Genomic DNA, 230,686 nt, shown 5'->3' with positions numbered 1-230,686 from the left:
GCACCGGCTGGGCCTGCGATGCTCTGGAATGACACGCGAACAGCGGATGATCTCGACGCGCTTAAGGCAACTGATGCGACAGCGGTGATCGGGCGTGGCTGCAACACCTCGCTGTGGTCTGGAACATCCGGCATGCTGTGGCGTTGGGTGCGCAAAAACCGCCCCGAGATGGCCGCGAACACCGGCCATATCCTGACCTGTGTCGATTGGATCGGGTTGAACCTGACCGGCGAGATGGCGACTGATTTTTCGGACGCCACGATCCCCTTTCTCGATATTGCAAACCGTCGGTACGCTCCCGCGCAGATTGAGGCGCTGGAGTGTGGTGATCTAGCGGGCAAATTGTTGGCACCACGCGCTGCGGATAGTGTGCTGGGGCAGATCACGGATGCCGCGGCGACCGCGACCAGCCTGCCTGCGGGGTTGACGGTATCGGTCGGCACGCTGGATCTGTCGGCGATGATCGTCGGCATGGGCCTTCACCGCGCGGGTGAGACCATGATGATCATGGGCACCACTGCGGTCGTGAACATTCTGACCGATCAAATCCAACCTGCCGATGCGCCCGTCGGTGCAAGCTGTCTGCACCCGACGGCCCCGGTGACCATTCGCGTTCTCGCCCCGACAACCGGGGCTGCGGCCTTTGACTGGTTCGCAGCACTTCATCCGCAAAGCCTTGGTGGGGCCTCTACCGGTGAAATCGCGGGGCGGATGAACGCGCTGGTCGAAACGGTTCCGCCGGGGGCCAATGGGGTGACCTTTCTGCCCTATCTCAACGGTGAACGCGCACCTTTCGTGGCACCCAATCTGCGCGGGGCCTTTCACGGTCTGTCCTCGACCACGTCGACCGGAGACATGGGCCGGGCGGTGATGGAGGGCGCGGCGCTTAGCCTGCGACATTGCTTTGAAGAGGAAACCGGCCTGCCCACGTCATCGGTCCAGCTGACAGGCGGCGGATCGAAAAACCCGGTCTGGTGCCAAATCATCGCCGACGTGGTGGGCCAGCCGGTGCTGGTCAGCCAAGCCTCGGATCACGGGCTTTGGGGGGCTGCGGCACTTGGTGCATCGGCTGCCGGGCTGGGCGAAGCGGTGACGCTGGCCCGCCGCGACGAACGACTACAGAGCTACACACCCCAAAATCACGCCGCCTATGGCCCGGTCTACGCCAGATACGCTGTCATATCGCGCTATCACCGTGCCTTGCAGGCCGAACTCAATACCTTGCGGGAGACCAAGACATGACCAACATGATGACCACCGCCGTTCAATATGCGATCGACGACATTCGCATCGAAGAACGCCCTGTCCCCGAGATCGGCCCCGGCGAGCTGCTGCTCAAGACGCTCGCCTGTGGTCTGTGCGGCGGCGAAACCATGGCGTGGTACAAGACCGAACCAAAGGTGCTGGGCCATGAACCCGTGGGCGAGGTCGTCGAGATCGGGGCAGGGGTAACAGACTACAAGATCGGCGACCGTCTCTTTGTCAATCACCATGTCGGACGGGTCAATTCGCACCTGTCGCGCCGCGGCCATTTCACCCGCGATCCGTTCTACAAGTCGATGAAGCTCGACCCCGGTGGCGTCTGTGACTACTACCGTGTGACGGCCCAGCATCTGGCAATGGACGCCCACAAGCTGCCCGAGAGCATTTCCACCGAGGCCGCCGTGACCATCGAACCCTGGTCCTGTGTGCTGTCGGGGCTGAAGGTCTGCAACATCCAACCCGGCGATACGGTCGCCGTGGTCGGGGCCGGGTTCATGGGGCAGGGGTTTGTTCATCTCGCGCCGCTCTTTGGGGCGGGCAAGGTCGTGGCGCTGGATTTTTCGGACTGGCGTCTGGCCAAGGCTCGCGAATTCGGCGCAACCCATACGATCAATCCCAAAGCCGAAGATGCAGTGCAGGCCATGCGCGCGCTCAACAATGGACGGCTGGCCGATACGGTCATCGTCATCGCACCATTTGCCCCGGCTTGGGATCAGGCGCTGTCGCTGGTCGAGGCTGGTGGGTGTTTGCATCTCGGCGCGCCGATGCCGCCGGGGGAACAATGGGTCCGCGACGGTAATGCCGCCTATTTCGATCAGATCACCGTCACCTCGCGCTACTCCTCGGATCATACCGACACCTACAGCTATATCCGCCTGCTTGAGGCGGGGCGGATCAAGGCGGAGCAGGCCATCTCGCATCGCTTTGATATCGCCGACACACCAGAAGCGTTTAGAATGCTGGTCGAGGCGGAGAAAAGCTTGAAGATCGTCGTGTACCCTCATGGAATAAATGATGAAAAGCAGGAGGCAGCGTGATGCTGGACGCGCTAAAGCAAGAGGTCTGCGAACAGAACCACGAATTGCCGCGCAATGGGCTGGTTGTCGGATCGGGTGGCAATGTATCCGGGCGTGATCCGGAAACCGGGCTTGTGGTGATCAAACCGTCGGGTGTGAAATTTGACAAGCTGACGCCCGACACGATGGTTGTCGTCGATCTGGAAGGCAATGTGATTGACGGGGCCATGAAGCCTTCTGTCGATACCGGCATTCACCTCTACGTGTATCGAAACCGCGACGACGTGGGCGGCATGTGCCACACCCATTCACCTTATGCGTCGAGCTTTGCGGCGCGGGGCGAGCGGATCCCGGCGGTGATGACCCCGATCACCCATATGCTCGGACGTGACGTGCCCTGTTCACGTTACGCCACGCCCGGCGAGGCCGATACCGGTAAGGCCATACTCGAAGCGGCAGAGGGCGGTATGGCGGCGCTGGTCAAGGCGCATGGCGTCTTTACGATGGGCAAGTCGGCGACCGAGGCCACATCGGTCGCGATGTACCTTGAAGAAGCTGCCATGACCACGCATCTCGCGATGCTGCGCGGCCCGGTCGAAGAGCTGCCACAGGAAGAGATTGATCGATGCTATGCGTGGTTCCGCCGGAACTATGGTCAAGCGGGAGCAAAGCAGGTAAATGCTTGAACATGAACAAGACAACCGCTCCGCAACGCAGTTCGGGTGAAAAGGAGGCGCTACTGTCAAACGTGGCGCTGCTCTACTATGGCGAGGGTCTGACTCAGGGCGAGATCGCCAAGCGGATGAAGGTCAGCCGCGCCACCATCGTCAACATGCTGCGCGAAAGCCGCGAATTGGGGGTGGTGGAGATACGGGTTGACGGCCACTTTCTGACCGGCTCAAACCTTGCGCGCGAATTGCGTGAAAAATTCTCGCTCGAAGATGTCTATGTGGCGCAGCCAGCGTCTGAAACCGTGCGCATGTCGCGCGCCCAAAGTCTGGAACAACTTGCACGGGTGGCCGCGATGGCGGTGCTTGATGTCGTTGAACCGGGTGACCGGCTGGGGGTTGCCTGGGGTGAAACCATAATGGCCGTGGCCGATGCCATGCCCCGCAATGCCGTGCCTGATGTCGAGGTTTGTCAGCTGATCGGTTCGATGATCTCAGAGCGGGTGCCCGCATCGGAAAACTGTACCATCCAGATCGCCAACAAACTCGGCGCGCAGTGTTTCACGCTGCATGTGCCGGGGTTGATATCAAGCGTCGAACTGGCGCGGCAACTCTGTGCCGAACCCACTATTCAGATGCAGATGGAGCGGCTGAAATCGCTGGATATGGCGATCTATTCCGTTGGCAACGTGACCTCGCAAACCCATCTGGTCGCGGCGGGCATGACGTCTGAAGAGGCTCTGGCAGATGCGGTTGCGGCGGGTGCGGTGGGCATCCTGTGTTGCCGCTATCTTTCGGCGGACGGGGCGCAGATAGATCTGCCACCTCAGGACAGGTTGATCGCAGCCGATGTTGCCGATCTTAAAAGCGCCCGCAAAAAGCTCCTCGTGGTCTGTGGAACGGATCGCGCCGATGCCACGCTGGCCTGCATCCATGGCGGGTTGGCCACGCATCTGGTGGTGGACAAGCCATTGGCGCTTGCATTGCTGGATGTCTGACGGCGCTGAAGTGCCGGTCAAGGCAGGCTGTTGCACACCGGCTGCTGATCGGCCGGCCCTGCCGAATGTGGCGGCTGTGACCCGTGGATCGGGCGCGCGTCCGCCCTCGGTTGAGGTACCGGGCGGCAAGGCCCTGATTGGCACCGATCACCCGATCTTACTGGATGACGCCGAGGGCCCGTTACGCCGCCGCACGATTTCCCCGTTCCGGATTGGCATCACCTCTGTCACCAACGCGCAATTCGCCGATTTCGTTGCGGCCACCGGCTATGTAACCGAAGCGGAACGGTTTGGTTGGTCATTCGTGTTTTGGGCGCAGGTCGCCGAGGATGTCGGCCCCACCCAAGGCGTTGTCGGTGTCGAATGGTGGCGGCGGCTCCACGGAGCCAACTGGCGCGATATCAATGGGCCGCGAACGGCGGAGCAAGTCTGGTTTCCGGATCATCCCGTGGTGCAGGTCAGTTGGAACGACGCCCGCGCCTACGCCGATTGGGTCGGTGGTCGTCTCCCGACCGAGGCCGAGTGGGAACATGCGGCACGCGGCGGTCTGGGCGATGTGCCGTTTCCCTGGGGCGACAAAGAACCTGACGACACCGCGCATTTCCCCTGCAACATCTGGCAGGGACGCTTTCCGGAAAACAACCTTGGCCGTGATGGCTATCTGACGACTGCACCCGCGCAATCCTTTGCCCCGAATGGCTATGGCCTCTACAATTTGGTCGGTAATGTCTGGGAATGGACCTCGGACCCGTTTCGCATCCGGTCCCTGCGGCGTCAGGCCAAGGCGCGTCAGGCGTCGATGAAGGGCTACAAGCTCGCCAAAGGCGGCTCGTTCCTTTGCCACAAGAGCTATTGCTTTCGCTACCGGATCGCGGCGCGGACGGGAAATTCACCTGACAGCACCACGACACATACCGGGTTTCGCGTGGTCTGGGACGCTTAGGCCGGGACCGCTTCTTTCAGGCCCAACCGGTCATACTGCTCGGGTGGGCAGCCTTCGTCCTCCATCAGTTGACAGACGAGGTCCAGCATCCGCTGGCGCTGATCCGGTGCCGTGTCCCACAGATTGTCGGCTTGCTCCGGGTCATCGGCGCGGTTGAATAGAAAATTCTTCTCGGTCCGGGGATCGATCTTGATCGGGATCTGCCACATCGGCAGATCGACCGAAGGGTCAAAATAGCCTTGGTCAACCGGTTTGTTCGGGGCTTTGGCCAGCCGCCCGTCCACGGGGTTGTCAACGATGAGCGGCCGAAAGATCGCCGTCGAATAGAGGAAGAGCGGCTGGTCGGGATCGGGCGCTTTCATCACGGTCCATGTCCCGTCGGTGGCGCAAATCCCTTGACCGAATGTGCCATAGAGCACGGCATCGCGTGGTGAAGGCGCATCCTCGACGATCATCGGCAAGAGTGATCGGCTGTGCCGGTTGGCATCCGTTACCTCGACCCCTGCCGCCTCGATGATCGTGGCAAACAGGTCGACCGTCTGGGTCAGCCCCGACAGTCGCTTGCCGTTGCCGGGGTTCTGCGGGTGCCAGACCATCAACGGAATGTTGGCATGGCTGTCAAAATGCGGGTGCTGTTTGCCAAAGGCGCGGCGCTCGCCCATGTCGTGACCGTGATCGGTGGTCAGGATGACCATCGTGTCGTCCCACAACCCTTTCTCGTCAAGCTTGTCAAGCAGCGTTCCAAACCACTTGTCCATCATCGTGACCTTGCCCATGAATTGCGAGCGTAGGAATTTCAGTTCCTCGGGCGTGGTCTGATCCATGAAGTTTTCAAGGTCGTTATAGACTTGGTAGGGCGGCCAGACGTTGAATTCGTTCTTGGTCGCGCCTTCGGCATACATGCTCTCGTAAGGCTCGGGGATGTGGAACGGTTCATGCACGTCAAAGGTTTCGACATGCAAAAAGAACTCGCCCTTGCCAGCATTGCGGTCCAGCCAGTCGCAGGCGCCGCCGAATGTCTTGGCTGAAAAGTAATCCTCTTCGCCGTTAAAATCCTTGGTGTTGGCATAATACTGGCCGATGTGCTCGGGCGCGCGAAACTTTTCGACGTTCTTGACCCAGTCGGGCTTGTCCTCGGTCGGGTCCTGTGCCTGCCAGCGATCGACTTCGTAGCCACGGATCATCTCGGTGGTGTCATAGCTCTGGATATAGCCGTTCGCCTCTTCTTCCCAGTAATGGTAGTGATCGGTCACGACATGCGTGTGATGCCCGCCTTTGCGCACCTCTGCCGGCAGGCGCGGATCGAACACTTCAAGCGAGCCCCAGGGGCGCCACATGAATTCCTTGCGCCCGGCAATAAGTTCGCGGCGCGCCGGCATGCAGGGCAGGCTGCCGACGAAATGGTTGTCAAAAATCGACGCGCGCTGTGCGAACCGGTCGATATTGGGTGTCTCGCAGGGGCTGGAGGGATCATAGGCACGCAGGCAATTGCGCGTCAGACTGTCGACCAGCACGAGAATGATATTCATGGCAGCACCCCTTCGAAAAATTGATCCACCGGCACTATAAGGGCCATCACTGGACCTTACAAGTGTCAATAACTATGTCATTTGTAATGATAGAGCGCGGCGAGCGGTTTCACCTGAAAACGGGATGTCTGCGCAGAATCTCCTAGGTTCTGGCGGCACCTGCCATGCTGTCGGCGATTGCAACAATCCGGTGCATGTCGCGCAAGACCGGCTTTTCGATGAGTTTGCCGTCGATCACGACCAGCCCGGTATCGGCAGCTTCGAACTCAGAGATGATACGACGGGCGCGGGCAATCTGTTCCTCTGACGGCGAGAACACGTCATTCAGGGCGGCGATCTGTTTTGGATGTACCGCGCCTTTTCCTGCGAAACCTAGATCGCGGGCCTGTTCGGCGGCGACCCGCATGCCATCGGGGTCTTGCAGATCGAGATAGGGAACATCGATCACGTCCAGCCCGGCGCTGGCTGCGGCGTGAACCACGCGGGACCGGGCGTATAACAGCGGCTCCCAAGCATTCTGACAGCGCAGTTCGGCGGCCATATCGACACCACCAAAGAACATCGCGTCGATGCGGTCAGAACAGTTGGCGATATCGAATGCGGCCTCCAGTCCGGCGTTGGTTTCGATGATCACGTGCAGGCGGGTGGCGTGCCCCGCCTCGGTCAGCAACTGGTCGAGCATCACCACCTCGTCAGGGGTCCGCACCTTTGGCATCATCAGGGCAGGGGGCGGTGTCAATGTCGCCAGCACAGCCTGAACATCCTCAATGCCAAAGCGTTCCCGCATCGAGTTGATCCGCACGATCCGCTCTATACCATCGTCGGCCTGTGGCTGGGCAAACAGCGCCAACGCCTTTTCGCGCGCCTCGGCCTTGTCTTTGGGGGCAATACCGTCTTCCAGTTCGATACAGACGATATCGGTGCCACAGGCGAGTGCCTTGGGGTACATGTCGGGCCGCAGACCCGGTGTAAAGATAAAGCTGCGGCGTGGCCGTGGTGGGCGCTCGGTCATCAAGATTGGCTCCTGTAGAGATTGCAGGGACATGCTTCGCCGTTGGTGGCGGCGCAGTCAAACGGTCAAGCGGCCCTCGTCACAGCTTTCGGCCTTCTGTTGCACGTTTCTTGTTCAGGGTCTGGTGGACAAGGATGCCTGTCCCGTCGGAGTCAAGGGTGACTTCTAGGAAATCGAGACCGCGCGGGTCCGCGGCAATCTGCTTTTGCATTCTTTCGAGAAGGTGCTTGTCCTTGCCCAAGGCTTCGATGATTCTGGCCTTGGTCTTCTGCGCCACATCATCGTTGGTTTCCGGCACATCAAAGGCGGCCCCTCAGAAATAGTGCGTCCAGCCCCTCTGCGCCGGCGTCACGTTATGGGAACCGCGCATGACTAAATCCTAACGCCGGCTCGGTTCGGGCGCCGGAACGTGCACACATCAGTCCGTGAATGTAATCGCCAGACTGGGCATCCGACCCTTCTGTTTCTGTTTGATCGGTTTATCTTGAGGCAGGCCCATGCCGCCGCTTCGCGCACGGCCTATGACGGTATTTCAGCGCGTTTGGGTTTGATGTGCTGGGTCGGAGACCTGGTACGCAGCCCTTCGGTGTTGAACTCCATCCCGGGATAGGCGCAGACGATTTTGTACCCATCTACGTGGCCTTCGGATAGGGGCGCCTAGCGATGCGGACAACGGTCATGAAGCGCAGCGAGCGTGCCATCGGAGAGCCGATAAAACACCACTGGCATTTCCAGAATCCAGCGGGCCAGCGGTTTATCCGTGACTTTACGGCTGTGCTCGGCGACCCACCACATATTGTGGGGTCCATTGTCTTGGATTGGTTCGTTTTCGTCCATGCCATCCTCCTCTGGCGAGGGGCGCCGCAAAGCGCTCTGCCTCTTGCGGTTTCAACTTTTAACTGTGATCGGCATCAGGAAAGGTCCCGGCACACGTCTGCTGCATGATCGGCAAAGGCCTGCTTAGCGGTTTCTTTGGTATTGGCATACCGCTTGGCGAATTTCAGTTAAAACGTGTCAAAGGCACCAAGCAGGTCATAGCCGTTTAATGTCTAGCAGGTCCCCGCCGCGCCCCGAAAATGCTTGGCAGATGAAGTCTTTTCCGGTGCCGCCGCGACGCCGAAATCGGACGCCGCGTTTTTCTATGAAGGCGCGGATGCCAGCCGTGAAAACGCTATTAATGCTCGTCAACTGCTCTAGTCGATCAGGCGGGGCTGTCGGCCCGACAGCTTACCTCCCGATATCATCATGGCCACCTCGGCGAGGATGATATCTCGGATCGCCTCGGTTGCTGGTGACAGCACGATGTCAGGCAGCCAGCAGAGCGAATGCACTCTGGAGATGGTCGGAGAGATGATTTTCTGCGTCACCAGCTTGGCGGATGCGATCTGTCCCAACCAGTAGGAAATGGGTTGAATCCCGCAGGCCAGCCCAGCCCCGATCAACGCATCCAGCAGATTGATATTTTCGGCTTCATATTTGGCGTTCAGCATTGTCGCGGCATTTCGCGCCACTTCTTCAACGCGTCGACACATGTCGTGGCCGGAACGGGGCAAGGCCAGAGGCCGATCGCAATTAGTGTGAAAGGCGACAGTCGACGTTGGTGATACAAGGTCCGGTGGTCCCATCAAAAAAGAAATCCTCTTCAACCAGCAGGATGATCTCAAGCTTCTCAGATGCGGCATATCTCATACGGGATCGCCCCCACCGTCGAACATATTTTTCTTAACCAAACGGGGTTCAAGAGGCTGTTCCGCAACCACTTCCTTCAGATCGCAGGCTTCGGAGCGCAGACCCGTCACCTCGTCAGTGTTCGCGGCGTGGGCCGTATCGCCCGCAAGACGCCGCTTGCCTGCTTCCATGAAGTTATTGGACCACTCGAGCGGGATTGCACAACTGTCGACAACATGAACAGCCTGCTGACCTGGGCTACCGAACAGCTTGATCCGTCGCTCACCTGGGCGGATATCGAAACTTTCCGCAAGGAGTGAGACGGCCCCTTGATCCTGAAAGGCGTCATGGATGTCCAGGACGCGCAGATCGCTGCCAATCTTGGCGTGGACGGTATTATTGTGTCCAACCACGGAGGCCGCCAACAGGACGGCGCGTCAAGTTCTATCGCCTATCTGCCAAAGATCGTCGATGCGGTCGGCGACCGGGTCCAGATCGTGATGGATAGTGGTGTGCGTAGTGGTCAGGACATCTTTCGCGCACTGGCACTGGGGGCATTGGGTACGATGCTTGGACGCGCGATGGTCTATGCCCTTGGTGCGATGGGTGAAAACGGTGTATCGACCCTGTTGGAAATTCTGGAAAAAGAACTCAGGACAACCATGGGTCTCTCTGGGAGAACCGACGTGGCAAAGGTGGATGCGACCGATGTTTTCCAAGCCTGACCGCGCGTTCACTTACCACGGCACCTCCTTGCCCGCCCAGTCGAAGAACCGGCCCGACTGCGCAGGGCCGATGTCATCGATCACGCGCAACAGGTTTTCGGCGGCGACCTCGGGTTCGACCTTGCTGTGCGCAGGGTAGTTGCGGGTAAAGCGGGTCGCGACCGTACCGGGATGCAGCGCGACGACAGCGGCGTCCCGGTGGCTGCGGCCAATTTCGATCGCTGCAGTGCGCAGGATCTGGTTGGCGGCGGCTTTTGAGGCGCGATAGGCATACCAGCCACCCAGCCTGTTGTCGCCGATTGATCCGACGCGCGCGCTGAGCATCGCCACAACCGCGCGACCTTTGCGCGGCAAGAGCCTGGGCGCATGCCGCAGGATGAGCGCCGGCCCGATGCAGTTCACAGCCATAATTTCGGCCATCTGCGCGCCATCGATCTGATCAAGCGATTTCTCCGGGCTGGCCCCATTTGGCGCAAGGATACCGGTCGCAACGAATATCAGATCAAACGGGCCAGTCTGTGCCCCGAGGACTCGGTCAACCGAGGTCATATCGGTCACATCGAGCCCGTCGTGTTTGCGCGACAGCCCTGTTACATCAGCGCCTCGCGCGGCGAGCTGGTCTGCGATCGCTGAGCCGATTCCGCCCCACGCGCCGATGACAAGCGCCCTTTGCATGTAATGCTCTCCTTCTATCTCCTGCAGACATAGGGCTTGCCCGATGAAAGAAAACGCGGTGAGCCGTCACGATGGTGTGGACCGCGGATGGTCCGCTGTTATCCGTAAGGTTTAGACAGGCCGATTCCACGATCGATCTGTTCGAACATCTTCAGGAAGACATTTGAAATAATGATCTAATATCAATGCATTGTATTATGATTCTCATTCAAAAGAATAACCATCGCGACTCCTGCGTGTTTCATTGGCTGCCCGCCAAGGAAGTCGGTTCCTTATCCTCGAGCAAAGGGTATTCGCAAAAGCTGTTCCAGTCATAGCCCGCACCTATTTGCGCGAAAACTGTGATCGGTATCTCCTGTGCGGCAACTGAAGTTCCACAGGAGAACCAAGCATGACGTCATACACCAACCTGATCCAGAGCGGCCTGCTGGCGGCCTGTCTTTCGGCCTTTGTGCCAGTCGCGGCACTGGCGGCCGATGTATCGGTCCGTCTGGGGCATGTCCTGCCCGAGGGCCACAGCTGGCACATCGCCGCCACCGGTTTTGCCGATGAAGTGAACGCCGCAACCGACGGCCGCGTTGAGATCGAAGTTTTCCCATCGGGTCAGCTGGGCAGCGAAAAGGAAGTGATCGAAGGATTGCAGTTCGGGTCCGTTCAGGCCGGGTTGATCGGGTCGGGATCGTTTCAGGGGATCGAGCCGCGCATGGGCATCATCGAGATGCCATATGCTTGGGGTGCACGGGATCAGGCATTTGCCGCACTTGACGGTGATCTGGGCGTCGCGCTGGCCGAAATGCTGAATGCCAAGGGCATCAAGGTTCTGGGCTGGTGGGAAAACGGGTTCCGCAATATCACCAACAATGTGCGGCCGATTGAAAAGCCTGCCGATCTGGCCGGTTTGAAAATCCGTGTTACGCCGGACAAGGTGCGTCTTGCCACGTTCGAAGGTCTGGGAGCCGAGCCTGCACCGCTGTCGTTTGGCGAGCTTTATTCTGCCTTGCAGCAGGGCCTCTTTGATGCGCAGGAAAACCCGCTGGCGATCATCTATTCGGCGTCCTTCTTTGAAGTGCAGAAATATGTGTCGCTGTCCGAGCATATCTGGGGGGCTGCGACGCTGACCATGTCGAAATCTGTCTGGGACAAGATTCCGCCCGAAGATCAGGCCATCATTTCCGAAGCCGCCACGTCGTGGGGTCTGAAACAGCGCGACATGGTGGCTGCCGCCAATGCAGAGCTGATTGCCCAGTTGGAAGCGAACGGCATGGAGTTCAACGAAGTGGACAAGGCCGCCTTTATCGAGGCCGTCGCACCGATCTGGGAGAGCCAGAAGGATGTCTATGGCGAAGAACTTCTGACCATTCTGAATGCCTATCGCAAATGATCCTGAGACCGGAAAAAGTAGAAGTTGCATCGGTGGAACCGGTGCAACTCTACGACTTCACCCAGAAAGTGCTGTTTTCACCCGCGCAACGCGGCGAAGGCTTTATCAAGCTGTCCGTGACCACCGGGAAAAAGGGCGCGAAATCCGTGGCTCATTGCCATCCGCGCGACGAGGTGACCCTGACGCTGAAAGGCGAGGCGATCCTGCGGGCAGGGGGCGAGGAATACCACATGACCGAAGGCACAGCCATGCGTCTGCCGCCGGGGCTGGATCATACGGTCGAGGTGATCTCGGACGAATGGGTCGTCGTTGCCGCCTATTGCGACGAATGCATGCTGTGTCGCGGGCCCCAAGGGATTACGAAACCATGAGCCTCGCGGTCAGTTCGCTGCGCGCGGCGACATTTGTCGACCGCGCCGCACGCTGGATCGGCGCGGCGCTGGTGGCGGGGTTTGCCGCGATGGTCGTCTATGTGGTGATCTCGCGCTACCTGTTTTCCTCGACGCCCCGCTGGGCTGAGGAACTGCCCCGGCTGGCGCTGGTCTGGCTGACATTCGTGGGTGCCATCTCGGGCTTTGTGCGTGGCAGTCATTTTCGCGCGGGCCTGCTCGATCTGATCAAGATGCCGCCGATGATACGTAAGGCGCTGGCGGTTCTGGCTTGGCTGGCGAGCTTTGTCTTTCTCGCCGTCTTTATCGTCACCGGCGCACGGCTGACAGGGATCACATGGTCACATCAGACCACGGCATTGTCGTTGCCGGTCGGTCTTTTCTACCTGTGCTTGCCAGTGTGTTGTGGCCTCGCATTGCTGGGTATGATCCTGAAAGGGGGCCGTACATGAGCGTCGCCCTTGCCTTGCTTCTTGTGGCCTTTGTCGTGTTGGTGTTGCTTGATGCACCTATCGCAGTAGCGCTTGGCCTGTCGTCGATGTTCTACCTGCTGATTGCCGATGCAGCGCCGATGATCGTCGTTGCGCAACGTGCCGTGGCCGGGATCAACAGCTTTACGCTGCTGGCCATCCCATTGTTCCTACTGGCCGGGCTGTTGATGGTGCATGGTGGCCTCGCGCCCCGGATCATCGCGTTGTGTTCGGCGCTGATTGGGCGGCGCACCGGCGGTCTGGCCATGGTCATGATCATCGCCTGCATGATGTTCGGGTCGCTGTCCGGTTCGGGCGTCGCCGATGTGGTTGCCATCGGCACCATGATGCTGCCCGCGATGAAAGATCAGGGTTATGCGCCCGGATTCAGCGCCTCGGCACTGGGGTGCGCCGGGTCTCTGGGCACTGTCATTCCACCGTCGATCGTGCTGATCGTCTATGGCACCGCCACGAACAGCTCCATCGGCCAGCTTTTCGTCGCGGCTATCATTCCCGGCGTGCTTTTAGGCCTCGGGCTGATGCTCGTTGCGTGGTGCATTTCGCGCCGCAATGGCTGGCAGGGGGGCGAGCCTTTCTCGTGGGGCGAACTTGGTCGCGCGGCCAAGGGCTCAATCCTTGCAATGCTGGCGCCGATCATCATCGTGGGCGGCATCCGGCTGGGTTTCTTTACCCCGACCGAGGCCGCCGGGATTGGCGTTGCCTATGCGCTCTTCATCGGGGTTTTTGTCTATCGTGCGCTTTCGCTCTCCACACTCTTTCGCCTTTTACGTGAAACCACCGAGATGACGGGGGTGATCCTTCTGGTCATCGCCTCGGCATCGGTATTTGGCTGGATTCTCGCTGCCGAGCAGGTGCCGCAGATGGCGGTCTCTGGAATCACACAGGCTACCGAAAGCGGCACCGTGGCGCTGTTGATGATGATGGCGATCCTGCTGATCCTCGGCACCTTTATGGAAAGCATCGCAATCATTCTGATCCTCGCGCCGGTCTTTTTGCCGATCCTGACCCACTATGGCATTGATCCCGTCTATTTCGGCATCCTGCTGACGATCAACCTCGCCATCGGGGCCAACACGCCGCCATTGGGCATCGACCTGATGGCCGCTTGCCGTGTCGGGCAAATCCCGCTCAGCGCATCGTTCAAATATCTCGTGCCGTTCCTCGGTGTGATGATCGGCGTGTTGCTGTTGCTGGTCCTGTTCCCCGCTTTGATCACCGAACTCCCGGCGATCCTGTTCTGATCCCGCCTTGCGAAAGAAAGAAGGTTTCCCATGTCCATGACACCCGATACCCGCGTCGATCTTGATCGATTCTGGTCCACCATCGAGGCCTCTGCCGAAATCGGCGTTGGCCGTCCCGGCGGCCTGTCGCGCCTGACGCTGAGTGATGATGACCGCACCATGCGCAACCTCTTTCGCAGATGGTGTGAAGAGGCCGGTCTGACCGTCGAAGTGGACGCAGCGGGCAATATCTTTGGCCGCCGCGATGGCACCGACAATGATCTGCCGCCGATCCTCATTGGCAGCCACCTTGATACCCAGATCAATGGCGGGCGTTTTGACGGCATCGCCGGGGTTCTATCGGGACTGGAAGTGATCCGGACCCTGAATGACCTTGGCCATGTCACCAAGCGACCCATTATCGTCGTCGACTGGACAAACGAGGAGGGCGCACGATTTTCGCCGCCGATGGTCGCCTCGGGCTGTTTTGTTGGCAAGTATGACATCGATTGGGTGCATGACCTGATCGGCGATGATGGCGCGCGGTTTGGGGACGAACTGGACCGCATCGGATACAAGGGCGCACGGGAGTGCAAGGCAGGCGAGATCGACGCCTATTTCGAATTACATATCGAGCAGGGGCCGATTCTGGACGCGGAAAACCGTCAGGTCGGCGTTGTCACCGGCGGCTACCCGGTGCGCGGGATGCGTGCGTCGTTCAAAGGCCAGACCTCGCATACCGGGCCGACACCGATGGACCTTCGCAAGAATGCGTTGGCGGCGGGTGCGCGTTGGCTGACGGCGGTGGATGACATCGGTTGGGATTTCGCGGTGCATGACGGCAAGGCGACGGCGGCGCGGTTGACCGCGTGGCCTAACAAGCCGGGCATCCTGTCGGATACGGCCGAAGCCGTCTGTGATGTGCGCCACCCCGATCCGATCACCACCCGCGCGATGGCGGAAAAGATGCGCCGCGCGCTCTTTGAATCGGCTGCGCGCTGTGGCTGCGAAGCGGTGATCGAGGATGAATGGGAATGGGGCGGCGATATCTTTGATCACGAGATGATCGACGGTATCCGCGATCAGGCGATCCGGATGGATTTCAACTGGCGAGATATTCAGAGCCAAGCAGGGCACGATGCCTATTTCCTCGCCACCCATTGCCCGACGGCGATGATCTTTGCGCCTTGCAAGAACGGTATCACGCACAACAATGAAGAAAGCTGTGAGCCGGCGGATTTCGTGGCTGGCCTGAATATTCTCTTGCATGCCGTGGTGGCACGGGCCGACCGGTAAATGAGATGGCAGGTCCGCCGCAACGCGGGCCGCCATCTTTAACTGTTTGTTGGTCTCAGGACATATCGGGATAAAGCGCGAGCAATTCCTGCGCCATCGCAACAAACTTGTGCTCTGATGGAGAGAGAGTCTCTAACGGGGCATGGACCAGATAGACATCCGCGCCGATCGTCTCGTCGGTGATCTTGAGCGGCCACAAATCACCCCTCCGGATATCATCCTGAGCGGTAAGAACCGGCAGGATGCCGATGCCAAATCCGGCCACGATCATCCGCCTGACTTCTTCGATATTGGTACTCAGCCCATTGATCCGGTTTCCTAGCCGTGTTCCTTCGCGCAACACCGACATCGGCTCCAGACCCATGCCTTCGGTGGCGCAGGCGAACGAGATGAACGGTTCACGTTGCAGATCACGCAGCTCAACGGTTTCCCGCCCGAAAAGCGGATGCTCGGCACCGCAAAACACACAGAATTCTTCGCGAAAGAGGCGAACCGAGGGCAGGTTGACGAGGGGCTTTGTCAAAAGGCAGAAGCCCAGAGGCACCTTGCCTTGCTGGATCGAGCGCACGATGGTCTGGCTATTCTGAACCTCGCTTTGAAACACCACCGAAGGGTGGCGCTGATGATAGAGGCGGAGCAATTCGTCCAGAAACGGCGAAACGAGGTTGGAGATGATCTTGTAGCGAACCTGCCCGCGTTCTTCTTCTTCGGAATCGCGCACCAGCAACGAGATCCGTTCGGCGCTGTGAAAAATGTCGCGGCATTCCTGAAAAATCTTGTCGCCCCGCGTCGTCAGTTCGAAATGGCGACTGTCGCGAAACACCAGTTGGCAATCAAGCTGAGCTTCGAGTTTCTGCAAGGCGTTGCTCACCGAGGGTTGGCTCAGGCCCAACCGTTTTGCAGCCTTGGTGATGCTTTGTTCCTTGGCAATCATGTAGAACATGCGCAGCAAGTTCCAGTTCAGGTCCGATTGCGGGAGTGACTCCATTGGCAGTAGCTCGTCTTTGGGATCGGTTGCGGATTGGATTGCCTATTTAGGCAGCAACCATAGCATAGTACAGTTCTATGTTTGCCATGCTCTTTGGCTATGATTTCTGCCTGTGCGGATTGTGCGGGTTTCGTTAAGCTTGCCAAACTTTTAATCGGAGAGCGAAAACCATGAGCATAACCCGTCTGCACCCCGGCCCCCGCATGAGCCAGGTCGTCATTCACAACAACACTGTCTATCTGGCCGGGCAGGTCGGTACCGCCGGTGCCGATGTGGCCACCCAGACCAAGGATTGCCTCGCATCCATCGACCGTCTGCTCGAAGAGGCAGGCAGCAGTAAATCCAAGCTGTTGCAGGTCATTATCTGGCTGGCGGACATGGCTGACTTTCAGGGAATGAACGCGGTTTACGACGCCTGGATCGACCCGTCCAACCCGGCGGCGCGCGCCTGTGGCGAGGCAAAACTCGCCACGCCCGAATACAAGGTGGAGTTCATCGTCACCGCGGCGATCTGATCGACCCCAACGGCTGGGGGTTATGGTTGCCATAACCCCCGCCTATTTGACCCAGCCCCCTCCGCGACGTCTTCTTTTGGGAATTCACCCAGCGTCAGGACAGGGCATGAAATCTCAGAACGATCTATCAGACGTCGAAACGGCAACGCTTGGACATTTTCTGGAAACAGGGTTCATGGCGCCATCGCTGCAGGCGTTGCTGCCGGACCGCCGGATTTTCGGCCCCGCACTGACCCTGCGGATGCAGGGCGATGACGGCGCGGCGCTGGTTGATGCCTTGTCAGCCGCCGAGCCGGGGCAGGTGATTGTCGTGGATCGATGCGGCGACCTGCGCCATGCCTGCTGGGGCGCGGTTACGACCTGCGCCGCTCAAGCGCGCGGTGTCGCTGGTGCGGTGATTGACGGTTTTGTCACCGACCGCTCTGCGATCACCGATGCCGGATTTCCAGTCTGGTGCCGGGGCCGGTCGCCCATCACCACTAAGCCGCGCGGGATCGGCGGCGATATCAATGTCACCATCCATTGCGGCGGCGTTGCTGTGCACCCCGGCGACTTGGTGCTGGCCGATGAGAGCGGGGTCGTCGTGCTCGACCCGTCCGAGGCCCAAGCCCACATCGACCGTGCCCGCCGGATGCAGGAGGACGAGCTTGTCATCCTCGAACGTCTGAGGGCAGGCGAGACACTGGCCGAAATCACTCGTGCAAACAAACAGCCCGCGTAGAACCGGAAGATCGGCGCGCGTTCCTTTTCACTTCACCCAAGCAACAGAGAGAACCATGACAAACAGCTCTTCGAAATTCATCCTTGGTGGCATTGCGGCGCTGGCCGCAAGCACCGCCCTGACACTTGGCACGCCTGCCATGGCTGACAAGGCCAGTAACACACTGAACGTGGCCTTTGCCGCCGAGCCGGAGCCGCTCGACACCTACAAGATTGCCGGACGCCAGGGCCTGATCCTCGCGCGCCACATCTATGATGGATTGCTCTACAAAAACCTCGACACCGGGGAAATCGTGCCTGCATTGGCCGAAAGCTGGGATTTTACCGGCCCGCTGACCATGGAATTCACCCTGCGCCAAGGCGTGAAATTCCACAATGGCGCTGATTTCACTGCCGACGATGTGGTCGAAACGCTGAACACCGTGATCACCGAGGAATATGGCACCCGTTATTCCATCTCGGTCGACTGGATCGAGAGTGTTGAAAAGCTGGACGACTACAAGGTCCGCATCAACATGTCCAAACCCTTTGCCGGTGCGGTCGAGATGCTGGCGGATGCGCTTCCGATCTATCCGCACGCCTTCTTCGCCGAAAATGGCTCTGCCGGGATGGCGGCGACCCCGATTGGAACGGGTCCTTACAAGCTTGTCTCGCAAGAGCCGGGCATTCGCTATGAACTGGAGCGGTTTGAAGATCACTATGCTGGAAGTCCCAAGAGCGGCGCGACCATCGACAAGATCACCGTGCGGACCATTCCCGAGATGAACACCCAGTACGCCGAACTGATGTCCGGCGATCTCGACTGGATCTGGCGTATTCCTCCGGATCAGGCGTCGCGTCTGGAAGGCCGGGTGCAGATCATCAGCGCGCCGATCATGCGCATCGGCTATGTCGGTTTCGCCCCCGAGGCACTGGCCGGTGACAGCCCGATTGCCGACAAGAAAGTGCGCCAGGCGCTGATCCACGCCACCAACCGTGGCGCGATTGTCGAAGCGTTTGCGGGTGGTGCATCCAAGGTTCTGAACACCCCCTGCAACCCGGCACAGTTCGGCTGTGAACAGGATGTCGCGACCTATGACTTTGACCCCGAGAAGGCCAAGGCATTGCTGGCCGAAGCCGGTTACCCCGACGGGTTCGAAATGGAAATGGTCTTTGCCGCCATGCCGCGCCCGACCGCCGAGGCCGTTGCTGCCGATCTGGCAAATGTCGGCGTCACGCTGGTTCTGAACGAACAGCAATACGCGTCGGGCATCGGCAAATGGCGTGCCAAAGAGCTTCCGGCGTTCTTTTCGAACTGGGGCAGCTATGGCATCGGCGACACCGCGTTCATCCTGTCGAACTTCTTTGGCGGTGGTGCGGATGATCTGGTGCAGGACAAGGAACTGGCAGGCTGGCTGACCGAGGCTGATACCGCATCTGACCGCGAGGTTCGGGCCGAGAACTATGCCATGGCCGTCAAAAAGATCGCCGAAGAAGCCTATTGGATGCCGATGTACAACTTTAACGTCAACTATGGCCTGTCAAACGATCTGAACTTTACCCCGCACCCGGATGAGTTCGCCCGCTGGTGGATGGCCAGCTGGAAATAGGCTGACCTCCCACGCGGAACGGTGCCGGGCGGTTTTCTCCCTGCCGCCCGGCACCAGATCAACGGAAAGACATCATGCTCACATTCATTTCCAGACGATTGCTCGTCGCCTTTTGCGTATGCCTGACGGTTTCGGCGCTGAGTTTCGCGTTGATGTTCCTGTCGGGGGATCCCGCGATCGCCATTGCCGGAGCGGGCGGGCGCGCCGAGGATGCCGAGGCGATCCGCGTTGCCTATGGTTTTGATCGCCCGATCATCGTGCAATATTTCGACTGGATCAGCAGCGCCGTGGCCGGCGATCTGGGGCAAAGCATCTATTTCAACGTCCCTGTAACGGAAATTATCAGCAACCGTGTTGGTGTGACGCTGCGGCTTGGTTTCATATCGTTCATCGTGGCGGTGGTCATCGCGGTGCCGCTGGGTATCGCTGCGGCGCTGCGGCCTCATGGTTGGATCGACCGCGTTGCGCTGGTCATTGCGGTGTCCGGCCAGGCGATACCGAGTTTCTGGCTTGGACTGATGGCCATCGTCGTCTTTGGCGTCTGGTACGGCTGGGTGCCGATTTCGGGAGCAGAGACCTGGCAGGGCTATATCCTGCCGGTCATTGTTCTAAGCTACTATGCCATTCCCGAACTCATGCGTATCACCAGATCCGGCATGATCGACGTGCTGGCCACCGATTATATCCGCGCGGCCAGAGCCAAGGGCCTGCCGATGCATGTGGTCATCTGGCGCCACGCGGTGCGCAATGCGGTACTGCCGCTGGTGTCGCTGGCGGCGGTGCAATTGGGGCAGCTTTTGTCCGGGTCTATCGTGATTGAAAGCGTCTTCGCGCTGAATGGGCTGGGGCGGCTGGCATGGGAATCCCTGCTGCGCAGCGACCTCCCGGTGGTGCAGGCGATCATTCTGATCCTGTCGCTGCTCTATGTGTTGCTGACCATGCTGGCCGACATTCTGAACGCGGTTCTTGATCCGCGGCTGAGAGGGGCATCCTGACATGACCGATGCAACGGTAGAAACCGCAAGGCCGAGCTTTTGGCGCAAGATGCGCGGAAATACCGGCGTTCTTATCGGCGGCACGCTGCTGGCAATCATCGTCGCAATCGCGATCTTCGCGCCGTTGCTGGCCCCGCATGACCCGTTGGCACAGGACCTGACCCGCCGTTTGTTGCCTCCGTTCTGGCACGACCGATCCGTACCCGAGCATCTGCTGGGCACCGATCATCTGGGGCGCGATTACCTGTCACGGATGATCTACGGTGCGCGGGTCTCTCTAGGCGTTGGGCTGGGGGTGATCCTTGTTTCTGGGGCAATCGGCATCACGCTGGGTCTGCTTGCCGGGTATTTCGGTGGCCGGATCGACATGATCATCAGCTTTGCCATCACCACCCGTCTGTCGCTGCCCATCGTTCTTGTGGCACTGGCGGCGGTGGCTTTGGGCGGAGCATCTTTGACCACGCTGATTACCGTGCTGGGCCTGCTGTTGTGGGACCGCTTTGCCGTCGTCACTCGCGCTGCGGCGCAAAGCCTGCGGCATCAGGAATTCATCATGGGCTTGCGGGCCGTCGGTGCCAGCCGACCGCGCATCCTGTTTCTGGAAATCCTGCCCAACATGCAGGCCACGATCCTCGTCGTTGTCTCGCTTGAGGTGGCGAACGTCATCCTGCTCGAAGCGGCGCTGTCGTTTCTCGGTCTGGGCGTGCGCCCGCCGACGCCATCCTGGGGGCTGATGATTTCCGAAGGGCGAGACAACATTCTGTTTGATCCCTGGCTCATTGCCCTGCCGGGGTCCGCACTCTGTGTGCTGGTGCTGGCGGTGAACCTGTTTGGTGACGGAATGCGCGATATTACGGGGCCTGCAAAGAGATGACCGACATGATGCTGGATATCCGGAACCTCAGGGTCTCGCTGCCCACGGAACGAGGGATGCTGAACGCGGTGCGCGGGGTCGATTTGCAAATCGCACGCGGAGATACGCTGTGTCTGGTTGGCGAGTCCGGGTGCGGTAAGTCACTGACCGCCATGTCGATCATGGGGCTGTTGCCGCGTTATGCCCAGATCACGACAGATACGTTCATGATGACCGGGCACGACTTGTCTGATAAAACGTCAACCAAACTGGATCGGATGCGCGGTCGCGATGTTGCGATGATCTTTCAGGATCCGACCAGCGCGCTGAACCCGACGCTGACCATCGGACGGCAGTTGACCGAAGGCGTCATGCGTTCGGAAGGGTTGAGCCGCAGGGACGCCGATGGGCGGGCCATCGAAATGCTGGAGCGTGTTGGAATTTCCAACCCGGCTGCGCGACTAACGCAATATCCGCACGGCTTTTCCGGCGGCCAACGCCAGCGCATCATGATTGCCTCGGCGCTGATGGGGCGCCCGAAACTGCTTATCGCGGACGAGCCGACAACGGCGCTCGATGTGACTATTCAGGCGCAAATCCTTGAATTGTTGGGCGAGTTGCAAACTGATCTTGGGTTGTCGATCTTGCTGATTACCCATGATTTGGGTGTCGTCGCGGCCATCGCCGACGAAGTTGCTGTCATGTACGCGGGGCGTATCGCTGAACGCGCGCCGGTGGCCGATCTGTTTGCGGCACCATGTCATCCTTATACTCAAGGGCTTCTTGCCGCGATCCCGGTACCGGGTGTGACCCTGCGTGGCAGCGAACTGCCCGCAATTCCGGGCCGCGTGCCCGGACTTATCGGCACGATGCAAGGCTGTGCCTTTCGTGACCGGTGCGCGATCGCCGGACCGGATTGCAGCACCGATCCGGTGCCGCGCTTTGAACCCGGAGCAGGGCGGTTTGTCGAGTGTTTCAAGGCAGCGGAGACCGCAGCATGACCCCCACGATGATCCGTATGAGCAATATCACCAAGACCTATCGCCTGCGTCGCGGCATGTTCGCACCGACCGAGGAACTGGTGGCGGTCAACGACCTGTCGCTAAAGGTGATCGAGGGCGAAACCCTTGGTCTTGTGGGTGAATCTGGTTGCGGCAAAAGCACAGCGGTCAGCATCATGTTGGGGCTGTTGCAGCCTGATGCTGGGGAGGTCGAAATCGCCGGGCAAAAGATTGGCGCGATGCCCGTCGCCGAGCGTGTCCGCCTTGTGCAGCCGGTGTTTCAGAACCCCAATGCCTCGCTCAACCCGGTCAAACGCATCCAGACCTTGATCGGGCAACCCTTGCGCCTGCATGGCGGCGCGAATGAGAAGGCCGAGGTCGCGCGGATGTTCGACCTTGTGGGCCTACCATCACGGCTGGCGGATGCCTATCCCGCTGAGCTGTCCGGTGGACAACGTCAGCGTGTTGCGATTGCCCGCGCGTTGATCCTGAACCCGCGCGTTCTGATCTGTGATGAGCCGACCTCGGCGCTGGATGTGTCGGTGCAGGCGCAGATCATCAACCTGCTGTTGTCGCTGAAGCAAGAGCTGGGTCTGACGATGGTGTTTGTCAGCCACAACCTTGCCGTGGTCGAGCATCTCGCAGACCGGGTTGCGGTCATGTACCTTGGGCAAACGATCGAAGAGGCCAAGACCGATGCCCTGTTTGAACGGGCGCAGCATCCTTACACCCGTGCGCTTTTGGGCGCGACATTGCTGCCGGATCCGAAACTGGGCATGCCTGAACAAAAACTTGGCGCGGCGGCCGCAGATCCGTTTGCGGTGCATGGCGGCTGCTTGTTTGCTCCGCGTTGCCCCGAGGTCCGTGAGAGTTGCACCACGACCCAGCAGGATTTGCGTGAACTGCACGGCGGTCTCGTGCGATGCGAGTATGCGACCTGACTACCGCTAGTGAGCGGGTTCGGCCGTTACGACAGGTTGGCTTGCCTGCGCGGTGGTGACGGCGATGATATGCAGGATATCTTCGGCCGAACAGCCGCGCGACAGGTCGTTTGCGGGCTTGGCCAAACCCTGCAGGATCGGCCCGATTGCCACTGCCCCGCCGATCCGCTGGGCAACCTTGTAGGCGATGTTGCCGGATTCAAGATTTGGAAAGACAAAGACGTTGGCAGCCCCGGCCAGCGCAGAATCGGCAGCCTTGGATTTGGCGACATCAGGCACAAACGCAGCGTCGAACTGAATCTCGCCGTCCACGATCATGTCAGGTGCCATCTCGCGGACCATTTCGGTGGCCGTTACCACCTTGGACACCTTTTCATGGCTGGCGCTGCCTCGGGTCGAGAAAGACAGCATCGCCACTCGTGGTGTTTCGCCGACCAGTTGCAGCAAAGACACCGCCGAAGCACAGGCGATTTCTGCCATCTCGCGAGCGTCCGGATCAATGACCAGCCCGGCGTCGGCAAAGACATGTGCGCCCTTGGTTTCATGGTGCTCCTTGCAGAACAGCATCAGGAAAAAGCTCGAAACCAGCTTTGCATCCGGGGCCGTGCCGATCATCTGGATCGCCGTGCGCACGATTTCCGCTGTGGGCGTCGCCGCCCCGCCGACCGTGCCGTCCGCCAGCCCCATACGTACCAGCAGAGCGGCAAAGACATGCGGGTTCCGGATCGCGGCTGCGGCAGACTCCGCCGTGGCGCCCTTGTGTTTGCGCAGGGCAAGAAACTGTTCTGCCATCTGATCGGCGAGCGGCGTGTCGGAGGGGTCGTGAACCTCGATCCCGTCCAGCGCCTCTCCGCCACCTGCTGCCAGCCTGACCTTGATCTCTGACGCATCACCCACCAGCACGATACGGGCAACCTTTTGTTTGCGCGCCATAATCGCGGCTTCGACCACGCGCGGGTCGGCGCCTTCGCTGAGCGCAATTCTTTGATCTGACTGGGCGGCGTTGGCCAACAGGATTTGCAGAGGCTTCATTGCGGGGCTCCGTGGATTCCGGGAATAAGAGAGAAGATCGGGCCTATCCGGCCAGCCATTTGATGCCGAACAGGATAAATCCGGCGATGAACACGGTTTCGGCCACGATCAGGATGATGGCCTGCCCGCCAACATCAAGAATGGTTTTGAGAGAGGTTTTCATGCCGACCGCAGCAATCGAGATCAGCAGCGCCCAACGGGACAGATCGCTGAGAGCAGACTGCACAATGGCGGGTATCAGCCCAAAGGAGTTGATCGCGGCGAGAAGCAGGAACATCAGCACAAAGAACGGAATCAGCGGCGGACGTTTGCCACCATCGTTGCCCGCGTCGTCCGCAAAGCTGCGGATCACCAGCGAGAACACCAGCACCACGGGCGCCAGCATGGTGACACGGATCAGCTTGACCAACGTCGCGGTTTCGCCGGTCTCCTCAGAGACCGAGAACCCGGCACCGACGACTTGTGCAACATCATGAATGGTGCCGCCCAAGAACACACCGGTCTGCAATTCGTCCAGTTGCAGGGCCTGCGTGATGATGGGATAGGCGATCATCGCCAGCGTACTCAGAACCGTGACGCTGAGCACGGTAAAGATCAGGTTGCGCTCGGAATGTTCGTTCTTGGGCAGAACGGCGGCGATTGCCATGGCGGCGGATGCGCCGCAAATTGCGACCGAACCGCCGGTCAAGAGCGCAAAGCGCCAGCCACGGCCCAGAACCTTGGCGCCGACGATGCCAAACAGGATGGTCAGGATCACCCCGGCCACCACCAGTGTTATCAGTTCGGGCCCCAGACCGATCAGCAGCTCGACGCTGATCCGTGCGCCCAGCAAGGCCACACCGATCCGCAACACCGTGCGAGAGGTCAGCGCGATGCCGGGGACACACCGGCCTTCTTCGGCGAGAAAATGAAACGCGATCCCCAACAACAGCGCCATCAGCATTGCCGGTGCGCCGTAGTGTTCTGACAGGAATTGTGCGGCCACCGCGATGACGACCGAGACCAAGAACCCCGGACCGTTATCTGACAAGAACTGCTGCGTCCGGGCGATCGGCGTTTGGTTCGGGGCGGTCGCTTCAGACATGGCACAGGTCTCCTGGTGCGCTAGAAAAGAGGGGGTAGGGGGCGACACAGGCCGCCCCCTAAGTGGATCAGGCCAGTTGTTGCAGGGCCATGTCCGATTTGTCGATACCGGCCACGGAAACCGGTGTTTTCATGGCGTCACGGCGGAAGGGTTCGCCAAGTTCCTGGTTCAGGACAACTTCGATGAAGGTGGTGACGTTGTCGTTCATCTGCTCTTTGACCGCAGTGTTCAAAACATCTGTCAATTGCTCCATTTTCGTGACCTGAACGCCTTTTAGCCCGCAGCCATCGGCAATCTTGGCGTAATTCACGTCAAGGTTCAGTTCAGTTCCGACAAAGTTGTCGTCATACCACAGGGTCGTGTTGCGCTTTTCCGCGCCCCACTGGTAGTTGCGGAAGATGATCATGGTGATCGGAGGCCAGTCGCCACGACCACAGGCGGTCATCTCGTTCATCGAGATACCAAACGCTCCGTCACCGGCAAAGCCGACAACCGGCACATCCGGGCAGCCGATCTTGGCACCCAAAATCGCGGGCAGACCGTATCCGCAGGGGCCAAAGAGGCCCGGTGCCAGATATTTCCGACCCGCTTCGAACGACGGATAGGCGTTGCCGATGGCACAATTGTTGCCGATGTCGGAGCTGACAATCGCGTCCTTGGGCATCGCCGACATGATCGCGCGCCAGGCTTGGCGGGGTGACATGCGGTCGGGCTGGCGGCTGCGCGCGCGCTCGTTCCAGGTGATGCCTTCGTCGTTGTCGTCCTCGTGATCCATCGAACTGAGTTCTTGTGCCCAACGGGATTTTGTCATGGCGATCAGCTCCTTGCGGTCCTTACGCCCCCTGTCGCCTGCACCGTCGGCCAGCTGTCCTAGAAGTTGCTCGGCAACCCGCTTTGCATCCCCCTGAATCGCCACATCGACTTTCTTGGTCAGGCCGATCCGGTCGGAATTGATGTCGACCTGAATGATCTTGGCGTCCTGCGGCCAATAGTTGATGCCATAGCCGGGCAGGGTCGAGAACGGGTTCAGCCGATTGCCAAGGGCGAGAACAACATCGGCTTTCTGGATCAACTCCATCGCCGCCTTGCTGCCGTTATAGCCCAGCGGACCGACGGCCAGCGGGTGGTTGCCCGGAAAGGCGTCGTTGTGCTGATAGCCGCAGGCAACAGGCGCATCCAGCGCCTCGGCCAGCTTGGCGCTGGCGTCGATTGCACCGGCCAGAATCACGCCGGCACCGTTCAGGATCACGGGGAACTCGGCCTCGGAGAGCAGTTTCCCCGCATCGGCCACGGCCTGCGCCCCACCAGCAGGACGCTCCAGACGGATGATCTGGGGGAGGTCGATGTCGATGACCTGTGTCCAGTAGTCGCGTGGGATGTTGATCTGCGCCGGAGCGGATCCGCGCCATGCCTTTTCGATCACACGGTTCAGAACCTCGGCCATACGGCTGGGGTCGCGGACCTCTTCCTGATAGCAAACCATGTCTTCGAACAGTTTCATCTGCTCGATTTCCTGGAACCCGCCCTGTCCGATGGTCTTGTTGGCCGCCTGCGGCGTCACCAGCAACATCGGAGTGTGGTTCCAGAACGCGGTTTTCACAGGTGTGACAAAGTTGGTGATGCCGGGGCCGTTCTGCGCGATGGCCATGCTCATCTTGCCGCTGGCGCGAGTATAGCCGTCGGCGATCATCCCACCCGAGGTTTCATGCGCACAATCCCAGAACTTGATGCCCGCAGCCGGGAACAAATCGGAAATCGGCATCATGGCGGACCCGATAATGCCAAACGCATTGTCGATCCCGTGCATTTGCAGGACCTTAACAAAGGCCTCTTCGGTCGTCATTTTCATTGGAGTCTCCTCTGGAACGTAGATGGTAATTCGTTGGGTTAAGTAGTGTCAGGCTGGCCGGTTACGATCGGTGATGATCAGGTCGCTGGCCTTTTCGCCGATCATGATCGCAGGGGCGTTGGTGTTGCCCGAAACGATCTCGGGCATGATCGAGCAATCCGCCACGCGTAGGCCGCGAATGCCGTGAACGCGCAGATTTTCATCGACTACCGCAACCTTGCCCTGGCCCATCTTGCAGGTGCCGGTCGGGTGATAGATCGAGGCTGTGTTGTTGCGCGCCCAGTCCAGCGTGGCGTCATAGTCGTTGATGTCGAGATCCGCATGAGGGCGGAACTCTTCTGAAATCTTGCTGTCCAACGGCGCATGGCGCGCGATCTTGCGGGCGATGTTGACCCCGGCCACGATGGTCCGACAGTCGGTCTCCGTGGATAGATAGTTGGGGATGATCTTGGGATAGGCGCGACCATCACTGCTGGTCAGCCGGATTTCACCCCGGCTTTCGGGGCGCAGTTGGCAGACCGACATGGTAAAGGCCGAGAATTTGTCGGCACCTTTGCCGGGATTTTCCGCCGACAGAGGCTGCACATGGAACTGGATGTCTGGGGTTTCCAGTTCTTCGCGGGTTTTAAGGAACCCTGTCGCGAGGCTGGCGGCCATCGTCATCGGGCCGGACCGAAAGAGCATGTATTTCAACCCGATACGGGCCTGACCCAACAGGGTGCTGACCTCGTCATTCAAGGTCGGTTCGTTGCACTTATAGACCAGCCGGGCCTGCAGATGGTCCTGCATGCCTTTGCCGACACCATGCAAGTCCTGCTCGACCGGGATACCGTGTTTGGCCAGTTGGTCAGCCTCGCCGATACCGGACAGCATCAGCAACTGCGGCGAATTGATCGCGCCACCAGACAAGATGATTTCGCGGTTGGCCGTGACGGTCTGCGCCGAGCCGCTGCGGTCCGTATAGGTGACAGCAGTGGCGCGTTTGTCTTTGATCACAATCTTTTCGGCCTGCGCATGGGTGATGATTTGCAGGTTTTCGCGGGACCGGACCGGGTTCAGATAGGCAACCGCTGCGCTGCACCGTCGGCCTTTTTTCGACGTTAGCTGGAAAAACCCGACACCTTCCTGATCGGCCCCGTTGTAGTCGGGGTTGAACTTGTACCCGGCCGCCTGCGCGGCTGCGACCCAGGCGTCGGTGATCGGGCGTTGGATGCGCATATTGGACACTGACAACGGGCCCTGATCGCCGTGAAACTCATCAGCACCGCGTTCGTTGTTTTCGGCCCGCTTGAACAGGGGCAGCACATCATCCCAGCCCCAGCCGGTATTGCCCATCTGCCGCCAGCGGTCATAATCCTGCGCCTGTCCGCGCACATAAAGCAGCCCGTTCAGCGAAGATGACCCGCCCAGAACCTTGCCGCGGGGCCATTCGATGGAACGCCCGTTCAGTCCGGGATCGGGCTCGGTCTTGTAACACCAGTCGACTTTCGGATTGTGGATTGTCTTGAAATATCCGACCGGGATATGGATCCAGGGATTCCAGTCACGACCGCCTGCTTCAAGCAACACAACCTTGACGGAGGGGTCGGCGCTCAGGCGATTCGCCAGCACACATCCGGCCGAGCCAGCGCCCACGACCACATAGTCTGCTTCGATATTTCCCATCGCATCCTCCTCGTGAGCGAGCGCCTTGAACGGCGAATCTTTTACCTTGCGTAACTTTCAATACGTAACTATTAATGAGACCGCAAGTATCAATAATCGAAACATCACTTAGGGAGGAACCACATGGGTGTTGGAGATAAACTGAGCCGGATCAACAGGCGTGATCTGTTCAAGCTGGCGGGCCAATACGGTATGAGTTCGACACTGCTGGCGGCCGGAACCTTTGGCGGCGCGATGAGTGTCGGCAGCTTGGCGCGCGCCGCAGAATCAACTTATGAGCGTCGTTTTTCCAAGCCGGCCAAGCACACGCTCAAGTTCGGCGCATCCGGATTCAATGCCCGTAACCTATTGATAGAACGTATGGGAGCGCTGGAATTTGCCCGTGATCTGGAATCGCGTACCGATGGCGAAATCCGCATCGAGTTTATTGGCGACAACCAGATTTGCGGGCAGACCAGCTGTGTTGAAAAGACCCAGTTGGGCATTGTCGATATCTATGCGGCGTCGACCCAGAACTCGGCAGGGGCGGCGCCATATCTGAACGTTCTCGACTATGCCTACATGTTCCCGACTCGGGCATCGCAGTATCATTTCCTGTACAGCCCCGAATCACAGCGCATCCTGCGCGATCCGCTGGAAGAACGGCATGGTTTGAAGTTCCTGTTCTCGCATTGCGAGCTGCGCGGCCTGCAAATGGGTCTGAAGTGGGAAAAGGAACCGACGGTGACCAAGCTTGAACAATTGTTTGGCACCAAGAACCGTGTGACCGGCACGCAATTGGGCCGGATCGCCATGCAGGCGCTCAACCTGAACCCGGTGCCGGTGGCCTGGGAAGAAACGCTGGACGGTCTGCGTCAGGGTCTGATTGATGGTGCAGAGACATGGGCCTCGGCGGTGGCCTATGCCGGTATGACCCCGGTTGTGTCGCAATCCGTAGACCTGAAGTTTTTCTGCGGCACCGAGCACACATCGATGTCGACCAAGGTATTCAACAGCCTGGATGAACACCTTCAGGATGCGGTCATGGAATCCGCCTATTGGGCTCAGGTCCACGTGCAGGGCGCGAACGAAGCGGCGCTGGTCAACACGGTTGGATTCTCGGACCCACAGTTGCCGGACACGATGTTTGTGCAGGACAATGTGCGCTGTGCCTTCCTGCCGGACAGCGAAATCAAGATGGCCGAGGAAATGTGCTCGCCCGAGTTCCAGCCGCAATTGTGGGAACAGTGGCGCGAGCGTCTTAACAACTGGGCTGGTGGCATCGATACCTATCAGGAAATCTACGATATCGCGCGCGAGATTCCGGCCGACACACGGGCCGAGAATGTCGAACCGCGGCGCTGGTGGAAAGGCTGACACGCAGCCAATTCGCGACAGGTCTGGCCCCGGTTTCGGGGGCAGCCGACTTTTTTCAAGCACATTGACCAGAGGGTCCGCGCAAGCGGGGGGCGGTCATTTCACGGAGGAGACGACCATGTCGCTATGGTCAGATGTCATGGGAATCCTGTCTGCCCTAGGCAGCGGAGATTCCTGGACAATCAGCAAAGCACTATCAACACAGGGCGTCTGGGTCGTTGGCACCCTTGCGACTCTGATCGGCGGCCTGATCGTAACGGCGCTGTACAACCGGTTTCCATTGATTGATCGCCACTTTGAGCGCAGCGTGATGGTCTATACCTACCTCGCAATCGCGATCATCATCTTTGTCGAGGTGATCCGCCGCTTTGTGTTTTCAGTTCAGGCACCGTGGTCGACAACCTTTCCACCGGTCCTGTTCCTCGTCATGACGTGGTTTGGTTGTTCCTATAACATCCGCCTGCGGACGCACCTGGCCTTTGCCGAATTTCGTACCTCGATGTCGCGCGGATTGCAGATGGCCTGTCTGACGTTGGACATGGTTCTCTGGTTCGGATTCTGCGTCATTGTCGTGGTCACAGCGACGCGGGTCGCGGCCAACTCGGCCTCGAATTTCCAGATTTTGGCGGGCACCGACAACTTTATGCAGTGGTGGTACCTGATCACCGTTCCGATCGCCTTTGTCCTCATGGCTGGTCGTGTGCTTGAAAACTGGTTCGAGGATCTCTCCAACTTTCGCAGCGGCGAGCAGTTGATCAAACCCACAATGATCGGAGCGGATTAATCATGGCCGATAGCACCATCATCACATTCATTTCGCTGGGCGTCACCTTTCTGTTCATGCTGGGTGTGCCTGTATTCCTGATCATTGCCTATTGGGTGGTTGGCACCACCTTTGTGCTGGGTCAGACGCTCGACAATGTGGGCGCTGCCCTGTCAGACGTGTTCACCGACGGCTTTGCGCTGTTGGCCATGCCGCTGTTCATCCTGACCGGTGACCTGATCAACAAATCCGGCATCGCCAAACGCCTGTCCGATTTTGCCTATTCCTGTCTTGGGTGGCTGCGCGGCGGGCTTGCGATGGCCTCAATCGGTGCTTGCGGGTTGTTTGCGGCGATCTCGGGGTCAAACTCGGCAACGACCGCAACCATCGGGTCAATGTTGCACCCGGAAATGGTCAAGGGCGGCTATGACGAGCGGTTCTCGGCTGCGACGGCGGCGGCGGGTGGTACCGTGGGGATCATCATCCCGCCATCGATCATCTTTATCGTCTACGGCTACCTGATGAACCTGTCGATTTCGGACCTGTTCATCGCGGGCATCGTGCCCGGCGCGTTGATGGTGTTCGCGATGCAGTTCGCCTGCTGGATCCTGTGCCGTCTGAACGGCTGGGGGCACATCATTCCGCTGAACCTTAACCGCATTCTCAAAACGGGATTTGGCGCGTGGCTGGGTTTCTTTGCCATCGGCCTTGTGCTGTGGGGCATTTATACCGGAAAATTCTCGCCCACCGAAGCGGCGGGTGTGACCGTCGGGTTTTGTCTGATCGTCGGCGTGATTTGTTATCCGCTTAACAAGATGATGAAGAATGACGAGAATACGCCGGTCAATGAAAAGACCTATGCCGATATGCTCGTCGTAGGAGGGTTCAAATTCACCGAGATCCCATCGGTTGTTGTCCGCTCTGCCCAGATCACCGGCATTCTTGCGCCGCTGATCGGTGTATCGGTGGTGATGCAGCAGAACCTGTCGCTGTTAGGCGCACAGCAGGTGATCGGTGATTTCGTCACCGGGATGGGCGGTTATTATGCGGTTCTTCTGACCAGCATGGCGATCGTGTTCGTGTCGGGTATGATTCTTGAATCCTTGCCTGTCACCATCATCCTTGCCCCCATTCTGGCGCCGATTGCCGCGTCGGTTGGTATCAATCCAGTGCATTTTTCGGTGATCTTCCTCGTGGGTGCATCGATTGGGTTCATTACGCCGCCATACGGATTGAACCTCTATGTCGCATCTGGTGTGACCGGTGTTCCATACTTCCGATTGCTGAAATACACTGTACCCTATCTGGTGGCGCTGATCGGAACATGGTTCCTCGTGGCGATGGTACCGCAATTGGCGCTGATGCTGGTGCCGCAACTATAGAGACTGTAAATGGCCGAAACCGGAGACACCGCTGAGCAAGGTAACATTCCGACCAATCTTCGGCTGTTGATGGTTCTCGAAGAAATGGCCTCGGCAGGGGTTCCCGTAACCCCGACCGAGGTCAACCAGACTCTGGGCCTGCCCAAACCCACGATACACCGCTTGTTTGCCACGCTGGAAACCGAAGGATTCATTCAGCGAGACATTGACGGGCGTGGCTATTCACCGGGCCAGCGCATGCGCAAGCTGTCGACGGGTATCCTGTCATCACTGCGCATCCGGACCGCACGTGTGGCGATCCTGACCCGTCTGGGTGAACAGATCGGCGAAACCTGCAACGTCGCGCTGCCCGAACGGGATGGCATGATCTATATTGACCGTGTCGAAACCAAATGGCCGCTGAGGATTCAGTTGCCGATTGGGACGCGGGTTCCGTTCTATTGCACCGCCAGCGGCAAGCTGTACCTCAACTCTCTCACGCCACAGCATCTTGAACGCTATGCCCATGCGACCAAGTTCGAACAGTTCACGGACCGGACCCTCACCACGCCGGAGCGGCTGACCGAAGAAATCGAACGCGTGCGCGAACTGGGATATTCGATCGATGATGAAGAGTTCATGGAAGGTATGATCGCCATCGGTGTGCCGATTGCCGAGGCCAATGGGCGGCTGGTGTCGACACTTTCGTTTCACGCGCCGGTGCAGCGTCTTTCGATGAAAGACGCGCACAAACATCTGGACGCGCTCAAAGAGGCTGCACGTCACCTGTCGTCACTGCTGACTGACTGACACTGTTCTGAAGTTGGTTGGGTGTCTTTGCCCTATCAGAGTGAGCGCATCCTCTGCTTCATGCGGATCGGTTACTATGCGCTAAGTTTTTGTGAGCCGTTGGAGGGCCGGTTGGCGAAGTTCGTTGGATGTGTCCTGAGCTCTACGGATCAGGCGGCGCTTGCCACATTCGCACGCAGAGCGAATGCCGAACAGGATCAGCCCTTGCCATGAATCCTGCACACTGATGCTTTACCACCGCTGCACCGGAACAATCGCGGGCTCAGATTTTCTGCAGATAGGCCCAGGAAACATATCCCTTGACCCCGCGCGATTGTTTTAGCGAGACCTTGCACCATCGCGTGCTTCCGGTCTGATCGCAGCTGTGCAGGCGAACGACCGTACCGTTCGGAAGGCCCAGCAGGATCTTGTACCCGGTTCCCGGCCCGGCGCGCATTTTCAGCATGTCGTCGTCCTCAACGCCGATGACTTCATGCAATCCGGTTTCTCCGGCGTCTGCCTGCATGGCGATCGATCCCAGAACGGTTGCCGCTAGCGCGGCAATGACGGCTCTGCGCATCTTTCTCTCCTGTTGTTCTGCCTCGGGCGCAGTCTAGGCGTTTGCTCCTGTGGCATTCAACAGGATTGGCACTTCAAACACTGTTCTTGGCTGTTTCAATGCCCGGCGACAAAGTGATCCGGCCCCACTTGTTCCATTGTGCGCAGGGGCGGGGTCCAGTCCAGCGGTCGCACTGGGCTTTTGAGTTCGTCAGTGATCAGGGTGCGCCGACGGCCCCTGATTGACGGATCCGGTACAGGCACCGCTTCGATCAGCTTGCGCGTATAGGGGTGGCGCGGGTTGGCCAGCACTTCGGCGCGGGGACCGATCTCGACGATCTCGCCCAACAGCATGACCGCGATCCGGTGGCTGATCCGTTCAACCACGGCAATGTCGTGGCTGATGAACAGATACCCGACGCCCAGTTTCTGTTGCAGCTCCAGCATCAGGTTCACCACCTGTGCCTTGATCGTCGCATCCAGCGCCGAAACTGACTCGTCCGCCACAATCAGGCGGGGGTTCAACGCCAATCCGCGCGCGATACAAATCCGTTGCCGTTGGCCGCCGGAAAATTCATGCGGAAACCGCAGCGCGTGTTCGGGGGGCAGGCCCACGAGGTCCAGCAATTCGGCCACCCGCGCCTCGATCTCGGCCCCCTGTGCCAACCCGTGAACCCGCAGCGGTTCGGCGATGGCAGCGCCGACCGATTTGCGCGGGTTCAACGAGCCATAAGGGTCCTGAAAGATCATTTGCATCCTCTGCCGGACCTGACGCATCTCTTCTGGGCTGGCCTGCATCAGGGACTGCCCCTCGAAATGGATTTCGCCAGCCGCCGGTTCGACCAACCGCAGGATCGAGCGACCGGTTGTCGACTTGCCACAGCCGGATTCCCCGACCAGCGCCAGCGTTTCACCGGCGCGGACGTTGAAAGACACATCTTCGACCGCATGGACGTTGCCATTGACCCGGCCCAGCAGCCCGCCGCGCATCGGGAACCGTGTTGTCAGCCCTTTGACGTCCAGAATGACGTCGCCGCGGGTGTCCGGTTCGTTCGCAGGCTCCGCTCCCGCGCCAGTCAGGTCCATCTTGGGAAACCGCCGTGGCGTAGCGCTGTCGCCCAGACTGCCAAGGCGCGGCACCGCCCCGAGCAGCATCTTGGAGTAACCTTGTTTAGGCGCCGCAAACAGCTCGGCGGCCGGGGCCTCCTCGACCTTGTCTCCCTTGAGCATCACCACCACCCGGTCGGCGATTTCGGCCACCACGCCCATGTCATGGGTGATGAACATCACGGCGGTTCCGGTCTCAGCCTGCAGGTCGCGAATCAGTTCTAGGATCTGGGCCTGGATCGTCACGTCCAGCGCCGTTGTGGGCTCGTCTGCGATGAGCAGCTTGGGCTGGCAGGCCAGTGCCATGGCAATCATCGCCCGCTGGCGCATGCCGCCTGAAAAGCTGTGTGGATGTTCGTTGGCGCGGCGTTTGGCGTCAGGAATGCGCACCAGATCGAACAGGCGCAGGGTTTCGGCATTGGCCTGTGCCATGCTCATCTCGCGATGTTCGCGCAGCACTTCGGCGATTTGAAAGCCTACCTTCAACACCGGGTTCAGGCTGGTCATCGGTTCCTGAAAGATCATTCCGATGTCATTGCCGCGCACCTTGCGCATGGCCGCGTCGTCCAGTTGCAACAGGTCCGTGCCATCCAGCCGGATCGCGCCTTGGATGCGCCCCATGTCTTTCTGGATCAGTTGCATGATCGATAGTGCGGTGACCGATTTTCCGGAGCCGGATTCACCAACCACCGCAACCGTCTCGCGGCGGTCAATGTCGAAACTGATATCGCGGATCACCGGCAGCCATGCGCCATCAACCCGGAACGAAGTGGTCAGCCCGTCGACTGACAGCAGTGGCACGCTCATCCTTCACCCCGCAGTCTTGGGTCCAGCGCATCGCGCAGCCCGTCGCCCAAAAGGTTTAGGGCGAAAACAACGATCAGGATCACGATCGACGGGAACAGCGCCAGCCAGAAACTGTCGAGGATGTTTTCGAACCCCTCGCGGATCATGCCGCCCCATGTCGCGGTGGGTGGACTGACCCCCAGCCCGACAAAGGCCAGCGAAGCTTCGACTCGGATCGCGGTCGCAAGCCAAAGCGAACCCATGACCAAAATTTCGGGTGCGATATTTGGCAAAATATGACCAAACATCAAGCGACTATCGGAATAACCTAATGCGCGTCCGGCCTCGATGAATTCGCGGTTCTTGACCGCAATCGTTGGCGCTCGGGCGATGCGGGCAAAAGGCGGGATCGAGGTTAGTGCGATGGCAATCACCAGATTGGCCACCGATGGCCCCAGCATGGCGACAACGATCAGACCCAGGATCAGCGAGGGAAAGGCCAGCAACACATCCATGGTTTGCATGATGATGATATCGGTGCGCCCGCCAATATACCCGGCAACCAGCCCGATCACCGATCCGATCACAAGTGCCGCACCAATTGCCAGAATGCCGATGGTCAACGAGATCCGCGCACCCCACATGATCCGCGAGAGGGTATCGCGCCCATAATAATCGGTGCCGAACCAATGTTCCGCCGAGGGTGGTTTCAGCCGGTTCAACACGTTCTGGTCCAGCGGGTCAAAGGGCGCGATCCATGGGGCAAGCAGCGCAATCAGCGCCACCAGCAGGAACAGGCCCAGCCCGACCCACGAGGTCTTGTTGGTGTTAAAGGCGCGCAGCATTCCGTCGCCCGCAACGGCCAGAGATCGGCGCAGATAGGCACCGCGCGACAGGGTCGGAGGAGAATTTGGATGTGCCATCAGTATTTGATCCTCGGGTCAATCAGCCCATAGGTGAGATCGGTCAGCAGGTTCACCAGAACCACGATCAGCGTGTAGATCACCATCATGCCCTGCAGCATGGTATAGTCGCGTTGGTTCAGCGCCCCGATGATCAGTTTGCCCAGCCCGGGGCGGTTGAAGACGATTTCGGTCAAGACTGAGTTGCCGATCAGGATACCTAGATACAGGCCCACAACAGTAACAACCGGGATCATCGCGTTGCGCATGCAGTGGCGACGGATGATGACCGCAAAGGCCAGCCCCTTGGCGTGGGCGGTGCGCACATAATCCTGGTTCAGAACCTCAAGCATCGCCGAGCGGGTCACTCGGGTGATATAAGCCGCCATGATCAGTCCCAGATTGATCGCCGGCAGCGCCAGGTTCTGCAACCGCGCGCCGAGCGTGTCGCCCTGACCTGAACTGATCACCGGGAACCAGCGTAAATGAATGGCAAAGACCAAAAGCAGCAGCACCGCCGATACGAAGGCCGGAAACGACAGTCCCAGCAGGGACGCCATCCGCGTCACGTAATCCGGCAGCTTGTTGCGTTTAACCGCCGACCAGACGCCGAGCGGGATGCCCACTACCGCGCCCAGAACCAGCGAGGCCAGCGTCAGTTCAAGTGTCGCGGGCAGCACCTTGCCAATTTCTTGGATCACCGGTCGCCCGGATACCAGCGAGACGCCCCAGTCGCCAACCATGACGCCGCGCAAGAAATCGAAATATTGCAGGATCAATGGCTGATCCAGCCCCAGCCGCTGGCGCAGTGCAATCAGCGCCTCTTGGCTGGCCTGATCGCCGAGGATCGCCATGGCCGGGTCACCCGGCAGGATGCGTACGATGAAGAACACGATGGTCAGCACCGCAAACAGCGTGATCACGGCAAAGCCGAGCCGTTTGAGAACAAATGCAGTCATGTCACCCGCCTTGTTGGCACCGGGCCATGTGGTCCGATGCCTGTTACGGTTTCGGTCAGTCTTTGAAGAACGCTTCTTCGGTGACCGGCGGGCTCAGGTTCAGCGAACCGACAACTTCGGTGCCGAGATCAAGATTGTCGTTCCACGCCCAGAGTTGCAGGCTCTGAACCACAGGTACGGCACAGACTTCTTCCATGATCTTTGCCTGTGCGCTGGCCCACATCTCGGCCTGCTTGGCCGGATCGGTGGCGACGCGTGCACCCGAGATATCATCGTCCGCCACCGCGCAATGCGAGAAGTTGGCAACCGCCGTCGGCGTGTTCACCGTCGCGTCAGAGTGGAAGAACTGCGACAGATACACGTCAGCAACCGGGAAGCGTGCGGCGGCGTAATGCACGACCTGGCTCATGTCCTTGCGGATCTGTTCATGGAACGTCGCATGTTCGACGGTTTCGATTTCCATGTTGATGCCAGCATCGCGCAGCATCGATTGCACGGCTTCCATAGTTGACAGCATTCCGGGCAGGGTGGTGTGGATCGCCTTGATCGTGACCCCGTCGGGATACCCGGCTTCGGTCAAAAGCTCTTTGGCCTTGTCGATCGAGTATTCATAGGTCGGCACCTGATCCGTGTAGCCCATGTTGCCTTCGGGCACTGGCGAGATCGCTGACAGCGTGACATCCGGCCCCTTGAACTGAACCATCGCGTCGCGGTTGACGGCGTGGGCAAATGCCTTGCGCACCCGCACATCATCCAGCGGCGGCATGGTCATGTTCAGATGAAGTACCGACATCTCGCCGGGCTTCATCACCGTGACCTTGGTGTTAGGCAGCTTGCTGATCCGCTCGGACCATGTCTGCTCTTGCTTGCCGTAAATCATGTCGATTTCGCCGGACTGGAACGCCAGATCGCGCGAGGCATCTGACGGGATATAGCGATAGAAGATTTCCTTGATCTTGGGTTCACCCCGGAAATATTCGGGGTTGGCAACCAGCTTGACGTATTGCTGCGGCTGGTATTCGTCGAACATGAACGGGCCAGTGCCGATCGGGGTGCGCTGATATTCTTCACCTAACGCCTCGACCGCATCCTGACAGACGATATTGCCACCGTGATAGGGCACTAACATGCCCAACAGGCTTGGCACCGGGTTCTTCAGCTTGATCGTTACTTCATAGTCGCCGGTCGCTTCAACGCTGTCAAAGGCGGCGAAATCCTTGGCAAAGGACGACTGTTCAGGGTTGGCCGAACGGCTCAGTGAATAGACCACGTCCGCCGCGTCGATCCCACCGTAGTCGCCATGGCAGTCGACATCCTGGCGCAGCGTGAAGACCCATGTCAGACCGTCCTCGGACGAGGTCCAGCTTTCGGCGATATCGGGCTCGATGAATTCCGGACTCGATTGACCCGGTTTGATCCGCACCAACCCGTTGAACATCCAGTGCAACAAGCCCTTGTCGGGGGTCGACGTCGCCACGTGCGGGTCCAGCTTCCCGGCATCGGCGCTGCCCATGCCAACATTCAATGTGGTGCCGGCGGCAAAGGCACCGCTGGCCGAGACCATTCCGGCACAGGCCAGTCCTATCAATCTATTCATGAGTATGTCCTTTCTGTTGGGTCGTTTCTTGTTTCTTGTTCGTAATGGTTAGAGCGTATCCTCCAGTCGGCAATTTACCAGCATTTCCGCCATGGCGGCGGTATTCGGCAAGGCAATCGCGGTTGCCGCGAGTTCGGCGAGATCCAGAGGATCAATCATTTCAGCTTGGCTGACCTTGGTGACGTCAGCCGTCAAATCCGTCGCAACAAAGCTGGGGCAGATGGCGGTGGCCCGGACGCCATGGTCCCAGCCGATGCGTCGTGTGCCATGGGTCAACGCCAGAACGGCGTGTTTGGTCATGTTGTAAGCAATATTCTCGTTGCGCACACGTTTGCCTGACAGAGAGGCCACGTTGATGATGCGCCCGGACCCTGCAGCCTTGAGATGGGGCAGGCATATACGGGAGAGAAACAGCGGCCCCTTGACGTTGATCGTCCACAGAGCGTCCAGATCGGCTTCGTCGCCTGCTTCGATCGAAAACGTGTTGCTGGTCCCGGCATTGTTGACGAGCGCATCCAGTTGCCCGAATTTATCAAGCGTCGCGGCGAGCCAGGCCTCGTGACTGGCGCGATCGCCTGCCTCGTATCTTGCGCAAAGCAAGCGGGGTCCGGCGAGATCGCGCAGGGCCTCTTGGGTCGTGGAAAGATCTCGCGCTCCGACGCTGACGGCATAGCCCTTGGAATGCAGGACCTGTGCAATGGCCAGACCGATGCCCCGGTTGCCGCCGGATATCATGACCACGCGGTCGGTTGGGTCGATCATGGTGAATTCCCTTTCATCCGTGCAATGTAAGTGGTGCTGATGCGGTGGATTTTGCAAACCGCTCGAACCCGAACGCGTCCAGCGACAGGCTCGGAGCCCGGTCCAGCGCAAGGTCAGCAGCCAGAGGGCCGGTGACAGGCCCGATCCCGAACCCGTGCCCGGAGAATCCTGCCGCAACAATGAAGTTCTGCACGCCGGGCAGGCGGTCGATCACCGGCAACCCGTCTGGCGTCAGGTCTAATGCCCCGGCCCAGATGCTATCTATTTCTGCTTCTCCGAAGGCGGGCAGCACCGTGCTGACGGTTGCAATCGTTTCCATTACGCGCTGCGCGACGGGTCGTATGACAGGTCGTCCGTCGCGTTCGCATACGGCGCCCGAACAGTCATCGGCTCCGCTGGTAACGCGGAAACGTCCCGATACCTCTTGTCGTGCCGCCATGTCCGCATTGGCGACGCCCAACACCGGGGCCAGCACCGGTTCGCAGGGGGCCGAGCGCAGGACGGTCACGACCGGGCGCCTCAACGGTATCGTCCAGCCGAGTGGATCGAGTAGAGTATTGACCTCGGTTCCTGTCGCGACGATGACCGCACCGGGCGAGAGGTGACGCTTGTTGGTTACGACGCGCGAAACCCGCCCGCCTTCGACGGTGATGTCTTGAACGGCCTCGCCCATGGCACGTCGCACACCCAGTTTGGATGTCATGTCCAAATAGGCATTAACCGTTGCAACCGGGTCGGCCTGTCCGTCGCTGGCACACCATGATGCCGCCATGACCGCGTCAGACAGGCCGGGGGCAATTGCGCGGATATCTGCGATGTCGGACAATAGTTTCAGAGGCAGACCGGCGGTGCTTTGATCACTGACAAGTGCGCGTATGATCTCGACCTCTGCCGGGGTGCGCGCAAGACGCAGGTTGCCGGTTTGCCGATAGCCGGTCTTTGCCTCAAGCCGTTCGTCCAGTTCACGCCACAGCGCGACGGCGGCCTGCGCCAGCGGCAACTCTGCCGGATCGCGCCCGGATTGGCGCACACCTGCCAGTGTCCAGCCCGAGGCCATCGCGGCAGGGCCGTAGCGGTCGATAACCTCTACCGACACACCGGCCTCGGCCAAGGCAAGGGCTGCGGTCGTTCCGGTTATGCCTGCACCAATGACGAGGACATCGGGATTGCTCATGCTGCGGCCTCTCGGTTGAACCGTGCAGGTGAAAAGGCCGCCGGGTCTACGATGGGTGTTTCGCCAGTGACGATCTGAGCCGCCAGCAGTCCCACGCCCGGGCCAATGCCAAACCCGTGGCCTGACAGTCCCGTAACGACTGTCAGCCCGTCATGCCCGGCAACCGGTCCAATGGCTGGGATTTCATCCGGCACCACGTCGATCATCCCCGCCCAGCTTTCGACCGGGGCCACCCCCGACAATTGGGGAAACAACTCTCGCGCATGTTTCATGACATCCTCAAGCAGGGTCTTGTCCGGGGTCGGATCAAATACCCGAACACGCTCAAACGGGCTGATGTCATCCGCACCCCATCGCGTCGTGCCGAGGGGGCCGAAAAATTGCCGTCCCGCACGAATCTTCATGATCTGCCAGCGCTCGCGCAGCATTGGCAGGTAATCGGAAAAATACCGGAATGCGGCAGGGATCAGTTGAAATTCTGCCGCGCCGCTGCGGGCCACGGTAAAACCTCCGTCCTTGCGGGGCCGGATCGACACACGTTCCGACCCGATGGCCCCTGAGCAGGGCACGGTGGCCGGGGCGGTCCGCAAGACAGAGGACTTGATCGCGAGCTGGGGAAAGGACACGCCGAAATTTTCCAGAAACCCGCGTGACCAGACGCCACCGGCCAGCACGACATTCGTGCTAGCAATGCGGCCTCGTTCCGTTATGACCCCGCTGACCCGCCCGGCAGAGTGCTCGATGGTGCGAACGGCGCAGTTTTCAACAATGCGAACGCCTTGTGCCTCGGCATGGCGCGCTAGCGCAGGAACCGCGAGGGCAGGCTCTGCCACTGCGTCCGACGCCGTGTGCAGCGCACCCATAAATTGCTGATCGTTCCGGCCCAGAAACCTGTCGGTTTCATTCTCGGTCAACAGCGCTGAATCCAGCCCGAAATCTGCGTTGCGTTCCAGCCAGTCGACATGCCGCTGCAACTCGGCGGGTGTTCGCGCCAGATAGGTTGCTCCGCATTTGCGATAGCTTATGTCCTCGGCCATTTCGCCGGCCAATTGCTCCCACAGGCGAGCACTTTCGATCATCAGCGGCAGTTCACGATGATCGCGGCCCATCTTGCGGATCCATCCCCAGTTGCGCGAAGATTGTTCGCCCGCGATCCGTCCCTTTTCGCACAACACCACGGATACGCCACGCCGCGCCAGAAACAACGCGGTGGACACGCCCGCCACGCCGCCGCCGATCACAACCACGTCTGCGGTTTTCGGCAAGGGGGCAGGGCTGTCGGTTCCGGATGGTGTCGATGTCACTGGGTTTGCTCCTGTGATGTCATGTTTACATTGACGAAACTGGGCGCGTATAAGTCAAATAGATGTTCGTTTGACCGCTATAACAAAACCTTATGGAGAACATGCTTAGCCAACGCGCCCTCGAAGCCTTCAGAGAAGTCATGCGCTGTGGCACGATCTCTGGTGCCGCAGAAGAAATGCGGGTCTCACAGCCTGCCATCAGCAGACAAATCCGCGACCTTGAGGATCGGTTGGGCCTTAGCCTGTTCACCCGTCATGGCGGTCGCGTCACTGCAACGCCCGAGGCGCATGAGTTCTGGACCGAAGTCGAACGCAATCTGGTCGGTCTGAAACAGATCGAACGCGCCGCCGAACAGATCAAACGCGGCCAGCGGTCGACGATAACGGTGGCCGCCGCGCCGGTGTTTGCACTGACTGCTCTGCCTGAGGCAGTCGCGGTTCTCCACCGTCAGCAACCGCGACTGACTACCAGCTTTCTGTCGATGACGACCTTGCCGGTGGTGCGTCAGGTTGCGCTCGGACAGTGTCAGGTCGGATTTGGCATGCGAACCCACCACAAGTTCGAAACCGACCTGATCTGCGCAGGAGAGCTGCCCTATCGGTTCATTGCCCCGACCGATCATCCGCTGGCGGACAAGCCATCGATCCAAGTCGAGGATCTTGCCGGGCAGGACCTTGTCGGGTTCGAGGACTCGACCCAAACGGGCCGCAATCAGGATCGGCTGTTCGCGGGGATGGCAAACCCGCCGCTGGTGCGTTTTCGCAGTTACCTGTCGCATATCGTTTCGGTGATGGTTCTGCGTGGTCTTGGCGTCGCTTTGGTTGATCCGTTCACTGCGGAAACGCATGAACAGATGGGCGGTCTGTCGCGCCCGTTCCTGTCTGGCGAGCGGTTTGAGTATTCCGTCATCAAATCCATCGGCGCGCGTCTGAGCAGCGAATGCACAGAACTGATCCAGACTTTCGAAGAGCTGGTAGACCGACATCGAACAGAGTGATGCAGACGCACAAGAGGCACGCCAATTTTCAGGTCGTGATTCGATTCAGTTCCATGTGGAACGAACCGGGAAAACACATCACGAGAGCTGCGCATCGAGGGTCGACAAGGCAACCGGAGACGCGAAATGTCACGATAATTCAGACCATCTGGATGCGCCCGAAAAAACGCGGGATGAGGTGATAAACTGGCTGAATCAGGCCCGCGCAGCTTTGGATTCTGTAGCTTCGCTGGGGTGTATCGGCACCGACCGGGATCTCGCCGGGGTAGATTAATACCGCTTTTTCAGCTTTACTCTAGGTCAACAGGGTAAGCCGTGGAGGGCGCGATGTCGGATGATCCGAACCAGCGGGGTATAAACGTTAACTTCGTTTTTGTCGTATCGATGACCATCTGTGCCGGGATCGGCATCTGGGGTATCGTCGACCCCGACAGCATGACCGGATCGATGTTGGGGTTCGTGAACTACATGCTGACCGGGGTCAGTTGGGCCTGGCTCTTGGTCTGTTCGATGTTCCTGTTCCTGTCGCTTTACCTTGCTTTTGGCCCCTATGGTCATATCCGCCTTGGCGCCGACGACGAAGAACCTGAATTTTCGACGGTGTCGTGGATCGCCATGCTGTTTGCGGGGGGCATGGGCTCTGGCCTGCTGCTCTGGGGGCCTGCAGAGCCGATGTATCACTTCGTATCTCCTCCGGGGATGGAAGGTGAAACCATGGAGGCCGCCCGCCAGGCTCTGGTCATTACCAACCTGCATTGGGGGTTTCATGCCTGGTCGATCTACGCGGTCTGTGCGCTGGTGATCGCCTATTTCACTTTCCGCAAAGGCCAACCTTCGATGATCTCGACGCCGATCAAGGCTGTGTTTGGCGGCGCGCTTGGCGATGGTATGGGTAAGACCGCTGACATCCTTGCTGTGCTGTCGGTGGTCTTCGGGCTGGCCGGATCACTGGCAATGGGTACGCTCGCAGTGCGCTCGGGCACCTTTTATGCCTTTGGCTTTGACGAGACCGTAACCACCTCGATGATCATCCTCGGGGTGCTTTTCGTCTGTTACATGCTGTCGGCCACGACGGGCGTCGACAAGGGCATCAAGATCCTGTCGAACATCAACATGGTGATCGCCATCGCAATCATGCTGATGGTGCTGTTCGCCGGACCGACGCGATTCCTGTTCGAGGTGTTCATCGACTCGGTCGGCAACTATTTCTCGGGCCTCATTACCATGAGCTTCCGCTTGTTCCCGTTCGAGGATCTGGGCGGCTGGTCCGCAGGCTGGACGCTGACCTATCTGATCTGGTGGATCGCGTGGGGGCCATTCATCGGTATTTTCGTGGCCCGCATATCCAGAGGTCGAACGATCCGCGAATTCTGTATGGGCGTCATTTTTGTGCCAACCATCTTCTCGATGCTCTGGTTTGCCGTGTTCGGTGGTGCCGGGTTTTACATCGAGATGTTCGGTGGCGGCGGGCTCAAGGAAATCATCTTTGAGGATGCGACCAAGGCGCTGTTCGCGTTCCTCGAATATTTCCCCGCAGCACAAGTCATGCAGACGCTGGCCGTGGCGCTTATGTTCATCTTTCTCGTTACCTCGGCGGATTCAGGGACCTTTGTGCTGTCGATGATGACCACTGATGGCAATCTCAACCCGCCGATCCTGCAAAAGATGGTCTGGGGCACGCTGATCGCGGCCCTGACAGTCGGCACGCTGGTTTCGGAGTCAGTTGCGGTGGCCAAGGCGATGGCGGTGACCGGTGCGATCCCGTTCACGGCAATCGTGCTGTTGCAACTCGTCGGTTTCTTCCGCGAGATCAAGCACGAGGTCAAACCGCCGAAACCGATCGAAGCACGGGGCGAGGGCGTCGGACGTGGCCGTGCCACGCCGCCGGCGGAATAGGGGAGGGACGACCATGAAACGTTTTCTTGCGATTATCTTTTCTCTGACGTTCCTTCTCACCGCGTGCGATGACGGAACACCTGATCTTAGGATCGGGGCCAAGAACTTCTCGGAAAGCCGAATTCTGGCCGAGATGATCCTGGCCCTGGCCGAAGAACAGGGGGTGCCTACGTCTGGAATCGTCGATTATCCCACAACCCCGTCTATCATGGCGGCGATCAAGGAAGGGTCTGTCGATATCTATCCGGAATACAACGGCACTGGGCTAGTCATGCTGGGCCAGAACCCGATGAGCGATGGTGCCCAGGCGACCGCGCGGGTAAGAGAATTGTATGGTCCGCTGGGGCTGACATGGTTGGACGGGTTCGGGTTTGCCAACAACTATGGCATCGCGATGCGCGCGGACCTCGCAAGTGAGCTTGGCGTTAAGTCGATCTCTGATCTCGTTCCCTCTGCCGCAAACCTGTCCATCGCGGTCGATGACGATTTCACAATCCGTCCTCTGGACGGGCTTGAGCCCATGACCCAACGCTATGGCATGAATTTCGGCAACGTCGATGTCGTGCCGTTGGATAATCGCGAGCAAGTCTATGATAAGCTTTTGAACGGCGACGTGGAACTCGCCGAGGTCTATACCACCGACGGTCAGATCGCCGAGTATGGTCTGGTTCTGCTTGAGGACGATCTGAACTTCTTCCCGATCTATGACGCATTGCCGATTGCCCGGGCCGAGGTTCTGTCTCGCTATCCTCAGCTTGCTCCGGCTGTTTCGGCACTCGCCGGCAAAATTACACCGGATATGATCCAATCGCTGAACGGGCGTGTCGATCTGGAAGGGCGCTCCCCCCGTGCGGTGGCGCGCGATGCACTGGCACGGATGGAACTGATAGATGGCGGTGCAGTGCAAGCGCAGGATCCGCTGGTGATCGCGACCGAGGCCAACTTTGCCGACAGTCCGCAAGGGGCGCTGGTTCTGCGTGCGGTGCAAAAGGCTTTTACCGGTCGTGACGCACAATATCAGGACAACGACAATCCACTGGCAACAGTTGGTGACGGCGATGCACGTCTGGCGCTGGTCGGTGCCGAAGCGTTCTATGATCTGTCCAACCCCGCCCCGTCGCGCACGTCTGACTATGAGGCAGTGGCCGCTGTGGGGCAGAGTGTCCTGCATCTGATCGGTCAGCGTGACGCGGTGTCGTCGCTTGACGAGATCACGACAATCGCTGTTGGTGGCGAAGGAAGTTCGTCTGCACGGATTGCCGCGCTGGTGATTGATGGTCTGGGCCTGTCGGCAGAGGCGGTTCCGGTCGAGGGCGGCACCGCCGAAGTGCTTGCGGCGGTCACGGACGGCACGGCAGATGCCGCGTTGATTATGACTGTCGATGGTGACCCAGCTGTTGCGGCAGCAATGTCTGATCGCAGCAAGCGGCTGTTCTCGCTGGAAGGCTGGAGCGACGGTGCCAACCTTGTGCGCTATCCGTTCCTGCGCGAAGCCCGGATTGCGGCGAACACCTATACCGGCCAGCTAACACCGGTCGAGACGCTGAGAACGCAGCTTGTGCTTGCCGGTCCTGCACCCCAAAAGGGTGATGTCGTTGGCGATCAGGGTCCAGCCGCAGTGGTGGTCGAACTAAAACCAATCACGGCCTCTGCGGTGAAATCGCTCAACGCGTCGATTCCGGGTAATCTGGCGGTCGATCCGGCCTTGCCGCTTGCCGCTTCGCTTGCACCGGAACTGCCGCAACCCCCGGCTGCGCTCAACCCGTCCCCGGGCACGTCAATCCTGAGCCTGGTCCTCGTCGGGTTCTTTATCTGGTTGGGCTGGCTGTTAGTCCGGCCGGAATATCGCTGAGGAGAAGCAAACATGCCAAACAGGATTCTGGTTCCGATTGATCTGAGATCCCCTGAAAACACCAAGGCCGTGCTTGCGGGCGCGGTCAAGCAGTGGAACACCATGAAGGACCCCGAACTCATCTTGATGACGGTGGTACCCGAAATGCTGGCCGGTCTTGACTGGCGCTATGCGATCCGCGGCGAAACCGGTGGCTCGGAAGAGTGGGATATCAAGAAGGCGCTGCAGGCGACGGTGGCGCATCTGAACGATGTGGCCAGCGAGCAGATCCCAGATGGCGTCACCTTCAAGACCCTTGCCCGGCACGGCAGCGTTTATGAGGAAGTGCTGGAGGTGGCAAAGGAGTTGGATGTCGATCAGATCGTCCTTGGCGCGCATCGACCGCGTTCCACCGATTTCCTGCTTGGCACCAACGCCGCCCGGATCGTGCGCCACGCAACGTGCTCGGTGACGGTCGTGCGTGACCAATGAGATAGGGCTGGATGGTCGTGTCCTTAGGCTAACGCACGGCCGCCGTGACATTGCCCGGAGACGCCAATGCCACATCCGCGAGGGTTGAGCGGTCGAGCGAAGCGAGAAAGACCGTTTCAGCCAGTCTTAGGCGGCTTTTTAGCCCGCATCGTCCATCAAGGTTACAGTCTCCTCCGGTCTCGAAACACTCAACGAGCACCTTGCCTTCTTCCAAGATGCGGACGATTTCACCCAGTCCGAGATCCGCCGGTGGCCGTACCAATATCGCCCCGCCACCGCCACCGCGACGGGTTTGGACGATCCCGACCTTGGCCAGTTTCTGCATGATCTTGGTCAGGTGATGACGCGAGACACCAAATTCCTCGGCTAGTTCCGTGGTTGAAAAAACCTGGTCCGGATCGCTTGCGAGTCGCATCAGTATCCGCAGGCCGTAATCGGTGAAAGAAGTCAGCCGCATATCGTGCATCCATGAATTGGTATTTACAGTACCTATTAACAGGCATAGGCATTGTGTTGAAGTTCGAAAGTCGCCAACCTGCCTGCGCGCGCGACCTTGCCGGTTGGGAGAAATCGATGGGAAACGATCCAGACAACTTTAGCTGCCGCAGCGGTTTTTCCTCGCCGGCGTGCCTGGCTTCGGAGATTGCGCCGGATTACTTTGACCCACTTGCCGTGGATCCCGGCCAGGCACGGGACGTGGCGCGGTGGCGCAAATCAGAGCGGGCCCGGTTGCGAGAGGCGCGCAAAGTACTGGCATCGGCAGAGCGCAAAGAGATCGCGAACGCGCTGATGGCAGGGCTGCGCAGGGTTGTGGAGGACCGCCTGCGGCGATCAGAGCAGCCTGTCGTATCCTTTTACTGGCCGATACAGGACGAGCCGGACCTGAGACCACTGATGAACGAACTCTGCGAGACCGGCGTCGACATTGCCCTGCCGCTGGTCGAGACGCGAGCAGCGCCATTGGTGTTCCGCCGCTGGACGCCGCAGACGAGGATGGTGCGTGGACATTGGAACATCCCGGTGCCGCCATCCGATGCACCGATCGTTATGCCCGATCTGGTTCTGGCCCCGCTGGTCGGCTGGGACAGCGACGGATATCGGCTCGGCTATGGCGGGGGGTATTTCGACCGCACGCTGGCAGCAGTGACACGGAAACCAATTGCGGTTGGGATAGGGTTCCAGTCGTCCAAGCTGGCCACGATCTATCCGCAACCCCATGACATCGCGCTTGATCTGATCCTGACCGAGCAAGGGGTGCAGGTTACACGGGCGAGCTGAGTCCGGAGGTCCTGACTGCGGTCAGAATACCCAGCATCTTGCCGCGTCGGGTTAGGTATATAAATGAACACTGAGAACACCAGTTTACCACCGCAACCAAACTAGGCGCGCAGATGAGTCAGATTTCCGTTTCCGCCGAAGGCTTTGTCGTCGATGCAGAATTGCTGGGCTCGGCGTTTGGCGTCGCCCCTGAAACCATCCCAGAGGAAATGCGAAATGGTGATATCACCAGCCGAAGCGAAACCGGCGTCGGAGAGGATGCCGGAAAGTCGCGTCTGACGTTCTATCGGGAGGGGCGGGCCCTGCGACTTGTGGTGAATTCAGGTGGCGAGATCCTGTCGCGCAGCAGTTTCCCCGTCTCAAAAGGGCGACGACCCGGCCGATGATGTCTGAATGGCTCAGACAGACACCGCCTCGCTCCAAGAACTGAACCGGTTCACCATAGACTGTCGCGACATGCGAGATCGGTAATCGGGGGCCCGATCCCCCAGCTTTCAGGAGTTGGTCGAAAGCGCCGTTGCGGACGTGCTAGCTTTGCTGGTTCGGATGTTCGGCATCCAGCGTGGGCTGATCTGGCTGGGGGCGCAGCTTGTTGCGGAACTCGAAATACAGCGTCCTGAAGTGCAGCAGAATGACCAGAACAATCAGCCCGAACAGGATTGCGGCGATGGGCCGGTCAATGAAATCAAGTGGCTCCTTGACCCGCGCCATGGAGCTGCGCAGCTTGACCTCCATGATACCACCCAGAACCATTCCCAGTATGATCGGAACAATTGGCAGATCCAGCCGTTTCAGGATCAGCCCGAATACACCGAACCCGGCGGCGATGGCACAATCCGTAATCGAGTTGCGCAGGCTGTAGACGCCCACAAAAGAGAGCGTCAGGATAACGATGCCGATGAACCGGGTCGGGATCTGGACAACCTTCAAGAGCAGGTTGGTCGAAAACAGCAGAAAGACCAGTACGATCACATTCAGCAGCAAGAGCGCCATATAGATCGCCATTACAAAATCCATCTGGTTCTGAAAGAGCTGCGGGCCGGGGATCACATTGTGAACGTAGAACACCGACAGCATCATCGCGGTCAGCGCCTCGCCCGGAATGCCAAGCGCCAGCAATGGGATCATTGCGGCGCCGGGAACGGCGTTGTTGGCAGCCTCAGAGGCGACCAGACCCTCGGGCGATCCATCGCCGAACTTTTCAGGGTTCTTGGAGGTCTTTTGCGCATAGGTGTAGGACATGAATTGCGAGGTAAACTCGCCCGTTCCCGGCAGCATTCCCAGTATAACGCCGATTCCGGATGACACGGATGCCACGCGTTTGATGCCAAGCAATTCCTTTAGTCCGGTGAAAATGCTGCCCTCGACCCGCGCGCTTTCTGGCACGTGGTTCTTTTCAAGCAGCAGCAGAAACGCCTGTGCGATAGCAAAAAGGCCAAGGACAACGACGATCAGATCAATACCGGAGGTCAGCCAGCTTTGCTCAAAGGTGAAACGGTTGGTGTATTTGGCGGGCTCAAGCCCGATGGTGTTCAAGAAAATACCAAACGCGGCCAGCATTCCGGCGGCAAAGACCTGCCCCCTGTGGGCGAGCACAACCAGCACAATGCCAAGAAGCGCTGCGAGGAAGATCTCGCGGCTGCCGAATTGGGGCGCGACCCATGCCAGAACCGGCGACAAGACAATCAGGCAGATGATCGAAAAGATGCCACCAAAGAACGAGGCGGAATAGGCCAGTGACAACGCCCGGTGGCCCTGACCGCGTTTGGTCATCGGATAGCCGTCATAGGTGGTCAAGGCATTGACCGCTGTACCCGGCGTATTGATCAGAATGGCAGGAATGGCACCGCCATACATCGAAGAGCCATAGATGCCGAGCAAGAGCGTCAAGCCGACAATGGGAGGAAAGGAAAAGGTCGCAGGCAGCAGGATCGCGATGGCGACAGCCGCCCCGACGCCGGGAAGGGCTCCGATGATTACGCCACCGATGGAGCCGACCAAAAGCGCGACTACAACCTGCCACTGAAGCAGGATTTCGAGACCGGAAATCAGATCAGCCATGACCCCTCACAGATAGATGAGTGCAAAAGAGCGGATTGCGTCGGGAAGGTAGTCGTAGATGGCACCCGCCGGGATCTTGACCGCCAGGATTCCGCGAAACACGATGACGACCCCAACCGCAAAGACAGCGGCGGCCAACAATGCCCGCATGTCGCGAAAGCCGGTGCGAAACGCAAGGAAGACGCAGAACAGAACCGTGGATGGCAGGTATCCGATCTTGGGCACCGCCAGCACGTAAATCAGAAAATACGCGACGTATTCAAATCCGCGCATCCACAGGGCGACTTCGGTCCAGCGACCGGCAATTCGCGGTGACATCGCGGAGCTCAGCCAGTGCAAAAAAGCAAACGCACACATAGCATAAAGGGAAATCTTGGGCCAAAGCGCGGGTTGTGCATACCATTTCGTGCGCTTGGCGACTTCTGTCTGTTCGCCGAGCTGAGAAATCAGCAGGATCGAAAGCGCCAGAAAGAACACGGCAAACACAACGTCGCCGGGCCGCCGGTACCGCTTGAACATATCTTGAAGCGTGCGTGCAATCATTGGTTTTGCCACCTGTTGAGAGGGCCGCGCCAGATGTATCTCCGGCGCGGCCCGGGGTGTCTATTCGCCGAGCAGCTTTTCGATATTGGCAATGGTCGCCGTGTCAGCTTCGATCTGGGCGCGCGACTCTTCGGCATCCTGCCAGTAGATCAACGCACCTGTCTCTTCGATCATGGCCTGCGTTTTGTCCGATTGAAGCGCTTTTTGCGCGGCAGTCGAAATTTTCTCGCGGGCCTCTGCCGGAACATCCTTGCGCACGAACAGACCGTTCCAGAGAGAAAGACCCAGCTCAGGATGGACTTCGCTGACAGTTGGCGAATCCGGGGTCAGCGAGATGCGCTCGCTGCCGATGCTCAACAAAACATTTACGTCATCAAGACAGGGCAGAATGAGCTGAAGCGTCGTGTTGATAACATCGACGTCACCCGATGCCAGCGTGTTGCAATCCAGTGCGTCAAACGCCGCTTCGGACGCAAAGTCAAAGCCTGACTCAACAGCGGCGGCAAATGTCACCTGTGTGGGCGGCAGGAAGGATCCGAAATGACCCAGAGCCACATCGTTTTCCGCTGCATACGCGGTTAGTTCTTCCCAGTTCGAAAACGGCGCAGACTTGCTGGCCGCGATCACGAACGGATAGGTGAGAAAGATGCCGACAGGTTCAAACGGGTTCGGTGTGAGTTCGGGAATGCCGATGTTTGGACCGCCAATCGGTACATCGGTCACGAACGACCCGATGGTATAGCCATCCGCGGGTGCGGTCGCGACTTCCACCGCGCCGGGGAATGGGCCGCCACCGCCGCCGGGCTTGTTCACCACGGCCGTCGGAACGCCGTACATCTCCTGAAATTCGCTGGCAATAATGCGTGTGAGGACATCCTCAAGATCGCCCGGAGGCCATGGCACGATAAACGAAACCGGTTTTTCCGGGTATTCGGCAAATGCCGTGGAGGCAAAAGCAATGGCCGCGCAAGCAGCTGAAAGTATTGTTTTTTTCATTTTATGGTACTCCCTGTGGTGTTGGTTTAGGTTAACATACTCGTAGACTTTTTTAGTGGTTGAACGCGCGAGCCAGATTTGTGCGACGACGCCCTGCCGATGTCTAAGCGTTACGGCAGGGGGTAAACGGTGTCAGTCGCCAGTTCCTCACACGGCTGCAAAGCCAGCATCGAGTGCGGCAAGGATTTTGGTAACGTCCTGTTCGGTCAGCACCAGCGACGGGGACAGGATGATATTCGGACCCGAGACGCGGATCATGGCGCCCGATTGATAGGCGACCTCTTGCACAGTTGCGGTGCTCGCGCCGTCGATGGGTTTTTTGCTGGCGCGGTCGCTGACCATTTCGATTGCCGTCATGAGACCATGCCCACCCCGAACGTCGCCGATGATGTCGTGTTTGTCCTGCAGCGCCTTGCAACCGTCAAACATCTGTGCGCCCCGCGCCGCAGCGTTTTCGATAACGTTCAACCGTTTGGTTTCAGCCAGACAGGCAAGGGCGGCCGCAGCCCCGACCGGGTGCCCGGAATAGGTATAGCCGTGCGCGATCTTGGCGTCGGCGTTGCCTTCGAACACATCGACCAGCCGCTCGCCGATCATGACCGCGCCAAACGGAAAGAACCCGTTGGTGATCGCCTTGGCCGTGCACATCATGTCGGGCTGGATGCCCCACAGCCGCGCGCCCGACCATGCGCCGGTCCGCCCATAGGCGGTGATGACCTCGTCTGTGATCAGCAAGATTCCATTTCGGTTGCAGATCTCTTGAACCATTGGCGCAAAGGATTTGTGGGGCGGGATGACACCGCCCGCGCCGAGGATCGGCTCCATGATCATTGCGGCGATGGTGTTGGCCCCTTGAAACGCGATCTCGTCCTCAAGTGCCGCCACACAAAGCTGCGCCAGCTTTTCGGGGTCGGTTTCGTTGAAGGGATTGCGATAGGTGTAGGGGGCCGGAATATGGAAACAGCCGGGCAACAGCGGCTCATACGCGTTGCGGAAGTTGGCGTTTCCATTGACGCTCGCCGCGCCGACATGGGTTCCGTGATAGCCTTTCTTGAGGCTCAAAAACTTGGTGCGCCCGGCCTCGCCACGCAGCTTGTGATACTGCCGCGCAAGGCGCAGCGCGGATTCCACGGAATCCGAACCGCCCGACGTATAAAACGCGCGTTGCATTCCATCGGGCGCAAAAAAGTCATTCAGTTCATAGGACAGCTCGATTGCAGCATCATTGGAGGTGCCCCGGAATGTCGAATAATACGGCAGTCGGGCGAGTTGATCCGCAATGGCATCTTTGACGGGTTGGCAGGAATAGCCGAGATTGACGTTCCAAAGCCCACCTACCGCATCGATCACGGTGTGCCCGTCGATATCGGTGACACTGACCCCGCTGGAGTCAGTTATGATCTTTGGCGGATTGTCGATGCTGTCCTTTGGCGAGGTCATAGGATGCCACATCATGCGGGCGTTGTGTTCTTTAAGGAAGTTCGAGTCTTTCATGAAGTAGATTCCCTAGAGGATTGTTCTGCAATGGATTTACTCCACACAGATTCTACGGAAGCGGGAACTTTGCCGCCCCAGTTATGCGAGATTTCCCGGCTGGCCCCGATCAGGTGTCGCTGAATGTCGCGCTCTTGTTCGGCGGTAAACCGGGTGGCGACGCTTGCCACCGAAACGGCCCCGGCAAAATGACCTGTCTGATCGAAGATTGGCGTTGAAAGGCTGCAGACATCGTCTTCATAGCCACGTTCGGATCGGCCAAAACCTGTCTCGCGCGCCATTTGCACCTCGCGCTCCAGCGCATCGGATGTCGTCGGAGTGTCTACGGTGAACGCTGGCATGTCTGCGACGGCGGTTGTCATGAGGTCTGCCGGGCCAAAGGCCAACGCGCAAATACCTGATGCGGTTGCGTGCAGGGGGAAGGTTAGGACATCGATGATGACCCTTGTGCTGTGCTTGTAGGATTCACATGACGCCAGCGGATACACGGTTGAACCCGACAACACCGACACATGGGTTGTTTCACCCGTCGCATCCGCGAGGCGCGAAATCACAGCATCGGCACCCGCCTTGCGCGGGACGGTCAGTTCGCGGGTTCGTGCCAGTTGCAGGACCACAGGGCCGAGGCGATAGGATTTGGTCAGCGGGTTCTGCTCGACAAACCCCGTCTCTTCGAGCGCCTGCAGATACCGGTGCGTTGACGCCTTGTCGCGACCAGCAAGCCGACACAGCTCTGACAGCCCGATTTCCGGCCGGGTTGGCGAAAAATGCGACAGCAGGGCGATGGTTTTGACCGCGGATGACACGAGGCTTTCAAGCTCCTGGAGAATCTAAAAAGAGTTTGACATGTTTAAATTAACAAGGCAAACTTTTTATTATACCAGAGGTTCACAATGTGAACCTCATGAATTGCACCGCGATTTTGATGCGCTGCGCCGTTAAAAAAGCGGCGCGTTGGATAAGTTGAAAAGAGGCATGACCGATGGATCAGAGCAAGATTGATGCGCTGCGGGCGCGCCCCGTTTCCCCCCAATTACATCTGATCGATGGCAAGCAGGTGCCGACATCGGACGGAGCAACTATGGATGTGCTCTCACCGCTTGACGGACAGGTGCTGACGACGATTGCCAAAGGAACGACAGCGGACATGGAGTCTGCCATTGCCTCGGCCCGTGCCGCTTTTGACGACAGGCGATGGGCGGGGCAGCCGCCAGCCGCGCGCAAGAAGGTGTTGCTGAAATGGGCGGACCTGATCGAATCCAACGCGCTGGAACTTGCCGTACTGGGCGTGCGTGACAACGGAACTGAAATCGGCATGGCCATCAAGGCCGAGCCGGGGTCTGCCGCTGGCACGATCCGCTACTATGCCGAGGCGCTCGACAAAGTTTATGGCGAGATCGCCCCGACCCAGAGTGACGTTCTGGGCCTGATCCACAAGGAACCTGTCGGCGTGGTCGGGGCGATTATCCCCTGGAATTTCCCGCTGATGATCGGCGCATGGAAGCTGGGCCCGGCGCTCGCGATGGGCAATTCCGTGGTGTTGAAGCCGGCGGAAACAGCGTCCTTGTCGCTGATGCGCATGGTAGAACTGGCGCATGAAGCCGGGTTGCCGTCCGGGGTCTTAAACGCGGTCACCGGCGAAGGCGCGGTCGTGGGCGAGGCGATGGGGCTGTCGATGGACGTGGACGTTCTGGTCTTTACCGGATCAGGTGGCACCGGACGACGTTTGATGGAGTATTCGGCGCGGTCCAATATGAAGCGGGTCTATCTGGAGTTGGGTGGCAAATCCCCGAACATCATCTTTGCGGATGCGCCCGATCTGGACGAAGCGGCAAAGGTTGCAGCGCATGGAATTTTCCGCAACGCCGGGCAGGTCTGCGTCGCCGGGTCACGACTGCTGATCGAGGCCAGCATTCACGATGAATTCGTGGCCAAGGTCGCCGAGGTTGCCAAAGGTATGCAGGTGGGTGATCCGCTCAGCCTGAAAACCGCCATTGGTGCGGTGAACTCGGACAGGCAACTTGACCAGAACCTTGGCTTTGTCAAAACCGCCACCGCCGAAGGTGGTCAGATCATCATGGGTGGCAACCGGATCCTGCGGGAAACCGGCGGCTATTTCATGGAGCCGACGATTGTCACCGGGGTCACGCCTGACGCAACGCTTGCCCAGAAAGAAGTCTTTGGTCCGGTTTTGGCGGTGACGGCATTTGAAACCGAGGAGGACGCCATCCGCATCGCCAATTCTACGGTCTATGGGCTGGCGGGGGCGGTCTGGACATCGAACCTGTCGCGCGCGCATCGCGTGGTGCGGGATGTTCGAACCGGGGTGATGCACGTGAACACATATGGCGGCGCGGATGGGACCGTCCCGCTGGGTGGTGTCGGACAATCAGGCAACGGACATGACAAGTCGCTGCACGCATTGGAAAAATACATCAATCTCAAAACGGCCTGGATCAAGCTGTAATTGAGCGATCGGGGAGGATCGAGCATGACAGACACGACCATTCTGATAATCGGGACATATGATACCAAGAATGACGAGTTGGGTTTTCTGGCCAGCGTGATCCGCGATCAGGGCGGGCAGGTTGTCACCATGGATGTCTCTGTCCTGGGCGATCCCGCGGCACCGACGGATTATTCCAAACACGATGTCGCTGCAGAAGGCGGCAGCAGTATCGCCGCTGCAATAGCTTCGGGTGAGGAGAACGAAGCGATGCAGATCATGGCCAAGGGTGCGTCTCTCTTGACGGCACGGCTGTATCTGGAAGGCAAGTTTGACGGGATGATCGTGCTGGGCGGCACAATGGGCACAGATTTGGCGCTTGATGTATGCGCAAGCCTGCCGTTGGGCGTGCCGAAATACATCGTCTCGACCGTCGCGTTTTCCCCGCTGATCCCTGCTGCGCGTGTCGCCGCGGATGTGCAGATGATCCTGTGGGCGGGGGGGCTCTATGGTTTGAACGCTGTCTGCAAGGCATCATTGAGTCAGGCGGCAGGCGCCGTGCTCGGCGCGGCGCGCGCGGTTCAAAAACCCGACGCGGATAAGCCGCTGATTGGGATGATGTCTCTTGGCACGTCTGCCTTGAAATACGTGATCCCGCTGAAACCAGCGTTGGAGGCGCGCGGTTACGAGGTTGCCGTGTTTCACGCCACCGGCATGGGTGGGCGCGCATTCGAGAGCCTTGCAGGGCAGGGCGCTTTTGCATGCGTGTTCGATTTCTGCACCCAAGAGTTAGGCAATCACGTCCACGGGTCCAACATCTCGGCAGGCCCCGACCGTCTGACCAACGCAGGGCGCGTCGGCACACCGCAGCTGGTTGCGCCGGGGTGCTATGACCTCGTTGACATCGTGGGATGGCTGCCGGTGCCGGAGAAGTGGGCGGATCATCAGCCGCGTGCGCATAACCGTCTGCTCACCAGCATCACGTTGAACGCTGACGAGCGAAAGACCGTCGCGCAGGCCCATGCCACGCAGCTTGCCATGGCAACCGGGCCGACCGCTGTGCTCTTGCCCGAACACGGTTTGGGCGAGTGGGACAGGGAGGGGGCCGAACTGCACGACAAAGCAGGTTTGGAGCAATTCCTGCAAGCACTGGCAGAGGCGCTCCCAGAGAATATCGGCGTCCATCGGATTGACGGGCATATCAATGATGCGATCTTTGCCGAGACCGCCCTTGAGATTTTCGACGCCTGGCGCGCCGATGGGTTGGTTGCCAGCTAGTCGCGCGGGCCCGGATCGAGCAGTGCGAGTAGGTCGAGAAGTTTCTCGTAATTTTCATCGCCCATCCGCGTGCGAAACCCGACGACAATCTGCGCCGCCTGATCTGCGTGGCTGTCGATGAATTCCTGACCCATCTCGGTGATGGCGATCAATTGCCTGCGCCGGTCAACCTCGTCGCGGGTCTGTGTGATCAGCCCTTTGTCGCGCATCTTGGTCGCGATGCGGGTCAGGCTGGGGAATAGCAGGCTTGCCCGATCGGCAAGCGTCGTCGAATCCAGCGAACCATGTTCCGCCAATACCCGCAAAATCCGCCACTGCTGTTCAGTGATCCCAGTGTCTGCAAGCATGTCGCGGATTGGCGCCATCGCACCTTCGCGCGCGCGGATCAGGGCAATCGGCAAGGATCGAGAGGTCGATGGAAGTTTACTGTTCATTATAGGGCTCAATTTCGGCAAGCTGATCAGGCATCTGCTGCCAAGTTGGTGTTGACATTGCAAGCCAGTTATTATTTAACTTCGCAATAATTAACATATCAATAGAAATGACGCACGGGCTTTCTGATGATATGTAATCGCCCGGGGCCATCTGGAGGATACCGCATGACTGCGCTTGACGACAACATCAGGAAACTTGACGGTTACCTTGCTCGTTTCCGCGAGACCGGGATTGCCAACCGCATCGCGGGTCAGGATGTGGCCGGAGGCGCCGGCGTTTTCCAATCCACCTCGCCGGTCGACAAGAGCGTCATTTGCGATGTGGCGCATGGCACGGCAGAAGACATCGACAAGGCTGCCAAGGCCGCGGCGGCTGCCTTTGCCGCGTGGCGCGACATGCCCGCATTAGAGCGCAAGCGTATCCTGATCCGGGTGGCCGAGGGGATCGAGGCCCGTGCCGAGGAAATCGCACTCTGCGAGTGTTGGGATACCGGCCAGGCCTATAAATTCATGTCCAAGGCCGCGCTGCGGGGGGCCGAGAACTTTCGTTACTTCGCTGATCAGGTCGTTCAGGCACGCGATGGCCAGCATCTGAAGTCACCAACCCTGATGAATGTGACCACCCGAATTCCCATTGGCCCCGTGGGCGTGATTACGCCGTGGAACACACCGTTCATGCTGTCGACCTGGAAGATTGCGCCCGCGCTTGCGGCGGGTTGCACCGTCGTGCACAAACCTGCCGAGGCCTCGCCTTTGACCGCGCGCTTGCTGGTCGAGATTGCCGAGGACGCGGGCCTGCCGCCCGGTGTGCTGAACACCGTCAACGGATTTGGCGAGGGCGCCGGCAAGGCGCTGTGCGAGCATCCGGCGATCAAGGCTATCGCCTTTGTCGGTGAAAGCCGCACAGGCAGCCTGATCACCAAGCAGGGTGCCGATACCCTGAAACGAAACCATCTTGAGTTGGGCGGCAAGAACCCGGTAATCGTGTTTGATGACGCAAACCTTGATCGTGCGCTCGATGCGGTGATTTTCATGATCTATTCGATCAACGGTGAGCGCTGTACCTCGTCATCGCGGCTGTTGGTTCAGGATACGATCCGCGAAGAGTTTGAGGCGCGACTGATCGAACGGGTCAACAAGATCAAGGTCGGGCATCCGCTGGATCCAAAAACTGAGATCGGCCCGCTCGTTACCGAGGAGCATTTCAACAAGGTCACCAGCTATTTCGACATCGCGAGGGAAGACGGCGCTACGGTCGCTGCCGGTGGTGCGACACTCGGTGACGAAGGTTACTTTATTCGCCCGACGCTTTTCACCAATGCCACCAACCAGATGCGTATCGCTCAGGAAGAGATTTTCGGCCCTGTCCTCACATCGATCCCGTTTGCGACTGAGGACGAGGCCCTAAGCATCGCCAATGACGTTCCCTATGGCCTGACCGGCTATGTCTGGACCAACGACCTGACCCGTGCCTTGCGGTTCACCGACCGGTTGGAGGCGGGCATGATCTGGGTGAATTCTGAAAACGTCCGGCACCTGCCCACGCCGTTTGGCGGGGTCAAGGCCAGCGGCATCGGACGTGACGGCGGCGATTGGTCGTTCGAGTTCTACATGGAGCAAAAGCACATCGGTTTTGCAACCGGCCAACACAAGATCACCAAACTGGGAGCCCTCTGATGCCCGTACCCGCACCCAACCTCTACCCGAACTTCAACACCATCCGCCTGTCGCATGTCTGTCTCAACGTTAAGGATCTCGCGGCATCCAAGGCGTTTTACACTGAAATTCTCGGGCTTCAGATCACCGATGAGAGCGACAGCCATGTCTACCTGCGCGCGATGGAAGAACGTGGCCATCATTGCGTGATCCTGCAAAAATCCGACCTGCCAGGCACCGTCGAAGTCATGGGGTTCAAGACCTTTGATGATGCCGATCTCGACAAAGCTGAACGCTATTTCAAGGCCAAGGGCCGCCCAACTGAATGGCTGGAGCGCCCGTATCAGGGGCGCACTTTGCTGACCTCCGACAATATCGGCATCCCGATTGAGTTCTATCACAAGATGGACAGGCTTGAGCCCATTCATCAGAAATACGCGCTGTATCGCGGGGTAAAGCCGCTGCGGATTGACCACTTCAACTGCTTTTCGCCGGATGTGGATGCCTCGGTCGCGTTCTACAGTGACTTTGGGTTTCGCGTGACGGAATACACCGAAGACGAAGACAGCAAGAAACTGTGGGCGGCGTGGATGCACCGCAAGGGCGGCGTGCACGATATGGCGTTTACCAATGGCACCGGACCACGGATGCATCACGTGGCATTCTGGGTGCCGACGCCGCTTAACATCATTGATCTGCTCGACCTGATGGCCACCACTGGTCATGTCGGCAATATCGAGCGCGGCCCCGGCAGGCACGGCATTTCCAACGCCTTTTTCCTATATATCCTCGATCCCGACGGTCACCGGATCGAGATTTATTGTTCGGACTATCAAACGGTCGATCCTGACCTTGAACCGATCAAATGGGATCTGAAAGACCCGCAGCGCCAAACCCTCTGGGGGGCGCCGGCACCGGAAAGCTGGTTCAAACACGGAACGAAATTTGTAGGTGCCGAAACCCGTAACTCGGAGTTGGCCGCCAGCCCGATTATCGCACCCTGATTGGTAATAGCCCGCGAGACCGACCAGACCTTCTAGGAGTAGACCAAATGAAATTCGCAACCTATTCCGCCGACGAGCAGATGCTTTACGGCGCGGTCACGGACGGCGGGATGATTGCGCTGAACGCAGATTTCCCCGCGTGGCCCACGCTGCTTGATGCGGTGCGCGACAATGGGCTGGCGGCGCTTGCGCAGGCGGCTGAAGGCAAAGCGGTCAGCCACACCAATTTCCAATATGAAATGGTGCTGCCCAACGCCCCGCGCATTCTGTGCGTGGGTGTGAATTTTCCGGACCGCAATGCCGAATACAAGGATGGCAGTGCGCAACCGAAATACATGTCGCTGTTCCCGCGGTTTGCCAGTGGATTCACAGGTCACGACCGCCCGTTGATCCGCCCGCCCGAAAACCACACGCTCGATTACGAGGGAGAGGTTGCCATCGTCATCGGCAAGGCGGGTCGCCGTATCTCGCAGGACAACGCCTATGATCACATTGCTGCCCTGACGTTGTGTAACGAAGGCACCATCCGCGATTGGGTGCGTCATGCAAAGTTCAACGTCACACAGGGCAAGAACTGGGATCGTTCCGGTGCGATCGGGCCGTGGCTTGTTCCATTCACGGATGCCAGCCAGTTGGACGATGCCCGCATCATCACCCGCGTCAACGGCGAGGTCCGTCAGGACGATGTGCTGTCGCGGATGATGTTCCCGATCCGGCGCGAAATCGAATATATCTCGACCTTCATGACGCTGCAGCCCGGCGACATCATCGTGACCGGCACGCCGACGGGGGCAGGGGCGCGGTTCGACCCGCCTCGATATCTGAAACCCGGTGATGTGGTTGAAATCGAAGTGAACGGGATCGGCACGTTGCGCAACACCGTCGAGGACGAAGTGGTTTAAGCGCCCCGAACCGGCACCGGTGCGATATCATCAGAGATCGCTCCGGGCCGACGGTCAAAGCGTATTACGTCATGCAGCAACGGCAGATACCTTGGCACGTTCGCGTGCGTCCTCTCGACGGAAGAACAGGTAATACAGCACCGGTGCCGCAATCAGCGTCAGCACCGAGGCAAACGCCAGCCCGCCCATGATTGTCACGGCCATGGACTGAAAGAAGGCGTCGGAGATCAGCGGTAGCATTCCCAGAATCGTCGTAGCAGCCGCAAGGAAGACCGGGCGTAGACGCGAAGTCGACGCTTCGATGATGGCTTCTGCCAACGCAATGTCAGGCTTTGCCTCGCGCGTCAGGTCAATTTCTTCGACCAGCACGATGCCGTTCTTGATCAGCATTCCCGACAGCGACAGCAACCCTAGAAGCGCTGTGAACGTGAATGGCAGACCCGCACCAAGCAATCCGAGGCTGACCCCGTTGACGGCCATCGGCACCAGCAACCAGATGATAAGCGGCTGGCGCAGCGCGTTGAACAGCAGGACCGATATCAGGATCATAATGATCAGGCTCAGCGGCAATTGCTTGCCCAGCGACTCTTGGGCGTCGGACGAACTTTCGAGTTCGCCGCCCCATTCCTTTTTGTACCCGTTTGGAAGCGGCATCGTCTCGATTGTGTCGCGCACTTCGAGCAGCACTTCGGACGCGGTCATGTCGCGCGGGATATCGGCACCAACGGTGATGACATCTGCGCGGTCGCGGCGCAGGATCAAAGTATCCTCGGCTTCAAAGACAAAGCCTTCAATGACCTGTTGCATTGGGATGTACCCATCGCGGCTTTCGGAATAGAGCACGTGGTCGGTCAGCGCGAGATCGGCATTCTGCTGTGCGCGAATGACGATGGGGATCTGGCGATCACCTTCCCGGAACGTGCCAGCGGTCATGCCTTCGGTTGCGAATTGCATGATCTGGGTTATGTCGGAGCGTGAAATACCGGCGTCCTGTGCGCGATCATCGGCATAGAGTGGGCGCAGTACGAGTTCTTTTTCACGCCAGTCCTGACGCGGGGCGACGATGTTGTCGGATGCGGCGCGCAGCCGTGCAATCGCCTCGTCCGCGAGATCCCGCAAGACCTCGGGATCGGGGCCGGAGAACCGAACCTCGATCGGGGCGCCGCCGCCGGGACCAAAGGCCAGCCGCTTGACGCGAAACTCACCTTGCGGCACCGCGGCCAGCGCGAAACCCTCCAGCGCGTTCATCTCGTCTTCGATCACGTCCAGCGAACTGACCCGCACGATCATGTGCCCATAGCTGGGGTTTGGGTCTTCGCTGTCATAGGTCAACATGAAACGCGAGGCGCCCATGCCAGAGAAAGAGGTGACGCTCTGCACCGCTTCGCGTCCGGTCAGCCAATCTTCGAGAACGACAAGGTCTGCCGAAGTCTGCTGGATCGCCGCGCCCTGTGGCAGCTTGTAATGGACGAAATAAAGCGGTGTGTTGCTGTCGGGGAAGAATTGTTGGCGGATTTGGCCGAACAACGCATAGCACGCAACGGTGCTGACGATCAGCGCCGCGACAACCAGCCACCGCAGGCGAAGGCAGACACGCAGGATGGCGGAATAGGTGCGAAACAGCGCGCCGTCATAACCCATCGCCGCGCCGCTTTCGCCACGCTTGAAAAAGTAGTGACCCAGAAGTGGGGTGACGGTGATCGCCAACACCCAGGAGAGCAGCAGAGAAATCGCGATCACTGCGAAAAGCGAGAACAGAAACTCGCCGGTTGCATCCGGGCTGAGACCGATGCCTGCGAACGCCATGATCCCGATCACGGTTGCACCCAACAGGGGGATTTGCGTCTTGCGCGCCGTTTCTGACGACGCATCGCGCGAGGATTGTCCGCCCAGCATGGCAAATTGCATACCTTCGGCAACAACGATGGCGTTGTCGACCAGCATGCCCATGGCGATGATCAGCGCGCCAAGCGAGATGCGCTCCATCTCGATCGAGGCGAGGGCCATGAAGAACAGAGTACCGACGACCGTCAGCAGCAATGTGGCTCCGACCACGACGGCAGCGCGCCACCCCATGAAGATCGCCAGCACCACCACCACGATGGCCACAGACATGGAGAGGTTCACGAGAAACGCGTTGGAGGCCTGTTCGACCACTTGGTGTTGTTGATAGATCGACTGGATCGAGACCCCCAACGGGATCAAGTCGCGCAGCTCGGCGAGTCTTGCATCGACACGTTTGCCGACCTCGACAATGTTTTCGGTCGAGATACCGGCAACGCCAAGTGTGAACGCCTCGTCCCCATTGTGCCGAACGATCAGGTTGGGCGTGGCCTCGCGCGCGCGGTAAACATCGGTAAAGTCCATCAGGTTCACGACCTGACCACCAACCCCAACAGACAGGGCTGCAATTTCCGAGACGCTGTCAGACCCTTTGGGCCGTTGGATCAAGGTGCGCCCCTGATCGGTCTGGATGGTGCCGCCATCAACGATTTCGTCGGCACTGGCAATCGCGCCCTGAATGGCCGCCGGAGGTATCCCCAACGTGGCGCTGAGCGCGAAATCGGGTTCGATATAGATGACTTCGTTCGGCAACCCCGAAATCGCCACGTCCGAGACACCATCCACCGCGAGCAGTTCCAGCCTCAGGAACTCGGCCAGTTCGTTGATTTCGGCGTCACTGTAGCCCGTCGCCGTCACGGCGAAGTACATCCCAAAGACGTCACCAAAGCTGTCGTTGACAAATGGCACAGACGTGCCGCTTGGCAATTGCGCCTCTCCGACGCGATTGCGAAGTTTGGTCCAGATTTCGGGCAACTCGGTGCCGTCATACTGGTTCTTCATGTTGATCGTGATCCACGACAAACCCGGCTGGTTCATCGTCTCGATATCGTCCACTTCGCTCATCTTCTGGATTTCAGATTCGATGGGTTCGGAGACTTCGCGTGCCACCTCATGCGCCGAGGCGCCGGGGTATTGCGTGACCACAACCGCGGTCTTGATGGTAAAGGCCGGATCCTCCAGCCGCCCGAGCGAGAGGAACCCCCATATCCCGCCCAAAAGGCAAATCAGGATGATGATCCATGTATAGATCGGGCGGTCGATAGACGAGCGTGCGATATCCATGACCTGCTTAGTCCCCGAAACCGACAAAGCGGCGAACGGTGGCGCCGTCTTCAAGCTCGCTCGCGCCGATTGCGACGATTTCCTGTCCCGGCTCGACGCCCGAAAGCACTTCGACCGTTCCGCGATCCGTCGGCGCAATTTCGATCGCCGTGCGGGTCACAGTCCCTTCGTCCGCCCCGGTGGGGGAGAAGACCATGACGCTGGTGCTGGAGTCATTTTCGATGCTGACGGCGGAAATCGGGATCTCGATCCGCGAGGGGCCGAGATGCAGGAGCGCAGTCACCTTGGCAGAGGAACCGGGCAGAATTGGCAGGCCCTCAGGCGGCGTCATGCCCAGAGTGATCTTGTAGGTCTGGCCGACCTGCTCGGTTTCCGCATTATATTCGCGTAGTTGCAGCGGGAACGCCCCTTCGACGGCCGGAAATTCCGCCTGAAGATCAACCTTGGTGGAGCGCCCGGCGCGCTGGAACAGAGTCTCGGGGACGTCGATCTCGATCCGCAGATCAGACATGTCGTGCAACCGCACAACGGGCGTACCCGCAGAGATGGTCGAGAAATTTGGAACCAGTCGGGCCGCAACAACAGAATCAAAGGGTGCGTGCAAAGTGGCCTGTGACAGCGCGCGTTCAGCATTGCGCACGGCGATGTCGGCCAGTTCGACCGCTGTTTCCTCGTCCTGAACGGCGGTTTCACTGACAGCACTTCCCAATAACTTCTGGTAACGCTCGAGCGTTCTGTGGACCTGGACGCTGCGTGCACGTGCTTCATCGCTGGCGAGCTTGAATGGTATCCGATCAAGCGTTGCCACAATCGACCCTGCGGAAATGCTGGCACCTTCCTCGACGGGGAAATCGACGATCTGCCCATCAACCTGAAACGCAAGATCGACGGTCTCGCGTGCCACGACGCGGCCAAAGAACACGCGTTTGATGCCGGTTTCGCCAGCCGGGACGGTCGCCAGTTTCACGATGGGGGATTGCGCCGACCCTGCTACCGGGGCGAGCAGGATCGCAATACAGACGATCAGCCCCCGCAAAATATCGGTCATCGATGAAGCCTCCGCTTCCTGTTTGGACAGATGATGTTGCCGACGTTATCGCCAACATTCCAAAGCGGTGCATCTTATGCCCGTGCGGGAATGTCCAGTACCAGTGCGTGAATAACGGGACGTCACACCATCCTGACCTAAGGACACGCTTAATATGCAGGCTGCTTTCGTCCGCGATGGCCAGCACTTATGGCCAGATTTGCGGGCAAGTGGCTGTCACGATGGCGCTTGCTTAATGCGTGATGAAGATGGACATTGACACTCACGGCGAACTTCTTCAATCGAACTTAATATTTTGAGTTAAGAGAACCTCACAGGCACATGATAATAAATATCAATTCTCATGACTTGATTTGTCATCTGTCAATTCAAGTCTGCACCATACCTTCATCAACCTTAACTCAGGCAACTGCGGCGGTGGGCTTCGCCCCGCAATTTTGGCAGAGGCGTTCGTGATCGAAGATTGGACAGATCGGTTTCAGGGCACCCGAAACCTGCCGCGCCGTGTGCGTGATCGGCTGATCCAGGTCGCCCGTGTCATCCAGTTGAAGAAAGGCCAGCAAGTCTTTGGTCCGTCTAATATTCCTGATAGTCTGTTCTTTCTCTACGAAGGTCGGATACGGGTTTCGCAGACATCAGACAATGGTCGGGAAATCGTGCTTTATCGCGTCGATGCCGGTGACAGCTGTGTTCTGACCACCGCCTGCATGCTCGCAGAGGAGGCCTATAACGCCGAAGGCATCGCCGAGACCGACATTACCGCCGTGGTGTTGCCAAAACCCGCCTTTGATCAGCTAGCTGCAGAGGAGGACGCCTTTCGCAACTTTGTCTTTGCCGCCTATTCGCGGCGTCTGATCGACCTGCTGCGTGTTGTGGATGACGTGGCATTCGGGCGACTTGATATGCGACTGGCGGCACGGCTGCTGGAACTCGCCGGAGACCGCAAAGAGATCCCAGCGACACACCAGCAGTTGGCCAGCGAACTTGGGACTGCGCGAGAAGTTATCTCGCGGGTGCTTCAGGATTTTCAGAAGCGCGAGATGATTGCACAGTCACGCGGGCGCATCGCCTTGCTGGACAAAGCGGCATTGGCAACCCTTGCCAACAGCGACTGAAAAACAATGCCAACTTTTTCGATTTGGGTGACAATGTCACTGAAAGGATCGCGTGGGCGGCGTATCTGACCTCTATAGCGCTTCGACTTTAACGAGTAACGTCGCCTAGCATCTAACGCGGTGAAATCTATGATCTCGGATAGTGCAGGGTGATTCAGGTTTAAGTTGAAACGCTCTAGCTTAGATGACTGGAGGTTATCATGTCGATCAATGTTGGAACACTCGACCGCGTGCTTCGCGTGCTTCTTGGTTTGGGACTTTTGTATCTTGCCTTTCTGAGTGGGTTGCCTGCTCTTGACGGTGCGCTCCTGAAATATGGTGCGGCGATCGTTGGCATCGTGATGCTGGTCGTTGCTGTCACTCGGGTCTGTCCGATCTATTCGATCTTTGGTCTCAAGACCTGCCGGGCCTGAGCCATGGAAACGGATTTCACCCCCCTCAGTTCGTTTGGTGGCGGTCTCGCCATCGGTCTGGGTGCCGTTCTGTTGATGCTTGGTCTTGGCCGCATCCTTGGCGCCACGGGTATCATGTCGGGCCTCGTCTTTGCGGAAAGCAAGGATGAGGGCCTCTGGCGTGGCGCGATGGTGGTTGGCATGATCCTGGCCCCTGGGCTGATCTTTGCGGTGACCGGCACCATGCCCGCCATCGACGTGCCGATCAGCCCCACCATGATTGCAATCGGTGGTGTCATCGTCGGTTTTGGCGCCAGCCTTGGATCAGGCTGCACTTCCGGCCACGGGGTCTGCGGATTGTCACGCCTGTCGATCAGGTCGATGGTCGCTGTGCCGACTTTCATGGCCACCGCGGCAATCACCGTTTTCCTGATCCGCCACGTTTTTGGAGGCTAGATCATGAAACTGATATTTGCATTGCTTACCGGGTTGGTCTTTGGCATCGGCATCGCTGTATCCGGTATGATGAACCCCGCAAAGGTGCTGAATTTCTTTGATGTTGCAGGCACTTGGGACCCAAGCCTCGCCTTTGTGATGGGCGGTGCCGTGGTCGTCACGTTCGTCGGATACCGGCTCGTCTGGCGCAGAGCGGCGCCACTGTTCGGCGGTCGCTTTCAATTGCCAAGTTCAACCGCGATCGACGCAAAGCTTGTTGGCGGTTCGGCGCTCTTCGGCATCGGCTGGGGCATTGCAGGGTTCTGCCCCGGTGCAGCATTGCCCGCGTTAGGGACCGGACGCTGGGAGGTTGCCCTGTTTCTTGTCGCTGTTGCCGGCGGGTTCTACTTGCGCCGCCTTCTGACCCCCACAAAGCGCGCAGACATTGCAACCTGACGCGCCCGAGACACTCTAATGGAGGAAAACATGACCGATTATCCCGTGAACATGGACGTCAAACCAGATGTACAGGCGTTCTTTGACGACGCCACCAACACGATCAGCTATATCGTAAAGGACCCGTCCTCGGACGCCTGCGCGATTGTCGATAGCGTGATGGATATCGACTATGCTGCCGGGCGCATCACCTATGACCATGCGGACACTTTGATCCGACAGATCGAAGCGCAGAACCTCAAGCTGGAATGGATCATTGAGACCCATGTCCATGCCGATCACCTGAGCGCCGCGCCCTATATCCAGCAAAAGCTGGGCGGCAAGATCGGCATCGGCTCAAAGATCATGGTGGTGCAGGATACCTTTGGAAAGGTGTTCAATGAGGGCACCGAATTTCAACGGGACGGCAGCCAGTTCGACGCGCTGTTCGAAGACGGCGACACCTATCAGATTGGCAATATGCAGGCATTCGCCATGTATACGCCCGGCCATACACCGGCTTGCATGGTGCATGTGATGGGCGATGCGGCCTTTGTCGGCGACACGCTCTTTATGCCGGATGGCGGGTCGGCGCGTGCGGACTTTCCCGGAGGTGATGCCGGAATGCTGTATGACAGCATACAGAAGGTTCTGGCACTTCCCGATGCGATGCGCCTGTTCATGTGCCACGACTATGGCCCCAACGGCCGCGACATTCAGTGGGAAACCTCGGTTGGTGAGGAGAAAGCGCACAATATTCACGTCGGCGGCGGCAAGACCAAGGAAGAGTTCGTCAAGTTCCGCACCGAGCGCGACGCGCAGCTTGCGATGCCAAGGCTCATCATACCGTCGCTGCAGGTAAATATGCGGGCAGGGGAGGTGCCGACCGACAAGGACGGTAATCCAATGCTCAAAGTACCGGTCAACGGTCTTTGATCGCAGGGGAGGAGAGACATATGGACCTCAGACAAATCTCGCCCAGGATCAGCGTCAGCCCGCAGATAATGCCGGATGATATGGATGCCATCAAAGCCGAAGGTATTCGTGCGATCATCTGCAATCGTCCCGATGGCGAGGGGGCGGACCAACCGAACTTTGACGAGATCGAAGCCGCCGCCAAGGCCGCAGGGATCGAAACGCGTTATGTGCCGGTGCAAAGCGGCATGGTTACCGACGCGGATGTCGAAGCATTCGGTACCGCTCTGGAGGATTTGCCGCGGCCGGTCTTGGCTTATTGCCGTACCGGCACACGGTCGGCGACGCTTTGGTCGTTTCACGAGTCACAGAAGCGGCCAATGGCCGACATTCTGGCCGCAACCAAGGCCGCCGGCTATGACATGAACGGCGTCGCGCGGCGTATCGCCAACGGCGGCAAGACGCCAACCGACACCGGAGATGCGAAGTTTGATGTTGTGATCGTTGGGGCAGGCGCGGGCGGTATTTCGGTCGCCGCCAGTCTGAAATCGCGCAAGTCGGACCTATCCATTGCTATTATCGATCCGGCGGACATTCACTATTACCAACCGGGGTGGACGATGGTTGGCGGTGGCATCTTTCAGGCAAGCGAAACCGCAAAAACCATGGGGTCGCTTATCCCGCACGGTGTAAAGTGGATCAAGGCAGCCGTTGCTGCCTTTGAACCTGAAAACAACGCGGTGATCCTCGATGGCTGTCGAGTGGTGAAATATGATCGCCTTGTTGTGGCGCCAGGCTTAAAGCTCGACTGGAGCGCGGTTGAGGGGTTGGAAGAGACCCTTGGTCACAATGGGGTAACTTCGAATTATCGTTATGATCTAGCGCCTTATACATGGCAGCTTGTTCAAAAGTTGAAGTCTGGGCGCGCGTTGTTTACGCAGCCGCCAATGCCGATCAAATGCGCGGGTGCGCCACAAAAGGCGATGTACCTGTCAGGGGATGCATGGTTTCGGCGCGGCGTTCTGAAAGATATCGATATTCAGTTCATGAACGCTGGCGGCGTTCTATTTGGTGTAAAGGATTACGTCCCAGCTTTAATGCAATACATTAAGAAATACGATACCACGTTGAACTTCTTTCACAATCTGATCTCTGTCGATGGACCGGCCAAGACCGCGACGTTCAAGATTACAAAGCCGGACACCACACCCGAAACGGTGACGGTTGAGTTTGACATGATGCATGTCTGCCCGCCCCAAACAGCTCCTGATTTCATCCGGGTATCGCCGCTTGCTGATGCGGCAGGCTGGGTCGACGTGGATCAGGCGACGCTCCGCCACAAGAACTATGATAACATCTGGTCTCTGGGTGATGTGATGAACGCGCCAAACGCCAAAACGGCGGCGGCGGCACGCAAGCAGGCCCCGACGGTCGCCGACAATATCGTGGCGGATGTCGCAGGGCGGTCACCAACGGCGGCTTATGATGGTTATGGATCATGCCCATTAACGGTCGAGCGGGGCAAGATCGTTCTGGCAGAGTTCGGCTATGGTGGCGTTCTGAAGCCTAGTTTTCCACCCCTCTTCTTGGACGGCACCAAGCCGTCGCGTGCGGCGTGGTTCCTGAAAGAAAAAATGTTGCCGCCGATCTACTGGCAGGCGATGTTGCGCGGCAAGGAATGGATGGCCAAACCTGAAAAGCTGAAGGTTGCGGCAGAATAAGCAAGACCGGTCTGTCACCACAACGACCGGTTTCAGGGCGAAACCCCACTGGGCGGTCCGCGCAATCGACGCGGATCGTCTCCTATCTGAAATGACTGAATATGCCTGACCTTCGCCGCTATTTGCCTGTTCTTGAATGGGGTCGCACCTATGATCGGAGCGCCCTGTCCAACGATACGATCGCGGCAGTGATTGTGACGATCATGCTGATACCACAGTCGCTCGCCTATGCGTTGCTGGCCGGCTTGCCGCCAGAGGCGGGCATCTATGCATCGATCGCCCCGATCATTCTCTATGCAATCTTTGGCACCAGCCGCGCGCTCGCAGTTGGCCCCGTCGCCGTGGTGTCGCTCCTGACTGCATCCGCCATTGGCCAGGTCGCAGAGCAGGGGACAGCGGGGTATGCGGTGGCCGCCCTGACGCTGGCCTTTCTGTCGGGCGGATTTCTGCTGTTGCTGGGTGTCTTGCGCCTTGGCTTTCTCGCAAACTTTCTCAGTCATCCGGTGATCGCGGGTTTCATCACGGCCTCGGGCATCCTGATTGCCACCAGTCAGCTCAAGCATATTCTGGGTATCAGCGCCCACGGGCACACGCTGCCCGAAATGGTAACCTCGCTGCTTGCTTCACTCAACGAAGTCAACCTGATCACCATGTTGATCGGCGTTCTTGCGGTCATGTTTCTTTTCTGGGTCCGCAAGGGATTGAAACCCTTTCTGAAACGGCTTGGCGCGTCACCGATGGTCGCTGACATCGCCACCAAGGCCGGACCAGTCGGGGCGGTTGTCGTAACAACGCTTGCCGTCTGGGGGTTCGGGCTGGACGCGTCAGGGGTCAAGATCGTTGGCGAGGTGCCTCAAAGCCTGCCTCCCTTGACGATGCCCGGCCTGTCTGGCGAGTTGGTGCAGGCGCTGCTGGTTCCGGCGATCCTGATTTCGGTAATCGGATTTGTGGAATCGGTCTCCGTTGCACAAACGCTGGCCGCTAAGAAACGCCAGCGCATTGATCCCAATCAGGAACTTATCGGGCTGGGAGCGGCTAATATCGGCGCGGCCTTTACCGGGGGATACCCGGTAACAGGCGGCTTTTCCCGGTCCGTTGTGAATTTCGATGCTGGTGCAGAAACACCCGCGGCAGGAGCTTATACGGCTGTTGGGCTCGCCATCGCCGCCGTGGCGCTGACACCGCTGGTCTATTATCTGCCAAAGGCGACGCTAGCGGCCACGATCATTGTTGCAGTCCTCAGTCTGATCGATTTGTCCATTCTAAAGAAGACCTGGGGCTATGCACGCGCAGATTTCATAGCTGTCGTTGCAACGATCCTGCTGACGCTGGGGCTTGGGGTTGAGGTCGGCGTGGCAAGCGGCGTGATCGTCTCAATCCTCTTGCATCTGCACAAGACGTCGCGCCCACACGTAGCCGAGGTTGGCCGCGTGCCGGGCAGCGAACATTTTCGGAATATCCATCGACACAAGGTCGAAACCGATCCGTCGCTGGTGACACTCCGCGTCGACGAAAGCCTTTACTTCGTAAACGCGCGGTTCTTGGAAGAGTTGATCCAGAAACGTGTGACCGAAGGGTGTGAGATCCGCAATGTCGTCCTCATGTTTTCAGCTGTAAACGACGTGGATTTCTCGGCACTGGAAAGTCTCGAAGCCGTCAATCAGCGACTGTCGGATATGGGTGTAGGGTTGCATCTGTCGGAGGTGAAAGGCCCGGTCATGGATCGGCTGAAGAGAGCGCATCTTATCAATGACTTGAACGGTCAGGTGTTCTTGTCCCAGTACGACGCTTGGTTGGCGCTCAATCAACTGCGGTCAGAGCGCCCCGGCAACACCGCCGCCGAATGATCTGAGTGTTTGATCCCACAGATGGAGCATGTTTTCTAGGGTTTGAGGGTCGTTTCGGAAAACGCGGATTCGACGTGTCTTTCGCAGTCCAAGAAGCCATCGATCGACACCTTCAAGCTGAGCACAAACGTACGTTCTAGATCGTTCGCCGTGATTTTCGTCTCTGATCAGATATAGATGCATAATAACATAATCATGATTATAGGGAAAATGGACTTCAACCCGTCCATAGCCTTAAAACGGTCTGGAAATTGTGGTCAAACCAATGACTTGAATGGAGTTTGTCGCGTCGAATGCGTTACTCCCGGTTAGTTCAAGATGGCCTGCACATCGTTGATGTTCATTACCGAGAGTTCATGTAATTTTCGCACTGACCCGCCTAAACCGAAGCGTTCGGCTGTTACTTGCGAGTGATTGCTTTGAAGTCCGCTATGGCGTTTTCATAGACCTCTATTGTTTGATCGGCCACAGTGTCCGGGTTGTAGAGTTCTTGACAATCGAGCCAGGTTTGTCGCGCGAGCGTTTTCGTCAGATCGACATCGTTCAACATTCTTTGGCAGGCCGCCACCATTGCCGATTGGTCTTGGCTGGGGACAAGAAGGCCGTTGTGCTCGTTTTGAATGACTTCAGGGATTCCGCCAACCGCCGTCGAGACGATCGGACAACCAAGCGACATCGCTTCGAGAAGCATATATCCCATGGTCTCGTATTGGCTGGCGATGACGGTGAGGTAATGACTCGTCCGCATTGCCATGAGATCCGCATGTTTCATTTGCCCGCGGTAATCAATGCGGGATCGCAGGGATTCGTCGAAATTCTGGCGAACGAAGTCTTCGAAGCAGAGCGGTTCGTCATCGGTTTTCAGGCCGGAATCGGGGCCGACGAATGTAAGCCTGAGATCTGGATTGCTAGCGGCGAGTTCCGAAAAGGCGCGGAGGATGAGATCTCCGCCTTTGATACTGTCAAAACGGCCGACGTATAGGATCTTGTTCCTGTCGCAGGTCTCGGCGCTCCAGATCTCCCTCTCCGGTGCAGCGACGATCGGCAATGGAATAATGGCACTCCGCGCCAATTCGAGATTGTAGTGCTCTCTGACGGAGTCGAGCACCGAGGTGCAGGACGTTGTAATGTAGTGGGCAGCCTTGATTGCCTGGCCTTCTTGTTTTTCCCGCTGTTGGTTCATCGGCGTGTATGTATGCGCGTCATTGAACCTTCCGGTCGAAAAGAACGGCCCGTGCAGACGCACGACAACCGGGACAATGTTCAAGCGCGAGACCTGGCCATTCCAACCAAAGGCCTCCTCGATCTCAATGACCTCGACACCTTTTTCCTCGACCAACATTCGGGCCGCGAGGCGTATCTTGTTCGCGTGTTCCACACTTGCCAGAGGCAAGGACGAAACCTTGGCTACTATGCGCCGCCAGAGCCGGGAAAGGCGCCCATCTCTGAAGTCATTCAGGTTGATCGTATATTTATCATCTTCGGTCGGATCCGGCGTCAGGACATAAACGTCGTGACCGAGAGAGCGCAGGGACGACACCAGCTGGGCTGTGTAGGTAACTATTCCTGATGCTTCGTGGCCAGCAGGCCAGGATGAGACGTAAATTGCTATTTTCATTCACTTACCAAACTGCGTGTCCACAATCAAAAAACTAGGGAGGCCCAATGGACCTGTCCACGTCTATCTGTTGGCCCTAGGCTATTGCCGCCCAAGCTTGCGCCATGCCCCATCCTACCGCCGCCCCGACGGGCAAAAGTGGTATCAGCCTGATCTCGTGCAGCAGGGAAACCCAGCCTTCGCCGCGTCCCATTCTTAGCAGGATGATTGTTTCAGGTATGCGATGCAGGGCGACAACGTAAAGGGCGGCAGTCACCGACCCAAAGCCCCAGATCGCGACCACAAGGCCAATCCAGACCGTTGCCGCGCGCACCAAGCTGAGCATTGTCATCTCGCGGAACCGGCGTTGCGCGCTGTAGGCTTCGCGCAAGAGGCCCGGGCCGATCAGGATCAGTCCCACGGCGAGAATCTGGATCATCCCGGCAACATCGGCATAGCGGTCATCATAAATGATGTGCACTAGCGTCGGCGCAAAGGTCATGAGAGCGCCTGCGCCAAACATCGATAACCCATCAAACAGGACGCGGTAGCGATAGTACCGTCGACGCAGAGTCGCGGGCTCACCATCCTTTTGCAGCTCGGTGAACACCTGCAACCCCATCTGTGCATGGATGGCGTTGAGAAACATCTCGACCATGTCCACGATCTGACGGGCAATATAGTAGAAGCCAAAAGAACTCGCCGACATGGCAAAGCCGAAGACAAAGCGGTCGGCCATTGTGATCACCGCCGTCAGGGCCGAATGACCAATGATCCATTTCCCACGCTCGATGATCAGCCTGAAATCCGCAAAGTTCCAGCTCAGCCGCATCGTGGGGCCGGTGAACATGACATAGCTCAGCACGACCATGAAGAACGCTCGCGCCAGATTGCCCAGCACAAGCGCCCAGATATTGCGCAGCCAGAAGGCCAGCGCGATGGTGATGACGGTTGTCAGGACTAGGGTGATCAGTGTCTCGACACTGACCTGACGAAACTTCATTTCGCGCTCATAGACAAACTTGGCAGGCGAAGCGAAACCGCCGATGATCGAAACTCCACCAATGGCTGCGATGGCCAATGGCAGCGTCACATCGCCGTAACTGGATTGGGCGGGGAACAGGTGCGTCCCCTGCCCCCATGCAATTCCAAAGGCCAACAGAATGCAAACGAAAAAGATCAGAATCCCACGCAGAATCTGCGCGGTCCAGCACGAACGCAGAAAACCGTCATCCAGTTCGCCTTCTTTCGTCAGGATCAGCGAACGCACACCAAGGTCGGAAAACATCTCCAGAATGAAGATGAAGGTCATGACAACAGCAAAAACGCCAAAGATCTCGGGCGTTAGGATCCGCGTCAGGATGATGGTCGAAACGATCCGCGCAACCACCTGCATCGCAAAAACCATCGTCGACAGCGCCGCCGATGCGAGGATCTTGCCGCGCAGGCTCTCCCGGTCCGAGAGGATGCCGGATATGCGCCGGCTCAGGTTTCGCACGGCGCGTCCAATGTTGTTGGCATGACCCTACCCCGGTTCATCCTAATATCCGAACAGATTGGCCTGAATGATCCCTTTGCGGATCAGGGCGTCGCGGTCCGCTTCGGGTTTCCAGCCAAGCACCTTTTTGGTGTGCGCATTGCTGAACGGCGACAGATGTCCGCGCGATTTCCAATCACTGTAGGATTGGTTTTTCAAATCCTTGAGGCCGACAACATAGCGCTTGAGTAAATACTTGATGGTGCCGGAGAGATAGAAGGTCCAAAAGGCACCCCGTTTCACCTCGATCCTTGCGCCAAGCGCTTCGTGGATCGCGTCAAAATAATCCCGAGCGCTCATCATCGGTTCACCAATCAGGTTGAATGACTGGCCCACGGCCTCGTCCGTATCGATCATCGCGATCAGCGCGTCCGAGATGTCGTCGATCAGCACGAATGGCAGGATGTTGCGTCCGTTGCCCCAGATCCGAACAGCACCGGCACCGTGCCAGCGTCCGATACCCCAGTGTTGCAATGGCCCGCCTTCGCCGATCACAATGCCGGGTCGGGCGATCACAAGCGGCAGCCCCTTGTTTTTATGCATCTCCATCAGCCGTTTTTCGCATTCCGCCTTGGACCGGGCATAGAGATTGCGATCACTCATGTCGTCGCCAAAACCAGTGTCCTCGGTGATGGTCCGCCCCGGATCAGACATGTCGTAGGATGCAATCGTACCAGTATACACCAAGCGTTTGACACCGGCATCCATTGCGGCTTCGGCGACGCGAACCGCGACGCCCACGTCATTTTCCAGGCACCCTTCCCAGGTGCTATCCATCGATTTCGCCAGATTATAGACGACGTCGATGCCTTTCATGGCGTCTGTCAGCCCGTCCTTGTCGCGCAGGGACACCGCGACCGTCTCGACCTGATCGGCAATATCCTCAAAGGGACCATGACGGCCCCGGCTCAGGACGCGCACCTGACGACCGCTTTTGACCAATGCGCGTGTCAGGTGCCTGCCGATGAACCCTGTGCCGCCGATAACCATCGCGGTGGGTTGCAAAGGCGCGGCCGGAACCACCGGTGCAGGGCGCGCGGTATAGGTTTCAGGGATTAGGTCGGCAGTTTGCTCGATCGCGCTGATGACCTTGTTCGCGGAGCCGACGGAAAAGCGATCATCAACGTCACGCTTTTCGCGGATCGCGTCATAGAAGCCGTTAAATGCCCCCAAAAAGCTAAGCGCATAGGGGGATTTGCGGTTGAGCGAGATGAGTTGCCGCGCCCCGTTGACCACACCCTCGCGCAGATACTGACCGGCTAGGCCCATCTGTTGGCGAAACGGATTGATTACAATGTCGGATGTGTTCTCGCGTCGCACCATCAGGGTATCGGCGGCATAGTCGAGCCGCGCCATGGCCGATGATCCATGCACCACCACGGATCGATCATCCATCGTTTCGACCAGATCCAGATTGAATGTCAGATCAACCGCCCCTGCCCGCGCCCGAACCTGCCAGCATTGCGGGCGAATGTGCCCACCCGGCAGCGTAACCGGCTTGCTTGCCTCGAGACGAAAATCGGTTGCCTCGCCGAACAGATCCACGGCAAAGGCGTAAAGGTGTGGCCCCAGTTCAAACAGCAGGTTGCGTGCTTCCTGCAACATCCACAACCCGTAAGGCCCGGACCGCAAGGGCGCGAGTGGAAAACGCCAGTTGAATTCTGCACTGTCAATGCGCCCCAACGCGCCCGTCTGACAGGCCTCTTTCAGCCGACCGTAGGATGGAACGCCCAGAAAGTTGTGGCAAACTGCGATTTGTTTCCCGGAGTCCGCCGCAGCGGCTTCAACCGCCTCGCAATCTGCCATAGAGAGAGCAAATGGTTTTTCCACCATGACATGAAAACCAAGGGCCAGACATTGCTGGGCCAGGTTGGCATGAATATGGGGCGGCGTCAGGATGTGGACAGCGTCACAGACATTGGCGGCGGCCAGTTCCTCGACCGAGTTGAACGCTTGAATCCCGTATGTCCCAGCAAAATCCGACGCGGCCGCAGGCGAGACATCGCAGATCGCTGTAAGGGCGACATCCTTGGTCGCGCGCAGCGCGTTGGCGTGCCAGGTGGCGATATATCCGGCTCCGATCAGGCCGACACGAATGGGGTTCTGAGACATGATTTCTTTCGACGCTAGATCTATTTATATTCGATGATTTTCATGGGCGCCGCCCGTTTGCGGCGCCAAAGGTATGTCAGCATGCCGATCACGTTCGGCACTTTGGATAATGTCAGAAAGACAGCCTGTTTTGCGGCTGATCCGAAAGGCAGATTGTCGCGCATCAACCCCTGTACCGTGCGTATATAAGACAGGACAAAAATGGCCAGGACCGCCAATGTGATCCAGAGAGAGATAAAGAGGCCCGCAAAGGCCGCAATCGGAAGAAGCGCGCCATAGATCCAAGCCCGCTTGCGTTCGCGTGTGAAATACTCCGGATGCAGTGCGCCGACCTGCGCAAACCCGTGTCCGGTGCGCACAGCACGTTGCCACCATTGGGAAAACCGGTCCATCGCGGCGTCATGGCGGGTCATGTTCTGGGGCAAACGCTCGATCTTCCAGCCTGCCTTGCGAATGCGCACACAAAGCTCGTCATCCTCTGCCGCGATCACCGTGTCGTCAAAGCCGCCGATCCCGTCAAAGGCCTCGGTCCGCACCATCATGTCGCCGCCACAGGTCTGGATCGAACCTGCCGGGCGGTGCCATTCAAAGTCACACATGGCATTATAGACACTGGCGTCCGGATAGATTTCGGCTCGCCACCCGGTGACGACACCAAGGCTGGCATCGCTTTCAAGCGCAGCGGCAGCGATCGCAACCCATCCCTCGACAATCGCGCAGTCTCCATCAATGAACTGCACAAAATCAAGGTCCTGTCCTGCGTTCTTAAGGTGATCGTAACCTGCGTTGCGCGCGCGGGCTGCAGTGAAGGGTTTGGACAGATCCAGTTCCACTACATGCGCGCCGACTTTTCGGGCTTCGTTCACGCTGTCGTCTGAGGAGCTTGAGTCAACGTAGACCACTGCGGCCACACTGTCTGGCACCGAGGCAAGACAGCGAATGAGGCGCTCGCCTTCGTTACGCCCGATCAGCACCAACCCGATGCGCGGGGCTGTGGTATCATCTTGCCTCATGGAGCCCCCGGTTTTCTTTGGCAGGAGGTGTCATAAGCTGTGCCAGACGCCCCGCCTCAGTCTCTTGATTGAACTCCGCGGCCACTTTGGCGCGGCCAGCAGCGCCCATCCGCTGACGCAATTCTGGATCACCCAGCAGATCGCGCAACCGTGCTGTCAGGTCCTCGACATTGCCCGGCGGAACTAGATAGCCGCTAATGCCGTCTTCGACCAGTTCCGAAATGCCACCGACCCTTGTTGCCAGAACCGGCAAACCGCTGGCCATCGCTTCCATCAAGGTGACAGGCACGCCCTCGGCAAAACTGGGCAGCACCAACGCATCAGCGTCGGCCAGCGTTTTTGCGACCGCGTCCTGAGACATATAGCCCGCGAATGTCACCATTTCGCCAAGCCCAAGCTGTTGCGCGCGGATTTCCAGATCGGCCCGTTCGGGTCCATCACCGATCAGGGTCACGCGAAGATTGGGAATGTCAGTCACAAGGCGTGACAACGCATCAAGCAGAACCGGAACACCCTTAACGCCGGCAAGGCGGCCAACAAAGACCAGATGCGGTGCGGACGGGTTTGTCGTGGTCTCGATCCGATACTTGTCCGGATCGATCCCGCAATGGATGATGTTGAGCTTGTCCCAGTGTTTCTGGTCCGAAAAAATCATGCACTGGCTGCGGCAAAAATCGCTGATACAGGCCACGAACCGTGCCTCGGCAATCTTGGCGTCGATCCGCCAATGCTTTGGTTCAAAGAAGATATCGGGCCCATGGATCGTAAAGCTGAACGGTATGCCGCTGAGTTTGCTGGTCAGCATCGCCACCGTACAGGTCGCGGTGGCTATGTGGTTGTGCAGATGCCGTACCTTTTGCTGTTTCAGATGGTCGGCCAAAACTGCGGCCTCGGCAAAATAGAATAGCTGATAGAGCAGCCCCTTAAGCCCGGCAGGACGGGTGGCAAGGGCCAGCCGGAGTGCCGAGAAATACCGCGCCGGTGCTTGCACGAGTGCCTTTAGGTGACACCGGACGAGGCGTATCGGTGATTTTGCGGCGGCAATCACATAGAAGGTGTTTTTGAATTCCGCCTGCTGTTCCGGGCCGACGTGATGTTCTGCTCCGGTCTTGCGGATGGAACATGTTTCGACCTTCATCCCCTGCTCGCGCAGCGCGGTGATTTCGCGTTGGATAAAGGTGTCGGTGGCCCGGGGATACTCGCCCGTCAAATAGGCAATCGGTTCAGAAGGCACAGCGGGTTTCATGACACGTGACCTTTCTCCCGCTCCAGCATCATCGACATGATCTGAGCAAAGGGCGGTTGAGGCGGCACATTCAGCCGTGCATGCAGCCTTGCGTTGTCAAATCGCAAAGGTTTCATTCGGGCATGCAGGACTGCCGGGCGAAGCAACCCAGGAAGCTTTCGTCCCAGTCGCGGTATCCCATGAACCAGACCGCCTACGGCGCTCAGGAACCGCCAGTTAGAGGGCAGCGTCACCCGTGGCCAGCCGCCCCGGCGCAGCGCGGCGACATATGTGGCACGGTCCGGGCGATCGTCATCCATGACGTTGACCACCTCTATCCCCTCAGCCGGTGTTGTTGCAGCAAGAACCAGCGCCTTGGCGGTATGTTCAACAAAGCTGACGGGAACCTCTCCTTTGGACTCCATCTGGAGCAGGACCGGCCCAAGCGGATGGCCAAGATGCCCGTTCCACAACCGTCCGGGACCAAAGACCGCGCCGGGCCGCAGGATCCACAGTTCGAACCCCTGCGCGTTGGCCGCAGCCCGGACATGAGCTTCTTGCGCCAGCTTAGCCTCGCAATATGCGTCTCGCGCCGTGGGCGTGGCTTCGAGCGGGCTAGCTTCGGTCAGGACCGCGCCTGTCTTGAGTGCCTGACCGTCATATACCGACAACGAGCTGACCAGTACCATGCGCGGGGGAGGATTGCAGGTTTTCAAAGCAGCGAGCACAGTTTCCGTCGCCTTCACCGTGTCATTGATCTGACGGGCGGCATCACCGCCCATGATGGCGGCGGCGTGAATGATGGCCTCTGCTTCGGCCAGCAGTTTTGCCAGCCGGTCTTGCGCGTCGGGAGCCGTCAGATCCAGTTCGGCTGTCGTGATATCGGAGTCTGCTTTCCAACCATCAGGCACTTTGGAACGGTCACGTACAAGCGCGCATACCTCGTGTCCGTCTGCACGCGCGGCGTCTACGACGTGGCGCCCGATAAACCCGTTCGCGCCGGTAACCAGGATCTTCATGCCAGCCATGATGCCGCCGCTGTCAAGACGCCCACTTGGCGTAGCTCTCCCAAAACGCGATTTTCCATTCTACTGAGCACCTGACCTCTCATCACTTTCATGCACCGGTCGGTTCTGTCGGGACATGCACAGAAAACCAGGGATCTTGCCCCTGATCGGCCCAGAGCGACACAATTCGATTCTGCGAAAGGATGCAAGTTGCGTGACTGCGATCAGTATCAATCGTGACGTCGCTGAATGCCAAAACCTTAAGAATTCGTGGGAAGATCGCCTTGTAAATGGCTTCCTTCGCTGAAAAAATCTGCTTTACTAGGTGACCTTGTTTCGCACGAGTCTGCGACTGTACCCATGCGATCTCTTCCGGATTGCATATCTCGCCCCAAAGTTCTTGTTCCAATGGCGCGTAGTCCTCAACGTCTATGCCGATTGCCGCAACATCGCGCGTTCGGGCGACAACCGCGGCACAAAGACTGTCACAATGCGAGATCGAACCTACCACGCCTTCAGGCCAGATCGGTGCCCGGTTGGCCGCAATGGGAACGGCAACCTGCGGCAGGCCGATGTCCGCCATTGCCTTGCGAGCCATGATGCGTCCGGCAGTAAACTCACGACTGCGCTTGGCCATTGCATTGACAATGGCAGGCCGTTCCTCTGGCCACAACTCATCACCACCCGTCCGCACCCGGCGCGGATCACAGACCGCACATCCTACACCGTAGGGGAGGATTTTACGCAGATCTTCGCGGATCTCGATATAGGGGTCGTGTCCCCAGTGCTTTGTCACCTCAACGTCCTCTGCGGCTCATGCGCAGGGCGCGGCGTCTGGCCATGGCGTCCATCTTTGCCCCGCCAGCCGGCTCGGATTCCGTCGCAGTGGGTGCTGGACGGGGGACCGGTTTTGCGCTCGCGCCCAGATGATTGGTCAGCGCGCCAAGGGTCGGAAAGCGGAAGATGTCGGTGACCATCAGTTTCGTACTGCCTAGTTCCGCCTTCAGTTCGCGATATGCTTGCACCGCCAACAGCGAGTGCCCGCCAAGGTCAAAGAAATTCGCCGTCGGCGGGATATCCTGAACGCCCAGCAAGCGCGACCAGACCGCACGGATGGTGCCTGTGACATCCTGTGCCCCGGCACTTTCGGTCGCAGGTGCAGTTGCTGCGACGGGCTGAGCCACGGGTGCTGGTTGTGCCTTTTGCGGGCTCGGAAAGGCCTTGCGGTCCACTTTTTTATTCGGTGTCAGTGGAAAGGAGGCAAGCGTCACATAGTGGGCCGGGATCATGTGGGGCGGCAGCGTCTCTTCGACAAAGCTGCGCAGGGTTGCATCATCCGGGATATCCGTCCCGGTCATATAGGCCACCAGTCGCTGGTCGCCCGGTGTGTCCTCGCGCGCAATCACCACGGCTTCGGTAATCGCGTCATGTGCATTCAGGCGGCTCTCGATCTCACCCAGTTCGATCCGATAGCCACGGATCTTAACCTGATTGTCGATACGGCCTAGGAATTCCAGCCCCCCGTCTGATCGGCGAGACACAAGATCGCCGGTTCCATAGATGCGGTTGCCTTCCCGGAACGGGTCGCTGCGAAAGCGGTCATCCGTCTGTTCAGCGCGTTTGTGATAGCCACGGGTGACGCCCTCGCCCCCGATCCACAGCTCGCCCGGCACACCTTCGGGCACGGGTTGTCCAGCCGCGTCAAGGATATAGAGCTGGGTGTTGGCAATCGGCGTGCCAAGATCAACCTGTTCCGCCGTCGCGGGGCCGGTCGCCGACCAGATGGTTGTTTCGGTCGGCCCATACATGTTCTCGATATGCGCGTCGGTGATCTTGTTCAGATCCGCCACCAATGCGCCGGGCAACGCTTCGCCGCCGACCATCAGATATTCGAGCTGTTTGAGCGCGCTGTCGTCCTCGTCCTGCATAAAGATGAGCCGTGCCATGGACGGCGTGCATTGCATATGCGTCACGTCATGCCGCCGGATCTGACCATGGATAGAAACATCCACGACCTCTTCTTCTGTCCCGGCATTGGCGGCCCGCAGCACCTCTGACAAGGGCTCCAGCGCTTGCAAGACCTTGGGCACCGGAATGCCGTAGTCAATCAGGCAGGCGATTTCCCCGACACCGATGGCACGCACTTCCTCGACCCGTTTCATGCAGTCTTCGACGGTACCAAACAGGCCCGAGTCCTCAAAATAGCGCAGGAATGCAAAATCGAGGACGCCCTCCAGCTCTTCTTCAGTCAGCGACCCAAGGTCGAGCTGGAACGGATTGTCGACCCCCTTGGGCTTCTTGAAGGCAGGAAAGGCCCAGGCATATTGTTTGATCAAACCAGCCGCCGAGCGCAGGTAATCCTTCATCGGTTCGCACGCGATTTCGCGCGCGGTTTCGCGATCGTCCGCAATATAGGTGTGCAGCATTAGCGTGACGGTGAAATCCGCGGGATCATACCCTGCTTCGCGCAAGGCTTCGTGGTAAATCTTGATCTTCTCACCCACTTCGGGGACAGATTGGCCAAGAAGGTGGGTCAAAACGTTCGCACCAAGCGCCCCGGCCTCTTTCCAAGTCGCTGGATTCCCCGCCGTTGTCACCCAAACCTTCAGCTCTTTGGAAACCGGGCGTGGCTGTGTGACGACGGCATGCATCGCACCGTCCTTGCGGGGGAATTCGACTTCCTCGCCACGCCAAAGCTTTCGCAGGGTTTCAATGTTTTCCAGCATCGCCGGTTTGTTGTCCGGTGGAGTGTTTTCCGGGCGCAGCACAAAATCGTCCGGTTGCCATCCCGACGCAATCGCCAAGCCGGTTCGCCCGTTGGTCAAATTGTCGATTACGGCCCATTCCTCGGCAATGCGGGCGGGATGATGCAGCGGCGAAACACAACTGCCCGCACGGATTTCTAGGTTTTGCGTCACCGCAGCTGCGGCGGCTCCGGTGATCGAAGGGTTGGGAAACGGTCCACCAAAGGCATGGAAATGCCGTTCGGGTGTCCACAGCGCCTTGAAGCCGTTTTTGTCGGCTATCTTGGCCCCTTCCAGCAGAAGTTCATATTTTTTCGGGCCAACACCATCATCATTGCCCCAGTAGAACAGGCTGAAATCCATCCGTTTAGCGGTGCCGGTGCTCACTGTTACGGGGGCTCCGCCGCCCATGGCCTTGCTGTCGTCGCCCAGCACCACCAGCTTGAAGCCGCGCGCCAGCGTCCAGAACAGTTCGAGAACCGAGATGTCAAAGGAAAGGCTTGTCACCGCCAGCCAGGCCGCGCCTTCCTGGTGGGGAATGCGATCATCCATGCCCACACAAAAGTTCACCACGTTGCGGTGTTCAACCATCACGCCTTTGGGTTTGCCGGTCGAGCCGGAGGTATAGATGACATAAGCGAGGTTCGCAGGCGTTGCGCCTCCGTCAACATTTCCGTCCGGTGCGTCCGCGACCCGGCTGTCCTGATCAACCTCGAGCACTTGGGCAGAGTGCGGTGGCAAGTCATTTGTCATCGAGGACTGCGTGACCACCACCGGTGCCTCGCTGTCCGTCAGATAGTATTCGATCCGGTCATTGGGATAGGCCGGGTCCAGTGGCACATAGGCGCCGCCTGCCTTTTGAATTGCAATGGCGGCGATCACCAGATCCAGACTGCGCGGCAGGTACAGACCCACCATCACATCCGGGCCAACGCCCATTGATTTCAGCACATGCGCAATGCGATTGGCCCGCGCATTGACCTCGGCATAGGTCAGCTCGGTGGTCTCAAAGACCAGTGCGGTCGCCTGTGGTGTCTTTTCTGCCTGCGCTTCGATCAGGTTATGCAGACACAGGTTGCGGTCGTGATCGGTTTCAGTCTCATTGAGCGTGAACAGCAGCTTTTCCCGTTCCGCCGCACTCAGACTGGGCAGATCGGCAACCACCGTATCGTCCTCTGCCGCGACCAGCGCGTCAGCCAGTACATCAAACCGGGCCAGTGCCGCGTCACGGTCGGCGTCGCTCATCCGTGATGCATCCGTAACCACTTCCAGACCATCGGCCACACACACGGTCAGCGTCGTAACGGGAATCGGTGTCGCATCTTTCCTGTTGATCCCGATCGCAGGCGTTCCGAGGCCGCGCAATCCGGGGTCGCGGGCCAGCAGATCCAGAGCGAAGGCACCCTTTTCATTCGCCTTGGCTGTGTTCTCGGCCAGCTTTGCTGCAATCGTTGAGAGTGAACCGGTCACATCCACGCGGAGCGGCACCCATTCGTTAAGTGTTCCGGAAAGCTGAGGCTGATCCGCGCCCTTGAGCGCAACATCAAACTGTTCCATGCCCGACATCCGCGCCGCCCAGATCGCCAGCGCGGTCAACAGCCTGTCACCGTCCAAAGATGTCGCGTGCGTGACCCGGTGCCAATCCGGTGTTTCATCGGCTGTATCAGCATCGCCGATTTTCACCGGGTCGAACGTTGCGAGCGTCTTGCGCCAGAACCCTTCATGCGGGGCGGTTGCTGCAAGAGCGGAATCGATACGGTCTATTTCGCTCGCGTCCAGCACCGGCAACACTGCGTTTGCGCCAGGCAAGTGCGTTGCGGGTTCTCCGCTGATAACACTCAGCCCTGCAAGCCTGACCGCACCAGTTCCACAGGCTACCGTCAGTGTATTGTCTGCCGCCGTTAATACTGTACCTGCAGGCGCCGATCCATCCGCTTCACTGGCCTCATGCACCAGAACCACGCCAGTCTCGAACCGAAACTTCGCGGCCGACAGCGGATTCCAATAGGGACCGTGATCAAGCGCATGCACCATCCGCACCACATCTGCGGCAGGCTTGGAGAAATCCAGCAGACCGCCCGCCGAGGGCCGGTCCGCCCGGGCAAAGACCCGGCGGTTGGTGAAATCCTGTGGCGTACCTTCGGCCTGATCGTTCTCGAGCAGTCCCACCATTTCGGGGAAACTGTCGATGGCTTCGGCATAGCATTTCGTGTTGAGCGTCAGTGCAGTATCTTCCGGCCCGACGTCAAAGCGGCGGGACACCAGAATATTTCCCTCATCGACCCCTGGCGTGACGCGGTGCCAAGTGATCGAATGCGTGGTCTCTCCGTTCAGCAACCCCCAAACCGGGACGTTAAGACCCGCGTATTCGGGCAGCGGCCCATCATGAAAGTTGACTGCGCCCTTGCTTGCCAGTGCCAGCACGCCGTCAGGAACAAGTGACAGGTTGGCGATCGACAAAACCCAGTCGCACGAGATCCCGGCCAAGCGTTGTTCCAGACCCTTGCCCGGTGCCTCTGTCCTCAGCCCTTCGGCGGTGGCCCAGGCGCGGACATCCGGGTTGCGTGTCACGACAGCAGCAATGCTATGCCCACGGTCTTTCCAAAGGGAAACGCATTGCACCAAAAGGGATTCGTTGCCGATAAGAAGAGCTGATAAGGTCATGATATCTCTATTCTGCTGGATCTGGAGCAGGCTTGATTTGCACGGGCTTTCGTTTGGTGCCCAAGCCCAGTGCATGGGACACCATATCGCGCAGGAATCGCTGCGCATCACCATGGGGTTTACGCTCGATCAACCGGCGGGCCCTGAAGAGTAAACGACTTGGTACGTAAAGGGCTGTGGCTGCAATCGCATAAAGAGCACCATGGTTCTTGGTGAAATAATACCAGCGGCTGTCGAACCAATATGACGGCATCCGCTTCCATGTCTTCATCCCGGTTGAGACAGACCCGATATGGGTCACGCTGCTTTCGGGCAGGTAAATCGTTGGCCAGCCGGCCTGTTTTGCCCGACGGCACAAGTCAGTCTCTTCGAAATACAAAAAGAAGGTTTCATCAAAGAGGCCGATCTGATCCAGAACATCCCGCCGCATCATCAGGCTGGCACCGGCTGTCCAGTCGACCGCTGTAGGACCATCAGGCAACGCCATGGGAACAATATGTTTTTTCAGCAGGCGCGAGACCGGACCAAACTGGATGCCGCTCTCGATCTCGGACCAGATCGAAGGAAATCGAAAGATCGTACAATGCCAGTCACCGTCCGGTCCGTGAATATAGCTGCCGACAAGACCGGCGTCAGGGTGGGTGTCCAGATGATCAAGCAAGACCTTGATGGATCCCTTGTCCGGAAAGGCGTCTGAATTCAGGATATAGACGTAGTCGGGTTTCACCCCGCCCGGTAGGCCCGCGCGAATACCGACATTGTTGCCCGCGCCAAATCCGCCATTGTGGCCGGACTGGATCACCGTGACGCGGTCATCGCGGTCCCAGCCCCGTTTGCTCACCGCGTCTCTAAGGACCTCGAATGAACCGTCCTGACTGTCGTTGTCGACAATCGTGATCCCGCCCGGAATGCCTTCCATCTCGGCCAAAGCCGCTTCTGCCGACTTTAGCGTCATGCCGGCAGTCTTGTAATTCAGGATGATGGTCTGCAGGACAGAGCCTGTCATTCCGCCGCCTCCGACCAATCCGCAACACTTTGTTCTGCCTCGCGAATACTCATTCTGATACGCTCGGCCAACACCCGGACGCTGGGCTCAAGCACCATGCTGTCATGGTCACCCGGCACTTCGATCACTTCCAAATCTTCGACATAACGGCCCCAGTCATTGTCTTCGTAGACATATTCCTTGCCACGGTCGATCCACTGGCCCTTGGAGACTTTCCAATACCTGTCAAGCGGTGGGCGGAACAGCGCCACGCGCCCATCATAGGGATGCGTTTCGTAGACCGCGATTGCGCGGTAAAACGCGGCCTCGATATCCGCGTTGTGAAACTGATGGCCCGCCATCTCTTCCGGCCCGCCAAAGCGGTTGCGAATTTTGCTCATCTCCCAATGATACCGTTCACGCGCCCATTTGGAGAAATAGCCCAGCCCTTCGCGCTGCAACTGGTTCAGCTTCAGAAGCATTCTATCTTGCCGCGTCAGACGGGGGCGGCTGGCGAGCGGGGTATCAAGCATGATGACGATACTCGTATCCTCGCCAGCCTCTTTCAGCTGCCGCGCCATTTCATAGGCGGTCAGCCCGCCGCCCGAGAAACCACCCAGAATATATGGGCCTTCGGGCTGCACCTCGCGCATTTCCGCGATATAATCTGTCGCAGCCTCGGTCAGTGTTTCATGCGGACCTTCATCGCCATACAGACCACGAGCCTGCAGACCATAGAAGCTGCGATCCTTGCTAAGCAGGTTCGCGAGGTGACGCAGGTTCAATACGTTTCCGAACATGCCCGCTACCATGAATATTGGGGGCTCGGACCCGGTTTCAGCAGTGCTCATAGGCACGATATGGGTATACCGGCGTGTTGCCGTGACTTGAACGGGGGCGTCCCCACCCTCGTCGCCAATTGCCGTATCTCCGCCGACCCGTTCAGCAATCAGCGCGGCGCATTTGGAGATCGTCGGCGCCTCAAACAGCATCGAAATTGGGAAATCGACCTGATAGGTTTTCTTGATCGTCGCGAACAGGCGCACAGCGATCAGCGAGTGGCCGCCAAGCGCAAAGAAATCATCCTCGACACCGACCTGATTCACACCAAGCAAGTCCTCCCACAACTCGGCCAACGCGGCCTCGATGGTCGTAGACGGCGCGACATAGGTGCTGTCCAGATCGGGGCGTTCAAATTTCTGCCCTTCGTTCTCCTTTGTCTCGGCCCCGGCGATGACTTGCGCCGTGAGACCGTGAAGGTCGAGCGAGGAAATCACGACCTGCGAAAGCCCCTGCGCGAGCGCCCGCTTGAACAACATCGCGCCTTCGGGCGGCGTGATCCCCTGACTGAGATTCTGACGCAACCGTTCTTCGGTCGGAGACAGCGGACGAACATCAGATGATGCGCCTTCGATCTCGACTTCGCTTTCGGACAAGGGCACGGCCTTGGTGATGTCGGCGGCGTCCGCGATCATCTTGATCTGGAACCCCTCGATCTCGACGCAAACGCGACCCTGTGCATCCGCCAGTGTCACGTCAAAGCGCGCAACCGGATTACCGGTTTCGTTGTCTTCATGACCACGCACCCAGCTGAACACTTCGCCCGGAAGAGGATGCAGGACACGCACGGTTTCATATGCGATCGGAACCCAAAGATGCGCAGATTGATAGCCCTTGATCAGGTTCATCGCCCAACCGGTTGCGATATCCAGCAGTGCGGGATGCAAAAGATAGCCGTCATCCAGATCGCCCCGGTAGGCGTCATCAAGAGAAAGCCGCGCAATCCCCTCGCCATCGCCATAGGCCGTTTCGCGCAACACGTTCCAGCGCGGGCCAAAGTTCAGGTGTCCAGCCTGCGCCGAGGGCAGCGCCGCGCCCTGCCCGTCTGTACGATCTGCGCAGCGCTCTGTAATGGCGGCGATGTCGATGACCTTGGGCCCTTTGGGGGTCGCGCCCGCTGCAAGACCGGCCTGCGCGTTCAACTGCCAGCCATCGCGCCCTTTAAACTTTGCATCGCTCTGCAGGACAAACCGATAGCTTTCATCGTCGCGCTCGAGCTTAACGCGAATATCCCGTTGCTCGTTGTCGTCGACCTGTACAGGGCGCAAAAAGATCAGATCGCTCAGGGTAAAGGACCCGTCGTGGCCCTGCGCCTTCATCGCCTGCGCCGCCAACTCAAGATAGCCGGTGCCGGGCAAGAATGCGTCACGTGTTTTCGAGCGATGCTCGTCAATCACCCAAGTGTCGGCGTCAAGATGACCGGTCAGGATCCGCTCGCCCGCGCTGTCAAAGCCCGCTTCGCTCAGCAATACCGCATCAATCGGCATCGCAGGCACAGCAAGCGTTTCACCCTGTCGCGCGGCCATCGCGCCCGCAGCCATGCCGACCTGGCTCCAGAGACCCCAGTTGATCGCCAAAACGCAGGTATTATTGCCCTTGCGGGACTTGGCATAAGCATTCAGGTATTCGTTCGCCGCGACATAATCGACCTGTCCCGCAGGGGCGGTGACAGTCGAGGTGGACGAGAACAGCACCATCAGATCCAGCTCGCCATCGGCGAACAATTCGTCCAACACCTGCGTGCCGTGGATCTTCGCGGCAAAAACCGGCTCGATCGACATGTCATCCTTGGCCAGCAGCGGTCCGTCGTCGATGCTGCCCGCAGCGTGGATAACACCGTTGATCGGGCCAAATTCGCGGGCCACCTCGTCTTTCAGTCGCCGCATCTGTTCCAGATTGCACACATCTGCCTGCGCGGCCTTGACCGTGCCACCCAACCTTTCCAGCCGCTCAACAGCGCCAATCGCCTGTGACGTCGGATCATGGGGGCCGAATTTCTGAATATGTGCGGCCCATGTTTTCCGGTCGGGCAGTGGTCTGCGTGACAACAGCACAATCTTTGCTTGTTGTTCGCTGATCAGGCTTTCGGCGAGCGTCAGGCCGATACCGCCAAACCCGCCAGTGATCATATAAACCCCGCCGGTTTTCAGAGGAGTTGGTTCCTTCTCGGTCAGCGCGATCCGCCGGAAATCCAGTTCATACCGCCGGGTGTCGCGCAGGGCTGCCACGGTGTTTCCGGGCGTGGCCAAAAGATCTTCGAGAACCCGATCGGCGAGACCAGTCATCGCCGCTTGGGCGGCAGCCTTCTTCAGCCGCCGGTTCGGCATTTCCACGTCCAGTATGGCCGCCGTCACACCAGCCAGTTCGCGCGGCATGACCCGGATGGGTCCCATGATCGTGGCCTTTTCTGGATAAGGCAGCGGTTCGTCACGAACCTGCGCCGCGCCGGAGGTGATGGCCGAAAAATACACATCCTCGATCTCTTCGCCAGCCAGCGCCTGCGCGAGGTAGAGGATTGAATAAAAGCCATGTTCCTGATTGCGGTGATAAAAGCTCGACCCCGGGCGGAATTTTTCAGTGCCCGTTACCAGCCAGAAATGAGCAATGCGCGTGGGCGTGATGCCACGTTCAACAAGGTCTGCGACCAGTTGATCAAAGGCCGCGCGCCCGCGTTCCGGGTTCATCACATAAGATTCTTCGCCGACCCGGTCGAAACCATCGCCCGACATCACGTCAATCACGGTGTGACCGCTCGCGCGGAGCCGTTTGCTGACCTGCTCCGCCAGACCGGTGTCATCCTTGAACACCAGCCAGGTTTCTTTGGTGGCATCTGACAGATCACCGGCCACGTCCACTTCGCAATCGGCGAGCCGTGGTTTCCAGATCGGTCGATAGCCCCAGTCCTCCGGGTTTTCGATCCGGATCAGCATGTCCTGACTGGTTTCCGTGCGCGCAGTGCCGGGTTCAATGAAGTAACGGGCGCGCTGGAACTGGTAGGTTGGCAGGATCACCCGTTGGCGCAGTGCGTCGCCCCAAATCTGTGACCAGTCCGGGTCGATACCCAAGGCCCAGAGACGCCCCAGTATTTCCATAAAATAGATGTCGTCAGAAACATCCTCATCCATGTGGCGCAGCACGGACAGGATCTGGCCCGCCGGGATACCGGCCTGCATCCGCGCAAACGAGCTTAGCGCCTTGCCCGGTCCCATCTCTATAAAGACACGCTCGGTCGTGTCCTTGGTCAGTGTCGCGAGGCAATCGGTGAAACTCACCGTGCCGCGCAGGTGCCGAACCCAGTATTCAGGATCGGTCGCCTCTGCATCCGTCAGCACATCGCCCGAACGGTTGGAGATCACCGGGATCTGTGGTGGTTTGAGGTCGAGCGTTTTGAGATGCGCGCGCCAGTCTTCGAGGATCGGATCCAGCATCGCCGAATGCGCAGCAATGTCGATCGGCACCCGCTGACAGTCGATATCCAATGCCGCCAGCTTATCCGCGAGTTCGTCGAGCGCGGCCTGTGGCCCCGATGCGACGCACAGCTCGGGCGCGTTCACCGAGGCAATCCCCAATCCCGGCACCAACAGCGGTTCCAGTTCGGCAGCGGCCATCGGCACGCTGAGCATGCCGCCTTTGGGGACCGTATCAAACAGCTGGCCGCGCTTGTGCACGAGGCTGATGCAGTCCTCAAAGGACATCACCCCGGCAAGACACGCGGCGGTGTTTTCTCCCATCGAATGGCCAACCAGCGCAGCGGGCTGAACCCCCCACGACATCCACAGTTGCGCCAGCGCATATTCCATCATCATGATTAGAGGCAGCTGGACGGAGGGCTGTTTCAGCGTCTCGTTAGCTGCATCGATCACGTTGTCATCGCAGAGCCACAGATTCTTGAGGTCGTAGTCGAGCTTGGGTTGCAGATGCTCCAATCCCCGATCCATCCACTCGCGGAAAACCGGTTCGGTCTCGTACAGATCGCGGGCCATTCCGGCATACTGCGCCCCGCCGCCAGGGAACATAAAGACAGCATCCGGATTGGCGCCGGCAGGTTCGTGATCAAAGACCCGGCGCGGGTTCGCACCTTCCAGCAGCTCGGCGGCCTGTTCATGGCTTTCCGCCACGACAATCCGGCGTTTTTCGAACTGGCGGCGGCCTTCGATCAGCGTAAAGGAGACGTCTTCCAGCGGTTGTTCGGGATGCGCGCGCAGATGGGCGGCAAGTGCTGCGGCATTGGCATCAAGCCCGGCCTTGTTGCGGCCCGAGACCGGCAGGATATGAAAAGGCCAATCCGACGCTTGCGACGCGGCGCGCGCAGGCGCTTCCTCGATCACCACATGGGCATTGGTTCCGCCGACGCCGAGTGAATTGATCCCGGCCCGCCGCGGTCCCTTGTGCGATACCCAATCACGCAACTCGGCATTGACCGAGAAAGGCGAGTTTTCAAAGTCGATGGCCGGGTTCGGGGATTCATATCCCAGCGAAGGTGGTATCTGTTTGTGATGCAGTCCGAGCGAGGCCTTTATCAGGCTGGCAACGCCTGCTGCGGTGTCCAGATGGCCGATATTGGTTTTGACCGATCCGATCCGGCAATAACCGGTTTCCTCGGTCGTTTCGCGAAAGGCCTCGGTCAGCGCTGCGACCTCAATCGGATCACCGAGGTAGGTGCCGGTTCCGTGGCACTCTACGTAATCAATGGTTTCGGCGCTTACGTCCGCCATCAGGTGCGCTTCTGCGATTGCGCCGGCCTGACCGTCGACCGATGGGGCCAGATACCCGGCTTTGGCGGCACCATCGTTGTTGATCGCCGACCCCCGGATCACCGCCCAGATATGATCGCCATCCGCCAGCGCATCCTCTAGCCGCCGCAAAACCACGACACCTGAACCCGAACCGAATACCGTGCCTTCGGCCCGGTGGTCAAAAGCATGGCATTCTCCGTCCGGTGACAGGATTTCGTTTTCCTTGAAGATGTAACCGCGCCCATGTGGCAACTCGATCGTCGCCCCACCGGCCAGCGCCATATCACATTCACCTGACTGCAGCGCGGCACAGGCATAATGCACAGCAACCAAAGAGGTGGAACAGGCCGTTTGCAGATTTATCGACGGACCCTTGAGGTCGAAGACATGGGACACGCGGGTCGACAGGAAATCCTTGTCATTGCCCGTATGGCGGAGCAGGAACATGCCGACATCGTCGATCAGGTCCGGGTTCGAGCAGATGTTGAAATAGAAATAGCTGCCCATCCCGCAGCCAGCGAATACTCCGACAGAACCGTCGAATTTCTCGGGCGGATGACCGGCGTTTTCAAACGCTTCCCAAGCAACTTCCAGAAACTGGCGGTGCTGGGGGTCCATGATCGCACTTTCCTTGGGGGAAAATCCAAAGAAATCGGTGTCGAACATTTCAAAATCGTCAAGGACGGCAGCCGCGCGCACATAGTTGGGATGATGCAAATTCTGTGTGCTTTCGCCCGCTTGCTTGAGCTCTTCCTCGGTCAGTTTGCGGATCGATGACTGGCCTTCGCGCAAGTTGTTCCAGAACTGGGACACATCCCCTGCTCCGGGCAAATGCGCCGCCATTCCCACAATGGCGATGTCATCACGATCCTCTGCTGTGAATTCCATGTCCTCACTCACAACCAACTATGCTCCCATCTACACTGCAGCCCTACGCATTGCGCTATATACTAACTATCAAAATTGTCCAAAATAGGACAGAACGAGATATGTGATTGTGTCGCAAGTGCGTGAAATACCAAGAATTCCGCAAAAACGCGAGCCAAATAATCCATTGTGGCAACGACTGGAAAACACCGAGCCATCTCCCTTTGCCCTGCCACACGTTTCCGACCCCGTCAGGATTTCGCGTTTTTGCTGATTCGGGTGGGACAACGCGGCCCAAATCGTGATAGGTGGCTCCGTTAACAGCAGGCTGATCAACCGAACCCATGCCCAATACACTCGCCTTTATAATGCTCTTTATCTGGCCGCTGATCATGGCCGTGCTGTTCAAGAAACTCTCGCCTGACCGGGCGCTGATCTGGTCGTTTCTGGGTGCATTCATGCTGCTCCCGACCGGCGCTTACTTTGACCTTCCACTGGTCCCGACACTGGACAAATACACGCTCCCAAGCGTCGCGGCGCTGGTGCTGAGCCTGACGATGGTGAAGCAAAAGATCCGGTTTTTCCCCGAATCCAAGCTGGCCTCGGTTCTGATGGTCGGCTACGTCTTCAGCCCATTTTTTTCAGTCATGAGTAACCCTGAACCCGTATTTTGGGGGGTACGGGTTTTGCCTGGGCTGACAATTTATGACGCCATCTCAGAAGTGATGAAACATGGTATTGCGCTGATCCCCTTCATCCTAAGCTTCAATCTGTTGGCCACCCGCAAAGCCAGGCACACCTTCCTCACCGTCTATATGCTCGCCGGTTTATTTTATTCGATCCCGATGTTGGCAGAGATCAGACTCAGTCCGCAAATCAACTACTGGGTTTACGGCATGTTCCCGGAGCTTTTCGGCCAGCAAATTCGCTTTGGCGGTTTCCGCCCTGTCGTATTCATGGGCCATGGCCTCGTGACCGCCTTTTTCATGTTGATGGCCGTCATGTCCACCGCAACTCTATGGCGTGGCTCCAACCCTGACGAACCTTTTCCATATCCGGCTGCTTTCGCCTGGTTGGCGCTTATTCTTATCCTGTGCAAAACGGTGGGCGTGGTCTTGTTCGCAGTCATGTTCGTTCCCATCATTCTGTTTGCCGGAACACGAATCAAGGGCTGGGCGATCATGGTCTGTGCCACGTTCCTGATTAGCTATCCCGTTCTGCGTTCAATGGATGCGGTTCCCGTCGATGAAATGGTGGACTATGCGGCGCTCATCCAGGCCGAACGCGCGCAATCGCTCGAATTCCGTTTCGACAACGAAAAGATACTGCTTGACCATGCCGCGAGAAAACCCGTTTTCGGCTGGGGCTATTGGGGGCGCAACCGGCTTTATGATCTGGAAACCGGACAATCCACCGTGACTACGGACGGGCACTGGATCATCGTGATCGGCATGCTGGGGTGGACCGGCTATATCTGTGTCTTTGGCCTGTTGACACTTCCCCTGTTCAAGCTCTGGTTCCTGCGAAAAAGATGGCCCGCCGATCGGGAAGTACACATTATTTACGGCATTGCGCTGATGCTGGGAGTGAATTTGATCGATCTGATCCCAAATTCGACGATTAACCATCTGACATGGACACTCGCAGGATTGCTTCTGGCCAGCTCGACCGTAGCCGCCCGGGCCGAATTCCAAACGGCAGCCGATCCTTCTGAAAACGATGTCAAAGACCCCCCCGAAACGCCGCCTGCTGCCGCCCTGCACCAGCGCCATGTTCGCAAGCCTCGTTCTGCTGAGAGGAAAGCACCCGTAGGGCGTACCAGCCGGACGAAGCGCTAGACGCCTGTCCTGTCTCTAGACCTAGACCCCTGGCGATTTTGCGATCCCTGCTGCTGCGGCGGCTGCGCGCAGCAGAATTTTCAGACTGACTTTCCAGAGCGGGACAGGCATAAGAACCACCAACGCCATTTGCCTTTAACGAGGAACTTTCTGTATTTTGTCCACCCTTGCCTCTCCTCCTCCCCGATTCACGATCCAGTTTCCCAAGGGCTCCTATAAGCTGGGCGTCAACGTCGCTGATGCGGACAGCCTTCTGGACCTTGCGCGCACTCGGCTGGCTGCTTGCGATGGTTTTGCGGTTGCCACCATCAATCTGGATCATTTGGTCAAGCTCCGCAGTCCGGGCCCGTTTCGGGATGCTTATGCCGCGCAGGATTTCGTTGTTGCGGACGGCAATCCAATTGTCTGGTTGTCGCGGTTGGCAAAGCAGCCCGTAGACTTGGTGCCGGGCTCGGATATGGTTTTGCCATTGGCCCGACTGGCGAAGGAAACCAACACGCCCGTCGCCCTGTTGGGAAGTACGGATGATATCCTGGCCGTCGCAGCTAAGAAACTCGCCGAAGATGTACCCGGGTTGGAAATAGCAGGCGCTTTCGCGCCTCCCTTTCCGTTCGATCCGGAAAGCGCTGCGGCCGACGACCTGCTCGATCGGGTTGCGACAAGCGGTGCACGGCTGGTTTTTCTGGCGCTTGGTGCCCCCAAGCAGGAAATCCTCGCCGCACGTGGCCGCACCCGCACGCCCCAGCTTGGCTTTGCTTCCATAGGTGCCGGTCTTGATTTTGTTGCCGGAAGCCAGACCCGCGCCCCTGCATGGGTCCGCAAGCTTGCATTGGAATGGGTGTGGCGGATGATGACCAATCCGCGCCGACTGGCCAAACGCTATGCTTTATGCGCCATGATCCTGCCCGGGCTGGCGGTGGACGCCCTGAGGCAGAGCCGTAGCCGGTGAGTAGGAAAGGTAGGTAGCGCGCTTATCTAGCTGCGTATGGCATGTCGGGTGTGCATTTTCGACGCCAGCAAAGCCTTGGTGCTGACCAACACCGTCATCAGCCTTGACCTCACGACAGGATCAGGCCCAAATCCAATTGTCCACAGACCGCCGTCAAACGATGCCCACCGGATATGTGGAGCAACCTGTAATCGACATTGGCGAACAAGCGACGTTATTTGCATAGGGGTAGCCTAAATTGGTTGAAAGAGTTACAGAATTGCCCTCAGGAGATCAGATCGGGGATCGATGTGAATAGCGCGTTAATTGGTGCCACTGGGTTTGTAGGCGGCAACCTGGCAAGACACGGCTTCTCGAAACACTATGCGTCTCGCAATATCGCTGAAGTGGCAGGCAAAAGTTTTGATACTGTGGTGTGCGCAGCAGCGCCGGGATCGATGTTTGAGGCAAATGCCTCTCCAGACCGCGACAAGGCGCAGATAGACGCCCTTGCCAGCCATCTGACCAGCCTGAAGACAGATCAATTCGTGCTCATCTCTTCAATTGCAGTTCTCGCCGATTTCGCTGGGAAAGACGACGAGACATCAACGCGATTTCAGCAAGAGCTTGCATATGGTCGCCATCGTCGTGCGCTTGAGGAAGTGTGTTCTGATCACTTTGATAGGTGCCTGATAATGCGCCTGCCCGCCCTGTTTGGGCCAAGACTAAAGAAGAATTTCATCTTTGACATTCTGAACCCTGTTCCAACGATGCTTACCCCTGATCGCATGTCAGAGGCGCGGGAGTTGGACTCTGGCGCATGGGCTGACCGCCTCGACAGCATTTATCAATGGGATAGCGATGTGAACATGCACCGGATTGATAGGGCGGTGCTGGATGCCACCGGCGATCGTGCCGAGATGGAAAAGGTCCTTTCGGAGGCTGGGATATCTGCAGTCGGATTTACCAACCCTCAATCCACATACCAGTATTACAATCTGGATCGGCTTTGGGATGACGCGCAAAACGCACTTGCTGCGGAGATTGATGTGCTTCATCTGGCGACAGAACCGCTGCGGGCCGACGCCATTCACCTTGCCGTAACCGGGCGCGAGATGCCTGAAAGCGCTGCAAAAATTCACCATGAGGACATGCGAAGCTGTCATACGCAGCTCCTTCGCGGCGAAACAGGCCCATACCTGTCCAGCGCCGAAGAGGTATTGGAAGAGCTTTGCGCATTCACAACGTCCGCCAAGGACAGCAGGGCATGAATTTCGCGGTTTCAAATATCGCGTGGAAGTCGGATGAGCGCCTTGCGGCATATGCGGCCTTGGCTGCGCAGGATGTGCGCGGGCTGGAAATCGCACCCGGCCTTCTGTTTGACGGGGCCGAGGATGTATTCGTGCCCGATGAGGCCCTCGCACAAGAACGTCTTTCTGAGGTCGCGGATGCGGGTTTGTCCTTGGTGTCGATGCAATCCCTGCTGTTTGGCGTTGAGGGGGCGGCCCTATTTGAAGGCGAGGCTGCACTTGCGCGGCTGGTCACGGGCATGAAGCGGGCAATTGATCTGGCTGGTCGATTTGAAATCCCCAATCTTGTTTTCGGCTCTCCCAAGCAGCGGGTTATTCCCGAGGCGATGACCCGGACGCAGGCAACCGATCATGCAGAAGTGGTTTTTCAACAACTGGGCGACTACGCGGCCAGCGCGGGGACCACGATTGGCATGGAAGCCAATCCGGCAGTCTATGGAACGAACTTTCTGACGCATGCAGAGGCCGCTGCGGAGTTTGTACGAAATCTTGACCACCCCGCGATCAAGATGGTTTTTGATGTCGGTACCATGCATCTCAACGACGCGTTTGATCAGAGCACCAATCTTATTGCTGAACATGCCCCGATCTTGTCGCATGTCCACATCAGTGAACCCTATCTGGAACCGGCACCAGCTCAGGCCGAAACAGCGGCCACGATCCTGCATGCACTTGGGTCCGTCAAATACGATCACTGGGTGTCTATCGAGATGAAGGCGGCGCCAGAAAATCGCGTCGATCAGATGAGCCAAGCGGTGCAACGACTTAGAAACGCTGATGAAATGGCGAAGAGAGTCTCATGATCACGCACGCTGTTCTCCCTGCAGATCCTCAATCTACTCCGCCCAGAGAGGATGTCCTGATCTCTCTCTGCTTTCCCGATGTGCCACCCATCGCCGCGCATTTTGAGACGATCAAGCGACTGGCAGATGAAATCGCGCAAAAATACCGGTACTGGGAAATTGTCCTCGTATCAGATGCCGCCGAGGCGCAGGCCTACCAGTCGTTGCTGCAGTCCACTCAGAATATCCGGATTATCAAGTTGCGCGCGGGCGTTCAGCCCTATCAGCGTCGCGTCATTGCCGCACTGGAGGCAATCGGAGATATCGTCCTACTGTCTTCAGCAAGTGAATTTCACGCTATCGATCTGGTCGAGATGATCGAGCAAGCTCGCACGCAGGACAGCGTTGTGATTGGGATGCGCGAGCAATCAAATATCCTTAATCCGGCAGTCATTGCGCTTGGCAACCTCAGCGGGTTTCGGGCCACCGCGCGCAATATGGCGTCAGCCGCCTACCCGCGGACCTTGTTGAACAGGCTGCTGTCCTATCCTGACAGACAATTGGTGCTGCGGTTCATTCCGCGTGATTCCGCGCTGCCGGTGATCTACATGCCAGCAACGGCAGATCAGGAACCGCGCGGGCTGAGTGGCGTAGGTCAGCGCCTCAGCCTGATCCAACGCCTCCTTGTCAATGCCGCACCGCGTGTTCTGGGTTTTCTGTCGATCTTGTCGGCGATCACGGCAATTTCGGCCTTTCTGTTTGCGATCTACGCAGTGATCGTGTGGATCATGCTCGACACCATCCAACCGGGCTGGCTGACGACCTCTCTGGCGATCAGCACAACCACATGTTTTCTCGGCGTGTCTATTTTTGGTCTGTCCAGCGGATTGCAAAAGCTGATTGAACTGGTCTCGCCAAATCAAATGCTGGACGTTGTCGGAGAAGAAAGTTCTGGCGATCTCTTTGGTCAGGTCATCCATGAGTTGAATGTCGAAGTCGCGCTGGACAGCGCGGAAGAACCTGACAAAGCCGCCATTTCTGTCACTGGGACGACACAGAAGCCCCCGTTTGATGATCAATGAAACTGATTTCGATGTCGATTATCTGATAATCGGCGGTGGGTTTTACGGCTGCTGCCTGGGGCTGTTTCTTCGCTCCATCTCTGACAAAGTCGCAATTGTTGAAACCGCTGACCGGATTATGGAGCGGGCAAGCCGGGTCAATCAAGCGCGCGTGCATTCAGGGTTTCACTATCCGCGCAGTGTCTTGACAGCCGTAAAATCTCAAACGCTTCACCGACGTTTTGCCGATGATTTTCCTGACGCCGTTAAGACAGACTTTCGCATGCTCTACGCCATTGCGCGTAACCATTCAAAGGTCTCGGCCTTGCGTTTTGAGCGCATGTTTCGCGATATGGGCGCCTCGATCCAAGCCGCCAGCGCCGCCCAATCGACTTTGTTCGACCCTGACCTCATCGACTCGGTTTTCGACTGCACCGAGTACGCATTCGATTTTTCGATCCTCAGGGATGGGTTGATGGCACGAATCGACGCGCTAGGAATGGAACTCATGCTCAATACCGAGGTCCAGAACGTGACCGAGGAAAACGGGGGTGTTACCGTCACCTTGTCTTCGGGGCGAGAGGTCCGTGCGCGCTATGTCTTTAACGTCACCTATGCCCATATCAACGAGATATTGCGCATGGCTGACCTCCCTCCGGCCAAGCTCAAGTTTGAACTGACCGAAATCGCATTGATCCAGCCTCCGGAAGAGCTGACGGGCGCTGCTGTCACTGTCATGGATGGTCCGTTCTTCTCCGCCATGCCCTACCCGGCTGAAGACCTCTATTCGCTGACTCATGTTCGCTATACGCCACATCTAAGCTGGAACAGCACGCAGACCCAAAACGCGCCCTATGACATCGCGCGCGGCTATAGCAACACCAGCCGTGCACGATACATGATTCAGGATGCGAAACGGTTCATGCCTTGCCTCTCCGAAGCTAAGGTCAAGACCTCTCTCTTTGATGTCAAAGCAGTGTTGATCAAGAACGAAGACGATGACGGACGTCCGATTTTGTTCCAGAGGCGCCCCGACAGTTCGCATGTCATTTCAATTCTGGGCGGCAAAATCGACAATATTTATGATCTCTTCGAATTGGTCCGCACGATTGATCCTGCCATGTCGCAAGCAGATGATCGGTACGTCCTGCAACGAGCTGGCCGATGAGTGATATCCCTAAGGCAATCTATGATGCGCTGATGCAAAGGGCGCAATTCCTGCGCTTTGGGATCGTCGCGGTGATCGGGCTGAGCGTTGACCTTGGCGTGGCCTGGGTTTTGGCGCAGGTCTGGGCTGTGCCACTACCGATCGCGGCGACGGTTGGATTTCTCTGTGGTGCCGTACTCAATTATGGAATGCACGAGCTTTGGACGTTTCAAGACCGGTCAGGGCGGCTATCTCTTAAGCGCCTGTTTGCCTATCTCCTGAGCCTCTGGTTCGTGCTGGCCGTCCGATTGGGTGGCATCGCCGTCCTTGGTTGGCTTTTGCCGGACTATACATTTCTTATCCTGATTGCGGCGACCGGCCTGTCTTTTTGTGCCAACTATATCGTCAGCAAATCATTGATTTTCCGAAGCGCGGAAGGCCCCGACGACAATGAACGCAACTGACCAGAGCCCAGCGTGCGGGGCCGCCAGCCGTTATGGCGATGGCACATTTGCCTCTGTTGCAATAGACAAATCACAATTTTATCCAAATGGCCAATCCCCATTTCGCTTCCAGCAAGAGCAGGTACATCACCTTGAATTCACACGAACTGAATGATGCCGACTGGCAACTCCCGACTTACGAGACGGCTCTCTATGCCGAGAAACAGCATAGGTATGCTCTGGTCATTCCGGTGATAAACGAAGGAGACCGAATTCGGGGTCAGTTGCAGCGGATCGCGGATGCCGCGCTCTCGGTGGACGTCATCGTGGCTGACGGTGGCTCTGTCGACGGATCTCTGGACCCTGAGTTTATCACAACCTTGCCTGTCCGGGCGGTGTTGACGAAAACCGGCGAGGGGCGCCTGTCTGCACAATTGCGCATGGCTTATGCTTGGTGTCTGCGCGAGGGGTATGAGGGCATCGTCACGATCGACGGCAACGGCAAGGATGGGGTCGAGGCCGTGAATGATATGGTCGCGCAGTTGGAGGCCGGCTGTGATTATGTACAGGGCTCGCGTTATCTGCCGGGTGGAATGGCCGAAAACACGCCGCTGGAGCGCACAATCGCCAACCGAGGCATTCACGCTCCCCTGCTCAGCCTCGCGGGCCGGAATTGGTTCACGGACACGACCAACGGATTTCGCGCCTACTCGGCCCGCTATCTGCTGGACCCGCGGGTGCAACCCTTTCGCGACGTTTTCCAGCGCTACGAGTTGCTGTTCTATCTGACTGTGCGGGCCGGACAGATCGGCATGAAAGTGGCACAGCTGCCGGTTCAGCGGCGCTATCCGCCGAATTCCGCCGTGCCAACCAAGATCGATGGGATTTCAGGGAAACTCGCGGTGCTCAAGCAAACCTTTGCGGCGGCCATGGGACGGTTCGCGCCTTGAGCCAACACAGATTTTTCGTTTAGCTAATTTTGATGTCGGCAGATTAAGAGAGAACGCCATGCCAAATGACACTGGTCGCTCCGCCTCCCCAATCGGTTTGATGATCCTGGCGCTGGTCCTGCTCTTTGGCGCTGTGCAACTGTATTACTGGACCGACCGCAGCATCTGGATTGACGAAATCTCGCAGCTGCTCAACTTTCCACTGGAAAGCTTGGCGCAAGCCTTTGGTCCCCTGCCCGTGGCGCAGCAGGCGGGGCCGCCGCTGTTCAACTTGCTGCTTCACGCTATTTCCGGGCTGTCATTTGGTGCCATGCGCATCGTCATGATCGTGTTGACGCTCGGCGTAGTGCTGGCCGCACTGCTTGGAGCCTTTGAGCGACGCCCGCTGCCGATTGCGGCAGGGCTTTTTGTTTTGTTGTCTCATCAGCCCTTCCTGATCAACGCCTCCATGCTAAAATTCTATGCCTTCGATATCGCTGGTTTTGCGATATTTGCGGCCTGGATCTATTCCAAAGATCGGAACGAAGCATTCGGCTGGCGTGATGTCGTCATTCTTTTGGCCGGGCTGCTGATCGGCGTTTCTACCATTGTCGGGGCTTGCATCGTGGTGGCGGTGTTCCTGGCCCTGCGCCTTTCACAGCGGGAGCTCGGCGCGGGTGAGATCGCGCTCGGTGGCCTCGTCGTCGTTGTGGCTCTGGCCTATTACCTACAGATCAATCACGCGACTAAAATCCAGATCACCGCATTTCCTGATGCCTATGGGCGGCACGGTCTCGCGGCGATTTCGAAATTCGGCGAGGCCGCATTTCAGCTGTTTCAGATGAGAGGTGCGGCCATCCTGCTGGTGGTACTCGCAGTCGCGGTGGGCGCGCTCATTTTTCTGAGTGGCGCCAGGCGGTCGCAGCTTGCCGGGCTGACGCTGTTCGCCGCAGTTGTATTGAGTGTCTTCCTCGGGCTGGCGGCAGTCGGCAAATACCCGGCTGTAAGCTCGCGCCATCTGGTCTGGATGCTGGGGGTCTTTCCCGTGTTTGCCGGCGCAGTGGTAGATTGCCTGACACCGCCAAGGGATCATGCCCGGCGGTGGTTCGCAATTGGCGGACTGATCCTCCTCGCCTTTGCATTTGTCGGCACCGGGTTGCGGGTGGTTATGAAGTGGCCTCCGCAGGTTGTCGAAGGAGCCAGTGAACAGATTGTCGATACTCTGGCCGACCTGCCGCCGTCGAAGGTGCTGCAATATTTCGGGTCCTTTCGGTTGATCCAGCTGATGATCGAACGCGGTGCGCCGATCACCCAACATACCTATGTCCCGGCCCTTTCGGCTTCGAGTGGGGCAATCGATCCGTCCTATTTTGGCGCGGAATGGCAAGATATGGACGACGATCTGTTCTCTGAAAAGATCGAAGAAATGTTGCGAAACGACCCGATCGGCTGGGCCAAGATGTATGTCATTCTCCGCATGCGCGGCGACTTTCGCCCATTGGCGCGCTTTGTCCTCGACTCAGCGCCTACAGATGGCAGCACCTTTTATATCACCTCCATTCATGCAACCTGGCCCGCTCAGCCGGGGCGGGCCGCATTCGGACTTCAACAGGTGCTGGATGAGCGATCTTGCAAATATGCGCCGCTGGCAATCTTTGATACGCTTCTTAGTCCAGGCTATATCCTTGAGGTCAGCTGTCCTGTGACGGAGTGAAATATGAGGAGAGCATGACCATAAGTGTCGGCAGCTGACGTCTATGGTGTCATCAGGAAGAGTGACTTGGATAATCGGGCAGCATGGGTAGTATGATCACGTTCAGTCCAACGTCCACGACCCTGCCCCTTGATCGACGGCGACGATGGCATCTGATACTGTCCGCTTGAACTTCAATCTCTGGGGAACCTTCTGAGGCCGACGTTCTTGCGAATGCTGGAGACTGACAATGCTTGCACGCCTTCGGCGTCATACCCCGCACGTGCTGATCAAGGCGTTGTCTGCGTGCGGACTTATACGCGGTGCGCCGGAACCTGCGGGTAACGATGCAATTGAAAGGCTCTATGCCAACCCGCCCCACCCGTTGAAAGGGCCAGTTTCGGTCTATTTCATCGGTCATTCGCTCATGGGGCGCGATATGCCTGCGATGCTGGCGCAACTGGCGGGCGCGGATCACACCTATGACATCCAGTTGGGTTGGGGCGCGACACTGCAATCCCATTGGGAGCCTGACATCCCGGTCAACGGTTTTGCCGAGGAAAACGCCCACACACACTACCGTGACGCTCATGAGGCCGTGGAAAGCGGTGACTATCGGGCAATCGTGCTGACAGAGATGGTCGAGATACGGGATGCAATCGAGTATTATGACAGCTGGGACTACGTCGCCCGCTGGGCAAAGGCAGCATGGGCGACTGATCCCAATACGCGCCTGTATCTTTACGAGACTTGGCCGGAACTCGATACCGAGGAAGGATGGCTCCTGCGTCTGTCACGCGATCTCGATAGGTATTGGGAGCGCGAGATCCTTGACCGGGCGTTAAACGTAGATGGCGTTGACCTGCCAATATACGTCATTCCCGGCGGTCAGGTCATGGAGCGGATGACAGCGGAGCTAAGCAGGTCGGGGGGCGTTTCGGGGCTTGCCACATACAAGGATCTTTTTTCCGACAACATCCATTTCAACGATCTCGGGGCCTATCTTATTGCGTTGACCCATTATGCGGTCTTGTACCAAAAGGATCCGTCCGGCTTGCCTTATGAGCTTCTCAAGGCCGACGGCAGCACAGCTGATGCTCCGACAGCAGAAGCCGCAAGGCTTATGCAGCGGGTGGTCTGGGATGTTGTAACGGGTTATCGCCGGAGCGGGGTGCGTCGCGCCACTTAATGGCATCGCGATCTCGTGCTCGCTGAGATGCCAATGACGGTGCAAACTGTGCGATAATTTGGACCGCAGGGAAAATAGTGTAGCAGAACCCTATTTCTGCCCATATTAGGGACAATAACTCCTTTGACGCCGTCACTATTCTGAATTGAGCTCTGCACGTTATGCCCAAACTGTTGATTGTTGGTACCGGATATGTTGCGGATCTCTATCTGCGTTCGCTGAAGCTCTATCCAGAGATTGAGATCGCAGGATGTTTTGATCGCGATGCCGCGCGACTGTCCCAATTCTGCGAATATTGGTCGGTGCCCGCAGTCGATAGTCTTGAGGCGCTTTTGGCGCGTGGCACGCCCGGGGATATTCTGGTCAATCTGACCAACCCGGCATCGCATTTCGAAATCTCGCGTATCGGGCTCGACGCGGGTCTGCATGTCTATTCCGAGAAACCGCTCGCCATGCAGATGGATCAGGCCAAGATCCTGAACGAGATGGCGGCAGACCGGGGCCTGCTCCTTGCCTCGGCCCCCTGCAGTTTTCTTGGCGAAGCACCGCAGACGATCTGGGCTGGAGTGCGCGAAGACGTCGTTGGTCCGGTCAGGCTGGTCTATGCAGAGATGGACGATGATTTCATTTCGCAAGCACCGTTCCGTAAGTGGTTCTCCGAAAGCGGAGCGCCATGGCCGGCAAAAGATGAGTTCGAGGTCGGCTGCACTCTGGAACACGCCGGATATTATCTGGCTTGGCTGTTGCCGATGTTCGGCCCGGTTCGAACGGTTGTCGCAGCCTCGGCGGGGCTTGCCGACAAGACGGATGTTACACTGGATGCGGCACCGGATTTTTCGGTTGGCACGTTGTTCTTCGATAGCGGCGTGGTGGCACGGTTGACGTGCTCGATTCTGGCCGTTCACAATCATGAGCTCAGGATTATCGGTGACAAGGGCGTGATCGAGATGGACGAGTGCTGGAACAACGCTGCACCGGTTCGCATGCGCAAGCGTTTCGCCTTGCGTAGACGGCTGGTGAATGCGCCGATGGCTCGTCGATTGAAACTGAAGGGTCCCACCCATGCGAAACTGGGCCGCAAGGGGGCCGCGGCGATGAATTTTGCCTTGGGTGTGGTCGAGATGCGCGACGCAATCGGTGATGAGCGCCCCTGCCGCTTGTCCTCTGATCTGTCGCTTCACATGAACGAAGTGACGCTGGCCCTGCAGAGCGCGGGTGAACATGGCGGGTCCATGGCTATGGAAACCCGGTTCGAGCCGGTGTCGCCGATGCCCTGGGCCGAGAAGCTGGCGCGCTAGAGTATGAGCGCGATTTCCATCCTGATCCCCGCCAACAACGAAGAAGGCTATATCGGACCTTGCCTCGATGGGTTGCTGGCGCAGGTGACAACGCGGACCGCCGAGGTCATCGTCTCGGCCAACGCCTGCACGGATGCGACCGTAGAAATCGCCCGGAGCTATGGGACGCGTTTCGCCGGCAAGGGCTGGCGGCTGGAGGTATTGGATTCAGAAATCGGTGGCAAACCGGCGGCCCTCAACCGTGCCGATGCAGCTGCCACAGGCGATATTCGGATCTATCTGGACGCTGATGTCGTAATGTCGCCGCCATTGCTGGACGAACTGGCCCAAACGCTTGACCGGCCAGAGCCGACCTATGCAAGCGGCACATTGGTCGTGAGCCCGGCTGAAAGCTGGATCACCCGCGCCTATGGGCGGATCTGGGTCCGGTTGCCGTTCATGACCGAGGGTGTGCCGGGGGCTGGGCTTTTTGCTGTCAACGCATCCGGGCGCGCAAGATGGGAAGAGTTTCCGGAAATCATCTCGGATGATACCTTTGTGCGCTTGCAATTCAAGCCGGATGAACGGCTTCTTGCCCCTGCCCCCTATTCCTGGCCCTTGGTCGAAGGGTTTTCCTCGCTGGTGCGTGTGCGACGCCGGCAGGACGCAGGCGTCGCCGAACTTGATCGGTTGTACCCCGGTATCCTGGATCGCGAGGGCAAGGCGCCGTTGACGCCCGGATATTTGACGCGCCTTGGCTTGACTGACCCGATCGGATTGGCCGTTTACATCACGGTCAGCCTTGCTGTGCGCGCCAAACGTGGAAACGATTGGAGCCGGGGTCGCTGATGTCTCTGGCCTTTCCCGCGTCTGGGTAGGCTACCGCTAAGGATGAGGATCAAACTTGTGGTCCCAAGGCCCAATCACCCAGAGTAACCAAAATTCGGGCCGGCAAGAAACAATCCATATTGCATTTGATCTACTCAAAATGGCCACATTTTCGTCAGAGAGGCATGGCACTGTAGAATTGAACGCGAGAACCTGCCATTTCGGTGAAATTCTTCGGTCGTAGTTGTTCGTGTGGGAGTATCGTATGTCAGCCTCTGATTCTCAGGCCTCGGTGCTGGGTGCAATTTCCGCGTCCCTCAACTGGGGCGTGTTCTGGCTGCTTGTTGCGACGATTGGCGCAGGCGTGTTTTTTGCCGATGGCATCAATGCGCTACTGGTGGCATGGCAACTGCCGGAATACAGTCACGGCCCACTGATCCCGGTCCTCTCGGCCTTTCTGTTTCTCAAGCAGTTGAAAGACTATCCGATCAACCCGGATGTTTATCGCAATCGCTGGCCGGGTCTTGCGCTTGTGACGGTATCTCTGATGGTTGCGGCCTTGGGCATTCTGTCTGGCATTGATGATATCGTGGCCTACGCGCTGATCCTTTGGGTCGGGGGTATCTTGCTGATCAGCTGGGGCTGGGACACGGGCAGGCATTTCTGGCCCGGCGTTGTGCATCTGGTCTATATGCTGCCGCTGCCGGGCGTAATATACTACAAGACAACGACTTCCTTGCAATTCATGTCATCTGAGCTGGGCGTGGTTTTCCTACGCTTGTTTGACGTTCCCGTGTTTCTGGATGGCAACATCATCGATCTGGGTATTCTCAAGCTGCATGTGGCCGAGGCCTGTTCCGGCCTGCGTTACATGTTCCCGATCATGAGCTTTTCGTATGTTTTCGCCATGCTCTACCACGGACCAAAGTGGCAAAAGGCGTTCTTGCTGCTGGCGGCCGTACCGATTGCGATTTTCATGAATTCGGTCCGTATCGCAGTGGCTGGGATCATTGTGCAGTACTACGGTATTGAGTGGTTGGAAGGCTTTACGCACTTTTTCGAGGGTTGGGTGGTCTTTCTTGCCTGTATCTTGATCCTGTTCGGTCTCGCTTGGCTGATGTTGTTCTTGAACCCTGATCGACCGAGTCTGGTGGATGCGCTTGATCTGGACACTTCAGGTTTGGGGACACAACTGGCACGGCTACAATTTGTGCAACCCTCTAAGGCATTGATTGCCGCCAGTGTGCTGATGCTCGGAGCAACCGTCGCGCTTCAGGCGATCCCCGAACGTGGTAGCCTTGCCCCAGAGCGCGAAAGCTTTGCGCTTTTCCCGCGCTCGCTCGGAGAGTGGCACCAACAGGGGCCTCGACAGAGGCTGACGCCCGAAGTCGCGACAACGCTCGGGGCGGATGACTATCACCAGACCTCGCTTGTCAAGGAAGGCAGTCCGCACTTCGTCGGGCTGTTCATGGCCTGGTACAACGACCAGAGCAAAGGGGGCGTACACAGCCCTGAAATTTGCCTGCCCGGATCAGGCTGGGAGATTGCCTGGCTTGAACGCAGCGACATCACCGAAGTTATGGGCACTGAACTGCCATTCCGCATCAATCGCGCCATCATCCAGAAGGGTGAGACGCGTATGATGGTGTACTATTGGTTCCAGCAAAAGGAGCGTCGTATCGCGTGGGATCTTGCTGCGAAATATTGGCTGATGGTTGATGGCATTACGACGGGTCGAACCGATGGGGCGCTGATCCGGCTGACCACCCTAATTGATCCGCGTGAAAGTGATGAAATCGCCGAGGCCCGTTTGATCGAAGTTTTGAAGGAGATGCAGAACCCGCTTGACCGGTTTGTGCCTGATAGCTGACGCGGTTGTCAGGTCGGCGGGTGCCGTCGTGGAGCGTGTAAAACCTTGGATCTGGCGCGGCGAATGCGCGTAAACCACGTCCTGCTTCATGTGCGGTTTGGTGGTTCGTGTTGAGTAGCACGCGGTATCTTCTGCGCTAGGTCGATCACGGGATGTGCTTGCGTCAGGATCCTCGAATCTATGCCGTCTTTTGATGTACTTCGTTAAAGTTGTGTCTATTCTGTCTAAGTGAAAGCTTACCAAGTTGGAGTTTAAGTCATGAAGTTTGTTTATGCGGCCATATTCTCATTCGCCGCCATTGCCGCTGCGCCCGTTCTTACCGCGACGAATGCGTTCGCAGAAGTTCCGCAGAACCGTGTGATTGGCGCCTATATGAACAGCCTGTTTGATCACAGCCGCCCTTGGGGGTCGGTTCCCCCATGGCTGCAACGCATGACCCAAGCCAAGGGAGGGCAATCGGTTGCGGTACAGGGAAGCTATGGCATCCAGCAGCCTTTGGCACCCGATTGGGATCAGAATTGGATGGCCCATGGTGTGCGATCGTCCGGAGCAGCGAACAGTTGGCGAGGTGTAGATGCCGCCAACATCACAGATATCATTATCCTCACGGACAACTTTTCTGGCCCGCCCGTCTATGCCTCGCAAGGGTCAAACCCGGACCCAAGTGCCGGCGGTCAGATTCCAAGGCCTCCCGCTGAAGGTAAGGCCCTATACTGGGGCGATGAGCTTACTGAGCTTGTTACGGCACACGAGACCAACGTCACGGACAAGCCTAACTACTGGATTTACGAGGTTTGGGCAGACGGAGGCAAAATTCTCAAAGAAAGTAACGGCGCGGGGTCGCCCAGAAAGTTTGCTGCGTGGAGAGAACGAACAACCACGCAATATGCCTATTCGAAATGGTTCGATAACCTGCTGAGCCAGACAAAGGCGAATGTTCCCGGGGCGGCCTCGCGGATCAAAATGATCCCTGTCGCGCGCACCATGGTGTCGGTCATGGAGAATACCCCGGCTTCTGCAATTACCGCTGACGAATGGTTCGAGGATGACGCGCCGCATGGGTCACATACGCTGTATCTCTTGGCTGCCATGATCGTCTATTCAGCTTTGTACCAGGAACCAGCCCCAATGCCGGATTTCTCGGGGTCGGATGTGAACGACACATTCAAAAGCAATTACAATGTGATAGCTGATCATATTTACAATTCACTTTAAGTGAAATCTGAAGGGTTACCTCGCCGTTCCCTAGCGGTTCCGCTGGTGAGCGGCGAAGCAATACGGGCTATCCAGTGAAGTTTTGGCGGGGCCATGTGCTTCGTGCTTCGAAGCGCAAAGTGGATCATGTCAGGGTTTGAAATGCGGTGGATATCCCGGCCAGCCACTAACACGACTGCTAGTAGCCGCTGGAATCGTATTCTTCTGTGCTGGCTAGATAGCGGCACTTATTGAGCACTACCCCCATGACATTGGTTCGTGCTTCGATATCCTGCTTGCACTTGCCGATCTCATCCAGAGTGGTCGCTTCGGCTGCGCCTATCAATAGCGCGCAGTCTATTTGGTCCAAAAATGCAAGTGTGTCGTCGGCGACAAGCATTGGCGGCATGTCGAATATCATCAGGTCAGGCTCATACCGAGCCTCGATGTTGTCGATCACTTCGGCGGCGGTCAAACCCTGCAACAGTTCTGCGGTACTGGGCGCACGACTGTGGCTCGTCGCGAACGCAAGGTTGTCGCCATAACGCAGAATATGCTTTTCGGCGGGTTCTACGCCAGCAAGGGCCGCCGCAAAGTTTGTTTTTTGGTTGTGCCCCAGCATTCGTGCCATTGCCGGACTGCGCAAATCCATTTCCAGAACCATGACTCTGATGTCGGTTTGGCGAGCGAGACTGAAGGCGAGATTGAGGCTGAGTGTTGTTTTGCCACAGTTGGCACCCGGGGAGGTGATCGCGACGCGGCGCCAGTTGTTGTGCCGCATCTGGTGCAGCAATTTGGTCCGCATGACGTCAAACGGTGTCGCAGCCGTATTTGCCTGATAGGTCAGGATCATGTTGCGGTTCAGGTGTTTGGCATCGACTTTGACGGATGGTAGTGATTGCCACAGCGTTGCCAAACCCGTGCCGGGCTTGTTCGCCGCGTTGTCCGGCGAAGCGCCGTCAGCCACTGACGGCTTGCCTGAATTGCTCTCGGATTTTCCTTTCGCGGCTTCGCGTTCACGGCGGGCTTTTTCAATGGCAGAACTCAGACGTTCCATGCTCTATCCTCCAACCGTGCCAGTAAGTTGATCGACGACCGACTGCAAACCAAGTTTCTCTATCAATTTGTCAACGATCAGGTCGATCGGCATCACGTGCAGATGAACCATGTAAAGCCCGAGCGGCAGACCTATCGCGACACCGAGCAGGATTGCCGTGATCAGGAAGCGGCGCATGAACTTCTGTCGACCGGTGCGGATATAGGGCAAAGTCGCAAAAGGCTCGCGCCCCAGGGCATTGGTCAGCTCCACGGGTCGACGGATGGAACGGTTGAGCAACTCGAGTAGAAAAATGAACCCAAGCCCTGCTGCGATGCCGCCGCCCACACCTGCTGCCAGAATTTTCTTGCGGTTTGGCTTTGAGGGCGACTCAGGCGTGCTTGCCGGTTCGATCACGACGATACGTTGGCCTTTTGACAGGGTTTCAATCCGGTCACCGGTCCGGGCCTCGTTGAGCGAGGCAGTGGCCTGATCGAATTGCAGGCGGGTATTTTCATAGTCACGCTCGAGCGTGCCAAGCGTGATGGCGTTTTCGGGCGTGGCATTGATCGAGGCCGTCAGTTCAAGCATTTCAGCTTCGACCACTTCTTTCTGCTCGGCGAGATAGGCGATTTGCCCATCGATATCCGATATCTGAAGATCGTATGCAGTGGCCAATGGGCTGCTGTTTTCACTACCTTGGCGTTCGACCGCCACTTCAAGTGCTCTGACCTGTGCCTGAAGAGATCGCACGCGCGGGTTTTCAGGAGAGTAGATCACCAAGGCAGAGGCAAGTTGTTCCTGCAATTCACGCAATTGCCTTTGCTCGGGTGACAGGCTTGTATCGTTCAGATCAACTCTGCCGGTGCGCTCAAACAGCTCTTCCAGTCGGCCACGTCGGTCTGTGAGGGCCGAGAGTTCACGACTGATTTGCAAGGCGCGCTCTTGCAAGGCGGCCAGCCGGGTACGGCGATAGTTGAGGCTTTCGGGCAGCGCATCCTTGTGTTGCAGTTTGAATTCGAGAATGCGGGCGTCTTGCTCACCCAGCCTCTTGTCGAGCCGAGTGACTTCGTTTTCAAAGAAATCCAATGTTTGTCCGGAGGTTTCCGTCCGCAGTGCTACGTTCTGCTGCAAAACCTGGGTCAAAAGGTCGTTGGTGACTTCTACAGACAACTCTGGCGACGAGGCCTCGAAGGACAAGAGCACTATTCCGGCCGTTTCAAGGGCATGCGGCAGAATGATCCCGACCCGGTTGCGCATATCATCGACGATCATATCGGCGCTGGTGGTCGGCGTTCCGGCATACACGTTGAACTTGCGCGCCATTTCCAGCAAATTCGCTCGGGTCAGCACGCGTTGCTGAATGACGCTGAGCAGTTCGAGCGCACCGGCGCGTACAGTTGAAGCGGCCAGATCGTCAGGAATTTGAGGCGACTCGACCAAAAGCCGTGCCTCTGCCCGGTATATCGGAGGAAGCGTGTACGCGAGGACGCCACCGATCGAGCTGAAGACGATTGCGATGAGCAAGAAATAGTGAATACGCCGCATGAACAGGGAAAGGTAAAATTTCACCTCGTCAATCATTTAGATGTCTTTCTTCTGTTCATCTCAGGCAGTAAAAAATGCTCTGCGTTGATCTGCAAGATACTCTTGCGGGAAATATAGTCCAGACCCCGGAGAGTTCACAGGGCTGGTTCCAACTCCTAGATGTATCCTGTTGTGTTCTGTGCCGTTTTTGGCGCGCTCTGCCCAAGCGGATGAAGTGTTTACAAAACGTTGGGTCGGGGGGGCCAACTGCGGCGGTGACCGGTTCTGTGTCGGTTTGGCGGACGAAAACGCATGGTGCGAGTTGTTTCCCTTCAAGGACACATATTGCGCAATATTGTTGCGTGAAGCTGAACAATGTTGGCCACTGCGGTGTTTGCGTGTTGGTATCGTGCAGACGGCCCTTCTGACGATGTACTCATTGTCGCTTGAACGCGGGAGAGTTCTGAACAGGCAGTAGGGCCACCATGCTACTTTGCGCCCTCAAAGTCGCCCCGCCCGCCTCACAAGTGTCGGTGGACAGGCGAGCGACGAATCCCGCCGCCTGAGAATGTTCATCAGATTCGACAAAAATCCGAATCTTTTGACGGCACCGCACTGACCATTTCATTTGCCTCTCACACGCTGGCGGGTTTCCGCCACTTGCCAGAGCAGTCAGGCTCCCGACAGTCGCGGCCTGCAGGTTTTGAGTGGCCCGGCTGACTCGGGCGTCACGTTCGGTCACGCTACCCTCTGCAGCCCGAGAGAAGACATAGCGCGGGTCGAAAGAAATTCGGCATACAAGTTCATGGGTTACAAGAATTTGGCCCTAAAGACAGCGACCACGGGGGGCGAAACCGATGCTTCGCGAAGCCGAACCAGCCTCTATATTCTTGACCTAAGGGCAAGCATTCGGCCACCTCAATTTTGGGGTAAACCCGCGCAATCGACATATGGCCTTTCTGGCTGATTTTCGCCGAAGCTTGGCCGCTTTTCGCCAAGATTAGCAAATTAACGGTTTGTTCATTGAGTGTCTTTAGTTCATGGCTTAAGTCTGCCTGCAATATAACTTACCTGACCTTGAATGTCGTTTTGATTCAAAGCGTTAGGATGTATGCAGGGCAAGTGACGCGTCGTGTAAAGAGTTGTCTTAGGTGCATAAGTGCCGTTGTTTCTGAGCCAAACTTAAAACACTAGCGGAGACTTACTCGCACATGGGTATCACAACTAATTTCACGGCTGAGTTCTGGACTCTGCTGTCAGGAGTTTCTGGTCTCAACGAGATCGATTTCGATGCCCCACCGGCGGCGACCGCATCGGTCGCGCTACTGGACACCTTTACAACAACGGGCAGCTTTTGGGACGGCGGGCAGGACGACGATTTTGCCGCGCGCTATACCTCAGACCTGCGGGTGACAGAGGCCGGAACCTATACCTTCTATCTCACATCGGATGACGGGTCTTCTCTGTCAATCAATGGTGCACCGGTCATCGACAACGATGGATTGCATGCGGCGCGTGAGCAGACAGTGACGGTGAATCTGGCCGCCGGAACTTATCCGATCGAAGTTCGCTACTTCGAAGCCTTTGGTGCGGCGACCCTCGCTCTTGACTGGTCAGGCCCTGATACTGATGGCCTGCGCCAGACCTTGACGCGTGATGCCGGGTCTGACGATACCGGAACTGATGATACTGGTTCCACCGATGAGAACCTTGAGTTGTACGTCAATGGCGTTTTGTCTGAATTATCGTCCTATGGTAACGCCGAAGACGCTGGAAAAGCCACGGTTTCGAGCAACGACCATCGTGTCATACTGTCCAATAACGCTTGGAAATCCATCGCCATCGACGCGACAATTACAGAAGATACCTATCTAATCTTCGACTATCAAAGTAGCGCGGAAGGCGAGGTTCACGCGATCGGCTTTGACCGGAATAACGCGGTTTCACCGGATTGGTTGTTTCAGCTGGACGGGACGGAAACCTACGGCCTGCAGGACGAAAACGGTAAATATACGACGGGATCCGGTTACCAAACCTATGCGATCAAGGTTGGCGATTACTTCCAAGGCGACTTTAACAGGCTCGTTCTGGCGATGGATGATGATGCGGATGTTGGCGGCAATAGCGCATTTCGAAACATTACTATTGCGGACGCTGTTGAGGTAAACGTTAATGGGGTTGCCTCTGCGGTGTTCTCCTACGGTGGCGACCAAGACGAAGGCAACGCTGCGATTTCGGACAACGACAGTCGCGTTCGGTTGACCGACAACGCTTGGAAAGCGATCGCCATCGACGAAACCATAACCGAAGATACCTACCTCAATTTCGAATTTCGAAGCGATGCAGAAGGCGAAATCCACGGGATAGGATTTGACCAAAACGATGCACTATCACCAAAGTGGATCTTTCAACTGGATGGCACTGGCACTTACGGCCTGCAGGGCGAAAACGGCCAATATACAACGGGTGATGGCTATCAGAGCTATTCCATCAAGGTTGGTGATTATTTCCAAGGCGACTTCAGCCGCCTCGTACTGGCGATGGATGACGATGCTGATGCCGGCGCCAACAGCTTTTTCCGCAATATCACAATCGAAGAGCGTCCGGGCGACACCGATGGTGGCAACGGTGGAGACACCGGAGTAGATCCCGGCGGTGACGACATTGGCCCTGCTGCCTCGATTCCCGGATATGACGGCCCTATCCCCCCTGTCACCTCTGCTCAGATCGAGGCCTTTGTGACCGCAGTTCGCGCCGAGGGTGAAGGTATGGCCCATATGGGCATGGAAAACATGGCTGCCGAACATATGGCTGCGATGAATCTGGCCCCGCGAGACGAGGCAAGCCACATTGCAATCGCCAATGGCGACTGGGATGATCCGGACATTTGGTATAACGGGCAGGTGCCAGGCGAAGATGCGACCGTCCTGATCCCTGATGGGATCATGGTGAACTACGACCATGTTTCGGATGTCTCGCTGTTTACCGTACGCGTCGATGGCATGCTGCGCTTTGCCACCAACGTAGACACCCGGATGGAGGTCGACACGATTGTCGTCTCGCCGGAAGGCTATTTGCAGATGGGGACCGAAGATAATCCTATCCAGCCTAACGTTACCGCGGATATCGTTTTCGCCGACAACGGCAATATCGATACCAATTGGGATCCGATGTTGCTGTCGCGTGGGTTGCTCAGCCATGGCGCGGTCGACATTTACGGTGCTGAGAAGACGGCCTTCTTGGATCTCGCTGAAGATCCAATGGCCGGTGACACGACGCTTCAATTGACCAGCCTGCCCGAAGGCTGGCAAGTGGGCGACAAACTGGTACTGACCGGAACGCATCTGACTGGTTGGTACTGGGACAACGATGTCCGTGACGTGATCCATCACGAGAGTGAGGATGAAGAGCTTGTCATCACGGCCATCAATGGCACCACGATCACATTTGATCGTCCGCTTGAATTCGACCACGATGCTCCGAGAGACGATCTGTCGGCCTATGTCGCCAACATGTCTCGCAACGTCACCTTCTCATCGGAAGGCGGCGACGACTTGCCGGTGCACCAGCGCGGTCACGTGATGTTCATGCATTCTGACGATGTCGATGTACGCTATGCAGGTTTTGTTGATCTCGGACGGACCGACAAATCAGAAGACGCATTCGATGTCTCGACTCTGAGTTCGGTGGACTACGATACCAATATCAAGGCGCGGTACTCGTTTCACTTCCACGAGACCGGAACGCTGGATCAGGAAAACCCTGCAATTGCGATCGGTAACGTTGTCGACGGCAATCCCGGCTGGGGTTACGTGCATCATGGTGCCCATGCCGAGTTTACTGACAACATCGCTTATGATGTTTTCGGAGCCGGTTTTGCGGCCGAGGACGGTGACGAAACCGGTATCTGGTTGCGTAACATGGCAATCGATATCCAAGGTATTGGCCCGGGCGACTACACGGTCAAAGACGCCGGCGACGCAGCGCGTCATGACAACGGACGCACCGGTGATGGCTTCTTCTTTGCCGGTCGCCTCGTCGAAGCTGCCGAAAATATTGCGGCCAACGCAACCAATGGTTTTGTCTGGTTCCACCGCTCTGCTCCGGATGGGCCACAGACGGAAAACCTGGATCAGCCGGAAATCGGTTATGGCAACGATACAATGAGGCCTGATGCCGCTCCGATCCACGGCTTCAGAGACAACGAGGCGTTTGCCACCAATACTGGCTTGATCGTAATCAAGGCCACCCCGGCACAGAACCATGATATCCGCTCGGTGTTTGATGGGTTCACAAACTGGGAGACTCGTGAAGGCGTCAACATCTCGTACACCGCGCATTACACGCTGATCGACTTTGATCTGACTGCGGTGAGAGAACTAAACCCGTTTCAGGATACCTGGCCTGGGCTGACATTCGGGACCAACACCTACGACATGGTGATCAATGGTATCACTATGGACGGTTTCGAGACCGGCATAGATATGACGCACAATGTCATTCCGGACAACGGGCAGCCAGGCACGAACTTTAACAACTTCCTGATTGATGGCCAGTTCATCAATGTCGATACGAACCTCGAAGAGCTTTACAATGGTCAGTTGCAGCAAATGACAAGCTCGCAGCTGGTTGATGGGCGTTTGGAGTTTGACCTGCAAACCGATACCTTGCTGAGCGTTGGCGATACTCTTAGCTTAAGTGGTATCAAGACCGACTCGATCGGGACGACCGATCGTCAGGTCGCTACTGATCCACATCAGATCGAGGACTGGTACGATATTGCGCGTCTGATCGCGGACCAAGGGTATTATACAGGCGCCGATGGGCAACCGATCGTTCTGATTGAGGATTATGTCGCCGACCGTGCGACCGGCGAACTGTTGAAGATCAACCATGCGTTTACGCTCGATCTGACGGTTTCGCAGGTAGAGAACGAGTATCTGATAAACCAGGTGTTTGGTGGCGCAGAGTATCATGGCGCACTCAACCTTGGTGGTCCGGCACCGGTTGCAGAGGCAGACAGCTTTGTCTTTGCACCGACAGACAATCAGGACCTCTATATTGATGTGTTGGCCAACGATTACGATCCGGATGGCGGCGCTATTCGGCTCGATGGTCTGGTCGACCCGGTTCATGGAGACGTATTCCAGCAGGACGATGGTACGCTGATGTACCGTCCGGATCGCGGCTACACCGGAACGGATACGTTCGACTATTGGTTGGCCGACGAAGAGGGGAACTTCTCGAAAGGAACGGTCACCATCGAGGTGTCAGACAGCCTCATGTAATACTTGGGAAGGCCAACGGCGGTGCCTCTGCATTAGAATTTGACATTGTGACGTGTCGTGCCGATGTCAGATAGCTCTACCTGCCTTGGCCTTCCCAACGAAACGCCGTGCTGGCTTGGAACAGAATTCCAATAATCCACCGCCATAGGGCCTTGCCTCCTGCGAATTGGCGCAAGTCGCAGGGCCATTTCCGATGGCGTGACTAAGGTCTTGCTATAAATTCCAAAACCCTATCGAAGACGTCGGATGGGATTGCGGGACCTATTGCGAGACTTCACATAGGTCTGCGTTATCGGTTGGAGTTCTGTGCTCTTGACTACCGCTCGATGGTGCCGGAGAGTCCACCTGACAATTTTGGCATTTATCATATCATTCACACGGCGGCGTACTGGGTTTTGCATCTGTTTTATCCGTTGTTCATAAGGGCCTCCGGAGGCACTGGCAGATGACACTGAAGGAAGCTAAGGCTCGGTCGTGGGATGTTATTGTCATCGGTGCCGGAATGGGTGGCGGAATCGCGGGGCGGCGCCTCGCCGAACGTGGCCTTTCGGTTCTGTTCCTCGAAAAGGGGCGGGCTGGTTACCGAACCGAGCGCCAACCCTACAACCCTGATGTTGCCGATCCGCTTGCGCGTTCTCTGCGTGGGTACTGGCCAAAACCCGTCGAGGCGCATGATGGCGACTCGGTTTCGCACTATTTCGCGCCGCTCGGCAGCGGCGTTGGGGGTTCATCGGTGTTCTATGCGGCGGCCCTCGAACGGCCCGAGCCGCATGATCTGGATCCCGCAGAGGGTATCGAACACCCGACTGGTGGTTGGCCGGTCGGATTTGACGCCTTCCTTCCCTATTTTGATCAAGCCGAAGATTTGCTCTATGTGCGCGGTGGCATAGATGCCTTGTCAAAGGTCCCCTCAGTCAACTTGCGTCCACCTCCTGAATTGACCGAGGAAGAAGAGGCCATGATGACCGAATTTCGCGGTCGTGGCCTCAACCCCTACTATTCGCATATCGCGCAGAAACGGCTGGAAAACTGCGATAATTGCGTGGGCGGAAAATGCCCCCGAGCCTGTAAAATGGATGGTCGCTCGGCAGGAGTGGAACCGGCACTTGCCAGCGGTCGGGCCATGCTCCTCTCTGAGTGTGATGTGGATACGCTGGAAGAGGAATCACCCGGGCGGATTACCGGGGTGCGAGTCCGCCATGGCGGTGAAACCACTACATTGCGGGCAAATACATATGTTCTGGCCGCCGGGTCTTTTGGATCGCCGACGCTGCTTTTGCGTTCGACCGGGCGCTCTGAAGCAGGCTGCGCCAATTCAAGCGACTGGGTTGGGCGCGGATTGATGTTTCACATCGACAATTTCTTTGCTGTCTGGCCGAAACGCAGGGGTAAACCAATCGGGAACAGCCGGGCCGTGTCCACCCGCGATTTCTATGTTCACAAGGGCCAACGTCTGGGCCTTGTGCAGTCGATGGGATACGAGGCCAACTACGGTACGATCTTGCGCTTTCTGCTGATGCAATTCGAACGGTCGCGATTTGCTAAGCATACGAAACTGCGGCGGCTCTTGAACATTCCGGCGTTGCTGGCGGCCAAGCTCTTTGGCAACGCGGATGTGTTTGTGGCCCAGATGGAGGATTTCCCGGTGCCTGAAAACCGGGTTATTCTCAACGCAAAGGACCCCGAGGTGTTTACGTTCGAATACACTGTCGCGCGGGATGTGTTTACGCGTCAGGTCGTGCTGCGCCGGATCATTCGCCGGGCCCTTGGCTGGTGGCGGATGATGTTTCTGTCGATCAAGCCGATCGTCAATGTGGGTCATCCCCTTGGCACGTTGCGCTTTGGCAGCGACCCCACCACTTCGGTTCTCGATCCGGATTGCAAAGCGCATGATCTTGACAACCTCTATGTCGCGGATGGGTCATTCATGCCGACGGCAATGGGGGTCAACCCAAGCTTAACGATCGCCGCCAACGCCCTGAGGGTGGCCGATATTATTGCTGATCGGAAAGAAATGTCAGCGGAACATCGCGAGGTATCATGACGGATTTCAGCCAAGAGATTCGGGACGGAATGGCCGTTGTCACCGGAGCGGGCGCGGGTTTGGGGCGAGAACTGAGCCGAGTTCTTGTTGCCGAAGGCGTCCGGGTTGCAGGCATCGGGCGCAGTACTGCCCCGCTTGCTGACCTGGCGGATGAGTTGGGCGAAGCATTCCTACCCGTCACCGCCGATGTCTCCGATCAGCAAGCAGTGGAACAGGCGTTCCGCAAGATCGAAACCGTCGCCGGGACCCCAACGATCCTGATCAACAACGCGGCGGTTTATCCCCGCCGGGATATTCTGGACGAAACGCCCGAAAGCTTCATGCAATCCGTGAACATCAATCTGGGAGGCGTGTTCTACTGCTGTCACGCGGTCTTGCCGGGAATGGTGACACGGGGCTATGGCCGAATCGTCAACCTGAGTACGTTCGCGCATATCGCCCCTGCCCCCACCGCAGCGGCCTATTCGGTGACCAAGGGTGCCGCGCAAACCTTCACCAAATCGCTGGTGGCTGATCTCGGAGATCGCTTTCCAGATATCGTCATCAATGATTGGATCCCCGGCGCGCTCAAAACGCAAATGGGCATCCCGGATGGGATTGACCCGGCAGATTCCGCGAAATGGGGAGTGCGTCTGGCCTTGTGGCACGATCCTATGCTGACGGGTCGGCTGTTTGACAGGAACATCGAGTTCTTGGAGCCTGTCTCGTTGAAACGCAAAGTTCTGGACAAGCTCATTGGCCGCAAACGCATACCCCTGCAATTGTCCGAAGACTGACCAACCGTTGACCACGCGTTCCGGCGCCGGAGATGGTTGATCAAAATTGGCGGGAAATCCGCACCGCGCGACCCTCACCTGTCACAGCACGACGCTTTGGGTGATCAAACCTTTATCACATTCGTCATCGACAGCCCCAATCGCGCGAAAACATTTCTGGTGTCGACTACGGGACACTCCAGATCCAACAGCGCGGCATAGTCAACGGCGTCATGATCTGTCGCCACCAATACGGCGTCAAATCTGTGTCGCTCCAATTCCGCCAGATCAATTGCCTGTCGGGCTGTATACTGGCTGTAGTGCCGCATCGGTGGAATTTCCGGCACATGGGGATCGATATAGCTAACGCGCGCGCCCGCTTCATCCAGCAGTTGCATCAACTTCATCGACGGGCTTTCGCGCATATCCGCGACGTTTTTTTTGTAGGCAACGCCCACCAACAGGATATGGCTGGCAGACAATCCCTTCCCACAAGCCCGGTCCACAATGGCGCGCAACCGGTCGATGACGTGATGCGGCATGTTGGTGTTGATTTCGCCTGCCAGTTCAATGAACCTGGTCGGTACATCATACTCGCGCGCTTTCCAGGTCAGATAGAACGGATCAATCGGGATGCAGTGTCCGCCCAGACCGGGACCGGGATAAAACGGCATGAATCCAAAGGGTTTGGTCGCGGCCCCGTCGATCACTTCCCAAACATCAACGCCCATCTCATCATAAACCAGCTTAAGTTCGTTGACCAAAGCGATGTTGACAGCGCGAAAGATGTTTTCGGTGATCTTGACCGCTTCGGCCGTTTGTGTGGTCGAGACCCGCACTACCTGATCCACGACATTGCTATAGAAGGTTTCGACCAACTCGCCCGCAACCTCGCCGCTGCCAGCGACGATTTTCGGGATGCTCTTGGTGTTGTAACACTTGTTGCCGGGATCTTCGCGTTCGGGTGAGAATCCCACAAAAATATCTTTGCCAAGAACCAAGCCACTGCTTTCCAAGATGGGTGCGAGAACTTCGTCGGTGGTGCCCGGATAGGTGGTGGATTCCAGTACCACCAAGGTGCCGGGGCTGATATGGGCGGCGATCTCGCGGGCAGTGTTCTTTACAAAGGTCAGGTCAGGCTCGCGCTGTCGTGTCAGTGGCGTTGGTACGCAGATGATGATCACTGAACAGCCCGACAGCCCGGCGAAATCCGTGGTCCAGTCAAAACGGTTGTCGCCGATGACCTGGACCAGTTCGTCATCACTTACCGCGCCGATATAGCTCTTGCCGGCGTTCAACTGATCCATTTTGCTCTGGTCAATATCAAAGCCGGTTACAGGGTACCCCCGCAACGCCGTCGTAACGGCGAGCGGCAATCCGACGTATCCCAGTCCGATCACCCCAACTCGTGCTTCAAAATTATTGATAGCTTGTTTCAAGCTCATCATGGACGCCTCTGACCTCAAGGGATGCGCAGGTGCGACTATCCCATCTGTTTCTACCCTATTGCGCCTGCAATACGGGGGAATCCTCAGATTTGAAACAGTACTAGCAGAGACGTTGATCCGAAGCACAGATCAACGTCAATTTGCAGTGAGAGACGCGGAGTTCAGAATCAACGTCCCAATCGCGATTGGCCAGTAAGACGCAGACGGAACTGTCGTCTTGATCCCGACAGTCCCATCAGCGCTGTTAGGCGATCAACAGATCCGATCGCACGGAGTTGAACCTCTTCAGGCTGCCTTCACAACCCAAACTTTGACAGTCTGTTCGCCACTTTGCGGTAGAGAACGGGAGGCAGGATGTCTTCCATAAGCGCACGGCGGGCGACCAGACGATCGGTCTCGTCGACAGTACCCGGGCGGGGCTTAAAGATCGTTGTGTGCGATTTGCGCGAGGCGTCCCAGGTGGCCGTGTAGTAATAGAGCGCGATGGATTGGCGCGGCTCTCCGTCCGGGTGGTTGACGGGTTCCGGATTGCCGTGGAACGTGTCGGACCCAGTTGAGAAGCACACCATGCGATTGTAGATCGGCACAAAGCTAGCTTCTTTCTTGGTCATCTGCTTGTCCCAGATCTCGAACGAGCCGCCCCAATCTTCCTGCCAGTTCTTGTTGAGATAGATCAAGACGTTCAAGCGGCGTTCGACATTCATCTTTTTGTGCAGATTGAAATCGGCGTGAATATCCAGATGCCCGCCATTGAGCGTCTTGTGAATGCCGGCGCCCATGAAATACGGGTCCGGGATCAGGCCCTTGATGCCTGTCATCTCTTCAAGGAACAGGATGAAGGGGCGAGAGTTGAGCGCATAGAACAGGTTCTTGCTGTAATCCGGCAACCGCTCTGGAATGTAGGAGAATTTCAGGTTTTCCTGAGCGCGGTTATAGCTGTCTTCCGCCTCGGGCAGCTGTTTGAGGTCTTCGCGAATACCCTCGAGGATCTGTTCCGGCAGAAAATTATCAATGCAAATGTGGTTGTAGGGCTGGCCGCTCTGATATTCTTCGGCATAGCTGGCACCAATGGATTTGGCGGACTCTGTATCCGTCAACAAACTTTCCGAATCAATCGGATAAACAGGACTAGTCATTTCGTCACTCTCCAAAACAGCTCTTGGCCGTGTGTTAGGCCAACATTGGATCAAATTCAAATAGGATCGGGTGTTTCATCTATTGGTAACCAGACCTTTTTAGGGCAGGAACTTGCAGTTTTGTAGCCCATTTCGATCCCAGTTTCCACGCTTTCGCGCACACACTCAGCGGCTCAGTAAGGCGCCTCACGGCGCTCGTAATGAAAGCAGACTTTGCCGGCAGCGGACCGAGGTGCGAACCGGTGCTTTTCTTGGAAAACGGACTGTTATGTGCCTCGAATCTGCCGCCGGAAGAAGGGGCGCTCCTTAAGAGCCAGACACCACCCGTTCCACCTTGACGGCGGCTCCCTGCAGGGTGCCCGCATCAGCGACAAGGCCGCTATTGCAGGGATTCCGCTCCGGGCGGGGCGACAATCAGTCTGCGGGCGTTTTTGGTCTGGACCGTGCTTTCCAGATGGAAATCCAGCAGGGCATCCAACAGATTTTGCTTTATGGCTGCGGCTGCGGGATCGCTCCAAAGATTCCTGCGCTCTCCGGGGTCGGCGACCAGATCAAACAACTGCCCCTCCGATGATCCCCGGAACCGGATCAGCTTGTGGGTCTCGGATCTGGCCATCGTCAGGTAACTTGCTCCGGTCATGTTCACATCGCCAGCCTGCTCACAGAAAACGTGGCGACGGCCTGCGAATGGCTTGCCCTCAAGTGCAGAATTCAGCGAAATGGCCTCCAGCGAACTGTCGGGCGTCACCCCAGCCCATTCGAGAATTGTTGGTCCAAGGTCAAATAACTGAACCATTTCAGTGATCTTTCGCCCGCCTTTAAACCGGTTTGGGGCGGAGATGATCATCGGTACGCGTGTCACCTCGTCATAAGGGGCCCATTTCTGGCTCAGCCCGTGATCGCCCAGATTGTCACCATGATCCGAGGTAAAAATGACGATGGTGTTGTCCATATTCCCGCGGGCCTGCAGCGTGTCGAGAATCCGCCCGACCTGTGTGTCGATCATTTCGCAGTTGGCGTAGTAATATGCCCGCATTCGCTTCAATTCATCGGCGGTCGGGTCCAGTTTCCACGCGACGCTGTCATGATCGACCTCAACATCATGCGCGCGCTTTTCGATCCATGGTGCGGCCAGGGCCTTCAGGTCTTCGTCCGATACCTCGGGCAAAGGCACGTCCCGCGCCATGTATTTCTCGGCCATTTCGGGTGTAGGATCATATGGGGGGTGCGGACCGGGAAATCCGACGACCAAAAACAGCGGCTTTTCGACCGGCTTGGTCTCCAGCCACCAACAAGCGGTGTCGCCGATGAAATTATCAGATTGCAATGCGGCGGGGAGATCCCAGGTAAACGCTCCAAGCCTGTCCTTGTAGTCGGGACGCTTGCGATATTCCTCGCGCTGTTGCTTTTTCAGACCATGGCTGGCCAGCGCCTTGTCCCATTCGTCAAAGAACCAGCGACCTTCCATATAGCGGTCCTTGTTTTCGACCACGTACCTTTCGTGGAACCCGGCCTTGGCATCATAGGGAATGGTGTGCATCTTGCCCACGTTCACACAGTGATAGCCAGCGTTGGCAAGATCCGACACCCAAGTGCGGCTCCACGGTTGCCCGTTGGCGAGAACGCCATTGGTGTGCGGATAGTACCCCGTGAACAAGCTTGCGCGGCAAGGTACGCAGGATGGTGCCGTGACGTGACACTGATCAAAGCTGACACCTGTTTCCACCAGCCGATCGATGTTGGGCGTGTCCATATGCGTGGCACCAAGCGCTCGGATCGTGTCATAGCGCTGTTGATCGGTGATGATGAATACGATGTCAGGTGCATTCGACATTGCGGTTCCTTCAAAGTTTGAGTTCGTAAAAACGATTTGCCAGCACATCCAGATGCGATTGCATTGCCGTGCGCGCCGCGTCGGCTGATCGCCGTGAGAACGCCCGCAGTATGACCTCGTGGTCTTCGACCGATTGGCGCCGGTTGGCAGGATGCCGGGTCTGATCGTACCAAAACGCCCACATTTCGCTTTCGCGCATGCGCCAGAGCTGGGACACAAATCCAGACAGCACGTCGTTACCTGCCGCCTCGGCGACAAGTTCATGAAACAGCGCATCAGCCGCGTCAAACGCGGCGATGTCGTCAATCGTTTCGGCCATCCGGTCGTTGGCCTGCCGCATCCGATCCAGCTGCGCCGGGGTTGCATTGCAGGCGGCCAGCGCAGCGGTTTCGGCCTCAACCAGGCGACGGGCGGCCAGCACTTCGGACGGGGCGACGGAATCCGGTTCTGGCAATTCGGTCCGCCCCCGGACGGACTCGTCGAGCACATAGACGCCTGCGCCGACCTTGATCTCGATAAACCGCATGATTTCGAGCGCCAGCAGTGCTTCGCGCACCGTCGTCCGGCTGACATCAAGCGTATGGGCCAGTTCGCGTTCCGGTGGCAGGCGCTCTCCGGCGGCATAGCGCCCGTTCTGGATCTCCGCCGCCAGTTGGCGGGCAATCTGCAAATACCGGCGACTGCCGGTCGGAAGGTCGAGCGGGCTCAAGGCGTTTTCTCCTTCACTGTTTTGGCGCCACGGCCAATCCGTGCGGCGACATAGGGCCAAGCAACCGTCAAGATGGCGAGCGCAAGAAACAAAAGCGCGTAGGGGCGCGCAAAAATCTCCATGACGTTGCCGTCCGACATCATCAGCGACGCGCGCAATTGTTCTTCGGCAATCGGGCTAAGGACAAAGCCGATCACAAAAGGGCCAAGGGGAACGCGACAGTATTCCAGCCCCAGCCCGATGACGCCAAAGGCAACCATGACCCACACGTCGGCAAAGCTTGAATTCACCGCATAGGATCCGGTGACACAGAACACCAGAATGACTGCCATCATGCCTGATCGCGGCAATCTCACGATCTGCGCGATATAGCGAACGGTCCCCCACATCAGCATCAGCATCAGGATATTGGCGACCAGATAGGCGGCAATGATACCATAAGCGATCTGAGGTGCGTTCTGAAACAGCAGCGGACCGGGCTGTAGATTGTGGATCGTCAATGCGCCGATCAGGATTGCCTCGGTCACGCTGCCGGGGATGCCCATTGTGATCAGCGGGATCAGAGCGCCCCCGATCGAGGCGTTGTTGGCGCTTTCGGCCGCGATCACCCCCGGCTCGTGACCTGTGCCGAATTTCTCGGGTTCTTTCGACATTTGCTTTTCGGTCGAATAGGACATCAACGCCGCGATGTTCGCGCCGATTCCAGGTAAAAGCCCGATCCAAGTCCCGATCACCGATCCGCGCAGCAGCTTGCCTGCATAACGAAAATCGCTGCGATAGATGGGCAGGCGTTTCTTGGGGATCGCCATGGCTGAGCCGCTCTGCGGCGTGGCGGCGTCGCGCAGAATCTGGCTGATCGCAAAGGCCCCGATCAACACCGGTAGCAGACCGAACCCCGAAAGCATGGTGGTTGACCCAAATGTCAGCCGTTCCTGCCCGATCGAGCTGTCAATGCCTGGCAAGGCAAACGCCATCCCAAGTGCTGCGGCAAGCAACCCTTTGGTCATCGAGGCCTGCGACAACACAGCCAACATGACCAGCGCCATGAGGACCAGCGTAAAGTACTCCCACGGCCCGAATTGCAGCGCAAATCGAGCCAGTGACGGAGACATTCCTGCCAGAAACCCCCAAGAGATGATGCCGCCGATCACCGAGGCCATGATTCCCAAGGCCAGCGCACGTTCCGCCCTGCCCTGCATCGCCATCGGATAACCATCAAAAGTCGTTACGATTGAGGCAGGCGTTCCCGGCATCCGCAGCAGGATCGCGGTGATCAAACCGCCCGAGATGCCGCCCACATATTCCCCGATCAGCAATGTCACTGCGCTGACCGGGTCCATGTGAAACGTCAATGGCAGCGTCAGTGCAATCAGCATCGACGCGGTCAAGCCCGGGATGGCGCCCACCACAATGCCAAGCGCCGTTCCGATAAACAGGAACAGCAGGTTCTGCCATTCAAAGAGCAGAAAGAACGCGTCGACCATCTGCTATCCGATCGTGATGTAGAGAAAGCGGCTGAGGATCGTCGAGATCGCCAGAGACAGAACCAATCCGAGAACCGCAAAGACAGCACAGTTTAGCCATGTCCTCGCGCCAATACTCAGCCCGACCACCACGACAAAGACCGTGGTTGCCGGGACAAACGGCGCGCGCAGCACGTCCAAAGCAAACACATAAGCGACAAGCGCCACCAACACCGCCAGACCCTTGCGCGGGTCCGCATCGCGTGTCTCAGTTGTCGGTGCCAGCCAGCCCCGGCGCATTCGCATGACGGATCGGCCGGCAAGGCTTGTGGCGAACAACAGCAACAACACTCCAAGGATCCGCGGAAGCGCTGCCGAACCCAATGGTTCGAACCGAGGGGGCGGCAACTTTGCGGCACCGACGAACAAGACCACCGCCCCTGCTGCAACCAGCAGGGAAAGGGCCAGATCGGCGAGAGCGCGGCGCTTGGCTTCAGTCATTGACGTTCCTCCGCCGCAAAGCCAGCCTAGTTGATCGTTGCTGCGATTGCTTTCAGAGCGTCGAGCTGTTTGCTCGCGTCTTCCATCGCCTCGGGACCCGCTGTCCAGTATGGCTGCAACGTATTGTTTTCGAAGTATTCGACAATCTCAGGGTCGTTGATCGCCTGCTCTAGGGCCGCCGAGAGCACGGCAACGTTTTCTTCCGGGGTTGACGCAGGGGCCAGCCACCAATTGGGGTTCGCCCAAGATACGTCATACCCAAGCTCCATTGCAGTTGGCACATCCGGAAGGTCAGGCAAACGCTCGCGGCCGAAATAGACCAGCGGACGCAGCCCATCGCCCTGTGCCAGATATTCGGATGCGGCAAACAGCGCGATGTCGGCGTTGCCACCCAGGATCAGGCGCAGACGATCCGCCCCCGAATTGGCAGTGACATACCGTGTCTCGAACCCGGCTTCCTTCGCCAGCATCGCGCCGACGAAATGCGGGATGGTGCCGATACCGACCGCTTCGACCAGACTGCGCGGGTCAGCTTTGAGGTGTGCGATCAGGTCTTCCATTATCTGAAATTCGCTGTCCGCGCTGACAACCCAGACCGGGCTGCCGCCGCCAGTGTATCCTATGGATTTGAAGTCATCGAGGTCGAAGTCGCCCAGCCCCATCGCCATGGCGATCAGCGCCTGATGATGCCAGTGCACAATCGTGTGGCCCGCGTCGTCGCCGCGTTGCATCCGGTTGACTGCGTTCGCCCCAGCACCTCCGTCTGCATTCACCACGGCCATCGGCTGTGAAAGCCAACCTTGTTCCTGTATTTTCTCGCCCATGAGGCGCGCAACAACGTCGGTCCGCCCACCTGGCTTGAAGGGCACAATGACTTCGATCGGTTTGGTCGGGAAATCCTGCGCTGTCACGGCGGATAGGCCAATTGGTCCAACCGGAAGGGCCAGGGCGAGCGCCCCAACCCAAGCCGTAAGGGCTATTTTGCGTGGAAATGTGATCATTTTGGGCCTCCCCCCGTTGCATGAGACTTAGTATCTCTATATTGGACCAACCAATATGGTCAAAATCTAAAACTGTCTAGACCAATTCTGAGAAGACCTCGCAAATGACGGATCCAAGACCCAATATCGTCCTCGTCATGACTGACCAGCATGCCGCCCGCGTCCTTGGGTCGGCTGGCGACCGTCTTGCACAAACCCCCGCGTTGGATGCGCTGGCCACCAAGGGGACCCGTTTTGAAAACTGCTATTGCCCCTCGCCGTTGTGCGTGCCGTCGCGGATGGCCTTCTTGACCGGGCTGGAGCCACATGTTTCCGGCGTTTTGACCAATGATGATTACCTGCGCTCCGACATTCCGACTATCGCCCATGCGATGGGCACTGCAGGATACGATTGTCGATTGATCGGGCGCATGCATTTCTATGGCCCCGATCAACTTCACGGTTTTGCCAAGCGACCTATCGGCGATATCGGTCCTAGCTGGCCGGGGTCCGGCGCGCCGGATATCGGGCCGCTGACCTCTGCGCGGGGCAATCGCGGCCCGGAGCTGGAGGGTTCGGGGCGCGGCGAAACCTCGTATCAGGCTTTTGATCACGCGGTGACCGATCATGCGGAGCGTGAAATCAATGACCTCATCCGGAAACGCGAGGCTACGGGCCGCCCGTTCTTTGCCTTGGTCAGCCTGTTCTGCCCGCATCCCCCCTACATCGCCCTGCCCGAGGATTACGACAAGGCGGAGCAGGCCGGCGTACCTGCCGTTCGCCTGCCGCCTCCAGAACGTCGTCATCCCGCATTGGCCGAATGGGCCGCCGCGGGTGGGGTCGATGATGTCTCTGCCGAAGCCATACACAAGAGCCGGACCGCCTATTATGCGCTGGCGCACATGATCGACCGGTTGGCGGGTCGGGTCTTTGACACAATTGCCGACCGGAACGATACGGTCGCAATCTATACCTCCGATCACGGCGAAGCCTTGGGCGAGCGGGGTTTGTGGTGGAAGAGCACGTTCCATGAGGAAAGCGTCAAGGTTCCGCTGATCATTTCGGGTGGCGGATTCGACCAAGCTGCGGTTGATGACCGGGTGACCAACCTGACCGATCTTTCTGCCACGCTCCTGGGGCTGTCACACGCGCAGATGCTGCCCGGTCATATCGGACGCGATCTGCGCGATCACGATGATTGGCCCGAACAATGCACGTCCAGTTATTATGGCGGTTTGATGAATGTCCGGACATCGACCCTGCGACACCGGATGATCCGCAGCGGTCAGTATAAACTTTGCTGGTACGACGGGCACGACCCGCAACTTTTCGACCTGCGCCAAGACCCCGACGAACTGAGCGACATCGCAAGCAAAGAGACAGAAATTGTCGTCAATCTGGCGCAGCAATTGCTTGCGGGATGGCCACTGGATGAAATCAGCAAGATGCAGCAGACGTCGCAAGACCGCATTGGCGTGATCCGCGATTGGGTCGCCCGCTGCAAACCGGATGAACCGATACGTTGGCTGGACCCGAGGCCCGAACGCAACCGCTATCTGTGACAGTTGCGGCGGCTCGGCACTGGGGTGGGTCAATGGTTGAGCGCATTGATCGGAGATCAGAGTTCCAGCTTCTTAAAGACACCTTCTGGAATGCTGCAGATCACCGCCATGATCAGTCTCCAGATCGGGCGCACATAAATGATGTTCTTGCCGCGCTCTACAGCGTTTGCGATCTTGTCCGCAACTTCGTCTGGTTGTGCGGTCAATTTTGCGGGCAGATCCATGTCTTCGGTCATGCGCGTGGCCACAAAGCCCGGCAATACGGTGATCACATGCACCCCCTTTTTGGCCAGTCGGTTGCGTAGACCTGACAGAAAGGCCGTAAAGCCTGCCTTGGCCGAGCCGTAGACATAGTTGGTGGCCCGCCCACGCAGACCCGCGACCGAGCTGATGCCCACCAAGGTGCCCGACCCTCGCGCCTCAAATCGGTTGGCCAGTTCGCCAAGAATGCTGGCCGGGCCTTCGTAGTTCGAGCGCATCACCAAAGCTGCCGCCGCCATATCCTGTTCGTTGTCTGACTGCTCACCCATATAACCAACCGCGCAGGCGGCGATTTGCGGCAATTCTGGCAGGCTGTCGATAAATCCAGCGTGGCTGTCCTGATCCAGCGCATCAAATGCGTGCAAGGTGACATCGACATTGTGGCGCGTGGCGATATCGTTGCGGTTTGCCTCAAGGTCGTCAACATTGCGCGCAGCAAGCTGAATCGGATGACCAAGACTCGCAAAGTTATGCGCTACGGCCAGACCAATGTCCGAGCGGGCGCCAAGGATGAGAACGGGGCCTTTGCTCATAATGCGAGCCTTTCAGATTGAGAGGACTGGAATGCCCCCGATGAATTGGTTTTTTGCCGATGCGCCACAAAGGCCGCAGTCCGCGGATCGCTGTCGATGAGCGCTTGAGTACTCATCCGGGCGTCTTTGGCCAGATAGAACCGACCCCCGTGCGCGATGGTGATCCGGTCAAGTTCCTTGAGCAATCTTAGGTTCTTATCTGTCGCTGGAAAATCGAGGGCCAGCGTATAGCCCAGCATCGGAAACGAAAACTTGCTGGACTGGTCGCCAAACCGCTTGAGCACCGCCAGAAATGATCCGGCACGCGCGTCTGAAATCGCCGTTAGCAATGCCTCAAGCCCCGCCTTGGAATTGGTCAGCGGCAGGACGCATTGGAATTGCAGGAACCCTTTGCGCCCATAGGCCTTGTTCCAGTCCAGCACTGCATCAAGGGGATAAAAATAGCTGTCCCAATCCACCAGGCTATCGCCCTTTTTGCGCAGACCGACATGGTAGAAGACCGAGTTGAAGAGTTTTACCACAAGTCCGGACATGGCAAAGCCCGGCAAATCAAACGGAAGTCGTTTCTTGCGCTTGGATTTCAGCGCAAAGCGATCCTTCTTTTCGCGTGGGGTCAGATCTTCTCGACGTGCATGTTCACCCAACATCACCAGAGACCGGCCCATATCTGGCCCACCCTTCAGGCAGTCGATCCATGCCACCGAGTAAAGACTCGCGTCATTGGCCTCAAACGCGTCCATCGCTTCTGCGAGGTTCTTGGCAGGGATCAGGGTCTGCTTGATCCAGCCGGTTTCTACCGGTTGCAGCCGAATGGCGGCGCGCAGGATGATGCCAGTCAAACCCATAGCGCCGGGGACCCAGTCAAACAGGTCGGTGTTGCTGGTTCGTGAGGCACGGGTCACCTGCCCCGATGCGTCCATCACATCAACCCACTCAAGCGCAGCAGCCATGGAGCCATCACGATGGTGGTTCTTGCCATGCACATCAGCGGCAATCATGCCACCCAAAGTTACGAACTTTGTGCCTGGCGTGACCAGAGGAAACCAACCCCTTGGCAGGAAAGACGTGATGACATCCGCCAAAAGCACCCCTCCTTCCGCTACCAGCACGCCGGTATCCGCATCAAATGAGATCATTCGATTGAAATGACGCATATCGATCGTGCCACGGCGGCTCACGGCGCTGTCGCCATAGGAACGCCCGTTGCCGCGAGCAATGACACCGCCCTTGGCGACTGCGGCGGCCAACTCGGCCTCGCTGCGCGGCGCCGTCACAATCGGAACATAGATGACCGGAAACCGGCCCCAGCCGCTTAGCATCATGCCTCGCGCCTCACAGACAGTGTTGCGTCGGTGAACACAAAGCGCCGGTCAAGGTTGTATTTGACCACATAGCCAATGGTGAGGCCTATCACAGCACCGATTTCGCGCATCAGATCCGTGCTCCAGACAACCCAGAAAACCGTTTCCATGCCCCAGAAAATCGCGGTCGTGAGCAGCCCCATGATGGTGTAGAGCGTGAACTTTTTGCCATGGGCCGCAGCACCCGTAGAGACGTCATAAAAGATCCAGCGCTTGTCCAGCAGGTATTTGATGACCAGACCCACAAGCGTCCCTGCGCCCATGGCGACAACGAAGACCCACATGTCCTCGCCTGCCATCAAGACAACACGCTGCGTCATCAGGTTCGCGACCGTCGCGATGACCGCAAAAAACCCGTATCGCAGGGCCAACGCGCCCAAAGTCATAGGAGCGCGCTCCAGACCACACAAAAGAGGATAGCCAGAAAGCACAACTGGCTGGTTCGGTCTTTGGCAGCAAAAACAACAGGGTCGTCGTGCATATGCCCGCGATGCGTGATCATGATGACGCGGGTTAGCCAGTAAAGCAGGATCAGACAAACCCCCCAAAGCGCCAGCGGTGAGTTATAAAGCTGCATGACGGTTGGTGAGTTGATGTAAAGCGCCATAACAAGAACCGATACATATCCTGACGAGATCGCCACCTGACTGATCAGCGGCAGATCATCCACCTGATATCCACGGCCTGTGGCCTCCAACTTGCCGCGATTGGCCGTGTCAATCAATTCGGCCTGACGCTTGACCGACGCCAACGACAGGAAAAAGAACACCGAGAACGCCACCAGCCAGACAGAAAGTGGTATCTGGGTCGCATAGCCACCCGCGATGATCCGGATCGTATAAAGACCGGCCAGCATCATGATATCAACCACGATGCGACGCTTGAGGTTTAGGGAGTAAGCGGTTGTAGCGATGTAATAAAAGATCATGATGCCTAGGAAGGCCATATTGATGCTGGCGGCGATGATTGCGCCCAAAGCCAGCATGCCAAAGGCCATCCAGGTCCCATGCGCTATCGGAATATCGCCAGCCGCAAAGGGGCGCTTGCATTTGCGTGGATGCGCCCGGTCGGCGGCCAGATCCAGCAGATCGTTCATCACATACGCGCTGGACGCCACCATCGAAAACGAGACAAAAGCAAAGAACGCGGCAAAGAACGTGCCCACGTCATATTGGTGCGCCGCCATCATCGGCAGAAAGATCAGGACGTTCTTCAGCCACTGATGCGGTCGGATCGCCTTGATGTAAGGTTTGACGGCATTTGAGTGCGTTTGAAGATGCTCAACCTCGGCATCGAGTTTCTCGACCTTGTTTCGCAAGCCGGTGGGCGCATTGACCGTGATCGCACGGGTGGCTTGTGACCAGACCGGAATGTCGGCCTGCGCATCGCCCATATAGGCAAATCCGTCAGTATAGTGTTGCGTCAGGAACGCAGCCTTGGCCGGACCTTTGAGGTTGCGCTCGCCATCCGAGCCATAGACCTCGTCAAATATTCCCAGATGGTTAACGACGTCCTTGGCAATCCGTTCATCGCTAGCGGTGACAAGCGCCGCATGACCGCCCTTGGCGCGCCAGTCCTGCACATAGGCGATGACATCCGGATCATACGGCAATGTCTCGACGTCCAGCGGACCTGACTGCGCCAGCTCACGTTTCATCACGGCCTTGCTCTTCAACAGAGAGTTTGCCGCCTGAAATGGCACCCGCCAATCTTTCCCCAAGGCGCTCCAGAATGACTCAAACAAGATGTCGGAACGTAAGAGGGTCCCATCCAGATCTACGACCAGCACTGGCCCGCGCGATCCATTTGTCAAATGATCTGTCAATCAAAGACCCTCTACTTAAACACAGTTTGAACCAATATATATACCCGCTCAGGTAATGGAATAATACGGCAGATATATGTCTCTTATGGCGCAAATTTTCGGTTTTGCGCGCAAGGTTTCGTCGGCTATTTGGGCATTGCGGGCAAGAACGTAGATAGCGGAGCGTTCCGAGGTATCGTGTTGGTCTCCTTCACCTACCGCTCAAGCAAGAACCACCGCTCACCTGATAGCTGCGACAGATCAAGAATGTAGGAACCGTTTTCCATGGCCTGAGGTACGACCGCCCCATCGGGCAGCCTGAGACTCAGCCCTTCGGGCGCGCGGATGCGGGCCTCGCCCTGCACGGGTTCCCACAAATAGACCGACTGCTCGCGGTCTACAGGCTGGATGCGGCCCGTCAGCGAAATCAATAGTCTTTCCGAGTCCCTGATCGGTTGCCCATCCAGACTTTGCACCGCCATAGCAGCCATTGGGCCATCCATACGCACGGCAACATCGCTCAATTCAATCTCTGCACCGTCAAAGTTCCCCGCCGCCAGCTGTGTGTACGGCGTATCGACGGCAAAGAGGCCCCTGCTGAAATCCCGTCTAAACTCGCCCGTATCGGCCTCTACATATGTCGCCGCGTCCGGCAGGTATGAAACGTCGGGGTCGATCACGACAATCGCGCCCTCGGCGGCCTGCCGTGGCCTTAGCCAGTCAAGCTCGGGCACCTCCGGAAGTTCCACGACCACCCGGTGTTGTTCATACAATGTGCGCAGGGCTACCGAGTTTTCAGGTGAAATCCCGTCAAAGAGCTGCGCGGGCGTCAGCCTGAGTGCATAGGTGTCGCGCGCCTGCTGCACATGGGCCTGTCGGTACAGCAATGCCGCAGCTGGCAGCATTGCCAGCATCGCAGGATCGCTAGCAGCCTCCCAATTGCTCGGCCACAGCGCCTGGTTAAGCGCCTGCTGGGCATAGCCATAGATCATCGGGGCATCCCAGCCCTGATGCGCCGCGCTGGTCGCAATGCGCAGTGGCACGATAAACCGATCCTCGACCGGAAAGGGCGAAACGTTCCATTCCGAAATGCTCAGCGGCATGTCCGCGACTTGCCCGGCGGCAAGCCAACTCAACATGTCAGCCTGCGTTTTGGGATCGTGGGTCAACTCGCCCGGCCCGCCATAGCTGTGCATGTCGATGATCGATCCTTCGCTGAGCGATGGCAGGCCTGCAATCGTCATGCCCCCCCAGGAGTTTGTCGTCGCGATCAGCCCGTCAAATCCGCCCTGTCGCAAATCTTCCATCAACTCGGAATGAAAGCGGTGTTCCATATCGTTGAGAAAAATCTTGGACGCCCCAAACTCCCACGACCGCCATGTCTCTTCCCGATCGATCCCGTGTGTTGCGGCAAAAGCATCGGCTGCAGCCATATAGAGCGCGTTGTGCGCAGGCACGTTCTTGTCCGGCAAAAGGGCGTTGCCGAAATGATGGGTCATGTCGTTTTCGTTGGTGATCAGGACAGCGATGATTGCCGGATCGTCACGATACGCCATCCCGGTAAACGCGTTCACATGGCTCAGATAGGCATTCTGAAATTCGAGCATCCGAGCGCGGATCGATTGCGAGACATAGCTGAACCCCCGCAGCTCCGCCTGCCCTTCGTCGTTGGCAATTTCATCAAAGTCTTCGATACCATCCTCAGCTGTAAACCGCCGCCCCACCTGCAGATCCAGCCAGATATAAACCCCTTCGTCCTTCAAGGCGCTGATCCACTGATCCAGTTTGCTCAATGACTGCGGATCAAGCTGGGTTGTGCCGGCGGCATTCTCTCCGAACACGTTCGGAACGACCCAGTGGGAATCATGATGGTGGATGCGGATCAGGTTGAACCCAAGGGCTGCGATGCGTTTTGCCTGAGCCCGGATATTTGTCGGATGAGTTGCAAACAGCGCATAGGCCTGAAGGTTCGCACCCCAGAATCGTGTCGGCGTCCCATCCGCGAAAAAAAGATCGGCCCCTCGCGCATGAACACGCCCGCGCAGGCCCGCAGGCTTTTCGTTCAAAAAGCTCAGATCGGGTATTGGCGCATAAGGAAACACACGCTCTCTCGGCCATGTGTCCTCGCGATCATCCGCCAGCGCTGTACAGGCAATTGAGAGGGCGAAAAGCATGCCCAAGCGAAATGTCCTGAGAAGTCTCAAGTGATCACCTGCTGCTCTCCCGAAACCAATAGGGTTCCACTTACCTTTCCTCTGGAAAGTCACACGGTAGGCCACATGAGTCAACGATTGTACGGTTTTCCGACAACACCCGCGACTAGCCCTGAGTCCGATGCGTTCGGACGTAAAGTATCGCGTCCCAATAGGCGTATCTTGCTAGATCATGCGTTGGAAGTATCGTGCAATTACAATTTCTTGAACGACTGCCTTTACGCATCAGATTAACTTTCTCAGCGAAACTGCTCAACCGCCAATTTGCATCAGCGCCTGCAACGTTTTCCAAGCCATTCCGCCCCACAGCACATCCAGAAAATGGGAGAAGCCCCAGACCAGTGAGCACACCAGAACAAGTTGGAATCTCCGTAATGGCATCTCTTCCGTCGACGCGGTCTTAGGGAAACCCAGGCTCAATGCGATCAGCAGGGTGAAGATCACTGCGGAGGTGTGAAAACTGACCCAGCGGCCCCAGTCCACCGCAACGACATACAGCGGCAAGAACAGGAATGCAGAACCAATATAGGCGCGTAGAAACAACCGCCCGCCACCCACAAGGTGGGTACCGGTGATCAACACCAAGACCGAAGACAGAACGTATAGCAGGGTGAAAGACAGCACTTTGGGTGAAAAGAACATCCAGAACGTGGCTGTCATGTATTCCTTGAGCGGAATCTCCAGCGCCTTAATGGCCCCTTCACACATGTCCGCGCCCGCACCGGCATCAAGCACTGGCTGGCAGACGCGCATGTAGTCGATAACCGTATCGAAGCTGAACGCGATGATCAAAGTCGTCAGGCAGGCGCAGGCAACAATCGCCAGCAGACCAATGAAATCCGGCTTGGTGATCGCTGTTTTGGATAGCAAAAGATAATAGCAAAAGGCAAAGAACGGAGCGAAGAACAGGTTGCCTTCGTGACTTATGACCGCAAGCCCGTAAACAAGCGCCGAAACATATGCCAAAATTCTGTTAGGGGTTGGGCGGCTCGTGGCAAACAGTAAGATCGCAAAGGCCAGAAACGTAATCAGTTCCTTTCGCAAGCCGCCTTGATCATCAAGGGACCAGAAGCTGACAAAGAAACCGGGCGACAGGATCAGCAACCATATGGTGGCCTGAGGCTGCAACCTCTGCACGGACAACGTAATCAGCCCCACAGTGGCGATGACGAGGGAAACCTGCACCACGACGACCACTAGCACCGGGTTTAGGGAAAACGTTTCCGAGACGCGCAAAATCAGCGAGCCCATCATCCCGCGCCGAATTGTGGTGTCGACACTGTTGATGAGCCAGTCGCCCTGTTTCCAGGAGTCGCCGCCGAGTTGAAAATCCTGAAACGCAAGCAGCACGATATAAGACGAAAATATCCAGATCAGGAATTTCGGAACTGAATATGTAAATCGTTGCAAGTTGGTCAGGCCCAGGTAATTTGGAGCCGGTGTAATTTCGCCAGCTATATCGACCATATGACAGTTTTCTGACGCGGAAAAGGGGTCTTGGCGCAGCGCAAATACCGTCGCTCGTTTGTGAAAGCGACCGACGTGATATATGGTGAGAACCGCTCAATACCCAAGCGGCAATTTCGCCAGCACAGGTCAGCAGATCACCATACTGTACACTCTGACCTGAACCGCGGACATTTCTCCCATAAGGAAAGATATGTCCGCGACCAGTCATTAAATTGTCAAAGTTGTATCGTCACTGGAGCGCCGCAAGGCTCCGCGCGCGGTTAGGCGAAAGCTCAAGAGTTCTGCGATAGGCTTCTGCTGCCTTTTCCGGTTCTTCCATCTCGCGATAGAGGTCTCCCAACAACTCGCGGGCCGGCAGGATATGTCCGGGTGTAACCGGGCTCTTGCCAATCGCGTCTTCCAGATCGGCCGCCTTTGCCTGCATGGTTAGGGCGAGTTCGTCATTCCCATGGCCAAATTCGATCCATGCCTCGACGGACAGTATCTGCCCCTCGGTCAGCTTTGCCCAGTATCCTTGGTCGCGCGCGACCATCGCTTCATGCAGCGTGCCCAGTTCCTCGGCAGCCGCACGGGCCCCTTCCAGATCGCTTGACCGTGCCGCACCAATACCCTTGGCGAACCAAAGCATGGCCTCGGTCTGGGGGAAGTTCTCCCAAGGGATCGCTGAATGCAATTCCGGGGAAAGTGCTGCGGCTTGGGCCCATTTCTCCTGTTCCATAAACATGCGAACAGGTGACGCTGCGAGCGCATAGGCGCCGCCAAAACTTACCTGATGGTTGTCCTCTGCCAGCATGTCATCCACCAACACCTGCGCCTGCTCTGCTTCGCCCAGTTGGAGAAGGCCGTAGACCAAATAGTCGATCGCGTGGACATAGTGCGTCTGAATGACGTCTCCAGAGCTTTCCAATGCGGCTTCTGCCGAGCGGCGATTAAGGTCGATTGACGCCGGCCAGTCCCCGGTGCGGGTAAAGATATGCGACGGCATGTGCAGGGCGTGGGCGGCATTCGGGGCGCTTTTGTCATATTTCACCGCATAGGGCGCACCGCGGTCCTTAAGTGGCGGATTGTCATAAGCGTGAATTGCATAATGGATGACACCGGGGTGATGCGGTGCCTTCTCATGGAGCCGGTCCAGAAGATCACCGGTGGCTGCATTGACAGCAACACCCTCCTCGCCGCGAGGCGCCGAGGCAAGCATGGCCAAAGCGGCGAGCGCGGCGGCATCGATGTTATCGGGGTTTGCCTCGTAGGCATCATTTTGCGCGGCGGCCCATGCAAAAATCCGGGCGCGATATCCATCGTGATCGGGTGCGTAAAAGGCAAGCACAGCTTCTTTCAGGCCACGCTCGAGATCATTCCCAGCGGCCAAATTGGCCAGTTTTTCCGCGGCGGCCAGGCCTCGTGCAGTTTCCTCCGGGGTCGGTCCACCGGGCCACAACGGATGGAAATTCGCCATCGCGATGCCCCACTGAGCCACGGCACATTCCGGATCGGCTGTCGCCGCCTGATTGAACACACCTTCGGCCTGAATATACATCATGTTGTGCATCAGGGTCAGACCTTCATCCATCGCTGCGTCTGCCTGCGGATTGCAGCTGGTCGGCAAATCCACCCCATGGGCGTGCGCCGCAAGGCCAAGTGAGAAGAGGGCAACCACAGCCGTCGACACCCGCATCATGGTTCCTGTCATCGGAAAACTCCTTTTTACAATACATTGGGATGCGCCCATGCGCGGGTTCCATGACACCCCAAAGGGACGCGAAGGTCTTGAGCAAGTCCTGAAATCGTTCTGAAATCGGCGTGAAGGCCTGACCTGCCATTTACCTCGCCTGCCAAGTGAAAATGCAGTATTGTCCCAGCAGAAAAGGCCCATTTCGGCATGACCCAGACGCCCGTCAACAATGGTGCAGAGCATATCCGTCTTGGCGGGACCTGTTACATCTGGCAAGACGGCCAACTGCTCGATGCCGAGGGGCGGACTGTGCCGCTGCGGGCAAAGTCGCTGCGTATGCTCGAGGTTCTGCTGAGCGAGCGCGGTCGCATCGTCAGCAAAGACCGGTTAAGCGAGTTGGTCTGGCCCGATGTGATTGCGACCGACGAAAGCATCGCCCGTTGCATCGCCGATATCCGCAAAGTCCTTGGTGACCGTGCGCACAAGGCTGTCGAGACCTTCCCCAAGCAGGGATACCGTCTGAATGTGGACACGCGCAGGCAATCTAGCCTGACGCCGACCAGCCGAACAGGTCTTCTCATATTGGCCGTCAGTTGCGCTGTAATACTGCTCGGCATCAATCTCTGGTTCAGCGATACCCGCGTGGGCGCACCGGATACACAAATCGCGTTTCCGGCCGCCGACCTGCAAAAATCCGTAGCTATTTTGCCGTTTACCGCCGACGCCGAGCAGGACCGTCTCCTTGCTGGCGGTCTTTCTGACGATCTCGAAATCCGGTTGGCGGAAATCTCGGGCATCCGGATTGTGTCGCAAGTCCAGACTCAGGCGATGGCCGCGCGTTTGGACAGCCTGATCGAGCTGTCTCAGGTGCTCACGGCGCGCTATCTCATTGGTGGAAGTGTGCGCAGCAATGGGGGAGATGTCGCGGTGTCGCTGCAACTCATCAATGGTTCTGACGGTGCCACGATCTGGGCGGATCGCTTTGAAGGTCCTCGCGAAAATCTCCTTGGCTATCGCCAGAAGCTGCCGGAGGCGCTCGTAAAGGCGATGCATGTCACGCTTGAACCGCGCGACCTGCAACGTCTTGCGCGTGAAGGGACCACCGTTCCGGCGGCGTTTGAGGACGTGATGCATGCACGACGTGAACTCAGCCTGTTTACCTATCAAGGCAGTCTTGCCGCCGAAAAGTATCTGCGCCGCGCGCTGGAGCGCGACCCGAATTACGCCCGAGCCTATGCCGAACTTGCTGCGGCCTTTGCAATCCGGTTTGAAAACAGCTGGGTTTTGCTGTCAGGGGCTGACACGGAGAAGGCGCTCTATTTCGCGCAAAAGGCGTTGGAGCTGGATGCGGAGCTGTGGCTTGCGCATTACGCGCTCGGGCGGCTTCATTCTGTGATCCCATCGGGAGACATAGATGTTGCCCTAAACCACCTCCGCACCGCGATGTCGCTGCAACCTGCAAATGACGATGCCCGGATTTACTATGCCACCCTGACAACCATGGCAGGTCGTCCCGAGGCCGCCCTGCCGTTATTTGAAAGTGTCATGGCAACGCATCCGGTGCCGCCGTTCTGGTACTATATCGGGTATAGCAACACGCTGCTTCATCTGCGTCGATATGATGAGGCCGAAGAGGCGGCATTGACCTGTGTTAACCAAATGCCCAACAGCCCCTATTGCCTGCGCGCGCTCATCGCACTCTACGGTCGCCTCGGACGGCAGGATGATGCGGACTGGACCATGGTCGAATATGCTGCCCTCGGCTACGAACTGACGATCGCTGCGATGATGAAAAGCGCGCTTGAACGTGATCCATCAATGTATGCTTTTCTCGAAGAGTCCTATCGTTTGGCCGGATTGGAGTAACGGCCCACCCGAATTCCCTTTTTCTGTAGTTACCATTCATTGGTTATGTGAGCTGTCGCAAACGCATCGTTTGCCGAACCACAGCCGACCGAGGTCAGTCAGATCAATGCAGGGCTGATTCCGCGCGCAGGCGTTGCTTGGCAAAGTCGATGAAGGTTCGCACCTTGGCAGGGGCGCGTCTGCCCTCGGCATGGACCAGGTGAATGGGTAAGGGCTCGGGTTCGTAGTCTTCCAGTACGGTTTGTAACGTACCGTCCAGCAGGTCATGCCCGACCTGATAGGACAGCACCCGTGTCAATCCCCAGCCTTGCCGTGCCACCGAAATCGCTGCCGCGATGCTGCTCAACCTCAACCGAGGCTTCAGTTGTATGCCCGTGGAGAGATCACGACCAAAGCGCCATTCGGTTACCGGACTGACCGGCGCCGCCGCGACGATCCGGTGATGGGTCAGATCAGCCGGCACTTGCGGAAAACCTTGCTGCCGAAAATACGACGGCGCTCCGCAAACGATCCGGCGCACCCGACCCACCCGCACCGCTGCCAGCCCTGAAGACGGCAATGACCCGATGCGCACCGCCACATCGAACCCCTCCTCGACCATGTTGACCACGCGATCGACCATGACCACGTCGGCGGACACATCCGGATAGGTGTTGAGGAAATCCATCAGGATCGGCGTCACATAGATACGACCAAATTCATTCGAACAGGTCAGACGCAACTCTCCCACAGGGTTCGTTGCCGCGCCGACCGCCGCATCATCAGCGACCTGAAGCTGGGCAAGGATGTGACGGGTATCCTCGAGATAGGCCTTGCCCACATCAGTCAGACGGACCCGCCGTGTTGTCCGCGTGAAAAGTCGCGCACCGAGCCGTTCCTCAAGCGCATTCACCCCGCGCGTCGCAGAAGGCGCACTCAGCCCAAGGCGGCGCGCACCGCCGACAAAGCTCTCGGCTTCGGCCACGGCGACAAAGACCTCAAGGCTCTGGAGACGGTCCATTAGATATCCCTATTACTATCAAAATGCAAAATAGTATTCTTTAGAATTGCTATATTAATTTCCATAGAGGCGCAAATTACCTTCCGGGACACAGCCAACCCACTCAGTGGCCCCGATAACCAAGCCGAGCCAAGCGGCCTCAGCCTTTGAACACCATGACCCGCCGAAAAAAGGACGCACCCCATGACGACTCCGATCAAACTTTACCGCAATCCCAAATCCGGCCATTGCCACCGGGTCGAGCTGATGCTGGCCTTTCTGGGTGTTACTTATGAAACGATTGATCTCGACATGGCCAACGGCGCGCATAAGGCACCGGACTATCTAAAGATCAGCCCCTTTGGCCTTGTACCTGCAATCGACGATGGTGGTTACACGCTGGCGGACAGCAATGCGATCCTGATCTATCTGGTCCAAACCTACGGTCAGGGATCACAGTGGTTGCCCACCGATCCCAAGGCCGCCGCCGAGGTCCAGCGCTGGCTGTCTGTCGCTGCCGACAACATCTATTCCGGCCCCTGCGCTGCGCGACTGGTCAAGGTGTTCGGCGCGCCGCTTGATCACGCAGCGGCGGTGCAAAAGGCACATGCCCTTTTCAAAGTGATGGAAGCGCATCTGCAGAATCGCACGTGGCTTGCAACTGACGAGATCACAATCGCGGACGTTGCAGGCTATAGCTATATCGCCCATGCGCCGGAAGGTGGTGTTGATCTGGCACCTTACCCGAACATCCGAACATGGTTAGGGCGCATCGAAGCGCAGCCGGGTTTCGTACCCATGGCCACATCCCCCATTCCCGAACTAGTCTGAGGCCAATCTCTTCCGGGGCTGTCCTGCCCCGGCATACTCATATGGCGAGGTGAACACGATGACGAATACGACCCACCCCAATCCTTTTCACACAGGAGAGCGCGCAGCACAGGCGCGCGCGGGCGTCGGCGCTGTTTCGCAATGGGCAGGCGGTTTCGTGCGGGATTACCTGCCCGATCAGCATCGTGCCTTTCATTCGTCCCTGCCCTTTCTCGTGGTCGCCAGCAGCGACGACGCAGGGCACACTTGGACAACGCTGGTTGAGGGTGAGGATGGTTTTATCCGGTCTCCTGACCCACACAGCCTGACGATGCAAACGACCCTGCCCTCTGATGATCCGCTTGCCGGACGCCTTGCGACCGGGGGCGAGATCGGCGTGGTCGGTATCGAACTCGGCACCCGGCGTCGCAATCGTTTTAGCGGACATATCCGGCCCAAAGCGAACGGGTATGCCATCGACATTGGCCAGACCTTTGGAAACTGTCCGCAATACATCCACGAACGGTCGTGGCGCCGTGTGCCTGTCGCAAAGAGGCCACCGCCTGAGACTTCGGACCGGCTCAGCGAAGATCAGATGTCGCGGATCCGCGCGGCCGACACGCTGTTCATCGGTTCGGGCCAGTTCGCAGATCGCCCCGGGCCTGCGAACGGGTATGACGCGTCGCATCGCGGAGGCGCGCCGGGTTTCGTGAACGTGCGGGATAGCCAGCATTTGCAGATCCCTGATTACGCCGGGAACAATTTTTTCAACACGATCGGCAACATCACGTCGGACCCGCGCGTCGGCCTGCTCTTTGTCGATTTCGAGACGGGCGGATTGTTGCATGTCACGGGGCGTGCAGAGATCGATTGGTCGCCGCGCAACTCGCACGATCCGGATGCCTGGCGCATGATCAATGTTGAGATCGACGCGGTGATCGACCGCCCGGCCGCTGTGTCGTTGCGTTGGTCCCGGCTGGGCCACCTGTCCCGCAAGCTCCGACTGGCCCGGCGCGAGGGCGAGACCGACAGCATCACGTCATTCTATCTCGCCCCCGCCGACGGTCGCCGTCTCGATCCGTTTCTTGCCGGGCAGCACCTGCCGGTCTCGGTGCAAATTCCGGGACAGGCCGAGCGGTCAAGACGCAACTACTCTCTGTCGGGTGCAACCACTGATACAGAACAGTATCGGCTCAGCATCAAGCGGGAAGAACATGGCCTTGTGTCCCGCTTTCTGCATGACAAATTGCGTGTTGGTGACGTGATCGAGACACAACAACCCTCTGGTGACTTTGTGATCCCGAACGGCATCGGTCCCGTGGTTTTGGCAAGCGCGGGCGTCGGGCTGACGCCGATGGTGTCGATGCTGCATGAATTGGCACAGGGGCAGCGCCCAACTTGGTTTGTGCACGGTGCGCGCAATGGTCGGAACCACGCTTTGCGGGACGACGTGACCGCGCTTCTGACGCAGCATCCGCACCTGCGGCAAAGAGTGTTCTACAGCCAGCCTGATGCCGACGATCTCGCCCGATGTGACGGTTGGGTGACAGGCCACATCACTGCTCCGGACCTGATCGGATTGCAGGCCGGGCCGGATACGCGTTACATGCTCTGCGGGCCTAGCCGATTTCTGGCGGACCTGAGAACGGGTCTTGAGGACGTGGGCGTCCCGGCGGATCATATCTACTTTGAAACCTTTGGCTCCACGGGTTGATCCACAACTGGCCCACAAACAGGAATACGCGAATGGCAGAAACGAACCTAGCACTGACCCGGCTCAACCGCTTTCCCGTCAAGGGGCTCAGCGCCGAGTCGCTTGAGTCAATTGTGCTTGAGGCAGAACATGGCGTTCCCGGCGATCGTCTTTTCGGCTTTGCCCGGTACAATTCTGGCTTTGACCCGCAGAACCCTGAACCGCTGCCCAAGAACCGCTTTGTCGTACTGGCGAACGAGGCCGCACTGGCCGGCCTGCAAACCCGGTTTGATGCACAATCGCGTGTTCTAGAGATCACCACAGGTGACGAACAGTTGCGGTTCGACATGCGCGATTCCGATGAACAACAAAAGGCCGCCGCCTATCTGCACAGTGTTCTGGCCTTGTCCGACCCGGAACCACCGGTCTTTGTGTCATCTGCACCGCATCGGTTCACGGATGTGTCGGTCGTGTCGCCGAAAATGATGAACGCGGTTTCCGTTCTGAACCTCGCCTCGGTCAAAGCGCTTGGTGATCGGCTGAACACCCCAGTTCATCCGGCCCGTTTTCGGGCCAATATCGAAATTGACGGCCTGCCGCCTTTTGCAGAATTGGACGCGGTCGGGTCAACGCTGTGTTTTGGCGATGTACGCCTGCGCATCCTGTCACGCACCAAACGCTGCGCTGCAACCGAGGTGAACCCCAAGACGGCGGAACGCGACCTGAAACTTCCCTATCTGCTGCGCAAGGAACTCGGTCATATGGACATGGGCATTTATGTCGAGGTCCTGTCAGGTGGAACACTGATACCGGGTCAGGCCGGACAGCTGATTGACTGACGCTTTGGCGTTACCATAAGCTAGCTGTCAGTTGCAGATAATTTGGATATGTCATGCCCTCCGCGTCTGCCAAGCAACGCGGGCAAGGCGCATCAACATGCCAGATACCGAGGTTTACCGACTCCGAGGTATTGGCCTTCGGGATAGCTTTTCCATTTCCCTAAGAGAAATCACCGGTCAAAAGTTGACGTAAGGTACGGCGTAGGTCAACATCCTCCCGATGGCCTGAGCGATAGGGCATCCGACGTGATCGGCGCGATGATCGTGTTGGCTGTGGGCTGAACGAAAAAACGCTCGCCAATCCAACCACCAATGTCAGCAAGGTTGTCGAATATCTTGAAACGGTTTACCGCGACGACCCTATCATCCTGCGAGCGGTTGCACAGCCCAAGAAATGGCATCCCGGCGAGGTCGAGCTGACAGCGGTTAGCTATTCAAAGTTCTGCATGGCGGCGTTCACCAAGGCGGAACCGCCGGTGCGCAGAGACGAAGACAATGCCGTCATCAACGCAACACTTATGGTTATGGACGCCCTGCCCGTTGTGGTGGTTGCCGTTTACGACGAGAATTACATGCTCAAGGACACCGATAAGAAAGAGGATGTCGAAGAGGCGCGACAGGCTGCCAATGCCGTGGTTGATGCAATCAAAAGATACCAGCCGAAAGATCCTGATGGGGCAGACCACAATGAAATGCTCAACTACCTCGAAGCGCTCTCGGCAAGGGCGGAACTCGCTGAAAAAGCGGCCGAATCCATTGGTAAGGCAATCGACGCAAGGTGAGTTGCGAGTGCTTTAATTACTGGTCCTTACGATTCATGAGTTGCCAGACCAGATTGGGATAAGCCGACCCTGCCCTGTCAGCATCGCGCTCTGTCAGGTCAGGAATTGCCCGGCGTATCCGAGCTGAAAGCGCTCGCGCGGAGCAAGACCCGGCGAACATCGATCAGATGTGCCTGCATGCGCGCGCGGCAAAGCCCTGCGTCGCGTGCAGCAAGTGCATCCAGAATCAATCTGTGATGTCGGAGAGCGGTGTCATCCGGATCACCGAACAGTCCGGTCAGCACGCCCATCCGTTCGAAAATCGGCGAGAACATTTGCGACCACAGATTGTCGACGATGCTGACAAGCGGATCGATGCGAGTCGCTTCGGCAAGCCCGACATGAAAGGCGCGATCCGCTTCTCGATGCGTGTCAGGCTCGTGGGCTTTTGCCATCGCTTCTATGCTGGCTTCGATGGCCATCAAACGGTTGGCGTCGATTGACATGGCGGCTCTGGCGGCAATTTCACCTTCGATGAGCTCACGGGCATCCAGCAGCTCCAGCGGGCTCGGGCCAAGATCGTCCTCAGCGCTGGCGGCGGTTTCAGTCACATAGATTCCCGAACCCGTGCGGATCGTCACCTGCCCCGAAATTTCCAGGGCGATCATCGCCTCGCGCAATGTGGAACGGGCAACATTCAAACGTGCGGCAAGCTCTCGTTCCGGCGGCAAGCGGGTCCCGGGTTTCAGGGCTTCGTCCGCGATGATGCGGGCGACCCGGTCGGCTACCTGACGGTAGAGCCGCATTCCGGGGGCCCTTGTGTCCCCTGCCATTGGTGCCCTCCTCACTGGGATATCCCACATAGCTATCAGAGATCACAGGCTGGGAAAAGACGGCGGGGCAAAATTGGTCTTGCCAAAATGGAAAAGATCAACCATTTGTCATAATTGGACGGACCAAAATGACATCTGAGCGCTCCACCACCTAGAATTAGGGGGCGAATGAAGCGCAAACGAGATGTGTTTTGGAAACTGGTCGGACCTGTGCGTTCAGGCCGGTTGTCACGGACAGAAGGGTCGGTGATCGGGTCCAACGATCTTAGGGAGGACAGACAATGAACAGAAAAATTCAACTTGGACTTGCCGCAATCTTGCTGGCGGGTACGGCGCAGGCGCAGGAACTTCGCGGCTGGAACACCCATGTGCCGGATTATCCGGTGTCGATTGCGCTCGACCGTTTTGTCGAACTTGTAGAGGAACGGACCGAGGGTCGCGTTCAGATGCAAAACTATCACGGCGCGACTCTTGGCGAGGGCGAATTTGCAACCGAACAGTTGCAGTTTGGCGCGCTTGATTACGGTGTGTTTTCCACGGCTCCGATGGTGAACACCGTCAAGGAGCTTGGCGTCACATCCCTGCCCTACGTGTTCAAGGACCCGGAACATCAGTACCGCGTCATGGAAGGCCCGATCGGCGCCGATATCGCCGCCGCGATGGCCGAGGCAAATATGGTGCCCCTGTCGTGGTTCGCATCCGGATCGCGCAGCTTTTACGCCAATGCACCGTTGAATTCTGTCGAAGACATCGCCGGCAAGAAATTCCGTGTCCAGAACAGCGACATCAACGTAGCCATGGTCGAGGCACTGGGCGCCAACGCAACGCCACTTCCGTTTGGCGAGGTTTACACCTCGATCCAGTCGGGTGTCGTGGATGGTGCGGAAAACAACTGGCCCAGCTATGAATCAACCGGCCATTTCGAGGTCGCGCCCTACTATATCATCGACAACCACACGATTGTTCCTGAGGGCATCATCTTTGCCAAATCGACCTGGGACAAGATTTCCGAAGCTGATCAGGCAATCATCCAGGAGGCCGCACAGGAAGCGGCGCTGTATCAACGTGAGCTCTGGGCCGAGCGCGAAGCCAAGTCGCGGGAAATCGTCGAAGCTGGCGGATCAACGATCATCGAAGGCATCGACACCACAACCTTCGCCGACAAGATGGGCCCGGTCTATGAGCAGTTTGCCAGCGATCCGGTGGTTGCTGATCTTTTGAAGCGTATCCAGGAAACCGACTGATCCAATTCCGGAGGGCTGCGTGAGCGGCCCTCCATATCCTCAAAGATTGGATATCGCTTTATGCGCTGGAAAGCTCTCGATCATTTGGCCAGATGCGTCGTCGCCTTCAGTTCGGTGGCGCTGGTCTTGCTTGTTGTCCTGACCGGGTGGCAGGTCTGGGGCCGCTACGTCTTGAACGACACGCCGACATGGACGGAAAAGGCAGCGCTGCTGTTGATCCTGATCGTTGCCCTGCCCATGGCAGCCATCGGTCTCCGTGAGAATTTTCACCTCGGTATCGGGTATGTATCCGACCTTTTGCCGCCCAAGTCACAGCGCGCGCTGGAAATTGCGAACTCACTGGTTCTGGGTGGATTTGGCGTTGCTATGGTTTTCGGTTCTTGGCCGCTGGTGATCGGGACCTGGGGTCGCGACATTCCGCTGTTGGGCCTACCGCAGGGTCTCCAATACGCGCCGCTGATCCTGACGGGGTCGCTGATCGTCCTGTTCATGGTCGAACGGGTTTGGTTTCTGGCAAAAGGCATCGATCCGGCCCCGCCACGGGATGACGCAGCGGCGGGAGGAGCCTGACATGGGACTGACGCTGCTTCTCGTTGTCTTTGCCGTCTGTGTGGTGGCCGGTATTCCGATTGCCTTCGCACTTGGCGTCTCGGCCCTTGTCACCGCAATCTATCAGGGGATCCCCGAGCTGATTGTGTTTCAGCGCATGGTCGCGGGGATCAACGTATTCTCCTTGCTCGCCATTCCATTCTTCATTTTCGCGGGCGAAATCATGATGCGTGGTGGCATCGCCATTCGGCTGGTACGCGCCGCCGAGTCGCTTGTCGGGCAGGTGAAAGGCGGCTTGGGTGTCGTTAATGTCCTGACGTCCATGCTGTTTGGCGGGATTTCCGGGTCAGCCGTTGCCGATACATCTGCCTTGGGGTCTGTGATGATCCCGATGATGCGCGAGCGCGGGTATGATGATGACTATACCGTCAATGTCACCGTCACCTCGTCTATCGCGGGCGTCTTGATCCCGCCGAGCCACAACATGATCCTCTACGCGCTTGCGGCAGGCGGCGGAATTTCGATCACTTCGCTGTTTATCGCGGGCGTTGTGCCCGGCATGCTGTTGTGCCTGTGCCTATCGGTGGCGGCATATATGATCGCAGCCCGCCGTGGATATCCGACCGGCCGGTTTCCGGGCTGGCGCGCCGTAGTCTTTGCGATGGGCGCGGCGTTGCCAGGGTTCTTTACAGCCGTGATCATCATTGGTGGCGTGGTTTCGGGGGTGTTCACCGTCACCGAAAGTGCGGCAATCGGGGTGATCTATGCGCTCTTGGTGACCGTCTTCTTTTATCGCTCGCTGACCTGGGAGGGCTTTCGTGACAGCGTGACACAAGCCATCCGGACCACGGCGATGGTGATGATCCTTGTCGGAACCGCACAAGCATTCAGCTATTTCATCACCCTTTATCAGGTGCCCTCCGCAATTCTGGCCGGGATGCAGTCGCTCTCGGAAAACCGGATCGTTCTTTTGCTGCTGATCAATCTGTCGCTCTTGGTTCTGGGCATGTTCATGGACATGGGCGCGCTGATCCTGATCTGCACGCCGATATTTTTGCCCGTTGCAAAGGCGCTTGGTGTTGATCCGGTGCAATTCGGCATGATCCTGATGATGAACCTCGGGCTTGGGCTGACGACGCCACCTGTCGGGCCCTGCCTGTTTGTCGGATGTTCAATTGCCAAGGTACGCATCGAAAGCGTCATTGGTACCATCTGGCCATTCTATCTGGCCATTCTTGTCGCGCTTATGCTGACCACGTTTGTACCGGCGATCAGCCTCGGGCTGCCGCGCCTGCTGGGATATTGACCATGCTTTATGAGAGTATTCGCAACCTGCCTATCGTTTCGCCGCACGGTCATACCGTCCCGGAATGGTTTTCTGATAACAAAAGGTTCAATGATCCTGCGGACTTGCTGATCGTTCCTGATCATTACGTTTTCCGGATGTTGTATTCTCAGGGGATCCCACTTGAAGAACTCGGGGTGGGCGTCGCTCCGGCAGATCGCGATCCTCGGGCGATATTCCGGCATCTTGCCGATCGTTGGTATCTGTTTCTCGGGACCCCGACGCGCGGTTGGATTGAGCATACGTTGCGCGAGGTCTTTGAGATCGCCGAGCCGCTCGGGCCAGACACTGCGGATGCAATCTACGACCGCATTGATGCAGCTCTTGCGCAGCCAGGGTTTCGACCCGTTGCCTTGATGGAACGCTTCGGGATCGAGGTGCTGGCCACGACCGATGCGGCACTGGATGATCTATCGCCTCATGCGGCCTTTGCTGACAGGGGCCATTCAACTCGATTTATTCCGACGTTTCGCCCTGATGCTGTCCTCGACCCGCGCGCGCGAGGTTGGGCCACCGCCATGGGGCGGCTTGGTGAAATGACGGGTGAGGATTGCGCAACGATGGACGGCTGGCGCGCAGCGCTTGCCGCGCGACGACAACATTTCATTGCCTACGGCGCCACAGCCACTGACCATGCCATTGAACGGCTTGAAACAGAGTGGCTCGACGACAGTGCTGCACAGCACCTGCTGGACCAATGCCTGACGGGTCAAGCCGATGAACCCGCACGGCGCAGGTTGTATAACCACATGCTGATCGAAATGGCGCAGATGTCGGTCGAAGATGGTCTTGTAATGCAATTGCACGCCGGATCGGCGCGAGGAACCAACCAGAGTGTCTCCGAGCGCTTTGGCCCGGACACAGGCGCGGACATTCCGGTGGCGCAGGACTGGGTGCGTGGCGCGGATGCGTTGCTCAACCGCGTAGGCAACAATCCCGACGCGGCCATCATCGCATTTACGCTTGATGAAGGCCTCTTTTCCCGCGAACTGGCGCCAATGGCCGGGCATTGGCCCGCCCTGCGGCTGGGCCCACCTTGGTGGTTTCTTGACAGCCCGAATGCCATCCGGCGCTATCTGGATGCTGTGGTGGAAACCGCAGGGTACTGGAACCTTGCCGGGTTCAACGACGATACCCGCGCCCTTATGTCGATCCCTGCCCGACATGATATGTGGCGTCGCGCGGTTGCCTCGCATCTTGATGATCAGGTCGCCGCGGGCAAGTTCGGAACGAAAGATGCTGAACAGGTCGCCGAATGGCTTGCCGTGGGGGCCGCCCGGGCGGCGTATCGGCTATGAACCGGATCGTTCATATCGGAACCGGCGCATTCCACCGCGCGCATCAGGCGTGGTACGTCGCCGCGGCAGGCGACTGGCGTATCGACGGTGTATCGCTACGCTCTGCAGGGGTGCGGGATGCCTTGGCAAGGGACGATTATGTCTATGCACTGGAAATCGCCGATGCCAACGGACGCCGGATCGAAACAATTGATGTGATCGACAGCGTCACCGTCGCGCCCGAAGAGCCAAAGACCGTCGCCCGCCTGATCGCCCGCCCCGAAACCCAGCTTGTCACCATAACCGTGACTGAAAAGGGCTATCACCTTCACCCCGACGGCACATTGGACTTGGGCGCGCTGGCCGATGATGTGGTCGCGTTGCGCGCCGGTGAGCCGCCGGTGACGATGCCCGGCCATCTGCTGGCGGGGCTGGCAGCACGCGATGCACCGCTGACAGTGATGAGTTGCGACAACCTGCCGGCGAATGGCGAGAAACTGCGCGCCGCGTTGTTGGTCCTGGCCGAGGCAGTCGGGGTTGCAGCGGACAGGGTCACGCGACACCGGTTCCCCTCGACCATGGTGGACCGCATCACGCCTGCTGTTGATGACGAATTGCGCGCACGCGTTGCAGCCGCTGGTGCGCCATCCCATGCGCCTGTCGCAACCGAGGCGTTTTCGGAATGGGTCATCGAGGATGACTTTGCCGGTCCAATGCCTGATCTCGCGGCCGCGTCAGCCCAGATCGTTAAGAACGTCGCCCCCTTTGAACTGCGCAAACTGCGGATGCTGAATGGTGCGCATTCGACGCTTGCCTATGCCGGTCTGAACAAGGGCCTGACCTATGTTCACGAAGCGGTGACCGACACCGATCTTCGGGCATTGGCCCGCGGCGTGATGAACGAGGCCGCGGAGACTCTTCCAGATGCGGTGCGAGGTGATGCCGCAGCCTATGCCGACGCATTGCTGGCGCGTTTTGAGAACCCGCATCTTGCACATTCGCTGGCCCAGATTGCGATGGACGGGTCGCTAAAGCTGCCGATCCGCATTCTCGGAACCATGGCTGACCGCACCGACAGCCCCGCCTGCGCCCGCGCGCTGCGGGAATGGGAAAGCTGGCTGGACGCCGAATTTGCAGCGGGGCGGATGCCGGACGATCCTGCCGCCGAGGCCCTGCGCGATGGGCGGGCCAAAGGCCAGAGAGCGCGCGAACTGCTGGAGGGAGCGATATGAGAGCAACCTGGCGCTGGTTCGGACAGCATGACACGGTCTCGGTCGATTGGATGTTGCAAGCAGGTGCACGCGGCGTGGTCACAGCCCTGCACCACATTCCTCCCGGTGTGGAATGGTCAGAGGCCGAAATCGCCAAACGGCAAGATGAGGTCGCGCGCAGATCCGATGGCACCCCTTCAGGCCTGAAATGGGAGGTGGTCGAAAGCCTGCCCGTCTCCGAAGATATCAAGACCCAAACCGGCGATTGGCGCGCCCATATCGATACTTGGAAAGCCAGCCTTTCGACGCTGGCTGCTGCCGGTCTGCGTGTTGTCTGCTATAACTTCATGCCGGTGCTTGACTGGACCCGGACAGATCTGAGCTTTCGTCTGGAGCATGGCGGAACGGCGATGCGGTTTGACGCCGCCGATTTCGCGGCCTTCGACATGTTTGTTCTAAAGCGCCCAGCGGCGCTGCGAGATACACCTGAGCCGTTGCAACAGGCCGCCACCCGCCGATTTGACGACATGACCGATGCGGATCGCTCCCGTTTGGCCCGGAACCTCGTGATGGGGCTCCCCGGAGGGCAACCGGGCCTGACACTGGATGAACTGCGCGCGCATCTGTCCAGATATGACAAGGTACCCGAAACGCAGTTGCGCGCTCATCTGGCGGATTTCCTTGCCGAAGTCGTGCCGACCGCCGAAAAACTGGGCCTGAGGCTCTGTTGCCATCCGGATGATCCGCCATGGCCCCTGCTGGGCCTGCCGCGTGTGATTTCGACGCTGGCGGACTATTCAGGGCTGGTTCAGGCCGTCGACAGCCCGGCGAATGGCGTGACCCTGTGCTCTGGATCATTGGGCGCGCGGCAAGACAATGATCTCGCGGCGATGATGCAAACGCTGGCGCCAAAGGTGCATTTTCTGCATCTACGCAACGTCGCGCGCGAGGATGCACTGGGCAGCTTTCACGAGGCCGAGCATCTGACGGGTGATACTGACATGCCGGCACTGGTTGCGGCGGTGCTGGATGAAGAGGCGCGGCGCCTGCAAGAGGGTAGGACCGACGCGGACATCCCGTTTCGCCCGGATCACGGGCAGGACATCCTTGATGATCTCGGACGCAACAGCCAGCCGGGGTATCCGGCGATTGGCCGTCTGAAAGGGTTGGCTGAACTGGCTGGGGTGATTGCAGGACTGGAGGCTGCCCGGAATGTCTGAATCAGTTGTATCTCTGGCGGTCATTGGACTTGGAATGGCGTCCAAACCCCACCTCGCGGCGTTGCGACAACTCGACGGGTCGGTGCGGGTCGCTGGTATTTATACGCGAAATGCTGACCGGTTGAGCGAACAGGCCGCAGCGACCGGGTGGCGCGCCTATGAGAGTGTGCAGGCGATTTGCGATGACGCGACGGTTGACGGGGTGATCCTCATCACGCCGCCCAACGCGCGCAAGGCGCTGGTCGAGATGCTGGCAAAGGCGGGCAAGCATGTGCTGATGGAGAAACCAATAGAGCGGGATCTGGCGCGGGCAGAGGACCTTGTGTCGATCTGCGACGCGGCGGAGGTGACGTTGGGCATGGTCCTGCAGCATCGCTTTCGGGCGGGCAGCCTTGCCCTCACCGATCTGGTCCGCTCCGGGCGATTGGGTCCGGTCCGCGCGGTGCGCATGGCGCTGCCGTGGTGGCGCGATCAGTCCTACTATGACGCACCCGGTCGGGGCAGCTATGATCACGATGGCGGAGGCGTTCTTCTGACGCAAGCGATCCATGTGCTTGACCTAATGCTGAGCTTGACTGGCCCCGTGACCGAGGTTCAGGCGCTCGCCGGGACCACGGCGTTTCACGACATGGAGGCCGAAGACTTTGCCACCGCCGGGTTGATTTTTGCCAATGGTGCAATCGGATCTGTCGTCGCCACGACCGCAGCCTTTCCGGGCAGTCAGGAAGCGCTGGCGATCGACGCCGACAACGGGTCTGCGGTGCTGACAGCGGGCGAACTGGTGGTCCACTGGCGGGATGGAACCACTGAAACCGTTGGCGAGCTTTCGGCGACGGGCGGCGGCAGCGACCCGATGGATTTCCCCTGTGACTGGCACCGCGATTTGATCGCGGATTTCACAGACAGCCTCCGCGACGGGCGCGCGCCTCGGGTGACCGGGAAAGACGCGCTGGAGGTTCACAAACTGATTGCCGCGATCGAAGCGTCGGCCCGAGAAGGCCGCAGGGTAAAGGTGCAGCGGTGACAGAGTCTCCAATCAGATTTGCGGCTGTCGGGCTGGATCACCGTCATATCTTTGGCATGGCCGCCGGGATGATCGACGTCGGGGCCAGCTTTGTCTGTTTCTGGACTGACGGCGAGCCCCAGCCCATGGCAGGATTCAGGAAACGGTTTCCTGATGTGCCGCGCGTGACCGATTTAGATGAGCTGTGGGAAGATGAGAGTATTGATCTGATCCTGATCGCCGCCCCCCCTGCAGAACGCGCCGCGCTCGCCCTTGCGGCGATGCAACATGGCAAGGACGTGATGCTGGACAAGCCAGGTTGTCTTACGCATGCGGAACTGACCGAGATCGAGACTTGTGTTGCCCTGACCGGACGAATTTGGAGCGTCAATTTCTCCGAGCGGTTCGAAGTACCGGCCGTCACCGTCGCAGATCAGCTTTTGGCCGAGGGGCGTATCGGCAAGGTCGTTCAGACCCTCAGTATGGCGCCCCATCGACTGAACGCCCAGATGCGGCCTGACTGGTTTTGGGACCCCAAGGATTATGGCGGGATCATCGGTGATATCGGGACGCACCAGATTGATCAGTTTCTTCATTTTACAGGGGCGCAGGATGCCCGGATCGCGCATGCCGCCATCGGTAATTTCAATACGCCTGACCATCCCACATTTGAGGATTTTGGCGAGATCAATCTGGTTGCGGGTGATGCGCAGGGTTATGCGCGGCTGGACTGGTACACGCCGGATGCGGCGCCAAACTGGGGGGATGGGCGGCTGACCATTCTGGGCACCGAAGGGTACATCGAACTGCGCAAGTATTTCGATGTTTGTGGTCAACCCGGCACCGATCACGTGTTTCTGGTCAATGGGACCGAGTGCCAGCGATTTGATGCCTCAGGCGCCGGAACGCCTTATTTCCAGCAGCTCGCCAACGATATCCGCAACCGCACCGAGACCGCCTGCGCCCAGAGTCACACGATCACCGTGATGCGTCTGGCGATCAACGCACAGGCCATGGCCGAGCGCCGAGGCGGGTTGGCACATACGGATTGACGACCATCGCACGATCACGACTTTTATCAGGGGAGGAAATCATGACTATTGCAAAGATACTTACCGGGGCGGCGGCAGCGCTCGTGCTGGCCACGCCGGCCTTCGCGGAATGGCCCGAAAAACCGATCCAGCTGATCGTGCCATGGGGCGCGGGCGGGGCCACGGATCAGGTGACGCGCATCGTTGCCGAAGAGCTGAAAGGCCCTCTTGGGCAGAGCGTCGTCGTGGTCAATCAGCCGGGCGCATCCGGGTCCATCGGGTCACAGGCTGCGTGGGATGCCGCGCATGATGGCTATACATGGACCGCCGGTGCGGCAAAGGATCTGGGGACCTATGCGGTCACGGGCAAGATGGACACGGCGATCGAGGACTGGGATCTGTATCTGAACTCGGCCCTCGCCAGCGTCATCAGTGTACCGGCGAATTCCGAGATCGACGATATTGACGGCTTTATTGCTGCGCTCAAGGCGGGTGGCCTGCGCGTTGGCACGTCCGGTGTGAACTCCGCTGGCCATTCGACGATAGAGAGCCTCGCAGAAGCGGTTGGTGGAGCCTATGTTCATGCGTCATATGACGGCGGTGCGGCGGCGGTCCTGTCAACGGTATCTGGTGAAACAGACGCCACGACACAGCTTATCTCGGAGCAGATGGATATGCTGCGTGCCGGTCAGCTCAAGCCGATCGCCATCATTGCCGACGCAGATGTCGATGCGCCGGGCGTCGGAACCATCCCGACCATTTCCGCCGCATTGCCTGATCTTCCGGTTGCGCCAATTTATTTTGGGCTCTTTATGCCTGCGGATGTTCCACAGGAGGTCAAAGACAAGATGCAGGCAGCCTGGGGCGATGTGATCGCGAACTCTGCAGCCCTGGCCGAGTATACCGAGGGGCGCGGCTCGATCATGACCGTGCATTCGGGCGCAGACGCTCAGGACAAAGTCCGCGCGTCGATCCAGTCAAACGCTTGGTTGCTGCACGACAGCGGCCAGTCCGCGGTGAGCCCCGAAACGCTTGGGATCGCGCGTCCCTGAACGATGCGTACCGGGTGGCCGCAGGAACTGTGGCCACCCACTTTGATCTGGATTGAGCAGGACGGGGTCGCGTGACCAATCGCAAACTGGATAGGATCAGCGGAGCGATCTTCGCAGCCCTTGGCATCTTGGTTGCCTATGGTGCATGGATCATGCCCCGGTTCGAGGATCGCGGTGCGTCGATGTTTGAGGCACCGGGCCTGACGCCGGGATTGCTGGGGGTGTTCCTGACCCTTTGCGGGCTTGCTCTGGCGCTGCGCACCGCCGATCCCGAAGACGACGAAACCGGGTACTGGGACGCGATAGCGGGCAATCCGAGCAACCGCCGCCGCTGTTTTGCCGCCCTTGTTCTGACCCTGGGCTATGGCGCCGGCCTTTTCGGACAGTTGCCATTTATTCCGGCAACATCGATCTTTCTGTTCCTGTTCATTATCGTCTTCGAATTGTTGCTGCCACCATCGCAGACCGATACGCGCAAACCGGCATGGCAGGTCCTGACCATCGCAGCGGTCATTGCCATCGCGTTCAGCGCCGCAACTAACTGGTTCTTTGTAGAGATTTTTCTGGTGCAATTGCCATGAGCGCGTCGTGACCAATCTGTCCTATCTGGCTGATGCCTTTCTGTCCGCACTGTCGCTGCAGTATATCTTTATCACACTCTGGGCGACGCTTCTGGGTGTGGTCATCGGCATGATGCCCGGCCTTACAGCGACCATGGGGCTGGCGCTGTTGACGACGTTGACGTTTCAGATGGAGAGCGGCCCGGCCATCACCGCTCTGCTGGGCATGTATGTCGGTTCAATTTATGGCGGCAGCCGCACAGCGATCATCCTCAACATGCCGGGTACACCGGCCAGTGCGGCGACGACATTGGATGGTCACCCCCTTGCCCGGCAATCGCGTGCAAGCGAGGCCTTGGGGCTGGCGACCATCGGTTCGATGGTCGGCACCCTATTGGGAGTTCTGCTGCTTGCCATGACGGCGCCGGTTCTGGCCAGCTATGCGCTGAAATTCGGATCCTACGAATATTTCTGGCTGGCTCTCTGTGGGGTCGTCATTTCCGGGCGGCTGACAGCAGCAACGGATCCACTGAAGGGGTGGATTGCGGGTTGTCTCGGCCTGATCATCGCCATGATCGGGCAGGAACAGGTTTTTGCCTATGCGCGATATTCTTTTGGTGTCCGCGATCTGACGGGGGGTATCAGCCTGATCCCCGCCATGGTTGGTGCCTTTGGCTTTGTCGAGATCCTGTCAAACATCTCCAATCGCGCGACGCCGGAATTGTCCGAAGCCAAGGGCCGTGTTCTGCCCGGCCTGAAAGACATGAAACGGTATTCACCGACCATGGCGAGATCCGGTATCGCCGGGACGCTGATGGGCCTGATACCCGGTGTCGGCGAAGATATCGGCGCGTGGGTGTCTTATGCCATCGCCAAACGATTCAGCCGCGAAAAACACCTGTTCGGCAAAGGGTCCAAGGATGGATTGCTGGCCGCCGAGACCGGTAATTCCGCCGCCGTACCCGGAGCGATCATTCCGGTTCTGACACTGGGCATTCCCGGCTCGGCTCCTTCCGCTGTCTTGCTGGCTGCGATCATCATCCATGGGGTCAGACCGGGCCCGCTGATCATGATACAAAGCCCGGAAGTGGTTTACGGCGTCGTGGCGGCGATTGTCTTTTCGGCGCTGGCAATCACGCTCTACGGTGTTCTGTTGACCAAGCCCTTGCTCTTGGTTTTGCGAATTCCGCGGGAACGTCTGTTGCCCGCAATCTTTGTCCTCTGTGTCGTCGGGTCCTTTGCCATCGCGGCGAGACCGTTTGACGTCTGGGTCATGCTGGTCTTTGGCGTTGTCGGGCTGGTGATGAAACAGATGGATTACCCAATGGCGCCTTTGGTGCTGGGGCTGGTCCTTGGTGATATCCTGGACAAGAGCCTGCGGCGCGGGCTGATCCTCTCCGAGGGGTCACTTGAACCGTTCTTCCTGCGCCCGGTCAGCGGAGCACTGGCGATCGCAACCCTTGTCGTGGTACTGGCGATGCTGGTGCCGCTCGCGATCAGACTCTGGCGGCAAATCGGACGATGAGTGCCTGTGATCAATCGAGGCCGTGGACGGCCGGTTGTTCAGGATTTGTAAGCCGCATCCCTGTGTCTGCCCGGCTGTGTCAGGCGATACAATCAGCGACGGAAATGCACCAGTGTCACGCGTTGCCATCGGCCCCGGTAAAAGCCATCGCCTCGTCATAGTCAGCAGCCAGACGCATCTCGCGCAGGGGTTTCACGCGCCGGATGGATTCGGCGTACAGATCGTGGGCCTTGTACGCGGCCAGCGCATCGTCGTCAGCGAATTCTCCGTAGACGACCACATCGACCTCTTTGCTCTTCGGGTCGGACTTGCGGTTGAGCGCGATTTCGAGCCGCTCTGAATGGGGGATCCGGGTCAGGATTTGCAGCCCCTCGCGAACGGAATCGATGTTGCCGTCGTGAGAGACGGTAAAGAGGACGATGTGGCGGATCATGGGAATTTTCCGGTCCTTGGGGATGGCCCGCGCATGTTACAGACCGCGCGGCCGCCATCAACCGCCAGAGTGTCGCGCTAAAGTATTCTGCCTCGGCAGCCGCAACCCTATGCCCCGCTGATCCACGCGTATTTTAGAGGTAGTTGGTCGGGATTGCGGTTGTGAACTTAAGTTCTTCCATTGCCATCATCGAATTGACCTGACTGAATTCGAGGCGCTGAATCATCTGTTTGTAAACGGCATCATATGACGACATGTCGGGAACAATGACCTTCAGGATATAGTCCACCGTCCCGGTGAGGCGATAGGCCTCGACCACCTCCGGGATCTCGTCGATCAGATCGCGGAACTGGTTGAGCCATTCGATTTCGTGCCTCGATGTGCTGACCCCGATAAAGACGGTCAGCGGCACCTTGGCGCGGGCCTGATCGACAAGAGCCACGCGTTTCTTGATGACGCCCGCCTCTTCCATCCGCTTGATGCGACGCCAGCATGGATTGGCAGACAGGCCAACCGTTTCGGAAATCGCCTGAACCGGGGTTTCGCTGTCTTCTTGCAGAATGTTAAGGATCTGCCTGTCGATATCGTCGAACGTGATGCTTTCGATGGGTTTCGATCCGGTCTTACGAGGGCGGGGTTCGGTCATGCGGTGACGAACTCCACCAAGACACCGGCAGCGTATTCGGGGCCGACGGCCAACCCGGCTGACGTCTCAACGGGTTCGATCCCCGCAGCTTCCAAACAGGCTTGGACCGCCGCCAGATCGCGCACCTTGATCCGCAAGGCGGTAAACGCACCTCGTGTGGTTCCTGCCAGGTCGAGACCCTCATAATACGCCCCCAGCTGATCCGCAGTTGCGAGGATCAGCGGCGCGGAATTGGGTCCGGTATGAACGATGCTCAGACCGTCGCGCATGCTGACAGAGCCTTCGGCCCATAACCGTGCAAAGCGCGGAGCCTCCTGTTCGGGCGACTTTGACAGCGCCAGAATTGCGCCCAGACCGCAGGCGGTGTTCGCATGGGTCAATAGCTCTGGCACCCAGACCGTATCGCGGCTCCTGTGCTCGCACATGAATACCGTGCCGCGCGGCGTTTCTTCCGGCGTGAAGGCAACAGTTGAAAAGGATGCAACACCCTCGCTGCCGTCCGGCAGGTCAACCGGGCGCGAAAAGCTGCCCAGCATCTTGGTCGCGATCCCGATTTCCTCAAGTGCAGCGGCGGCGGCATCAGCCGTATCGATCCGGCAGGCGATTGCATGAAGCCCCTGCCCCTTGGCCGCAAGCACCTCGCGGCGCGGCGCATTCAACTCGGTTGGCGTCAGTATCCCCAGCAGTTCAAAGTAATCATCGGGGAACATGATCGTATAATTGGCGGTCCCCCTGATTGCGGAATGAGTGCCGCGCGGCGACAGGGTAAAGCCAAGCGCCTCGTATTGCGCGGCGGCGGCAGCGAGATCGTCAACCAAAGCGAAACAGTGATCAACGCCTTTGACCGGATGGGACATGAATATTCCTTTGATATCTGTAGAAGTCAGCGACGCACGGGCGCCAGAACGATCTCGGGCAACGAGATCCCCGGCTGAATCTGTGCAACGAAAAGCGCGGTTTTTGCCATGTCTTCGGGCTGTATCATCCCCGCCATCGTGCTGGCGTCAAAGCCGGGACGTTTGGCCAGCAGGGGCGTGGCGACCTCTGCCGGGCACAGGGCGGTTGATCTGATACCGTTTCTGCCTTCTTGGTCATTCAGGCTCAGCGAGATGTCTGACAGCGCATGTTTGGATGCGCCATAGACGACGCCCCCGACCGATGAATGAAATCGGCCTGCCCAGCTTGAAGTATGAATCATCACCCCATCCTGCTGGTCCCGCATGATTGGCAGGCAGGCACCGATCACGTTCAGCGCGCCGGTGACATTGACATCGATCACGTGGTCCCAACTCTCCCAGTCCAACTCGGCCCAGGTTCTTTTGGGAATGTTGAGGCCGGCATTGTTGCAGAGCACATCCACGCTGCCACCCCACTCCGCGACCTCGCGTGCGGCGTTTGCCATCCCGGCACGGTCAGTGACATCGCCGGACAGGATCAGTGCGGCGTCCGGATCGGGCAGCGTGCTGACGACTTCGGAAAGTGATGATCGGTTGCGGCCAGTCATGGCGACGCGATACCCTGCTTCTGCAAATGCCAGCGCCATCGCGGCTCCAATTCCGGAGCCGGCCCCAGTGATCCATACGGTTTTCGGCATGTGTGAAATCCCTGCCAGTTTTCAATATAAGCGATGCTAACACCAACATTTGGCCAAAGTGTAGATATTTTTTCCAATGCCTGCAGAAAATTTGGTTTTTCTGTTGACGTTTGCGTTGTCGTTGCGTCAGGCTGCAGTCGATCGGTCAGAGGCACCATTGCCCGGCCCAAAAATAAACGAATGCGACCAACTAGGAGAACTAGGAATATGTCAGTCACATTTAAGAAAGCGGGGCTGCTGCTTGGCGCGGTCGGGGCGTTGAGCTCTGTTGCCTTTGCCGTCGCCGCCCAGGACGAGGTGCAAAAGGGTGGTACCGCAGTCGTTCACATGATTTCGGAACAACGTACCCTCAACCCTGCCCTGCGGGCCTCGACCGGCGTTTACAATATTTCCGGCAAGATCATCGAGCCGCTGATCGACAAGAGCTATGATGGATACGAGCCGGTTCTTGCGACTGAATGGTCCGGGTCTGAGGACGGCAAGCAAATCACCGTCAAACTGCGCGAAGGCGTGAAATGGCATGATGGCGAGGATTTTGCCTGTGACGACGTGGCCTTTTCGGCCATTGAAATGTGGAAGAAGTTGCTGAACTACTCATCGGCGCTGCAGGCCAATCTAGAGAGCGTCGACTGCCCCGATCCGCATACTGCGGTGTTCAACTATTCCAAGCCGATGCCGCTCGAGCTGTTCGTTGCGGCGATGCCTGATCTTGGTCATCCGGTGCCAAAGCACCTGTACGAAGGCACCGACATTCTCAAGAACAAGTACAACACGGCCCCCGTCGGGACCGGCCCGTTCAAATTCGTTGAATACGAGCGTGGCCAGTATGTGATGGCGGTCAAGAACGAAGACTACTGGCGCGAGGGCTATCCTTATCTTGACCGGATCGTCTGGCGATTCATCAAGGACAAATCTGCCGCCGCCGCCGCGCTTGAGGCCGGCGAAGTGCATGAATCCGGCTTTATCGGTGTGTCGATGGCCGATATCGAACGTCTGAGCGAAGATGACCGCTTTGACGTGGGTACCCAAGGCTATGAAAACAACGTCGCCCACTCGACCGTGGAATTCAACCACCGCAACCCGATCATGGCTGATCTCAAGGTTCGTCAGGCGATGTATCACGGTCTGGATATCGACTATGCGATCAACACGATCATGCGCGGCTTTGCCAAGCCGGGACGCGGTCCGGTGCCAAGCGCCGGCGGTCTGAACTATACCGACGACGTGCCGACCTATGCCTATGATCCGGAGCTGGCCAAACAGATGCTGGACGAGGCCGGATACCCGGTGCAAGACGACGGTTTCCGGTTCAAACTGCGTCACCGCCCTGCTCCTTGGGGTGAGTATACACAGCTTTGGGCTGAATATTTTGCGCAGGCGATGAAGGAAATCGACATCGACGTCGAGCTTCAGACCAATGATGCGCCGGGCTTTCTCACCGGTGTCTATCGCGACCATGACTTTGACACGGCGAACGGCTGGCATCAGTTCCGGTCGGACCCGGCGGTCTCGACGATGGTCTGGCTGCGGTCAGGCCAGCCCAACGGCACGCCCTGGACAAACCAGTTCGGCTGGCAGAGTGACGAGATCGACCAGATGATCGACGATGCGGCATCCGAATTGGACGTCGAAAAGCGCGCCGAGATGTATCACGAGATTCAGGCCCGCTCGATGGCCGAGTTGCCGGTGATCTTTGCGATTGAACATCCGTTCATCTCAGTCACGTCGAAAAAACTCAGGAACCACCACAATACGCCTCGGTGGAACTCGTCCAGCTGGTACGACCTCTGGCTCGAACAGTAATCTGCTGACCGGGCGGGCGCGGTTTCCTGCGCCCGCCCCGCAGTGTCTTTCAATGCTCTCAGGACCACGAAACGCCATATGCCCCCAATCCTGATTTACGCCTTGCGTCGTCTGCTTCAGGCCGTTCCGGTGGTGATCCTGATCATGATCGGCACCTTTCTGCTGCTCAAGCTGGCGCCGGGTGATACCGTTGACGCCTTGGTGGGCGACATGGGCGGGGCCGACGCCGCCTTTATCGAGCGACTGCGCGTCGAATACGGCTTGGATCAACCGGTCTGGGTCCAGCTCTGGCGCTATATGGTTAAGCTTGCGTCATTCGATTTTGGCTGGTCGTTTGTTTATGAACAGCCGGTCTCCACGGTCCTGATGGACCGTCTTGGCACGACCTTGCTACTCATGGCGACCTCGCTGAGTATCGCCTTTACCCTCGGGATATTTCTCGGCGCAATCGCGGCGCGTCGCGCCTATTCGCTGACCGACAACCTGATTTCGGTACTGGGTCTGGTGTTCTACGCAACGCCATCCTTCTTTCTGTCGCTGATGTTGATGTTGGTGTTTTCGGTCAAGCTGGGCTGGTTGCCCGTGGGCGGGGTCACGACGATCGCCGCCTTTTATACCGGCTGGGATCACGTCTGGGATGTCGCGCGGCATCTGATCATGCCGACGGCGGCCCTGTCGTTGATCTACTTGGCTTTTTACCTGCGGCTCATGCGGGCCTCGGTCATCGAAGTGGCCGAACTGGATTATGTCCGCACCGCGCGCGCCAAGGGCGCAAAAGAGTCCCGGCTGATGATCCATCACATCATGCGCAATGCGCTCTTGCCGGTGGTGACCTTGCTCGGGTTGCAGTTTTCCACCGTTCTGGGCGGCTCTATCGTGGTGGAAACAATATTCACCCTGCCGGGGCTGGGGCAGCTTGCCTACCAATCCGTCGTACAGCGCGACATGAATACGCTGATGGGGATCATCTTTTTGTGTTCCATCATCGTGGTTGTCGTCAATTTTCTCACCGACCTGCTCTATGCACGTCTCGATAGCCGGATCGAACTGGTTTGACGCTCGCCGACACGCAAATCGCCCCGCCGGAACCCCCGCGCTATGTCATGTTCTGGCGGCGTTACCGTCGCAATCGCGCGGCCCTGCTCGGATTGTTCCTGTTCGCAATCGTTGTCCTTATGGCGCTGACTGCAGGGCTGGTCGATCCCGGCGATCCGTTGCGCCGGGCAGGCGATCCGCTGACCTTTCCATTCGTCAATTGGGACACGCCGCTTGGGACGGATCAATTGGGTCGGGATGTGCTGTCTGGCGTGTTCTACGGTGCGCGCATTTCCCTGATGATCGGGGTGGTTGCCACCTTGGTTGCCATCACCATCGGCGTCGTGATCGGTGCTTTGTCCGGATTTTTCGGGGGCTGGGTTGATGACGTTCTGATGCGCATCACCGAGGCGTTCCAGACCATTCCCAACTTTGTGTTGCTGTTGGCACTCGTGGCGATCATGGGGTCCAAGATCGAATGGATCACGCTCGCCATCGGCATCGTCAGTTGGACAGCACCTGCCCGCATGGTGCGCGCCGAATTCATGTCGCTCAGGAACCGCGAATTTGTCGATGCGGCGCGAAACCTTGGCGTGTCCAATACCGCGATCATCTTTCGCGAGATCCTACCAAACGCGATGCCGCCGATCGTGGTTTATGCCTCGGTCATCATGGCGCTGTCGATCCTGATGGAAAGTGCCCTGGCCTTTCTGTCGCTGGGTGATCCGAACTATGCGAGCTGGGGCAACATGATTGGCCAAGGGCGCGCAGTGCTGCGGACAGCCCCCTATTGCGCGGTCATTCCCGGCATCGCGATCATCCTGACCGTACTGTCATTCTCGCTTTTGGGCGAAGGTCTGAACGATGCGCTCAATCCGAGGCAAAAGAACAAATGAACGCGCCGACCCCCATCCTCGAACTGAACAATCTGGAAATCTCGCTGCCCAAAGGTGCAGACCGCCCGCTCGCGCTTGAAAGTCTGGATCTGACCATCGCGCCGGGTGAAATCGTCTGCCTAGTCGGTGAAAGCGGATCGGGCAAGTCATTGTGCGCCGGAGCCATCATGGGGCTGCTGCCGGAACCGCATGTGCGTGTGACCGGCGGTGCCATCCGGTTCATGGGCGAAGAATTGCGTGGAAAATCCGAGGCTGCGATGCGCAAGCTGCGCGGGGCCGATATCGCTATGATTTTTCAGGAACCGATGACGGCGCTGAACCCGCAGAAAACCGTTGGCTGGCAGCTGGACGAAGTTCTGCGCCTGCACACCGGGATGAGCAGGGCCGAACGCAAGGCGCGCGCCATCGAGATGCTGAACCGTGTCCACATTCCCGACCCGGACTCGGCCTACAACGCCTACCCGCATCAGGTTTCTGGTGGCCAGCGTCAACGGGTGATGATCGCCATGGCGCTTGTCATGTCGCCAAAACTGATCATCGCGGACGAGCCCACGACCGCGCTGGATGTGACAACCCAGTTGCAAATCCTCAAACTGCTTCGCGCGCTACAGAAGGATGAGGGCGCTGGAGTTCTGTTCATCACCCACGACTTTGGTGTGGTGGCCGAGATTGCAGACCGGGTCGCGGTTCTGTGCAAGGGTGAACTGGTCGAAACCGGCACCACTGACGAGGTGTTGAACCATCCCCAGCATCCCTATACCCGCGCCTTGATTGCGGCGGTTCCGGCTCTGACGCCACCACCGGTCAAACCGGTCACCGCCGCACCAGTTGTGCTGAAGGGGACAGGGTTGAAAAAGACGTTTTCCGCGCGCGGTGGACTGCTCAGCGGCAAGCGCAAGGCGGTGACGGCGGTCAAGGACCTGACCTTTCAACTGCACGAGGGCGAAACGCTTGGCGTTGTGGGCGAAAGCGGCTCGGGTAAGACCACGGTGTCGCGAATTGTTACCCGGTTGCTGGAGTGCGATCAGGGCAGTGTCGAACTGGGCGGCAAGGACCTGCTTGCGTGCACGCCTAAGGAAATGCGCGCGATGCGCAAGCATATCCAGATGGTGTTTCAGGATCCGATGGCCTCGCTCAACCCGCGCAAGCGGGTGGTCGATCTGATCGCCCAAGGGCCAATCGTACATGGTGCAGACCCTGCCGCGGCGCGCGAGAATGCCAAGAAGCTGCTGGAACTTGTCGAGCTGTCGCCGGCAGCAGCGAACCGCTTTCCTCACGAGTTTTCGGGCGGTCAGCGGCAGCGGATCGGTATCGCGCGTGCATTGGCATTGGAGCCCAAGGTGATCGTGGCGGACGAACCGGTTTCTGCGCTGGACGTGTCTGTGCAGGCGCAGGTACTGAAACTGCTGGCCGATCTGCGCGAACGCCTGAACCTGTCGCTGCTGTTCGTGACCCACGATCTGCGGGTTGCCGCCCAGCTGTGCGACCGGATCATCGTCATGCAAAAAGGTGAAATCGTCGAAAGTGGTCAAACCGCCGAGGTCTTTGCCAATCCCCAGCATCCCTATACGCAAAACCTCTTGTCCTCCATTCCGGGCCGCCATTGGACGCCGCCCTCACTGCAAACGGATGCTGCATGATGGCTGTTGAATTTCCAAACTCACTTTGGGCGGCGACGGCACCCGACCGGGCGTTGTCGGCAAAACTTGTGGGTGTTGAGGAAACTGATGTCGCGGTGATCGGCGCAGGTTTTACGGGTCTCTCTGCCGCAATCGAGGCACGACGCCGTGGCCGTTCAGTCACTGTATTAGAGGGCAAGGCCGTTGGATGGGGTGCTTCTGGGCGCAACAATGGTCAGGTCATCCCGATCCTCACCTCGGCTGAACCGGATGCTTGGGTTGCCCGATACGGCGATGCCGGTCAGCGCATGGTCAACCTGATTGGCAATTCGGCGGATGTCTTATTTGATCTCGTGGGCGAATTTGACATGCAGGCCGAGGCGGAACAGACTGGTTGGTTCCAGCCCGCGCACAGTCCGGGACGGATCAAGCTGGCGCAAAAACGGATTGAGGCGTGGCAGCGGTTCGGCTTTCCGGCTGAACTCAAAGACGCCGCCGAATGTGCTGATCTGCTTGGGTCCGATTTCTGGCATGGCGGGATGTACAACCCGACTGGCGGGCACATCAATCCGCTGGCTTTGGCACGCGAAATGGCGAGGGCCGCAGAACAATTGGGCGCAATCATCCACGAAGACAGCCCTGCCACCGCGTATGAGCGGGTGGGCAATGAATGGATCATCACGACGCCTGACGGCATTTTGAAGGCGCGTGCGCTGATCCTGGCAAGCAACGCCTATACGGGCGAACTTGCCCCGGGTCTCGCGCCCCGGATCGCCCAGTCGGTCGTGCCGGTTCTCAGTTGGCAGATGGCGACAGAACCAGTGGGTGACAACTTGCGCAGAAAGCTCCTGCCGGGTCGGCAGGCGGTTTCTGATACGCGCGGCGACCTGCGGTTTTTTCGCTATGATGCGCGCAATCGCCTGATTACTGGCGGTGCGGTGATCGGAGCATTTGATGTTGCGAACCGGGTGCGGCGCAAGGCAGCGCGCAACCTTGCAGAGGCGTTCCCGGATCTTGGGATGCCAGACATGACCCACGTCTGGTCAGGCTATATCGGGATGAACTGGGACCGTTTTCCGCGGGTTCACAAGCTTGGCCCCGACGGGTGGGCGTGGATCGGCTGCAACGGACGTGGTGTGGCGCTTGGCACGTCGTTGGGTCGCGAACTGGCGCGGGCTGCGACCGGCCAACCCGAGCAGGAACTGGCGCTGCCGGTGACTGAACCGACTCCCTTCCCCATGCACGGCATCGTCCGGCGCGTCGCCCCGACCTATCTGGCCTGGATGAAACGACAGGACCACAAGGAATTGAACCTATGACCGAGGAGACACCCATGGCAGAGGCCAAAGGCATGGACCTGAACGATATTCCTATCCTGCTGCGCCGCAGGATCGAAGCGATGATCCTGAAGCATGTGCTTGATGTAATCACCGAACGCTCGGGCCGCGAAGAAGCCGAGGCGGTGATCGGCGAAACCTGTTCCAAATCGGCAATCGAACAAGGAAAGATGCTGGCCGAGGATCTGGGCCGTGCGCCGGACCTCACCGATTTTGCCGCGATCCAGCCGAATTGGACCCGCGAGGATGCGCTTCGGATCGAGAATATCGAAATGTCCGAGGAAAAGATGGATTTCAACGTCGTGAAGTGCCGATACGCCGAGATGTACCGGGACATGGGGTTGGGCGATATCGGGCATCTCTTGTCCTGTAACCGCGATGGCGATTTCTGCATCGGCTATAACCCAGAGATCGAAATGACCCGGACCCAGACGATCATGAAAGGCGCGAGCCATTGCGACTTTCGCTACCGCATGAAGAAGGAGGCCTGAATGGCTGTCGAAAACTGGGTCGCCAAACAGCTTGAGGACCTGACAGAGTTCCGCCGCGACCTGCACATGAACCCCGAACTGCTGTATGATGTAGACCGCACAGCCGCCAAGGTGGCCGAGGCCCTGCGGGCCGCTGGCGTTGACGAGGTACACGAGGGCATCGGGCGCACCGGCGTTGTGGGCGTCATCCGGGGGCAAAGCAACACATCGGGCCGCTGTATCGGGCTGCGCTCGGACATGGATGCGCTGCCGATTATCGAAGAAACCGGCAGGCCGTGGGCGTCGCAAGTGCCGGGCAAGATGCATGCCTGTGGTCATGACGGCCATACCGCGATGTTGCTGGGGGCGGCGCGCCACCTTGCCGATAGCCGCGCCTTTGACGGTACGGTGATCGTGATTTTCCAGCCTGCCGAAGAAGGCGGCGCAGGGGCCCGGGCGATGATCGAAGACGGGCTGTTTACCCGCTGGCACTGCAACGAAGTCTATTCGATGCACAATCGCCCGGACCTGCCAGTCGGCCAGTTCACCATCAATTCGGGCGCGATCATGGGTTCGGTCGATGAGGTCAAAATCACCATCACCGGTCGTGGCGGCCATGCGGCGCGGCCAGATCAGACGATCGATCCGCTGCCAATTGCCGCTGCGCTTTTGCAGGCGGTGCAATCCATCACGTCGCGCAACCTTGACCCGGTTGATGCGGCGGTGATTTCGCTATGCACCATTTCTGCCGGCAATGCCTTCAACGTCATTCCGCAAGATCTGGTGATGACCGGCACGGTGCGAACCTTGCGCGAGGAAACCCGCGACATGATAGAAGAGCGGCTGACAGCGATGGTCGCCAATATCGCCGCCGGGTTCGGGGCGTCGGGAGAACTCGACTATATCCGCCACTATCCGGTGACGGTGAACCACGAGCGGGAAACCGGGCTGGCCGCCCGTGCGGCGCAGGAGGTGGCAGGCATCGAGAATGTACATCTGGACATGCCGCAGACATTGGGCGGCGAGGATTTCTCGTTCATGCTCAACGAAGTGCCCGGCGCACTTATCAATGTTGGCAACGGGCCGTCGGCGGGGCTGCATCACCCGGAGTATGATTTCAACGACGAGGTCATTGCCTGGGGTGGGTCCTACTGGACCACGCTTGTACGTCAGAGATTGCCCTTGTGACAACCCGCATGCCGGTTGTGGAAGATACGGATCAAGATCGGAGGTAACTCCTCCGACCCTTCAAATCCATCGACCGGAATTCGCCAGACATTGTTGCGGAACTCAGGTCATAGACTGAGCTTCCATCGCCTTGTTCAAACAGGGACTGACCGCGACCTCGTTATGGAACGTACCGCAGTCCCCGGCCAATGAGCTTCCGAAGAACGGGCACCTGAGACATCACGTCGCTGTAAACGGGGTTGTAGCGATCAGTCGGTCTGTATACTGCGGTATACAAACAAAGCGTTCCAAGTCTTTTTGGTCCATCTGGCCGGATTGGTGTTCGCATTTCAGTACAATTCTGCGCCTAGGAGAAACCCCATGGACCTCTATACCGAATACCGCACCGAGATTGAAACGCGCAAAGAGCAGGGATTGAACCCCAAGCCGATTGATGACGCGGCGCTGACTGGCGAAATCATCTCGATCATTCGTGCTACCGATCACCCCCATCGGGATGAGGCGCTGAATTTCTTTATCTACAATACCTTGCCCGGCACGACCAGCGCGGCAGGTGTCAAAGCTAAGTTTCTCAAGGAAATCGTGCTGGGCGAAGCGCAGGTTGACGAGATTTCAGCCACCTTTGCCCTTGAGCTGTTGTCGCACATGAAAGGCGGACCTTCGGTTGAGGTTTTGCTCGATCTGGCGTTGGGCGATGATGCCGACATCGCCGCTCAAGCCGCCGAGGTTCTGAAGACGCAGGTGTTCCTGTACGAAGCCGACACAGACCGCCTGAAAGCAGCCTTTGATGCAGGCAACGCCGTCGCCAAAGATGTTCTGGAAAGCTATGCGGATGCAGAGTTCTTCACCAAGCTTCCTGATATCGATGAAGAAATCAAAGTCGTCACGTATATCGCCGGCGAAGGTGACATTTCGACCGACCTTTTGTCCCCCGGCAATCAGGCGCATTCCCGCTCTGATCGCGAGTTGCATGGCAAATGCATGATCAGCGAACGCGCACAAAAAGAGATTCAGGCGCTGAAACTGCAGCACCCTGACAAACGCGTAATGCTGATCGCGGAAAAGGGAACCATGGGCGTGGGCTCTTCGCGGATGTCCGGGGTCAACAATGTGGCGCTCTGGACCGGCAAACAGGCCAGCCCATATGTGCCTTTCGTGAACTTTGCGCCAGTTGTCGCTGGCACGAATGGTATTTCTCCGATCTTTCTGACGACAGTTGGCGTGACCGGCGGTATCGGTGTCGATCTCAAGAACTGGGTCAAAAAGCTTGACGAAGACGGCAAGCCGATCCTCAACAACGATGGCAACGCGATCCTTGAACAAAGGTATTCTGTTGAAACCGGTACGGATCTGAAGATCAACACCAAGGAAAAGAAGCTGTACAGCGCGGATGGCGACGAAGAACTGGTCGATATGTCCGACTCCTTTACGCCACAAAAAGTCGAATTCATGAAGGCGGGCGGGTCCTACGCCATCGTCTTTGGCAAAAAACTGCAGACATTTGCCTGTGAAGCGCTTGGTGTAGAGCTGAAATCAGCCTTCGCACCGTCCAAGGAAATCTCGCACGAAGGTCAGGGACTGACGGCGGTTGAAAAAATCTTCAACGCCAACGCGCGCGGAACAACACCCGGCAAAGTGCTGCACGCAGGGTCCGACGTCCGGGTCAAGGTCAACATCGTTGGCTCGCAGGACACCACCGGCCTGATGACGAGTCAGGAACTGGAGGCGATGGCCGCGACCATACTGTCCCCTTCCGTGGATGGGGCGTATCAATCTGGCTGCCATACCGCGTCGGTCTGGGACCTCAAGGCGCAGGCAAACACCCCGCGCTTGATGGCCTTCATGAACAAGTTCGGTCTGGTCACCGCGCGTGATCCCAAGGGCGAATATCATTCGATGACCGACGTCATCCACAAGGTGCTGAACGACATCACCGTGGATGACTGGGCGATCATCATTGGCGGCGACAGCCACACCCGTATGTCCAAAGGCGTGGCCTTTGGCGCAGACTCCGGCACCGTGGCGCTGGCGCTGGCAACCGGCGAAGCCTCGATGCCTATCCCGGAATCAGTCAAGGTGACGTTCAAGGGCAAGATGGCCGACCACATGGATTTCCGGGACGTCGTACATGCCACGCAGGCTCAGATGTTGGCCCAGCATGGCGACAACGTCTTTCAGGGACGGATCATCGAGGTTCACATCGGCACGTTGCTTGCGGATCAGGCGTTCACCTTCACCGACTGGACGGCCGAAATGAAGGCCAAGGCGTCGATCTGTATCTCTGAAGACGAGACGCTGATCGAATCGCTGGAAATCGCTAAATCCCGTATTCAGATCATGATCGACAAAGGGATGGAGCATGAAAACGGCATGCTTCAGAAACTGATCTCAATTGCGGATGCCCGCATTACGCAAATTCGGTCGGGCGAAAAGCCCGCCTTGGCACCCGATGATAACGCAGAGTATTTCGCCGAGGTCGTTGTTGATCTGGATGCCATCGTCGAGCCGATGATCGCCGACCCGGATGTAAAGAATGCTGATATCTCAAAACGTTACACCCATGACACCATCCGCCCGATTTCGCACTATCGCGCAGAAAAAAAGGTCGATCTGGGCTTTGTTGGTTCGTGCATGGTGCACAAGGGTGACGTCAAGATCGTGGCCCAAATGCTGCGGAACCTCGAAGCAAAATACGATAAGGTCGAGTTCAACGCACCTCTGGTCGTCGCCGCGCCAACCTACAACATCATCGACGAGTTGAAGGAAGAAGGCGACTGGGCGGTCCTGCAAAAGTACTCAGGTTTTGAGTTCGACGATTCCGCACCCAAGAGCACGGCCCGTACCGAATACGAAAACATTCTCTATCTCGAACGCCCGGGTTGTAACCTGTGTATGGGAAATCAGGAAAAAGCCGCAAAGGGTGATACGGTTCTGGCCACGTCCACGCGACTGTTCAAAGGCCGCGTTGTCGAGGATGCCGAGGACAAGGCTGGTGAATCGCTGCTCGCCTCCACACCCGTGGTTGTCCTCTCGGCGATCCTTGGCCGCACGCCGACGCTTGAGGAATACAAGACCGCCGTGGAAGGGATTGACCTGACCAAGTTCGCGCCCCCGCTGCAAAGGCCGTTGGCCACCCAGTCGGCGCATTTCTAAACCTTGGTCTCTAGGGGCGGTGTCTTTCAGGTGTTTGCAACTGGCAGGCATCGCCCCGATTTCGACGGCCAACCACTGATCGCGATGCGGGAATTCTGCTCAGATCATTTCGCAGTTTCCACCGCTGCAATAGAATTGCGGGGCAGCGAACACAGTGCAGCACCCTGCCCCCGCAGCTTGATCACGCTCTAAACTCTGCGCGAGGTCCGAACGACACCGTATTGCGCGTAGCCGCGGTAGAGTTGACGAACGTACGATGTGCCGCCAAGGCTGGTCGCGACCTTTCCCAACACGCTTCCCAAATCATTGCGTGGCGTTACGTGAAATTTGTCGAGCCAGCGGTACAGCGCGGTCCCAAACCATTCGGGCAATCCGCTTTGATCTGAAAAGTCCACAACGTGAAGCTCGCCACCCGGTGCAAGATGTGCGCTGGCCCTTTTAAGTGCGCTCTCCCAGTCAGGGATCATCGATATCCCATATGAAATGAAAACGCGGTCAAACTTTGCCCGCCGGAACAATTGCGCGCCATCAAACGTGCAGGCGTCTGCTTGTGCCAGATTTGCCCTATCCTTCAGCTTTTCCCGTGCCGAGGAAAGCATTTCGGCGGAGATATCCAGACCGTAAAAAGCACAATACGGGTACTTTCGGGCCGCCACTTGCAGATTTCGGCCTGTACCGCAGGCAACTTCCAGAACATGCGATCCTTCTTTCGGATCAAGTTCGGAAATCAACCGGTCACGGCCAAACAGGTAGTATTTGCGGGTCAGATCATAGATCAGCCTCTGGCGGCGATATGTCTGATCCATCAGAGCGGCATGTGGAGTCGAGGTGGTATCAAGCATCGCAGTCAGCCCTTAAACCGATACAGATGAAAACCGCCGTAGATGGCCGAGCGGTCCCGCGCCGTGCCCTGCGCCGAGATCTCTGGATCATAGTTCCAGCGATCCAGAATGTCTGACGCCAGCCGATCCGGCAGGATGTCCGCATTGCCCCCGGTGCGGAAAATCACCTTTGCACCCGGCGTCGCCGTGCGGGTGATTTCCGTCCAGAGCGCGTTCAATTGTGCGTCGTTCATCCAATCCTGCGCATCAAGCAGCGCATAGCCTTGCTTGGACCGGCCAGGCTCTTGGGCCAGTTGATCCGTCAACGAACGATTCAGGATCCTGCCCTTTTGAGCATTTTCACGCACGGCTTCAAAGTTGCATTTCTGGAGATAAGGTGGAAGCGACGCGTCCGGAGCCGGATCATAGCCGCGCGCAAAGGCCTGCCAGGCGAAGTAATTGTCGCGGATCGGGAAATCACACATCAACTTGCGAACCCGTTCCCTCAAAACAGGCAGCACGTCGCCGTCGCCATCCGCGGCCAGCTTGTCATACTGGGCAGGTGGAATGCCCAGGCCAAACAAGGCCGCGCGAAAACCGGCGAGTTTCCTGACCAGCCACATGTCGAACAGAGGGGCGATCTTGGTGTCAAAAAAGTTCTGCTGCTCCTCCAGTGTACGGGCAGCCAGCAGCGGAGCGAAACTTACCCGACCAAGCCGGGCCACAACGTGCACAGCCCCCAGAAACCGGCCAAGCAGACCGTGATTATAGAATCCGTGCTGAAAAACCGAAATCCTGCGGCTGAACAGGCACCGGCCATCCCAGAAATCACGCGTTTCCTGATCAAGGCCGGGTAGGATGTAGGTGTCGTAGAGAGCCACATTGCTCGCCAGATCCGCCCGCCCGAAGAATTGATAGAAGGCTCCGTAGTCGGGCAAGCGTCGGACGGCCGCAAGTTTCAGTCGGCCAAGTGCCACGTGGGCCGGCGACAGGTCGACTGCGGTGACAGACGCGGGGCCGGCCATCAGATACGACAGCATGTTGCAACTGCCAGAGGCAATGCACACGAGGTTGTCGTCGGGCGATATGTCGAGCGCTTCCATGTCAACGACCGGGTCCTCCCAGATCTGCGGGTAAACCAATCCCAGAAACAGGCGCGAGAAGAGGCGCTCCAGCCCACTTGTGGCGGCATCGCCTTCTTGCAGAACGGCGGCGTCCAGTTGGACCTGCGCAGAAGAATTCATCGGGTGGGCCCTTTATGCGTTTTCAAGTTTCTTGGATTTGCTGCGGCGCACTCGCCGCGAACGCTGACGTCTGGTTCGGGTCGAGCGTTCCCAATCAATCAGCATCAGGCTGCCATCCTCCCTTTCGACAACGGCTGTGCAGCTTTCCACCCAGTCGCCTGTATTCACATAGGCGATCCCATCTATGTCACGGATCGCTGCACTGTGGATGTGACCGCAAATCACCCCGTCATAGCCACCACGCCGGGCTTCGGATGAAAGCACGTTTTCGTATTCGCTGATGAAATTGACGGCCTGTTTGACTTGATGCTTGGCCCATTTTGACAGTGACCAATACTGGCCGCCCCAAAGATGACGCATCCGGTTCAGCCAAGTGTTCAGCCACAGCATAAACTCATAGGCGCGGTCTCCGAGATGGGCGAGCCATTTGGCATTTGTCACAACTGCATCGAACTGATCGCCATGCGTTACCAGGTATCGTTTGCCATCAAACGCTGTGAAATCAGCGGTGCGAACCACTTCGATACCACCGAAATGCGTACCAAGGTACGAGCGAAGAAACTCGTCGTGATTGCCCGGGATCAGATAGATTTTGGCGCCGTCATGTGCTTTGGCAAGCATCGCCTGAACAACGTCGTTATGGGCTTGCGGCCACAGAAACCCTTTGCGGCGTATTCTCCACGCATCAACGATGTCGCCGACCAGATAATAGCTGTCCGCTTCGTGATTGTTGAGGAAATCCAAGAGCAATTCGGCCTGACACCCGGGGGTGCCCAGATGCGTGTCCGAAAGAAAAATCGTACGGTACTTCAATTTGCTCGCCCGAGGTCACTCACATTGACGTCGGACTATCGCATTGGTTTGACAGATCCGTGACACGACGGAACAGGTGACCCCGGCGATCAGGTCGCGCGGTCAGTCGTCACTTGTTTCAAAGTGTCCCGTTGGCCTCTCAGTCCCGTATGATGGCAACAGGGCGGCACCAACCGGCGCTCGCGGCCTTGATCTTGACCGGAAAGCACTGCACTTCAAAGCCGCTCGCAGGCAGGTCCTCCAGATTGGCCAGCTTTTCCATGTGGCAATAGCCGCGCACCATACCAGCGCGATGGCCTTCCCAGATCAGGCTGGCATCTCCGGTTTCCGCCACGCGTTTCGCTGTGTGGATGAACGGCGCATCCCAGCTCCACGCATCGGTGCCACAGACCCGCATACCCCGTTCGGTCATCCAGCAGGTTGCCTCATGTCCGATGCCGCAGCCGGTTGCAACATAATGCGGCTGCCCATAGGCCGCACCCGCCGCCGTGTTGACCAGAACGATGTCGCCGGGCTGCAGGTCGTGGCCAATCCGGTCAAATTCGGCTTCGACCTCGGCGGCGGTGACGACATGCCCGTCCGGCAGTTGCCGGAAGTCCAGCTTGACCCCGCGCCCGATGCACCAGTCCAGCGGCACCTCGTCGATGGTGATCGCGCGTTGCCCGCCATCCATGGTGGAGTGAAAATGATAGGGCGCGTCCAGATGAGTGCCGTTGTGCGTTGACAGCGTGACCTTTTCCACGGCCCAGCCTTCGCCACCCGGCAGATCCTCGGGCGTCACGCCGGGAAAGAACCCCAAAATTTGCGGCGCCGTGTCGTTATGGGCGAAATACTCGATCTCCGGGTGCAAGCCCGGCGGATCCGCGTATTTGGTGTTTTCCAAAGGGCGTGCCAGATCGATCAGTTTCATAACATTCTCCTTCAACGGCCAACCAGGCCGGTTGCAATTCCAGGAACCAGAATGACGGCGCAGAGCACCACCACCATAATGAGGGCAAAGGGGGCTGAACCGCGGAACACTTCACCCAGCGTCACACCCTGATCGCGCAGGGTCGCCTGCACGACAAAGACCGACAGGCCCAATGGCGGGGTCAGCAATCCGATTTCGACCGCCAGAACCGTCACAAGACCGAAATGCACCACGTCGATGCCCAATTCCTGTGTGATCGGAAAGGCCAGCGGGACGGTCACCAGCATGATCGACGAGCTGTCCAGTATCGTTCCCATGGCCGCCACGATCAGTGCGAACAGAAACAGGAATCCCAACGGCCCGATCCCGCTGGACACCGCCCATCCCGTGACCGAGGCGGGCACACCTGAAAACGCCAGCATTCGCCCATAGATTGACGCGCCAACGATCAGGAAACACACAGCGGCAGTGATATGGCCGGTCTGTACCGCGATGCGCCATGCGCCAGAGGTGCCGATCCGCCGCATGGCAAAGGCGAGCGCCAGCGCTGCGGCTGCGCCCACGGCCCCAGCTTCGGTCGGGGTGAAAAAACCAGCATAGATCCCGCCCAGAACCAGCGCCGCCAGCCCGAGAACTGGCACGATCAGGAAGGTCGGTGTCGTGTCGTCAAGCCCGCCCATCGTGCGGGGACCGTCAAACAGTTCGGGACGGAACCGGCCCAACAACGTTAGATAAACGCCAAAGGCGAGCGCCAGAACCAGCCCCGGCCCGATCCCGCCGAGAAATAGATCACCAACTGAGCTGTCCGTTAGGATCGCGAACAGGATCAACAGAAGCGATGGCGGGATCAACATGCCCAAAACGCTGGACCCGGCAACCGTGCCCACGGCCACCGTCCTGCTGGTTCCGGCGGCGACCATCTGCGGCACTGCCACTTTGGAAAACACCGCTGCCGAGGCGATGGAGATTCCGGTGATTGCGGCAAACACCGCATTGCTCAGCACGGTTGCGACGCCCAAACCACCGCGCCAGCGCTGCATGGATCGTGCGATAATGGCAAAGGTATCACGCCCCAGCCCGGATTCGCTGACAGCCAGCCCCATCAGAACGAACAGAGGCACCACGCCGAACGTATATTCGGCAATTGAATCCGTACCCGCCAGCGCCACGAAATTCAGCGCCAGAGCCGTCTTGCCGGTGATCGCCCACATGCCGAGAAATGAAATCCCCGCCAGCGCGATGGCCACATGCATCCCGGCATAGATCGCCAACCCGATCGCGGCCAGCGACAGGTATCCGATCATCAGATTGTCCATCAGGCCGCCACCTTGCGGGCTGCGGATATTGCCGACATCAAGAACGACAGCGCCAGCAACGCAGCGCCTCCGGCGACGATGGCCAGAAACGGCCAGACCGGCATCTGAAAATGACCCGCGATCCCTTCCATCTCGCCGCGTTCAAAGGCTCGAACTGCCTTGGGCCAGACTGCGCGTGCAATCATCAGCGAAACCGCGACCCCGGCCAATTGCATCACCAGATCCAACAGCGCCCCGATCCGAGGCCGCCGTTTCATCAGCAACCCCAGCACCGCGTCCGAGCGGATCAGTTCGCCGTTGCGATGGGTATGGGCGACCTGGAGGAATACGATCCCGACAATGGAGAACTTTACCATCTCGGGTACACCCGCGATGGGCGACAGAAACGCATTGCGGCCGATCACATCCGCAAGGATCAAGACCATCAACAATAGGATCCAAACCGTCGCGGCAACATTGGCAACAGACATGATGCCGTCGGCAATGCGCCCGACCAACCCTCTGGGGGCCGCCAAGTGGCTTACTCCACCGTCCAGTCGCGGGGCAGCATCACACCGGCATCTTTCAGCTCTTGCATATAGGTGTTGACCACCCCGGTACCGTCCAGACCCTGTTCATCCAGCGCCCGCGCCCAGTCGCCAGCAATGTCAGGCAAAGACTGCGCCCACTCCAGACGCTGCTCCGCCGGCAAAACGCTGACCTTCGCGCCCCCGGCCTCCATACCTTCAAAGGCTGCAACGACACGCTGTTCCAGTCCGGCGCGATAGGCCACCGCAAAATCGTCGACACCGGTGCGGATCGCCTGCTGGACTGCGTCAGGCAGTTCCTCGAACCAGCTTTTCTTGGCAACAATGGCCCCGGCATATTGCGCCCCAAAACCGGTGCGGGTCACATAGGGTGCAACCTCGTACAGCTTGGCAGCGGCTGCAGCCGTTGGAAACACGATTACGCCTTCGGCGACACCGGTCTGAATGTCGTTATAGTAGGTGGTCAAATTCCCCGATACACCAACCGCGCCAGTTTCCTTGAGCCAATTCACCGCCGGACCTGGTGCGTTGATCTTGCGTCCCTTCAGGTCTGCCATGCTGTTGACCGGAAAGTTGGTCATCAGCAGGTAATCTTCCAGTCCGAACCCGCCGCCGAGATACTCCATGTCATGGTTTTCCCAGAGCTTTCGCATGTCCGGGATGGTTTCATGCATCTTGTCGACCGCGCCAAACACGATATCCACCTCGGGTGACCCGAACGGTGTTGCATAGGTCACATTTTGCAAGCTCAGCAACGATGGCTCAAACAGCGAGCTGACGATCCCGATCTGCGCCAGCCCGTCTTCGATCACTTCAAGTTCGCCGCCGACCTTGGCCAGCGTGCCACCATAGGCTTCCATCCAGTCGATCGAATAGTCGCTGCCCTCCAACGCCTCGTTTACCGCCGGGATAAAGGTTTCTGACAGGGTTTTAACCCACAGAAATACTGGCGGATGTCCGGCCACAACGGTGGCATCAATTGTGTCAGCCCGCGCAGCCGGGGCCAACGCGGCGGCAACCGCACAAGCGGCCACGCCGCTGCGAAGCAATGTCAAGAATTCCATCCTGTTCCTCCCTTGGGCCGGTCCTCCGCAGCCCTTGGAAAACTATCTGAACGGTCGTATAAATTGTCAAGATCAATCTGTTAGACCCGATCCCGAGAAAAATCGCCATGATCGAAAATGCCCTGCCAGTACAGACAGACGGACGCCTGCTGCGCGGCGAAGCCACGCGCGAGCGGGTGCTGGACGCGGCAGAGCGCCTGTTTGCCGCCGAGGGATTCGATGCCGTGTCGATCCGCCGTATCGCGGCCGAGGCTGGTGTCACACTTGGAGTCGTGGGGTTTCACGGTGGTCCGAAACAGAACCTGATGCGCACCGTTCTGGAGCGCCGCGTCGAGGCGTTGAGCACCAGACGCCTCGCCGCTCTTGAGGCATTGCGGGCCGCAAATAGCCCGCCTGCCCTGCGCGATCTGGTTGATGCCTATCTAACACCCTATCTGGAATACGCTTCGCAGGGTGATCCGCAATGGCGCGCCTATGCCCGCTTGATCGCGCGGATTGCCAACGATGATCGCTGGTATCCTTCTGTCGGCGGTCTTTATGATCCGGTTGCGCGTGAATACCTGCAGGCGATGCAACAGGCCCGCCCGGACGCGCCGCAGCAAGAGCTGGCCACCGCCCTCACCTTGACGGTCGCCTCGATGCTGTCATTGGTCGCAAGTCGCGCCCGCATAGCCGGGTTGTCAAACCGCGCACCCGGCAGCCCGATGGAATACCGCGATACGCTGATCACCTTTTGCATGGGCGGGATCGACGCGGTGTCCTCGACCTAGCCCGCCCTATGCCGTCTGCGTACTGAGGCCGGTCGTCCGTTGAGGTTCAAGGTCGCATCGGCGCGTGGAGATTGACTGACCACCCGTCCATTGGCGACAACATACAACCGACTGGCCCGCAACCTCAGCGCCTCAACCGGGTCACCTGCGTCCAAGACAACCAACGACGCCTTTGCGCCGACATGCAGCCCGTAATCCGCCAGTCCCAGCGTGCGAGCATTGTTGACCGTGACCATGTCAAAACAGGTTCGCATCTCGTCCGGGCTGGTCATCTGCGCCACGTGCAGCCCCATGAACGCGACGTCGAGCATGTCTGCGGTGCCCAGTGAATACCACGGATCAAGGACGCAATCCTGCCCCCAGCCGACATTGATCCCCATCGCCAACATCTCTTTGACCCGCGTCAACCCGCGCCGTTTCGGATAGGTGTCGTGCCGACCCTGCAGCACGATATTGATCAACGGGTTCGGAATGGCGCTGATTTCGGCCTCGGCGATCAGCGGCAACAACTTGGAGACATAGTAGTTGTCCATCGAATGCATCGACGTCAGATGCGACCCGGCGACCCGGCCCTGCAGGCTCAGGCGCTGTGTCTCGTAGGCCAGTGTTTCGATGTGACGCGACATGGGATCGTCTGTTTCGTCGCAGTGCATATCAACCTGCAATCCGCGTTCGGCGGCAATTTCGCACAGTTCTGTCACAGACGCCGCGCCATCCGCCATGGTCCGTTCGAAATGTGGAATGCCACCGACAACATCCACCCCCATATCCAGCGCGCGGATGGTATTGGCCCGGGCCGTCGGGTCGCGGTAAAATCCGTCCTGTGGAAAGGCGACGAGTTGCAGATCGATGTAATCCTTGACCTGTTCGCGCACCTGCAACAACGCCTCGACGCCCAGCAACCGGTCATCGCAGGTGTCAACGTGGCTGCGGATCGCCAGCAATCCCATGCTGGCGGCCCAGTCGCAATATTGCAGGGCGCGGGCGATCACGTCGTCCTGGGTCATGACCTGTTTGAGCTCACCCCACAGGCCGATCCCCTCGAGCAAGGTTCCCGACGCATTTATGCGCGGCAAACCATAAGACAGGGTCGCGTCCATGTGGAAATGCGGGTCCACGAAAGGCGGGCTGACAAGATCCCCCGTCGCATCGATCACCTGCCCGGCGGAGGCATCACCGAGGGCGTCAATCACGGTGATCCGATCACCCTTGATGCCGATGTCGCGGGTTTGGCCATCGGGCGAGGTGCCGCCTTTGACGATCAGATCAAACATCAACGCTCTCCTTTGTTGAAAGGCACCATAAGGGCGGCAGGAACCTCGGCACGGCGCGACATGGCGACGAGCGCGAGGATGGACAGAATATAGGGCATCATCAGGAAAATCTGGTACGGGAACGCGGCGCCAAAGCTGGTTTGTTGAACGCGTATCTGCAAGGCATCGAATGCCGCAAAGAGGATCGCGCCAAGTAGCGCCTTGCCGGGGCGCCACGAGCCAAAAACAACCAGCGCGATGCAGATCCAGCCGCGCCCGTTGACCATTTCGAAAAAGAAACTGTCAAACGCCGACATCGTCAGAAAGGCTCCGCCCATGGCCATGAAACCGCTGCCAATGATGACGGCTGCCATACGGATAGCTGTGACGGACAGGCCCTGTGCCGCGACGGCAGCAGGGTTTTCGCCCACCGCACGTACCGCCAAACCAACCGGTGTTCGATAGAGCACCAAGGCCACAACCCCGACCAACACGAACGCCAGATAGGTGAACGGGGTCTGCGAGAACATGGCCGGGCCGAGCAGAGGTATGTCTGACAGGATCGGGATCTCGTAAGGTTGGAAGGCCACGATCTTTGGCGGGTTGGTAACTTCGGGCAACGCAAGACGATAGGCGTAGTAGGTCGAAGACGTCGCAAGCAAGGTAACGCCCAGTCCGACAACGTGCTGCGACAGCCCGAACGGCACCGTCAGGATGCTGTGAACGAGGCCGAACAGCATTCCAACGACCATTGCCACGCAGACCCCGACCCAAAGCCCGGTACCCGAATAGACCGCCATCCATCCGGCAAAGGCGCCGGCGACCATGATTCCCTCGATCCCAAGGTTCAGAACGCCAGCGCGCTCGCAAATCAGCTCGCCCAGGGTGGCAAAGATCAGCGGCGTGGCGATGCGGATCGCGGCGGCCCAGAAACTGGCGGTGAACAGGATTTCGATGATTTCCATCCCTAATCCCTCACCACGCGAAAGCGGGTCAGCATGATTGCCAGAACCACGAGGAGGAGCGCTGTCGCAAGCATAATGTCAGCCAGATAGGTGGGCACATCGGCGGCGCGGCTCATGCTGTCGGCACCGACAAAGACGCCTGCCACGAACAATGCCGCGACAATCACGCCAATCGGATTGAGCAGCGCCAGCATCGCGACGATGATGCCGGTATAGCCAAAGCCAGGCGACAGATCGAGCGTCAGACTGCCTTTCAGCCCTGCCACTTCGGAAAAGCCGCCAAGGGCAGCAAGCCCGCCGGACAAGAGCGCAGTCTTGACCAGGACCAGATTGACGGGGATGCCCGCAAACGCTGCAGCGTCCTTGTTCAGACCCACGGCGCGCATCTCAAACCCCAGCGTGCTGCGCGTCTGGATCACCCAGATCGCCACCGCCGAAATGATGGCAAGCGCAAACCCCCAGTGCACCCGCAAGCCTTCGAATATGCGCGGCAGCCGCGCTTCGGCGATGACCCTAGCGGATTTTGGCCAGCCCATACCCATCGGATCCTTTAGCGGGCCTTCCAGCAGCATCGAGATAAAGAGCAGGAAGATGAAGTTGAAAAGTAGCGTCGTGACCACTTCGTCCACGCCAAATCGGGTTTTCAGCAAGGCCGGCACCAAAAGCAGCACCGCCCCGGCAAGGATCGCGGCGATCGCGAGCAAAGGCAAAAGGGCAAAACTTGGCCATGGCAGCAGGCCCGTGCCAAGAACGACGGTCATCAGCGCACCGGCATAGAGCTGCGCCTCGGCACCGATGTTCCAGAATTTTGCCCGAAACGCGACGGCGGCGGCGAGACCGGTAAATATCAGCGGCGTGGCGCGGTTGAGGGTTTCCAGAATCGCGAATTTTGACCCGAACGCACCCTTGAGGATCAACCCAAGCACCGAAAACGGATTTGCGCCCGCGACACTGGCAAGCAATGATGCGATCACGATTGTCGTCACAAGTGCGAGCACCACCGGCAGCACCTTGCGCGCCACCGTCGGGTTTTGGATCGGCTCAAGTCGCATGCTGCACCTGCGTCTCAAATCCCTGACCGGCCATCCAGATGCCCAACTCTGCCGGGGTCTTCTCGCCTCGATCAAACGCGGGTGAAAGTCGTCCATCGGCAATCACGTGAATCACATCGGACAAGGCCATGATTTCATCGAGGTCTTCAGAGATCAAAAGTACGGCCGCTCCGCGATCCCGCGCATCCAGCAACTGGCTGTGCACATAATTCACCGCGCCGATATCCAGCCCGCGCACGGGTTGGTTGGCCAGAATGATCTGTGGGCCAGCCTCAAGCACGCGTCCAAGGATCAGTTTTTGCATATTGCCACCTGACAGCAGGCGGATACGTGTATCCGCTCCGGGACAGCGCACGTCGAATTTGGTGATGATCTCATCGGCAAAGGCGCGCGACTTACGCCAGTCGAGCCAGCCATGCCTGCTGAACGGGGCGCCCTTGTATCTTTCGAGGATGGCATTTTCGGTCAGATCGAAATCCGCAATCGTCCCCGTCTTGTGACGATCTTCGGGAATGCGGGCAATGCCGCTGCGGACGGCGTTTCGTGGCGACCAGCCGTGCAACTCCTTGCCGTTCAGAACGATCTCGCCCTGTTCCGGCGCGCGCATCCCGCCCACCAGATCAGCCAGGGCCGCCTGCCCGTTCCCGGACACGCCTGCGAGGCCACAGATTTGACCGGCCATGAGGGTCAGATCGACCGATTTGAGTCCCGGCGCGCTTCCGATATTTGGGGTAGATACCTCGCGCAACTCAAAGAGCGCCCGCCCCGGCGTGCCCGGCGCGATCTCTGGCGGCTCCGCTTGGGCGCCCATCATCATGGCGGCCAAGGCATGCGTATCCGTGTCAGCCGTACGCACGCCGCCGACCACTTCCCCATGCCTCAGAACGACGACACGGTCCGCAATCGCCATCACCTCGTGCAATTTGTGAGAGATGAAGATCACCGACAGACCGTTGGCGATAGCCTGCCTCAATGTCGCGAACAGATCGTCGGCCTCTTGTGGCGTCAGCACGGCGGTTGGTTCGTCCAGAATGAGAATGCGAACGTCGCGATAGAGCGCCTTGAGGATTTCGACGCGCTGGCGTTCGCCGACTGTCAGGCTCCCGACGCGGGCATCCGGCGACACGGCGAGATGAAAGCGTTCTGACAAATCGACGATCCGCGCCCGTGCCGCAGCGCGGTCCAGCCCAAGGCTGAACAAGGATCGCACACCAAGCGTGATGTTTTCCTGAACCGTCATGTTGTCGGCAAGCGTGAAATGCTGGTGCACCATGCCGACGCCCGCATCCAGCGCCGCACGGGAATTGCCCGGAGGCAGGGTCTGACCAAACACCTCAACGCTTCCGCCATCGGGGGTGTATTGGCCAAACAGAATGTTCATCAATGTGGTCTTGCCCGCCCCGTTTTCACCGAGCAGGGCAACGACCTCACCTTTGCCCACGGAGAAGCTGACCGCATCATTTGCGGTCAGCTCCCCAAAGCGTTTGGTGATGTCATTCAGGCGAAGAGCGTCCGCCGAGCCTTGATTCATGACCGATCAGGACGACTTTGGTTCTTCGTCATTGATTTCAACCGTAAAGGCCCCCGACTTGATTTCTGCCTCTCGTTTGGCAACGAGTTCAAGTGCCTCCGCCGGCACCTTGCCCTCGAATGTTCCCATCGGTGCGAGCGATGTCCCGCCTTGATTCATGAAGGAATAGACACCGTAGTCGGCGGCGGTAAAGGTCCCGGCCTGAACTTCGGAAATGGCCTTGTCGAGCGTCGGTTCAAAATGCCAGAGGGCCGAGGCGACGACCGTATCGGGATAGTCGCCTTGGGTGTCGATCACGTTGCCGATCGCCAGAACGCCTTTTTCCTTGGCTGCATCCGAAACGCCAAAGCGCTCGGCATAGAGCACATCGGCGCCATTCTCGATCATCGCGAACGCGGTTTCCTTGGCTTTGGGCGGGTCAAACCAGCTACCGATAAAGCTGACCTGGAATTTGATATCCGGGTTCATCTCAGAAGCACCTGCCATAAAGGCATGCATCAGCCGGTTGACTTCGGGGATCGGAAAGCCGCCCACCATGCCGATATTGCCTGATTTGGTCATGGCCCCGGCGATGATGCCGGACAGGTAAGACCCATCTTGAATGTAATTGTCGAAAACGGCGAAATTCGGCACCGACGGATCTTCCTTAAAGCTGGACCCCATCAGGAACGCCACATCCGGATAGTCCGCCGCAACTTCGCGCGCCTCTTGTTCGGCACCAAAGACTTCGCCGATGATCAGCTTGTTACCTGCCTCTGCATATTCGCGAAGCACACGGGGATAATCGGTATTGCTGACGTTTTCGGAAAATTCGTACGCGATGTCGCCCCGTTCCTGAGCGGTCAGCGCCGCCTTGTGGATACGGCTGACCCATTGCTGTTCGATCGGAACGGTATAGACGCCTGCGGTCTTGATCGGTTCAGCAGCGATTGCGCGTGTGGCACCGAAACTGCCCGCCAAAAGCGACGTTGCTGCAGTCGTCGCCAGAAAACGGCGGCGGGAAAAGTGTGTTGTTCTTGTCATTATTTGAACCCCCAGAGTTGGACCTGAGCATGTAGCATCAAATTTTGCCAAATGGTCAAGAAATGAAATGGCATTCTGCTCCCTATTCGCGGTTCAGTCTGGCGGGCGCCTATGATCACGGCAGGTGCAAGGGTCGGTTAGGCGACTTCGAGGGACAGTGGTTGAAGCGACTTGGTCGCTTCGCGGAAGACCCGGAACCGGGCATCATGGTACTGTCTTTGATCAGCATTCGGGCGGTAGGTAACATATTGATCCTGTGCCGTATCCCTTTTGGTTGATGACGAAGGTGGAATTCTGGCCGCACCCAAAAGACCGGTTTCGCTGTTTTCCGGCACCCGGACCGGCCTGCCGAGGATGTCCGCCTTGAGTTGGCACAATTCGGGACTACCGGACAGCCCGCCGGAAAAGCTGACGTATGTGACGCCATCGCCAATGGCGCGTTCGGCGCGGTGCAACACGTCGCGAGACAGATAGTTGATACCCTCGGCGACTCCCCGAATGAAATCCGGGTTCTCGTGAAAGCTGCTCAACCCGAGAAAGGCACCGCGCATATCGGAATCCCAATGCGGCGTTCGTTCTCCGTCAAGATAGGGCAGGAACAACGGGGCGCTGCCCCGATCGCGCAACGCGCGCTTTAGCGCAAGGTCTCTTGGGAGGTCCGGGCAAAACCGGTCAAGCGCCCAGTCAATGCGTGTCGAAGCGCCCTGACTTGGCCCCCCCAATTGCCACAAGCCCGGCCCCCATTCGACAGTCAGCAGACCCGGAGCGGAGCTGTGTGTCTGTGACAGGACACCAGAGACGTCGCTGGTTCCCGAGATGTTGTAGGCTGCCCCGTCTTTCAAAGCACCAGAACCCAGTACGCAGCACCACGTGTCGAATGAACCGCAATAGACCGGGATACCGGACATTTCCGACAACGGATAAGGCAGCCCCGGCAAAAGGGTTCCGATCTGATCGTATGGTGACTTTCTCGACGGCAGAAAGCCGAGATTGATACCAAGCGCTGACAGCAAGGCGTCAGGCCCGGCCGCAAGGTTGCGGGTCATTGGCATCTGCGAGATTTGGTCGGACACGGCGTTTCCGGTCAGCCGTAGGTTAAGATAATCCTTTGGTTCCAATATCTTATGAATCATACTCCATGTATCAGGTTCATAGACGCGGAGCCAGAGCAGCCGGGCAAGTGGGTCAAACGGGTTGAGCACCTCTAGCGCATCGGCCACCTCGGATGGTGCATTGGCGCGAAACTCTTCAAGTGCCTCGGTCGCCCGTGAGTCCTGAAAGGTTATTGCCGGACGAACTGGTGATCCGTTTTTATCCAGAAAAACCTGCGTGCGGGTAAAGCCGCACCCTGCGACCGCCGTAACCGATGCGAAATCGTGCCCTTCTGCGGCGAGTTCGGCACAACCATCTTCGAAGGCCTGCCACCAGACGGCTGGTTCGACTTCGAAATGACCGTCATGTTTGTGTTCGATGGCGATGGGCTTGCGGATATAGGCAAGAAACCTGCCATCCGGCGCCACCAGCGCTAAGCGCAAGCTGCTGCCACCAAGATCGAAGGCCAGTATCTGAGACATTTGACAGCTCGCAGTTTAGTCTAGTGTTTTTCGATCCGATGGCTTCGCCATGGGTCGGTTATTGCCGTCAATGAACACGATTGGACGCGCCGCTCAGGATGTAATGTGACAAGCTGTCGGCAGTGAGGTCGCCGCCTTCCAGGCTGATTTGGTTTTCACCGGTACGCAAAATCGAGACACGATCAGCCAGCGCAGCCACATCTTGCATGGCATGGCTGATCAGCACCACGGTCTTGCCCGCATCCTTGAGCGACCGGACCAATCCGAGAACCTGTTCGGTTTCACGTACGCCCAAGGCAGCGGTTGGTTCGTCCAGAATGACGACATTGGCGTTCCACCGGAGCGCTCTGCAGATCGCCACGGCCTGACGCTGTCCGCCCGACAGTTCGTTCACCTTTGCATTCATGTCGGTGATCGATTTGTTGAGCAGCGACATATAACCAATCGCCTCTTGTCGCATGCGTTTCTTGTCAAGCAACCGAAGCCCCATGACATTGCGCGTCAACTCGGCCCCCATGAAGATATTCTGATAGATCGTCATCTCTGGCGCGACGGCGAGGTCCTGATGGATCGTCGCCAGACCGGCCCTCAGCGACGCATTGGGCGTGTCGAAATGGCTGGGGCGATCATCGACGAGAATTTCGCCATCGTCGGGTTGCTCTACCCCGGCCAGAATCTTGATGAGAGTTGACTTTCCAGCACCATTGTCGCCACAGATCGCGTGGATCTCACCCTCGTGAATATCTACGCTGACGCCGCGCAAGGCTTTGACAGCGCCGTAATTCTTGAAGATGTTTCTCGCGGCGATCTTTACCGACATGATGTTCTCGCACTTTGAACCAGAAAGGTCTTATCGTCCGTTATTGCAGGAAATCGTCGACGTTGGAATTGTCCACCAGCGTTGCCGGAATGAACAGATACGGACCGGGAACAAGGTCTTCCTTGGCCGTGCCGTCCACGGCGATTGCATTCATCATTTCCACGGCCTGTGCCGCCATATCCTCGAACGGGATGGAGACAGTCGCCGTCATCATCGATTCAGGATCCTTGATCCGACGAAAGACTTCCTGACCGCCATCAATCGAAACCAGCGAAACGTCGCCTTTGGCAAGCCCGCTCTCTTTGAGCAGATCGTCGATGATCAGCGCCTGACCATCAAATGACGCCCAAACACCATCAAAATTGCCACCGTTTTGCAGGATCAGCGCGCTCATGCCGTTTCGCACGTCATCCTGCCAGCTCTTCGTGCGGGCCATCGAGTGTTCACCGACGATCTCGACTTGCGGGTTTTCAACCAGAACAGCATCGAGAATGGTACCTCTGATGCGCGCTCCGGTATTGGATTCAAATCGTTGGGCGAGGATCTTGCCCTCGAAATCAATTGTGCCCAACAGATAGATCGCAGCTTCAGCGGCCATGATGTATTCGTTTGGTGTGACGTCGAACAGCGTATGCGGGCTGGCGCCGCTGGAGATGGTGATAACCGGGATTTCCGCGTCTTTCGCTGCTAGGAACTGGCCATCGAACTGTACCGGTTTGGACATGCACAGAATAAGGCCATCGACCCCTTTCAGGATCAGGTTGTCCAACTGCGACGCATGGGTTTCCAATGACCCGTTCGAGTTCAGAACCTGTGTGTCCCACCCGAGCTTTTCCGCCTCGGCGCCGACCGTGTTTGCGCAACGCGCCTGCGTCTCGGCGGACATCTGGAACGCCACGACACCCAGCTCAAACGCAGCGGCTTGTCCTGCGGCAAAGCTCGCACCCGCCAACCCGGTTGCCATGATCAGTTTTTTGAAATGTTTCATTTTTCTTCCTCCTGTTGCTCTCAAAGAGCGAATGCAGCCCGCTTTAAGACGGATGCCGATACGGCAACCGACACGATAATGATGATCCCTAACATGATATCCTGAATGTAATATTGCGCGCCGAGCAGTACCAAACCGTTCGACAACATCACGATGATCAACGCGCCGACAAAAGTCCCGAGAATATTCGGTTTGGCCGGGGTGAACATGGTCATCCCCAGCAAGGTGGCCGCGATACCGTTCAGCAGAAAATCTCCGGCCATCTGCGGTGCGGCCGAGGACAGGTTCGCGACCAGAAAGACCGCAGTAATTCCAGCCGCCAGACCAGACAGGATCAACCCCAGGGCCTTGCACCGGCGGGTGTTGATGCCAGAGCGGCGGGCGGCCTCTTCGTTCTCGCCGGTGGCTTGCAGATGAACGCCCGTCCGGGTCTGCGTTGACAGCACCCACGCGACGCCGAATAGAATCAGCGCAAACAAGATGATGACCGGGATTGCGCCGATCTTGCCCCGACCGAGATAGAGAAAATTCGGATCCCAACGTCCGACAAAGGCCACCCCGCCAGTGATCATGAACGCCAAGCCGTTTGCGACCGATGCGGTTCCGAGGGTCGAAATCAGAGATGGCACCTTTAGGACCGTAACAAGAAACCCGTTCAGCATGCCCGCGACAATCCCGGCACAAAGCCCGGCGGCAACAGCCAGAGGCCAGCCGATGTCCACCGAAATCAAGCTGCCGATCACGACGGCAGACAGGCTGCAGACATTGGCAAAGGACAGATCAAGTTCCGAAGTTATCAGCGCAAAGGTGAACCCAAAGCCAAGCACGGAAAGAAAGCTGACCTGCTTGAGCACGTTCAGCAGATTGGCTGTCGATGCGAAATTGTTTGCAAATAGCATCAAGAACACGAACAGCGCAATCCCGGCGAGAAACGTCCCGTAGACCTCGATGATCTTCTTTGCGGTCATCCAAGGCACTCCGGCGGGCAGGCCTTGGCCCAGAATGGGTCTCTCGGGCGGTCCGCGTCGTGATCCCGGTATCCGTCCGGCGCGGGGCTGACATCGCCCCACCATCCATGGGCACAAACCGATCGCCACGCCATCTGATCCTCAAGCGTTTGCTCCGGCGTGTCATGGGCGACCTTGAGACTTTGCCAAGCTGCTCGCACGGCCTGATCCGCATCATCCGAGGGCGAGACGCAATAGTCAAAGAATGCGCCAGTCAGTGCTTCCATTTCAGCAGCAATCTCGGGCCACTCATCGCGCGATAGCTTCCAGGCGCCCATCCAGTCAGAAACCACGGCCTCAACCGCCTGCTCCCTGCCCCGTTCCATGAATTTCGCCGTGGTCAGCAACATGTGCCGAGTCAGTTCGGCGGCCGCGTGATCCCGCCGTGCCTGTTGCGCTGCGACCTTCATGGCATCAATCGAGCGTTCCGCCTCGTGCGTCAGTTCGGCAAGCATATGTGTCATGATTTGGCCTTTGAGTCTGATTCATGGCGGTGATCAAGAGAGCGCAGGCTGACTGCAACACGGGCAAACATCTGGTCGGCATCCAAGGCACCGATCACATGCGCATTGGGAGGTTCCTGGCTGCGCCCCCACCAGTCGATCGTCGATCTGCCCACTGTCGGGCCCTCGGCGGTTTCAATGGCGACATGGCAATCACGCCCTTCAAACAGGTCGGGCCATAACAGGTAGGCGATGACGCAGGGGTCATGCATCGGATGACCCTTGTCGCCACCCAGTGCCGCACCTCCCGCGCGATTCCGCCGCAGCATCGACAGCACCTGTGCCTGCACCGGCGCAGTGCCATCAAGATCGCCCAGCCGCTCGGTTGACGCCACGGCCTGATAGGTCGCGTTCAAAGGAAACAGAGTGATCGGGATGGCGGAGTCGAATACGATGGCGGCCGCATGGGGATCGACAAAAAAATTGAACTCGGCCGCAGCCGTTATGTTGCCCAGATCGCGGGCGCCGCCCATTATGATCAGCCGGTCGATCTTGGCAGCAATGTCCGGTGCCATTCTCAGGGCCAGAGCGATATTGGTCAACGGCCCGAGCGCACACAGCCTCAGCGGCACATCGCTTTGTCGCAAGTGATCGATCATGGCATTTACGGCATGCGGAGCAGCCGGCGCACGGCTCGCATCCGCAAGCTTCATTCCCGCCAACCCATCTTTTCCGCAAATAAACTCTGCGGTGTGCAGCGGCCTCAGGATCGGACGGTCGCACCCAGCATAAACCGGGACGTCAAGATCGCCCGCGAGTTCACAGATCCTGAGCGCGTTCAAGGTGGTCTGCGCAACCGGAACATTTCCAGCGACTGTCGTGATACCGACGACATCCAGCGCGTCTCTGGCACTCAGCGCCAGCAGGATAGCCAAGGCATCATCCGGTCCGGGATCAGTGTCGATCAGGATTGGGTGTTTCATCCAGAGTCTCGCGTTGACCTTACCATGATGCTTGCGGCATCGTTGCATTTATCTTAGTTGTTAAGATACATGCTATGTAAGAGAATTACCCACATGTCTGTCAATCCCCAAAGTTCAGATGCTGCGCCGCGCGACAAACAGGCACGGGTCGAGTTGCTGGAGCGAAAAATCCGCGAGGCGAACGCGCAGCGAACGCTTTATGGTGGCGTGCTCGCCGGAAAGCTTGGCCTTCATCAAACAGATCTGGAGTGCCTGTTCATGATCACGTTGAGCGAAAACGTCACGCCCGGGCAACTGGTGCAAGCAACCGGCCTCACAAGCGGAGCAATTACCGGCGTCGTGGATCGGATCGAGCGGGCGGGGTATATCAAGCGAGAACGGGACACAAACGATCGCCGGCGGGTGTTTCTGGTCCCAGACATGAAACGCATCGAAGAGATACGTACCATAAATAAGCGGACGAACGCAGCTTGGCTGGAAGAACTCGGCACCTATAGCGAGGCAGAGCTGAACTTTCTGCTGGATTTTGCAGATCGCAACTATGAGGCAGCCGTGAATGCGACTGTTGCCTTGCGGGATGAAACCGAGACCTCCTAGACTCGAATACGTTCCCTGCATCTTGTCTTGAGTATGACCTGGCCGGCTAAACCGCACGGGAATTTGGTCAGCAGATTCAGGTCGGCATTGTTGGCATTAACGTGCCGACTCCGACCCCCGTCACGACGGCCAAGAAAGTGTGCGGCTCTATATCCTGCAGAAATCGATCATGAAGCGTTGGCAGGGGAGCAACTGGAAAGGTGCCTAGTTTGCACCGTCAAACCGTGGGGTCAAACACCCAAGGCGTTGTGTTGCGGGTCATATGTTGGCTCAACAATATTCTTGAAATTTCTGCGAGAACTGTGACCAAGTCACCGACCTCATCCCGTTCCGCGCGCTATAGCTTGAGTGAGCAGACGAGGGATTCGCATATCTTTTCCCGACCGACACCATTCCACACTCGGCGTCGCCTCAATCGCGCGCGCCTTTGCAGAATCTTGCCGACGCTGCACGGCAATCTACGTTAGGACCCCTATATCGTGAGGGGCAAATCTACCAAGCCTCAAGTGGCTCAAGAAAGGAAATCAGAAAATGTCGAATGAGAAAATTATCGAGTATCTGCAACGTGCGGTGAACATGGAAATGACCGCTGCCCATCAATACCAGTTGCATGCCCATACACTGGACGATTGGGGTTTGACAAAACTCGCCGCGCAGATGCGTACGGAAATGACTGAAGAACTCGGCCACTCGGATCTGTTCATCGAACGCCTGATGTTTCTCAAGGCCACGCCGGAGATCGCGTTTGACAAGGCCCCACGAAAGGCTGCCTCGCTGCCGGAGATGTTCAAGTCCGACCTCGCCGATGAAGAGGAAGCGATCGAGGTTTACAGCAAGGCGGCTCTGCACGCGGCTGAGACCGGCGATATCGGCACCCGCACACTATTTGAGCAAATCGTCCTTGATGAAGAAGGGCACAAATCCTGGCTCGAACTCCAACTTGATCTGATCGACCGGATTGGCGAAAAAGCTTACTCTGCCAAGCTGATCTCATTTGCAGACGAAGAGGAAGCGTAACACGGAACGGCAAGATCCGGTGCGCAACCCCCCTCTCTAGGCGATGCGCTCTGTGTTCGAATGCCTTCCGCTCCCCGGTGCAACCCGCCGGGGAGCGGCGTCGATAGCCTAGTCATTCACGATGCTGCGCCAATCATATCACTCGACATCACTGCTTCTTCATCGCATCGAGCAAAGCTGACCCGAGCGCGCCCTGCCCCTTTTCGCTCGGCTTGTTGCGATTGCCGGGTCGCGCGCTGCTGGCCTGTTTGTTCGGCTTGGCAGAGCGAGGGCCTCTTGTTTCGCCACCGCCATCGGTCGTGGCACCCTGCTTGCGCATGGTCAGACCAATGCGTTTACGTGCCACATCCACCTCTGTCACCCGCACCCGAACCACATCACCGGCCTTTACCACCTCATGCGGGTCCTTCACGAAGCGGTCTGCCAACTGACTGACATGCACCAAACCGTCCTGATGCACACCGACATCGACAAACGCACCAAAGGCCGCGACATTTGTCACCGTTCCTTCAAGCGACATGCCCGGTTTCAGATCGCCAATCGACTCGACCCCTTCGGCAAAGCTCGCGGTTTTGAAGCTTGGGCGCGGATCGCGGCCGGGTTTCTGCAGTTCCGAGATGATGTCCTGAACTGTGGGCAGGCCAAAGCTAGCATCAACGAAATCCTCGGGCTGTAGTGCCTTGAGGATCTGCTCCTGTCCCATGATCTGCCGGATATCCCGCCCGCAGGCCTTTACGATCCGTCGCGCCACATCATAGGCTTCAGGATGCACCGACGACGCATCAAGCGGCTCTTTGCTGTCGCGAATGCGCAGGAACCCGGCGCTCTGCTCGAACGCTTTCGGCCCGACGCCCGGCACTTTGAGCAACGCCTTGCGCGACGGAAAGGCACCCAGTTCGTCGCGATAGGCGACGATGGCTTCGGCAAGCCGCGGGCCAAGCCCCGCGACATGCGCCAACAGCGGCGCAGAGGCGGTGTTGAGATCGACACCCACGGCGTTGACGGCATCCTCGACCACCGCTTCCAGCGCCCGGCTCAGCTGGCGCTGATCGACGTCGTGCTGGTATTGTCCGACCCCAATGCTCTCCGGTGCGATTTTTACCAGTTCGGCCAGCGGATCCTGCAGACGTCGTGCAATCGACACTGCGCCGCGCAGGGACACGTCCAGATCAGGAAATTCCTTCGAGGCAAGTTCGGATGCGGAATAGACTGAAGCGCCGGCTTCGGACACCACGACCCGTGTTGGTTTTGGGCCTGACGGCAGCATTTTGAGCGTATCACCCACAAATTTCTCGGTCTCGCGACTGGCGGTGCCATTGCCGATGGCGATCAACTCGACGCCATGCTTGCGGATCAGATGCAATAGCTGCTCTTCCGAGCCCCGCAGGTCACGTTTCGGGGGAAACGGGTACAGCGTCGCAGTGTCCAGCACCTTGCCCGTGGCATCCACAACCGCCGCCTTAACCCCCGTACGAATGCCCGGATCGAGCCCCAGTGTCGGCTTTGCACCAGCCGGGGCCGCGAGAAGCAAATCTTTAAGGTTGCGCGAAAAGACACGGATCGCTTCGTCATGTGCGCGACGGCGCAGATCGGCGAGAAGGTCCAGAAACATCGACAGGCTGAGCTTGACCCGCCAGGTCCACCCCGCCGCCGTCCGCAACCATGCGTCCCCAGGCCCGTCGCCGGGGGTGCCGATGGCACGGGCCACGATACCTGTTGCGCGCTCGGCGCCGGTTTCAGGGTCGGGCTCAATCGAGACGGTCAATATCCCCTCTTTGGAGGCGCGCAGGATCGCCAGCGCCCGGTGTGCGGGAATGTCAGCCCATTTTTCACTGTGGTCGAAATAGTCCGAGAACTTTGCACCTTCGGCCTCTTTGCCCGCCTGGACCCGCGCCAGAACCAGCGCTTCGCCGTGCATGAAATTCCGCAGCCGCCCCAGCAGGTCGGCATTCTCGGCAAGCTCTTCGGCGAGAATATCGCGGGCGCCTTCGAGTGCAGCCTTTACGGTCTCGACGTTCTCGCCCAGATACCGCTCCGCCAGTGTTTCGGGGTTCGCTGTCCGGTCGTCCAGTATGGCGCGCAACAGCGGATCAAGCCCGTTTACACGCGCGATCATCGCCTTGGTACGGCGCTTGGGTTTGAAGGGCAGATAGATGTCTTCCAGCGTCGCCTTGCTGGCGGCCTGCGTGATCTTGCGGGCTAGATCGTCGGTCAGCTTACCCTGCCCCCGGATCGTGTCGAGGATCGTTGCGCGCCGCGCCTCCATCTCGCGCAAATAGTCCAGCCGCTCGTTCAGCGTGCGCAGCTGGCTGTCATCTAATCCGCCTGTGACTTCCTTGCGGTAACGGGCGATGAACGGCACCGTCGCGCCCTCGTCCAGCAACGCCGTCGCGGCGGCCACCTGACGCGGGCTGGCAGCAATTTCAGTTGCGATGGTGCGGGCGATCCGATCGGTGGTCTGGTTCAAGAGTGGCTCCTGTGTAATCCGGGACCAAACTCATAAACGCCCACCTGACGCCGCACCAGCCCCGCCGTACAGAAATTGGGAACCGTTAGCCTCACTGAACGCGTAGCGCACACGCTGGCCGTCGGGACACAGCATGCGGTTACAACACCGCACGATCGCCGTTGTTGGGCGAGATTCAATCAGACGCACCTATGTCCAACACCGCAAACCCGCGTGAGACACCGCATCAGGGTCCGGCGCGATGATGTCCCACCGCACCGGCCCCCTGATCTATGGCGTCAACTCTGATTTGCACCACGCATTTGTCGGATAGAGCGGCGGACAGCAGTCCAGTCCTCTGCATCTCGGCGCCGTCCTTCATCATCGCATTCCCGCGCCTTGCGGGCTGCTTCTGCCTCGGCGGCATCTCCGTGCACCTGATAGAGTGCGCGCGCGTATTCGGCTGTCTTCATGGCTTCCATGTCGGGTTTCCCTTTCTGTCGAAATTGAACATACCGACCCCCCGGATCATCTCGGGAGATTCTGACACGCTGTTACCTTACACCGATTCTCCATATTTTTCACGCTCCGCGTGTATTGGCGCCGTTTCAACTCCTGTCCTGCACCGGGAGACGCGCCTTACTAGGATTGCATCGGCTGCTCAGCTCTGCCCTTTTCAAACCCACTGGCGGCAGATTTTTTTACCGTCTGTTCCCAAACCCGACGGTCCGCACTGTGAAGCCCGCAGGTATGTGCTATCTTGCGCGCAAATGACCAATTTTTCCCTCAAGTGACAGGCGGTTTTATGATGAGTTTTGCGAGAATGGTGAGTGTCTCGATAGTGTTGCTTCTTCACGCGGTGCAGGCAAGCGCACAGATGCCTGAAAACTGTGTGCTGACGACTGTGACCGGCCCGGATCGCCATGTTCTCAGCTGTGCCGGAAATCTGGTGATTGAAATGGATGTCGCGACCGAAATGGGCATCGTCAATGGCCCCAACGACCTGCCAGAGCGCGTGACCCTAAGTCAGGGCACAGTTCTTATCGAAGTAGAACAAGGCGGCGCGGTTCCGCAAATCCGGACACCACACGCAATCGCCGCTGTGCGCGGTACGGTTTACGCTGTCGATATTCAATCGGAGTCAACGGCGGTTTTCGTCCTCCGAGGGGCGGTCAATGTCCGTCACCGGCGCGGGTCGAGTAAATCGGTGGATCTGACTGCTGGTCAAGGTGTCGACGTGACACCCGGACAAAGTCTGGAGGTAAAGACCTGGGGCGAAGACCGCGTTCGCGCCCTGTTGTCCCGTTTAGGACGGTGAGACTGCCCTTGCGACGGCGACTGGCTCTTGGAGTCGTTGCCGCGATTTCTGCCGCAATCTGGGCAGCCATGATCGCGGCGCCACATCGCGCAGGCCAGTCCAGCATTCTCGACCCGCTGGAAACAGCATTGACCAATTTTCGCCTGTCGACCTTCGGGGCACTCGAGCCAGACAATCGTGTGGTCATTGTTGCCATTGACGACACCACATTGACCACCGCGAACCCGCTGGCACAGGGCCGCCGGAATCTGGCGGACATCATCGATGCAATTAGGACAGCAGGTGCATCGGTGGCCGCAGTGGACATCCTGTTGACAGACAAGGGCAACGCTGCGGGTGACACGGCGCTAGCTGAGGCATTGGGGAAATTGCCGACGGTCATTGCCGCGGCTGGAACCTTCTCCCCTGCGTCAAGAGGTCGAGGTGTCCCGCTCACCCAGGATGTTTTGTGGCCGCAGCCCCTGTTCAGCGACGCTGCCGATGTGGGTATCGTCAACATTTCCACCGATCATTCGGGGTCACCTCAGCATGTACCGATGGTGTTCATGACGCCCAACGGCCTTCAGCCCTCCTTTGCTGGGCAGACGGCGGCCCTGTTCACGGGTGAGACGCTGGATTTCGCCAGCGGCGCCCTGACACTCGGGCACCGGGTCATCCCCTTGGATAAGGGGCTGCAGATGCCATTGCGATTGGCCGGTCCGACAGGGACCGTCACCATGCTCTCGGCAATGGATTTGTTGCGCGAGGCCGAGCAGATCGACCTGACCGGCAAGGCGGTTATTCTGGGTGTGACGGCCACAGCACTTGGGGATCGGTTTCCAACGCCATTTGATCCCGACCTGCCCGGCGTCGAAGTCATGGCAACAGCGGTCTCTCAACTTATCGGCGGCGAGCTACTGCGCCGTGACGACATGATCAGGCACATCGATGTGGTGTCTGCCGTTCTTCTGGCGGTGATCTGTTTCGTTACGGCGCTGTTGTTGCCTCTTTCCATTGGCGTTCCGCTGGCCGCAGGGGTCTTGGCGCTGTGGTTAGCCGTGGTTTGGTTGGCATTCGGATTTGGCATCTGGTTGAGTGCGGCCCTCCCGCTGGCGAGCGCCGGCGTGCCATTGGCCGTCGCCGCGATGCTTCGCTACGCCCATGAAAAGCGCCGCGCGGCGCAGTCGGACCGGGCCGTGACAGCACTGAAGAAATTTCAATCACCGGCATTGGCCGACCGTATCGCCGAAAATCCAGAGTTCCTGCTAGTCCCGGAAACCCATGAACTGGTCGTGTCCTTTGTCGATCTGACGGGGTTTACCCAAATCTCGCAAGATTTGGGACCGGAAGAGTCCGAGGCGTTTCTCAAGAAATTTCACACGTTTCTGGAGCAGATCGCGGAAGAACGCGAAGGGGTTGTCCTGAACTTCATGGGCGACGGTGCGCTGATCGTGTTCGGACTGTTCGATCCGTCAGAGGGTTCAGCGGCCAACGCATTGCAAGCGGCCATAGATATCGCTCACCAAACCCGTGCGCTCGGCCGGGCCGAGGGATTCGCGCACCCCCTAGGGTGCCGGACAGGGCTTCACCGGGGCGCGGTCGTTCTGTCGCGCATGGGCAGCGACCGTCAGCAGCAGCTTACCATCACCGGCGACAGTGTGAACCTCTGCAGTCGCCTTCTCGAAATCGCCAAGGTTGAGTCCGCGACCATCGCCGCGACAAGTGATTTTGTCTCCTATCTCAAAGATCCATTGCCAATACCCGCAAGCCATAGCGCAATCCATTCTGTACGAGGACGGTTTGGCAAGGTGACGTTGTATTTCTGGCAGTTTTGACAGGTGTTACGCCTCCCCACGGAAACCGAACGGCTGACCGCCGGTAGGTTTTTTGTGCAGCTCTGGACAGCCTCAGGATGCGGGCAGCGTTCGAGCTTTGCTGAGAACACCGGACGCCAGAAAGACGCCGACAGCAACGAGAGCAATACCCACGACCTTGAGCGGGGTCACGGTTTCCCCGAGAAAATATACCCCGCCCAGTAAGGCGAGGATCGGCGTCAACGCCCCGAAGGCGGCGGTCTCGGCAGCGCCGAGAATCTGCACCGCATAGCCGAACAGGAACATTGCCAGAATGCCGATGATGAAGCTCTGCAGCACGATCATGACCGTGACGTCTTGCAGGGTGGCCCCGGCAAAGCTCACGCTGCCGGTGGCCAACAGCAACGGCACCCCGAGCAGCGTTCCCCAGAACAACCCGATAACCAGACCATGCAATGGGCTAAAACCGCTTTGGCGGAAGATGACGGAGTAGATAGCCCAGCATCCCGACCCACTCAGAAACATCAGATGGCCCTTCCAGGCCTCGCCGTCTGTTCCTGCGACGATTTGCCAAAGGCTGACGATCATCGCGCCTGCCAAAATCATCGCCAAGCCAAGCCGACGACGCGGGCCGGTGACTTCTCCGGTCAGCACATAGGCTGCCAGTGCTGTCCAGAACGGCAGCATTCCGGGTGCCAGCGCGCCGCCGTCCGAAGCAGGCGCATAGGCCAACCCTTTGGACACCACATAGGGAAAGACGGCGCTGGCCCCGACCATCAACATCGCCGCACGTGGCCACGATTGCCCCGTTGGCATGACCCCAAGCCGCCACATAACAGGAGCCATGACCAGAGCACCGGGCAATAAGCGCAGGACCAACAGCTCTTCGACAGTAAAACTGCCTTGTACGGCAAAGCGTGTGACCAGCATGAACGCCGCCCAGATCATCACGGTGGCAAGCGCCGCCGCCAGTCCAAGCGCCCGTGTCCTTGGAAGTTCCATTGATCTTACCTTTCATGACAGTCTTGCCGCGCGTTCGTAGCGGGCATTCGGGGCGGTGATCACGGCCTCGGTTTTTCACACTGGTGACAATTGCGTCGCACCAAAATCAGATTTTTCGGTCGAGTACAAATTTTCATTAGGATCGGTCGCGCTTACGAAGAACACCTTGATATTGCGCTATATAACTGTCGCCACCCCGTCCAAGCGCCCTGAATTTCAGGTTGGAACCCAAAAAAACGGATAATTTCAGATTTTATTCGCCTTGTGTGAGCATGATTACAGAGCGCGCGGTCGGTCTGTGGCAAAACTCGGTTATTGTAACGATGATCCTGGCAACGAGTACGGAGTAAGTGAGTGGTGAAGGTAAAGATTTCTTCGTAATCGAGCGAAGGTGTTCACGAATAATTTTATCAAGTGCCGGGCGCAAGGGAGACCTTGCGCCCAATTATTTGATGCCTAACCGTCACCATATTTATTAGGAACCGAGGGTGTCGCTTTGGCTCTGAGCTGCAGTACTTGTGGATCCTTTCACAGGGCGGAAGGCCCTTGTGGGCCTGCGCTGTCAGCAACCATTAATAGCATAATTTAATCATACGAGTGCATACGGTCGGCTGCGGACTTCCTTGCGAAAGTTTGCGGCAAGACCATACCCTGCCCTCAACGACTGGTTGATCTTCGGCCACGGCCGCAGTCTGCCTTGACGTCTCTGGACATCCCAATTTCTTTACCTTACCAGTGTTATGAAATTACATTACGCATCGAAGACATGCCAACTGATCCTTCCTCAACACAGACACCAAAGCCGGACAGCCGCGTTCCCGTGATGCTGCTCACCGGGTTTCTGGGGGCAGGCAAAACCACGCTTCTGAACAGGGTTCTGGCGGATGGGTCTTCGGGGCACGTTGCCGTGATCGTGAACGAATTTGGCGAAGCCGGGCTTGACCATGACCTGATCGAGGCGGTCGAGGATGAGGTGGTCCTGATGCAGTCCGGCTGCCTGTGCTGTTCGGTTCGCGGGGATCTGTCTCGCACCATTGCCGATTTGCTGACGCGCCGCAATCGCGGCCAAATCCGTTTTGACCGCGTTGTCATTGAGACCACCGGTATGGCGGACCCCGGCCCGATCCTGCAGACATTTTTGATCGATCCCGTTTTGGCCAGCAGCACCCGATTGGATGGCGTGGTGACGGTGGTCGATGCGGTCAATGGCGCCGCCACGCTGGACGCACAATTTGAGGCAGTGTCTCAGGCGGCCATGGCGGATCTGATCCTGCTCGGAAAAACCGATCTGGTCTCCGCCCCCACCGCAGATTCGCTTGCGGCACGGCTTCGCGATTTGAACCCGACCGCTCCGATCGTTCAGCAAAATGAAGAACCGCTGGCCCCCGACAGACTATGGGGTCTCAGTGGAATGCGCCAAGACGCGATCAAGCAAGAAGCTATTGCATGGACCACGCCGCCCGCCGCACCAGAACCGTTTGCCAATCTGTCCGGACTGGCTTCAAAGACCTCCGAGACATTGGGTTTCACCCCGCACGACACACGGATCACTTCGGTTTCGATCACACTCGATCACCCGCTCAAGGATGTCGCCTTTGATCTGTGGCTCGATACGCTTGTGGCGCTAAAGGGGCCGGACATTCTACGTGTCAAAGGAATCGTGTTTCTCGAGGGCATGGAAACGCCTTTTGTGTTCCACGGCGTCCAGCATGTCTTTGATCCCCCTGTCCCCTTGACGACCTGGAGCGGCGATGACCGCAAATCCCGCATCGTGGTGATTGGCCGCGATCTTACCCGGCCCGAGTTGCAACGCAGTTTCGACATGCTGCGTGCCGGGCAAACCCGACCTATGGAGAACCTGAGCCATGACTGATACCCGCCTTCCCGTCACCGTCCTGTCCGGGTTTCTCGGCGCTGGAAAAACCACGCTTCTCAACCGTGTGCTCAACAATCGCGAAGGGCGCCGCGTGGCGGTCATCGTCAATGACATGTCCGAAGTGAACATTGACGCCGATCTCGTTCGTGCCGACAACGAATTGTCCCGTACCGATGAAACCCTCGTTGAGATGTCGAACGGTTGCATCTGCTGCACCCTGCGGGATGATCTGCTGCAAGAGGTTCGCAAGCTGGCCGCCGAGCGGCGGTTTGACTACCTGCTGATCGAATCCACCGGCATCTCAGAGCCGCTGCCTGTTGCCGCAACCTTCGACTTCCGCGACGAAGCAGGCGAAAGCCTGTCGGATGTCGCGCGGCTCGACACCATGGTCACGGTCGTGGACGCGGTGAACCTGTTGAATGACTACGCCAGTCACGACACCCTGACTGACCGGGGAGAGACCATGGGCGAAGAGGATGAAAGAACCCTCGTCCACCTTCTGACCGATCAGATCGAATTCGCGGATGTGGTGATCCTGAACAAGATTTCGGATGCCGGACCCGACCGCACCGATGCCGCCCGCAAGATCATTCGCAGCCTCAACGCCGATGCCCGGATCATCGAAACCGATCACTCGGATGTCGTGCCCGAAGCGATCCTTGACACCGGCGCCTTTGATTTCGAGAAGGCACATGAACACCCGATGTGGGCCAAGGAACTCTATGGCTTTGCCGACCATGTCCCCGAGACCGAGGAATACGGTGTCGCGTCCTACGTCTATCGCGCGCGCCAACCTTTTGACCCGTCTCAGATTCTGGCATTGCTGAACGGTGACCTGCCGGGCGTCATCCGGGCAAAGGGGCATTTCTGGATTGCCACGCGTCCTGACTGGGTGGCGGAATTTTCGCTTGCCGGGGCGCTGTCCTCAGTTACGCCGCTCGGCCAGTGGTGGGCTTCTATTCCCGAGGCTCGACGCCCAGATCACGAAGGTGCGCGCGCCTACCTTGCGCAGCACTGGCAAGAACCCTGGGGCGACCGCCGGCAAGAAATCGTGTTTATTGGCGTTGGTATCGATTGGCCCCTGCTCAAGGCGCGATTGGATGCGGCACTGATTCCGGACGATCTCGCGCCGGGACCGGACGCGCTTCCGGATCTGCCCGACCCGTTTCCCGTCTGGCGGCGGGCCGCTGCGGCATGACCACGGTCCTCCCCCCTCTCGCAACGGGCATCAACAGCAGCACCGATCCGAGCGTTCTTCAGACGCTCGGATCGGAGGGCGTTTCGCTTGCGCTGTGGCAGCGCACCTTGCCAGAGCACTTGATTGTGGCGCTTGATGAGCTGCCCGTGGAACGCCTGCCGCAACTGCGACGCAGAGTTACCGTCCGAAATGCAGCGACCGCGATCCATTCCGCATGTGACGAGGTTGGTGCAGGCAGCTGTGCCACGCTTTTGGCCGATGTGGTCGAGGATTTGACGGCCCATGCGGTGCGGGTTCTGGCGTCGCCGGTTCTGCAATTACGGCTCGACGTCACCGACGGGCAACCCTGCCCAAAGTGGCATGTCGACGCCGTGCCCGGCAGGATGCTGTGCACCTTGCGCGGCCCCGGCACCGAATTTGGCCCCATCGGGCCGGATGGCGCGCCGGAAACCATCCAACGTATGCCGCGCGGCTGGGTCGGTGTCTTTCGCGGTGCACTCTGGCCGGCGCGGGAACTTGCGGCAGTCCTGCACCGCTCGCCTCCGCGCGAGGCTGGCGGGCCGCGCCTGTTGCTGGTGATTGATCCGGTCGACGATGCGGGAACCTGCTGATGACGACCATGCGAAACATTGGTGAGACACGGCTTATCAAGCGCAGGCGGTCCGCCGACCCCATGCGCGCCTATGATTCACTGCCTCAGCCGCTTCGCACCTGGATGGCGCAGGCTGCGCTGCCCTGGTCACCCGCCTCATGTCGGCGGCTCTGGCTGAAGGCCCGCGCCGAGGGCGCAACCCTCGACACAATCCTCGACCGGCTTGATAGGGCCGAGGCCCAGACCCTCTCCCGCGACCGAACTGCGCCAAGTGCAACTGCGGCAAGCGAAATTCACGATAAACAGGACCACACCATATGAGACGATCTCTTGCATTCCTTGCGGCGACGCTGTTAGCCACCGCGGCGCCTGTCTTTGCCGATGACACGCTCGACGTGGTCGCACAGTTTGAAATTCAATCGGCAGAGCCTTCGACCACCGGGTACATTTTCACCCGCATGGGCGTTGCCGAGACGCTCATTAACGCAAACCCCGATGGCAACTTGACACCAAGTCTTGCGACCGATTGGGCGGCCTCCGACGATGGGTTGACCTGGACCATCACACTCCGGGACGCTGTACAGTTTCACGACGGAACGGCGATGACCCCCGAAACAGTCGCGGATGCGCTCAACATCGCCCGCGCTAAACCCGGCCCTCTGGCCAAGACCCCCGTCAATGCGATCGAACCGGCTAAGGGCACCATCGTCCTGACCCTGTCCGAACCTTTTGCCGCGCTTCCGGCCTACCTTGCGCATTACAGCGCGCAGATCCTTGCCCCCGCTGCCTACGGTGATGATGGCGCCGCGGTCGAGATGATCGGGACCGGCCCATACAAGATTGCCGAACTTGCGCCGCCACTCGGCCTCAAGGCGGCAGCCTTCCCCGACTATTGGGGTCCTGCGCCGCATGTACCCAATGTCAGCTATTCTGCAGTAAGCCGGGTAGAAACTCGCGCGCTTATGGCGGAATCCGGTGACGCAGATTTTGTTTTCGGGCTTGATCCGGCTTCGGTGGCAAGATTGGGCCTGTCGGATACGGCCACGGTGCATTCCGTCGCCATTCCGCGCACGTTGTTGATCAAGGTCAACGCCGGCCACCCCTTTCTGTCGACTCCCGAAGCCCGGCGCGCGTTGAGCCTCGCCATTGATCGGGCAGGCATCGCCAAAGCAGTGCTGCGGTATCCCGAGGGCGCAACGCAGTTGTTCCCGCCATCGGTCGGTGATTGGCATGACGCAGCGCTTTCTCCGCTTGCCTATGATCCGGAAGAGGCAAAGTCCCTTTTGGCGGATCTCGGCTGGACAGCGGGTGCCGATGGGATCCTCGTCCGAGACGGAGAGCGTCTTGCCCTGACACTTACGACCTATCCGGATCGGCCAGAGCTTCCGTTGGTCGCCGCCGTGCTGGAACAGCAGTTCCGCACCATCGGGGTTGAACTGACCATCAACACCACGAACTCGTCAGAGATTTCTTCGGGCCACGCCGACGGCTCGCTCGACCTCGGTTTGATCGCGCGGAACTTTGCCCTGATCCCGAACCCGGTCGGCACCGTCTTGTCCGACTATGCGCCGACGGGTGACTGGGGCGCGATGGGCTGGCAGAACGACCAGATTGTGCAACTCGCCCGCAGCGTGGGACGCGGCGACGGTGGAAATGCGGAACGCGCGCAGATTTCAGCAATCCTTCAGGCAGAGCTGCCGATCATTCCCATCGCCTGGTACCGCCAGACGCTCGCCGTCGCTCAGGGTGTCGAGGGCACGACCATCGATCCGTGGGAGCGGACATTTGGCCTTCAGGACCTGAAGTTGACACAATGAAAACACTTGCCACACGAGGCATACAGGCACTTATGGTGGCGGTCCTGATCGGGGCCGCCACCTTCGCCATGATGCGCAGTCTGCCGGGTGACGCGGCCTATCGTATCGCCGCCGGTCGCTATGGGTACGACAATGTCGACAGCGCCGCCGCAGACGCGGTGCGCGAGGAGTTGGGAATTGGCGGCCCGGCGCTACCGGCGTTTATCAACTGGCTGGGCGATCTCCTTCGCTTTGACTTTGGCACCTCGCTGGTCACCGGCCAGCCGGTGATTGAGGAGATCGGCCATCAGCTTGGAGCGTCACTGTCGCTCGCTGCGGTCGCGGTGCTTTTGTCGCTGCTGATCGGTCCACCGCTCGGCATTCTCGCCGGGCTCAGGCCGGGCGGCGCTCTGGATCGGGTCCTGTTGGTAATGTCGACCGGGCTAAAGGCTGTTCCGCAATTCCTGATGGCGCTGATCCTCGTCCTGATCCTGGCCGTCCAGTTGCGCTGGCTGCCCGCGGCCGGTCATGGCGAGGCGCGGCATTTCATCCTGCCCGCACTCGCCCTTGCGCTTGGCCTTGCCGCCGTGAACGCCCGGATTGCGAGAGACGCGATGGCGCGGATCGGGGCGATGCCATTCTACAGCTTTGCGCAGTGGAAGGGGCTGACTCCGCGCCAAACATTGTTTCGACACGGGCTGCGCAATGTGTCGGTCCCACTGCTGACCTATCTTGGCCTCCAATTCGTGACGCTTGTCGAAGGCGTCGTGGTCGTCGAGTCAATCTTTGGCTGGCCTGGCATTGGTCACGCGCTGGTTCACGCGATCTTCTCACGTGACGTGCCGATGGTGCAGGGAACCACGCTGGTGTTGGGACTGAGCTTTGTTCTGGTCAACGCATTGATCGATCTCGCCGCACAGCGCATCGACCCGAGGGGAGCAGCATGAGCGACACCGTCATGATTTCGCGCGCCAAGGGAAACGGGTTGCGCTGGATCGGCGCGGCACTCGTTGCCGCCGTTCTGGTTTTTGCGCTGATCGGTCCGCTTCTTGTACCCGGCGATCCCTATGCGCAATCACTGCTCAACGCATTGTCCGGGCCAAGGCCAGACGCGCCCTTGGGCTATGACCACTTGGGGCGGTCGATCTTTCACCGTCTCGCCTATGCGCTCTGCCTGTCGCCCGCTATAGCCATCGCCGCCGTTCTGACGGCGGGGTTGGCCGGGCTGGTTCTTGGCACCCTTGCGGCGGCGCGAGGCGGTTGGATCGAGGCCGCGCTCACGATACTGGCCGATGCGCTGCTAGCACTGCCGGGCTTGCTGTTGGTGCTAATCGTGCTGGCCATCGTTCCGGGAACCGCGCTTGGTTTCTGGGCAGGATTGTCGCTCGTTCTCTGGGTCGAGTTCTTTCGCCTCACCCGTGCCGCAACGCGTGAAACGCTGGCCTCACCGGCCGTGCAAGCCTCGCGTCTGTTGGGCTTTGGGCCGATCTACCTGTTCCGCACCCATGTCTGGCCCGAAATCGCACCGATGATGCTGACCGCCGCCGCCTTTGGCACGGCAACAGCGATCATGGCCATCGCCGCGCTTGGTTTCGTACATGTGGGTATGCGCGCACCCACGCCAGAGCTTGGATTGATGATGGTCGAACTCCTGCCTTATTGGCGCGAAGCGCCGCTGGCATTGTTGTCGCCGGTGGTGGCAACCTTCGTCTTGCTGCTTGGCCTGACACTTTTGGCAGGGAGTCGTGAAGCATGAGTTTGCTCAAAGCTGACGATATCACCGTTTCTCAAGGCGGAACGCCGATCCTGTATCCCGTTTCCCTGTATCTGGAGGCGGGCGAGCCGCTTGTGGTGCTGGGGGAAACTGGATCAGGCAAGAGCCTGCTCGCTCAGGCGGTCATGGGCACCCTGCCCGCCGAGCTTTCCGCCAAAGGCCGCGTGGCCCTCGGAGATCGTATTCTTGATGTTGCACGACCCCGTGATTTTCGCCCTCTCTGGGGACGCGAAATCGCGGTTCTGCCGCAGGAACCCTGGCTGTCCCTTGATCCGCTGATGCGGGCGGGCACTCAGGTCGCCGAAACGCACCGGCTGGTGCGCGGGCTTGATGGTGCCGCGGCGAATGCGCGCGCGGTTTCTGACCTGGACCGGCTGGGCCTCTCCGGCGCGGCGCGGCGGTATCCGCACGAGTTGTCGGGTGGCATGGCGCAACGGGTGGCGATTGCAGCAGCCCGGGCGGGAGGCGCCCGGATCGTCATTGCGGATGAACCCACCAAGGGGCTGGATGCAGCCCGGCGAGACGACGTCGCAGAACTGCTTTTGGCGGAACTTTCTCAGGGCGGCGGATTGATGGTCATCACCCATGATCTGGCGCTGGCCCAGAAGATCGGCGGGCGCATGATGATCCTGCGCGAAGGACGGGTGGTCGAGGCCGGACCCACGGCAGCACTCTTGGCCGCGCCTCAAGAGCCATACAGCCGTGAACTGATCGCTGCCGACCCGGAAAACTGGACCAAACGCGTTCCCGGCGCGCATGGCGCATCGGTTCTGACGGCCACAGATCTCGCGGTGGAACGCGGCGGTCAACAGCTATTCTCTGAATTGTCGCTTTCTCTTGCAGAAGGCGAAGTGCTGGGTGTCACCGGCGCATCGGGTTGCGGCAAATCTACCTTGGGCGACATTCTACTGGGGCTCGTTCCGTCGTCCGCCGGCCACGTTGATCGTCGAAAAGACTTGCCACCGACGGCCTATCAAAAGCTCTATCAGGATCCGGTTGCCGCATTCCCGCGTCACCGGACGCTTGGGCAAACCCTGACCGATGTTGCCCGTCACCACGGCGAGGAAATCGCGAGGATCGACGCGCTGTTGCAGCGCCTGGGCCTCGCACCGGTTCTGCTGACCCGCCGACCGGCTGCTGTATCTGGCGGTGAGCTTCAGAGGCTTTCGCTTCTGCGGCTTCTTTTGGTTAGGCCCAAACTCATCTTTGCGGATGAACCAACCTCGCGCCTTGATCCGATCACACAGCAACAGGTTATCGCACTCCTGACCGAGACAGCGGAACGCGAGGGGTGCGCCGTCGTTCTGGTCAGCCACGATACAGCTCTGGTCGAGCGGACAGCGGATCGCGTCCTAGCCCTCGACCGCGCCCTGTTGCAGATAGACGCCCGCGCTCCGGTCGCTCGGGCCTTGCATTAATCACTCTCCACCTTCATCACTCTCATCCCAAAGGACTTATCATGAAACCGACCCTTATTGCCCTCGCCGCTGCTTCGTTTGCCGTACCAGCCCTTGCACAGGAAACACGCGAGTTGGACGCCCACGTCCATGGCGTCTCTACAGCCGAGATTGCGATCGAGCACGGCAAGATCGAAATTAAACTGCTTTCACCCGGCATGGACATTGTCGGGTTCGAATACGCAGCAAGCTCTGCCAAAGACAAGGATGCGGTAGAAGCCGCGATCCGCCAGTTCCTCGCACCCGATGAGATCGTGACCCTGCCCGAAGCGGCAAGCTGCCGCCTGACCGAAGTGCTCGCCCATCTGCACTCTGGCGACCATGACCACCACGACGAGGAACATGATGACGAACATGAAGAACATGATGACGACCATGCTCACGACGAAGGGCACGACGATGAAGGGCACGATCACGAGGAACATGCCGAAGACGAGCATGAAGAAGGTGCGGAGCATAGCGAATTTCATGTCCGCTACATCTTTGCCTGCGAAGACGAGGACACGCTGACCTCCGTCAGCTTCCCCTTCTTTGAGCGGTTCGAGAACGCGCAGGAGATCGAGGTGAAATTTGTGACCGAAACCGGCGCGGGCACAGCAGAACTCACCCGTGACGCCAGTGTCCTGAACTTCGAATGAGCGATGCGGCACTGACACTGAAGGACGTTCGCTTTCGCTGGCCGGGGCGGGCGTCGTTTGGTTTGTCGGTGCCAGCGTTCCAATTGGAAGCCGGTGAAAGCGTTCTGCTTCTCGGCGAAAGCGGGTCTGGGAAATCTACCCTGTTATCGCTCATCTGCGGGATTGTGACCGCTGATAGTGGGCAGGTGGTGGTCGAGAATACCGATCTTTCCAACCTTCGGGCCGGCGCGAGAGATCGTTTTCGCGCCGAGCGGATCGGCGTGATCTTTCAACAATTCAACCTGCTGCCTTATGCCAGCGTCTCCGATAACATCCTGTTGCCCTTACGCTTTGCGCCTGAACGGCGAAGGCGTGCTGGCGAAGGCGAAGCTGGTACGCTCTGCAGCGCGCTCGGCTTGCCGGACGGTATTCTCGGCACCACAGCCGGGCGGCTGTCGGTCGGCCAGCAACAACGGGTTGCCGTGGCGCGCGCGTTGATTGGAAAGCCCCCGTTGATTGTTGCGGATGAGCCGACGTCAGCACTGGATGCGGCAACTCAGGACAGCTTTTTGGGGCTTCTCTTTGACCAGCTTGCCGCAACCGGGTCATCCTTGCTGATGGTCAGTCACGACGAAAGGCTGGGGGCCCGCTTTGACCGCATAGTACGGCTCGCCGACATCGCGCAGATCGAAAGGCAGGCGGCATGATCCTTCGTCTCGCTATTGGGTCGCTCATGGCGCGGGCGCTGACCGTTGGCATGACGATACTCGCAATCGCGCTTTCGGTTGCACTCGTCCTTGGTGTCGAAAAGGTCCGCACCGGGGCGCGGGCCAGTTTTGCCGACACGATCTCTGGCACCGATTTGATCGTCGGGGCGCGGTCCGGATCGGTTCAGTTATTGCTGTATTCGGTTTTCAGAATCGGCAACGCGACCAACAACGTGACGTGGGAAAGCTATCAGGACATTGCCAGTCGACCCGAGGTTGACTGGATGGTGCCGATCTCGCTCGGGGACAGCCACCGGCAATTCCGGGTGATGGGCACGACACAGGCCTTCTTTGAGCACTACAAGTACCGCGGAGGCCGTTCGCTGAACCTGGCAGAGGGCAATGGTCTGAACGACCTTTACGATACGGTGATCGGGGCGGAGGTTGCGGCGACACTGGGTTACGAGGTTGGCGATCCGATCGTCGTTTCGCACGGTCTGGCCTCATTCACGGATCACGATGATCAACCCTTTCGTGTCGCGGGGGTGCTTGATCGAACCGGCACGCCGGTGGACAGAACAGTGATCGTGAGCCTCAGGGCAATCGAGGCGATCCATATCGACTGGCAGTCAGGCGCGCAGGCTCCCGGTCAGACCACCCCGGTCGAACGTATCCGGCAGATGGAGCTGCCTCCGTCGGCAGTAACCGCCGCGCTGGTTGGCGTGAAATCCCGTTTGCAGATTTTCGGGCTGCAACGCTGGATCAATGAATACCCCGAAGAGCCGCTGCTTGCGATCCTGCCGGGCGTCGCCCTACAAGAGCTTTGGCAGATCGTAGGCGTCGCCGAGACTGCGCTGATCGGCGTTTCGGCCATGGTGGTCGTGACCGCCCTTTTGGGAATGATGGCGATGATCTTTTCGTCGCTGAATGAACGCCGCCGTGAAATGGCCATCTGGCGGGCCATGGGCGCACGGCCGGCAACAATCATGAGCCTGCTGGTGCTGGAGGCCGCGCTGATGGCAGCAGTCGGGGCGGTGCTGGGGTTGGTACTTCTCTATGCCGGATTGACTGTAGGCCGGCCTCTCGTCGACAGCGCCTTTGGCCTCTGGTTGCCGATCGACCCGCCAAGAACACGAGAGTTCGCAGTTCTCGCAACCGTGATCATCGCAGCGGCGTTGACCAGCCTATTACCGGCGCTGAGGGCCTATCGCCTGTCGCTGGCAGATGGCATGATGGTGCGGATATGAATCATTCAACGCTTTCCCGCCGGGCCTTCGTCGCCCTCACGACCTCTCTCCTTGTCACGGGGCGCGCGGACGCGAGCCCGTTCCGCGAAATCACATGGGAAGACCTGATCCCGACCGGCGTTCCTCTGGGCGAAATCGTCGGCCCGGGCGAGATCGACGAGGCCAACGATACCTGGAACCCGCAATTTGACGAGAACGCGAAAAAACTGAACACCAGCCTTGATGGCAAGGCTGTGAAGTTACCTGGCTACATCATTCCTTTTGACGTGGGGTCCGAGGGCGTCTCGAGTTTCATGTTGGTTCCCTATGTGGGTGCCTGCATCCACACGCCGCCACCCCCGCCGAACCAGCTCGTCTTTGTGACAACCCCGACACCTTGGGCAAGCGAGTCGCTGTGGAATCCGGTCTGGGTCTCGGGACAGCTTTCGGCAAAGCCGATGTCGACCCAGATCGCGGATGTCGGCTATCAGATCACGGCGGAACTGATCGAAGTCTACGAATGGTAAGCTCGAAACTCACGCGCCGAGCGGCAGTTCTGGGCCTGTCCGCGCTTGCGATGGCCTTCCCTGCCAATGCAGAAACTGTTGTCGATCTCACTTGGAGAGATCTTCTGCCCGAGGACGACACATCTCTGCCGGGCAACCTTCAGGGGATCCTACCGCACGACGAAACCGCAATGGCGGCACGCCAACCCATGTCCACCGGGATTCGGACAGACTGGAACGGTCAGATCGTCCAACTGTCCGGCTTTGTCGTCCCGATTGATTACCAAGGCACGGGCATAACGGCCTTTATTCTGGTGCCTTTCGTCGGTGCCTGCATCCACGTCCCGCCACCGCCAGCCAACCAATTGGTCTTTGTGACCACCAAATCGCCCTACGAAGGCTCCGGCATGTTCGAAGCGGTGACGGTCACAGGCATTTTCGGCACGGCATCAACCACAACAGAATTGGCAGAAGTCGGCTACGCCCTCTCTGCGGATGAAGTTAGACCGTATCCGAAGTAACCCACCTGCCTTAGCGAAAGTGGAGAATGCCCGCGCCGTCAAATCTCGTACGATGTCTGACTCAGTGCGTTCGGCATGAAGCGGGCACAAACTCGCCGCAGCCTATTGCCGTGACCGGCGTCTCCATGGGCGGTTAACGGGGTTTGGACCTCAGTTGGACGCTATGGCGGTTACCACCAAACCTTGAAGAAGGACAAGCGAGCCTTGCCGGGCCTCCTTCAGCCGCCCGCGAGCCAAGGCAAGGCAATCAACAGACCGAGAGCCAGAACCTGCATCGCAGTGAAGGGTGCCATTGCGCCTTCGACTGCCCCACTCTGCAAGGCCGAGTATATGTCACCGACGCCCGTGATAGTCGGGACCGACCCTAGCGCCTGCAAGAGGTCAGCCAACCCCTGCCCGCTGGCGGCAAGTCTCCTGTCTCAACATGGTGTCGTTTCCGGTCACAGGAGAGCCAATTTACTATCGGGCTTCTTATTTGCCCATCGGCCTTGGCACCCCCGATCTGGGCATCGCGACGCGCAATGCGTAACGGGGGCAGATCAAAATGAAGGCAAGCGCTAAGGAAATCCTTGTTTGATCGAACCTCTCTATGAATGAGTTCACCCCAAGGAAACTGGCATTCAGTATTGATGCCTCTGGCGCGTTGACGCCGTTGAAGTCGACCGCTGTTTGTTGGGCCCCAATAGTAGCATTTTAGTACTTCCCATGGCAGGGTCCCGGCGGGTAAGGATGTGCGCAAGACGACTTGCGACGCAGCCAATGTTCGGTTGTCGAGTGAAGAACAGGAAGACTATGAGCATCAGACCGGGACCCTATGCGACGATTTCGACAGGGTTCGAAGCGTAATCTGATGAAAATTGCGTTGATCCACTATTGGCTCGTCGGAATGCGCGGCGGTGAAAAGGTTCTTGAAGAACTTTGCCGCATTTTTCCGCATGCAACCATTTTCACGCATGTCTGCGACCGAGAAGCCTTGTCGCCAACATTGCGTGGGATGAAGATTGTTGAGACTTCAATCGCCCGGTTGCCAATGGCTCGTCGCTTATACCCGTCTTATCTGCCATTCATGCCGCGCGCGTTGGAGGGGATCGATCTCTCCGGATTTGACCTCGTCATTTCCAGTGAAGCGGGCCCAGCCAAAGGTGTGATTGCGCCACCGGATGCACTGCATCTGTGCTACTGTCATTCCCCGATGCGCTATATCTGGGATCAATATCACATCTATCGCAGCGAAGCGAACATCGTCACGCGCACGGTCATGCCCTTTCTTGCGCACGGGCTGCGCCAATGGGATGTCACCTCGGCTGCGCGTGTAGACGGATTTATCGCAAACTCCAGCCATGTCGCCCGCCGGATCAACAAGTATTGGCGGCGCGAGGCTTCGGTGGTTCATCCGCCTGTTGACGTCGCCCGATTTACGATCACCGAGGCGGAACCCGACGATTATTATCTGTGGGTCGGAGAACTTGCTTCTTATAAGCGACCGGACATTGCGATCCGGGCGTTTGCAGAACTGGATCGACGGCTGCTTGTCGTTGGTGGCCCAGACAAATCGCGTCGAAGACTGGAAGCGCTCAAGGGCCCTGCAACCGAATTCCTTGGGGCCGTCAGCCAAGAGCGTCTGGCCGATTTGATGCGCAACTGCCGTGCATTAATCTATCCCGGCGAAGAAGATTTCGGCATTATCCCGGTCGAAGTCATGGCGTCCGGTCGACCGGTGATTGCCTTTGGTCGCGGCGGCGCTTGTGAAACAGTCGTAGATCGCAAAACCGGCCTGTTGTTTGATGATCAATCGCCCGAAGGCCTTGTCGATGCGGTAAAGACATTCGAAGCCGAAGGCCTGCATACGCTTGATCCAATTGCGTTGCGACAGCACGCGATGCAGTTTGCCCCAAGCGTTTTCCGCGAGGGGATCCTTTCAGAACTGTCAGCCCACGGCATTCATTGGCCAACCGATGGTGCACCGTGATCGTCTGGAAGCGTCTCCCGGCGCTTGATGCCGCGCTCGTTCATGCCCTGACGCAGGGCGCTGTTGCATTTGTGGTGAAAGTGTTGGCCGCACTTCTGTCGTTTCTCATGTTCATGGCGATTTCGCGCGTTCTGCCCGAACCCGCCTTCGGACAGTTTGGTTTTGCCTTTTCACTTGTGACCATGCTGGCCCTAGTCGGCAGTTTTGGACAACGCAGCATGATATTGCGGTTCGCTGGCGCCTATCAGGCCGACAATTCGACTCGGCGGCTGAACGCGGTCATCCAATTCGGATACAAAATCGTTTTGACAGGGTGCGCGCTGGCCGCTGCACTACTGTTGCTCCCTGCCATGGTGTTGCCGGGGCTGCCTGATTACATTTATGCATCTGCCGCTTTCACACTGGTGCTTGGGTTCGCAGAGTATCAGGCACATGCGCTGCGCAGTTTTGGGTCCATGGCCCGCGCCTTGGTGCCCCGCGATCTGCTGTGGCGTGCCGGTGTCATCGGGGTGGCATGGCTGGGTATAACCGGCGTGATTGCCATCGAATCGGCTGCCGATGCATTGTGGGTCTGTGCCTTGGTCTTGCTGATCGTCGCGACCGCTCAGACGCTTCTGACGCCCAGCTTACGCACGGCAATATCCGCACCCAGAACCCAACCGCTCCCCGAGCGCAAGACATGGATCCATGCCGCAATCGGCCTTTGGGGAACGTCGATCGTTCTGGCAGCGGGTCCAAATCTGTCGATAGTCCTTCTCGGTCTGCAACTCAGCCCCGACGAGGTCGGTCCCTTGTTTGCGGCGCTGCGAACATCCATGCTTCTCAGCCTTTTTCTTATGGCTGCCAACATGATAGCGGCCCCTCTCATCGCTCGGGATTTCGCCTCGGGAAACCTCGCAAAGGTACAGCGGCTCTGCACCTTCATCGCGATCTCAGTCGGAATTCCGACATTGATCGTGTATTTGGGTCTATGCCTGTTCGGCAGCCATGTCCTGGAGTTGTTCGGGCCTGATTTTGGCGAGGCGCAGACAGCATTGATCATTCTCGCGTCCGGCTATTTGGTCAGTGCACTGGCAGGTCCCAATTCGCAGGTCATGGAAATGGCCGGAGCCGAAAGAAAATATCTGCGAATTCTGACAGTCACTACCTTGATATCCCTGATGTCCTTGCCAGCCCTCGTTGCGGTGTTCGGCGCGACAGGCGCTGCTATCGGGATTGCCGGTAGCATGATCGCCAGCAATATTTGGACAACAATTCATTGTGTTCGGCATCTGCATATCCGCCCCGGATTGTTGCCCGGCTTCACCGCGCAAGCATCCTCGCGAGAACACGGGGCGAAACCATGACGGCACCCGCAAATTTTCTCTATCTGGGTGGCGACAAATGTGGGTCGACTTGGATACATCACATCCTCGACAAACACCCTCAGGTAAGCCTCGCACAGGCAAAGGAGTTGTTCTTTTTCGACCGATTCTATGACAAGGGAATGGGGTGGTATGCAGATCAGTTTCCCGACCCCGGCACGACGCTTCGGCAGGGAGAAATTTGCCATGATTATCTCTATTCGCCACAGGCTCTGGCCCGGATTGCCCTTGATCTTCCGGTAGACTCCGTCTTTTTGATTTGCTTGCGTGATCCCTTGGCCCGCAGCATTTCGCACTACCGATACCTCCTGAAAATCGGGCACGTGAAGGCAGAATTTGCCGAAGCCATCGTCACGCATCCGCAGATCATCGGCCACAGCCTATACTCCGAGCACTTGGCCCGCGCCCAAGACCTTCTCGGGAAAGAACGAGTGCGCGTGTTGTGGTTTGACCAACTGCAATCCGATCCGGCGGGTTTTGGGCGGGCAATGTGCGACGCGCTCTGCATCGATTATCTGCCCAATCTGCCCTATGCCGATAGAATTCTGGACAGTGCCGGAGCACGGTCCCCGACACTGGTCAGACATCTAAGGTCAACCGGTTGGCTGATCCGTCGGTTGGGTTTCCCCGCGCTGGTCAGCCGCGTAAAGGACAGCCCCGCCCTGCAGAAGGCACTATTCACACGGGCATCCTCGGCCCCGATTATGGCCAATCTGGCTAGCGAACCTTCTGTCATCAACATGCTCGCACAGTTTCGGAAAGATCACAGTGCAATCCGGGCCCTTATGGGTTCAGTTGTACCGGATTGGCCCGCGGGATGGGCGCCATGAAACTGGTATTGGCCGCGGTCATGCACAGCCCCAATCTGGGCGATGGTGTCATCGCCGCTTGCCTCGACAAGGCCGCACAAGAGTACGATCAAAACTTGACGCTCGACTGGCTTGATCTCGCTGGGCGGAGCTCTCCCGTCCCCTCGCCTACACAGCAAAGTCGGCGCACTGCAGTCCTGAATGTACTGGACGCGATGCCGACTGTTGCACAACAGATGTTGGCGCAACCCCTTGTTTCTGCGCAGGTTCGCAAACAACTTGTTCCGCTGCTGCCCGCGAAATTTGACCGCGCTCAGGGTGTTATAATCGGCGGCGGCCAGCTGCTATCGGATGTACATCTGAACTTTCCGATCAAGATCGCGCGGATCGTTGCAGAGGCCGAGGCGCGCCAATTGCCAATCGCGCTTCACGGCGTGGGTGTCGCGCAAGAATGGACGGCCAAAGGAGCGCGCCTGTTCGGCCGCTTGCTGCAAAGTCCGATGCTGCGCTTCATTTCGGTTCGGGACGACGCTTCTCGCGCTCATCTCAGCGCACATCTGACGAGGTTAAACAGCCCACAGGTGCCGGACATCCGTGTCTTTCCAGATCCCGGTATGCTCGCGTCCGATCTGTATAACGGCGATGTTGCCGCGCGGCCGTCACCGCGCCAGCGCATCGGTGTGGGCATAACCCATCCTGTCGCGATCCGCGCGCATTCATCCAGCGCGACCGACGTTCCTCATCAGGCTTGGGTCAAGTGGTACAGAACACTTGCCGCCGAATTGGCCAAGAACCACCAAGTCATATTGTTCACGAACGGCAGCCCGGAGGACGAAGCCATGCTAGCCGAAGTCACCGGCCTCCCCTTGTCAGCGAACATAGAACGTCTCGCCCGGCTCTCCGGCCCGACTGCCTTGATAGATTTCATAGGCGGCTTGGACGGTCTCGCAGCACACAGGCTCCATGCACTGATTGTCGCCTATTCGTTGGATGTATCTTCAGTCGGTCTTCGCTGGGACGCCAAGGTCGACGCATTTTTCGATCTGACAGAACGCAGTAAATATCTCGTGGATGCCCCGGCGCTCCCGCCAAGCAAAGTCTCAGATTTGATCATCAAAGCAGGTCAGACCAGCGAGGCACAAACTCGGCGGACAGACCTGCAATCAGCGGCGCATGACGGTGTTCGCGCGGCGATCAGCGCGTTGATACCCTAACCAGCATTTCCACCGATCAGTGGTTCGTAGTGATATCCTGTCAATCTTCGATCCCGTGGGGCAGTGTTTCGCGCTGCGCTCAATTGGATAGGGGCCTGGCGTCAAAACAACTCGAAAATGCAGCATAGGCGACAAAATGCAATCTTGGGTGGCGCAAACCGGTGATCTTTTGTGCAAATTTGAATTTTCTGTGCATCTTTGATTTTATAATCAATATTCGTTATTGTCGATTCACGTTTCACTGGGTAATCTTTTCAAGGGGTGTGGGAAATAGTTTCGATTTACGAATCGGACACTATCGAGACGATTGGTAGAATATGAATAAGACTATATATTGTGAATCTACACCTTCCGATGCCTCATTTGAAACTCCATCCCCAAAATACCGGCCAAAACGTTTATTCGATCTAGCGATTGTCTTAGTTTTGCTGCCTGTGTTTTCCCCGCTTATTGCGTTGCTCTGGTTGATCGTAAAGATGGACGGTGGCCCCGGATTTTTCGGCCACGAACGCATCGGCCGCAACGGGGTTCCGTTCCGCTGCTGGAAAATTCGCTCAATGGTTCCGAACTCCGAAGAGCGCCTCAAAGATCACCTCGCGAGCGATCCCGAAGCGGCCCGAGAGTGGTCCGAGAGCTTCAAGCTCAGGAACGATCCACGGATTACACCGATCGGGAAGTTTCTGCGCAAGTCCAGCCTGGACGAGCTGCCACAATTCTGGAACGTCCTCCTCGGAGAGATGAGCCTGGTCGGACCGAGACCTGTCAGCCGCGATGAATTGCAGATGTATTCTATCAATCTGAAATCCTACCTGAGCATGTCGCCGGGGATCACCGGGCCTTGGCAAGTTTCGGGCCGCAACAGCCTATCCTACAAGCAGCGTGTCGCGATTGATGTAGAATACAGCCGCCACGCGGACCTTAAGATCGACATACAAATCCTTGCAAAAACAGCGCTTGTTGTACTCAAGCGGACCGGGCTCTAGTAACAACTGGCCCAGCATGCCGTTCGACTTCGTTCTAAGAAACTCGATCCTGGAATGTTCTCGCCACACGTCGTGCCCTGAGAATATCTCATCGGTTCGACGAGCCGAGCGCATGCCGCAGCAAACGCGCGACCCCACTACGCCGAATGGAAAGCCTTCAGGGGCGAGCGTCACCGATCATGCGCATTGTGCGACTCGGCTTGTCGCGAGCTTCTCGGCCGGAACCAACTTGAATTTCACAGAGCTTTCTAATTGGAGTTGGTCGTGGAAGTTGGGTTCTCTAAGAAAACGTTTGTTCAGCTTTGCACTCATTTGAGATCCCCGTACTCTGTTGAGCAAGAGTGCCATCGGCTTTTCATGAAGTAGACAATACATCTTGAGCTGGTTTCGGCATGCAGCTAGTTGAGCCGATAATTTGAAATATCGGGTCTCCTGCAGCGAACTCAGTTACCCAAAGGTAATGCAGTCCTGCATTTCTCAAGTATTATCTCAATTCAATTCTGTCGGATATTGAGGTAACGCCGAAACAGAATATTCCCAAAGCGCTATCCATCCCGATCCGGAAACCCAAATATGATATAGCATGCTTGCAACTGCTATATATCATTTTCTCCTGCGCCTTTCCGAATGCGAATCTCAAAGAAATAGGGGCGCCATTATCAGGCGCCCCTACTTTCGCTTTCTCAGTTATTCGATCAGAGCAGGAAGTCGTCCTGAAGAACAATGACCAATTCCGGTGCATCCCCTTCAGCCGAGTCGAAGGAATGTGCGGCACGCCCGCCAGACCCGGTGACGCGGAAGCCCAATGCACCATCGTCGATTCCATCCGATCCGATCACGGATTGGATCAAATCGCTTATGTCTGGGGTGGTATGCTCGTCCCCTTCCGTCCAGCTTTCGACATTGCTCCAGACGAAATCGTCGACACTGTAGGTTCGATCATCCGGCGTGGACCCCGTTGAGTAGGTCGCCGCCGCTTCGGTGTCTTCGATTTCGATGACAAAGGATGCCGCGGAAGATGCCGTTTCGTAAGAGTTGAACCGTATATAGGCTTCCTCGATCACTGCTCCGTCCGGAATCGTGATGTCATCGAACCGGAGGCCAACGCTTTGCGGGCTAGAGCCGTTCAGTCCGAACTCCAAATCCGAACTGCCTGCTCCTCCGAACGCCTCCCAATCATCCGACGATGCATCGATCGCATAGACCAGTTCGTTGCCGCCGGTGACCGGATCATCCGTAACAAAATCCGAGTTCGCCGCGCCGCTGCCGGGGTTGGACCCTTTGTAGAGCTCAAAGTAATCGACATGGTACCCTTGGCTACGGCCATCGACCTGGATGGTATAAAACCCTTCTTCTTCGATCGAAATGGATGCGCCAAAGTTGCCGGGTAGCCCGTCGATCGTGCCTGCGTTGCCCCAGGTTCCGTTGTTTGGCCCACCGTAAACTTTGACAAACCCTCCCGTGACCGGCTCGGCCTCGTTCGAACCTGCGCTGGCAAGGAACTCTTCGATGTCACCCGTGCCCGAGTCTTCGGCATGCTTGAAGTTCAGCCAGATGTCGTTCTGCTGATCCGACGCCGCCTCGCCATCACGCGAAACGATGAAGCTGAAGTTGTAGGTACCCACAGCTTCCTCGGGTACATAGATCGTGTACTCGAGCATTTCGCTGCCACCGACGGCATTGTCGATCCCAGTCGACGTATTGGACCCGAACAGATAGTAGCCGTCGCCCTGGAACCCGGACTGACGCCCCTCTTCATCAGCCGCAGTCGCGTAGGACCATTTGCCGCCTGGAGTGGTGCCGCCCGTGCCATTTTCATCCTCGATCTGGATCTTGAAGTACGTGTTGTTGCCCGATCCGTTCATCTCAAAGTAACCAGTTGGCGTGATGACCGGGTCACCGTCAACCGGGCCACCATCGTTGGTCAGAACGATTGGTGCTGTGACATTGCTGATCGGCAGATTGTCGTTGTCCGTGTCGATAACACTAGCCACAAAGGTAATTTGCGCAACATCGTCACCGTCAAAGGTGCCGTCTGCCTTGTTGTTGGCAACCGCGTCATCATAGTCGAACATCCCGGTTGCATCAAAGGTTCCGTCACCACCGATCACCACATCGACGAACTGGGTGTCAAAGTTGTTTGAAACCTCAAAGTCGTACCGGTCCAGACGATCTTCGACCAGCTCAGCGATACCATTCGATGCTTCGGTGACGGGGTTAAAGCCCTTGGACAACATGATCCGCACGGTGTCGCCCGGTGTTCCTGTCACCTGGATCGTCGGTTGAGTTCCACCGTAGGTTCCGGTTTCGCCAGCATTGACGCCGTTGACCGCAAGTGTCGGCGTGATCGCAGGCGTCACATCCTGACTGGCCAAGGCGACCGAACCCGATGCGCTGCCATCCGTGGCCAGTTGACCGGTGGCCGTTGTGCCATCGTCAAACAGAACCGTAAAGGACGACCCGATCAGTTCGTGGCCCGAGATACCGCCGACATCCCAGCTGTCGATGGCAGTGCCGTCAACCGACGCCTTGGTCAGACCGGCAATCGAGTTGGGGTCCATGTCGCCAGAAAAGCCAACCGTTTCACCGTTGGTGAACCCACCGTCGGTTGTCGCGCTGAACTTGACGATCGCACCTTTGTACCCGCCGTTGGATGGGCCGCCGGTACCGGTAGTGTTCGCCAATGGATCGACACCCGGCAGGAAGTACCCTCCGTCGCCGCCACCGATATAGGCACCGGTTCCACCGTCAGAGTTCACGGCCCAGGGTTTAGCAACGTTGTCGCCGCCCTGACCATCGGGATCGAACACGCTGTCGGGATAGATCGCGTCGCGAGCATCAAGGAAGACTGCCGAGATTTTCTTGTCCCCGACATTGGTCACCTGGAAGGAATTGGCCCCATAGTTCGAGCTTTCGATGTTGCCATTCCCAGCCATGATTTCCAGAACTGCGGCGCCGGTCGTGCCACCTGCATAGCTGGCAGTTGTCACCAGATCGGTTTCGCCCGCCAGAATTTCCAGCACGTCCTCGGAACTTGGTGCGCCTGTAACGGGGCCGCCGACATTCTCCAGATAGATCGGCGCGGTGACCGGGCTGATCGACAGGTTGTCGTTGGCGGGATCAATGACGCTCGCCACAAAACCCAACTGCGCAACATCGTCGCCGGGGAACGTACCGTCGGCCTTGTTGTTGGCAACCGCGTTGTTGTAGTCGAACATCCCGGTGGCATCAAAGGTTCCGTCAGAGCCGATCACGACATCGATTGACTGGCTGTCAAAGTTGTTGGACGCCTTGAAGTCGTAGCGTTCCAGCCGGTTCTCAACCAGTTCTGCGATACCATTCGAGGTTTCAGTGACCGGGTTAAAGCCTTTGGTCAGCGTGACCCGAACGGTGTCACCCGGCGTGCCGGTGACCGTGATTGTGGGTTGTGAAACACCATATGTACCGGTGCTACCTGCGCCCACGCCATTCACTGTCAGCGTTGGCGCCGAAGCGGTAAAGCCTGCTTCGCTCGCCAAGGCCTGCGACCCCGAGGCACTGCCATCACTGGACAGTTGGCCATAGGCCGTGGTGCCGTCATCGAACAGAACCGTGAAGGTCGATCCGATCATCTCGTGGCCCGAGATCCCGCCAACATCCCAGCTGTCAATGGCCGACCCGTCAACGGATGCTTTGGTCAGCCCCGCAATCGAGTTGGGGTCCATATCGCCCGAGAAACCGACCGTTTCGCCGTTCTCAAAGCCACCGTCAGAACCGTCAAACTTGACGATCGCACCTTTGTAGCCGCCGTTTGACGGAATGCCGGTACCGGTATCGTTCGGTAGCGGGTCCTGACCCGCGAGGAAATAGCCACCATCACCGCCACCGATATAGGCGCCCGTGCTGCCATCAGAGTTGATGCCCCAAACCTTGAAGGCATCGTCGCCACCTGCCCCATCAGGGTCAAAGACGACATCTTGATAGAGCGCATTCGTCACATCAACAAAGACTGCCGCGATTTTCTTGTCGCCTGTGTTGGTGACCTGGAACGAGTTGTTGCCGTAGTTCGACGATTCAATGTTGTTCTGACCCGTCATCACCTCAAGCACTGCAGACCCGACTGCGCCTGCGCCATATGTGGCATCGGTGATCAAATCGGTCTCACCATCAAAGGCATTCAAGGCATTTGTTGGATCGCCGGTCACAGGGGGTGGCGTGATTTCACCGCCGAGCTTGATGATCTCAATCGCGTTGATGATCGGGTTCTGGAGCGTGTCCTGCAGGAACCCGATGTTCAGCGTACCATCGGTAACCGTGACCTGCGCCGACAGCACTCCGACGTCGGCACCGTACAGCGCACCCGGATCAATGTCGTTCCACGCAGCCGGCACGACACCTTCCAGCGACGCATCAAAGTTCCGGAAACCTCCTTCCTGAGCGGTCGAACCTGTATAAAGTTCGGAAACGAACAGCCGCACTTCGTAGTCTTGGCCATTGCCCAACACCGATGTCGGAATATCATAGCTGAATTCCGCATCGCTGGAGCGCAGACCGTCCAGAACGGCGACCGGCACCCCATCCGGGATCGCACCCAGATCGCCGCTATACCCAAAGGTATCCCCGCGATTGTCGATACCGTCATAGTAGGAAATCGGCGATGCCTCGCTGTCGCCCGTCCAGTCCGGACCATCATCCGTAGCCGCCACGGTCGGACCGAAGGCGTTGATACGGAAGACAACTTCGTCTTCGACAATGATAACACCATCATCAGGTGCCGTGATCTCAAGACTGTCCAGCTGCGCGACAAAGCCCGGCGAAGAGGACGGAATGGCATGGGTAAAGCCAACGGCCACACCGGTTTCCGCATCAGCCAGAGCCGCCGCAAGGGCGCCCCCGATTGCTGCGTCGCCGAGGTCGAGCGCGCCAACCACCGTACCGTCATCGGCGCGGAACTCGATCGAACCCGTTACCGTCGCCGATGTTGCATCTGTAGATGCGACATCAAAGGTGATTTCCGCAGTGGCAAAGTTGTCCAGCGTGACACCATCGGGCAGCGGAACATTCGCAGTCGGCGACGCACCTCCATATTTGGTGCCAACATCAGCATCCTGCTTCTGGAATTCGACGACACCAGCGCCCTGACCAAAGACCAGTTTGATCATATCCGCACTATCGATCCCCATGACCAGACCCAGTTGGTCATAGCCAGCCGGATTTGCCACATCACCGGCCCAAGGGTTGAGAACAACCGCCGTCGCCGTGAAGTCACCGTTCTTGACGCCAACCACCGTGTCATCTTCGGGGGTATTTGTCGTGCCGGTGTCTCCGGTTGTCACCGGATCGACGCTGAGCAGACCGCCGGAAACCGACGCGGCACCTGTATCTTCGTCAAAGACGCCAGCATTCGCGGTGGCAGGCAAAAAGCCAGTCATCCCGTTCTCGAACACAGTCCCGTCGATGTCAAAGTCATAGGAGCGGGTTTCACCCGAGGCGAGGGTCATGCCGTTGTCAGCGTCATAGGCAAACGCATCGTCGGCGTTGTCGACACCATCACCATCCACATCGGTATCAAGCGCGTTGACTGTGCCGTCGCCATCCAGATCCTCATCCGGAGAAACCGCGCCATAGTCAAAGGCCACGGTCAGATCGAACGTTGCAACCACCGGGTCCGCGATACCGTCCGAGGCTGTCACTTCGACTGTGAACACACCCTCTTCGGTCGGCGAGCCGGTAAACACGCCATCCTCGATGGTGACACCTGCCGGCAGACCTGTCGCCGAGAGTGTCAGGACCGCACCGGCATCTTGATCCGCAAACAACGTCGCAAGACCCGGAAGCGTAATCGGTTGGTTCAGACCAACTGTCGCATCAACCAGAAGTTCCGTCGGGGTCGGTGCATCATTTGCATCGCTGACCGTGATCGTCATCTCTTGCTCGGCGACGACGTTGCCGTCATCGGCGGTCACGACCAGATCATAGACATTATCCAGATCGGCATCGCCCGGCTCTTCAAAGTCGGCCGGAGCGATGAACGAGACAACACCCGTTTCCGCGTCGATCGCGAACGCTGCCGCATCGGCACCGCCGGTGATGGCATAGCTGACATCAACACCCTCGGGATCGGTTGCCACAACGGATGCTGCCTGCAACTCTCCTTCGGCCACGACCTGATCAGCGGCAGAGCTGAACTCTGGCGGTGCGTTGTCGACCGGATCAAACCGGACCGCATCGATCCGCAGCACTTCACCAGATTCCGCTTGTCCGCTCAGAACAAGACGGGCGCCAACCGGGATATCGACCGATTCAAAGGTGTATTCCGTCAGGTTTCCGGCTTGGTTGCCATTACCCTGCCCTGGCAGATCAGTCCGATCCATCAGGAAGCTGCCTATTTCAACCAATGGCGATCCGTCGCCATAGTCAAGCGATGCGGTCACCGATGCCACACCATCGCTTTCATCAAGGTGGATGATGGACACGTCATAGAAACCGGGAACAACACCCTTTGACTGAAGATCGGTCGAGATGCTGCCGGCCCTGTCCACGTTGACGCGGATAACCTGCTGCCCCGAGGCAGGGGCCGCAAAGCTCTTGTAAAAACCGTCGACTTCATAAGCGGGCTCGTTAAAGGCTGAAAACTCTTCTGCCTCGATCAGAACGGCTTCGCGCGGCGGGCCGCTTGCGACGTCTAGCTCAAACGAGGTGAACGCCGATTCCGCGCCATCGCTGGCTGTCACCGTGACCGTAAAGATACCACTTTCGATGGGCGTACCGGAAATTTGGCCGGTGAACGTATCGATCATGACGCCATCGGGCAGCCCGTCAGCCGAGTATTCGAGAACGGTGCCCTCATCGACATCAGTGAACAACCCTACTGGCAGGTCCAGAATGAACTCGCCGTTCACGATGATCGATTGGTCTTCGAAGACACCCGTCAGAACTGGCGCGTCATTGGTGTTTTCAACGGTCAGTTCGAACACACCGGTTGTCGCATTGCCTTCGGGGTCAGTGGCGGTGATCCCAATGGTATAGGTTCCGACATCATCATTTTCAGGCAGGCCGACGAGGACGCCGTCAACCAAGTTGACGAAATCAGGCTTGTTCACAAAGGTGAATGTCAGGTTCTCAAACGGAGTATCAGTGTCAAAGAACGGCAGGTCAATTTCGAACCCGACATCCTCGGTCAGCATCTGATCCGGGAGCGTGCCGCCAAAAATTTCAGGAGCTGCCGTGCCCGATCCCCCACCTGGCAACGGTTCAACCAGTTCTACGTTGGCGAACTGCACCGAGGACGTGGCATTGCTGTCGTCATCATTGATGAAGGCAAGCGATGCAAAGGATTGGCCCGCAAAATCTGCCAGCGAAATCTCATAGCTGGTCGCTTCGCCGACTACTCCGTAGAGACCCTGATAGTCCTGATTGGCATAGGTCGAAAAGTTCTGATTGCCATAGATCTGGAACAGCGCTTGATTGCCCGACCGGAAGTTCCCGTCATTCTCCAACCCGATCGCCACCACTTCACCCGTGGGGTTCAGCACGGTCAGGTCAAAACGCAGAACGGTATCTTCGCTGACCAGATATTCACCATCGGCGAAATCGGTCATCTTCCAGACGTTTCCGGTGAGGGTAAGGCCATCCCCTTCGGGAGTGACTTCGTAGCCTGTACCAGGAGACGCATCCTGTCCGCCGTAAGAGGCAATCGGGCCGTCGTTAAAGTTTATGGGCAGGACAATATCGCCTGCACCCGGCTCCAGCACATTGATCGAAACGGTCGAGACCGAGGTTTGGCCCGCGCTGTCGGTGATCGTGTATTCAAAGCTGGCCGGACCGGTGTACCCGTCTGCGGCAGTAAAGATGATCAGCCCGTTCTCAAGCGAAACCTCGCCGTTTATGGCATTGGCAACTGCGGTAACGGTGATTTCGTCGCCATCTGCATCCGTGTCGTTCACCAGCAGCGAACTTGCCTCAATCACCAGTTGGGCATCAGATTCCATGACCTCCTCATCCTCACCGGCGAGCGGTTTGGAGTTGAACGGTGCCGGTTCAACGATGCGAATATCGCTAAACACGCTGCTTGTGGTCGTCGGGTCCGCATCCTGATCGTGCATGAACACGAGGTATTCAAACGCGGACCCGGCGAAATCGGCCAGCGGGATCTGGAAGGTAACAGTCTCTTCGGCGGTATCGTATGTCCGGAAGTCCTGATTGGCTTGGTTCAGCGTGCCATTCGTGCCGCCAAGCTGGAACAGGGCCTCGTTTCCGTCTGTAAAGGAGCTGTTGTTGTCCAACCCGATCCCCAACATCTCGGGAATTTCAGGTGACGTGAGTGTGAACCAAAGCTCGCTTGTTTCGGTGATCACGGCATCGTCCGGCAGCTCGATCTTTTGCCAAACGTTGCCTGACAGAGTGACGGACTGCGCCTCTTCATCAACCAAGATCGAACCAAAGCGCGAATTCTGCCCGGTGTAGGCGCTGGTATTTGCCTGCGCGACCATCAGCTCTGTCGCCACACCACCGACTTCATTACTGACGTCAATCACAACAGTGCTTGTCGAGACTGCACCCCATTCATCGGTCACCGAATAGTCAAAGCTCGCGGTGCCGCTGAAACCGGCTGTTGGTGTGAACGAGATGGTGCCGAGCGTGTGGTCAAATTCGACCGTGCCATTGACCGCATTGTCGACCCCAACAAAGCTGATCGCATCGCCGTCCGGGTCGCTGTCATTGCCCAGCAACTCGGTGCGTGAAATCGCAAAGACGACACCCGGAGCTGTGGAGCCCCCATCTTCACCAAGAACCGGCGCGAGGTTGTCTTCGTCAACCTCGCCGTCCTGATCGTTGTCTTTGCCATCGTTGATTTCAGGAGCGTCAGGAAAGACGGTGTCGTCGGCATCGTCGGCATCGGTCATGTCGCTGACATAACCCTCGGGCGCCTCGTAGCCTTCAACGCTGTCAGTTGCGTCGCCAAACGAGTCTTCGTCTGCATCGCGGTAGAAAGTGAACGGACCATCGACGCCGCCAACCATTAGGGTCGAGCTGCGCGCCGCTGTGCCGCCGCCGACAAAATCGACGGTATAGGCGATAGTCACCTGAAGGCTCTCGCCACCTGCCAGCGCTGTTGCGAACTGTGCGGGGTCAATTGTAATGGACGTCCCGTCCTGCGCAAAGGTCACAGGATCACCATTAGCGTCAAAGACGGTCAGACCGCTGACACCTTCGGCGTCCACTTCTCCTGCCACTAGATCGACTTCGGCAGCAGCCGACGTTTCAAGTAGATCATTCAGATCCGGGGCTGCTGCATCCAGCGTCAAGGTGACATTGGTGCCATCATCCGCCAGTACGACGGTTTGCCCGTCAATTTCGCCCGACAGCGTGAGTGTGGTGTCCGTCAGCCCGTCGCCATCGGTATCCACACCGATGATGGCAGACCCAATGGACCGGCTGACGATGGTGCTTCCGCTGCCATTTTCGACGGTGATCGCGTCATCGTCACCAAAGCCGCCAAAGGTGTCACCATCAAGCTCACTTGCGGTACCCGACACGGTGTCTTCGCCGCCACCCAGATTAACCGTGTGCTGGCCAAGACCGGCTTCAACAGTGTTGTCGCCGGTATTGAGGACAACCGTCCCGCCATCGTTGACGTTCTCCGACAGGTCCAGATCTTCCAGATCGGGATCGCTCAGATCAAGATCACCGGGACCATCAAACTGAACCACATCAATCCCATCGGTAGAGGCCGGAGGAGTCGCGGGATCGGTTACAACAATCCGGTTTTCGACGTTCACGGTCACCATGCCGGAGCCTTCGCCGCCGTAACCGTCAACAACAGTGTAGGTAAAGCTGGCGGTGCCTGTGAAATCAGGATCGGGTGTGAAGGTCACGATGCCCGAAACGGCATCCAGTACCGGCGTCCCGCCGACACCCGCCGTGACGCTGTCAACGGTGAGGGCATCTTCGTTCGCATCCGTATCGCCCATGAGAAGGGTGGAAACCGCGATATCTACCGGTGCGCCCTGCTGGATTGTAAAGGATTCATCATCCGCAACCGGATCAGCGTTATCCTCATCGATTTCACCGTCCTGATCGTTGTCCTTGCCGTCGTTCAGTTCGACCGCGTTCGGATAGATCGTTGCATCGGCGTCGTCGTCGTCACCGGATTCCAGTGCGTAAAGATCGGGCTGTTCATAGGCCACGATGGTCGCTCCATCCGTAACCCCGTATCCATCACCATCAGCGTCCGGATACCAGGTGAATGGCCCGTCAACACCGCCGACCAACAGGGTTGCGGTGTTTGGCAGATCACCGCCAAGGTTGTCAGTGATCGTATAGTTGACCGTTAGGGCAACACTGTCGCCATCGTTCAGAAGATCGGCGAACTGCGTCGGGTCAATGGTAACGGTTTGACCAACCAGATCGAAGGCGACCGGATCACCACCGGCAGTGGTCACCGCGACATCGATGACCCCCAGAACATCGCCGTCTTCGTCTGCTGCAGCAGCATCGGACAGGAGTGCGATTGTAACCAAAGCCGCCGTCTCAAGGACACTTGGCACTGAAATCGCGGTCGCGGTCGGTACATCGTTGACGTTCGCAACATCGATATCAAAGGTCGCTTCGGCAGGCGGATTCGTCCCGTCGTCGGCCAAAACCTTAACGGAAATGAGCCCGATGTCACCCTGCGCAGGTGTCCCGGTAAAGGTTGTTCCGTCAAAGCTCAGCCAAGCCGGGAGCGGGCTGTCATCCGCAAGCGTTGCTGTCAGAACAAGGTTCTCGATCCCACCATCGTCAGCAAAGGTTTCAGCAGGAACCACAAAGCTGAATTCCGCATCTTCGTCAATGGCTTGTGCCGTGATCTCGGTGGCGACAACTGGTGCGTTGTCAGGGGCAGACAATTCCAGATAATCCCATTCTCCGACGAACCGATTGTTGGCTCCGTTGGACCAGTCCGTGAGGGTAATGCCATAGGCGATCCCACCCTCGCCGCCGGTCAGCGGGTTGGCGCCATCCATCGCATCGGCCAACGATCCGGTGATCTCGCGCGATGCTGTCGTGATCGTTGCAATCTCGGTGTCAGTATCGTCGTACAGGATCGCAGTACCCACAAGGGTTGCAACCTCACCTGACTTGTCGACCTCAAACCGGAACAGAACCGAAGCGATGTCTTCCTCGATG

Annotated in this window: 188 protein-coding genes and 1 pseudogene (2 of these 189 only partly in view); 105 read left to right on the top strand and 84 right to left on the bottom strand. The window is 58.3% G+C overall.

What is annotated here, in order from left to right:
• The 5 genes in view from ABJO75_RS15800 to ABJO75_RS15780 are tightly spaced (at most 2 nt apart) and all read left to right on the top strand, a layout consistent with a single transcriptional unit that may run on beyond the window.
• Positions 1-1,242, top strand: the 3' portion of a protein-coding gene (locus tag ABJO75_RS15800) for an FGGY family carbohydrate kinase (protein ID WP_348134515.1). 270 nt of this gene lie to the left of the window's left edge; only the last 1,242 of its 1,512 coding nucleotides appear in the window; the start codon falls outside the window, past its left edge; the stop codon is at positions 1,240-1,242.
• A complete protein-coding gene (locus tag ABJO75_RS15795; RefSeq protein WP_348134513.1) occupies positions 1,239-2,300 on the top strand; it encodes a zinc-binding dehydrogenase in 1,062 nt (353 codons plus the stop codon). The genes ABJO75_RS15800 and ABJO75_RS15795 overlap by 4 nt, the downstream gene beginning before the upstream one ends.
• Positions 2,300-2,965, top strand: a complete 666-nt coding sequence (locus tag ABJO75_RS15790) for a class II aldolase/adducin family protein (protein ID WP_348134511.1) — start codon at positions 2,300-2,302, stop codon at positions 2,963-2,965. Before ABJO75_RS15795 ends, ABJO75_RS15790 begins: the two co-directional genes overlap by 1 nt.
• Before the next feature lie 2 nt (positions 2,966-2,967).
• Positions 2,968-3,945, top strand: a complete 978-nt coding sequence (locus ABJO75_RS15785; RefSeq protein ID WP_348134509.1) for a sugar-binding domain-containing protein — start codon at positions 2,968-2,970, stop codon at positions 3,943-3,945.
• Positions 3,938-4,888 carry a formylglycine-generating enzyme family protein gene (locus ABJO75_RS15780; protein ID WP_348134507.1) on the top strand — a complete coding sequence of 317 codons (951 nt, stop codon included), beginning with the start codon at positions 3,938-3,940 and terminating at the stop codon, positions 4,886-4,888. The genes ABJO75_RS15785 and ABJO75_RS15780 overlap by 8 nt, the downstream gene beginning before the upstream one ends.
• Here ABJO75_RS15780 and ABJO75_RS15775 read toward each other — a convergent pair.
• The 6 genes and pseudogenes from ABJO75_RS15775 to ABJO75_RS15750 all read right to left on the bottom strand — a co-directional run.
• Positions 4,885-6,417 (bottom strand): sulfatase, encoded by a 1,533-nt coding sequence (locus tag ABJO75_RS15775; protein WP_348134505.1) that lies wholly within the window; start codon positions 6,415-6,417, stop codon positions 4,885-4,887. The genes ABJO75_RS15780 and ABJO75_RS15775 overlap by 4 nt on opposite strands.
• A 142-nt stretch (positions 6,418-6,559) precedes the next feature.
• Entirely contained in the window at positions 6,560-7,429 is an 870-nt protein-coding gene (locus tag ABJO75_RS15770; RefSeq protein ID WP_348134503.1) for a CoA ester lyase, read from the bottom strand.
• Positions 7,430-7,508: 79 nt separating this feature from the next.
• On the bottom strand, positions 7,509-7,727 hold the full coding sequence (locus tag ABJO75_RS15765; protein WP_348134501.1) for a hypothetical protein: 219 nt from the start codon (positions 7,725-7,727) through the stop codon (positions 7,509-7,511).
• A 359-nt stretch (positions 7,728-8,086) separates the two neighbouring features.
• Positions 8,087-8,266, bottom strand: a complete 180-nt coding sequence (locus tag ABJO75_RS15760) for a Rieske 2Fe-2S domain-containing protein (RefSeq protein ID WP_348134499.1) — start codon at positions 8,264-8,266, stop codon at positions 8,087-8,089.
• A 356-nt stretch (positions 8,267-8,622) separates the two neighbouring features.
• Positions 8,623-9,054, bottom strand: a complete 432-nt coding sequence (locus ABJO75_RS15755) for a LysR substrate-binding domain-containing protein (RefSeq protein WP_348134497.1) — start codon at positions 9,052-9,054, stop codon at positions 8,623-8,625.
• Positions 9,055-9,067: 13 nt separating this feature from the next.
• Positions 9,068-9,303, bottom strand: a pseudogene (locus tag ABJO75_RS15750) (IS3 family transposase); the annotation flags it as partial.
• Between the two features lie 123 nt (positions 9,304-9,426).
• Between ABJO75_RS15750 and ABJO75_RS15745 the strand changes: the two are divergent.
• Positions 9,427-9,822 carry an alpha-hydroxy acid oxidase gene (locus ABJO75_RS15745; protein ID WP_348134495.1) on the top strand — a complete coding sequence of 132 codons (396 nt, stop codon included), beginning with the start codon at positions 9,427-9,429 and terminating at the stop codon, positions 9,820-9,822.
• A 12-nt stretch (positions 9,823-9,834) separates the two neighbouring features.
• Here the strand turns inward: ABJO75_RS15745 and ABJO75_RS15740 are convergent, their stop codons facing one another.
• The gene (locus ABJO75_RS15740) at positions 9,835-10,497 is read right to left on the bottom strand and encodes an SDR family NAD(P)-dependent oxidoreductase (RefSeq protein WP_348134493.1); all 663 of its coding nucleotides are present in this window, start codon (positions 10,495-10,497) and stop codon (positions 9,835-9,837) included.
• 391 nt (positions 10,498-10,888) lie between these two features.
• On the opposite strand from ABJO75_RS15740, the gene ABJO75_RS15735 reads away from it, so the two are divergent.
• Genes ABJO75_RS15735 through ABJO75_RS15715 form a run of 5 tightly spaced genes read left to right on the top strand, consistent with a single transcriptional unit; the run spans position 10,889 to position 15,274 of the window.
• Positions 10,889-11,878, top strand: coding sequence for a DctP family TRAP transporter solute-binding subunit (locus tag ABJO75_RS15735; protein ID WP_348134491.1), 990 nt, complete (start codon positions 10,889-10,891; stop codon positions 11,876-11,878).
• The gene (locus tag ABJO75_RS15730; RefSeq protein ID WP_348134489.1) at positions 11,875-12,249 is read left to right on the top strand and encodes a cupin domain-containing protein; all 375 of its coding nucleotides are present in this window, start codon (positions 11,875-11,877) and stop codon (positions 12,247-12,249) included. Before ABJO75_RS15735 ends, ABJO75_RS15730 begins: the two co-directional genes overlap by 4 nt.
• Positions 12,246-12,719 carry a TRAP transporter small permease gene (locus ABJO75_RS15725; RefSeq protein WP_348134487.1) on the top strand — a complete coding sequence of 158 codons (474 nt, stop codon included), beginning with the start codon at positions 12,246-12,248 and terminating at the stop codon, positions 12,717-12,719. The genes ABJO75_RS15730 and ABJO75_RS15725 overlap by 4 nt, the downstream gene beginning before the upstream one ends.
• Positions 12,716-13,999: a TRAP transporter large permease gene (locus ABJO75_RS15720; RefSeq protein ID WP_348134486.1), complete on the top strand. Its 1,284-nt coding sequence runs from the start codon at positions 12,716-12,718 to the stop codon at positions 13,997-13,999. Before ABJO75_RS15725 ends, ABJO75_RS15720 begins: the two co-directional genes overlap by 4 nt.
• A 30-nt stretch (positions 14,000-14,029) precedes the next feature.
• Positions 14,030-15,274 (top strand): Zn-dependent hydrolase, encoded by a 1,245-nt coding sequence (locus tag ABJO75_RS15715; RefSeq protein ID WP_348134484.1) that lies wholly within the window; start codon positions 14,030-14,032, stop codon positions 15,272-15,274.
• Positions 15,275-15,329: 55 nt separating this feature from the next.
• On the opposite strand, the gene ABJO75_RS15710 is transcribed toward ABJO75_RS15715, so the two are convergent.
• Positions 15,330-16,262, bottom strand: coding sequence for a LysR family transcriptional regulator (locus ABJO75_RS15710; protein ID WP_348134482.1), 933 nt, complete (start codon positions 16,260-16,262; stop codon positions 15,330-15,332).
• 170 nt (positions 16,263-16,432) lie between these two features.
• Between ABJO75_RS15710 and ABJO75_RS15705 the strand changes: the two genes are divergently transcribed.
• The 7 genes from ABJO75_RS15705 (at position 16,433) to ABJO75_RS15675 (ending at position 22,876) form a co-directional block, all read left to right on the top strand.
• Entirely contained in the window at positions 16,433-16,777 is a 345-nt protein-coding gene (locus ABJO75_RS15705; protein ID WP_348134481.1) for a RidA family protein, read from the top strand.
• 106 nt (positions 16,778-16,883) lie between these two features.
• Positions 16,884-17,498 (top strand): RraA family protein, encoded by a 615-nt coding sequence (locus ABJO75_RS15700; protein ID WP_348134479.1) that lies wholly within the window; start codon positions 16,884-16,886, stop codon positions 17,496-17,498.
• A 55-nt stretch (positions 17,499-17,553) separates the two neighbouring features.
• Entirely contained in the window at positions 17,554-19,086 is a 1,533-nt protein-coding gene (locus tag ABJO75_RS15695) for an ABC transporter substrate-binding protein (RefSeq protein ID WP_348134477.1), read from the top strand.
• Between the two features lie 74 nt (positions 19,087-19,160).
• Positions 19,161-20,081, top strand: a complete 921-nt coding sequence (locus tag ABJO75_RS15690) for an ABC transporter permease (RefSeq protein ID WP_348134475.1) — start codon at positions 19,161-19,163, stop codon at positions 20,079-20,081.
• Between the two features lies 1 nt (position 20,082).
• On the top strand, positions 20,083-20,955 hold the full coding sequence (locus ABJO75_RS15685) for an ABC transporter permease (RefSeq protein WP_348134473.1): 873 nt from the start codon (positions 20,083-20,085) through the stop codon (positions 20,953-20,955).
• The gene (locus ABJO75_RS15680; protein WP_348134471.1) at positions 20,952-21,935 is read left to right on the top strand and encodes an ABC transporter ATP-binding protein; all 984 of its coding nucleotides are present in this window, start codon (positions 20,952-20,954) and stop codon (positions 21,933-21,935) included. Before ABJO75_RS15685 ends, ABJO75_RS15680 begins: the two co-directional genes overlap by 4 nt.
• Positions 21,932-22,876: an ABC transporter ATP-binding protein gene (locus tag ABJO75_RS15675; protein ID WP_348134470.1), complete on the top strand. Its 945-nt coding sequence runs from the start codon at positions 21,932-21,934 to the stop codon at positions 22,874-22,876. The genes ABJO75_RS15680 and ABJO75_RS15675 overlap by 4 nt, the downstream gene beginning before the upstream one ends.
• A gap of 6 nt (positions 22,877-22,882) precedes the next feature.
• On the opposite strand, the gene pta is transcribed toward ABJO75_RS15675, so the two are convergent.
• The 4 genes from pta to ABJO75_RS15655 form a co-directional block, all read right to left on the bottom strand.
• Positions 22,883-23,908 carry a phosphate acetyltransferase gene (gene pta / locus ABJO75_RS15670; protein WP_348134468.1) on the bottom strand — a complete coding sequence of 342 codons (1,026 nt, stop codon included), beginning with the start codon at positions 23,906-23,908 and terminating at the stop codon, positions 22,883-22,885.
• Between the two features lie 43 nt (positions 23,909-23,951).
• On the bottom strand, positions 23,952-24,992 hold the full coding sequence (locus ABJO75_RS15665) for a YeiH family protein (RefSeq protein WP_348134467.1): 1,041 nt from the start codon (positions 24,990-24,992) through the stop codon (positions 23,952-23,954).
• A 67-nt stretch (positions 24,993-25,059) separates the two neighbouring features.
• Positions 25,060-26,841, bottom strand: a complete 1,782-nt coding sequence (gene xsc / locus ABJO75_RS15660) for a sulfoacetaldehyde acetyltransferase (protein WP_348134465.1) — start codon at positions 26,839-26,841, stop codon at positions 25,060-25,062.
• 48 nt (positions 26,842-26,889) lie between these two features.
• Positions 26,890-28,506, bottom strand: a complete 1,617-nt coding sequence (locus tag ABJO75_RS15655) for a choline dehydrogenase (protein WP_348134463.1) — start codon at positions 28,504-28,506, stop codon at positions 26,890-26,892.
• A gap of 123 nt (positions 28,507-28,629) precedes the next feature.
• On the opposite strand from ABJO75_RS15655, the gene ABJO75_RS15650 reads away from it, so the two are divergent.
• The 4 genes from ABJO75_RS15650 to ABJO75_RS15635 all read left to right on the top strand — a co-directional run bounded on the left by ABJO75_RS15650 (position 28,630) and on the right by ABJO75_RS15635 (position 32,796).
• Entirely contained in the window at positions 28,630-29,862 is a 1,233-nt protein-coding gene (locus tag ABJO75_RS15650) for a TRAP transporter substrate-binding protein (RefSeq protein ID WP_348134461.1), read from the top strand.
• A 118-nt stretch (positions 29,863-29,980) separates the two neighbouring features.
• Positions 29,981-30,646, top strand: a complete 666-nt coding sequence (locus tag ABJO75_RS15645) for a TRAP transporter small permease (RefSeq protein ID WP_348134459.1) — start codon at positions 29,981-29,983, stop codon at positions 30,644-30,646.
• A 2-nt stretch (positions 30,647-30,648) separates the two neighbouring features.
• Positions 30,649-32,007, top strand: a complete 1,359-nt coding sequence (locus ABJO75_RS15640; RefSeq protein WP_348134457.1) for a TRAP transporter large permease — start codon at positions 30,649-30,651, stop codon at positions 32,005-32,007.
• Positions 32,008-32,016: 9 nt separating this feature from the next.
• The gene (locus ABJO75_RS15635; protein ID WP_348134455.1) at positions 32,017-32,796 is read left to right on the top strand and encodes an IclR family transcriptional regulator; all 780 of its coding nucleotides are present in this window, start codon (positions 32,017-32,019) and stop codon (positions 32,794-32,796) included.
• Positions 32,797-33,058: 262 nt separating this feature from the next.
• Here ABJO75_RS15635 and ABJO75_RS15630 read toward each other — a convergent pair whose 3' ends face one another.
• From ABJO75_RS15630 to ABJO75_RS15595, 8 genes are all read right to left on the bottom strand, one after another.
• Positions 33,059-33,355, bottom strand: a complete 297-nt coding sequence (locus tag ABJO75_RS15630) for an SH3 domain-containing protein (protein ID WP_348134453.1) — start codon at positions 33,353-33,355, stop codon at positions 33,059-33,061.
• A 95-nt stretch (positions 33,356-33,450) separates the two neighbouring features.
• A complete protein-coding gene (locus tag ABJO75_RS15625; RefSeq protein ID WP_348134451.1) occupies positions 33,451-35,247 on the bottom strand; it encodes an ABC transporter ATP-binding protein in 1,797 nt (598 codons plus the stop codon).
• Positions 35,244-36,149 (bottom strand): ABC transporter permease, encoded by a 906-nt coding sequence (locus ABJO75_RS15620; protein WP_348134449.1) that lies wholly within the window; start codon positions 36,147-36,149, stop codon positions 35,244-35,246. Before ABJO75_RS15620 ends, ABJO75_RS15625 begins: the two co-directional genes overlap by 4 nt.
• A complete protein-coding gene (locus ABJO75_RS15615; protein WP_348134447.1) occupies positions 36,149-37,087 on the bottom strand; it encodes an ABC transporter permease in 939 nt (312 codons plus the stop codon). Before ABJO75_RS15615 ends, ABJO75_RS15620 begins: the two co-directional genes overlap by 1 nt.
• Before the next feature lie 55 nt (positions 37,088-37,142).
• Positions 37,143-38,684, bottom strand: coding sequence for an ABC transporter substrate-binding protein (locus ABJO75_RS15610; RefSeq protein WP_348134445.1), 1,542 nt, complete (start codon positions 38,682-38,684; stop codon positions 37,143-37,145).
• 48 nt (positions 38,685-38,732) lie between these two features.
• Entirely contained in the window at positions 38,733-39,446 is a 714-nt protein-coding gene (locus ABJO75_RS15605) for an SDR family NAD(P)-dependent oxidoreductase (RefSeq protein WP_348134443.1), read from the bottom strand.
• 13 nt (positions 39,447-39,459) lie between these two features.
• A complete protein-coding gene (locus tag ABJO75_RS15600) occupies positions 39,460-40,620 on the bottom strand; it encodes an FAD-binding oxidoreductase (protein WP_348134441.1) in 1,161 nt (386 codons plus the stop codon).
• A complete protein-coding gene (locus tag ABJO75_RS15595) occupies positions 40,617-41,924 on the bottom strand; it encodes an FAD-binding oxidoreductase (protein ID WP_348134439.1) in 1,308 nt (435 codons plus the stop codon). Before ABJO75_RS15595 ends, ABJO75_RS15600 begins: the two co-directional genes overlap by 4 nt.
• Before the next feature lie 101 nt (positions 41,925-42,025).
• Between ABJO75_RS15595 and ABJO75_RS15590 the strand changes: the two genes are divergently transcribed.
• The 4 genes from ABJO75_RS15590 to ABJO75_RS15575 all read left to right on the top strand — a co-directional run bounded on the left by ABJO75_RS15590 (position 42,026) and on the right by ABJO75_RS15575 (position 47,141).
• The gene (locus ABJO75_RS15590; RefSeq protein ID WP_348134437.1) at positions 42,026-42,922 is read left to right on the top strand and encodes a LysR family transcriptional regulator; all 897 of its coding nucleotides are present in this window, start codon (positions 42,026-42,028) and stop codon (positions 42,920-42,922) included.
• 327 nt (positions 42,923-43,249) lie between these two features.
• Positions 43,250-44,818 (top strand): BCCT family transporter, encoded by a 1,569-nt coding sequence (locus ABJO75_RS15585; RefSeq protein ID WP_348134435.1) that lies wholly within the window; start codon positions 43,250-43,252, stop codon positions 44,816-44,818.
• Positions 44,819-44,831: 13 nt separating this feature from the next.
• A complete protein-coding gene (locus tag ABJO75_RS15580; protein WP_348134433.1) occupies positions 44,832-46,670 on the top strand; it encodes a glycine betaine ABC transporter substrate-binding protein in 1,839 nt (612 codons plus the stop codon).
• Positions 46,671-46,682: 12 nt separating this feature from the next.
• The gene (locus tag ABJO75_RS15575) at positions 46,683-47,141 is read left to right on the top strand and encodes a universal stress protein (protein ID WP_348134431.1); all 459 of its coding nucleotides are present in this window, start codon (positions 46,683-46,685) and stop codon (positions 47,139-47,141) included.
• 28 nt (positions 47,142-47,169) lie between these two features.
• Here ABJO75_RS15575 and ABJO75_RS15570 read toward each other — a convergent pair whose 3' ends face one another.
• Positions 47,170-47,598 carry an Rrf2 family transcriptional regulator gene (locus ABJO75_RS15570; protein ID WP_348134429.1) on the bottom strand — a complete coding sequence of 143 codons (429 nt, stop codon included), beginning with the start codon at positions 47,596-47,598 and terminating at the stop codon, positions 47,170-47,172.
• Positions 47,599-47,714: 116 nt separating this feature from the next.
• Here ABJO75_RS15570 and ABJO75_RS15565 point away from each other — a divergent pair, with 116 nt between their 5' ends.
• Together ABJO75_RS15565 and ABJO75_RS15560 are read left to right on the top strand one after the other, a co-directional pair.
• Positions 47,715-48,419: a 5-formyltetrahydrofolate cyclo-ligase gene (locus ABJO75_RS15565; RefSeq protein WP_348134427.1), complete on the top strand. Its 705-nt coding sequence runs from the start codon at positions 47,715-47,717 to the stop codon at positions 48,417-48,419.
• A gap of 113 nt (positions 48,420-48,532) precedes the next feature.
• Positions 48,533-48,805 carry a DUF6522 family protein gene (locus ABJO75_RS15560; protein WP_348134425.1) on the top strand — a complete coding sequence of 91 codons (273 nt, stop codon included), beginning with the start codon at positions 48,533-48,535 and terminating at the stop codon, positions 48,803-48,805.
• A gap of 142 nt (positions 48,806-48,947) precedes the next feature.
• Here the strand turns inward: ABJO75_RS15560 and ABJO75_RS15555 are convergent, their stop codons facing one another.
• The 5 genes from ABJO75_RS15555 to ABJO75_RS15535 all read right to left on the bottom strand — a co-directional run bounded on the left by ABJO75_RS15555 (position 48,948) and on the right by ABJO75_RS15535 (position 54,319).
• Positions 48,948-50,480, bottom strand: a complete 1,533-nt coding sequence (locus tag ABJO75_RS15555) for a tripartite tricarboxylate transporter permease (protein ID WP_348134424.1) — start codon at positions 50,478-50,480, stop codon at positions 48,948-48,950.
• A gap of 6 nt (positions 50,481-50,486) precedes the next feature.
• Entirely contained in the window at positions 50,487-51,023 is a 537-nt protein-coding gene (locus ABJO75_RS15550) for a tripartite tricarboxylate transporter TctB family protein (RefSeq protein WP_348134422.1), read from the bottom strand.
• A 60-nt stretch (positions 51,024-51,083) separates the two neighbouring features.
• Positions 51,084-52,019 carry a tripartite tricarboxylate transporter substrate binding protein gene (locus tag ABJO75_RS15545; protein WP_348134420.1) on the bottom strand — a complete coding sequence of 312 codons (936 nt, stop codon included), beginning with the start codon at positions 52,017-52,019 and terminating at the stop codon, positions 51,084-51,086.
• A 147-nt stretch (positions 52,020-52,166) separates the two neighbouring features.
• Positions 52,167-53,513, bottom strand: a complete 1,347-nt coding sequence (locus ABJO75_RS15540; protein ID WP_348134418.1) for an aminotransferase class III-fold pyridoxal phosphate-dependent enzyme — start codon at positions 53,511-53,513, stop codon at positions 52,167-52,169.
• Positions 53,510-54,319 carry an IclR family transcriptional regulator gene (locus ABJO75_RS15535; protein WP_348134416.1) on the bottom strand — a complete coding sequence of 270 codons (810 nt, stop codon included), beginning with the start codon at positions 54,317-54,319 and terminating at the stop codon, positions 53,510-53,512. The genes ABJO75_RS15540 and ABJO75_RS15535 overlap by 4 nt, the downstream gene beginning before the upstream one ends.
• A gap of 176 nt (positions 54,320-54,495) precedes the next feature.
• Between ABJO75_RS15535 and ABJO75_RS15530 the strand changes: the two genes are divergently transcribed.
• Entirely contained in the window at positions 54,496-55,980 is a 1,485-nt protein-coding gene (locus ABJO75_RS15530; protein ID WP_348134414.1) for an aldehyde dehydrogenase, read from the top strand.
• Positions 55,981-56,004: 24 nt separating this feature from the next.
• Complete coding sequence (locus tag ABJO75_RS15525; RefSeq protein WP_348134413.1) at positions 56,005-57,237, top strand: Tm-1-like ATP-binding domain-containing protein; 1,233 nt, start codon at positions 56,005-56,007, stop codon at positions 57,235-57,237.
• On the opposite strand, the gene hpaR is transcribed toward ABJO75_RS15525, so the two are convergent.
• A complete protein-coding gene (gene hpaR / locus ABJO75_RS15520) occupies positions 57,234-57,671 on the bottom strand; it encodes a homoprotocatechuate degradation operon regulator HpaR (RefSeq protein WP_348134411.1) in 438 nt (145 codons plus the stop codon). The genes ABJO75_RS15525 and hpaR overlap by 4 nt on opposite strands.
• A 165-nt stretch (positions 57,672-57,836) precedes the next feature.
• Between hpaR and hpaE the strand changes: the two genes are divergently transcribed.
• The 3 genes from hpaE to ABJO75_RS15505 are packed head-to-tail and all read left to right on the top strand — an operon-like array spanning position 57,837 to position 61,233.
• Entirely contained in the window at positions 57,837-59,348 is a 1,512-nt protein-coding gene (gene hpaE, locus ABJO75_RS15515; RefSeq protein ID WP_348134409.1) for a 5-carboxymethyl-2-hydroxymuconate semialdehyde dehydrogenase, read from the top strand.
• On the top strand, positions 59,348-60,331 hold the full coding sequence (gene hpaD, locus ABJO75_RS15510) for a 3,4-dihydroxyphenylacetate 2,3-dioxygenase (protein ID WP_348134407.1): 984 nt from the start codon (positions 59,348-59,350) through the stop codon (positions 60,329-60,331). The genes hpaE and hpaD overlap by 1 nt, the downstream gene beginning before the upstream one ends.
• 47 nt (positions 60,332-60,378) lie before the next feature.
• A complete protein-coding gene (locus ABJO75_RS15505) occupies positions 60,379-61,233 on the top strand; it encodes a fumarylacetoacetate hydrolase family protein (RefSeq protein ID WP_348134406.1) in 855 nt (284 codons plus the stop codon).
• Between the two features lie 69 nt (positions 61,234-61,302).
• Here the strand turns inward: ABJO75_RS15505 and ABJO75_RS15500 are convergent, their stop codons facing one another.
• Together ABJO75_RS15500 and ABJO75_RS15495 are read right to left on the bottom strand one after the other, a co-directional pair.
• Positions 61,303-64,359, bottom strand: coding sequence for an efflux RND transporter permease subunit (locus ABJO75_RS15500; protein WP_348134405.1), 3,057 nt, complete (start codon positions 64,357-64,359; stop codon positions 61,303-61,305).
• A 7-nt stretch (positions 64,360-64,366) separates the two neighbouring features.
• Positions 64,367-65,407, bottom strand: a complete 1,041-nt coding sequence (locus ABJO75_RS15495) for an efflux RND transporter periplasmic adaptor subunit (RefSeq protein WP_348134403.1) — start codon at positions 65,405-65,407, stop codon at positions 64,367-64,369.
• Between the two features lie 452 nt (positions 65,408-65,859).
• On the opposite strand from ABJO75_RS15495, the gene ABJO75_RS15490 reads away from it, so the two are divergent.
• The 7 genes from ABJO75_RS15490 to sulP all read left to right on the top strand — a co-directional run bounded on the left by ABJO75_RS15490 (position 65,860) and on the right by sulP (position 72,267).
• Positions 65,860-66,522, top strand: a complete 663-nt coding sequence (locus ABJO75_RS15490; protein WP_348134401.1) for a Crp/Fnr family transcriptional regulator — start codon at positions 65,860-65,862, stop codon at positions 66,520-66,522.
• 200 nt (positions 66,523-66,722) lie between these two features.
• Positions 66,723-66,935, top strand: a complete 213-nt coding sequence (locus tag ABJO75_RS15485; RefSeq protein WP_348134399.1) for a DUF2892 domain-containing protein — start codon at positions 66,723-66,725, stop codon at positions 66,933-66,935.
• A 3-nt stretch (positions 66,936-66,938) separates the two neighbouring features.
• Positions 66,939-67,370, top strand: a complete 432-nt coding sequence (locus tag ABJO75_RS15480) for a YeeE/YedE thiosulfate transporter family protein (RefSeq protein WP_348134397.1) — start codon at positions 66,939-66,941, stop codon at positions 67,368-67,370.
• A 3-nt stretch (positions 67,371-67,373) separates the two neighbouring features.
• Positions 67,374-67,805 (top strand): DUF6691 family protein, encoded by a 432-nt coding sequence (locus ABJO75_RS15475; RefSeq protein ID WP_348134395.1) that lies wholly within the window; start codon positions 67,374-67,376, stop codon positions 67,803-67,805.
• Positions 67,806-67,835: 30 nt separating this feature from the next.
• Positions 67,836-68,720, top strand: a complete 885-nt coding sequence (locus ABJO75_RS15470; RefSeq protein WP_348134393.1) for an MBL fold metallo-hydrolase — start codon at positions 67,836-67,838, stop codon at positions 68,718-68,720.
• A gap of 20 nt (positions 68,721-68,740) precedes the next feature.
• On the top strand, positions 68,741-70,420 hold the full coding sequence (locus ABJO75_RS15465; RefSeq protein WP_348134391.1) for a TIGR01244 family sulfur transferase: 1,680 nt from the start codon (positions 68,741-68,743) through the stop codon (positions 70,418-70,420).
• 101 nt (positions 70,421-70,521) lie between these two features.
• Positions 70,522-72,267 carry a sulfate permease gene (gene sulP, locus ABJO75_RS15460; protein WP_348134389.1) on the top strand — a complete coding sequence of 582 codons (1,746 nt, stop codon included), beginning with the start codon at positions 70,522-70,524 and terminating at the stop codon, positions 72,265-72,267.
• Positions 72,268-72,667: 400 nt separating this feature from the next.
• Here sulP and ABJO75_RS15455 read toward each other — a convergent pair whose 3' ends face one another.
• The 10 genes from ABJO75_RS15455 to ABJO75_RS15410 form a co-directional block, all read right to left on the bottom strand.
• The gene (locus tag ABJO75_RS15455) at positions 72,668-73,885 is read right to left on the bottom strand and encodes a glycosyltransferase family 4 protein (RefSeq protein WP_348134387.1); all 1,218 of its coding nucleotides are present in this window, start codon (positions 73,883-73,885) and stop codon (positions 72,668-72,670) included.
• Between the two features lie 76 nt (positions 73,886-73,961).
• Positions 73,962-75,362 (bottom strand): oligosaccharide flippase family protein, encoded by a 1,401-nt coding sequence (locus tag ABJO75_RS15450; protein ID WP_348134386.1) that lies wholly within the window; start codon positions 75,360-75,362, stop codon positions 73,962-73,964.
• 42 nt (positions 75,363-75,404) lie between these two features.
• A complete protein-coding gene (locus tag ABJO75_RS15445; protein WP_348134384.1) occupies positions 75,405-77,513 on the bottom strand; it encodes an NAD-dependent epimerase/dehydratase family protein in 2,109 nt (702 codons plus the stop codon).
• Positions 77,514-77,533: 20 nt separating this feature from the next.
• Positions 77,534-78,526 (bottom strand): glycosyltransferase family 2 protein, encoded by a 993-nt coding sequence (locus tag ABJO75_RS15440; RefSeq protein WP_348134382.1) that lies wholly within the window; start codon positions 78,524-78,526, stop codon positions 77,534-77,536.
• Entirely contained in the window at positions 78,513-79,772 is a 1,260-nt protein-coding gene (locus tag ABJO75_RS15435; protein WP_348134381.1) for a glycosyltransferase, read from the bottom strand. Before ABJO75_RS15435 ends, ABJO75_RS15440 begins: the two co-directional genes overlap by 14 nt.
• Positions 79,769-80,779: an NAD(P)-dependent oxidoreductase gene (locus ABJO75_RS15430; RefSeq protein ID WP_348134379.1), complete on the bottom strand. Its 1,011-nt coding sequence runs from the start codon at positions 80,777-80,779 to the stop codon at positions 79,769-79,771. The genes ABJO75_RS15435 and ABJO75_RS15430 overlap by 4 nt, the downstream gene beginning before the upstream one ends.
• Before the next feature lie 88 nt (positions 80,780-80,867).
• Positions 80,868-81,554, bottom strand: coding sequence for a 4'-phosphopantetheinyl transferase superfamily protein (locus ABJO75_RS15425; RefSeq protein ID WP_348134377.1), 687 nt, complete (start codon positions 81,552-81,554; stop codon positions 80,868-80,870).
• Between the two features lies 1 nt (position 81,555).
• The gene (locus ABJO75_RS15420) at positions 81,556-86,166 is read right to left on the bottom strand and encodes a MupA/Atu3671 family FMN-dependent luciferase-like monooxygenase (RefSeq protein ID WP_348134375.1); all 4,611 of its coding nucleotides are present in this window, start codon (positions 86,164-86,166) and stop codon (positions 81,556-81,558) included.
• 7 nt (positions 86,167-86,173) lie between these two features.
• Positions 86,174-87,172: a glycosyltransferase family 2 protein gene (locus tag ABJO75_RS15415; RefSeq protein ID WP_348134374.1), complete on the bottom strand. Its 999-nt coding sequence runs from the start codon at positions 87,170-87,172 to the stop codon at positions 86,174-86,176.
• Entirely contained in the window at positions 87,169-93,615 is a 6,447-nt protein-coding gene (locus tag ABJO75_RS15410) for an SDR family NAD(P)-dependent oxidoreductase (protein WP_348134372.1), read from the bottom strand. The genes ABJO75_RS15415 and ABJO75_RS15410 overlap by 4 nt, the downstream gene beginning before the upstream one ends.
• A 371-nt stretch (positions 93,616-93,986) precedes the next feature.
• On the opposite strand from ABJO75_RS15410, the gene ABJO75_RS15405 reads away from it, so the two are divergent.
• From ABJO75_RS15405 to ABJO75_RS15340, 14 genes are all read left to right on the top strand, one after another.
• Positions 93,987-95,432 (top strand): hypothetical protein, encoded by a 1,446-nt coding sequence (locus tag ABJO75_RS15405; protein WP_348134370.1) that lies wholly within the window; start codon positions 93,987-93,989, stop codon positions 95,430-95,432.
• A gap of 157 nt (positions 95,433-95,589) precedes the next feature.
• A complete protein-coding gene (locus ABJO75_RS15400) occupies positions 95,590-96,381 on the top strand; it encodes a WecB/TagA/CpsF family glycosyltransferase (RefSeq protein ID WP_348134368.1) in 792 nt (263 codons plus the stop codon).
• 290 nt (positions 96,382-96,671) lie between these two features.
• The gene (locus ABJO75_RS15395) at positions 96,672-97,631 is read left to right on the top strand and encodes an NAD-dependent epimerase/dehydratase family protein (RefSeq protein ID WP_348134367.1); all 960 of its coding nucleotides are present in this window, start codon (positions 96,672-96,674) and stop codon (positions 97,629-97,631) included.
• A complete protein-coding gene (locus tag ABJO75_RS15390) occupies positions 97,628-98,473 on the top strand; it encodes a sugar phosphate isomerase/epimerase family protein (protein WP_348134366.1) in 846 nt (281 codons plus the stop codon). The genes ABJO75_RS15395 and ABJO75_RS15390 overlap by 4 nt, the downstream gene beginning before the upstream one ends.
• The gene (locus ABJO75_RS15385; protein WP_348134365.1) at positions 98,470-99,534 is read left to right on the top strand and encodes a hypothetical protein; all 1,065 of its coding nucleotides are present in this window, start codon (positions 98,470-98,472) and stop codon (positions 99,532-99,534) included. The genes ABJO75_RS15390 and ABJO75_RS15385 overlap by 4 nt, the downstream gene beginning before the upstream one ends.
• On the top strand, positions 99,524-100,681 hold the full coding sequence (locus tag ABJO75_RS15380) for an FAD-dependent oxidoreductase (RefSeq protein ID WP_348134363.1): 1,158 nt from the start codon (positions 99,524-99,526) through the stop codon (positions 100,679-100,681). The genes ABJO75_RS15385 and ABJO75_RS15380 overlap by 11 nt, the downstream gene beginning before the upstream one ends.
• Positions 100,678-101,124, top strand: a complete 447-nt coding sequence (locus ABJO75_RS15375) for a GtrA family protein (RefSeq protein WP_348134361.1) — start codon at positions 100,678-100,680, stop codon at positions 101,122-101,124. The genes ABJO75_RS15380 and ABJO75_RS15375 overlap by 4 nt, the downstream gene beginning before the upstream one ends.
• A 131-nt stretch (positions 101,125-101,255) precedes the next feature.
• Positions 101,256-102,053, top strand: a complete 798-nt coding sequence (locus tag ABJO75_RS15370; protein ID WP_348134359.1) for a glycosyltransferase family 2 protein — start codon at positions 101,256-101,258, stop codon at positions 102,051-102,053.
• Positions 102,054-102,111: 58 nt separating this feature from the next.
• The gene (locus ABJO75_RS15365; protein WP_348134357.1) at positions 102,112-103,746 is read left to right on the top strand and encodes a hypothetical protein; all 1,635 of its coding nucleotides are present in this window, start codon (positions 102,112-102,114) and stop codon (positions 103,744-103,746) included.
• Between the two features lie 229 nt (positions 103,747-103,975).
• A complete protein-coding gene (locus ABJO75_RS15360) occupies positions 103,976-104,914 on the top strand; it encodes a hypothetical protein (protein ID WP_348134355.1) in 939 nt (312 codons plus the stop codon).
• A 161-nt stretch (positions 104,915-105,075) separates the two neighbouring features.
• Positions 105,076-106,212, top strand: coding sequence for a Gfo/Idh/MocA family oxidoreductase (locus ABJO75_RS15355; protein ID WP_348134353.1), 1,137 nt, complete (start codon positions 105,076-105,078; stop codon positions 106,210-106,212).
• 3 nt (positions 106,213-106,215) lie between these two features.
• On the top strand, positions 106,216-107,040 hold the full coding sequence (locus ABJO75_RS15350) for a glycosyltransferase (protein WP_348134351.1): 825 nt from the start codon (positions 106,216-106,218) through the stop codon (positions 107,038-107,040).
• A gap of 244 nt (positions 107,041-107,284) precedes the next feature.
• Positions 107,285-108,889 carry a VPLPA-CTERM-specific exosortase XrtD gene (gene xrtD / locus ABJO75_RS15345; RefSeq protein ID WP_348134349.1) on the top strand — a complete coding sequence of 535 codons (1,605 nt, stop codon included), beginning with the start codon at positions 107,285-107,287 and terminating at the stop codon, positions 108,887-108,889.
• Between the two features lie 258 nt (positions 108,890-109,147).
• Complete coding sequence (locus ABJO75_RS15340) at positions 109,148-110,104, top strand: hypothetical protein (protein WP_348134348.1); 957 nt, start codon at positions 109,148-109,150, stop codon at positions 110,102-110,104.
• Positions 110,105-110,282: 178 nt separating this feature from the next.
• Here the strand turns inward: ABJO75_RS15340 and ABJO75_RS15335 are convergent, their stop codons facing one another.
• Both ABJO75_RS15335 and ABJO75_RS15330 read right to left on the bottom strand, forming a co-directional pair.
• Entirely contained in the window at positions 110,283-111,140 is an 858-nt protein-coding gene (locus ABJO75_RS15335) for a CpsD/CapB family tyrosine-protein kinase (protein ID WP_348134346.1), read from the bottom strand.
• Positions 111,141-111,143: 3 nt separating this feature from the next.
• The gene (locus ABJO75_RS15330) at positions 111,144-112,703 is read right to left on the bottom strand and encodes a lipopolysaccharide biosynthesis protein (protein WP_348134344.1); all 1,560 of its coding nucleotides are present in this window, start codon (positions 112,701-112,703) and stop codon (positions 111,144-111,146) included.
• A 1,154-nt stretch (positions 112,704-113,857) separates the two neighbouring features.
• On the opposite strand from ABJO75_RS15330, the gene ABJO75_RS15325 reads away from it, so the two are divergent.
• The 3 genes from ABJO75_RS15325 (at position 113,858) to ABJO75_RS15315 (ending at position 120,754) form a co-directional block, all read left to right on the top strand.
• A complete protein-coding gene (locus ABJO75_RS15325) occupies positions 113,858-117,934 on the top strand; it encodes a PA14 domain-containing protein (protein WP_348134342.1) in 4,077 nt (1,358 codons plus the stop codon).
• Positions 117,935-118,379: 445 nt separating this feature from the next.
• Positions 118,380-119,978 carry a GMC family oxidoreductase gene (locus tag ABJO75_RS15320; RefSeq protein WP_348134340.1) on the top strand — a complete coding sequence of 533 codons (1,599 nt, stop codon included), beginning with the start codon at positions 118,380-118,382 and terminating at the stop codon, positions 119,976-119,978.
• Positions 119,975-120,754 (top strand): SDR family NAD(P)-dependent oxidoreductase, encoded by a 780-nt coding sequence (locus tag ABJO75_RS15315; protein WP_348134338.1) that lies wholly within the window; start codon positions 119,975-119,977, stop codon positions 120,752-120,754. Before ABJO75_RS15320 ends, ABJO75_RS15315 begins: the two co-directional genes overlap by 4 nt.
• Positions 120,755-120,858: 104 nt before the next feature.
• On the opposite strand, the gene ABJO75_RS15310 is transcribed toward ABJO75_RS15315, so the two are convergent.
• The 7 genes from ABJO75_RS15310 to ABJO75_RS15280 form a co-directional block, all read right to left on the bottom strand.
• A complete protein-coding gene (locus ABJO75_RS15310; RefSeq protein ID WP_348134337.1) occupies positions 120,859-122,178 on the bottom strand; it encodes a nucleotide sugar dehydrogenase in 1,320 nt (439 codons plus the stop codon).
• Between the two features lie 299 nt (positions 122,179-122,477).
• Complete coding sequence (locus ABJO75_RS15305; protein ID WP_348134335.1) at positions 122,478-123,278, bottom strand: 2OG-Fe(II) oxygenase; 801 nt, start codon at positions 123,276-123,278, stop codon at positions 122,478-122,480.
• Positions 123,279-123,696: 418 nt separating this feature from the next.
• Positions 123,697-125,151, bottom strand: a complete 1,455-nt coding sequence (locus tag ABJO75_RS15300; protein WP_348134333.1) for a sulfatase-like hydrolase/transferase — start codon at positions 125,149-125,151, stop codon at positions 123,697-123,699.
• A 10-nt stretch (positions 125,152-125,161) separates the two neighbouring features.
• Positions 125,162-125,860, bottom strand: coding sequence for a FadR/GntR family transcriptional regulator (locus ABJO75_RS15295; RefSeq protein ID WP_348134331.1), 699 nt, complete (start codon positions 125,858-125,860; stop codon positions 125,162-125,164).
• The gene (locus ABJO75_RS15290) at positions 125,857-127,344 is read right to left on the bottom strand and encodes a tripartite tricarboxylate transporter permease (RefSeq protein ID WP_348134329.1); all 1,488 of its coding nucleotides are present in this window, start codon (positions 127,342-127,344) and stop codon (positions 125,857-125,859) included. The genes ABJO75_RS15295 and ABJO75_RS15290 overlap by 4 nt, the downstream gene beginning before the upstream one ends.
• Before the next feature lie 3 nt (positions 127,345-127,347).
• A complete protein-coding gene (locus tag ABJO75_RS15285) occupies positions 127,348-127,824 on the bottom strand; it encodes a tripartite tricarboxylate transporter TctB family protein (protein WP_348134327.1) in 477 nt (158 codons plus the stop codon).
• A gap of 26 nt (positions 127,825-127,850) precedes the next feature.
• The gene (locus tag ABJO75_RS15280) at positions 127,851-128,825 is read right to left on the bottom strand and encodes a tripartite tricarboxylate transporter substrate binding protein (RefSeq protein ID WP_348134325.1); all 975 of its coding nucleotides are present in this window, start codon (positions 128,823-128,825) and stop codon (positions 127,851-127,853) included.
• Between the two features lie 104 nt (positions 128,826-128,929).
• Between ABJO75_RS15280 and ABJO75_RS15275 the strand changes: the two genes are divergently transcribed.
• Entirely contained in the window at positions 128,930-130,366 is a 1,437-nt protein-coding gene (locus tag ABJO75_RS15275; protein WP_348134323.1) for a sulfatase-like hydrolase/transferase, read from the top strand.
• Positions 130,367-130,422: 56 nt separating this feature from the next.
• Here ABJO75_RS15275 and ABJO75_RS15270 read toward each other — a convergent pair whose 3' ends face one another.
• From ABJO75_RS15270 to ABJO75_RS15240, 7 genes are all read right to left on the bottom strand, one after another.
• Entirely contained in the window at positions 130,423-131,160 is a 738-nt protein-coding gene (locus ABJO75_RS15270; protein WP_348134321.1) for an SDR family oxidoreductase, read from the bottom strand.
• Positions 131,157-132,482, bottom strand: coding sequence for an FAD-binding oxidoreductase (locus ABJO75_RS15265; RefSeq protein ID WP_348134319.1), 1,326 nt, complete (start codon positions 132,480-132,482; stop codon positions 131,157-131,159). Before ABJO75_RS15265 ends, ABJO75_RS15270 begins: the two co-directional genes overlap by 4 nt.
• Positions 132,479-132,907, bottom strand: coding sequence for a GtrA family protein (locus ABJO75_RS15260; protein WP_348134317.1), 429 nt, complete (start codon positions 132,905-132,907; stop codon positions 132,479-132,481). The genes ABJO75_RS15265 and ABJO75_RS15260 overlap by 4 nt, the downstream gene beginning before the upstream one ends.
• The gene (locus ABJO75_RS15255; protein ID WP_348134576.1) at positions 132,904-134,310 is read right to left on the bottom strand and encodes a UbiA family prenyltransferase; all 1,407 of its coding nucleotides are present in this window, start codon (positions 134,308-134,310) and stop codon (positions 132,904-132,906) included. Before ABJO75_RS15255 ends, ABJO75_RS15260 begins: the two co-directional genes overlap by 4 nt.
• Positions 134,311-134,540: 230 nt before the next feature.
• Entirely contained in the window at positions 134,541-136,499 is a 1,959-nt protein-coding gene (locus ABJO75_RS15250) for a hypothetical protein (RefSeq protein ID WP_348134574.1), read from the bottom strand.
• Positions 136,500-136,790: 291 nt separating this feature from the next.
• Entirely contained in the window at positions 136,791-137,948 is a 1,158-nt protein-coding gene (locus tag ABJO75_RS15245) for a hypothetical protein (RefSeq protein WP_348134315.1), read from the bottom strand.
• Between the two features lie 289 nt (positions 137,949-138,237).
• Positions 138,238-139,698 carry a tetratricopeptide repeat protein gene (locus tag ABJO75_RS15240; protein ID WP_348134313.1) on the bottom strand — a complete coding sequence of 487 codons (1,461 nt, stop codon included), beginning with the start codon at positions 139,696-139,698 and terminating at the stop codon, positions 138,238-138,240.
• Between the two features lie 189 nt (positions 139,699-139,887).
• On the opposite strand from ABJO75_RS15240, the gene ABJO75_RS15235 reads away from it, so the two are divergent.
• Entirely contained in the window at positions 139,888-141,546 is a 1,659-nt protein-coding gene (locus ABJO75_RS15235) for a winged helix-turn-helix domain-containing protein (RefSeq protein WP_348134311.1), read from the top strand.
• Between the two features lie 103 nt (positions 141,547-141,649).
• On the opposite strand, the gene ABJO75_RS15230 is transcribed toward ABJO75_RS15235, so the two are convergent.
• A complete protein-coding gene (locus tag ABJO75_RS15230) occupies positions 141,650-142,546 on the bottom strand; it encodes a LysR family transcriptional regulator (protein WP_348134309.1) in 897 nt (298 codons plus the stop codon).
• A 183-nt stretch (positions 142,547-142,729) separates the two neighbouring features.
• On the opposite strand from ABJO75_RS15230, the gene ABJO75_RS15225 reads away from it, so the two are divergent.
• The 4 genes from ABJO75_RS15225 (at position 142,730) to ABJO75_RS15210 (ending at position 146,649) form a co-directional block, all read left to right on the top strand.
• Complete coding sequence (locus ABJO75_RS15225; RefSeq protein ID WP_348134307.1) at positions 142,730-143,356, top strand: glutathione S-transferase; 627 nt, start codon at positions 142,730-142,732, stop codon at positions 143,354-143,356.
• Between the two features lie 58 nt (positions 143,357-143,414).
• A complete protein-coding gene (locus ABJO75_RS15220) occupies positions 143,415-145,049 on the top strand; it encodes a pyridoxamine 5'-phosphate oxidase family protein (protein ID WP_348134305.1) in 1,635 nt (544 codons plus the stop codon).
• A gap of 32 nt (positions 145,050-145,081) precedes the next feature.
• Positions 145,082-145,867 (top strand): MOSC domain-containing protein, encoded by a 786-nt coding sequence (locus tag ABJO75_RS15215; protein ID WP_348134303.1) that lies wholly within the window; start codon positions 145,082-145,084, stop codon positions 145,865-145,867.
• Between the two features lie 476 nt (positions 145,868-146,343).
• Positions 146,344-146,649 carry a hypothetical protein gene (locus ABJO75_RS15210; RefSeq protein ID WP_348134301.1) on the top strand — a complete coding sequence of 102 codons (306 nt, stop codon included), beginning with the start codon at positions 146,344-146,346 and terminating at the stop codon, positions 146,647-146,649.
• A gap of 98 nt (positions 146,650-146,747) precedes the next feature.
• Here ABJO75_RS15210 and ABJO75_RS15205 read toward each other — a convergent pair whose 3' ends face one another.
• Positions 146,748-147,461 carry a FadR/GntR family transcriptional regulator gene (locus tag ABJO75_RS15205; RefSeq protein ID WP_348134299.1) on the bottom strand — a complete coding sequence of 238 codons (714 nt, stop codon included), beginning with the start codon at positions 147,459-147,461 and terminating at the stop codon, positions 146,748-146,750.
• A 281-nt stretch (positions 147,462-147,742) separates the two neighbouring features.
• On the opposite strand from ABJO75_RS15205, the gene ABJO75_RS15200 reads away from it, so the two are divergent.
• The 11 genes from ABJO75_RS15200 to ABJO75_RS15150 all read left to right on the top strand — a co-directional run bounded on the left by ABJO75_RS15200 (position 147,743) and on the right by ABJO75_RS15150 (position 159,478).
• Positions 147,743-148,705: a TRAP transporter substrate-binding protein gene (locus tag ABJO75_RS15200; RefSeq protein ID WP_348134298.1), complete on the top strand. Its 963-nt coding sequence runs from the start codon at positions 147,743-147,745 to the stop codon at positions 148,703-148,705.
• A 60-nt stretch (positions 148,706-148,765) separates the two neighbouring features.
• Positions 148,766-149,275, top strand: a complete 510-nt coding sequence (locus ABJO75_RS15195; protein ID WP_348134296.1) for a TRAP transporter small permease — start codon at positions 148,766-148,768, stop codon at positions 149,273-149,275.
• Between the two features lies 1 nt (position 149,276).
• Positions 149,277-150,560, top strand: coding sequence for a TRAP transporter large permease (locus ABJO75_RS15190; RefSeq protein WP_348134294.1), 1,284 nt, complete (start codon positions 149,277-149,279; stop codon positions 150,558-150,560).
• A gap of 2 nt (positions 150,561-150,562) precedes the next feature.
• Positions 150,563-151,897 (top strand): glucuronate isomerase, encoded by a 1,335-nt coding sequence (gene uxaC / locus ABJO75_RS15185; protein WP_348134292.1) that lies wholly within the window; start codon positions 150,563-150,565, stop codon positions 151,895-151,897.
• A complete protein-coding gene (locus ABJO75_RS15180) occupies positions 151,894-153,108 on the top strand; it encodes a mannitol dehydrogenase family protein (RefSeq protein ID WP_348134290.1) in 1,215 nt (404 codons plus the stop codon). The genes uxaC and ABJO75_RS15180 overlap by 4 nt, the downstream gene beginning before the upstream one ends.
• Positions 153,105-154,307, top strand: a complete 1,203-nt coding sequence (gene uxuA / locus ABJO75_RS15175; RefSeq protein WP_348134288.1) for a mannonate dehydratase — start codon at positions 153,105-153,107, stop codon at positions 154,305-154,307. The genes ABJO75_RS15180 and uxuA overlap by 4 nt, the downstream gene beginning before the upstream one ends.
• A complete protein-coding gene (locus ABJO75_RS15170; RefSeq protein WP_348134286.1) occupies positions 154,300-155,331 on the top strand; it encodes a Gfo/Idh/MocA family oxidoreductase in 1,032 nt (343 codons plus the stop codon). Before uxuA ends, ABJO75_RS15170 begins: the two co-directional genes overlap by 8 nt.
• Positions 155,328-156,362, top strand: a complete 1,035-nt coding sequence (locus ABJO75_RS15165; RefSeq protein ID WP_348134284.1) for a Gfo/Idh/MocA family oxidoreductase — start codon at positions 155,328-155,330, stop codon at positions 156,360-156,362. The genes ABJO75_RS15170 and ABJO75_RS15165 overlap by 4 nt, the downstream gene beginning before the upstream one ends.
• Before the next feature lie 41 nt (positions 156,363-156,403).
• Positions 156,404-157,393: a tripartite tricarboxylate transporter substrate binding protein gene (locus tag ABJO75_RS15160; protein WP_348134282.1), complete on the top strand. Its 990-nt coding sequence runs from the start codon at positions 156,404-156,406 to the stop codon at positions 157,391-157,393.
• 71 nt (positions 157,394-157,464) lie between these two features.
• Complete coding sequence (locus ABJO75_RS15155) at positions 157,465-157,974, top strand: tripartite tricarboxylate transporter TctB family protein (RefSeq protein ID WP_348134280.1); 510 nt, start codon at positions 157,465-157,467, stop codon at positions 157,972-157,974.
• A 7-nt stretch (positions 157,975-157,981) separates the two neighbouring features.
• On the top strand, positions 157,982-159,478 hold the full coding sequence (locus tag ABJO75_RS15150; protein ID WP_348134278.1) for a tripartite tricarboxylate transporter permease: 1,497 nt from the start codon (positions 157,982-157,984) through the stop codon (positions 159,476-159,478).
• Positions 159,479-159,593: 115 nt separating this feature from the next.
• Here the strand turns inward: ABJO75_RS15150 and ABJO75_RS15145 are convergent, their stop codons facing one another.
• The 4 genes from ABJO75_RS15145 to ABJO75_RS15130 all read right to left on the bottom strand — a co-directional run bounded on the left by ABJO75_RS15145 (position 159,594) and on the right by ABJO75_RS15130 (position 162,151).
• Complete coding sequence (locus tag ABJO75_RS15145; protein ID WP_348134276.1) at positions 159,594-159,911, bottom strand: Dabb family protein; 318 nt, start codon at positions 159,909-159,911, stop codon at positions 159,594-159,596.
• 133 nt (positions 159,912-160,044) lie between these two features.
• Complete coding sequence (locus tag ABJO75_RS15140) at positions 160,045-160,557, bottom strand: Lrp/AsnC family transcriptional regulator (RefSeq protein WP_348134274.1); 513 nt, start codon at positions 160,555-160,557, stop codon at positions 160,045-160,047.
• The gene (locus ABJO75_RS15135) at positions 160,554-161,414 is read right to left on the bottom strand and encodes a VOC family protein (protein WP_348134272.1); all 861 of its coding nucleotides are present in this window, start codon (positions 161,412-161,414) and stop codon (positions 160,554-160,556) included. The genes ABJO75_RS15140 and ABJO75_RS15135 overlap by 4 nt, the downstream gene beginning before the upstream one ends.
• A 26-nt stretch (positions 161,415-161,440) precedes the next feature.
• A complete protein-coding gene (locus ABJO75_RS15130; protein ID WP_348134270.1) occupies positions 161,441-162,151 on the bottom strand; it encodes an SDR family NAD(P)-dependent oxidoreductase in 711 nt (236 codons plus the stop codon).
• A 207-nt stretch (positions 162,152-162,358) separates the two neighbouring features.
• On the opposite strand from ABJO75_RS15130, the gene ABJO75_RS15125 reads away from it, so the two are divergent.
• The 8 genes from ABJO75_RS15125 (at position 162,359) to ABJO75_RS15090 (ending at position 173,652) form a co-directional block, all read left to right on the top strand.
• On the top strand, positions 162,359-163,954 hold the full coding sequence (locus ABJO75_RS15125) for an ABC transporter substrate-binding protein (RefSeq protein ID WP_348134268.1): 1,596 nt from the start codon (positions 162,359-162,361) through the stop codon (positions 163,952-163,954).
• 78 nt (positions 163,955-164,032) lie between these two features.
• On the top strand, positions 164,033-165,010 hold the full coding sequence (locus ABJO75_RS15120; protein WP_348134267.1) for an ABC transporter permease: 978 nt from the start codon (positions 164,033-164,035) through the stop codon (positions 165,008-165,010).
• Positions 165,007-165,885: an ABC transporter permease gene (locus tag ABJO75_RS15115; protein WP_348134265.1), complete on the top strand. Its 879-nt coding sequence runs from the start codon at positions 165,007-165,009 to the stop codon at positions 165,883-165,885. The genes ABJO75_RS15120 and ABJO75_RS15115 overlap by 4 nt, the downstream gene beginning before the upstream one ends.
• Positions 165,882-167,525: an ABC transporter ATP-binding protein gene (locus ABJO75_RS15110; RefSeq protein ID WP_348134263.1), complete on the top strand. Its 1,644-nt coding sequence runs from the start codon at positions 165,882-165,884 to the stop codon at positions 167,523-167,525. Before ABJO75_RS15115 ends, ABJO75_RS15110 begins: the two co-directional genes overlap by 4 nt.
• Positions 167,525-168,823 (top strand): FAD-binding oxidoreductase, encoded by a 1,299-nt coding sequence (locus ABJO75_RS15105; protein WP_348134261.1) that lies wholly within the window; start codon positions 167,525-167,527, stop codon positions 168,821-168,823. The genes ABJO75_RS15110 and ABJO75_RS15105 overlap by 1 nt, the downstream gene beginning before the upstream one ends.
• Positions 168,820-169,332, top strand: coding sequence for an L-2-amino-thiazoline-4-carboxylic acid hydrolase (locus ABJO75_RS15100; protein WP_348134259.1), 513 nt, complete (start codon positions 168,820-168,822; stop codon positions 169,330-169,332). Before ABJO75_RS15105 ends, ABJO75_RS15100 begins: the two co-directional genes overlap by 4 nt.
• The gene (locus ABJO75_RS15095) at positions 169,333-170,499 is read left to right on the top strand and encodes a M20 aminoacylase family protein (RefSeq protein WP_348134257.1); all 1,167 of its coding nucleotides are present in this window, start codon (positions 169,333-169,335) and stop codon (positions 170,497-170,499) included. It abuts the gene before it with no gap.
• Between the two features lie 360 nt (positions 170,500-170,859).
• Entirely contained in the window at positions 170,860-173,652 is a 2,793-nt protein-coding gene (locus tag ABJO75_RS15090) for a bifunctional aconitate hydratase 2/2-methylisocitrate dehydratase (protein WP_348134256.1), read from the top strand.
• A 188-nt stretch (positions 173,653-173,840) separates the two neighbouring features.
• Here the strand turns inward: ABJO75_RS15090 and ABJO75_RS15085 are convergent, their stop codons facing one another.
• From ABJO75_RS15085 to ABJO75_RS15055, 7 genes are all read right to left on the bottom strand, one after another.
• The gene (locus ABJO75_RS15085) at positions 173,841-174,494 is read right to left on the bottom strand and encodes a class I SAM-dependent methyltransferase (protein WP_348134254.1); all 654 of its coding nucleotides are present in this window, start codon (positions 174,492-174,494) and stop codon (positions 173,841-173,843) included.
• 5 nt (positions 174,495-174,499) lie between these two features.
• Positions 174,500-175,717: a DUF3419 family protein gene (locus tag ABJO75_RS15080; RefSeq protein WP_348134253.1), complete on the bottom strand. Its 1,218-nt coding sequence runs from the start codon at positions 175,715-175,717 to the stop codon at positions 174,500-174,502.
• A 12-nt stretch (positions 175,718-175,729) separates the two neighbouring features.
• Complete coding sequence (locus tag ABJO75_RS15075) at positions 175,730-176,530, bottom strand: UDP-2,3-diacylglucosamine diphosphatase (protein ID WP_348134252.1); 801 nt, start codon at positions 176,528-176,530, stop codon at positions 175,730-175,732.
• A gap of 139 nt (positions 176,531-176,669) precedes the next feature.
• Complete coding sequence (locus ABJO75_RS15070; protein ID WP_348134250.1) at positions 176,670-177,440, bottom strand: cyclase family protein; 771 nt, start codon at positions 177,438-177,440, stop codon at positions 176,670-176,672.
• An 11-nt stretch (positions 177,441-177,451) separates the two neighbouring features.
• The gene (locus ABJO75_RS15065) at positions 177,452-178,756 is read right to left on the bottom strand and encodes a TRAP transporter large permease subunit (RefSeq protein ID WP_348134248.1); all 1,305 of its coding nucleotides are present in this window, start codon (positions 178,754-178,756) and stop codon (positions 177,452-177,454) included.
• Positions 178,756-179,271 carry a TRAP transporter small permease gene (locus ABJO75_RS15060; protein ID WP_348134246.1) on the bottom strand — a complete coding sequence of 172 codons (516 nt, stop codon included), beginning with the start codon at positions 179,269-179,271 and terminating at the stop codon, positions 178,756-178,758. The genes ABJO75_RS15065 and ABJO75_RS15060 overlap by 1 nt, the downstream gene beginning before the upstream one ends.
• 5 nt (positions 179,272-179,276) lie before the next feature.
• The gene (locus ABJO75_RS15055) at positions 179,277-180,347 is read right to left on the bottom strand and encodes a C4-dicarboxylate TRAP transporter substrate-binding protein (RefSeq protein WP_348134244.1); all 1,071 of its coding nucleotides are present in this window, start codon (positions 180,345-180,347) and stop codon (positions 179,277-179,279) included.
• A 107-nt stretch (positions 180,348-180,454) separates the two neighbouring features.
• On the opposite strand from ABJO75_RS15055, the gene ABJO75_RS15050 reads away from it, so the two are divergent.
• A complete protein-coding gene (locus tag ABJO75_RS15050; RefSeq protein WP_348134242.1) occupies positions 180,455-181,117 on the top strand; it encodes a TetR/AcrR family transcriptional regulator in 663 nt (220 codons plus the stop codon).
• Here ABJO75_RS15050 and ABJO75_RS15045 read toward each other — a convergent pair.
• The 11 genes from ABJO75_RS15045 to ABJO75_RS14995 all read right to left on the bottom strand — a co-directional run bounded on the left by ABJO75_RS15045 (position 181,114) and on the right by ABJO75_RS14995 (position 192,756).
• The gene (locus ABJO75_RS15045) at positions 181,114-182,391 is read right to left on the bottom strand and encodes an amidohydrolase family protein (RefSeq protein ID WP_348134240.1); all 1,278 of its coding nucleotides are present in this window, start codon (positions 182,389-182,391) and stop codon (positions 181,114-181,116) included. The two genes, ABJO75_RS15050 and ABJO75_RS15045, sit on opposite strands and share 4 nt — an antisense overlap.
• On the bottom strand, positions 182,391-183,335 hold the full coding sequence (locus ABJO75_RS15040) for an ABC transporter permease (protein WP_348134238.1): 945 nt from the start codon (positions 183,333-183,335) through the stop codon (positions 182,391-182,393). The genes ABJO75_RS15045 and ABJO75_RS15040 overlap by 1 nt, the downstream gene beginning before the upstream one ends.
• Before the next feature lie 2 nt (positions 183,336-183,337).
• Positions 183,338-184,387 carry an ABC transporter permease gene (locus ABJO75_RS15035; RefSeq protein ID WP_348134236.1) on the bottom strand — a complete coding sequence of 350 codons (1,050 nt, stop codon included), beginning with the start codon at positions 184,385-184,387 and terminating at the stop codon, positions 183,338-183,340.
• Positions 184,377-185,918 carry an ABC transporter ATP-binding protein gene (locus ABJO75_RS15030; RefSeq protein ID WP_348134234.1) on the bottom strand — a complete coding sequence of 514 codons (1,542 nt, stop codon included), beginning with the start codon at positions 185,916-185,918 and terminating at the stop codon, positions 184,377-184,379. The genes ABJO75_RS15035 and ABJO75_RS15030 overlap by 11 nt, the downstream gene beginning before the upstream one ends.
• Before the next feature lie 6 nt (positions 185,919-185,924).
• Entirely contained in the window at positions 185,925-186,941 is a 1,017-nt protein-coding gene (locus ABJO75_RS15025; RefSeq protein WP_348134232.1) for a BMP family protein, read from the bottom strand.
• A 137-nt stretch (positions 186,942-187,078) separates the two neighbouring features.
• A complete protein-coding gene (locus ABJO75_RS15020) occupies positions 187,079-188,515 on the bottom strand; it encodes an FGGY-family carbohydrate kinase (RefSeq protein WP_348134230.1) in 1,437 nt (478 codons plus the stop codon).
• A gap of 67 nt (positions 188,516-188,582) precedes the next feature.
• Positions 188,583-189,335 (bottom strand): ATP-binding cassette domain-containing protein, encoded by a 753-nt coding sequence (locus ABJO75_RS15015; RefSeq protein ID WP_348134228.1) that lies wholly within the window; start codon positions 189,333-189,335, stop codon positions 188,583-188,585.
• Between the two features lie 40 nt (positions 189,336-189,375).
• Entirely contained in the window at positions 189,376-190,323 is a 948-nt protein-coding gene (locus ABJO75_RS15010; protein ID WP_348134226.1) for a sugar ABC transporter substrate-binding protein, read from the bottom strand.
• Positions 190,324-190,343: 20 nt separating this feature from the next.
• Complete coding sequence (locus ABJO75_RS15005; RefSeq protein ID WP_348134224.1) at positions 190,344-191,291, bottom strand: ABC transporter permease; 948 nt, start codon at positions 191,289-191,291, stop codon at positions 190,344-190,346.
• Complete coding sequence (locus ABJO75_RS15000; RefSeq protein WP_348134222.1) at positions 191,288-191,794, bottom strand: hypothetical protein; 507 nt, start codon at positions 191,792-191,794, stop codon at positions 191,288-191,290. The genes ABJO75_RS15005 and ABJO75_RS15000 overlap by 4 nt, the downstream gene beginning before the upstream one ends.
• Positions 191,791-192,756: a nucleoside hydrolase gene (locus tag ABJO75_RS14995; protein WP_348134220.1), complete on the bottom strand. Its 966-nt coding sequence runs from the start codon at positions 192,754-192,756 to the stop codon at positions 191,791-191,793. The genes ABJO75_RS15000 and ABJO75_RS14995 overlap by 4 nt, the downstream gene beginning before the upstream one ends.
• Before the next feature lie 93 nt (positions 192,757-192,849).
• Between ABJO75_RS14995 and ABJO75_RS14990 the strand changes: the two genes are divergently transcribed.
• Entirely contained in the window at positions 192,850-193,353 is a 504-nt protein-coding gene (locus ABJO75_RS14990; RefSeq protein ID WP_348134218.1) for a MarR family transcriptional regulator, read from the top strand.
• Positions 193,354-193,884: 531 nt separating this feature from the next.
• Complete coding sequence (locus ABJO75_RS14985; RefSeq protein WP_348134216.1) at positions 193,885-194,370, top strand: bacterioferritin; 486 nt, start codon at positions 193,885-193,887, stop codon at positions 194,368-194,370.
• A gap of 148 nt (positions 194,371-194,518) precedes the next feature.
• Here ABJO75_RS14985 and ABJO75_RS14980 read toward each other — a convergent pair whose 3' ends face one another.
• Together ABJO75_RS14980 and ABJO75_RS14975 are read right to left on the bottom strand one after the other, a co-directional pair.
• On the bottom strand, positions 194,519-196,837 hold the full coding sequence (locus ABJO75_RS14980) for a Tex family protein (protein WP_348134214.1): 2,319 nt from the start codon (positions 196,835-196,837) through the stop codon (positions 194,519-194,521).
• 278 nt (positions 196,838-197,115) lie between these two features.
• Positions 197,116-197,298, bottom strand: a complete 183-nt coding sequence (locus ABJO75_RS14975; protein WP_348134212.1) for a hypothetical protein — start codon at positions 197,296-197,298, stop codon at positions 197,116-197,118.
• Positions 197,299-197,624: 326 nt separating this feature from the next.
• Here ABJO75_RS14975 and ABJO75_RS14970 point away from each other — a divergent pair, with 326 nt between their 5' ends.
• Positions 197,625-198,134, top strand: a complete 510-nt coding sequence (locus tag ABJO75_RS14970) for a FecR domain-containing protein (protein ID WP_348134210.1) — start codon at positions 197,625-197,627, stop codon at positions 198,132-198,134.
• 8 nt (positions 198,135-198,142) lie between these two features.
• A complete protein-coding gene (locus ABJO75_RS14965; RefSeq protein WP_348134209.1) occupies positions 198,143-199,948 on the top strand; it encodes an adenylate/guanylate cyclase domain-containing protein in 1,806 nt (601 codons plus the stop codon).
• Between the two features lie 72 nt (positions 199,949-200,020).
• On the opposite strand, the gene ABJO75_RS14960 is transcribed toward ABJO75_RS14965, so the two are convergent.
• Entirely contained in the window at positions 200,021-200,929 is a 909-nt protein-coding gene (locus ABJO75_RS14960) for a DMT family transporter (protein ID WP_348134207.1), read from the bottom strand.
• A 766-nt stretch (positions 200,930-201,695) separates the two neighbouring features.
• On the opposite strand from ABJO75_RS14960, the gene ABJO75_RS14955 reads away from it, so the two are divergent.
• The 13 genes from ABJO75_RS14955 to ABJO75_RS14895 are packed head-to-tail and all read left to right on the top strand — an operon-like array spanning position 201,696 to position 213,199.
• A complete protein-coding gene (locus ABJO75_RS14955) occupies positions 201,696-202,802 on the top strand; it encodes a GTP-binding protein (RefSeq protein WP_348134205.1) in 1,107 nt (368 codons plus the stop codon).
• On the top strand, positions 202,795-204,003 hold the full coding sequence (locus ABJO75_RS14950) for a GTP-binding protein (RefSeq protein WP_348134203.1): 1,209 nt from the start codon (positions 202,795-202,797) through the stop codon (positions 204,001-204,003). Before ABJO75_RS14955 ends, ABJO75_RS14950 begins: the two co-directional genes overlap by 8 nt.
• Entirely contained in the window at positions 204,000-204,614 is a 615-nt protein-coding gene (locus tag ABJO75_RS14945) for a DUF1826 domain-containing protein (RefSeq protein WP_348134201.1), read from the top strand. The genes ABJO75_RS14950 and ABJO75_RS14945 overlap by 4 nt, the downstream gene beginning before the upstream one ends.
• Positions 204,614-204,916 carry a DUF6525 family protein gene (locus ABJO75_RS14940; RefSeq protein ID WP_348134199.1) on the top strand — a complete coding sequence of 101 codons (303 nt, stop codon included), beginning with the start codon at positions 204,614-204,616 and terminating at the stop codon, positions 204,914-204,916. Before ABJO75_RS14945 ends, ABJO75_RS14940 begins: the two co-directional genes overlap by 1 nt.
• Positions 204,913-206,412 carry an ABC transporter substrate-binding protein gene (locus ABJO75_RS14935; RefSeq protein ID WP_348134197.1) on the top strand — a complete coding sequence of 500 codons (1,500 nt, stop codon included), beginning with the start codon at positions 204,913-204,915 and terminating at the stop codon, positions 206,410-206,412. Before ABJO75_RS14940 ends, ABJO75_RS14935 begins: the two co-directional genes overlap by 4 nt.
• Positions 206,409-207,338 carry an ABC transporter permease gene (locus ABJO75_RS14930; protein WP_348134195.1) on the top strand — a complete coding sequence of 310 codons (930 nt, stop codon included), beginning with the start codon at positions 206,409-206,411 and terminating at the stop codon, positions 207,336-207,338. Before ABJO75_RS14935 ends, ABJO75_RS14930 begins: the two co-directional genes overlap by 4 nt.
• Entirely contained in the window at positions 207,335-208,147 is an 813-nt protein-coding gene (locus tag ABJO75_RS14925; protein ID WP_348134193.1) for an ABC transporter permease subunit, read from the top strand. The genes ABJO75_RS14930 and ABJO75_RS14925 overlap by 4 nt, the downstream gene beginning before the upstream one ends.
• Positions 208,144-209,583, top strand: a complete 1,440-nt coding sequence (locus ABJO75_RS14920) for an ATP-binding cassette domain-containing protein (protein WP_348134191.1) — start codon at positions 208,144-208,146, stop codon at positions 209,581-209,583. The genes ABJO75_RS14925 and ABJO75_RS14920 overlap by 4 nt, the downstream gene beginning before the upstream one ends.
• A gap of 41 nt (positions 209,584-209,624) precedes the next feature.
• Positions 209,625-210,260, top strand: coding sequence for a DUF2796 domain-containing protein (locus tag ABJO75_RS14915; protein WP_348134189.1), 636 nt, complete (start codon positions 209,625-209,627; stop codon positions 210,258-210,260).
• Positions 210,257-210,946, top strand: a complete 690-nt coding sequence (locus ABJO75_RS14910) for an ABC transporter ATP-binding protein (protein ID WP_348134187.1) — start codon at positions 210,257-210,259, stop codon at positions 210,944-210,946. The genes ABJO75_RS14915 and ABJO75_RS14910 overlap by 4 nt, the downstream gene beginning before the upstream one ends.
• Positions 210,943-212,193, top strand: a complete 1,251-nt coding sequence (locus tag ABJO75_RS14905; RefSeq protein ID WP_348134186.1) for an ABC transporter permease — start codon at positions 210,943-210,945, stop codon at positions 212,191-212,193. The genes ABJO75_RS14910 and ABJO75_RS14905 overlap by 4 nt, the downstream gene beginning before the upstream one ends.
• A complete protein-coding gene (locus ABJO75_RS14900; protein ID WP_348134184.1) occupies positions 212,190-212,699 on the top strand; it encodes a DUF3299 domain-containing protein in 510 nt (169 codons plus the stop codon). The genes ABJO75_RS14905 and ABJO75_RS14900 overlap by 4 nt, the downstream gene beginning before the upstream one ends.
• Positions 212,693-213,199 (top strand): DUF3299 domain-containing protein, encoded by a 507-nt coding sequence (locus ABJO75_RS14895; protein ID WP_348134182.1) that lies wholly within the window; start codon positions 212,693-212,695, stop codon positions 213,197-213,199. Before ABJO75_RS14900 ends, ABJO75_RS14895 begins: the two co-directional genes overlap by 7 nt.
• Before the next feature lie 218 nt (positions 213,200-213,417).
• Here ABJO75_RS14895 and ABJO75_RS14890 read toward each other — a convergent pair whose 3' ends face one another.
• Complete coding sequence (locus ABJO75_RS14890; RefSeq protein WP_348134180.1) at positions 213,418-213,588, bottom strand: hypothetical protein; 171 nt, start codon at positions 213,586-213,588, stop codon at positions 213,418-213,420.
• 461 nt (positions 213,589-214,049) lie between these two features.
• Between ABJO75_RS14890 and ABJO75_RS14885 the strand changes: the two genes are divergently transcribed.
• The 5 genes from ABJO75_RS14885 (at position 214,050) to ABJO75_RS14865 (ending at position 219,538) form a co-directional block, all read left to right on the top strand.
• Complete coding sequence (locus tag ABJO75_RS14885; protein ID WP_348134178.1) at positions 214,050-215,168, top strand: glycosyltransferase; 1,119 nt, start codon at positions 214,050-214,052, stop codon at positions 215,166-215,168.
• On the top strand, positions 215,165-216,514 hold the full coding sequence (locus ABJO75_RS14880; RefSeq protein ID WP_348134176.1) for a polysaccharide biosynthesis C-terminal domain-containing protein: 1,350 nt from the start codon (positions 215,165-215,167) through the stop codon (positions 216,512-216,514). The genes ABJO75_RS14885 and ABJO75_RS14880 overlap by 4 nt, the downstream gene beginning before the upstream one ends.
• On the top strand, positions 216,511-217,362 hold the full coding sequence (locus ABJO75_RS14875) for a sulfotransferase (protein ID WP_348134174.1): 852 nt from the start codon (positions 216,511-216,513) through the stop codon (positions 217,360-217,362). Before ABJO75_RS14880 ends, ABJO75_RS14875 begins: the two co-directional genes overlap by 4 nt.
• Complete coding sequence (locus tag ABJO75_RS14870) at positions 217,359-218,555, top strand: polysaccharide pyruvyl transferase family protein (protein WP_348134172.1); 1,197 nt, start codon at positions 217,359-217,361, stop codon at positions 218,553-218,555. Before ABJO75_RS14875 ends, ABJO75_RS14870 begins: the two co-directional genes overlap by 4 nt.
• A gap of 317 nt (positions 218,556-218,872) precedes the next feature.
• Complete coding sequence (locus tag ABJO75_RS14865) at positions 218,873-219,538, top strand: sugar transferase (RefSeq protein WP_348134170.1); 666 nt, start codon at positions 218,873-218,875, stop codon at positions 219,536-219,538.
• 695 nt (positions 219,539-220,233) lie between these two features.
• Here ABJO75_RS14865 and ABJO75_RS14860 read toward each other — a convergent pair.
• On the bottom strand, positions 220,234-230,686 hold the 3' portion of the coding sequence (locus ABJO75_RS14860) for a malectin domain-containing carbohydrate-binding protein (RefSeq protein ID WP_348134168.1). Its footprint extends 8,609 nt past the window's final position; 10,453 of the gene's 19,062 nt are visible here — the last part of the coding sequence; the start codon falls outside the window, past its right edge; the stop codon is at positions 220,234-220,236.

Source organism: Sedimentitalea sp. (assembly GCF_039973035.1).
Classification (GTDB): Bacteria; Pseudomonadota; Alphaproteobacteria; order Rhodobacterales; family Rhodobacteraceae; genus Sedimentitalea.
The sequence above is the reverse complement of the archived record's forward strand: the minus strand, read 5'-3'. Positions and strand labels throughout refer to the sequence as shown.

Excerpts from the sequence above, each read along its gene's own strand:
- ABJO75_RS15795 (WP_348134513.1), top strand. The coding sequence starts at position 1,239 with ATGACCAACATGATGACCACCGCCGTTCAATATGCGATCGACGACATT.
- ABJO75_RS15790 (WP_348134511.1), top strand. The coding sequence starts at position 2,300 with ATGCTGGACGCGCTAAAGCAAGAGGTCTGCGAACAGAACCACGAATTG.
- ABJO75_RS15785 (WP_348134509.1), top strand. The coding sequence starts at position 2,968 with ATGAACAAGACAACCGCTCCGCAACGCAGTTCGGGTGAAAAGGAGGCG.
- ABJO75_RS15780 (WP_348134507.1), top strand. The coding sequence starts at position 3,938 with ATGTCTGACGGCGCTGAAGTGCCGGTCAAGGCAGGCTGTTGCACACCG.
- ABJO75_RS15775 (WP_348134505.1), bottom strand. The coding sequence starts at position 6,417 with ATGAATATCATTCTCGTGCTGGTCGACAGTCTGACGCGCAATTGCCTG.
- ABJO75_RS15770 (WP_348134503.1), bottom strand. The coding sequence starts at position 7,429 with ATGACCGAGCGCCCACCACGGCCACGCCGCAGCTTTATCTTTACACCG.
- ABJO75_RS15760 (WP_348134499.1), bottom strand. The coding sequence starts at position 8,266 with ATGGACGAAAACGAACCAATCCAAGACAATGGACCCCACAATATGTGG.
- ABJO75_RS15755 (WP_348134497.1), bottom strand. The coding sequence starts at position 9,054 with ATGGGACCACCGGACCTTGTATCACCAACGTCGACTGTCGCCTTTCAC.
- ABJO75_RS15740 (WP_348134493.1), bottom strand. The coding sequence starts at position 10,497 with ATGCAAAGGGCGCTTGTCATCGGCGCGTGGGGCGGAATCGGCTCAGCG.
- ABJO75_RS15735 (WP_348134491.1), top strand. The coding sequence starts at position 10,889 with ATGACGTCATACACCAACCTGATCCAGAGCGGCCTGCTGGCGGCCTGT.
- ABJO75_RS15730 (WP_348134489.1), top strand. The coding sequence starts at position 11,875 with ATGATCCTGAGACCGGAAAAAGTAGAAGTTGCATCGGTGGAACCGGTG.
- ABJO75_RS15725 (WP_348134487.1), top strand. The coding sequence starts at position 12,246 with ATGAGCCTCGCGGTCAGTTCGCTGCGCGCGGCGACATTTGTCGACCGC.
- ABJO75_RS15720 (WP_348134486.1), top strand. The coding sequence starts at position 12,716 with ATGAGCGTCGCCCTTGCCTTGCTTCTTGTGGCCTTTGTCGTGTTGGTG.
- ABJO75_RS15715 (WP_348134484.1), top strand. The coding sequence starts at position 14,030 with ATGTCCATGACACCCGATACCCGCGTCGATCTTGATCGATTCTGGTCC.
- ABJO75_RS15710 (WP_348134482.1), bottom strand. The coding sequence starts at position 16,262 with ATGGAGTCACTCCCGCAATCGGACCTGAACTGGAACTTGCTGCGCATG.
- ABJO75_RS15705 (WP_348134481.1), top strand. The coding sequence starts at position 16,433 with ATGAGCATAACCCGTCTGCACCCCGGCCCCCGCATGAGCCAGGTCGTC.
- ABJO75_RS15700 (WP_348134479.1), top strand. The coding sequence starts at position 16,884 with ATGAAATCTCAGAACGATCTATCAGACGTCGAAACGGCAACGCTTGGA.
- ABJO75_RS15695 (WP_348134477.1), top strand. The coding sequence starts at position 17,554 with ATGACAAACAGCTCTTCGAAATTCATCCTTGGTGGCATTGCGGCGCTG.
- ABJO75_RS15690 (WP_348134475.1), top strand. The coding sequence starts at position 19,161 with ATGCTCACATTCATTTCCAGACGATTGCTCGTCGCCTTTTGCGTATGC.
- ABJO75_RS15685 (WP_348134473.1), top strand. The coding sequence starts at position 20,083 with ATGACCGATGCAACGGTAGAAACCGCAAGGCCGAGCTTTTGGCGCAAG.
- ABJO75_RS15680 (WP_348134471.1), top strand. The coding sequence starts at position 20,952 with ATGACCGACATGATGCTGGATATCCGGAACCTCAGGGTCTCGCTGCCC.
- ABJO75_RS15675 (WP_348134470.1), top strand. The coding sequence starts at position 21,932 with ATGACCCCCACGATGATCCGTATGAGCAATATCACCAAGACCTATCGC.
- pta (WP_348134468.1), bottom strand. The coding sequence starts at position 23,908 with ATGAAGCCTCTGCAAATCCTGTTGGCCAACGCCGCCCAGTCAGATCAA.
- ABJO75_RS15665 (WP_348134467.1), bottom strand. The coding sequence starts at position 24,992 with ATGTCTGAAGCGACCGCCCCGAACCAAACGCCGATCGCCCGGACGCAG.
- xsc (WP_348134465.1), bottom strand. The coding sequence starts at position 26,841 with ATGAAAATGACGACCGAAGAGGCCTTTGTTAAGGTCCTGCAAATGCAC.
- ABJO75_RS15655 (WP_348134463.1), bottom strand. The coding sequence starts at position 28,506 with ATGGGAAATATCGAAGCAGACTATGTGGTCGTGGGCGCTGGCTCGGCC.
- ABJO75_RS15650 (WP_348134461.1), top strand. The coding sequence starts at position 28,630 with ATGGGTGTTGGAGATAAACTGAGCCGGATCAACAGGCGTGATCTGTTC.
- ABJO75_RS15645 (WP_348134459.1), top strand. The coding sequence starts at position 29,981 with ATGTCGCTATGGTCAGATGTCATGGGAATCCTGTCTGCCCTAGGCAGC.
- ABJO75_RS15640 (WP_348134457.1), top strand. The coding sequence starts at position 30,649 with ATGGCCGATAGCACCATCATCACATTCATTTCGCTGGGCGTCACCTTT.
- ABJO75_RS15635 (WP_348134455.1), top strand. The coding sequence starts at position 32,017 with ATGGCCGAAACCGGAGACACCGCTGAGCAAGGTAACATTCCGACCAAT.
- ABJO75_RS15630 (WP_348134453.1), bottom strand. The coding sequence starts at position 33,355 with ATGCGCAGAGCCGTCATTGCCGCGCTAGCGGCAACCGTTCTGGGATCG.
- ABJO75_RS15625 (WP_348134451.1), bottom strand. The coding sequence starts at position 35,247 with ATGAGCGTGCCACTGCTGTCAGTCGACGGGCTGACCACTTCGTTCCGG.
- ABJO75_RS15620 (WP_348134449.1), bottom strand. The coding sequence starts at position 36,149 with ATGGCACATCCAAATTCTCCTCCGACCCTGTCGCGCGGTGCCTATCTG.
- ABJO75_RS15615 (WP_348134447.1), bottom strand. The coding sequence starts at position 37,087 with ATGACTGCATTTGTTCTCAAACGGCTCGGCTTTGCCGTGATCACGCTG.
- ABJO75_RS15610 (WP_348134445.1), bottom strand. The coding sequence starts at position 38,684 with ATGAATAGATTGATAGGACTGGCCTGTGCCGGAATGGTCTCGGCCAGC.
- ABJO75_RS15605 (WP_348134443.1), bottom strand. The coding sequence starts at position 39,446 with ATGATCGACCCAACCGACCGCGTGGTCATGATATCCGGCGGCAACCGG.
- ABJO75_RS15600 (WP_348134441.1), bottom strand. The coding sequence starts at position 40,620 with ATGAGCAATCCCGATGTCCTCGTCATTGGTGCAGGCATAACCGGAACG.
- ABJO75_RS15590 (WP_348134437.1), top strand. The coding sequence starts at position 42,026 with ATGCTTAGCCAACGCGCCCTCGAAGCCTTCAGAGAAGTCATGCGCTGT.
- ABJO75_RS15585 (WP_348134435.1), top strand. The coding sequence starts at position 43,250 with ATGTCGGATGATCCGAACCAGCGGGGTATAAACGTTAACTTCGTTTTT.
- ABJO75_RS15580 (WP_348134433.1), top strand. The coding sequence starts at position 44,832 with ATGAAACGTTTTCTTGCGATTATCTTTTCTCTGACGTTCCTTCTCACC.
- ABJO75_RS15575 (WP_348134431.1), top strand. The coding sequence starts at position 46,683 with ATGCCAAACAGGATTCTGGTTCCGATTGATCTGAGATCCCCTGAAAAC.
- ABJO75_RS15570 (WP_348134429.1), bottom strand. The coding sequence starts at position 47,598 with ATGCGGCTGACTTCTTTCACCGATTACGGCCTGCGGATACTGATGCGA.
- ABJO75_RS15565 (WP_348134427.1), top strand. The coding sequence starts at position 47,715 with ATGGGAAACGATCCAGACAACTTTAGCTGCCGCAGCGGTTTTTCCTCG.
- ABJO75_RS15560 (WP_348134425.1), top strand. The coding sequence starts at position 48,533 with ATGAGTCAGATTTCCGTTTCCGCCGAAGGCTTTGTCGTCGATGCAGAA.
- ABJO75_RS15555 (WP_348134424.1), bottom strand. The coding sequence starts at position 50,480 with ATGGCTGATCTGATTTCCGGTCTCGAAATCCTGCTTCAGTGGCAGGTT.
- ABJO75_RS15550 (WP_348134422.1), bottom strand. The coding sequence starts at position 51,023 with ATGATTGCACGCACGCTTCAAGATATGTTCAAGCGGTACCGGCGGCCC.
- ABJO75_RS15545 (WP_348134420.1), bottom strand. The coding sequence starts at position 52,019 with ATGAAAAAAACAATACTTTCAGCTGCTTGCGCGGCCATTGCTTTTGCC.
- ABJO75_RS15540 (WP_348134418.1), bottom strand. The coding sequence starts at position 53,513 with ATGAAAGACTCGAACTTCCTTAAAGAACACAACGCCCGCATGATGTGG.
- ABJO75_RS15530 (WP_348134414.1), top strand. The coding sequence starts at position 54,496 with ATGGATCAGAGCAAGATTGATGCGCTGCGGGCGCGCCCCGTTTCCCCC.
- ABJO75_RS15525 (WP_348134413.1), top strand. The coding sequence starts at position 56,005 with ATGACAGACACGACCATTCTGATAATCGGGACATATGATACCAAGAAT.
- hpaR (WP_348134411.1), bottom strand. The coding sequence starts at position 57,671 with ATGAACAGTAAACTTCCATCGACCTCTCGATCCTTGCCGATTGCCCTG.
- hpaE (WP_348134409.1), top strand. The coding sequence starts at position 57,837 with ATGACTGCGCTTGACGACAACATCAGGAAACTTGACGGTTACCTTGCT.
- hpaD (WP_348134407.1), top strand. The coding sequence starts at position 59,348 with ATGCCCGTACCCGCACCCAACCTCTACCCGAACTTCAACACCATCCGC.
- ABJO75_RS15505 (WP_348134406.1), top strand. The coding sequence starts at position 60,379 with ATGAAATTCGCAACCTATTCCGCCGACGAGCAGATGCTTTACGGCGCG.
- ABJO75_RS15500 (WP_348134405.1), bottom strand. The coding sequence starts at position 64,359 with ATGGATATCGCACGCTCGTCTATCGACCGCCCGATCTATACATGGATC.
- ABJO75_RS15495 (WP_348134403.1), bottom strand. The coding sequence starts at position 65,407 with ATGACCGATATTTTGCGGGGGCTGATCGTCTGTATTGCGATCCTGCTC.
- ABJO75_RS15485 (WP_348134399.1), top strand. The coding sequence starts at position 66,723 with ATGTCGATCAATGTTGGAACACTCGACCGCGTGCTTCGCGTGCTTCTT.
- ABJO75_RS15480 (WP_348134397.1), top strand. The coding sequence starts at position 66,939 with ATGGAAACGGATTTCACCCCCCTCAGTTCGTTTGGTGGCGGTCTCGCC.
- ABJO75_RS15475 (WP_348134395.1), top strand. The coding sequence starts at position 67,374 with ATGAAACTGATATTTGCATTGCTTACCGGGTTGGTCTTTGGCATCGGC.
- ABJO75_RS15470 (WP_348134393.1), top strand. The coding sequence starts at position 67,836 with ATGACCGATTATCCCGTGAACATGGACGTCAAACCAGATGTACAGGCG.
- ABJO75_RS15465 (WP_348134391.1), top strand. The coding sequence starts at position 68,741 with ATGGACCTCAGACAAATCTCGCCCAGGATCAGCGTCAGCCCGCAGATA.
- sulP (WP_348134389.1), top strand. The coding sequence starts at position 70,522 with ATGCCTGACCTTCGCCGCTATTTGCCTGTTCTTGAATGGGGTCGCACC.
- ABJO75_RS15455 (WP_348134387.1), bottom strand. The coding sequence starts at position 73,885 with ATGAAAATAGCAATTTACGTCTCATCCTGGCCTGCTGGCCACGAAGCA.
- ABJO75_RS15445 (WP_348134384.1), bottom strand. The coding sequence starts at position 77,513 with ATGTCTCAGAACCCCATTCGTGTCGGCCTGATCGGAGCCGGATATATC.
- ABJO75_RS15440 (WP_348134382.1), bottom strand. The coding sequence starts at position 78,526 with ATGAGGCAAGATGATACCACAGCCCCGCGCATCGGGTTGGTGCTGATC.
- ABJO75_RS15435 (WP_348134381.1), bottom strand. The coding sequence starts at position 79,772 with ATGAAACCCGCTGTGCCTTCTGAACCGATTGCCTATTTGACGGGCGAG.
- ABJO75_RS15430 (WP_348134379.1), bottom strand. The coding sequence starts at position 80,779 with ATGGCTGGCATGAAGATCCTGGTTACCGGCGCGAACGGGTTTATCGGG.
- ABJO75_RS15420 (WP_348134375.1), bottom strand. The coding sequence starts at position 86,166 with ATGACCTTATCAGCTCTTCTTATCGGCAACGAATCCCTTTTGGTGCAA.
- ABJO75_RS15415 (WP_348134374.1), bottom strand. The coding sequence starts at position 87,172 with ATGACAGGCTCTGTCCTGCAGACCATCATCCTGAATTACAAGACTGCC.
- ABJO75_RS15410 (WP_348134372.1), bottom strand. The coding sequence starts at position 93,615 with ATGGAATTCACAGCAGAGGATCGTGATGACATCGCCATTGTGGGAATG.
- ABJO75_RS15405 (WP_348134370.1), top strand. The coding sequence starts at position 93,987 with ATGGCCGTGCTGTTCAAGAAACTCTCGCCTGACCGGGCGCTGATCTGG.
- ABJO75_RS15390 (WP_348134366.1), top strand. The coding sequence starts at position 97,628 with ATGAATTTCGCGGTTTCAAATATCGCGTGGAAGTCGGATGAGCGCCTT.
- ABJO75_RS15385 (WP_348134365.1), top strand. The coding sequence starts at position 98,470 with ATGATCACGCACGCTGTTCTCCCTGCAGATCCTCAATCTACTCCGCCC.
- ABJO75_RS15380 (WP_348134363.1), top strand. The coding sequence starts at position 99,524 with ATGATCAATGAAACTGATTTCGATGTCGATTATCTGATAATCGGCGGT.
- ABJO75_RS15375 (WP_348134361.1), top strand. The coding sequence starts at position 100,678 with ATGAGTGATATCCCTAAGGCAATCTATGATGCGCTGATGCAAAGGGCG.
- ABJO75_RS15365 (WP_348134357.1), top strand. The coding sequence starts at position 102,112 with ATGCCAAATGACACTGGTCGCTCCGCCTCCCCAATCGGTTTGATGATC.
- ABJO75_RS15360 (WP_348134355.1), top strand. The coding sequence starts at position 103,976 with ATGCTTGCACGCCTTCGGCGTCATACCCCGCACGTGCTGATCAAGGCG.
- ABJO75_RS15355 (WP_348134353.1), top strand. The coding sequence starts at position 105,076 with ATGCCCAAACTGTTGATTGTTGGTACCGGATATGTTGCGGATCTCTAT.
- ABJO75_RS15350 (WP_348134351.1), top strand. The coding sequence starts at position 106,216 with ATGAGCGCGATTTCCATCCTGATCCCCGCCAACAACGAAGAAGGCTAT.
- xrtD (WP_348134349.1), top strand. The coding sequence starts at position 107,285 with ATGTCAGCCTCTGATTCTCAGGCCTCGGTGCTGGGTGCAATTTCCGCG.
- ABJO75_RS15340 (WP_348134348.1), top strand. The coding sequence starts at position 109,148 with ATGAAGTTTGTTTATGCGGCCATATTCTCATTCGCCGCCATTGCCGCT.
- ABJO75_RS15335 (WP_348134346.1), bottom strand. The coding sequence starts at position 111,140 with ATGGAACGTCTGAGTTCTGCCATTGAAAAAGCCCGCCGTGAACGCGAA.
- ABJO75_RS15330 (WP_348134344.1), bottom strand. The coding sequence starts at position 112,703 with ATGATTGACGAGGTGAAATTTTACCTTTCCCTGTTCATGCGGCGTATT.
- ABJO75_RS15325 (WP_348134342.1), top strand. The coding sequence starts at position 113,858 with ATGGGTATCACAACTAATTTCACGGCTGAGTTCTGGACTCTGCTGTCA.
- ABJO75_RS15320 (WP_348134340.1), top strand. The coding sequence starts at position 118,380 with ATGACACTGAAGGAAGCTAAGGCTCGGTCGTGGGATGTTATTGTCATC.
- ABJO75_RS15315 (WP_348134338.1), top strand. The coding sequence starts at position 119,975 with ATGACGGATTTCAGCCAAGAGATTCGGGACGGAATGGCCGTTGTCACC.
- ABJO75_RS15310 (WP_348134337.1), bottom strand. The coding sequence starts at position 122,178 with ATGAGCTTGAAACAAGCTATCAATAATTTTGAAGCACGAGTTGGGGTG.
- ABJO75_RS15300 (WP_348134333.1), bottom strand. The coding sequence starts at position 125,151 with ATGTCGAATGCACCTGACATCGTATTCATCATCACCGATCAACAGCGC.
- ABJO75_RS15290 (WP_348134329.1), bottom strand. The coding sequence starts at position 127,344 with ATGGTCGACGCGTTCTTTCTGCTCTTTGAATGGCAGAACCTGCTGTTC.
- ABJO75_RS15285 (WP_348134327.1), bottom strand. The coding sequence starts at position 127,824 with ATGACTGAAGCCAAGCGCCGCGCTCTCGCCGATCTGGCCCTTTCCCTG.
- ABJO75_RS15280 (WP_348134325.1), bottom strand. The coding sequence starts at position 128,825 with ATGATCACATTTCCACGCAAAATAGCCCTTACGGCTTGGGTTGGGGCG.
- ABJO75_RS15275 (WP_348134323.1), top strand. The coding sequence starts at position 128,930 with ATGACGGATCCAAGACCCAATATCGTCCTCGTCATGACTGACCAGCAT.
- ABJO75_RS15270 (WP_348134321.1), bottom strand. The coding sequence starts at position 131,160 with ATGAGCAAAGGCCCCGTTCTCATCCTTGGCGCCCGCTCGGACATTGGT.
- ABJO75_RS15265 (WP_348134319.1), bottom strand. The coding sequence starts at position 132,482 with ATGATGCTAAGCGGCTGGGGCCGGTTTCCGGTCATCTATGTTCCGATT.
- ABJO75_RS15260 (WP_348134317.1), bottom strand. The coding sequence starts at position 132,907 with ATGACTTTGGGCGCGTTGGCCCTGCGATACGGGTTTTTTGCGGTCATC.
- ABJO75_RS15250 (WP_348134574.1), bottom strand. The coding sequence starts at position 136,499 with ATGCTTTTCGCCCTCTCAATTGCCTGTACAGCGCTGGCGGATGATCGC.
- ABJO75_RS15240 (WP_348134313.1), bottom strand. The coding sequence starts at position 139,698 with ATGACAGGAACCATGATGCGGGTGTCGACGGCTGTGGTTGCCCTCTTC.
- ABJO75_RS15235 (WP_348134311.1), top strand. The coding sequence starts at position 139,888 with ATGACCCAGACGCCCGTCAACAATGGTGCAGAGCATATCCGTCTTGGC.
- ABJO75_RS15230 (WP_348134309.1), bottom strand. The coding sequence starts at position 142,546 with ATGGACCGTCTCCAGAGCCTTGAGGTCTTTGTCGCCGTGGCCGAAGCC.
- ABJO75_RS15225 (WP_348134307.1), top strand. The coding sequence starts at position 142,730 with ATGACGACTCCGATCAAACTTTACCGCAATCCCAAATCCGGCCATTGC.
- ABJO75_RS15220 (WP_348134305.1), top strand. The coding sequence starts at position 143,415 with ATGACGAATACGACCCACCCCAATCCTTTTCACACAGGAGAGCGCGCA.
- ABJO75_RS15215 (WP_348134303.1), top strand. The coding sequence starts at position 145,082 with ATGGCAGAAACGAACCTAGCACTGACCCGGCTCAACCGCTTTCCCGTC.
- ABJO75_RS15205 (WP_348134299.1), bottom strand. The coding sequence starts at position 147,461 with ATGGCAGGGGACACAAGGGCCCCCGGAATGCGGCTCTACCGTCAGGTA.
- ABJO75_RS15200 (WP_348134298.1), top strand. The coding sequence starts at position 147,743 with ATGAACAGAAAAATTCAACTTGGACTTGCCGCAATCTTGCTGGCGGGT.
- ABJO75_RS15195 (WP_348134296.1), top strand. The coding sequence starts at position 148,766 with ATGCGCTGGAAAGCTCTCGATCATTTGGCCAGATGCGTCGTCGCCTTC.
- ABJO75_RS15190 (WP_348134294.1), top strand. The coding sequence starts at position 149,277 with ATGGGACTGACGCTGCTTCTCGTTGTCTTTGCCGTCTGTGTGGTGGCC.
- uxaC (WP_348134292.1), top strand. The coding sequence starts at position 150,563 with ATGCTTTATGAGAGTATTCGCAACCTGCCTATCGTTTCGCCGCACGGT.
- ABJO75_RS15180 (WP_348134290.1), top strand. The coding sequence starts at position 151,894 with ATGAACCGGATCGTTCATATCGGAACCGGCGCATTCCACCGCGCGCAT.
- uxuA (WP_348134288.1), top strand. The coding sequence starts at position 153,105 with ATGAGAGCAACCTGGCGCTGGTTCGGACAGCATGACACGGTCTCGGTC.
- ABJO75_RS15170 (WP_348134286.1), top strand. The coding sequence starts at position 154,300 with ATGTCTGAATCAGTTGTATCTCTGGCGGTCATTGGACTTGGAATGGCG.
- ABJO75_RS15160 (WP_348134282.1), top strand. The coding sequence starts at position 156,404 with ATGACTATTGCAAAGATACTTACCGGGGCGGCGGCAGCGCTCGTGCTG.
- ABJO75_RS15145 (WP_348134276.1), bottom strand. The coding sequence starts at position 159,911 with ATGATCCGCCACATCGTCCTCTTTACCGTCTCTCACGACGGCAACATC.
- ABJO75_RS15140 (WP_348134274.1), bottom strand. The coding sequence starts at position 160,557 with ATGACCGAACCCCGCCCTCGTAAGACCGGATCGAAACCCATCGAAAGC.
- ABJO75_RS15135 (WP_348134272.1), bottom strand. The coding sequence starts at position 161,414 with ATGTCCCATCCGGTCAAAGGCGTTGATCACTGTTTCGCTTTGGTTGAC.
- ABJO75_RS15130 (WP_348134270.1), bottom strand. The coding sequence starts at position 162,151 with ATGCCGAAAACCGTATGGATCACTGGGGCCGGCTCCGGAATTGGAGCC.
- ABJO75_RS15125 (WP_348134268.1), top strand. The coding sequence starts at position 162,359 with ATGTCAGTCACATTTAAGAAAGCGGGGCTGCTGCTTGGCGCGGTCGGG.
- ABJO75_RS15120 (WP_348134267.1), top strand. The coding sequence starts at position 164,033 with ATGCCCCCAATCCTGATTTACGCCTTGCGTCGTCTGCTTCAGGCCGTT.
- ABJO75_RS15110 (WP_348134263.1), top strand. The coding sequence starts at position 165,882 with ATGAACGCGCCGACCCCCATCCTCGAACTGAACAATCTGGAAATCTCG.
- ABJO75_RS15105 (WP_348134261.1), top strand. The coding sequence starts at position 167,525 with ATGGCTGTTGAATTTCCAAACTCACTTTGGGCGGCGACGGCACCCGAC.
- ABJO75_RS15100 (WP_348134259.1), top strand. The coding sequence starts at position 168,820 with ATGACCGAGGAGACACCCATGGCAGAGGCCAAAGGCATGGACCTGAAC.
- ABJO75_RS15095 (WP_348134257.1), top strand. The coding sequence starts at position 169,333 with ATGGCTGTCGAAAACTGGGTCGCCAAACAGCTTGAGGACCTGACAGAG.
- ABJO75_RS15090 (WP_348134256.1), top strand. The coding sequence starts at position 170,860 with ATGGACCTCTATACCGAATACCGCACCGAGATTGAAACGCGCAAAGAG.
- ABJO75_RS15085 (WP_348134254.1), bottom strand. The coding sequence starts at position 174,494 with ATGCTTGATACCACCTCGACTCCACATGCCGCTCTGATGGATCAGACA.
- ABJO75_RS15080 (WP_348134253.1), bottom strand. The coding sequence starts at position 175,717 with ATGAATTCTTCTGCGCAGGTCCAACTGGACGCCGCCGTTCTGCAAGAA.
- ABJO75_RS15070 (WP_348134250.1), bottom strand. The coding sequence starts at position 177,440 with ATGAAACTGATCGATCTGGCACGCCCTTTGGAAAACACCAAATACGCG.
- ABJO75_RS15065 (WP_348134248.1), bottom strand. The coding sequence starts at position 178,756 with ATGGACAATCTGATGATCGGATACCTGTCGCTGGCCGCGATCGGGTTG.
- ABJO75_RS15055 (WP_348134244.1), bottom strand. The coding sequence starts at position 180,347 with ATGGAATTCTTGACATTGCTTCGCAGCGGCGTGGCCGCTTGTGCGGTT.
- ABJO75_RS15050 (WP_348134242.1), top strand. The coding sequence starts at position 180,455 with ATGATCGAAAATGCCCTGCCAGTACAGACAGACGGACGCCTGCTGCGC.
- ABJO75_RS15045 (WP_348134240.1), bottom strand. The coding sequence starts at position 182,391 with ATGTTTGATCTGATCGTCAAAGGCGGCACCTCGCCCGATGGCCAAACC.
- ABJO75_RS15040 (WP_348134238.1), bottom strand. The coding sequence starts at position 183,335 with ATGGAAATCATCGAAATCCTGTTCACCGCCAGTTTCTGGGCCGCCGCG.
- ABJO75_RS15035 (WP_348134236.1), bottom strand. The coding sequence starts at position 184,387 with ATGCGACTTGAGCCGATCCAAAACCCGACGGTGGCGCGCAAGGTGCTG.
- ABJO75_RS15030 (WP_348134234.1), bottom strand. The coding sequence starts at position 185,918 with ATGAATCAAGGCTCGGCGGACGCTCTTCGCCTGAATGACATCACCAAA.
- ABJO75_RS15025 (WP_348134232.1), bottom strand. The coding sequence starts at position 186,941 with ATGACAAGAACAACACACTTTTCCCGCCGCCGTTTTCTGGCGACGACT.
- ABJO75_RS15020 (WP_348134230.1), bottom strand. The coding sequence starts at position 188,515 with ATGTCTCAGATACTGGCCTTCGATCTTGGTGGCAGCAGCTTGCGCTTA.
- ABJO75_RS15015 (WP_348134228.1), bottom strand. The coding sequence starts at position 189,335 with ATGTCGGTAAAGATCGCCGCGAGAAACATCTTCAAGAATTACGGCGCT.
- ABJO75_RS15010 (WP_348134226.1), bottom strand. The coding sequence starts at position 190,323 with ATGAAACATTTCAAAAAACTGATCATGGCAACCGGGTTGGCGGGTGCG.
- ABJO75_RS15005 (WP_348134224.1), bottom strand. The coding sequence starts at position 191,291 with ATGACCGCAAAGAAGATCATCGAGGTCTACGGGACGTTTCTCGCCGGG.
- ABJO75_RS15000 (WP_348134222.1), bottom strand. The coding sequence starts at position 191,794 with ATGACACATATGCTTGCCGAACTGACGCACGAGGCGGAACGCTCGATT.
- ABJO75_RS14995 (WP_348134220.1), bottom strand. The coding sequence starts at position 192,756 with ATGAAACACCCAATCCTGATCGACACTGATCCCGGACCGGATGATGCC.
- ABJO75_RS14990 (WP_348134218.1), top strand. The coding sequence starts at position 192,850 with ATGTCTGTCAATCCCCAAAGTTCAGATGCTGCGCCGCGCGACAAACAG.
- ABJO75_RS14985 (WP_348134216.1), top strand. The coding sequence starts at position 193,885 with ATGTCGAATGAGAAAATTATCGAGTATCTGCAACGTGCGGTGAACATG.
- ABJO75_RS14975 (WP_348134212.1), bottom strand. The coding sequence starts at position 197,298 with ATGGAAGCCATGAAGACAGCCGAATACGCGCGCGCACTCTATCAGGTG.
- ABJO75_RS14970 (WP_348134210.1), top strand. The coding sequence starts at position 197,625 with ATGAGTTTTGCGAGAATGGTGAGTGTCTCGATAGTGTTGCTTCTTCAC.
- ABJO75_RS14960 (WP_348134207.1), bottom strand. The coding sequence starts at position 200,929 with ATGGAACTTCCAAGGACACGGGCGCTTGGACTGGCGGCGGCGCTTGCC.
- ABJO75_RS14955 (WP_348134205.1), top strand. The coding sequence starts at position 201,696 with ATGCCAACTGATCCTTCCTCAACACAGACACCAAAGCCGGACAGCCGC.
- ABJO75_RS14950 (WP_348134203.1), top strand. The coding sequence starts at position 202,795 with ATGACTGATACCCGCCTTCCCGTCACCGTCCTGTCCGGGTTTCTCGGC.
- ABJO75_RS14945 (WP_348134201.1), top strand. The coding sequence starts at position 204,000 with ATGACCACGGTCCTCCCCCCTCTCGCAACGGGCATCAACAGCAGCACC.
- ABJO75_RS14940 (WP_348134199.1), top strand. The coding sequence starts at position 204,614 with ATGACGACCATGCGAAACATTGGTGAGACACGGCTTATCAAGCGCAGG.
- ABJO75_RS14935 (WP_348134197.1), top strand. The coding sequence starts at position 204,913 with ATGAGACGATCTCTTGCATTCCTTGCGGCGACGCTGTTAGCCACCGCG.
- ABJO75_RS14930 (WP_348134195.1), top strand. The coding sequence starts at position 206,409 with ATGAAAACACTTGCCACACGAGGCATACAGGCACTTATGGTGGCGGTC.
- ABJO75_RS14925 (WP_348134193.1), top strand. The coding sequence starts at position 207,335 with ATGAGCGACACCGTCATGATTTCGCGCGCCAAGGGAAACGGGTTGCGC.
- ABJO75_RS14920 (WP_348134191.1), top strand. The coding sequence starts at position 208,144 with ATGAGTTTGCTCAAAGCTGACGATATCACCGTTTCTCAAGGCGGAACG.
- ABJO75_RS14915 (WP_348134189.1), top strand. The coding sequence starts at position 209,625 with ATGAAACCGACCCTTATTGCCCTCGCCGCTGCTTCGTTTGCCGTACCA.
- ABJO75_RS14910 (WP_348134187.1), top strand. The coding sequence starts at position 210,257 with ATGAGCGATGCGGCACTGACACTGAAGGACGTTCGCTTTCGCTGGCCG.
- ABJO75_RS14905 (WP_348134186.1), top strand. The coding sequence starts at position 210,943 with ATGATCCTTCGTCTCGCTATTGGGTCGCTCATGGCGCGGGCGCTGACC.
- ABJO75_RS14900 (WP_348134184.1), top strand. The coding sequence starts at position 212,190 with ATGAATCATTCAACGCTTTCCCGCCGGGCCTTCGTCGCCCTCACGACC.
- ABJO75_RS14895 (WP_348134182.1), top strand. The coding sequence starts at position 212,693 with ATGGTAAGCTCGAAACTCACGCGCCGAGCGGCAGTTCTGGGCCTGTCC.
- ABJO75_RS14885 (WP_348134178.1), top strand. The coding sequence starts at position 214,050 with ATGAAAATTGCGTTGATCCACTATTGGCTCGTCGGAATGCGCGGCGGT.
- ABJO75_RS14875 (WP_348134174.1), top strand. The coding sequence starts at position 216,511 with ATGACGGCACCCGCAAATTTTCTCTATCTGGGTGGCGACAAATGTGGG.
- ABJO75_RS14870 (WP_348134172.1), top strand. The coding sequence starts at position 217,359 with ATGAAACTGGTATTGGCCGCGGTCATGCACAGCCCCAATCTGGGCGAT.
- ABJO75_RS14865 (WP_348134170.1), top strand. The coding sequence starts at position 218,873 with ATGAATAAGACTATATATTGTGAATCTACACCTTCCGATGCCTCATTT.